The following is a 230,686-nucleotide window of genomic DNA, read 5'->3' as shown; positions in this document are numbered from 1 at the left end:
TAGATATCTGCTTGCTCTCGCTCGCTGATACGCTAGCCACCTATCACACAACGCTACCCCAGGAAATTTGGAAGCAAGAATTAGCCGTTTGCCAGCAACTGATGGAAGCCTGGTGGCACCAGCAGGACAGTACCATCCACCCCCCTGCCCTTTTACGAGGCAATGATCTAATGGCCGTGCTGGGACTTTCACCAAGCCCCCTGATTGGTAGGCTCCTCGAGGCAATCCGAGAAGCCCAGGCCAGCGGCGAAATCAACACGCGCGAGGAAGCGTTGCGGCTTGCCCAGGACCTGTTAGCCGCCTGGAAGGAATCTGCTCTGAACGGAGGTCAATCATGAGCCCCCAACCCGTTCTATTGGCCTACGAGATTCATGGGGAGGGCCTACCTGTAATCTTTCTCCATGGGTTCCCTTTCAACCGCCACCTTTGGGATGCACTAATCCCCCATGTGGCTCCTTACGCACGCATGGTACTGCCGGATTTACGCGGCTTCGGAGAATCGCCCACCAGCGCCGATGTGCTTGCAATGTCTCTACTGGCCGATGATGTGTGCTACCTTATGGATCACTTGAATCTACCTCAAGCCGCCTTGGTTGGTCATTCCATGGGAGGATATGTTGCGCTGGCCTTCGCACATCAGTATCCAGAACGCCTAGCCGGTCTAGCATTGGTGGCCTCGCATGCTGATCCCGACTCATCCACACGTCGTGAATCGCGGTATCACACCGTTGCCCAAATCCGCAACCGAGGAATTCTCCCCTTACTCGAGGACATGCCGCAACGACTCACATCATCGCCTGCCGTTCAAGAGAAAGTGCGCCTCTTCATTCAGTCCTGCTCACCTCAGACGGCTATTCAAGCCCTGCTCGGCATGGCCGAACGGGAGGACGCCAATCCATGGCTACGCGCACTCCATGTGCCCTTCCTAGTGGTTACCGGTTCAGCAGACTCGCTGATTGACCCCACCCGAATCCGAACCATGTTGGAGCCTCTGAGCACAGCCACCTGGGTGGAACTTCCAGGAGTAGGCCACCTCCCCATGCTTGAAGCTCCTGTTGAACTAGCCAAGGCTCTTCTCGATTGGATCCACCAGATTCACGGATAAATCTCCGTCAGTACTGGCTCGTAAAAGCATCGGCATCCCAGAGCGTTAGAACAACCTTCGATGGGCAAAAGCGGCACTCGGTCTTTTGGATAGGCGCCTTGCATTTTGCGGCAGGTCGGACACGCCTCGGCAGCCACTGCTAGACGAATCATGCTAACACGTGGGTTGGCCTGCATCTTCTTGAGAGCCACCATAGCCACTGAAAATTCTCGCAGATCCGCTCCACAAGTCGGACAGAACGCGACGGTGTCGGGGGATTGAGTTTGACAACGTGAGCATGTTTGCATAAGGCCTGCTCCCTCCCTGAAAAGTCAGCGGTCTCAATAGGCACTATTTTACTACAAGAAACCGCCCCGTCTCAGTAAGAGACGGGGCGGTTACAAGCCACCTGTAACTATTACTACTGATACTGCTTGATCAAGCCGACACGTTCATTAAACTCCGTGATAAGCGCGTCGATCTCTTCCACCTGGCTCTGTAATTCGGTCCAGTAGTTTCGATCATACCACTGAGCCAAGATTTCCTCGTAGGTCTTACCTTGCTGCTCCACCCAGGTGTAGTATTTCAGGTTATGGACACGCCGACGATCGGCATAACGCAGTTCAAGCAAGTAATCCACACTTTGCCCCTGCAGGCTTCGTGCATAAGCCTCAGCCGCATGATAGGGTGTAAACTCACCAAACTGATCACGATACTCCTGGATACGACTACCGTAAAGCTCCATAGAGTCAGTCAGCACAATGAGCATGATGTCATTCTCACCCATCTCATAGTATTTCGCCGTCTTAATTGCCGAGAGCAAGTTAGCAATCCCTGAGAAACCAAGGAGATCTAATTTCGAAACCACCTCCTCAGGCACACCTTTGCGCACTAAGTACTCCCGACCCGCGGGTTCGTTGAATAAGCGCATTACTGCCACCACATCATTATCGTCAATGGCGGCCACTAGATCCGTATTCTTAACGTTGTGAATCCACGGCACGTGTTTGTCACCAATCCCCTCAATACGATGGGCGCCGAAACCATTCTCAAAGAGGGTCGGGCACTGCAGGGCTTCACCCGCCACAATCTTACTGTTGGGGAAGATCTGCTTCAGGTAGTCGCCACAGGCAATAGTTCCCGCCGAGCCAGTCGTCAATGCCACACCGCGGAATTCATCCTTGGGGCCCATTACACGCTTGAGAACCTCTTCCATCGCGTGGCCGGTTACGTCATAGTGCCATAGGTAGTTACCAAATTCCTCGAACTGATTGAAGATCATCAGATCCTGCCCGGAGCGACGCAGTTCCCAGCACTTATCGAAGATCTCTTTCACGTTAGATTCGCTACCGGGGGTCGCAATCACTTCACTAGCAATCTTTGAAAGCCATTCAAAACGTTCTTTGCTCATGCCTTCTGGCAAGATGGCGATCGAGTCACAAGCCAGTAATGCTGAGTCATAAGCCCCACCACGGCAATAATTTCCGGTTGAGGGCCATACAGCTTTTTGAGTGGTCGGATCAAATTGTCCGGTTACCAGACGCGGCACCAAACACCCAAATGCCGCACCCACCTTATGTGCACCCGTTGGGAACCACTTGCCCACCAGGCCAATAATCCGTGCCGGTACGCCGGTCAGGCTACTAGGAAATTCCAGAATATTGACTGGCCCAAAACCACCACCGAAGGGAACCGGCTCGTTCTTCCAGGTGATGCGGAAAAGGTTGCGAGGATGAACATCCCATAACCCAATGTTGCGCAGTTCCTCTTTGATCCGTGCGGGGATCAAATCGGGATTTTTCATTTGAGCAAAAGTGGGAATAATGATATTGCGTTCCCGGACACGTTGGATCGTTCGTTCACGCCGTTCCGGAATGACCGTTAAATCAATCTTTGCCATCGTTACACACTCCTCTTCTTGATTTTGGATTATAGTTTTTCCGCTATGGTTTGATCATCAGAAGGCGCTTCGCGTACAACATAAAGTGGGCGCCCTTTGACTTCGTCATAAATGCGGCCCACATACTCACCCAGGATACCCAAGGAGATCAGTTGCACCCCGCCCAGGAACAACACCGCAATCAGGGTAGAGGCTTGACCGAAGAAGGCCTGGGGCTGGAGAGCACGCAGGGCAATTACAAAGGGAATAGCCAGGATCGCCAAACCTGCTGCGATGAAACCCATATAAGTGGCCAATTGCAATGGAAAATAGGAAAAACTGGTAATGGCATTCAGCGCCAGGCGCAGCATCTTGCGTAGCGGATATTTGGTCTCACCTGCAAAGCGAGGGGCACGCTTATATGGCACTCCAATCTGGCGAAAGCCCACCCATGCTGACATACCACGTAGGAAGCGATGATGTTCCCGCATGCGGCTTAACACATCTACCACCTTGCGATCCATAAGGCGAAAGTCGCCCGTATCTACCGGGATCTTGACATCGGTGATGCGGTAAATCAGGCGGTAGAAAGCCGCTGCGGTGGCCTTTTTGAACCAGGTCTCACCCTCGCGTTCGGTGCGGACAGCATAGACCACCTCATATCCCTCACGCCACTTATTGATGAGGTCGAGAATGACCTCAGGCGGGTCTTGCAGATCCGCATCAATGATCACCACAGCCTGACCACGGCTGTAATCCAATCCCGCTGTCACCGCAATCTGATGACCGAAGTTGCGAGCAAAAATGATGGGGCGTACCCGTCGGTCTTGCTCAGCTAAGTGCTTGATGATCTCGGTGGAGCGATCTCGTGAGCCGTCATCTACAAACACAAGCTCCCAGGGTTCGCCCGTGCTATCCATCACCGCCGTAACCCGGTGATAAAGCTCCTCCAGGCACCCTTCTTCATTGTAAACCGGCACCACAATCGAAAAGGTGGGCGTTTCCATAATCCTCACGCTGAACGACTCAAGTGGGCCTTAAGCGCGGAAAGGGTAGGTTCAATTACCGGCGCTTCCTTAACTGCCTGCATCGCTGCCCGGACATCTTTTAGCCCGCTACCCGTATTCAGCACCAGAACCGGATCCTCGGAGCCAATCAGCCCTTGCTGCAAGGCTTTCTTCAATCCAGCATAGGCGGTTGCTCCTGCCGGTTCAGCAAAGATGCCCACCCGTCCCAAATCGGCAATGGCCTTCAAAATTTCGCTATCTGGAACGGTAATGTAAGCCCCATTGGTTTGCCGCGCCGCACGCACTGCGCGTACACCATCACGTGGCAAGTCAACCGAAATACTATCCGCTATGGTCTGGGCTGCCACAGGTTCGATCACCTCAGTGCCTTTGAAGAAGGCATTGGCTACGGCGGCAGACCCTTCAGACTGGACACCAAAGATGCGTGGCATTTGCTCCAACCACCCTAATGCCACCAGGTCCTTGAAGCCTTTATGGAGCCCCGAGATGATATTTCCATCCCCCACCGAAACGAAGACGCATAACGGTCGGTAGCCGGGGCGCATATTCAAAATGACCTGTTCCCAGATTTCCAAGGCCGCTGTCTTCTTGCCCTCAGCCGTAAAGGGATTGTAGCCAGTGTTGCGACAATACCACCCAAACTCCTGGCTGGCCTGGATAGTCAGGTCAAATGCCTGATCATAGTTACCATCCACCAGAATGACCTGGGCTCCGAAGACCAGCAATTGCGCCACCTTGGCGGGGGGTGCGGTTTTTGGCGCAAAAATCACGGCCTTTTGACCAATAGCTGCCGCCATGCCCGCCAGTGCAGCCCCGGCATTACCTGTCGAGGCCGTTACCACCACCTCGGCTTGAATCTGTCGCGCACGTGCTACTACGACTGCGCTAGCACGATCCTTGAAAGAAGCCGTAGGGTTACGCCCTTCGTCCTTAACCCAGAGGGTCTTCAAATTCAACTCCTGAGCCAGACGTTGCGGAGAATACACCGGCGTCCAACCTACTGCCCGCAAAGGCGTCCCTTCACCACCTGGGTCCTGCACTGGTAGCAAGGGTAAGTAACGCCAGATGGAATAATCTTTGCGGGTTGTAATGTCATTGATCTGAAAACGGCTCTTGATCCCGGCGTAATCTAGAATCACATCCAGGTTGCCCCCATCTTTTGGACAGGTATACATCACCTGATCCACCCGATAGTCGGTGCCACACAGCGAACAGCGATAACCAACAAAATCTGCCATGAGCATCACTCCTTAGGATTGAATCATTCTTTCTCAAACGGCATTCCCAAAGCCGCGGGTGGTGAAGTGCGCATTGCGCGCAACACGCGCGCCACGGCATGGCGCGCCTTTTCGGGCAACCCCGCCAAAGTGCGATCTACCCACTCGGCATTGCCAATATTGACCAATAACAGGGTAAGAATCATCAGCGGGAATGGCGCAACCTGAAGCACTTGTGAAGGGATGTTCGGAAGGCTAGGCTGAAGCACCAGCCCCAACCATTGCAGAAGGGCAAAGAAATAGGCTCCCAACGCTGCCCGTAGGGGGTTCCAACCGCCGAAAATAGTTAAGGCCAGGGCAATCCAACCAATACCATCCAGACCAGAAATCGTTCCTTTCCAGCCCGCTTTTACACTGAGCGAATACATAGGGCCTGCCAAGCCGATCAAAGCCCCGCCAACAACGGTGTACACATAGCGTAATAGGTTAACGTTGGCCCCCCGCACATAGGCCGCCGCAGGTCGTTCGCCAATGCCTTGCAACACCAATCCCGGGCGCGTGCGAAAAATGTACACATACGCCAGAACGATCAATGCAAAACTCATATAAGTCATTAAGTCGTGCTGGAAGAGAATCGCTCCCAACACGGGAATGTCAGCCAATCCCGGAACAGGCAGGTGAGGCAAGCGCGGACCCGAACGCCCCATATAAGGATTGCCCAGGAAATAGGCCAAATCACGGCACAACAGAGCCAGTACAAAACCAACGGCGACCTGAGACTGTTTCAGGGTAATACTGGCAAAGGCTACAATTAGGGCAACCAGTGCACCAATGAGAGCCCCGACTAGCAGTCCCCACACAACACTCCCGGTAGTCACAGCCACGGCAAACCCCGCCATTGCCGTCAACAGGATCGCCCCATTGACAGAGAGGTTGATTACCCCGGCGCGTTCGATGATTGTTTCACCAATTGCCGCAAACACAATCGGCGCTGCTGAAGCCAAAATGCCCGCAATCCCAATTACTAACACTGTATCCATGCGCCCTCCTTATCGCCGTCGCAATAAGCGTTGACGGACGCCGTCCATAAGCAAAACGGCTAATACCAATGCACCTTGCAACACTCCCGAAAGCGTTGAGTCTAATTTCATCACAATTGGCAACTGGATACTGCCAATGTTGAGTGCTGCAAAGAACATGGCTACGGGTGCAGCCCAAGCCGGCTGATAATTGATCAACATCGCCACTAACATCCCAAGGAAACCATACCCCGATGAGATGGAGGGGATCAGGCGATGATAAACGCCCAAGACCTGTACCGCTCCGGCTAATCCAGCAAAGAGACCACACAGTAGAAATGCCGCCCACATATATTGGGTGGTAGGAATACCCAGCAAAAACGCAGCCCGTCGGTTCCGTCCCACAGCCTTCAGTTTCAAGCCAAAATAGGTGCCCTGCAACAAGATGTAAATTACCGCAATACCAATAATCCCTATCACCAATGACCAGGGGCTAATGCGCAATCCTGCAAAAGTGGGCAACCAAAGGGTCTCTTTAAAGGGCTCGGTGCCGCTCATTGAACCAATCCCGGGGCGCTTCCAGGGGCCGAAAATCAGCCAGATGGTCAATGCTGTGGCAACAAAATTCATGCCCAGACCACCAAAAATCTCATTAACGCCGCCATAAATTCTAAGAAATGCCACAACGCTTGCCCATAGCATTCCGCCCAGAGCCCCACTCAAAAAGCCGATTACGATGATCAGCCCGGGGGAGAGCGTGCTATCCTGAAGCACCCGCAATGCCCAAGTGGTGAAGATTGCCCCCAACGTGATCTGACCTTCCACACCGATATTCCACAACCCTGCTGTATAAGTAACCAAAAGTCCTGAGGTGGCCAGTAGAAGCGGCACCCAGGCCACCAGAACATCGCTAAACTTGTTAATTGATCCTAACGAGCCGACAACAATGTTACGATAGGCCTCAAGGGGATTGGCTTTCGCCAGCACCATTACTAAGGAGGTGAATGCCAGTGCCAACACAATGGCTAGGAGCTGAAAGACAAAATTGGTCCACCGTGATGAGGTTCTTACCATGGCTGCTCCATTTGCTCTAGAATCCCTTGCCACCGATTAACTGGCCCAATTCTTCGACACTGGTCTTGGTGGCTTCAATTGGTTGTGAGACTTTGCCACCGAAGAAAACCAGAATGCGATCGCTATAGTGCAATATTTCTTCCAAATCGGCTGAGGTGAAGATAATCGCAGTGCCCTGACGGCAGCGTTCTTTTAACTTTCCCCAGATCCAGATAGTTGACTCGATATCTAGGCCACGTGTTGGGTGTTCTAATAAAATCACGCTTAGAGGCTGTCGCAACATGGCCAGAAGTGCCCGTTGTTGATTACCTCCTGAGAGTGATTCCACCGTGCTGCTCGGCACGCCCTTGATCGAGAAGTCTGCAATGCGTTGGGTCGTCAGCACTTCCGCCTTCTGGCGATTAACCACAAACCCGTTCTGCGGTTCAGCCAACACAAAGTGTTCGGTCAGCGTTAGCCCTGGGATCAGTCCTTCTTCCAAACGCGCTGCTGGCACGTAAGTAATACCTGCCTCCAGAAATTCGCGATAAGGTCGCCCAGTCAGACGCTTTTCACCTAAATAAATCTCACCAGCCACAGGGCGGATAATCCCCGCACAAGCCTGAAGGAATTGACGCTGACCTGATCCCTCCATGCCTGCTAGGCCAATCACTTCTCCCCTGTGCACAGTTAGATTGACATTGCGAATCTGTAAGCGATAGTCTTCAATGCTTAAATTTTCCAGACGGAATAGGGATTCCTTCGAATCGAAATGCGTCTTATCCTCTGGCAGCACCACTTTGCCAAACATCAACTTAACCAGGTCTTCAGTTCGGTAGGGTGGTTCAACCTCTCCCACCAATTTACCCTGGCGCAAGACAGCCACTCGATGGCATAACTCTTCTACTTCTTCGAGCTTGTGGGACACAAAAATTACCGTCATTCCCTGCTCAGCTAATGCCCGCAGGGTAGCAAAGAGTTTCTCCTTCTGGTTAGCACTAATCCCTGTCGTGGGCTCATCCAGAATGAGCACACGCGCCCCCAGCCATAACAAGCGCATGATTTCTAACTGCTGGCGTTCACCGACCGTTAGAGAGTCCACGTAGGCATATGGGTCAATATTGAAACCGAACCGCGCCTGTAAATCTTGCATGGCCCGAATCGCCTCAGCGCGGTTAGGGAACAGTCCACCTCGATGACCAATGAGCAAATTATCTACCACGCGCATCGGTGGAAAATCCAACGGGTCCTGATGCAACATTCCCACTCCATGACGAATCGCATCCGCAGGCGATTCGATCTTAACTGGCTTACCATCCAGGCGAATCTCACCCTCATCCGCCTGATAAAACCCCGAGAGAATTTTCATCAACGTACTTTTTCCGGCCCCGTTTTCACCGAGTAACCCTTGGATCACACCACTGGGGATTCTCAGCGTGATCCCATCGTTAGCGTGCACTGGACCGAACCACTTATGGATGTTGATCAGCTCAACGTTCATGTCTCACCCGGTCGTTTGGAAATGGGGGAAGGCTTTCCTGCCTTCCCCCTGATACTCAGAACCTACTGACTGACGCTCTGACCTTCCATGCCTTCCAGCAACTGCGGCAGGTACCAGACCTGGAAATCGGTAGCAACCTCACCCTCTTTCAGGAAGGGAGTACCATCCTGGAAATTAAGCGGGCCTTTCCACAGATTCAAGCCACCGGCCAGTTCAGAGATGAATTTGTCCAACTGAGCCGAGGCATCCGCCGAGAGCGCCGCACCCTTTACAAAGCCCACATGGCTGGTATCTGGATTGTTGATGTCGTTCCAGTCTGGACCGACCCAATCCCACGAGGGCTTCCAGGTGCCTGCAATGGCCTCCTGAACGTATTTGGCGTACATCGGTCCCCAATTGAAGTACGGCACGCCTAAGCAGACCTCTTCGCCCTCCTTGCAGGCACCAATGTAATCATAGGGAATCGCCCGCACCTCTTTACCCTGACCTTGGAATTTCTTTGCCTCGGCTAACGCCTCCGTGGTATCAATGCCAGAGATGACCACATCGTAACCACTGTTGAAGAAATCATCCGCAACTTGCGTCGGGTCAGAGGTCACGCCGGGGATGTTGAACCAAAAGCCAATCCAGGTTACTTTGAATTTGAGCTGAGCCGGATCCTTCCCCAGGTACTCTGACCAGCAGTACCGGGCCCCCAAATAGGTCGCAGCGGCCAGGCGGCGTGTCTCATCATTGATAAGCGGACCTAAATAGCCAATCTGCCCTGTCTTAGTGGTGAGCGCCGCAGCGCAGCCAGCGATCATTTTGCCGTATTCCATGCGCCCCATCACGTTGCCAAGGTTGGGAAGACCGCGGTAGTTCTTGCCCTCTTTCCAAGCCCCATCACCCGAGGCGTGAATCACAATGATCTCCGGATGGGCTTTGGCGAATGCTTCGGCGCCATCCTTCATATCATCGGAGTTGAAGATCACCAGTTTAGCGCCTTTGGAAACCAGATCTTCTGCCAACTGCTCAGGTGTAGTGCCAGGGCGATCGGCTGAGTTGACTTTATCAATGTAAATCATCTTCGCGCCGGGCACCTTCTGCTCAACGTAAAGACCAGCATTGTAGTGGGCCTCACTCCAACCATGGTCGTTATAGGGGCCAACCAGCAACATCCCAAACACAAACTCCTGCGGTTGTGCCGGTTGAGTGGCTTCGGGGGCCTTAGTTGACTCCACTGGCTTGGTGGGCTCTGCGGGGGGTTGAGTCGGTACCGTTGTCGGCGCGGGCGTTGCGGCGGGTTGACATGCAGCCAGCAACACGGCCAGTACCAACAGGACACTTAGGACAAACCACGTGCGTTTCATGATTCTTCCTCCTCCTTAACTTAGACTTTGAGCAATCAGAGTTTGGGAATGGACGCTGTAATGGACGAGAAACACTAAGTCGGGCTGAAAATTTACCGTGTGATTCTTTGCTGGGACTCACCTCCTTTCCGAAAAAGTTAGGATTCTGTTCACATTGCCCCTAGGCCACCTATTGCTCGTATTTTAATTGATAAAACCCAATAAACTCGCCAATCGCAGGGAAGGGTGAGAAACCCACCCTTCCCCCGCCAGAAAGGCTACAAATTAAGGCACAATCCAGGTGCCAGTTTCACCATGCAGCGCCCGCGTTAAGTTCTCCGGGTTGGTGATCAGAGCTGCCTTACCACCGCTCTCAAGGAAGCGGATGCAGGCCTGAATCTTGGGTAGCATGGAGCCTTTGGCAAAGTGCCCCTCTGCCATATAGGCTTTGGCTTCAGCAACGGTCATCTTATCCAGCCAGACCTGATTGGGCTTGTTAAAATTCAGCGCTACTTTTTCGACCGCGGTGCTAATGATGAAAACATCTGCCTTAATCATGGTAGCCAGCAGCGAAGACCCAAAGTCCTTATCAATCACTGCCTCAACCCCAACCAGTTCGCCGGTTTCGGTGCGCACCACCGGAATACCACCGCCACCCACACCGACCACCACGAATCCGGCGTCAATCAGGGTGCGGATAGCTGGGGCTTCCACAATTTCAATCGGGATCGGTGAAGGCACCACACGCCGCCAACCTCGCCCGGCATCTTCCACCACCACCCAACCTTCTTTCTCGGCACGTTCCTTGGCGGTCTTCTCATCCATGAACGACCCAATCGGTTTGGTGGGGTTCTTGAAGGCCGGGTCATTACGATCTACCACGGTTTGAGTCACCACGGCCACGGCCTTTTTGTTCATTCCACGGCGCAGAAACTCATTATAAAGTGCCTGAGTGAACATATAGCCAATTGCCCCCTGGGTGTCGGCACCGCATACGTCCAACGGCACCTCGTGCAGCTCGTGGCGGGCCAATTCGGACCGGCGCAGCACAAAGCCCACCTGCGGGCCATTCCCGTGGGTAATGACCACATCCCAGCCCTCAGCAATCATGCCGGCAATATGGTGCATGGACTCAGCGCCTGCCTCATACTGATCTTTAACCGTTTGATGCTGAGCATCCTTAATAAGTGAGTTTCCACCTACTGCAACTACCGCTACACCTTTCCGTTCCATACCTCATTCACCTCACTCACGCGTAATTAGTTTAGGCCATCGTCAAGGCCATGACGGCCATCTGGGCATGCATGCGATTCTCCGCCTCATCATAGACCACCGACTGCGGACCATCCATTACACCATCCGTTACCTCAATATTACGGTCAGCCGGCAGCGGGTGCATGTAGATAGCATCCGGCTTGGCAAGCGCCATGCGGCGCTCATCGGTGATCCAATTGGAGTACTTCTGAAGCAACCGCGCGCCCTCTTCGGTATCGGTGGTGTGAACCAGAGCCCCCCAGGATTTGGCATAAATGATATCGGCATCTTTGAAGGCCTCATCCATGTCATCCACCACCTCAAATCCGGTGCCGTATTTGCGCGCCTGTTCCCGTGCCATATCCATGATCTCTGGCATGAGGCGGAACTCGGGTGGATGAGCCAACACGACATCCAAACCGAAGCGCGGCATCTGCAGGATAAGGGATTGAGGTACCGAAATGGGCTTCTGGTAAGAAGCAGCATAGGCCCATGAAACCACCATCTTCTTACGGCGCAGATCGCGTCCTTTCTTCTCAAAGATGGTCATCAGATCGGCCAGGCACTGGAAGGGATGATAGATGTCGCACTGCATATTAAGAACTGGCACACGGGAATATTTGGCCACGTCATTAATATACTTGTTCCCAACCCCCCACTCCACATGGCGAATGGCAATACCATCAAAATAACGACCAAAGATCTCACCAATCTCCTTGGGTGTATCGCCATGAGCAATCTGGGTTGTACGGCTTTCGATAAATGCAGCATGACCGCCCAGGTGTGCCATACCTGCCTCAAACGAACCACGGGTGCGGGTGCTGCTGAAGAAGAACAGCATAGCCAAAACTTTATCCCGCAAATACGGGGTGGGCTCACCCAAAGCACGCTTGCGCTTCAGGTCAAAAGCCACATCCAGCACAGTTTCGACTTCTTCTTTCGAGAAGTCCAGATCACCAATTAGGTCACGTCCACGCAAATAGGTCTGCATCGCACCTCTCCTTTCTCACAAAATGGTGGCTCTGAGAGCCTGGGTAGGCTCTCAGAGCCGAGATGTTCAAATCACTCCATCGCACCCAGAACGAGCGCCAGGAGGGCCATGCGCATCACCACACCGTAGAAAGCCTCCTGCCAGTAGCGTGACCAGCGGGTAATGTCTACATCGGTGGGAATCTCATCCATGCGCGGCAGAGAGTGCAGCAGGATGGCACCTTCCTTGGCTTTGCGCTCAAGCAACTCGCGGGTGATCTTGTAATTGGCAGGCGTTTGTCCCACATCACCCTTACGTTCATCGCGGGCCTTGGTGTAATCAGGTTGCACCACTGGCTCAACCAGGATGACATCGGCCTCGTGGATCACCTGCTCCACATGCTCGGCTTCCTTGAAGTTGAGACTGTACTGACGCAGTTCAGCCTTGAACTCCTCGGTCAGCGACATTTCAGGCGGCGCTACAAAAGTAATCGGGCAGTCAAACTGGGTCAGCGCATAGGCCAAGGAGTGCATGGTGCGCATACGCATATCCCCCACAGCCAACCATTTCAAGCCATCAATACGGCCTTTCTCGCGCAGAACGGTATAAAGGTCGGTTAGGATTTGAGTCGGGTGTTCCCCCCAGCCATCACCGGCATTGATAACCGGCACACTGGCCCATTTAGCCGCTTCATGTGGGGCGCCCTGCTGGAAATGGCGCATCACGATCACATCGCCGTAAAACTCCAGCATTTTGACAGTGTCCTTAATGGATTCCTGATACCAGTCGCCCGCGCGGGTCATTTTGGCATCCGCAAAACCGGTCACATGGCCACCTAAACGATGCATGGCCGCTTCGTGCGCCAGGCGGGTGCGGGTGCTGGGCTGATAGAAAGCAGTGACCAGCGTTTTGTGGGCCAGCAAGTTGCTGTTGCGGCGGCTGCGCGCAATGGGCTCCATCTGCTCGGCCACTTCAAAAATGCGGAAGAACTCCTCACGTTCAAAGTCCTTCAAAGAAAGAATGTCACGTCCAAGAAAACTACGCATGGTTTTAAACCTCCGAATGTTTTAATGTTTGGGTTGTAGGATTGTTGAGCATGCCGCAACGTGCGGCAATTTGACATATTTGAGCCTTTATCCGACCGGCTTAGCACCTCCTTCTTGCGCTTCAAATTCAAGCGGTCTAACGGGTACCCCAACCCGACGCACAACATGGAAGCGGAAATAGCCGGGCAAGAAGTAACTCTGGGAGAAATCCACCACCCGACCGCTGGCATCGAAGAGTTGGGCCTGGAACATCAGCAGTACATCCCCACGCTGAATCTCCAAACGCCGCGCAATATCTGAGGGTGCCGCCACCGCCCGAATTTCGGTGAATGAGTCAGCAAGTTGGGGCATGCCGCGATGCAAAAGGAAATCCAGGACTGAACCCGTGAAGCCTTCATTGAGTTCTTCAGGGGTCAGAACATCATCCGGCAAGATATCAATCAGAAAAGCCACCGGGCGATTATCGGCGTGAATGACGCGCTCCACCCGCACGACCGGAGTTCCTGCCTTAACGCGCAAACCTTCCGCTACGAATGCATCCGCGGGTAACTGCGTGATGGTACATTCGCCCATGTGCACTTGTAAACCAATGCGCTGAGCGAGAGTCTCAAGGCTCTCCAGAATTTCCAGGCCCGATTCGATGACCCGAGGATGTTGAACTACAAATGTGCCTTTTCCCTGACGACGGCGAATGAGCCCCTGTCCTTCAAAGGAACGCATCGCCTCGCGCAGAGTTGCCCGTGATACCCCCAATTCCTTCGCCAACTGGGGCTCCGAGGGCAAACGCTGACCTGGCGGCGTATTAGCAATCAATTCGGCCAGCTGAACCTGCAAACGCTGGTAAGGATGTTGATTTTCCATCTCACCTCTCTACAACCGGGATGAATTTGAATTGCGTTACATCCACCAGGCCCAGATCGGAAATGCGTAGTTCAGGAATGACCACCAAGGCTAACAGGCTCAATTGCATATTGGGGTTATTCAACCTACACCCACAGGCCCGGAATCCCTCCAGGACGCTCTCCGCTTGAGCCGCTACCACCTCGGCGCGTTGATTCGACATTAACCCGGCAATGGGCAACTCAACCTTACCGATGATCTCACCATCTTTCACGACAACCTGGCCGCCCCCACACTCTGCCAAGGCGTTGACAGCCTGCGCCATACACACCTCATCAGTACCAACTACGATGAGATGATGACTATCATGCGCTACAGTTGTGGCGATGCCGCATCGTTCGGTAAAACCAAATCCGTGCACCAAGCCAACTTGCACAATTCCACTTGCCCGATGGCGTTCTACCAATGCGATTTTAGCCAAATCCCGCGGTATATCGGGCTTGATTTCACCATCGGTCACCTCCACTGTCAGGCGCAGATGCCGGGTTGGGGCCTGATTCTCGATCACGCCAATGACATTCGCCGTAACTTGCCCCTGTTGAACTTCGGGGACCACCAATTTAAAATCTTCCGCCGTGAGCAGACGCTTGAGATGCACAGAATGTAATGCCCAATCCGGATATGCCACTGTTGGCAATTCAATCAACCATTGCCCCTCACGGGCAATCCACTGTCCCTTTGCCATCACCGCCGTTGGACGGAAATTAACCAGATCGGGAACTAGCAAAATATCGGCAAAACGCCCTGGAGCAATCATGCCCAAATCACGGCTAACGCCGAAATGTTCAGCCGTATTGATGGTTGCCATCTGGATCGCCGTGACAGGCCGTAATCCCTGCGCAATAGCATGACGTACCACCCGATCCATGTGCCCCTCTTGCACCAAGGTTGCTGAATGGCTATCATCGGTGCAGAGTAAAAATCGGCGTGCATCGAGTCCCAATTCGGTCACCGCGCGCACCTGGGTTGCCACATCATGCCAGGCTGAACCATAGCGCATCATCACTCGCATTCCCTGGCGCGCCCGGGCTACTGCATCTTCCAGCCGTGTCCCCTCATGATCATCCTCAGCCCCACCCGCCACATATCCATGGAAAGGCAGCCCCAGATCTGGGGAGGCATAATGCCCTCCGACAGTTTTACCCGCATTACGCGCAATGGCCATCTCTGCATGGGGTTTCTCACGGCTCTGGAAAACCCCCGGAAAATCCATCATTTCACCTAGGCCGATGATCCCCGGCCAGGTCATGGCCTCAGCCACCTCTTCAGGGCCAATACTCGCACCCGGGGTTTCCAAGCCCGGTGCTGAAGGAACACAGGAAGGCACTTGCACAAACACATGAATGGGCTGCATGGCGGCCTCGTCCACCATTAATCGCACGCCTTTCAACCCAAATACATTAGCAATTTCATGGGGATCAATAAACATCCCTGTCGTGCCGTGTGGCGCCACGGCACGAACGAATTCGGTCACGGTTAACATGCCCGATTCAACGTGCATGTGGGCATCCAACAAACCAGGCACAAGGTATGCCCCTTGTGCATCTACAACCTCAGTCTTCTCGCCAATGGTATGACTCGCGTCCGGTCCTACATAAGCAATACGCTCACCCAAGACTGCCACATCCGTAGCGGGAATAACCTCTCCCGTCTGCACAGATACCCAACGACCATTCCGAATAACCTTGTCAGCGGGGAGGCGCCCCATAGCACAATCAACTAAACGACGGGTCATTTCAGGGGTAATTGACTTGGACATAGTCTCCTCCTGGTAAAGGGCCCTAACGAGAGCACAGTGAACAACCTATAAAAGACTCGATCGCAAACTAACCTTGCAATAAGCGTTGGGAAGCACGATTATGCCGCTCAATCAGACGCGGCAAGTCCAGGGTTTGCAACACCCCATCTTTGACGATCACACGACCATGCACAACGGTGTAACTCGCTCGTTGGGGTTGGCAGAATACTAGTGCCGCCACCGGATCATGCAACGCGCCGGTGTAATCCAGCGCGTTAAGATCAAAGGCCACAAAATCAGCACATTTGCCCGGCTCCAGCGAGCCGATATCGCTGCGCCCTAGCACAGCCGCACCACCTCGCGTCGCCAGTTCTAACGCTTGGCGAGCAGTCATCAGAGGCGGAGCGTCTTCACTGGAGAGCGAGGCCCCTTCCAGTGCTGCACCCAAACGCGCCAACAGCATGGCTTGCCGCGCTTCGCCCAACAGGTGCGAACTGTCATTGCTGGCCGAACCATCCACACCCAGTCCAACCTTGACTCCATGAGCCAGGTAACGCATCACCGGCGCAATTCCCGAGGCTAGGCGCATATTGGAACTCGGGCAATGTGCCACTCCACACCCGGTACGAGCAAAAACCTGGATCTCTGCTGCGTTAACGTGCACAGCGTGAGCAAACCAAACATCATCTCCCACCCACTCCAGATGTTCCATGTAGGCCACGGGGCGATAGCCAAACCTTTGCAAACAAAAGACCTCTTCATCCTGAGTTTCGGCCAAATGGGTATGGAGATGAACCCCGTATTGCCGCGCCAGCCGCGCACTTTCTCGCATTAGGTTTCCTGTCACACTGAACGGTGAGCACGGCGCCAACACAATCTGCACCATCGCCCCTGGTTTAGGATCGTGGTAAGCCTCAATTAAGCGCTGACTATCGCGCAGGATGTGATCCTCGGTGTCCACGACACTATCCGGTGGTAAACCACCCTGGCTTTCTCCCAGGCTCATCGAACCCCGTGAGGCATGCAAACGCACCCCCACTTCCTGGGCAGCCGCAATTTCATCATCCAGGCGTGACCCGTTAGGGAATAGGTAAAGATGATCCGAGGCGGTGGTGCATCCCGAAAGCGCCAGTTCGGCCAGCGCGGTCTGCGTAGAGATGTAAATATCTTCCGGGGTCATCCGCGCCCAAATCGGGTACAACGTCTTCAGCCAGTTGAACAAGTTGGCATTCTGTGCGGCTGGGACTGCACGGGTAAGCGTTTGGTAGAAATGATGATGGGTGTTGATCAACCCCGGAAGCACGATGTAACCCCGCAGATCGAGGACCTCATCTGCTGTCGTTGGCAACTCCGCAGTTGGTCCGACCTGCTCGATAAAACCATCACGAATGAAAAGACCTCCCCCGGGAATTTCCCGGCGGAGGCCATCCATAGTGATAAGAAGCGCGGCGTGCTTGACAAGGAGGGTGGACATGGTCACACCAACCACTCAGGAAGGAGGAAGAAAGGAGGTTTGGTCACGGCTTGCCCTGTTGATCACTTGGACGCTTATAGATTAACCGAAAGTTGCCAATTTGTCAATTGTCTGACAACATGATTTTTGTCACATTTCTGCCAGTTCTGCTGCTCGCAAAGTGTTTTTCAACAACATGGCAATGGTCATGGGCCCAACTCCGCCCGGTACTGGGGTGATATAACCTGCAACTTGACGCACCTCTTCAAACGCCACATCACCGACTAGACGTTGCCCTTTAGGGTGAGCCGGATCCTCAATGCGATTGATACCCACATCAATCACTACAGCGCCGGGTTTCACCCAATCGGCGCGCACCATCTCAGGACGGCCAACGGCTGCAACCAGCACATCTGCCTGGCGGGTTACGGCCGGCAAATCGCGCGTGCGAGAATGGCATATCGTAACTGTGGCATCCGCTCGTACCAAGAGCAACGCCATCGGCATTCCAACAATGTTTGAGCGTCCCAGCACGACGGCATTCAACCCGCGCAGGGAAGGCACCACACGTTCGATGAGATAGAGACAGCCAGCCGGGGTACAGGGGACAAAAAGCGGATCCCGTCCCTTTTGTGCTAGCCGGCCGATGTTGAGAGGGTGAAAACCGTCCACGTCTTTCTGAATACTGATAGCCCCCAGCACCCGCTCTTCGTCTAATCCATCAGGTAACGGCAATTGCACTAGGATGCCATGAATGCGAGAATCCTGATTTAATTCCCTAACCAGCCCCTCCACTTGGTCTTGTGTTGCCGTTGCCGGTAGTTCGAACCCAAACGACTGAATACCCACTTCCTCACAGGCCTTGCGTTTGCTCCGCACATATACCTGAGAAGCCGGATTATCCCCTACCAGAACGGTAGCCAGACCTGGCACTGATTTGCCAGCAGCTACACGTTCCGCAACCGCCTGTTTGACTTCGGCTCGAATCTGTTCCGCTACGGCTTTCCCATCAATGATTTCCGCAGGCATTGGTTCGTTCTCCTTTCTTTGGCCAAGGCATGTATTTTAAACTCGGTTTTGAAAATCCCCGCTTAAGTTCTCTGACATTTTACAACAGTTTACAAGTTAAAGCATCCGTCACCTCTCATCAACTTATATGACAAATTTCTGCTGTCCGGGCTCCCTAACAAAAATACGCTCAGTTTCGGCTATAATTTTGTCAGGAGGTCATTCAACCATGAGCAATATCTGCGTCATTGGAACCGGTTATGTGGGGCTCGTCACGGGCACCTGCTTTGCTGATCTAGGGAACAGGGTCGTGTGCCTGGATATTGACGAAAATCGCATTGAAAAACTCAAACAAGGCATCATGCCTATTTATGAACCGGGACTCGAGCAACTGGTCGCGCAGAATGTGCGAGCTGGCCGCCTCTCCTTCACAACCAGTTACCCTGAGGCCCTCAAAGATGCTGAATTCGCCTTCATTGCCGTGGGCACCCCCTCAGGGGTGGATGGCGAAGCAGATTTACAATACGTGCGTGCCGTCGCCGAAGCCATTGCGGATCATGTAGATCATCCCATCATTGTAGTCAATAAGTCCACTGTCCCAGTCGGAACTGGCGACTGGGTGGCCGATATCATCCGCAAGCGTCGGGCAGGGCGCCCGTTGCAATTCTCGGTTGTCTCAAACCCAGAATTTTTGCGCGAGGGGTCGGCCATTCACGACTTTATGAACCCCGACCGGGTTGTTTTGGGCTCCCTAGATCGCGAAGCAGCCTCCAAAGTAGCCCAGTTGTATCTCACCTTACGTTGCCCCATTCTGATCACCGACTTACGCACTGCTGAGATGATCAAATATGCCTCCAACGCATTTTTGGCCACCCGCATCTCATTCATCAACGAAATTGCTACCATTTGCGAGGAATTAGGCGCTGACGTGCGTCAAGTGGCGATTGGTATGGGACTGGATAAACGTATTGGCCCCGCCTTCCTAGACGCCGGATTGGGTTGGGGGGGCAGTTGCTTTCCCAAAGATGTTAAGGCCTTGGCGCACATGGCGGTGCTGCACGGATCCAACCCTCAACTGCTCCAAGCCGTCATGGAGATCAACCGTAACATGCGCCGTCGAGTGGTTATGCGCTTGCGCAAGGCATTAGGTACCCTTAACGAAAAAGTGATTGGGGTGCTAGGTCTTTCCTTCAAGCCAAACACCGATGATATTCGGGAAGCCCCCGCCCTTGAATTAATCCACTTGATGGAAAACGAAGGGGCATTAATCCGCGCCTATGACCCTCAGGCCATGGAGAACGCGCGCCCCTTGTTGCCCAAAGCCGTTTTATGTGCCAATCCCTATGAAGTTGCCGAGGGTGCGGACGCCTTGGTTCTGGCAACCGAGTGGAACGAATTTAAACAATTGGATTTTGAACGCATTTATCGCCTGATGCGCAACCCACTGATTATGGATGGGCGCAACCTGTGGGATCCCGAGCACCTGCGCAGCCTCGGCTTCACCTATTTTGGCATTGGGCGCGCAACCAACGGCATCGTCAACAGCTGATCTTAGTTGCCGACTCACTTAAATAGCAGTGGGCCTAATTTTCTTGAACACAAGCAAGAGATGCGATGAAGGTTCTCATCACCGGCGGAGCGGGTTTTATCGGCAGCCATTTGGTGGATCGTCTGGTTCAGTCCCCCGAATACGAGATCATCATTCTGGACAATCTGTTACGGGGACGGCTGGAACACATTGCCCACCATCGCCACAATCCGCGCGTCTCTTTCGTCCATGGCGACGTACGCCGCTACGGCGACGTGCTAGATGCCATGCGGGGCTGTCAACTGGTCTATCATTTGGCAGCCCAGACACGGATCATGGCAAGTGTGGCACGGGTAGACACCTGCTTTGAAACCAATGTAATCGGGACCTTCAATGTACTTAAGGCCGCCCATCACCTTGAGATTTCCAAGGTTGTTTTTACCTCCTCAGGCGAGGTATACGGTGAACCGCGCCACTTGCCGGTGGACGAAACCCACCCCCTCAAGAGTAAAAACCCCTATGGAGCCAGCAAAGTGGCCGCCGAGGTATACTGCCAGGTTTTTCAAGAAACCCATCACCTGCCCATCGCGGTTCTCCGTCTTTCTCACGTATATGGCCCTCGCGATACGGAAAGAGTAATCCCGGTTTGGATTCGCAATGCCCTCCGCGGCAAGGACCTCATTGTCTTTGGGGGTGAACAGGTGATTGATTTAGTATGGGTGGATCAGGTTGTCGAGGCCTTACTTCGAGTAACCTCCATCCCCAATTTGAGCGACCCCATCAACATTGGTCATGGCAAAGGTGTGCCCATTCTCAGATTGGCAAGACGCATCCTAGAATTAACCAACTCCACTTCACAACTGGTGCTTCAACCTCCCCGTGCCGCCGAAGTAGTGCGTTATGAACCACGAGTGGAGCGCATGCGCACCCTTCTAAACCTCCACCCTCCTGAGGATGCCCTCGAATACTTACCCACCCTTGTCACTGCATGGCGAGAGATACTTTAGCGCACCTCATACCGAATAAGAGGGAGTAAACAGGCGGTGCTCTTCCAAGTAACGCTTTAAGTATTGACCGGTGTAAGAGTCAGGCACGTGGCAGATTTCCTCAGGTGTGCCCGCGGCTACCAGTCGCCCTCCTCGGTCACCCCCTTCGGGGCCCAAGTCGATAATGTAATCGGCAACCTTGATAATATCCAGATTGTGCTCGATGATCAAAACGGTATTGCCCGCATCCACCAGCCGCTGTAATACCTCGATCAACTTATGAACATCAGCTGCATGAAGCCCCACCGAGGGCTCATCTAACACATACAGTGTGCGTCCTGTGGCGCGGCGCGAAAGTTCACGCGCCAATTTAACGCGTTGCGCCTCCCCTCCGGATAACGTGGGAGCCGGTTGCCCAATGCGAATATACCCAAGCCCCACGTCTTCCAAGGTGCGTAGTTTGTTAACAATCACGGGAAAGGCTGCAAATAGTTCGATCGCCTCGCTAACCGTGGTATCCAGGACCTCGGCAATATTCAATCCTTTGTAACGCACCTGCAATGTTTCACGGTTAAAACGTGCTCCATGGCATACATCGCACGGCACATACACATCTGGCAGGAATTGCATCTCAATGCGCAACTGCCCTTGCCCCTGGCACGCTTCACATCGTCCCCCATGCACGTTGAAAGAAAAACGCCCCGCTTTATAACCACGCATACGGCTTTCGGGTAACTCAGCAAAGAGTTTGCGTATCTCATCAAACAGGCCTGTGTAGGTACCTGGATTCGAACGCGGGGTACGACCTATCGGGGATTGATCAATGTTGATCACTTTGTCAATATACTCAATCCCTTCAATTCGGTCGTACTCGCCGGGTTGGGTGCGGGCCCCATGCAGTTCCTTTGCCAGGGCTTTATAGAGCACATCAATCATCAACGTGGATTTGCCCGAACCGGAAACACCTGTGATACACACTAAACGTCCCAGCGGAATACGCACCGTCAGATTCTTGAGGTTATTTGCCCGAGCCCCCACAATGGTGAGCCATCTGCCATTGCCCTTGCGTCGTTGCGTTGGCATAGGCACCTGCATCCGTCCGGAGAGATATGCCCCGGTGAGCGATTGAGGATGATTGAGAATGACCTCCACCGGGCCCTCGGCAATCACATACCCCCCATGTTCTCCTGCTCCAGGCCCTAGGTCAATCACCCAATCAGCAGAGCGGATGGTCTCTTCATCGTGCTCTACCACCAGAACAGTATTTCCCAGATCCCGCAGGCCCTTCAAGGTTGCCAGCAGGCGCGCATTATCACGCGGGTGCAAACCAATGGAAGGCTCATCAAGTACATATAAAACTCCCATCAGCCGCGAACCCACTTGGGTTGCCAGGCGAATGCGCTGGGCCTCGCCTCCCGAGAGGGTATTGGCTGAACGGCGCAAGGTAAGATAATCCAGCCCTACATCCACTAGAAAGCCTAATCGAGCCCTAATCTCTTTGAGCACTCGATCTGCAATTGCCCGCTGACGCTCATTCAACGGGGAATCCTCACCCATCAGCCGTTCGACCCACGCCAGAGTCCGGTTGACCGGCCAATCGGTGACCTCAACAATGTTGTATCCATCCACCGTGACCGCCAACGCCTCAGGGCGCAAGCGCGTGCCCTTGCAGGTAGGGCAAGGCTGATCGGTCATGAATTCAGCAATTCGTGCACGGATATACTCGGAATTGGTTTCCCGGTAACGCCGCTCCAGGTTGGGAATCACCCCTTCAAAAGCCGTCACGTAACTGGCTTGACGATCGTTACGCCCGTGGAGATGCACCCGGATTTCCTCCCGCCCCGTGCCATAGAGAATTTTGTTCAATTTCTCAGGTGGAATGCTAGAAACTGGGGCATCCAGATCTATATCATAAGCCTTTGCCACGGCCTCGATCATTTGCCAGTAGTATCCCCCTTGTTCACGAGGGCCATTCCATTCCAGAGCAACAATGGCCCCGTCATTAAGCGAACGTTCCTTGTCAGGTATGATTAAGTCAGGATCAATTTCCAGACGGCTACCTAGGCCTTGGCAATCTGGGCAGGCCCCATGGGGGGTATTGAAGGAGAAAGTACGTGGCTCGATCTCGGGAAGGCTAACCCCATGCTCAGGACAAGCCAGGTGCTCCGAGAAGAACACATCCTGAGGAGGATCTAAAGAGAGATTCTGCACAATCAGGTACCCTTCGCCAACTTTTAGCGCTGTCTCAACCGAGTCGGTCAGTCGGGAGAGAAACGTACGTTGCTCCTCTTCGTCACTTTCGTGCCGTATGACTAACCGATCCACCACAGCCTCAATATTATGGATCTTATAACGATCCAGGGTGATCTCATCATCCAGGCTATAGATTTTGCCATCCACACGCGCGCGCACAAAACCTGCCTTGCGAATCTCCTCAAAAACCGCCTGATACGTACCCTTACGTCCGCGAACTACTGGCGCTAACAAGATCAGACGCGTGCCCTCGGGCAGTGCCAGCAAAGCATCCACAATCTCCTGAGCAGATTGACGTACAACTTCCCGACCACACACAGGACAGTGTGGAATCCCAACCCGCGCGAAGAGCAGACGCAAATAATCGTAGATTTCGGTGACCGTTCCAACTGTCGAGCGCGGGTTATGAGAAGTGGCTTTCTGGTCAATGGAGACCGCCGGGGAAAGCCCGTCAATGTAATCTACATCCGGTTTCTCCATCTGCCCCAGGAACTGACGAGCGTACGCCGAAAGTGATTCCACATAACGTCGCTGGCCCTCGGCAAAAATCGTATCAAACGCCAACGATGACTTGCCCGAACCTGACAAACCAGTGATTACCACTAGTTTGTCGCGCGGAATCTCGACTGTGATGTTTTTCAAGTTGTGCTCGCGCGCACCAACCACTCGAATTTTGTTCTGCGTCATACCGCTACCTCAACCTAATTTCCAGACCAGGGCCAATCGCCTTATAAATGTTTCAGACCTTTAATTCTAATCCTATTGCCTCTTACTACGGAGACTCTCACCGGACTTGTAAAAACTTTAATATCTCTTAACCCGGGTTAATCCTGCAGATAATCGTTGCAACGTATAATATCCCTATAATTACCCCTCAAGAGGTGTAGCCTATGGAAAAAGAACAACACCATCGTCGCGCCATTTGGGCCTGGACGATGTACGACTGGGCCAATTCAGCCTTTGCCACCACCATCATGGCCGCTGTCCTGCCCGTGTATTACGCCTCCGTCGCTGCGGCAGACCTTCCTCCTAACGAGGCAACCTCAAATTGGGCTTTCACCACGACAGTTGCCTTGGTGCTGGTAGCGGTTTTGGGCCCTGTCTTGGGGGCTATGGCCGACTTTAGTGGCGCTAAAAAGCGCTTTTTGACCCTCTTTGCGTGGATGGGCATTCTTGGTACTGCTTTACTCTATTTCGTTCAGCGCGGTGACTGGTTGATGGCTTCACTTTTTTATATCCTGGGCAGCATTGGGTTTTCAGGGGCTAATGTCTTTTATGACTCCCTACTTCCTCACGTGGCTACACCGGATGAGATTGACCAGGTCTCCTCGCGCGGTTATGCCATGGGTTATGCGGGAGGCGGCATCCTGCTGGCGGCCAATATGGCCATGATCCTTTTCGGGCCCAAAGTTCTTCCCTCCTTACTCCCCGGCTTGTCCCTCGATGAAGCCACTTTGACCGCTTTGATGACTCGTCTCGCTTTTGTCACGGTGGCAGTTTGGTGGTTCACCTTTACAATTCCTTTGTGGCGTTTTGTCCCTGAACCACCCCGGCGCATTCTTAGCAACGAGACAGGCTTCAATCCGATAAAAGCCAGCTTTTCGCGCTTGGCTAACACCTTCCGTAACATCCGTCAATACCGTGAATTGATGAAGTTCATTGTCGCTTTTTGGCTCTATAACAACGGGATTGGCACCATCATTTACATGGCCACCATCTACGGCACTGAACTGGGCTTTGGTATTGAAACCACGGTTGGCACCTTGCTAATGGTGCAGTTCGTTGCCATTCCTTTTGCCATCCTCTTTGGCTGGTTAGCAAAGAAGATCGGCACCAAACCCGCGATCTTATTGAGCCTGGCCATTTATACTACCATTGCGATTGGAGGGTATTTCCTGCGTACTCCTTTGCACTTTTTCTTGCTGGGTTTTGCAGTGGCCACCGTGCAGGGAGGCAGTCAGGCACTGAGCCGCTCGCTTTTTGGGCGCATGGTGCCAAAGAGCCAATCCGCCGAGTTCTATTCCTTCTTCGGGGTGAGCGAGAAAATCGCTGGGACAGTAGGCCCCCTAGTCTTTGGGATTGTTAGTCGGTTGATGGGAGGAAGCCGTTTCAGTATCATTTCGTTAATTATCTTCTTTGCACTCGGTATGCTCCTGCTCACTCGCGTAAACGAGCACGCAGGCATTCAAGTCGCCGAAGCCGAAGAGCAAATCTTCCTGGCACAGGCTCCTGTTACTGGTTCATAATCCCTAGAGGCCCTTATGCTGCGCTACCACCCATTACAACCCGACCCTAATGCACAGCCCCCTGCCCAAGTGCGCTTCAAATCCGTCAGGGTGGAGCCATGGCCAGATGGGCGAAAAGTGCGCGTCCTAATGGAAATCATTCCCTTCCAGCAGCCCCCCAATATCGAGGTTAGCCTCTCCGATTCTGAAGGTCACGAGATCACTTCGGCCCACATCATCGAGAACGTAGATTATCGTCTGGTCATAACACTGCACCTGCGAAGCGCTATTCCGATATCCGAGTACCACTTGACTGCTCGATTAACCTATCCTGACCTAGGAACCATAGATGAACAGAGCCTGACATTTGTTCTGCCCCCTTCTCAAGAAACCTAAGCCAGCCTTTTCCCTCACTAACCTGGCGCAGATCTTGCACTGATGACCTTACATTATTGCAAGTTACGATGGTGCCAGGCAATGCTACAATTGTGGCAAGGATCGGCCTCCGCATGGCTGAGATGAAACCGCCTTTTCCCTCCTTTCGCCACGGCCTTCTCGGCGCAAGCCTTTTGCTGTGCCTAATCTTAGGGCTAGGTATATTACGCGCCACTTTAGGACCTGCACCGGCATCTGCCAGCGGGAACAACCTCTATTCCCCTGTTTCCTCCTCCTCAACCCCTGAAACAACTGTTTCAACCCTCTCCCCAACCTTAACCCCTTCTCCACCCCTCTCGCTATCCAAGCAGGCTTCCGGGGTAATCGTTCTTGCATTAAGCGATGGTCCCTTCATTCACCTCTTTGCCTACCACCCCTATACTTTACCGCTGACCCGTCTGACAGATAATCCTTGGGACGACATTCATCCTGCACTCAGCCCAGATGGGCAGAAACTGGCCTTTGTGTCACGGCGCAACGGCTTCTGGAACCTTTATGTGCTCTCCCTTTCAGATGGCAAACTTACACAGATGACTGATAGCCCCGAATACAAAGGTCATCCGACCTGGTCACCCGATAATCGATGGTTAGCGTATGAGACTCTCGTAGAAGGGAATCTCGAGATCCTGGTCAAATCGGCCCTTGACCCATCTCAACCCCCTATTCGCCTGACCGAGGATCCAGCCCTGGATTTTTCACCCCAATGGTCTCCCCGCGGGCGAGAGATACTCTTTGTTTCCACCCGCTCAGGCAACGAAGATATCTGGCTGGCGCGCCTTGATTTGGTTGATGGCCGCTTCGTCAACCTTTCGCAAACCCCAAGTTGTGCTGAGCGCGACCCCGCCTGGTCTCCTGATGGGCGGTATGTGGTTTGGAGCGGTTGTAATGAAGGTGAACGTTCCATATGGATATGGGATGGGTTAAACCCTAGCCAGAACCCCCAACGTCTGAGCAGCGGCGAAAGCCCGGTTTGGTCACCGCAAGGAGAGCATATTCTGGGCATATTCTCATCCCCCAACCAATCTTTCTGGGTGGGTTACAATTTCATTGAGCACACGCTTTGGATTCCCCCTCAGCCGCTACCTGGGCAGGTGTACGGCCTTACCTGGGGGTCCCCGAATACTCTAGAGGCCCTGAAGTCCTATTTTCTTCCTGGACCCAGCCAATTCGCCGGTCTTCTACCTGCCTCAACTACCTCAAGTTCGCCCCCTGCGCATCTGGTTCAACTGGAAGACGTAGAAACCCCATACCCCTATCTCCTGGAGGAAGTGGTGCCCGCATTTAACCTCTTACGCCAGGAAACTGCTCGTCAGGTAGGCTGGGATCTAATGGGAAATCTGCAAAGTGCTTTTTTGCCCATTAGCGAACCCAGTGGCGCAGGTCACGTAGATGACTGGCTTTACACTGGACGTGCATTTGCTCTCAATCCATTGTTCCTTCAAGCCAGATGGATGGTGCTTACCCGCGAAGATTATCAGGGAGCAACCTATTGGCGTGTCTGGTTACGCGCCCGTTATCAAGATGGTTCGCAAGGAGTACCACTCACGCTACCCATTTGGAATCTAGAAGCGCGTTTCAATGGTAGCCCCCAAGCCTACGAGCAGGGCGGAAGTATTGAACCCCCTCCTGAGGGGTATTGGGTGGATTTCACCGAACTAGCACAGCGTTGGGGATGGGAACGCCTGCCCGCCCTTTCCAACTGGCGCAGTTACTACCCGGCAGCCCGTTTCAACCAATATGTGTGGCGGAATGGCCTGGAATGGGACGAGGCAATGCGCCAGGTTTACCCTGCAGAAGCCCTCGATCCCCCTACCCCTTTGCCCACCTGGACGGTTACCCCTTCACCAACCCTTACCCCTCGCACATACTCGAGTCCCTCCCCAACCTCTACTGCAACGCCATCTACCTTGGTGTTACCCCGTCCCACCTGGACGCCCCCACCCTACACCCGTGGCCCATGAGAGCAAAGCATTTCCTCTTCTCCCTTGGTCTCTTCCTCTCCCCCCTGATGTCCCTCCTGAGCGGCTGTACCGCGCCGGCGCTGGCAGGCTCGGAGGTCGAAGCCGCCGCGCCTCCAAGCATGGCTGCTACAATACCCCCCACGCCAACCCCCTCTGCCCAACCCGTTTCTATCCCTGCCACCCTGTGGCCCCTGCCTTTAGAGCCCCCGCTGCGCTTTGCTTTACCCACACCTGCTCCACCGCCAGTTTCAATCTGGCGGCCCCCCCTTTACACCCCTCCGTTGGCATTGAACCCATATGATCATTTCCTTTTTTTACGCCCCATCGCAGCCGATGAGGTCAACTGGCCACTGCCTGAATACCGCTACGGCGACTATTTTACCGGCACCGACATTGTTCACACCGGAATAGATATTGATGCCCCCCAAGGCACCCCCGTCCTTGCGGCAGGGAGCGGTAAGGTGGTTTGGTCGGGGTATGGTCTTTATGCGGGCCGAAATCACCTTGATGATCCCTATGGCTTGGCCGTAGTAATCCTGCACGATTTTGGCTACCAGGGACGTAAGCTATACACCGTCTATGCTCACATGGACCAGATTACGGTCACGACTGGTCAGAAAGTTGCCCCTGGGGATGTTCTGGGATACGTGGGAAGCACCGGTTTTACCACCGGCCCTCACCTCCATTTTGAAGTGCGCATTGAACAAAACTCGTTCTTTGTCACCCGCAACCCAGAACTCTGGCTGGTACCGCCCCAGGGTTGGGGAGTCCTAGCCGGAAGCGTGTTAAAGAACACAGGCCAGCCAATCGAACGCTTAAACATAAATGTCCAGTCTCTTGAGTCTGGGCAGGTATGGCAGGTACGTACTTATGCGCCGCACAGTGTGAATAGTGACGATTACTACCGCGAGAATATGGTGCTAAGCGATTTGCCCGCGGGGAAATACCGGGTATCCTTCGACTACAAAGGCACACGCTATCGTCTGGAGACCGAGATCATTGCCGGAATGGTACGATATTTTACCTTTCGAGAAGGTCAGGGATTCTCAATCGACCCACCCGCCCCGTCTCTTCCCACGTCATTCCCCACGAATGCACCAATCCTCTCCCGTTAGATATTGCACCATCACACCCAAACCACCAGCCCTTGACAATTCGGGCTTCCGGTTACAAAATAGGGCAGCGTATCCCTGTTCTGGGATCAATTTTCTTGGTTTATGAAAGATTGGAGGAATTAAAAAGACTATGTCCCCTCGAAAAATTCTGGCCTTAAGCCTGTTGAGCCTGATGTTGGTGATTCTCTCAGCGTGTGCTTCTTCGGCATCACGCACCCCCACTCCCGACCCGGCCCAAATCTACACCGAAGTTGCTCAAACTGTGCAAGCAGGGTTGACCCAAACCGCCGCAGCCATGCCAACCGCAACCCCTACCATCACCCCGCCCCCCACCGCAACGGCCACACCTACGCTGGAAGTGACCCCACCTGCCATCTCTGAGACCACCACGCCGGCTGCCAGCCCTACCCGTCCAGGCGCCAATCTCCCCGATCGCGCTGAATGGGTAAGCCAATCGCCAGCAGATGGCACTGTTTTTCTACCCGGCCAGGAATTTACAATGACCTGGACGATTCGCAACATCGGAGATACAACCTGGACTACGGCTTACCAATTGCGCTTTTACCTGGCCAATCAGGCCCTTCGTCTGGGAGCCTCAGATATAAAATTTCCCAAAGAAGTTAAAAAGGGCGAGACGGTGGATTTGAGTCTCAGCATGAAGGCCCCCACCACGCCCGGGGACTACACCAGCGTGTGGGTGCTAACCAATGCGAATGGGCAGAATTTCTACACGGTCTATGTCACCATCAAAGTCACCGGGGCAACCGCAACAGTAACGGCCACACATACCATCGCTCCAACCATTACCAACACACCCGAACCTACAGCCACCCCCTGAAGATGGGCTTAAACCAGGTATGATGGGCCCCTTACCCAACTCAGATCGCCTGATTGAAGCACTGCGTTTCAAGGCCGAGCAACTCGGCCTTGAACTTTTTGGCATCACGACCCTAGATACTCCCCCTCACCTACCCACTTACGAGGCCTGGATTGCTCAGGGGCGTCACGCCGGGATGGCTTACATGGCCTCTGAGCGCAATCGTTTCTTACGCACCCACCCGCAAGCCATCTTACCCGAAGCCCGTGCTCTAGTGGTGGTAGGCATGCGTTACCCTGCGCCACAGGCCTTACCTCCCCCCGCTTCCCGTCTGGTAGGACGCATTGCTTCCTATGCTTGGGGCAAAGATTATCACCTAATCCTTCCCGTCCTGTTACAAGAACTGCTAAAGGTAGTGGAAGAATTCTTTGGACATCCCATTCCATCACGCCTGTACAGCGATACCGGACCAGTGCTCGAACGCGATTTTGCCCAACAAGCGGGCCTGGGATGGATCGGTAAAAACACCTGTCTGATCCACCCGCGCAAAGGGTCTTACTTCCTTTTGGGTGAGGCGTTTATAGGAGTCTCTCTCCCCTCTACCCCTGCCTTTTCCACCGACTATTGTGGCACTTGTCGACGCTGTATTGAAGCCTGCCCAACCCAGTGTATTCTCCCCGACCGTACTATTGATGCAGGGCAATGCATCTCTTACCTTACCATCGAGAACAAGGGGGCAATTCCCCGCGCCCTGCGTCCCCACATGGGCAATTGGGTGTTCGGGTGTGACATCTGTCAGATGGTCTGTCCATGGAACCTGCGCTTTGCCAGGGCCGAGGGTAGCACAGCCTTTACAATGCGCCCTGAAATTGCCTTTCCTGATCTGACGCACGAACTACAACTTACCCCTAAGGCGTTCAAGGAGCGTTATGGTGATACTCCTGTGATGCGCGCACGGCGGCGGGGATTTTTACGCAACCTGGCTGTTGCTTTGGGGAACGCTGCCGATCCATCTACCGTCCCCACACTTGCACAGGTTTTACGGGAAGAACCCGAACCCCTGATACGCAGTCACGCAGCCTGGGCATTAGGACGAATTCAAACCCATGCTGCTCGATTGGCGTTAGAGAAAGCCTACAAGAATGAACCAACACCCGAAGTACAAATGGAAATAAATGCCGCTCTGGAGCAGATTCCCTAAGTTCCTTCAGGTGCGTTGCAACCTTTGTATCAACCGCTTCCACATCTGCTGTAAGGATTCTCGGATACGCGATAAAAAACTTAGCGGCTGCCGGCGAGGGGGTGGCAACACTTCCAGCCCCTCCCAGGGGTCCAGATCGAACAACTTACGCAGGGCGTATGTGAGTAACAACTTAAGTGAGGCCAGCACCGGTGCGGCCAGAACCACTCCGATGATGCCGAACAAATTGGCCGAAATGATGGCTGCTACCATTACAGCCGCCGGATGAACCCGCAACGCCTCCCCCATCAGACGCGGAACCACTAAGTTATCCATAATAACATCCGTCACCCAGGCAACCCCAACCACGAGGAGCGCGTAGGAGACGGGCAGCAATCCAAAGAGGGTTGAACCCTGTAAGAACGCCACTAGCCCATAAGTGACCCACGCGACGGCCGGGCCTACATAGGGGATAAACCGTGCCAATCCTGCCAAGAGTGCCAGACCAAAATAAAACTTCAATCCCAGCAAACCTAAAATGAGCACATAAACGACAACGGTTAACGTGAAAATGACCAGTTGTCCGCGTAGAAAAGCATTCCAGATGCGTCCCAGCTCCGTATTCAACCGCCGCAGGTCTTCGGCATACCCCGGAATTTCAAGATTTATCAGATGCTGCCGTGCTTGCTCAGCATCCGCCAGAATAAAGTAAGCAACCAGTAAGGCAAAAAAGGTCCAACCAATCGCGGTAGCTGCCCCTGCTGCCAGCGCGCCTACCAGGTTACCCAAACGGGTCAAAACCGGTTGGATAATGCCCAACACCTGATTGGCAAAATCCCCCACCGCCATTGTACTTAAATCAAAATTGAAGGGACCGATCTCAAAGGGACGCTCAGTGAGACTCTCTAAAGTCTGGGGAAGTGCCCGTACTTGGACCTGCAAAAAGTTAATCAGGCTCTGAACCTGATCAACAATCGCTAATCCTCCCAAAGTTAATAACCCCAGCAGCAAAACCAGGATGAGCACAAACAGTAGTGTGCTGGCCAACCGCCAGGGCATGTGCAAACGCTGATTTAAGAAGCGCACAACCGGATAAAGCAAATAGGCGATCAGGAAGGCCATCAACAATGGGCCAATGACCTGACGAAAACGCATTAACAGACCCGCCAGGGTCGCTACCAGCGTTAAGGCCACTACGAGTTTAGTGGTGCTACTCCAGCGTGGTGAAGAAGAAGGTGAAAGCATAGATGACACTGATGTTTGCGTCTCTGATCGCCCGTAGAGATAAAATTTTGGGAGGAACTCTTATGGACACGCGCCGGGAAAGAAAAAGTTTGTTATTCCTGGCAGAAGCACACAATATAAATTTAAGGCATCAATGATGAACAGTGCAATTGCCCCACACACCACCATCAGCCCACCCAAAATGATGATTATCCAGACCCAAGTTGGCAAACGCCGCCGCACGGTTTGGGGCTCGGACAGCGAGTCTGAAATCTCTACCAGCGTTGGTGATATTTCCTCACCTAGAGCGGAGAGAGAGGGGGGTATTTCGGTAGAAACTGGCTTTCTCTCAGGAGATTTATCCTCACCCTCAGTGGATCGAAATACCGCCACCGTCTCATCAACCCCTGTCTGGGTCACTTCAAAAACTAGGCTGGTGTGTTCCCCAAGTTCAATGACATCCCCATGGCTCAGCGGTTTGAGGGTAGAGATCATCTCCCCATTCACCAGAGTGCCATTAGTTGATCCCATGTCTTCAATCGCGTATGTCCCTCCGCGCTGAAGAAAGCGCGCATGACGACGAGAAACCTCGGGATCGGCAATAACGATGTCATTTGAAGGGTCACGCCCCAACCAAACCTCCTGCTTTTCCAGGAAAAATCGCTCACCAGGAGTTGGCCCAGAACGCATATAGAGTTGGAAGGAAGTACTCATGCGCTACCTCGCCAGCGTTCGATCGTTAGTGGATAAATTCAGTTTAGCAAGGGCAAGACCCCCTGTCAAATGGATTGGGGCAAACAATGGATTAAAAGACCCCGCCGTGCCGTGTGCTGCGTAGTTTTGAACCTGCTCTCGCAGGATTTGGGTCCCTCCACCTTGGATCCGCCTTGGCCGTAGCCTATCGCGTTTCGCAAGGATGAGTCGGAACCCTCGTGATAGGTGTTGGCTCAAAACCGGTCGTGCGGCATCACGTGCACAGCAGGGTAATTTTTTTATACCACAATTTTTTTCAAACGGGTAGATTCGTGAGGCATTTCTGTCAAGGAAAGAATTCGCCTATACTGCTAATCGTCTATTTCTCAGATTGACGGAATATTTCAGCCCGAGTATACTGGCCTCAAATTCAATCTAAAGTATCTTTGTTCAAAAAATGAAGCGAGTGCGTGCTTTCATTGCCATTGAATTTTCCACAGATCTCCAGCAACGATTAGATGCCTTGGTTCAAAGTCTCCGCGCCGCAGGTTTAGGTGGCATCCGATGGGTTCCACCCGAAAATATCCACCTCACTCTCAGGTTTCTGGGAGAAATCCAACCCGAAACCCTACAGGGCTTTATCACCTATTTGCCCAGCCTGGCTCAGGCCTTTTCGCCTTTCACCTTGCACCTTCAAGGCCTAGGCGTGTTTCCGGGTCTGCGACACCCTCGCGTCCTGTGGGTGGGAGTCAAAGCCCCTGAGTCCCTTTTCAACCTGCAGCACGAGGTGGAAAACCTAGCTCACCAACTGGGAATTCCCCCAGAAGATCGCCCTTTCACCCCTCATATTACCCTGGGCCGCATGCGCCCAGACTTCGGTTCACAAGATCAAATCGTCCTTGAAACTCAATTGCGGAACTTAGCCCAAAGATTCAACGCTTCACTATATGTGGAAGAAGTATGTCTCTTCCGTTCAGATCTACTCCCAGATGGTGCTCGTTATACCCTATTACTGAGAACCCCCCTACTTGGTGCTAGAAAAAGAGAAAATGGGCTTTCCACATGAGCGGCCCACTTAAAGAATATGCTAGAATTTAAGCACCACCCATCGCCATCATCAATCTTTTACTGCGAGGTGAACTCTGAACGCTCTTGAAATCGCTCGCCGCATCGTTGACACATTGGAAGAGAAAAAAGGGGAGAACATCTTGCTCCTTGATATTCACGAACTAGCCAATTTTGCCGATTACTTTGTCCTCTGCTCTGGAACCAGTGAGCGTATGCTGAATGCGCTGGCTGATGCAGTCTGCGAAAGTGCCAAGCAACAGTTCAGCCTGAGCGCACGCCTGGAAGGCTTGGCCAGTGCCGGATGGGTTGTTGTTGACTTGGGTGATGTAGTCGTTCATCTCTTTTCTCCTGAACGGCGCAGTTATTACCGTTTGGAAGATCTGTGGAGCCAGGCTAAGGTGCTGGTACGGCTTCAATAAACGACCCTTAGAGTCACTACAATTCCTAACGCGAAGGCCCACGTAACAAGGAGGGGAAAGATGACATCAGGGAGCGCCAAACCTTGGGTGAGTTTGTTGCTTGGGATCTGGTTATGGTTGCTACTTGCTTGCGTTCCAGACATGCCTAAACCCGCATCCACACCAACTGCCGGCCAACCCGTTGTGGGAACCCTAATCCGTTTCCGCGGAGAGTTCTTTTCCACTGCGGGCGAATGTGGCTATTGCCATACCGCTCTTAAGTCAGCCAGCGGTGGTGTTTATTCAATTCAGGATGACTGGCGCAGTACACTGATGGCCAATGCCGGACGCGACCCGTATTACCTCGCTCATGTGGCCGAGGAAATAGATCTTCATCCCCAGCATCGTGCCACAATTGAGGCTAAATGTGCCACTTGCCATATCGGAATGGCTTCTTTTTCAGCCAACTTCACCCACCAAGAGGTTGCCATCGTGGGGGAGGAAGGATTGCTCAACCCCCAGAATGCGCTCTATCCACTCGCGCTGGATGGGGTTTCTTGCACACTCTGTCACCAGATTCAACCAAATCGACTAGACAAACCCGAGAGCCATAGTGGAGGATTTACCATAGACTCCACCACACCCACTGGGAATCGAGTCGTATTCGGGCGCTTTGAAGTCGAACCAGCCATGACCACCGTCATGCAAAGCGCCTCCGGATTCGTTCCCCAAACCAGCGCTCATGTCACCCAATCAGAACTTTGTGCAGTCTGCCACAACTTGTTTACCCCTTATGTGGAAGATGACGGCTCCCTTAGCACCACCCTCTTTCCAGAACAGACTCCCTATACTGAGTGGCTTGTTTCTGCTTATCAAGGCACTCAATCTTGCCAGGATTGCCATATGCCGACAGCAGGTGAGGCTGTCCCGATTGCCAATACGGGAAGTCCTGCACGCGATCCTTACCACCAGCACTATTTCGTGGGAGGTAACCAGTGGATGCTACAATTACTCAAAACCCACACGGAGTCTCTCAAGGTCTCAGCAGAAGCCTCTCAGTTTGACCAAACTCTTTCCCGAACCCTTGACCAGTTGCAAACGAAAACGGCTCGCATTCAACTCAGCGCCGAGACGAAAGGGGAAGTTTTAGATATTAGCGTACGGATCGAAACCCTGACGGGTCACAAATTCCCCACCAGTTTTCCTTCTCGGCGGGCTTGGGTGCATCTAATAGTACGTGATGCCAGTGAAGAGGTGCTTTTCGAATCCGGGGCCTGGCGCCCGGATGGGAGCATTATCGGCAACGACAACGATGAGGATGAAACACGTTACGAACCCCACTACCAGGTAATCACCCGGCCAGATCAGGTACAGATTTACGAGCCAATCATTGGTGATCCCAATGGTCAGGTCACCACCACCCTTCTGCGCGCCCAACGCTATCTCAAGGACAATCGTCTACTGCCTGTCGGCTTCAATAAAAACACTGCACCCCAGGAAATCGCTGTTCACGGAGAGGCCATGCAGGATCCGGACTTCACCGCAGGCGGTGACACCATCCACTATCGAATACCCCTCGACACCACGCCCGCCTATCCCCTCACAGTTGAGGCTTCCCTGTATTATCAGTCAATTGGCTTCCGCTGGATGCAAAAGTTTACCTCATCTAACACGCCACAAGCCAGAACTTTCACCACCCTTGCTCAAAGCATTCCCAATGAGCCTGTTCGCATTACCAACGAGCAAGTACAGGTGCTGCTGCCATCTCGCTAAGTCTCCATGGAGGCCTAAAACCATGGTATAAAAAAGGCATGCATAAAAACAGCTCGGTGCCAGAAACATCTCGAATTCGCATCTTGGGCATTGAAACTTCCTGTGATGAAACGGCTGCCGCCGTAGTTGAAAACGGGCGATACCCGCTTTCTAATGTAGTGGCTTCACAGGTAGCCGTCCACGCTCAATATGGCGGGGTATTTCCCGAAGTAGCCTCTCGCCAACATATTCGCACTATCTACGCTGTGGTTAACGAAGCCTTGGAACAGGCCCATCTTAGTCTAGAGGAAATTGATGCCATCGCCGTAACGCGCGGGCCGGGACTTCCTGGCTCGCTGGTTGTTGGCCTGAACATGGCAAAGGGCCTAGCATTGGCCTCACGCAAGCCGCTCATCGGCATTAATCATTTAGAAGGTCATATTTACTCTGCCTGGTTAGTGTCCCAGGGACAAAACAACCCTTCCCCTCCTCAGTTTCCCCTGCTGGCCTTACTAGTCTCAGGAGGGCACACTGAGCTTATCCTCATGACCGATCATCGGGCTTACCAGCGGCTCGGCGCTACCTTGGATGACGCGGCGGGTGAGGCCTTTGATAAAGTTGGGCGCTTGCTCGGCCTCGCTTACCCTGGAGGACCAGCCATTCAAGAGGCGGCTCGCAATGGCAACGAAACAGCATTTCATTTTCCCCGCGCCCGTTTGGAGGGTACGTGGGATTTCTCCTTCAGTGGGCTGAAAACCGCGGTATTGCGTACGGTTCAGGATCTCCAGAAAAGTGGGCGAGGGCTACCGCTGGCCGACCTTGCAGCCAGTTTCCAGGCCGCAGTAGTGGAAACACTGGTAAGCAAGACATTGCAGGCAGCACGAACCTTTCATGCGCGTGAAATTTTAGTGGCTGGGGGTGTTTCGGCCAACCTGGCCTTGCGACGCGCCTTTTTGGAACAACGGGAATTCCTGGTTCACTTCCCCCCACCCTCTTTTTGCACTGATAACGCTGCCATGATTGCTGCCGCAGGCTATTTCCATTACCTCTCTGGGCACCGAGACGGGTTGGAGATGGATGTTCTACCCACTTGGCCACTTCTAGCATCTGAAACCTTATCCGCTACTTCTGCATCTAAATGAATGAATCGGTTTCATCCCCCACCTTCTCCTTAGAGGCTCTGCGCAACGGAGACCGCAAGGAATTTGCACGCCTGGTGGATGCTTTCTCAACACCTATTTACCGCTTAGCCCTCAGGATTTTGGGGGACCCACAAGACGCGGAGGATGTATTGCAAGAAACTTTTATCCGGGCCCTCTCGGCCTTACCTACATTTGAAGGGCGTTCCAGTCTTTCAACCTGGCTATATCGCATCGCCGTTAATGAAGCCCTGATGATGCTACGCCGTCGTAAACCCGAAACCCTACTTAACGAAAACGACGGCGGGGATGAAGAAAACAGCGACAACGAAAGCAACTATCTGGTGGACTGGTGCTGCCTCCCCGAGGAGGAATTGCTCTCGGAAGAGGCACGACAATTTCTGGATCAAGCCATCGCACAATTACCGGAGAATTTGCGTCTGGTGTTCTGGCTCAGAGATGTGGAAGGGTTATCCATTAAAGAGACCGCCGAGGCACTAGGACTGAGCGAGACCAATGTGAAGACCCGACTCTTGCGAGCGCGCTTGCGACTGCGCGAACTGCTCTCCGAGTATTATTATGAACGCATGGGAATGAGGCCCGAGGAAGATGCCCCCTAAAAAATGTCAAGCCTTGCTTTCGCAACTCTCTGAATATGTGGATGGAAGCCTGGATCCTCGGCTATGTAAGGTGCTTGAGCGTCATCTGAAGACATGCAAAAATTGTCGGGTGGTGCTTAATACCATGCGCAAGACAATTGATCTTTACCGCACCGTCGGCGAATCTGAAGAGATGCCTAGCGAGGTGCGTGAACGGCTCTTTCATCGTCTCAATCTCAGCGAGTATCTGAGAAAACGCCCTTAGGCCTGTCACTTTTTTCGCCCCCGCGCATCTAAAGCAAAGATGGAGACCGCAAAATCTTTTCCTTCTCAAACAGAGTCCTCGGAGGAGGGGTTGAAGTTTCATCTCGTCCGGGATGAGAAGGGGGCTATACCCCCTAAAGCGGCTCAACCGGGTCAGCCCTGCCCCCGATGCCACCAAGGGATTATGGATTATGACGGTTTGCTCAACTTGGTGTGCCCAATCTGCCATTACGTAGAAGGGGGTGGCTGCACCTGATAGGCTGATTTTTGGGCCCCGGCGGGGTATCTTAATTATAATTTTCTAAACTTTCGGAGGTGCTATCCATGGCTTTACTTGATGAAAACATTCGTGCCCAGTTACATGAGGTGTTCAATGATCTCAAGAACCCGGTCAAGATCGTTTTCTTTGGAGATGATGCTGAGAGCTGCGAATACTGCGAGGATACTCGCCAGTTATTGAGTGAAGTAGCCGAACTCGCTCCCGACAAAATTCATTTAGAAACCTACGATTTCAGGGCCAACCCTGAATTGGCTAGGACGTATCGGATCGAGAGAGTGCCGGGGTTTGTCATTTTGGGCGTCAGTGGAAATGGAATCCTGGACTACGGCGTGCGTTATGCCGGCATACCCGCAGGGCACGAATTTACCTCACTTATCAATGACATTCTCAATGTTTCGCGACAGGATTCAGGTCTCAAACCTGAAACTCGTCAGGAACTCACTAAATTGCATGACCCGGTGTCCATCCAGGTCTTTGTAACACCTTCCTGCCCATACTGCCCACGCGCCGTCATCCTGGCCCATCAAATGGCTATCCAGAGCCCGCTTATTGAGGCTGAGATGGTGGAAGCCCTGGAGTTTCCCCAATTGGCAGATAAATACGGGGTCTCTGGTGTGCCCCACACTGTCATTCACGTGCAAAAACCGAACGGCAAAAACGGATTCGAAGAAGTAGTTGGGGCGGTACCTGAGAAAAATCTTCTCGAGGCCATCCTGGCCGCAGTCAACTCAGCCTAACAAATCCACGTGGGAGGTTTCTTTATGGCACTGGATGCTAAAGTTGTCTGGAAGAACGGATTGGCTTTCACCGGCTCGGCCAATTCGGGTTTTACAGTTGATCTGGACAGCGACATTGCCGTTGGAGGGAGCAATTCGGGGCTGCGGCCGATGGAATTGGTTGCAATTGGCATTGCGGGCTGCACTGCTATGGATGTAATCTCCATCTTAGAGAAAAAGCGCCAGGAGGTAACGGCTTTTGAGGTTAAGGTGACGGCCCAGCGCGCTCCTGAACATCCTAAGCGTTTCACCGATGTTGAAATTGAATATGTTGTGACCGGGCGTAATCTCGACCCGGCAGCAGTTGAACGGGCTGTCGAACTCTCCGAAAATAAATATTGCTCGGCCATTGCTACCATGCGCGGGTGCGTCAATTTCACCCGTAAGATCACACTGCACGAAGCCCAAGCCTGAGGAAGTTCCCTTGAAGAATGGCGGGCTTAGAATATCCACGAGATTGGGTTTCTGAGCCCGCCGTATTATTTATTCAAGGGCTCCAAATTGCCGCAGACGTTCGAACGCCCGTGGACGGGCCGCCTCCCAATCGTACAGAGCGCCAAACTGCTCCAGGGCAATCGAGGCCGAAACGGCTCCCAAGTAACCCGCCCAACGCAAGTCGCATCGTCGCACCCACCCGACCAGGAACCCCCCACAGTAAGCATTACCCGCCCCGGTAACGTCCACAATCCGAGGTGGGGAAATGGCCGGAATTGTAATAGGGGCTTCTCCTTGCTTCCCCACCAGGCTGCCCTGCGCACCCATCCGAAGCGCCACCATTTTTGCCCCCATTTCAAGTAGAGCATTCATCACCTCTTGCGCCGTCTGTTGACCGGTCAGCATTCGTCCCTCGCTTAAATTGGGCGAGACAACATCCACCCACTTCAAGTAGTCAGCAAATTGTTCTCGATTCTGGGCTATACAAAAGGTATCCCACGGCTCCCAGAGAAGGGTGGAAACCCCCCGCGCCCGCAGAAAGGTCGCCCAGCGGGGCACCTCCCAAGGGGCACAATGCAGATGAACACCTTGCACATCCTGAAATGCAGCTGGCCAGTCCTCAGGAGCAGGCACACTGCGTTCTAACCACTGAGTATCAACTCGAAAGACTTCATGACGCGTGCCATCCGCTTCAAACACTTGCCAGGCTCGTAACACAGGATATGGCCGATGCAACAGACCTTGAGGCTCAAAAGCGCGTCTTAAGCGGGCCTCTAGGTCAGGCGGAAAACCGTGGCCTAATGCTACCAGTAAACCAACCCGGTCCTCCCACAGGCGCATCCCCATTGCCGCATGGGTCGCACCACCTCCAAGAACGCCCATCCGAGTTGTGCCATCGGGCAGAACAATATCATCTAGAATAACAACGCCGATGGAGAGAAACACCGCTCTCATGCTCCTCAGGCCCTTAGGGGTCAAACCGATTGTGAAGCACCCCGAACCGCCTCCATAAACACCTGGATACGGTCAGATGCCCATTCATCTAAAAGAGCTTCCCGAGTCCAGCCCTGGCGGGACTTAAAAGCACTGCTTACAATCACGCCGTCCGCCACCTGTAGCGCCTGCGCCACGTTGCTAGCATTAGCACCACCTCCCAGAAACAAGGGCACGCCCAAGCCAGCCGCCCGCACTTGGCCCAGCATCTCCAGAGACTCTGTAAACGACAAACCGGTCAGCACCAGCCCATCCGCACGCCCAAAAACGGACGCCTGACGTGCCTCCTCAACCAACGGCAGACGCGCTAAAGGTTCCCCAGTGCGATCATATACATCCGCCAGAATTGCAATGTGTTCTGCTCCTAACTGAGCACGGTACTGAATGGCTTCATAAGCGCACCCCTGAAGAATCCCCTCGGCTTTAACCATCGCACCCACATAGACCTTCAGGCGCACAAACTGAGCCTCAATGGCTTGTGCAATAGCTAACGGCTCCCGTGCCCCATGACTCATCAGACAAACGCCCAAAATCAGGTCAGGAAAAGCCCGCCGCAGAGCAGTACCCACGACAGACAGAGAGGCAACAGTATGGGGCTGGACATGGGGTGCAACCGGAGTGTCGGCCACATCCTGGATATAGAGTGCTGGGATACCTGCTCTAACGGCGCGCTCAGCGTTGCGCAACGCATAATCGACAATCCGGCTTATGGATTGGGCGGCAGGGTGGCGCGAGGCGGGATGAGGAGGTAAATGCAATGCCGCGATTATACGCGGTGCACCAAATTCCAGAGTCCGAGGGTCACTCATAGCCGCCATGTCTCCCACGTCTCACTGGTACGTATGCGGCTGATCCCTCCTCCGCCTTCGATGCTCCGCCCGCCACCAAAGCCCCGGAAAAAGGGTTCACCGATCACATCCGCCCGGTAAGCAGCGAACAGTTCCCCTGGAATTGCCGCTACCACTGGAGAAAGTACCTCCGGCACTTCGGCAATCGGGAAATGGCGATGAGCTAGTTCTCTCAAGGCACTGGCCTGATCAGGTGCAATTGCCACCACGCGCCGACCAATGGTCTTTGCCGCCGTGGCGGCTTCTACAGTACGTGAGTATTCACGTCCTCCTGCGGTGATGAAAAAAGTGGGCGTCTCTATCGCCCGGGCAAAGTACTGCAAGTGCCCCCATTCTTCGGTATCCTGTCCCACAGCCGAATCGCCGGATGCCTCGAGGATCTTGGCGGCTGAGAAAAGCGCTGTTCCGTAATTGGGCCCGCCTCCAACAAAGACGAACTCACTGGCATCCTTCCAGGCTTCTGCTAGTTCCCGCGCTTGAGGCTCGGCGCGTTCCAAGGTCCAAGCCGCAGCTTCGCTCAAACCACGAATGCGCGCACGCCAGGCATCGGCTTCCGCCAGTGTCAGGCGTCCACGCACTTCTCCCAACCGCACAGCACTCAGCAACAAGGCCAGTTGGTTAACCAAAAACGAGCGCACTCCTGGAGTTGCAGTGCCCGGCGGCTCATCAAAAGGTGGAGCCGCAGCCAGGAACGTACGCTCGGCTTCCTGAGTCACTCGACTGCCCGCCGTAGCAGTGAGAGCGATGGTCACGGCACCCGACTGCCGTCCCATCGCCAGAGCCTCAGCCGTTCGCGCCACTGCACCGGACACAGAGATCCCAATGACAAGATTGGTCAACGGCCCGGTGGGCGGCATAAACCCGGCGGCGTAGCGTGCATATTGCAAGGCCGTCATCGGCTCAGTAGGGACACCAGCCAACGCCTCAAAAGCAAATTCTGAATTGAGTGCCACATGATGCGAATCCCCACATCCAACCAAAAAAAGGCGCTTGACCGCAAGACATAATTCATGATCCCACACTTTGCGCACGGTCTCATCTAGAACTGGAAAGACCTCCCCGACTAAAGCGGGCAAACTCTTAATCTGAGCCAACATTGTGTTCATGAGAACCTCCACGAAAGGGATTAATCTTACCTGAGCGGCAAGGTCATTACTCGAGTTCGTAACTGCTTCAATCGCTCCTCAGCCATCTGACAAGCCGTTGCGATCGGAAGTCGCGGCATGCCCACCTGAGTCATTAAAAACGAGGCAGAGACCGCCCCCCGTAGGCCAGCCTCAACCAGATCCCCGGTCTTCACCCAACCCACTAAAAAACCCCCACAGAATGCATTGCCAGCTCCAACAGGATCTACCACCTCTACTTCGACCGGAGGAATGTGAACCAATTCATTATGTCCCCGCTGGGCAAGCAGAGCTCCGTGCTCACCCAACCGCAATGCTACCACCGTAGTCCCCGCTTCCAATAGTTGACGCACAAGGATCGGCGGGGACGCCGGCCCGAGCAGGGAGATAGCTTCTTCCAGATTCGGCGAAAAAATTGTTGCCTGTGAGACAAGATGCCTGAGCACTTCGGGGGTTGGTAGGTGTTCAGCGGGTTTGAAAGGCTCCAAGCTGACAACACCTCCAAGCACGTGCAGACTCTGCACAAACTCATCCCCTCCTTCCAGCGGGTGAACTCCCAAGTGGAATCCCCGTGCCTGGCGATAAGTAGCGGGCAGCCACTCCATACGGCGTCCCAGATGGGTGGCCAGGGCCTCCGACGAAACGCGCCAGATCTGCGTGCGACGCCCATCGGTCTCTAACACTTGCCAAGCCCGCAAGGAAGGCTGCTCAGCCCGCCTGACACCTTGCAAGTCAATGCCCCAAGACTCTAACCACTGCCACCAAACCGGGGGAAAATCAGGTCCGACGCTGGCTACCAGCCCCACCGAATCAGACCACAACCGCATCCCAAATGCCGTCTGTGCCCCCCCTCCACCCAATTCCCCCATGGCAGTGCGTCCATCCGGGAAGACAATATCATCCAGAATAAGGTTGAAAGCCACAAAATCTACCACAAAGCCGCTCCTTGCTCCGAGAGGAATTCCAATACTCTCTCCCGAGTAGGGAATCCTCCTCGTGCCCCCAGATGCTGAACCGAGAGGGCTGCTGCAGCACTGGCAAATCGCACAGCCTGGAAAGGCGACCAGCCCCACAACCAAGCAGCTATATAGGCAGCATGAAAGCAATCTCCCGCGCCGGTCGTGTCTACAACCGGTACCTTGAACGCAGGCGATGAAAATTTCCCATCCCGCGTCAGCACAGTAGCCCCCTCTGCCCCCTGAGTGATCACCACTTGCTCTACCCCAGCTCGAATGAAATTCCAAGCCGTCTCCTCTCCTATGGAAAGATTTTCCATGGATTCTTGGGGGCAAAAAAGTAGACATACTGCCGAGAGGAGGTCGTTTTCATCCTCCAGGGGGCTACCAAAGTTACTCGCCTCCATGTCAAGCACCAATGGAACCCCAATCCGCTTGCAGATACGGGCCACTTCTCTGATCCAATCAGCGGTCCACGGAACGGTATAAACAAGGCGTGCCTTCGCCATGGTATTTATCACTGCGTCCGTTAAAGGGGGCAGACGCCGCTCTGGGCTTACTACGAGAATGGTTCGACGGCCCGAGGGCTCTAGGAGAATGACCGTAAAATCGCTCAAAGTCATCGAAGAGGGTTCCAGACCCACTAATTCAACGCCAAAATCCTCGAAACCGCGTCGCAAAATCTCACCCCCCTCATCATCACCCACATACCCGCTCCAGGCTACTCGCAAGCCCAATCGCGCAGCTGCGCAAGCGGTGTTGGCCACCAATCCCCCTGCAACCCGACCTGCAAAGGTGGCCACCAACTTCTCATCCGGCTGCGGCAGGCGGGGAACGCGCAATATCCAGTCCACGGCTGCGCCACCTAGGCAGAACACATCATAGTCAAATGTCTGAGTCATTGTTTACGCAGCACAGCCAACAAATCCCGCTTCCAACGCGGCACATCAATTGCCCATACGACCCGCAGGTTGGGAGATTGATTGAGCACTCCTCGCTCATCCACAACAGTCATCCCACGTGTCAGGTCACTGGCAACTTCTACCGTTACATAATGCGAGGAGGCGCGGGTGACAACATCTGGATCTAAGGCTACCGTCATCGCCACAGGATCGGGTAAGGGCAAACCAAGTTCATGCAACCACTCGCGATTGGCCCGCAATGCCTGACGATTGCAGTCCAACACAAAATCTGCCTTTGGATTTTTCAAATCCCGAATCTCTGCCATGTCCTCATCATTCAGATTGGCCTCTCCGCGGCATAGTTCCCACCCCACCATTGTTATAGGCAGCCCAGAATGAAAAACTATCTTAGCGGCTTCTGGGTCTACCCAGATGTTATACTCGGCAGCAGGGGTGATGTTTCCCAGAGTCGCAGCGGCTCCGCCCATGATATAGCAATGGGCAACCAGTGATACTATGTCGGGCGCCAGGCGCAGCGCCAGCGCCAGATTGGTCAGGGGACCAAGTGTCACCAACGTTATCTCCCCTGGAAATTGCCGCAGAGTTTCAATTATGGCTAGGACGCCATGAAGCGAGGCAGGATTGCGCTTGGGTTCTGGATAGTTCATTTCACCCATGCCGTCTGTACCATGAAAGAAGTAGGCCCAGACAGGCTCTCGCATGAGAGGACGCGTAGCCCCCTCGTAGACCGGTGTATCTGCGCCACACAATTCAACGGTGTAACGGGCATTGCGACTTCCTAATGGCACTGGCACGTTACCTGCGACAATGCTGATACCTTCGACACGGATATCGGGCCAGCACAAAGCCATCAGTATAGCCACGGCATCATCTGAAGCGGTATCAGTATCAATCCAGAGGCGTCTCATCTTCAACATCCTCCGCCGGTTTGGTCAGCCGGTCATAAATTAAGTCAAGCACTGCCTCAGCATCAACCCCCAGACAAACTTTGACTCGGGGCATACCCTCCCACTGACCATACCAATCCACCACCGTTTGTCCCATGCACCGCCCTTGCGTCTCGACATAAACCGAAAGCTCAGGCGCCTCAAAGCATTCAGGAGCCAGGAGATAGGCTACTGCCGTGGGATCATGGGTATGAGTAGCCCCCTTCATCCCATAGAATTGATCATGAAAGCGCTGATAAAAAGGCGTAATTGCGCGCAGAAAGTCTGTCACCCGATTGCCTGCTTGATACAAACGCTCCCAGTATTCCGGTGTCATGACGACACGGGTGGTCACGTCTAACCCCACCATGGTTACAGGCCAACCAGCCCCAAAGACAATAGCCGCAGCGTGAGGATCATTGTAAATATTGGCTTCGGCCACAGGCGAGATATTGCCTCGCGTCGCTGCAGCCCCTCCCATGATCACCACACGCCGTGCTAGGGTAGCTGCTTCGCGATCCAAGCTCACCGCCAGGGCCAGGTTGGTCAGCGGCCCGAGTGCCAACAGGGTGACCTCACCGGGGAAACGCCTTAATGCCTCAAGAATAAATTGAGCCGCATGGAGGGAAAGGGGTTTTCCTTTAGGAGGCGGGGGAAATGTGTTTCCTAACCCATCCTCACCATGTACGTAAGTGCCCACCTCTCCAAGGGGGACTACCAGCGGGCGATCACACCCCCGTGCCACCGGAATACCATAATGGCCTTCCAATTCAACCAACCGCAAAGCGTTTTGGGTGGTCACTTCGATGGTAGCGTTGCCAAAAACGCTGGTCAGACCTATCACATCTAATTCCGGTGACCGAAGCGCCAACAAGATAGCCATAGCATCGTCAATCCCCGGATCAGTATCAATAATGATCTTTTCAGCCATGGGGAAGCCTCCCTAATCGGTATCCCGAATCACCCGCACCCACACTTCACGCTGACGCGGCCCATCAAACTCAAAAAAGAGGATGCTCTGCGACCCCCCTAAAGCCACGTCGCCTTGCGTGATCAAGAGTGTCACACTATGTCCCACGAGGGTGGATTTGATATGGCCTGCTGCATCCGCAGGGGTATCGTAAGTATGATGAAAATCTACCCGTGTCGGAACCAGGCGATGAAGTTCCTCAACCAAATCCTGAAGTGTAGCGGGGTCCAGACAGGAATTAAGCGTAATGGCAGCCGTAGTGTGGGGGACATAAAGCACGCAGACGCCTTCCTCTATTCCGCTTTTGCGCACCACTTCCCTTACTGCCTCGGTAATATTGATCAAGCCTTCTCGTACGGTTGTTTCAACCTGCACTCTCTTGAGCATATTTCGTTAAAGCCTCCGTATCAGAAATCAATATCTATTCGAAAAGTGCGCAACACTTGGCGAATTTCATCCGCTGTGGGCACCTGCCGCCCCGAGCCGATCTTTTGCACTTTGGCTGCCCCGGTCGCATTGGCAAAAGTGGCCACATCGGGCAATGACCATCCTTGCAGATAGCCGTATATAAAGGCAGCGGCAAATGCATCACCCGCGCCGGTTGTATCGTGGAGAGATACCGGAAATCCCGGCGCAACAACCATGTCGGTGCGTGTGTACACCGTACACCCTTTTACTCCTTGCTTGACCACTACCACGCCAGGACCACGCTCCAAAAGCACCTCAATACCCTCTATACCCACGCGCCCCTCTGTCACCAGGGGTATCTCGGCCTCGGTCAGGAGAATCACTCGCGTACAACGCAGCAAACGCTCTAAACGCTCCGCAGAGGCCCGTAACTGGGGACCCGGGTCAAAAAAAACCGGGATCTGGCGCTGGTGAGCCACCTCAACCAGTTGGAGCATGCTTTCCACCAGGGGTCTCTCCATAAAGGTGTAACCCCAAACTTGTAATGCCCGGATCTCTTTGAGAAAAGCATTCACCCACGCGCCGAGCAGTACCTCAGGCCCCTCACCGCTACGCCCCAAAAACACATGGTTCCCCAATCGGTCCACCAAAACCACTACGGTGGTCGTCGTCCCTCCAGGCAAACGGTGAACAGCAGACACATCCACCCTTTCTTCCTGCAAAATTTGCAACACCATGCTGCCAAACGCATCCTCTCCCACGGCACCGCCTGCTCGCATATGCATGCCCAAACGCTGGCCGGTGATGAGAAAGTTGCCCGCTCCTCCCGGTTCAATACGAACGTAATCTAACAACTGATCTCGGGCTGCTTCAACAGGTAATGCTGGCACACCCGCGACGATATCCACTACCAAATCACCAAATGACGCCACTTGAAATGTCATGACCATCCCTCTTGTGAGGTTGGAAGGATATCTTCTAGAGAAACGAGGAAACGTTTCAGAGTGGTTATGGCCCCCTCATAGGGGAGCCAATCGGTTAATGGAGCAATCTCCTGTAAGTATGGGAATAGAACCTCAGGACCAGGTAAAGCCAGGCCAGCTCCGTAAACACGGGTAGCCAAGGCCCCGAGGGCATTGGCCAGTACAGCAGTCGGAGCAAGCCCCAGCCCATGCACATATCCGCAAATGACTCCCGCCGTAAAGGAATCGCCCGCTCCTGTGGTATCCCGAACATTGACTGGAAAAGCGGGCAAGTAAATGCGATGCTCATGATCAGCCAGCCAGCACCCCTCAGACCCCATCTTTAACGCTGCCCAAGTCATTCCTAAACCCAAAAGCCAATCCAAAGCCTCTTCGGGATGCCGATATCCGCTAAGATAGGCTACTTCCGCCATGCCCAGGATGCCCACTGAAACGCGAGACAAAACGCTTTCAAAGACGTCCGGGGCGTCCATCACGGGTTGTAACCCGCTATCCAGGCATATGGGGAGAGAAACCGCTTCTGCCTGTGATAACGCGGCAAACGCGGTTTCTCGTTGCGGAGGAGCAAGCAAAGCATAACCTGAGAGGTGCACGAGATCGGCTGAACGTAGCACCTCTGTATTCAAGTGATGTGGTGCAAAAGCGGTATTCGCTCCACGATAGGAGAACATGGTTCGCTCTCCATCAGGCGTCACTGCGATAAACGTCAAGCCAGTCATGCAGCTCGGTTGCTTCACCACTCCCCGGAGATCGATCTCTAAGGGCTGTAAGGCTTGACACAAATAATCTCCCCATAAATCCCGCCCAATACTCCCCAGTAATGCACAATCAACCCCCAACCGCCGAAGCACCACCGCTGTGTTGACCACTGTGCCACCAATCTGCACCGATGCCGTTTCAGCAAGGCCATCCCAACCGGGTTGCGGAAAACGGGAAATCGTCAACAAGGTATCAATGTTGAGATCACCCAGCAAAGCAACCCGCGGATGCTTCACCCTCTCTCCTCCTGGATGGCCCGGCGCACAGCCTGTACAAACGCCGCAATGCGTTGCAGATCCTTTTCAACAGGCGACCCAGGGCGATTCGTGTGAGTGTTTGAGTCCACACCGTAGGGTCGAACTTGCTGAATGGCCTGAGCTACATTTTCCGCACTTAAGCCGCCCGCCAGAATGACGGGTACATTTACTGCTTCAACGACTCGACGACTTAGTTGCCAATCATGGGTGTGTCCCGTCGCTCCTACACCGGGGAATCCTCTTATCTTGGTATCTAAAAGGAGAAAATCACTATAAGGTGCAAAGCGAAGGGCCAATTCCAGGCTCTCCTCCCCTGCCACTGGAATGGCTTTCATCAGGCGAATTGTTTCAGGAAGACGCTGTCTCAATGTCCGCATGGCTGTTTCGTCCACATCCAGTGGATCGGTCGAGATATGGACAATGTGTGGCTTAACCGCATAGGCCATGCGCACAATTTCATCCACCTCGGTCGCCATGGTAAGGGCCACACTTACGGCATGCACAGGCAACCCCTCAACCAGGCTGCGGGCTTCAGAAAAGTCCAATTCCCCATACACCAGGCCATAGCGCCCAGCCACAAACCCAACGTGATTGACCCCTAAATCCACGGCCGCCAATGCGTCCGCCAGGCGGGTGAAGGCATAAATCTGAATAATCATCCCCCCTCCTCATACCGGATAAGTAGCAATTCGCCGTCCGGGCACACGCTGACTCAGACGCTCCAGGCGTCTCTGAACCTCTTCCTTGATCTTAGTTTTATCCAACGTGAGCAGACGGCGATCTCGCATGAGCACTTGCCCGTTGCAAATAACCGTGTCCACATCCTGCGCTGAGGCACTGTAGATGAGATTGGCCGCCGGATTGTAGCGTGGGAACATGGCCGCACGATCCTGGCGGAGGAGCGCAACATCAGCCAAATAACCCGGCTTGAGGGCACCCAGTGCCCCAGCCTGTTGCACCACTCTTGCCCCGCCCTCAAAAGCAATCTCCAGAACCTCGGCAATAGGCATCACGGTTGAATCACGTGCTGCGTCCTTTTGGGTCAAGGCCAACAGACGCATTTGCTCCAAAATATCCAGAGTGTTATTGCTGACTACACCATCTGTGGCCAATCCCACGGGAATACCGGCGCTTCGGAACCGAGATATTGGCGCTGTACCCATCCCCAGTTTCAAATATGTCTTGGGAGCGTGCGCAATGCCAGTGGGGTGATCGGCCAGGATCTTGTAATCCTCCTCCTCAGGATAGAGGCAATGCGCCAAAAGGGTGGGGACTTCCAAAACTTTGCTTTCCAATAACACTCGTATGGGTGACTTGCCGTAAAGCTGGCGGCTATATGCAACCTGGGCTGCCGTCTCTGAAACGTGAATATGAATTCCTACCCCCATATCGCGAGCGTAGTGAGCACAAAGTCGCAGAAAATCTGGCGTCGTGGTATAAGGCGCATGTGGCCCCAGCCAAGTGGTAATTCGTCCTTCAGCCGCTCCTTGCCAGCGCTGTATAAATTGAACCGTCCGCGCCAGTTTTGACTCTCCTTCGTGACCAAAGACAGCCCAGACCAAGTTAGCTCGGAGACCCGCCTCACTCACGGCCTGAGCCACCTCATCCATGAAGAAATAATGATCCGCAACGTAAGTAACGCCGGCCTCGATCATCTCCGCCAGTCCCAGCAGTGTTCCCCAGTAAACATCCTCGGACGTTAAGTTGGACTCAAGGGGAAAAATGTAATCATTGAACCACGCCTCGATAGTAACATCCTCTGCCAGGCCTCGAAAGAGCACCATTGGGACATGGGCGTGCGTGTTGATCAATCCCGGAATGGCCAACAACCCTTGAGCAGGAAGCCGCTCGACTTCATTCGAGATGGGCAAACAACCTGTTGGCTCAATGGCCTTGATATAGGCTCCCTCAATCAAAATATCCTGCCGAGGCGAGAAATGTACAGCGCCGTTCTCGACGGTCAGGATGTCACAACCCTCAATTAGCAACGCTTGCATGATGCATCTCCTAATAATCGCTTTATTGAGTTACTAATTGATATAATTCCTCTGCAACTGCCTCAAAATCCAGTTCTGGGTTAGCCAATCGCAGTTGCTCCAACCATTTTGGGTCAAAGGCTTCAATCCCCCTCCAGGCACCAGCAATCGCACAGGCAATAGCGGTCACTGTATCGGCATCACCGGAAAGAGCCGCACCATACATGGCTGTGCGATGAATGTCGCCCTCAGCCATTACCAACACCCCAAATGCCGCCGGCACCGCTTCGGTAATCGCCAAACCTGCTCCGACGACATCATAAAGTGCTTGTAAACGCTCTCGTTCATCCCCGGGCCCGCGGACGATCTCCAGCGCCAGGTCAATACGCCGGGCAACGGACGCCCCCATCCAGACATGCCCCATTTTCAATCCCACCATGGCTGCGTCTTTGGCCACCTCCACAATGTCCTCTAATCGCGCCTCCGAACGCATCGCCGTAGCAATGGCCGCAGCCACTGCAGCGGCTCCCGAAACCGCCACATTCGTGTGATGGGTGGGAATACAGGATAAGTAAGCATCGGCAATTGCTCCTTTGGAGTCACCCGGGTGCATCAACCCTACCGGAGAAACGCGCATCGCCGCGCCGTTGGTATCCCCAAACCGCCCGACTTGGTAAAGATCCTCCCCCCGCTTTAAGGCTTGAATTGCCCGCCGGGTCGAAGGTCCCACATACGGGGAACGATCCCCCCCAATTCGCTCATACCAGGCCATCAAGGCCCGCGCAGTCCCCTCCGCACTAACCCGTCCCTCCGAGAGAATGGCCTGCGCTAGGGCAAACGCCTGTTCGGTATCATCCGTCACCCGCCCAGCCGGCAAACCCGCATGAACCGGGTGATCCTCTGGTGCAGGCATGAAAGTCTCCACCCACCCCCCAAAATACTCCCAAGTGGCCTCTGGAGTTAGCAGAGCCGGCATCCCCCAAGCATCTCCCAACGCCTGTCCATAAAGCCCACCCAAAATTTTGTTCAGCATGATCAATCTCCTAAAGCGCGGGTCTCGGCCAAGTGCTTCTCTTGAAAACGGCGCGCCCGCTCAACGGCCTGTGCACGCTGGCGAATGGAATATACTACCAACGCAAGCACAGTCGCCGCATAAGGGATCATTTGCACCCATTGCGAAGGGATTGCCAGTGACCCCAACTGGTTGGAAAGAGCGTCAAAGAAGCCAAACAAAATAGCGGCGATCAGTGTCCCCCAGGGGGTCCGCCCGCCAAGAAAAACCGCGGCCAAGGCAATAAACCCTCGCCCTGCCGTCATCTCACGTTGAAACAGGGTCAGGTAAGCCATGGAAAGATTCAGTCCCCCCAAAGAGGCCAAAACCCCACTCATCAACAATGCCCCCAACCGGATCCGTCGAACATTAAGCCCTAACGAAGCCGCTGCTTCAGGATTTTCCCCCACGGCTCGTAAATGCACTCCCTGGGGAGTCCGATACAGATAAATTGAAACGAACCAAGTAAGAATGAACGCCAAGTAGGTGAAAATGTTGTGCCCGCTCAGGATCGTCCCCACTACCGGAATGTCCTTGATGAGTGGGATATTAATCACGGGCACCGCCTTGCTCGCCAGTGTCGAAGAACTCCCCTTATCACCGGTCAGCACATATAACAAGAAAATTGTGCCACCTGTGGCCATAATGTTGATCGCAATACCCGAGAGGATAAGATCGGCTCCAAGGTAAAGATGAAAGTAAGCCAGAAAAGCCGCCACCAGCATCCCCGAGAGAATTCCGGCAATAACCCCTAGCCAGACGTTCTGGGTGAAAGCCGAGATAACCACTCCCGTGAAAGCCGCTACCAGCATGATGCCTTCTAGCGCAATATTGGTGGCTCCACTTAACTCTGAAATCAAACCACCCAGCGCTGGCAGAATTAGAGGGGTGCTGATGCGTAAAACACTGGCAACGAACAAAGCGCTAAAGATTCCCTTGAGAACAAGTTCCCACATGGCTTAGTGGCCTCCCTCTGCCAGAGATGTTGCTGGCTGGGCTTCCCGACGTGCCGCCACGCGTTGCTGGATGACAGGTAACACTTGTTCAGCAGTTACCAACAAGATGATTAATGCCTGAATGACCAGGACCATCTCGCGCGAGACATCAGAACTACGCTCCATAATATCGGCTCCTGCTCGCAAATACCCATATGCCAACGCTGAGAGTGGGACGAAAAGCGGGTTATTACGTGCCATCAGCGCCACCACAATGCCCTCAAACCCAATCCCAAGCGATATGTTTTGAATCAGTTTGGTGTGAATGCCCATGGCGAGATGGGCGCCTGCCAACCCAGCGAAAACACCACTCACCGCAAATGCCAGGATAATAGCCTGTTTGACATTAATACCACCGTAACGCGCAAACTTAATGTTGGCCCCAATCATGCGCAGTTCATAACCAAAGGGGGTACGATACATGAGATAGTAAGCCACCAGAACAGCCAAGATGGTCAGATACAACATGACTGTAATATTCGTCTGGCTCATAAAACGCGCGCGCAAATCAGCCAAAAAAGGTAAAGCCGGGACGAACGAAGGCAAAATCCCATCCTTGGTAAAAGTTGCCGAAGCGTTATAACCTGCATTGGGTGGTTTGATGTGGAAAATCAAAAAATAGTCATAGAGTTTCAACGCAATAGTGTTCAACATCAGGGTGGACACGATTTCGTTCGCGTTCAAATGGGCCTTAAGATAGCCAGGGAGATATCCCCATAGGAAGCCCACCCCCATCGCGGCTACAAGCGCTAATGGAACCCGCAGATAACCCGGTAAGGGAACGAACAGAGCAATCGAACCTGAGACCAAAGCGCCCAATAAGATCTGGCCTTCAGCCCCCAGGCTAAATTGCTTGGATTTGAAGACCAGTGCAACGGCTAACCCCACCAGAGTCAAGGTGATCGACTCCTCAATCCAATCTCCAAAGCGATTAAACCGGGAAAGCGGACCGAGTAAAAAAGCGCGATAGGCTTCAAGCGGCTGTTTAGAAACCAGCAAGGTTATAAAGAAACCGAGCAGCAACGCCGCAGAGACAGCAATCAAAATGCGCAAAAACTCTCGTAAGGCCGGCTTGCGCAATAGTTTCATAGATAGGCCTCCATCTCCTCTGGGGACTGCCGTTTTACCCCCAACATGTAATAACCAATTTCTTCCTCCGTCGCCTTTGCCGCCTCCGGAAAGACGCCCGTAATCTGTCCTTCATACATCACAACCAAGCGATCCGATAGACTCATCACCTCGGCCAGATCAGCTGAAACCAGCAAGACCGCCGTGCCACGGTTGCGTTGTTCAACCAATTGCTCACGGATGAACTCGGTTGCTCCCACATCCACCCCACGCGTCGGTTGTGCTGCGATGAGTAATTGGGGTTGGCTGGAAAACTCGCGTGCCAGGATCACCTTCTGCATGTTTCCCCCTGAAAGCGAAGCCACAGGCACCTCGCCCCCGGGCGTGCGAATATCGAACCTCTCAATCAACTGCTGTCCATGCTGCCTGACTTCTTTATTGTCAATAAACCACCCTCGCCGAAACGGAGGGCGGAAGTAGCGATCCACGATCAAGTTCTCATTAATCGTGGCTGTCAAGGCCAGACCATTGGTCAGCCGGTCTTCAGGAATATGCGCAACTCCAGCCAACCGCACAGCCCGTGGACTACGATTCAGAATAGGGGTTCCCAGCACTCTGGCCTCGCCTCCGGTGGCAGGCCGTAATCCGGTTAGCACCTCAACCAGTTCCGTTTGTCCATTGCCCTCTACGCCCGCCACCCCCAGGATTTCACCCGCATATACGCTGAACGAAACCCCACGGAGCACCTGGCGGCCCGTTTCAGACACATAAGTCAAATCACGGACCTCGAGAACCTTTTCACCTCGTGCCCGCAGAGGCTTGGAAACTTCCAGGAAGACATCTCGTCCCACCATCATCCGAGCCAACCCCTCGCGGGTGGCCTCATGGGTGGGAAGCGTGCCCATTACCTTGCCCCCTCGCATCACTGTCACCCGATCTGAGATTTCCTTGACCTCGCGCAACTTATGGGTGATAAAAATCACTGTCTTACCTTGCTTAACTAGAGTTCGAATGGACTTAAATAATTCCATTGTTTCTTGAGGTGTTAGCACAGCAGTGGGTTCATCCAAAATGAGAATCTCTGCCCCGCGATACAGGATTTTGAGAATCTCTACCCGCTGGCGCATCCCCACATTAACGCTCTCAATAGTGGCTTCGGGATCCACCTTCAAGCCATATTGGCGTGAAAGCTCTTCCGTAATCTGGATTGCCGCCTTGCGATCCAAAAGGCCGCGCCGGGTTGGTTCTTTCCCCAGCACCACGTTCTCGGCCACAGTGAGCGATGGAATCTGCATAAAATTCTGGTGCACCATCCCAATGCCCAATTGAATGGCATCCTGGGGTGAATGAAAGTGCACTGCCCTACCATTGACACGTATAACCCCAGAGGTTGGGCGCTCCTCACCGTAGAGAATTTTCATCAGAGTAGTTTTCCCTGCCCCATTTTCTCCTACCAGTGCATGAATCTCCCCCCGCTCAACCGAAAAAGTTACACCATCGTTGGCAACCACCCCATTCGGGTAAATCTTGATAATTTGATCCATCTCAACCAGAACCGCCATGCCACCTCCACTGCCCCTTCCATAACAGGTGGGGACACGAACATGTGTCCCCACCTGTCAAACCGCTCCTATTTGAAGACAGTATCCACAACAATCTTGCCTTCAAGGATGTCTTTCTCAGCCTGATCGATTTTGGCCTTTACCTCGGCAGGTGTGAACTGGTCATAATACTTATTCTTAGCCAGACCTACGCCGCCTTCTGCGATACCCAGCGCCTCGGCCTGCCCATAGGGCAACTTGCCTTCCAAGTGTAGTTTGATGGCGCGGTAGAGGCTATTATCAACATTCTTCATCATCGAGGTAAGGATGTGCTTGGCTTGCTCGGGGTTGGTGGTTTCCACAATCAATGCCTGATCCGAATCCACCCCGATGGCATATTTGTTCACCTCCTGAGCCGCCTGGAAGATGCCAACCCCCGTGCCGCCAGCAATATTGAAGACAATATCTGCCCCTTGCTGGTACATAGCCAGGGCAATCTCTTTCCCCTTGGCTGGATCATTCCAGCCACCCGCATACTGCACAATCACATTCTGCTCCGAGAGGCCAGCGTCTTTAGCGCCCTGTTTGTAACCCACAATGAAGTCATTGATGACCGGGATATCTTGCCCTCCAATGGCACCCACAATCTTGGATTGTGACATCAATCCGGCATACAGTCCCGCCAGATACGAGCCTTCGTTTTGTTTGTAGGTCACCGAGTAAACATTCTTGCAATCACACTTGCTGTAATCCACCGAAACATCGTAAATGATAAACTTCTTATCCGGATACTTTGGGGCGACTTCCTGGAGAAATTCCGACATCTGGAAAGTGCCCACGATTAAGATGTCATACTCCTCATTGGCGGCTGCGTCTTCGAGGGCCGGCTTCCACTTGGCCGGGTCAATTCCCGCTTCAATAGTTTTGACCTCAATGCCAAAATCCTTCTTTGCCATTTCCATGCCACGATTCGCCGAATCAAAGAAGGATTTATCTCCCAACACTCCGTTGATCAGGTTAACCACCTTGAGTTTCTTCTCGGTTGGTGGTGCCTGAGTGACACCCTGCTGAGAGGGTGCACAGGCCGCTAAAACCAGAGCCAGCACCACCAGCACATATCCTAAGACCAAAGCCTTTGACTTCATGACCTCCACCTCCTGGAAATAGTTGAGTAACGAACCAGATCTAAATTCTTAGAGTAATTTTCGGGTTCTTATTCCTCGAGATCACCTCCTTTCAGTTTCCACCAATAAGCAAATCACGCAGAACCTCAAGACCCATCTGCAAATCCAGCCGGGTCACAAGGTACAGATTCGGATCAGACCCCCCTGGCAACCACGAAATGGCCAGTAGGCCTCGTCCTAAACGCCCCTCCGTCTCAACACTTGCGTGCACGGGGATACTTTCCTGAACACACTCAGGGTAGAGAGCCACTAGCATTGCCAGAAAATCGGGTAAAACAATCCCGGGTAACCCAAGGCGTTGAAGACGCTCGCGCAGGTAACCAGTAATGTTTCGCAGAAATTGCGTCCGCGGGTTCTTACATTGCAGCAAGGCATCAAACTCTGCCCAAGCAATGGGATAACGCAACGAGGTTTCCCACGGTAATAGCCACACCTCTTTGAATCCTGCTCCCAGAACCCGTGCCGCCGCTTCAGGATCAGCAAAGAAGTTAAACTCAGCTACTGCTGAAGCATTCCCCCGCGCTTCAGAGGTGCCTCCCATAATGACCAGACGCGCTACATACCGCGGTAAGTCAGGCTTCAAAGCGAGCGCCAATGCCAGGTTAGTCAGTGGACCCAAAGATACCAAATGGGTCCGTATGGGTTCTGGCTGATGGGTTAACCACTGCACCAGCGCAACTGCCGCTATACTGGAACGTGTTTGACGCATAGAGGGTTGCATCCAGGCGGTGACCCCGCCCAGTCCATCCGGCCCCATGATGTCAGAAGCGTCCAGGGGAGCCCCTAAAAGCGGACGCGAGGCTCCTCCATAAACGGGCACCTCGCGTCCCATCACATCCAGAACGAGGCTGACGTTCTGCGTGGCCTGCCTGACCGGAACATTACCATGTACCGTTGTGATGGCCAGCGGGTGTCCCCGAGGACTGGCCAGGGCAAGCATCAGAGCACCGGCATCATCTACACCGGCATCTGTATCTATAAGGAGAGGGATTGGGGGCGAATAATCCAATGTGAGCCTCAGAATAGGATGATCGGGAAACAAACCAACTAACTACCCGTCCAAGGGACGGATGACTTAGGAGTCAGAGAGTCTCGCGGGGCAGGGGAGAGTGCTTGTTTTCTGTGTATTCGGGGTGAGATGGGAACAGCCTCTAAACCAAAAACTGCATTGATTATATAGATGGGCCAATTCCCTTGTCAAGCCAAACAAGGTTGATTTGTCTGGCAATTTTGTGAATTCTGAAGCTTGCCCCCTTCCCTACGAGGTGCAAGGCCACCCAAATTCTCAGGTTTCATCCCTCAGACGACGCTGATAATCATCGCAGAGATCGTTTAGAGGGCACTCGGAGCAACGCGGACTCCGCGCCAGGCAAATCTCTCGCCCCAAACGAATAAGATTGAGGTGAGCGCTTCCATAAGTTTCCGGGGGGAAGAGAGTAGCCAAGTGAACATGGGCTTGCTCAACGCTCATTTTGGCGGGGCGCAATCCCAACCGTCCGCTAACCCGATAAATGTGGGTGTCGACTGGAAACGAAGGCTTTCCTAAAGCAAACTGCAACACAATGGCAGCCGTTTTTGGCCCCACTCCATTGAAGCGCATCAACCAGGCTCGCGCCTCTTCTGAAGACATCTTCTCTAAGAAGGAAAGATCGAGCGATCCCTGTTCAGCCGTGATCTGACGCAACACGGCCTGAATGCGCGGACCCTTCTGATTGGCTAAGCCAGCTGGCCGAATGGCCTCAATAACTGCTTCTGGATCGGCATCACGTACAGCCTCCCAGCTCGGGAAACGCGCCCTCAAGCGTTCAAAAGCCACATCGCGATTGCGATCATTGGTGTTCTGGGAAAGAATGGTGGACACCAATTCTTCCAGAGCCGAAAGCGGCCTGTGCCAGCGCGGCTCACCGAATCGTTGTAACAGCCGTTCATAGACCTGCCTGGCTTTGGCAACCAGATGTGGATCTGATTGTCCTTCCACAACTCCTTACTACCTCGCCTGTAAACTTATGAGTAGGAAGAAAGCCTTATTTCAAAGACCGGACGTATTTCGCCCACATACAACCCGCGCCAATTCTTTAAGGGCCGTGCGGCCAAATCGGCAAGGTGGGTTGTTATCTGTGCCTCGCTCAGAAGACCCAGTTGGCGCAATATCTCAATGGCCACCACTGGCCGCGCCCGCCCACCTGGATCACCGTCTGCGATCTTGAAAGCAATTCCAAGTCCAGGGCTATCTGGCTCTAGGGCTCCCGGCATAATGCCCATGCCTTGATACCCCTCCGCCCCGGCTTTAGCAATAATTTTGCCTTCGCCCAGGCCCATTACAAGGGTATCAAAACGCCCCGGGCCAGCCACCATAAACGGCACCGTCACCATAGCCGAAGTAATCGTACGGCAGGCCTGGGCTCGCCGGGGGGATAAATCCGTTGGGTCACATAGCCGGGCATAACCCAACGCAGCATTGTAAAGGGGAAGCGCAAAAACGGGCGCAGAACAGCCGTCCACACCAACGCGAATTTCATCAGGGGATATGCGGCACATGTCAGCCAGAGTGTGCAGAATGCGCTGCTGCACTGGATGCTGAGGATCCAGGTAGTGCTGCCGATCAGCCCCCATCAGAATCGCTTGTGCCAGCATATTGGTGTGCTTGCCCGAACAGTTGTGGCGAATAGGGGTAGGGGACTCCCCCCGCCGAATCATCGCCTGCCAGGTGGCCTCATGCAAAGGGGGATGCACCCCACATTGTAGTTCTTCTTCATGAACCCCCATCTTTGCTTGAAGGCGGGTGATCACCGCCACATGCTCATCCGTCCCAGAGTGGGAAGCGCACATCACCGCAATCTCTTCTGGGGTAAGCGCGAATCGCTCAACAGCCCCTTGCTCGATTAACGGCAGTAATTGAAAAGGTTTCGCGGTGGAACGCAGATGCATCACCAGGGCAGGATCCCCAAGACTAGCCAATACACGACCGTGGGAGTTCACGATAACTACAGCCCCTTGATGTACCGACTCAACGATGGGCCCTCGGGTCAATTCGACCAAGGGCACGAAGGGCGATCCAGACATGCCATGACCTCCTTCAGTCTTCCAGCGTTTCTTCAGAAGAACGGTAATGGCGCACGTAGTAACGCCACAAGCCGTACTTCAAGCGATTTTCATACTGAATGGCGCGCTCAGGGGGAACATCAAACTCCCCCAATAACTCCCGTGCAAGATTCGCCACAAGTGTCTCAAGCGGGGCAGTCCCCGTATCTAGACTCTCCAGGCGGCTCAGGACCTTCTGCAAAAACTCTGCTTGCCGCTCCACATCTTTCAGGGTCACCAGCCCGGTACGCCCACCAATGATCAAATAATCTCGATATTCGGATGTTGCTAGCACCTCCAAAGTCTGCAACCATTCGGGAATGTTCGCTTGAGCCAGAAACGGAGGTTGGGGGTAAACCACAGCATCTCCAACAAACACTGTTTTATGTTCCAAAACGTTGACCCAGATGGCCCCATTCGAGGGGCCCGGATGGTATTCCAAAACCAAGGGCGCCTCGTTCCAGAAGATTTTCATATGTTCAGTGAAGGTTATTTCAGGAGGCGACCAGCGCACATTGCCCAGATTTTCATAGAGCTCCCATTCCGCGCCAGTTTCTACACCTTGGGACTTGAGGGCGGATGGACGATTGCGCAGTGCCGAGACCACTCCCTCATGCGCAATGACCGTACAATCCATAGCCCGACTACCCAAGGTGCGATCCATATGGGCATCCAAATTGACCAGCAGACGATCTACACCGCCCCCTAAATTGACCAAGGCTGCCCGCCATGAACGAATATCCTCGGGACGAAAGGGGGCATCAATCAGCACCAGCCCATGGGAGAGGGTGATAGCCCCCAGGACAACCCCCGGATATCCCTGCTCAATGTGTAAATTTGGGAATAATTCCTGCATAGCCTGCCCTTTGTTTGGCCTCAGGTGGATTGGGTTTCACGGTAAACCGGGAGGGTAAAGATAAATCGGCTTCCCTTCCCGGTCGCGCTTTCCACCCAAATTTTACCACCATGTGCTTGCACGGCTAGCCGGCAAAAGGCCAAACCCAAGCCCAGACCACGCGGGTAGCGCTCCCCTTGAACGCGGCTAAACTTCTCGAAAATCACTTCATGATAGGCCGGATCAATTCCGGGACCGTTGTCTTGAACCCACAACTGAACATAGTCCGCCTGGGCAGAGCCTCCTAAACGCAACATGCCACCCACTGGCGTATATTTGATAGCATTTTCGAGCAAGTTAATCAGAACCCGCCGAATCATATCTCCATCCACCCATACAACCGGCAAGGAGGAAGACAGCTCAAATTCCAAGGTCTGCTGTTTGCTCTCCAGGAGGGGTTGTATCGCCTCATGCGCTTCTTGAATCAGGGCATGGGGATGAATAGGCTTCCGATTGGTGATGGGCTGACCCGCTTCTAGACGATTTATGTCCAACAGCGAACCGATCAGCCTTTGCAAGCGATCTGCCGAGCGCATGGCGATTTGAAAGACCGGTTGCAGAGCCGGCATGTTTTCCAAAGGCAACAAGGTGTTTAAGATATCCAGGCTGGAAATGATGTTGGCCAAGGGAGAGCGCAAATCGTGATAGATCATGGCTGCCAAGTCTTCGCGCAAGGCATCCAGCGCCTTACGTTCCGTGATATCCCGTAGCGTCCACTGCAAATAAGGCCTGTCCTGCAAAACTACCCGACGCACATACACCTCAACAGGAAATTCGCTTCCATCTTGACGCTTGGCGGTTCCTTGATAGGTGATAGGATGGGACCAGTCTTCCTTTGCCCACTGCTCTCGAACCATTTCCCAATTGGCCTGATGAAAAATACTCAGGGGCTGACCCACCAACTGGGGTAAAGTGTAACCACTGCTCAACACCGCTTGGCGATTGGCCTCAACAATCACACCTTCCACAGTGGTGATCAAAATAGGATCAATGCTATCGTCAAACAAATCGCGGTAGCGTTGTTGTGCTATCTGCATGGAATGATAGAGTTGCGCATTTCGCACTGCTAAACCGGCTAGGTCTGCAATGGTCTGCAACAGGCGCAAGTGTTCTGGAGTAAAAAAGCCGGGTTTACCATGCACCAAGGTCAATACACCCACCAGTTGATCCTGCGCCAGCAAAGGAACACAAATAGCAGATTTGCGCCGGCTGGCTTCTTCACGGTCGTCAGCCCGCCTTACCCAGCGTTCATCCCTGGAGGTATCCTCGACCAACGTCGCCTGACGATGCTCCGCCACCCACCCAGCCAACCCATGCTCCAGGACCTCGCGCATTTCCGCCACGGTTGGCCGATAAATGGAACTCTCAATGACGATGGCCGCCTCAACCGGTTGGCCTTCCTCACTTAACGCGATCAGGCTACCTCGCTCAGCTCCCACATTACGCGTGGAAAGAAATAGAACGCGTGCCAGCACGGTTCCCAGATCCAGACTAGATGCCAGCTCGCGGCTGATTCTCAACAGTAATTCAAACGAAGCTCGCTCTTGCTCCGACTCCACCGAGCGATATCCTTGGGATAAGTTGAAATTATCTCCCATGAGAGGATAAATACGCTTTATAATGCAAATGGATTTATTTGAGTATAGCACAAAACCAGATTTGCCCCATTTCAAACTCTTTACAATACCAAAAGCTACATTTTACTAACCCACCATGGCAAACATCGCCGGCTGGAGCTCCCTTGAACCCATCGCTTCTCACTCACTTGGCTTGCTCTGAATGTGGTCAATCCTTCTCACCTCATGAGATTCAGCGCTTCTGCCCACAATGCAGCGCGCCTCTGGTGGCTCATTATGATCTTGAGGCAGGACGGCGCCATCTCGATCGCGAACAAATTGCCCACCGCTCGCGAGGTCTATGGCGATGGCGGGAACTCCTCCCGGTTTTTGATCTGCGTTGGGCATTCACTCTAGGCGAAGGAGACACCCCCACCCTAGCGCTACCGCGTTTGGGGGAGTATATGGGCTTTCCCCACCTTTATCTCAAGGACGAGGCCATTAATCCCACCGGAACGTTTAAGGCCCGAGGACAGGCTGTAGCCCTTTCCAAGGTGCGTGAACTGGGCTTACAAAAGGTTCTGGTGCCGACAGCCGGAAACGCCGGGGGGGCTATGGCCGCTTATGCTGCCCGCGCAGGATTGAAAGCATGTGTGTTGATGCCCTCCGATACTCCGCGCGCTAACGTAGAAGAAGCTCGCATTACAGGAGCAGAGGTTATTCTGGTCACGGGGCTGATCAGCGATGCGGCACGGGAAGCCGCCGCTAGGATTGAACAGGGTTGGTATGATATATCAACTTTCAAGGAACCTTACCGGCTTGAAGGTAAGAAAACCATGGGTTATGAAATTGCTCAGTCCTTTGGATGGCGCTTTCCGGACGTCATCATCTATCCGGCCGGAGGGGGGATCGGCTTGGTAGGCATCTGGAAAGCCTATCTTGAGCTAAGGACTCTGGGATGGCTGGAAAAAGCAACCCCTCCCCGACTGGTGGCTGTCCAGGCTCAGGGATGCGCACCTTTTGTACGTGCTTTTCGGGCTCATGCCGATCATTGTGAATTCTGGGAAGGCGCTCAAACCATGGCTTCGGGATTGCGTGTTCCTAAATCCTTCGGAGATCGCCTCGTGCTCAGAGCGCTCTATGACTCACAAGGACTGGCCATTGCCGTCAGTGACACAGAGATACGCGATGCCCAGCGGAAATTGGCCTCCTTGGAGGGCATTTTTGCCTCTCCAGAGGGAGCCGCAACTGTTGCCGCGCTTCCTTATCTACGGCAATCTGGCTTTGTGCACCCTGAAGAACAGGTGCTTCTCTTGAACACCGGCAGCGGGCTTAAGTACTTGCCATAAGCGCCAGCCTTTAGGCGGCCGCCAGTTCAGCCCGGATCGCTGTGCAGCGCTCACAAGAGGGGTCATCACAAAGCAGAGCCATTGGATCTTCACGGAGGTAAGCGGTAATCCGCTCAATCATAGGCGCCAGAGGCAAAGCACGCACCATGGCACTACCAATCTGAACTTCACGCGTGAGAGCACGCAGCAACGGTTCGGCTTTCTCAAATCCTAACGAGCAGCCGGGGAAACTCGGACAGGCGACCACCCCTTGCGGGGTTAACGCCCAGCGCAAAAATTGGCGACGCCCGGCCAAACGTTCGGCCAGGTGCAGGCTGGTGTTAACCGTATGATTGACTCCTAACAATAAAACCCATCCCTCTTCTTCCATCAACACCCGAATCGGAGCCAGAGGCTCTTCTAGAGTCTGTGCATTGAGCGCCGCTTCAACCCCTACCCCCGCAAAAGAGAGGATGGGGTGACCTGAACGCTTGGCTCGGGGGTGCCGCCGTAATGTCTCGGGAATCATTCCCATCAACGGGTCAGCAGGCATGTCCAAGGTAAAGAATTCCGCCATGGCATTCTGGGCTCTCCCGCTACCATAGGTGATCGCGTTGTTCGGCGGCCCCTCCTCCGGGATGAGCATCGTCTTGTAGGTATGCGTAGGCGCCATCACCCCCGGAAAAGTGGCCAGCAAAGCCCCCACAACCGTCTCTGCTCCACCGTGAACGGGTCCAAACGCCGAGAGTGAGGCGTGCACAATCACCGGCTGTTGCCCGATTGAAAGCGCCCGCAACCCACGTAGCACCTCACGGAAGCCAATCATACACCCCTCACCAAATCCTCAAATGCCACGCGCCTTATCCAACTCCCCGCGGTCACCTCTGCCTGACGTGCCATCCAACGCACCATCCAGGTAATGCGCTTTTGCCCCTCACCGTCAAGCCAGAAGGCTTCGTCCAGAATCTCAACCAGAGGAGCAACCTCAAGCGCGCAACTAAAAATATTATAAGATAGAAGTTCATAAGCGGTCGCCTGAGTCAGGCCCGCCAACCCAAATTGACTGGCCGCAAAAGCAGCGTTTATCCTTCCTGTTTCAGAGGGGATGATCTCAGCAACAAGATTGAGGATTACACCGCCCCCAGCGGCCACCATTGGCGAGATGGCACTCTGCATCAACAAGAAGGGGCCGCTCAGGTTAATCTCCAGAGTGCGTTCCCAGTCCCATTCGTCGAGGTTAAGAAGATTGGCTTCAGGATGAACATGCAGGTTATTAATCAGCCCATCCAAACGCCCCCAGTCTTCCAGAACCTCCGTGATCAGCATTCGCGCTGGCAAGCCTTTGCCGCTATCAGCGATATACAGCTTTACCGGCGCCCCAAGGGCTTGAACTTGCTGACAGGTTTCCTCTAAGTGGGTGGGAGCCAAGTCATGCAGAGCCAAAGCAGCCCCTGCTTGAGCCAGCGCCAACGCTAGGACACGTCCCAATCCACGTGCAGCCCCACTTACTAGGATGACCTTGCCTACCAAAGGATGCCGGGCGTCAGTCATGGAGATTCAGGCGCGCTGGGAAATCTCTACCGCAACACGCGAGGCATTAATAGGTTGAACGACTTCCCCAAGCATCGACCATGGTCCTGCCCAAGTAATACGCACAGGCAGAATCAGACCGCGCAGATCCGCCTCGCTCTCCACAAAAACGAGTTTGTTGGTTTCGGTGCGTCCTTTCCAGCGCTGACGAACTTTCTCCTCAAATAGGACAAGTACCTCTCGGCCCACATATTGCTGATTGATCTCGCTGGCAATGCGTTCCTGCAATGCCTCTAGCAGGCGGAAACGACGCCATTTCTCTTCCTCAGGCACATCATCCGGCATCTTCCGCGCTGCCACAGTGCCCTCACGCGGGGAGTAACGCGCCAAATGAGCCACATCGAGACGCAACTCAGCCAGCAAATCGTAAGTACGCTGGAACTGGGCCTCCGTTTCACCCGGGAACCCCACAATGATATCGGTCGCAATGGCCACCCCCGGAATTCGCGCGCGGATTCGCTCGACTAGCCGCCGATATTGCTCGGCGGTATACCCTCGACGCATGCGTGCCAATACCTCATCATCCCCGGCTTGAACCGGTACTTCAATATGGGGCATCACCTTAGGCAATTCGGCCACGGTATCAAGCAGTTCATCGGTCATCCAGTTAGGATGTGAAGTCAGAAAACGTATCCTCTCCAACCCCTCAATTTGATGCAAACGACGCAATAGACCACTCAACGTGGGAAATTCTGGCTCATCCTTACCGTACCGATCCACAATCTGCCCTAGTAAGGTAATCTCACGCACCCCTTGCGCCACTAACGCCCGGGCTTCTGCAAGGATCACTTCAGGTGGCCGACTCCGCTCAGGTCCCCGACGGTAAGGAATGATGCAAAACGTACACGCATGGGAGCACCCATAGACCACAGGAATATAAGCAGAAACGGCCCTCCCGCGTTCCTCCTGGGGTAAAGGCAACTCTCCATCCATCCACGCAAAGCGTTGAATAGTCTCTTCCACCTCAATGTCGTGACCCAAACGCTGGCTCAAGTAAGCCAGAAGGGGGCGTGGATCAGAAGGTGGTGAAAAGATGTCTACAAATGGAAAGCGTTCGGCAACTTTGGGATTTCCCTTAACCCCTACCAAACACCCCATCAAGTTGATTATCACCTCAGGCCGCTGTTTTTTAAGCGGACGCAACGCATTCAAGCGTCCGTAGGCTTTGTCCTCAGCACTTTGACGAACTACACAGGTATTAAGCACGATAACATCCGCTTCCTCAGCGGCAGAGGCAGGCTCATACCCCAGGTGTTCCAGTGCCACCGCCACCCGCTGTGAATCGGCAACATTCATCTGACAGCCTTCGGTCCAGATATAGTACTTCATAACATCCTGATTATATCAAGGATTAGTCCTTTCTCGCGATGTGCTCTAAATTAGACCATTTATGTATTATATCACGATCTGAAGGCCTCCCTGGAATCGTGATAGAATCACCTGCATGCTGAGAACCAGAAAACACAGCGATACCCATCTTTTGCGCTGGGGTGGACGGTTTCTTTTAGGCGTCTTGGTGGCTGTGCCTGCCTTATTGACCCTCACCCTTCTTTCACCTTCCTTGCGCTCAAGGCTGATATGGCGCTATGAGGTCATCACCACTTACCTTCGTGGCATGGTTGATCCAGTCAAGCCCCTGCCTACTCCCAGAGTGCGTGTCCTCAGCACAACCCCCACGCCCTATCCTTCTCCCTCGGCACAGTCTAACCCAACCCCTACGCTTTTGGTTTCTTTGCCATCTCCAACTCCTACCCCAACTCCGTTGCCAGGGCGAGTTGAATTGCCTGTTCCACCCTATGAGAAACAGGACATCAACAACTGTGGCCCAGCCACTCTAGCCATGCTGCTGCGTTTCTACGGCTGGAACGGCAATCAGAATGACATCGCTGTGGTGATCAAACCCATTCCGCAGGACCGCAACGTCAATATCGAGGAACTTCTTTATTTCACGCGTAATTATGTGGGGTGGTTGCGAAGTGAGTTTCGGGTTGGGGGCGATCTTGCGTTGCTCAAGCGTATATTAGCAGCGGGGTTTCCAGTCGTCATTGAAGAGGGATACCTAATGGAAGAATCTTACTGGCCCAATGACGACCGATGGGCCGGACATTACCTGCTGTTGACCGGATATGACGATGGAGAAGGCTACTTTATTGCTCAAGATTCCTTCTATGGCCCGAATCGCCTAATCCCCTACGCGGGGCTGGACCAAAACTGGCAGGCTTTCAATCGTGTTTATTTCCTGGTCTTTCCCCCCGAAAGCGAGGAAACGCTTCGGGTGCTTTTGGGGGAAGATTGGGACATAGCGACAAACCGCCGCCACGCCCTCGAAACTGCCCAGCGCGAAACGCAAGAGCAGCCTGAGAATGCCTTTGCATGGTTCAATCTCGGCACCAACCTAGTTTACTTCGAGCGGTATAACGAAGCCGCAGCAGCCTACGATCAAGCGCGCATGCTTGGGTTGCCTCAGCGCATGCTTCGATATCAGTTTGGTCCCTTTTTCGCCTATTTCCACACCCATCGAATTGATGACCTAATGACGTTGACCGAATATGCCCTTAAGCGTACCCCCAATTCTGAAGAAGCCCTGCTTTGGCGAGGATGGGGGTTTTATCGGCAAGGAAAAAAGAATGAGGCAATTGCCTCTTTTGAAGAAGCCCTTAAGGCCCATCCGGGTTATCCGGATGCCGAATACGCTTTGCGCTTTGTACAGCAGAATTAAAACCCAACCCAACTGGAATAGATAGGCTCAGTCAGCATGTCCTCCAATCGTCATATCTTATCAACCCTCTTGGTGATTGCTCTCATTGCTTGTCTTGGAATTGGCGCCCTGACTCTAACAGGTTGGATGGTCCTTCGCAGTGTGGGTCAGTCGGTTGCTTGGACAACCGACTCACCGTTGCCGACCCCGACTCGTAGCGTTTCCACGCTGCGCCCCCCTTCCCTTTTACCCACTTCAACAAGCGCATCTGCTGCACAGACTTCCTTGCCCCCAGAAATTGCCGCTCAAATGGATCAGATCGAGCAACAAGTGATCCGTATTCGCGGGTTGCAACCCACCTCCCCGGTGCATCGCGAACTTCTTACCACGGCTCAACTTCGCCAGAAAGTCATTGATGACTTTCTAAAAGACTATACCCCCCAGGAAGTCGCCAAAGATGTTACCACCCTTTCCCTCTTTGGGTTACTGCCTCAGAACTACGACCTTTACACCTTGCTTCGTGATCTTTACACCGAACAGATTGCCGGGTTCTACGACGATGAAGCCAAAACCATGTACGTCATTCAAGATGAAGCCTTTTTAGGCCCGCAACGCTCCACCTATGCCCACGAATATACTCACGCCTTACAGGATCAGACCTTTGATTTCCGCAACCGACTGGGTATCAAGGATGAAACCTGCGAGTTGCAAAGTGAATATTGCGCTGCCGTTCAAGCCCTCATTGAGGGAGACGCCTCTCTTACCGAGCAATTCTGGTTGCTCAACGCGGCTACCCCGGAAGACCGCCAGCAAATTCAGCAGTTTTATGAGAATTATCAGAGCCCCATCTTTGATGCGGCGCCTGAATTTCTGCAGCAAGATTTCCTCTTCCCTTACCGCCAAGGGCTTGATTTCGTGCTCAGCCTTTATCAGAAAGGACGCTGGGCGGCAGTCAATGCGGCCTTTGAGCATCCTCCGCTTTCCACAGAACAAATTTTGCACCCCGAAAAATACCCTGGCGATGCTCCACTAGAGGTCAACCTGCCTGAATTGAGCCCCGCCTTACCGGAATACACGCTATTTGATGAAGGAGAAGTGGGCGAATGGTACCTCTACCTCCTTCTGGCTTATGCTGATTTAAGGGAATTTCGTTTACCCGACGAAGTGGCCTCCAAAGCGGCTGCCGGTTGGGGCGGAGATACCTATCAAGTTTGGCGCAATGCTCAAAGCGGTGACCTGTTCCTGCTTCTCAACATTCGATGGGATGCTGAGAAAGAGGCCACAGAGTTCTATAACGCCTTTCAGCAATATGGACGCAAGCGTTGGGGAACGCCGGTCTTGACGACAACTTCTGAGACGCGCTGGGGGATATCCTCCGGAGGCCAAAGCATTCTCATCCAAGACCGAGCCCAAACAATATGGCTTTTTGGAAATGAGACCGAGGCTGTCGGCCGTGTGCAGGCAATTCTCCAGTCAGCCCTCCCTCAGCCCTGAGCACTATGCCCCTCGATCTTTCGCGCATTCGCGCTATCTGCTTTGATATAGATGGCACCCTGAGCGATACCGATGACGAATGGGTCCAGGAGCTGGAAAATCGCCTAAGGCCCTTCCTCTTCTTTCTATCGCCGGGGCAGATCCACGCGTTAGCACGATGGCTGATCATGAGTGGTGAAACCCCAGGAAACTGGCTGTTTGAAGCCCTGGATCGTCTTGGTTTGGACCAATGGGTGCATTGGATGAGCCAACGGATGAGGATCAAACATCCCCTATCGCCTCCCCGTTTTCGGCTGATCCCCGGTGTTCCTATCCTACTCCACAACCTTTACCATCACTACCCATTGGCTATTATCAGCGCACGGGACGAATCCACGACTCTTGCTTTTTTAGATCGCTACACATTACGCCACTTTTTCCGCGTGGTGGTTACCGCGCAAACCACGCCCCACACTAAGCCTTTCCCTGATCCTCTGATCTGGGCCGCCAACGCCATAGGAGTTGAACCCCACCAGTGTCTGATGGTCGGCGATACACCCCCGGACATCCGGGCCGGCAGAGCAGCTGGCGCCCAGACAGTTGGAGTCCTATGCGGCTTTGGCAACGAGCGTGAACTCCGTCGGGCAGGTGCCGACCTGATTCTTCCCTCGCCGGTTCACTTGCTAGCGCTCTTACCACCTCCTCACTTCCTCTCATGAGCCCAATCTTGCCGCGTTCAGGAAATTTTAAGATTACAGAAGTGTAAGTTGCTTGCAAAACTGCTTTAAATCGGCTATACTGTGGGAGAAAGTGGTGGCAAGTGGTAAATTGTGGGACGCCGGATAGCCGGCGTCTCGCCATATTCAGAGGATGTAGAACTTATGTTCTTGGGCCAGCATGAGCACGTCGTAGATGAAAAGGGTCGCCTCATGGTACCCGCGCGTTTTCGGGAACTGCTGGGGTCGAACGGCTACATCACATTGGGTTTTGATCAGAATCTGATGGTGCTACCCTCTGAGGTCTTCATGCGCCTCTCCGAACACGCCCGTGCCATGAATCTTACCGACCCTAATGCTCGCCTGCTCAAGCGTCTCCTCTTCTCCCACGCCGAACGAGTCGAAATCGATCGCGTCGGGCGCATCCTAATCCCTCAGTGGCTACGCAAAAGTGCCGAGATTTCCTCCCGTGCAATGGTAGTGGGAATGGGGGACTATTTCGAAATCTGGCCCTTTGAGCGTTGGGAAGAACAACGCCAACTTCTCCAAGACCCAGAAGCCAACGCTCAACGCTTCGCCTCGCTTGAACTCTCGTTATAGCCGCTCCAGTCCAATGAGCATGCCAGTTTCGCCACCACACCAACCTGTACTTTACCAAGAAGTCATAAACGCCTTAATGCCACGCAGCCCAGGAAAGTATGTGGATGCAACCGTGGGGGCCGGTGGACACGCCTGGGGCATTTTAGAAGCCAGTTCACCTGAAGGACAACTTCTGGGACTGGATCGAGACCCACAGGCGTTGGCACTCGCAAGCCAGCGCCTTTCGATTTTCTCCGGCCGCTACACTTTGATCCAGGCTGCTTACGATACGTTGCTGACACAACTGCACATTGTAGGATGGGAGAGCGTGAACGGAATTCTATTTGATCTGGGTGTCTCTTCTATGCAATTGGAACAGGCTGAGCGAGGTTTCTCATTCCTTCAGGAAGGCCCCCTCGATATGCGATTTGATCCGGCCGATCCCCTTACCGCGGCAGATTTGGTCAACACGCTCTCAGAAACCGCCCTGGCCGATTTGATTTGGCGATACGGAGAAGAACGATACGCCCGTCGAATCGCGCGTGCCATTGTCCAAAATCGTCCCCTTTCCACCACCCGTCAATTAGCCGAAGTCATCCGTCGCGCGGTTGGGCGCTATCCCCACGAGATCCATCCGGCAACTCGTACCTTTCAGGCGCTACGCATCGCCGTTAACCGTGAACTGGAACGCCTGGAAGCAGCACTTCCCCAGGCGGTGACCGCCTTGGCTCCCGGTGGGCGCTTGGCGGTGATCGCTTTCCACTCTTTGGAAGATCGCATTGTCAAGCAATTTTTCCGCCGCGAGAGCACCCAATGTCTCTGCCCGCCGCAACAGCCCCAATGCACCTGTGGGCATCAGGCCACCCTACGCGAGATCACCCGTCACCCTATCACCCCCCAGGAAGACGAGATTCGGAGCAACCCCCGCGCACGCAGCGCCCGCCTGCGGGTAGCCGAAAAAATAGCACTTGGCATGAGTATTGCATAATGAATGATCAAACTTTCGGGATGACTGGGCAGAAACTAACAATGGACCGAACTCTCTTTCAGGCTTACCGTGAATCCCCATGGCGCATCCAGGTAAAAAGAATTGGCCTGGGATTGGCAATTTTTGCTCTGATCGCTCTTGTAGCTGGAATTTACTTGAGCATCTCTGCGCAGGCCACCGAAGTGGGGTATCAAATTACTTACCTGGAAGCCACACGTGAAGCCCAAACCCTGGAAATCGCTAGTCTGCGCTCAGAACTTGCTAGCCTGACCTCGGCCAGTGTGATGGCTCAGCGCGCCCGTGATTTGGGGTTTCAACCGGCAGACATGTCACAAGCCCTCTACGTGCCAGTGGAGTCCTCCATGGTGCGCAGGGAGGCACAACTGGCCCCACCCCCTACTTCAAAGCCTGAACCCTTGATCAAGCCAGCCTACAAGCAATCCCTATGGGACTGGATACTGGAAGAGATCCTGCAACTCCGCATCAATGTCAGGGAGGCTCAACCATGAACACCACCCCGTCAGCTCCTCCTATCTCTTTATCCCGGTTTTATCTCCTAGGAATCATCTTTTCACTCCTAAGTGTGGCCGCATTGATACAAATCATCCGTTTGCAAAGCGATGCCCGCGCCCAAGAACTCCCCAAAATCGGTGAAGCTCTCTACAATTACGAGACCCGCACGCTCTACCCAGAACGAGGGGAAATCTTTGATCGTTGGGGCAACCTTCTGGCCGGAAATGTGGAGGTTTACGAAGTCGGCGTGGCCCTAGATGAGGTCCAGCGTGCGCGTAGCGCTGAGAGCATTGCCCGCACCCTTTCGGAGATTTTGGAAAATCCTGGCTACGCTGAAATCAAGTTGGCCGCTGAAACCCCCTATCAAAAGGGTAAGGCTGAATTTGTAACCATCGCTGACTTTGTCCCTGCTCAGAAAATTCGCGTGCTCGAGGACAAGATCAAAACTGCTAAGGAAAACAGAACCCCATTAAATCTGACCGGGCTATACTGGTCGGCTCATCCCATGCGTTATTACCCTGAAAATGATCTGGCCTCTAATGTTCTGGGGTTTGTTAACTTTCTCAAACGCCCGGAAAACGTCGCTGGGTGTCAAGAAAACGGGGATTGGTGCGGTGGTCACCTAGGAGTTGAAGAATACTACGATAATCTGCTGGCTGGCACCCCCATTCAAGTGCGCTTGCCGAAGGATCCCCGCAAAATTGATAATCTTCCACCTATTCCTCCCGGTAGCAGCCTGATTCTGACCATTGACCGTGAGATCCAACACGCCATAGAGAAAATTGCTGATGAAGCCCGTGAAACCAGCGGCGCAGAGGCCGTAACGATCATCGTAGCCAACCCGCGCAATGGCGAGATTCTGGGAATGACCAGCACTCCCCGATATAACCTCAACCGTTACTGGACCTACCCGGAAATCATCGATATTCCAACTTTCAACCGAGCCATATCTCAGGTCTATGAACCCGGTTCAGTTTTTAAGGTATTGACGATGGCCGGTGGGTTGGATAGCGGGGTTGTCACTCCAGAATCCACCTTCCTGGATGTAGGAAGTTACGTTGTTGGGGGAATTCCCCTCCACAACTGGGAGTACACAGTGTGGGGAATGCAAGACATGACCGGCTGCATGCAGCACTCCATCAACGCGTGTCTGGCCTGGGTAGCCGATCAGATGGGTCCCACACGCTTTTACCAATACCTAGAAGCCTTTGGAATTGGCCGGCGCACTGGCATAGACTTGGCTTACGAAGCCGTCTTTCCCCTCCGCCGCCCTGGGGATACGAACTGGCACGAGGTGGATCTAGGGACCAACTCTTTTGGCCAGGGCGTCTCGGTGACACCCATCCAGATGGTTGCAGCCATCTCAGCAGTGGCCAATGAAGGCAAGATCATGGCCCCTCATATTGTCAAAGCCTACATCCGCAACGGTCAGCAAATCGAAGTCTCGCCCAAATTGATGACCGCTCCAATCAAGGCCGAGACTGCCCGAACACTTAGCGAGATGCTAGCCAATGCGCTGGTCAATGAAGCCTCTCCGGCGGTTGTGCCCGGCTACCGTCTAGCTGGCAAGACCGGCACGGCCAGTATCCCTACAGCTCAGGGCTACACTTCTCCGCTCACCAATGCCTCGTTTGTTGGATGGGGACCGGTGGATGATCCACGGTTTATCGTTTATATCTGGATGGAAAAACCGGCTGCCTCCCCCTGGGCCTCTGTCATCGCCGCGCCGGTATTCCATGATGTTGCGGAACAAGTGATCACTATCCTGCGTATTCCACCCGACGAAGTTCGCCAGCAGATGAAGCAACCTTAAGGAATGCAAATGATCACCCTGAGTGATATTTTGGAAGCCCTCACTGGTAAACGCCTCGCCTCTGCTGAAACACTGACCCTAAGCGAGGCCGCCATTGACTCACGTCAGGTGCTCCCCGGTGGGATGTTCTTCGCGCTACCGGGTGAACGCACCGACGGCCATGACTTTGTAGGGCAAGCATTCGAACGAGGCGCTTTGTTGGCATTTGTGCAACGTGAAGTAGCGGTACCGCGTCCTGCCCTCGACCTGACCTCAGGATCTATAGAGCTTGAGACTCCCCTCCCAACCCCTCCTTTTATGATCCGGGTGTCCGATACCCTACGTGCCCTTCAGGAGATTGCACGCTTCTGGCGGCGCAAGTTCTCGCCACGCGTTATTGGTATCACCGGCTCGGTGGGAAAATCCACCACTAAGGAGGTTGTTGCAGAGGTGCTGAGCCAGCGTTACCGCACGTTAAAGAACCCAGGAAACCTCAATAATGAGATTGGTTTACCCTTAACACTACTGCGACTGGGTGCGGGTTATGAGTGTGTTGTGTTGGAGATGGGCTTCTATGTGCCAGGGGAGATTGCTTTCCTTTGTGAACTTGCCCAACCCCAGATTGGAATTATCACTAATATCGGAACAGTCCACGCAGAACGAGCGGGTTCACAAGAAGCCATTGCACGTGGAAAATCCGAGCTGGTTCAGGCCCTCCCGCCAGCTCCAAATGGAATTGCCATCCTCAACTACGATGACCCTTGGGTGCGCTGGATGGCCAATAAAACCCATGCCCGCATTTTTTACTACGGGTTGAACCCTGAGGCCGACCTGTGGGCTGATGAAATTGAAAGCCAGGGGTTGAAGGGACTGCGATTCCGCCTTCATTTTGGTCACGAAATCCTGCACCTACGCGTGCCAATGCTGGGGCGTCACGCCGTACAAACCGCCTTGCGCGCGGCGGCTGCGGGTCTGGTGTGTGGCCTTTCATGGCAGGAGATCGTCCAAGGATTGCAGCAAGCACGCAACCAACTCCGCCTGGTGGCCGTACGGCTACCCAATGGTGCACTGGTGCTGGATGACTCTTATAACGCGGCTCCTGAGTCAATGCTGGCAGCTCTGAACCTGCTGAATGAGATCGAGGGGCGCAAAATTGCCGTTCTAGGCGATATGCTGGAACTCGGGCCGTACGAGAGCGAGGGCCACCGCTTAGTTGGCCTCCGCGCAGCAGAGGTGGCCGATCATCTGGTCACACTGGGAACACGCGCACGCACGATCGCCGAGGCAGCGGTGAAGGCCGGGCTACCTGCAGCACAGGTGACGCATGTGGAAGATGTCTCCCAAGCCGTAGAAGTTCTGCGCCATTTACTTAAGGAGGGTGATGTAGTCCTGGTGAAGGGATCGCACGGTTTACGTATGGATCGCATCGTAGCCGCATTGGAGGAAACTGCATGAGAGAGACCTCCCTAGCACTTGCCTTAAGCGGATTGAGTTTCATGCTGGCCGTCATCTGGGGGCCGCCTCTCCTGCGGGTATTGCGTCATTTTCGCATCGGCAAACTAATTCGTGTGGAAGGACCGGACCGCCACTTCACCAAAATGGGCACGCCCACTATGGGAGGTGTCCTAATTATTCTGCCGGTAGCCCTAGTTACAATACTTCTAAATGCCGCTTCGCTGATCGGCGTTACCGTCCTTGGGCGCTCGGTTCTGCTCCCCCTCCTGGTCATGCTCTCCTTTGCGCTCTTGGGAGCCGTGGACGACTGGGAAGGAATTCGTGGCCCGCGGCGCGGGTTAGGCATGCGCGCCCGGACCAAGTTCTTGCTCCAAGTCGGCCTGGCTCTGGTCGTGGCATTGGCCCTCAAGTACCTCCTCCAGGTTCCCGAACTTTTTTGGCCTGGCGTTCAGGAACCCCTCACACTGGGGAATTTGTATATTCCTCTGGCTGTTTTCATCATTGTGGGCGCCTCCAATGCTGTAAACTTCACGGATGGTCTGGATGGCTTGGCCGGCCTAATCGCTGCCACTGCCTTTGCAGCCTATGGAGGAATAGCCCTGCTTCAGGGACAGGTCTTTTTAGGACGCTTCTGCTTTACCTTGGTGGGAGCCCTCTTTGGCTTTTTATGGTGGAATGTGCACCCTGCTCAACTTTTCATGGGTGATACTGGCTCCCTCTCCTTGGGCGCCACACTTGGCGTAGTGGCTCTTATGACCGGACAGTGGCTATTGCTCCCGATCATCGCAATCATCCCGGTTAGTGAAGCTCTTAGCGTGGTCATCCAAGTGGCTTACTTCAAAGCCACAGGTGGAAAGCGTATATTTCGCATGGCCCCCCTTCATCACCACTTTGAACTGGGTGGATGGAGCGAAACGCAGGTCGTGCAACGTTTTTGGCTCGTTGGTCTTCTCTTTGCAATGTTTGGTGTAGCATTGGCTCTCGTATGATAGAAAATCGCTGGCAAGGTCAACGCGTTTTGATCATTGGAGCTGCGCGGCAGGGGCTGGCCCTGGCCCGCTTCCTCGCCAGCCGTGGCGCCCTTATCACGCTTAACGACCAGCGCCCGGCGGAGCAAATGGAAACTGCACGCCTGGCACTGGCCGACTTGCCAGATATCCGCTGGGTTTTGGGTGGGCATCCTACCGCCTTGCTTGACCATACCGACCTGGTCTGTGTCTCTGGCGGAGTCCCACTTACCCTTCCCATCATTAAAGAGGCTATTCGACGGCGCATTCCTCTCTCAAATGACTCGCAGATCTTCCTTGAGCACGTGCCATGTCCGGTAATCGGCATCACCGGCTCAGCCGGTAAGACCACGACCACCACATTGGTTGGTCGCATCGCCGAACGTGCCCTCCAGCCTCCGCAACGCGCCTGGGTGGGAGGCAACATTGGCACGCCTCTTATCACTTATCTGGATGAGATGCAACCCCACGACATAGCCATTATGGAACTCTCGTCCTTTCAACTGGAACTGATGACACGTTCTCCCAATATCGGCGCGATCTTAAACATCACTCCTAACCATCTTGACCGCCATGGTACATTTGAGGCCTATCAGGCAGCCAAAGCCAATATTCTCCAGCACCAGCATAAGACAGATACAGCCATCCTCAACCGTGAGGATGGTGGAGCTTGGGCACTACGGGATCAAGTGCGCGGCCGCCTGATCACCTTTGGGTTCAATCACCCGCCGCTGGGTGAGACTGGAACCTACCTCGAAGATGAAAAATTATGCTGGTGGGATGGAACAGCAGCCCATCTGCTGCTCTCCCGGCATGAAATTCGTCTGCGCGGCGAGCATAATGTCGCCAATGTCTTGGCGGCTCTGGCAATTGTGATGGCAATGGGGTGGCCCCTAGAGGTAGCACGTGCGGTTATCCGTGAGTTTACCGGTGTGCCCCATCGTTTAGAACTTGTGCGGGTGTGGCGCGGGGTATCCTGGTACAACGACTCCATTGCAACCGCCCCTGAACGCACCGCGGCCGCCATCCGGGCTTTCAGTGAGCCCCTGGTGCTCCTCCTGGGCGGTCGAGATAAAAATCTGCCCTGGGAGGACCTGGCCCGCTTAATCCACGAACGAGTGGATCACGTGATCGTTTTTGGTGAATCAGCCCCCAAGATTCTTCAAGTATTGGGACCGCAACAATCTGGGCAACGCCCTTACACACTGGAACACTGCCCCACACTGGAGGAGGCCGTTCTTGCCGCCGCCCGTGTGGCCGAGCCCGGGGATGTAGTTTTGCTCTCACCGGGCTGCACCAGTTTTGACGCTTTTCGAGATTTTGAAGCACGAGGGGAGGCTTTCCGCCAATGGGTGATGCAACTACCGTAAACCCCACTACATCACCAATCGCCCGCCCACGCCCACTCCGCTTGAGCCTGGATATTCCACTTTTCCTGGCTGTAGTGTTCTTACTGGGTTTTGGGTTGCTGATGGTCTATTCCGCCTCATGGATGCCCTCGGCTGCTCACACGCAGGGGCGGAGCGTCTCTTACTTCTTCACCAATCAGATAAAGTGGGCCATTGTTGGCTCTGTGATTGCAACAGTCCTGATGTACTTTGATTACCGCCGTTTCTACCCATTTGTCCTCTGGATGATGGGACTGACAATCATTTTACTGTTGGCGGTGTTGCTGTTTGGGCAGACCCTAAACAACTCCAGGCGCACCTTAATGGGAGGCTCTATTCAACCGGCAGAATTGGCGAAACTGGTAACCATCCTTTACCTAGCCGTCTGGTTACAATCAAAGCGCGAGGTACTCAATAAGATTACCTTTGGCCTTCTCCCCTTGATCACTATTCTGGGACTCGTTTCGGGATTAATTCTCCTGGAGCCTGATATCTCCACGGCTCTTACCATCCTTGCCATTGGGGGATTGCTCTTCTTCCTGGCTGGAGTGGATTTGCGCCAAATCCTTCTGATCATCCTCGTTGTCGGTGTAGTAGCCTTTGTTGTGACTTCTTTCTCATCTACGGGTCAAACACGTATTCGCGATTTTATCGCCGGTTTACAGGATCCGTTAGCTGCATCCTACCACATCCAACGGGCTCAGGAAGCCGTTGTGCGGGGCGGTATTTTCGGGGTTGGCATCGGCGAGGGAACAACCAAACTCACCAGCCTACCTTTACCACACCATGATAGTATCTTTGCCGTGATTGTGGAAGAAACCGGCCTGGTAGGTGCATTTCTCCTTATTACTGCCTATCTGGTCGTTTTGTGGCGGGGTTTGCTGATCGCCCGACATGCCCCCGACATGGCCGGCGCCCTCATCGCGGCAGGGATTTCGTTCTGGATCACTCTGGAAGCACTCATGAACATCCTTGCCATGCTTAACCTCTTACCAGCCACCGGGAACGTACTTCCCTTCATTAGCATTGGTGGTTCCAGTCTTGTGACCACCTTGGCTGGTGTTGGGCTGTTGATGAGCGTGGCGCGCGTTTCTGCACGTGAGCAGGAAATCTCAGAAAGGAGGATCTACGGTGCGGTTGTTAGTTTGCGCCGGGGGGACCGGCGGCGGCGTGTATCCCGCCCTCGCCATCCTTCAGGCACTGGGCAATGAACCTGAGGCGATCCTCTGGGTTGGGAGCGAGGGGGGCATGGAGCGCGACTTGGTAATGCGTACGCGTATCCCCTTCCAGGCCATCCCTGCCGCTGGCGTCCACGGGGTTGGCTGGCATCGCTTGCCGGGCAACCTGGTCTCGCTTGCACGTGGAACCCTGGCAGCGCGCCACATCCTCCGCACCTATAAGCCTGATGTCCTTCTCTTCACTGGGGGCTATGTTGGGGTTCCCGTGGCCATTGCCGGCCGCTTCATTCCCAGCCTGGTTTATGTACCCGATATCGAACCTGGACTAGCACTTAAACTTATGAGTCGCTTTGCCCACATCATCGCCGTAACCACCCCGGAGTCACGCCACTACTTCCCGCCCCAGAAACATGTGGTGGTCACCGGTTATCCCACCCGTGCCGAGCTACGGGGTTGGCAGCGTGAGCAAGCGCGGCAAACGCTGGGGTTGAAGATGGAAGATCCCGTTTTGCTTGTCATGGGAGGAAGCAAGGGGGCCCGTTCGATCAACCGTGCTGTGCTTATGAATCTGGAAACCATTCTGACCGTGACCCAGGTGATTCATCTTACGGGGTTAATAGATTGGCCTGAGGTTCAGCAACGCACTTCCTCTTTACCCGCCAACCTCCAACTACGCTACCATGCTCACCCCTACCTACACGAGGACATAGGGGCTGCCTTTGCTGCTGCCGACCTGATTCTTTGCCGCGCTGGTGCCTCAACCCTGGGCGAATTGCCCCTGTTTGGCTTACCCGCCATTTTAGTCCCTTATCCCTACGCCTGGCGCTATCAGAACACCAACGCGGCTTACTTGAGCAAGCACGGTGCCGCCATAACCCTCTCAGACCACACCCTTGCAGAAACCTTACTGCCCACCCTGCATGAACTGTTGAATACCCCCCAACGCTTGCATCAGATGGGAGAAGCAATGCGCACTCTGGCCATCCCCGGCGCCGCGGCTCACCTGGCCGACCTGATTAGGGGTCTAGCCGCCCGATCCGCAAAAATACCCAAGCGGGAGGACACGAAATGATCAGTCTAAATGTTTTCTTCTATATGTTTGTGATCCTCTTTGCCCTCATTGGTGCAATGCGGGGATGGGCCAGGGAGCTTATCGTGTCCTTCAGCGTGATATTGGCAATTTTCATTAGCACGGTCTTGGAAAATTTTGTCCCTTTTGTCCGCGATATCCTGAACAACTCCGGGCCAGCCAATATCTTCTGGGTGCGGGTTAGCCTGTTAATCGCCCTGGTGTTTTTCGGGTATCAGACCCCCAATATCCCTAAAGTCGCTGCTACAGGGCGTTTTGCCCGCGAACATCTTCAAGACATTCTGCTAGGTTTCTTCTTCGGCGCTATCAATGGGTACTTAATCTGGGGCACCGCCTGGTATTACATGCATATGGCAAACTACCCATTAAACATCATTCTACCCCCCGATCCCAACACCGCTACTGGGCAGGCCAGTCTAAGCATGCTCCGCTACCTGCCTCCGGCATTACTGAATCCGCCCATCATCTACATTGCTGTTGCTCTAGCCTTTGTGTTTGTGTTGGTGGTGTTTATCTGATGATGAAGCACGTGCATTTCATCGGCATTGGTGGAAGCGGCCTTTCGGCCATCGCCCGTTTCCTGCTGGAACGTGGTTATACCGTTAGCGGCTCGGATCGCGTGGCCTCTACGGTTACTGAGCAGTTAGCAAATTCCGGAGCCTTCATTCACATTGGTCATCACCCCGATCACATCCAAGGTGCAGATGTTGTGGTGCGCTCATCCGCCGTGCCGCTGGACAACCCAGAAGTGCAGGCGGCTCAAAGCCAAGGTATTCCCATTCTGAAGCGTGAAGAGCTTCTAGCGCGCCTAATGGAAAATCATACCGCCATTGCCGTAGCCGGGACGCATGGTAAAACCACCACCACAGCGATGATTGCCTGGGGACTAACGCAACTGGGACTCGACCCTTCATACATTGTGGGGAGTGTCATTCACGGTCTATTTACCAATGCGCATGCCGGTCAGGGCCCCCATTTTGTCATCGAAGCGGATGAGTATGACCATATGTTCCTCGGGCTGAACCCAGACATGATTGTGATTACCAATATTGAGCACGACCACCCGGATTGCTATCCCTCTCCTGAGACCTACTATACAGCCTTTGAGGCATTTGCCCGGCGCTTGCGCCCAGGGGGAAGCCTGGTGGCTTGCGCCGAAAACACTGGGACGGCTCGCCTGGCAAACGCAATGAAGACCCAAGGCTTACCCGTCTGGACATATGGCTCTCAGCCAGCCGAGTATCAGGCAGTTGCAGAACGCCTCAACACGGAAGGTGGTCTGACGTTTGAAGCCATCTTTGTCCCTTCAAGAGGTGACTCCCAGATGCTGGCCCGTGTCTCGCTCCAGGTGCCAGGGAGACACAACCTACTCAATGCCCTGGCAGCTCTGGCTGTTGCCCATCGTCTGGGCATAGATACCCAAGCATTTGCCGATGCCCTAAGCAAATATAAAGGTACAGCCCGACGATTTGAGGTATTGGGTGAAGCAAGAGGCATCGTTGTGATTGATGACTATGCGCATCACCCCAGCGAAATCCGCGCCACTCTCGTCGCTGCCCGCTCTCGTTACCCGCGGCGGCGCCTCTGGGCGGTATGGCAGCCGCATACGTATTCCCGCACCCAAGCCCTGCTCAATGATTTTGCCCATGCCTTTTCAGAAGCAGATAATGTGATCGTTACTGAAGTTTACGCTGCCCGTGAAACCGATCAGAGTTTTTCTGCCGCTCAAGTTGTCCAAGCCATGAACCATGCGAATGCCCGCTTTATCGCAAGCCTGGACTCGGTCACACATTATCTACAAAACCACCTTCAGAGCGGCGATGTGGTCATCATTCTCTCAGCTGGCGATGCCAACCAGGTTGGTTATCGCCTCTTGCAAGAATGGCGCTCAGAAAGTGAGGATCCCCATGTCCACCCAACCCTCTAACTCATCTCAACCCCCTTCCTCCATCTCTGCCCGCCCCACCGAGGCGCGAGAGTTACTAACGCCACACCAGAATAGCCTTTCTAACACGGCGCCCCCTGTTTCAGAGACCTCCTCACAGCTCCTTCAAGTGGAGATCCTTGAACGGTTGATCGCCTGTATCAAAGCCTTATGAAGTCCTACAAGGTGCTTATGCCGGTCTCACGTCAGTTATCCAAAGAACAAATTCGCGACCTGCGTAGCCTATTCGGTGAACGACTGCGTCAAGATGTTCCCCTAGCCAATTACACATCTGCCCGCGTTGGGGGAAAGGGTGACTTCGTGCTGACCGTGCAGAGCGCCGAAGAACTGGAAACTTCTGCACGCCATCTTTGGGACCTTGAGGTACCCTTTGTGATTCTGGGCAGCGGAGCCAATGTGCTGATAAGCGACCGAGGCGTCCGCGAAGTGGTGATCCTCAACCGGGCTCAGCGCTTTGATATCCACACCGAGCAGGAGCCCCCTACCGTGTGGGCGGAGTCGGGGGCCAGCCTGGGCCTTATCGCCCGCACCCTCGCCCGCCACGGGTTAAGCGGATTGGAATGGGCTGCCACAATTCCCGGCACGGTTGGCGGGGCCATCTATGGGAACGCCGGTGCCCATGGGCAGGACATGGCAGGAACCTTGATTCTGGCAGAAATCTTGCATCGTGAACATGGAAAAGCCATTTGGCCATGCGAGCGCCTGGAATACGGTTATCGCACCAGTTACTTAAAGAAGCATCCTGGTGAGGCAGTAATCTTGAGTGGGCTATTGAGGCTAAGCAGAAACACACGCGAGAACGTTCAGGCCCAAATGGAGGCTTTCATCGCCTATCGGAAGCGCACACAGCCCCCTGGCGCCAGCATGGGTTCAGTTTTCAAGAATCCACCTGGTAATTACGCGGGTCGGCTGATCGAACAGGCTGGGCTGAAAGGTACTCGAGTTGGTGGCGTAGAGGTCAGCCCAATCCATGCAAACTTTTTCATTGCTTACGAAGGCGCCACAGCCAGTGATTACTGGCATCTGATTTGCTTGGTGCGGCAGAAAGTTTTTGAAACCTTTGGCCTCCATCTGGAATTGGAGATCGAACGGATTGGAGATTGGGAAGATGAAAGCACAACCTCCCATGAATAGAGGAAGTGAGATGAAGAAACGGGTTGGCGTTATTTTCGGTGGCAGATCAGGTGAACACGAGGTTTCCCTGCGCTCAGCACGCTCGGTGCTCCAGGCACTCGATCCTCAAAAGTACGATGTAATCCAAATTGGCATCACTCTAGAGGGAGAATGGGTAACCGGCGAGAACGTACTGGAAGCACTGGAACGGCACCAAACCGAACACCTCAAGCGTGCATGCTTGTTGCCCGAACCGGGTCACCCGCATTTGTACGTGCGCGAGATACAGGGCGATCATATTGCGCTCAAACCCTACACAGATCTGGACGTCGTTTTCCCAGTGCTACATGGCACCTTTGGCGAAGATGGGACCCTCCAAGGTTTGCTGGAACTGGCAGGGGTAGCCTATGTTGGGGCGGGGGTAACCGCCTCAGCGCTGGGCATGGACAAAGCTCTCTTCAAACAAATCATGCAGGCTCACCATCTTCCAGTGGTTGAATATTTGGTCTTTACTCGGGCTGAGATTGAAAATGATCGAACCCACGTGATTGAAGCCGCTGAGGCTCTGGCTCCCTATCCACTTTTCACCAAGCCGGTCAATTTGGGCTCCTCAGTAGGGATTACCAAATGTCACAATCGTGCCGAACTCGTGGAAGGGCTAGAAGAAGCAGCGCGCTATGATCGTCGCATCCTTATAGAACGAGGCATTGACCGGGCTCGCGAGATTGAGGTCAGCGTTTTGGGGAATGAACAACCTATCGCCTCTGTCCCAGGGGAAGTAGTGCCAGACGAAGAATTCTATTCTTATGCCTCAAAATATCTAAACAGCGGCACCCAATTGCTCATCCCCGCTCCCTTACCAGAGACCCTCAGCCAAGAAGTCCGCCGTCTGGCTGTGGCAGCCTATCGGGCTGTGGATTGCGCCGGCATGGCCCGTGTGGACTTTCTACTCGATCCCCAAACGCAGAGGGTGTACATCAGTGAGATCAACACATTGCCAGGGTTTACTGAGATCAGCATGTACCCCAAATTGTGGGAAGCCAGTGGATTGCCCTATTCTCAACTACTGGATCGCCTCATCACGTTAGCGCTCGAACGTAAGGCCGAACGGGATCGGACACAATACGTCTACCGGAGGGAGGGATGAAGGGCACGGAGAAGACCACGCCTAGCCGCGCCGATCTGGTACGTCAGCGCCGCGCTCAAACCACCCAAAAACGCGTTCAGCGTGCCAAGCAATCGGTAGCCCGCCGCGAGCGCAGACCTGTGGTCATCGCGCGAGGCATGGCTACGTCTGCGTCTTCACCCACTCGCTCCCTGCCCACTGCCAAGGTGCGCCGACAATACTATATTACTCTAGGAGTTAGTGGTGCTGAGCTGCGCATGCCTGCAATGCCTCTAGTCAACCCGGGTTGGCGTCTCCTCTCTGGAATGATTGCAGTCCTAATGGCCTTAATCCTCTACACGTTATTCAACTCCCCTACATTCCAGGTACAACGCATCGAGGCTGTTGGCCTGCAGCGGCTCACGTCCGCTGACCTTCAGGCTGTGCTGGGAATTACCGGCAAACCGGCAGTCGCACTAGACATCCAGACACTTAAGTTGGAATTGGAAGCCGCGTTCCCTGAACTAAAAGATATCCGCATTCGTTTACTCTTCCCGGCCCGCCTAATTCTTACAGCGGTTGAGCGTCAACCTGCACTGGCTTGGCAAGTGGGCAGCGATACTTACTGGCTCGATCCCGAGGGCGTCATCCTACGCCCGCGCGGAGAAGCGGGAGAACTCCCCCTGGTTACGGCAAACGCCCTGCCGCCGCTGATGAATTCCGATGGTCTGAACAGTACAAACGCATCCCTTAATCCGCCCGAAGCGTGGGGAAAACGCACAAATGCTCAATTTGTACAGGCTATTTTAAATTTGCGGCAGCGTCTTTCACCCGGGACCCCCCTAGTCTACGATAGTGAAATTGGCTTTGGCTGGCAGGACCCCAATGGCTGGCAGGTATTACTCGGAAATACCCTGGATGACTTGGAGGCCAAAATGCAGTTATATCAAATCATCCTCGCGCAAATCCAACAGCGAGGCCTTCATCCCCAGGTAATCAGCCTGGAATATCTGCAGGCCCCCTTCTATAAGTAAGGGTTTTGGAGCACGGCTATGGATGAACCAATTGTTGTAGGAATTGACATCGGCACGACCAAAGTCTGTACCCTCGTGGCAAGAGTTGAGGGAGAGCGAAATTTACGCATCCTCGGCGTAGGCATTGAGCCATCCCAGGGGATCCGCAAGGGGGCAGTGGTAGATTTAGGAGCTGCCTCAACTGCCATTGCCCGCTCAATCGAAAAGGCCCAACGCACCTCAGGGCTAGAAATTACCTCTGCATTGGTCAGCCTGGCCGGCTCTCACGTTGCCTCGGTCAACAGCCGGGGAGTAGTAGGAATATCGGGCGGGGTTATTGACCAAGAAGATATTGCTCGAGCGCTCGACTCAGCTCAGGCTATTGCCATCCCCCACAACCGTCAAATCATTCACGTGATCCAACGGGGTTTTGTCGTGGATGGACAAGACGGTATTCGCAACCCCATTGGCATGCACGGTTACCGTTTGGAGGTTGAGGCCCACATCATCACCGCCGCTGAATCCACGGTAGAGAACATTCGCCAATGTGTTGAAGCGGCAGGGGTCCAAGTGTCTCATTTTGTCCTTAATCCCCTGGCCTCAGGCGAAGTGGTGCTTACGGAAACCGAGCGACAAATGGGGGTTGTGGTGTGCGACATCGGTGGAGGAACAACCGATTTAGCCATTTACATAGATGGCGACGTCTGGCACACCATGGTACTAGCGTTAGGAGGCAATCATATCACCTCAGATATCGCTCATGGTTTACGCCTCCCCCTGCCCCAAGCCGAAGAGGTCAAAAAACAGTACGGTCACGCTGTTGAAAATGAGGTAAGTGAGGAGGAGATTTTGACACTGCGCACTTTTGGGCAGGAGTACCCCGTCCAGGTCAGCCGACGCGAACTGGCTCACATTATCGAGGCGCGGGTGGAAGAGATCTTCCTCTTTGTGTTGGAGGAGATCAAGCGCTCGGGCTACGATGGACTCCTGCCTGCCGGCATGGTGTTGACGGGGGGAACGGCGCTGTTACCGGGCATTCGCAACCTTGCCAGTTCAGTGCTGGGCCTGCCGGTACGGGTTGCTAAGCCCGAAAACTTGGTGGGCCTGACCGATCAATTGCAATCCCCCGCCTATTCCACAAGCGTTGGCCTGCTCCACTGGGCACTGCTGCTCAGTGAAGCAACCCCAACCCCACGCAAACATACCCTATTTCGAGGAGGTGGCATCAACTCTGAGACCTTAAAGAACTTTTTACGACGTCTTTTACCCTGAAACCTGTAGATCCAAGGAGCGACATACCTACGCTTAACAGGCTAAAATCAAGTCACCGGAGGAAAAAACCATGGACACAATCAACAATCCCGTACCCGAATCTTTTGCCCGCATCAAGGTGATAGGGGTTGGCGGCGGTGGTTGCAACGCCGTTGACCGGATGATCGAAGAAGGACTAACTGGAATCGAGTTCGTTGCGGTTAACACGGATGCCCAGGATTTGTTGCTTTCTAAAGCCCCCACTCGGGTGCGCATTGGTGATAAGCTCACCCGGGGGCTCGGCGCGGGCGGAAATCCCGAAGTGGGCCGCAAAGCTGCGGAGGAGTCTGCTGAGGAACTGTACAACGTCCTTAAGGGCAGCGATATGGTCTTTGTCACCGCCGGGTTAGGAGGCGGGACTGGTACCGGCGCTGCGCCAGTCGTAGCCCAAATTGCTAAAGAGGTGGGCGCACTTACCATCGGTGTAGTTACCCGCCCCTTTGCCTTCGAGGGTAGTAAACGCGCTCAGGCTGCCGAAGCTGGTATTGCTAAACTCAAAGAGCACGCCGACACGCTGATTGTCATCCCTAACGATCGCCTGTTGCAGATTGTAGATAAGAAAATCGGCATCATTGAGGCTTTCCGCATTGCGGATGATGTTTTGCGTCAGGGCATCCAAGGAATCTCCGAACTTATCACCGTACCCGGCCTGATCAACCTAGACTTTGCCGATGTCAAAGCCATCATGTCTGAGGGTGGTGCAGCGCTGATGGCCGTAGGGCGTGCCTCTGGCGAAGACCGTGCCCGAGTGGCTGCCGAGCAGGCAATCTCTAGCCAGTTGCTCGACATTACCATTGACGGGGCGCGGGGCATCCTATTCAACATCACCGGTGGTCCAGGCCTCACCCTTTTCGAGGTCAATCAGGCAGCGGCGATCATCAAGGAAACTGCACATCCCGACTGCAATCTCATCTTCGGTGCTGTCATTGACCCGAACATGGGTGATGAGATTCGCATTACGGTGATCGCCACAGGGTTTGACCGCCCTGCAATGCGTGCACCAATGATAGAACCTCGCCCAAACCGGCTTGAGGAAGGTCAGGTGCCCGCCCGCCCTACCCCTACCCGACCTGAACCTCGACCTTCCACACCCCCACCCTCGCCAACGGAGTTTCAACCCCATGTTATTAACACAGAGGATCTGAACGTGCCCGCGTTTCTACGTAAGCGCATTCAGCGGTAATGCCTGGCTGGAGTGGCAACCTAAAGCCGGCTTGAATTATCTTTTGCTGTAAATCATGCTACTACTCTAAGGTAATGGCCTGAGGAAGGGGTCTTACCCAGACCCTCAACTCAGTGCGCCTGTGTGGCAATTAGTCGCTCCTCTGTTTTGGGGGCTGCTTGTTCCTCCGGCGAGCAGCCCTTCTGTTTTACCCCTCTCTATACAGAACCTATCATCCCCCACCTATGGGCAAGATCAAGGCATTCTATCTACCTAATGCCAAATAAACGCCCGAGATCTGGTGCATCATGAAACCCAGAATTTTAAGGTTGGCGTTGACCAAAGTATATTGCATATCCTCAAAAGATGTGCTAAAATTACACCAGCAAATGTACGGCAACGTTAATCGAGAACCCCCACATATAGGGGGTCTCATTTGCTAGAGTGCTGGCCTGGGTTTACTCAGGGCCTAGTCTTCAAGGGTGGTGAGTAAAACCTGGTGGATGCACAATTTATGTCTGCACTCGGCTAATGCCTCACTAGCGCCTTTTCATCAAGATGCTTTCGGAGGTATTCATCCTTGCGTTGTCCCTATTGCCATAACGAATACACCCGGGTTCTCGATACTACCCACGACCAGCGCGGCGGAATTCGCCGCCGCCGCGAGTGCGAAAAGTGCCACCAGCGTTTTAGCACTTATGAGCGTCCCATCCTGGCCACTCCCCTGGTGGTCAAGAAAGATGGCACACGGGAAGAATTTGACCGCGAAAAACTGATGCGGGGAATCCGTATTGCTTGCGCTAAGCGCCCTGTTTCAGCAGCCGAGATTGAGCGTCTGGTTGGTGAAATCGAATCGTCCCTCCAGCAGATGGGACGAGCGGAAGTACCCTCCCGCGTAATTGGCGACATGGTCATCGCCGGGCTAAAAGACTTGGACCAGATCGCTTATATCCGCTATGCTATTGTCTATCTTAACCTTAACGACTTGAGAGCCATTCGTGAAGAGATTGACCGACTTTTAGAAGGATAAAAGGAGTTCTCATGGCAACCAAGAATCACACCCCCACCAAAAACGGTCTCTTACCCACCCCACCCCTGCCCGCTGATTTACCTCCCGTGCACCTCACGGAGAACGCTCGTCAGGTGCTCATTCGGCGCTATGTCCGTCGAGGAGAAGACGGGCAGCCCGTCGAGAGCGTGGAAGAAATGTTTTGGCGTGTGGCTTACCATGTCGCCAAAGTGGAAGAGAATTGGGGTGGCGATGTCATGCAATCGGCGCGCGAGTTCTACCTTCTGCTGACTTCAAAGAAGTTCTTCCCCAACTCCCCCACCTTCACTGGTGCCGGCACCCCCCTGGGACAACTGGCTGCTTGTTTTGTCCTACCCATTAGCGATGATATGGGGCGTGAACCCGATGGAATCTTCCAAACCCTCCGTAATGCTGCGCTCATCCAGCAAACTGGAGGCGGAAACGGCTTCTCATTCTCACGGCTACGCCCCAAAGGTGCGTTGGTGAAATCTTCTGCCGGCCAGGCGACCGGGCCTGTGGGCTTCCTACGCGTCTATGATCATGCCTTTGGCGAGATTGCTCAAGGAGGTACCCGTCGGGGCGCCAACATGGGTGTATTGCGGGTGGATCACCCAGATATTGAGGAATTCATCACCTGCAAGACAGATGAGAACGCCATTACCAATTTCAATATCTCCGTAGGCATCACCGATGCCTTTATGCGCGCGGTTGAAAACGATGAAGAATGGGAATTACGGTTCCCCGATGTGCGTTCTCCACGCTACCGCGAGGTGAAAGGGACATTGGAGCAACTCGAAGCCGCAGGCGTTCCGATTGTAACGTACCGCCGTGTGCGGGCGCGGGACCTTTTCAACAAAATGGTCAAACAGGCCCACCACAACGGTGAACCTGGGGTGTTATTCCTGGATACTGCCAATCGTTCCAATCCGGTGCCTCATCTCTACCCGCTAGAGGCAACCAATCCCTGTGGCGAGCAGTGGCTTGGCCCTTATGAAAACTGCTGTCTGGGCTCTGTCAATCTGAACGAGCATTGTGGTCCCAATGGCTCGGTGGATTGGGAGGCCCTGCGCCAATCTGTTATCACCGCCACGCGTTTTCTGGACGATGTGGTTGAGGCTAATGCTTATGTTCCCGCCGTGCCCCAGCTTAAGGAATCCGCCCACCGCGCACGCCGCATCGGGCTAGGTATTATGGGATTGGCGGACCTAATGTATCACGTTGGCGTGCGGTATGGCTCAGAAGAGGGTCAAGAATTTGCCGCTCAGGTCATGGAGTTCATCCGCTTCCATGCCATGAAGACGAGCATTGAACTGGCACGTCAACGCGGGCCTTTCCCGGCCATTAAGGGCAGCATTTATGATCCAGAAAACCTGACTTGGACCCCACCTCAGCCACTAGTGCCTTACCAACGCGATTGGGGGCGCCCTCCCCTGGATTGGAACGAAGTGGTGGAGGGCATCCGGCAACATGGCATTCGTAATGCGGCCCAAACCACCATCGCCCCTACCGGTACTATTGCCACTGTAGCCGGCTGTGAGGGTTACGGCTGTGAACCGGTCTTTGCGCTGGCGTACATTCGCCACGTCAACGATAATGGTAAAGACTTGCAATTGACTTATGCCAGCCCCCGCTTTGAAGAAGCCCTGCGCAAGGCGGGGATTCCAGAGGAAAAGCGCCGCGAAATCTTTGAACGTGTGCTAAAAGAGGGCACCTGCCAGCATATCCCAGACGTACCCGAACATATCCGCAACGTTTTCGTTGTGGCTTCCGATATTACGGCGGAGGAGCACGTACGGATGCAAGCCACCTTACAGGCCTTCGTGGATAACTCCATCTCAAAAACCATCAACTTTCCTGAGCATGCTACCGAAGAAGACGTTGCCACAGCCTATATGTTGGCCTGGAAGCTAGGTTGCAAAGGCCTGACCGTTTACGTCACAGGCTCACGCGAGAAAGTTGTCCTAGAAACGCTGGCTACTGCTGAGAAGAAGAAGCAAGCCGAAGCCGCCCCACGCGCCGAACCCCCTCAACAATTGCCCATCTGGCACGATCTCAAGAAGCCCCGCCCGCGCTACCTACCTGGCTTCACCTACTCTATTCAAACACCCCTTGGCAAAGCGTTTATCACCATCAACGAGAACGGAGAGGCACAGCCCTTCGAAGTCTTCGTCAACACAGCCAAAGCCGGTTCTGACACCGCTGCCGTCTCCGAGGCGATTGGACGACTTCTCTCTTACATCTTGCGCCTGGCCTCGCCAATTGAGCCGGCACGGCGCTTGCGTGAAGCCGCCGATCAATTATTAGGCATCGGCGGAGGACGCTCACTGGGCTTTGGCCCTAATCGTGTCCGCTCCCTGCCCGATGGCGTGGGGCAAATCCTGGATGAATATCTGCAACAGCGCGAAGAACGCCTTAGGGCGCAAGCCAGCGGTGGCACGCCCGCTGTTTTGTCCACCCCCACGCCAGAGACGGAGCCCCTCGTGTCCAACCATCAGCCTTTGCTGGAATTTGGAGACCTGTGCCCAGAATGCGGACAGGCAGCGGTAGTGAATGAAGAAGGCTGCCGGAAGTGCTACGCCTGCGGCTATAGCGAGTGCTAGCCCAACCCCCAAATGATCTGAGAGTGGTGGGGGGTGAGACTTCCCACCACTCTGATCACGGCTCATCGCCCCACCACAATGACGCCAGCGGGTCCTCACGGGGCTGCAGAAGTTCAGCCCGCCCGTCTTCCAACCAGAGTGCCGCTGGGCGAGGGGCTAGATTGTAATTTGACGCCATGCTCAAGTGATAGGCACCAGCAACGGGTATCACCAAGAGATCTCCACGCTGAAGTGGAGGCAGATCAATTTCTTCGATCAAGACATCCCCCGACTCACAAAAACGCCCAACCACCCGGCTAGGTAAAAGATCGCCCTCATAACTTTCGTATCCCAACGGCAGGGCTACATAGCGCGCTCCATATAGCGCCACCCGTGGATTGTCGGCCATCCCCCCATCCACTGCTATGATATGCCGCCCATCTGCCGCGCGCTTCTGGGCGCCTACCTGGTAAATGGCCACACCTGCCCGAGCAACTAACCAGCGCCCTGGTTCAATCACCAACCGCGGCAACGGCCAGTGGCGGCGCTTGCAGGCTGCAGTGACGCTTTCGCTTATAGCTCGCACCCAGGGCAACGGATTGTCCGGCGGATCTTCGGGCTGATAACGCACTCCCCACCCACCCCCTGGGCTAAACTCTTCGGGCAAATAATCGGTCTGCTCGGCTAAAGCAAACAGGGCCTCAATTGCTCTCTGATAGGGCTCGGTATCATGGATCTGAGAACCCAAATGGGTATGGAGACCCCGCAGATCCAGCCAAGGGCTGTGCCGGGCTTTATGGATTGCTAAAGCCGCATCTCCTGTCTCTACGTAAAGGCCAAATTTACTCTGTGCATGGGCGGTCTGGATGTGAGGATGGGTATGGGTCGCAATGCCGGGCGTAATACGCAACCAGATACGCGCCACCTGGCCCCGCTCCTGCGCAATGGTTTCAATCCATTCCAGTTCATCCAGGCTATCCACTACAATAGCCTGAATTCCCATCTCCAATGCCAAAGCGATCTCCTCCAGCGTCTTATTGTTACCATGCAAGTGAATATGCGTGGGCGGGAAACCGGCTCGTAGGGCCAAACGAAACTCACCTAAACTAACCACGTCCACACCGAGCCCTAAAGCCACCAATCTACGCGCCAGCGCTGGGGAGAAATACGCCTTGGCGGCATATGTGATCAATCCTTCCCCAGGGTAATGCTCACGAAGCAATTCCTCCAGGGTTTGCACCTGGGTGCGAAGGGTAACGGCATCGTAGAGATAAAGAGGGGTGCCGTATGCCCTCACCAAGTCAGGCACCGAACACCCCCCTATCTGCAACCCCTCCCTTCCCCACTCCGCTGTGAGCGGGAGCAGCGACCATTCCCATAACATGTGGGGCCTCTCCCTCAAGCAGATAGATTGATGGCTTTCTCGCGTGACAACCGCACCCATTTTAACGCTTCAATGCTCAAAAAGACGACACTACTAAAGGCTAAACTGACCAGCAAATCCACTAGAGGCAAGGGATGCGTGCGGAAAATCGCTTGCAGGAATGGCACATAAATCACAGCCATTTGTAGCGCAAAGGTCAACACCACCGAAGCAAGCAGCAGTGGGTTAGAAAATAGTCCCAAACGCATAAGTGGATCACGGTCTGAACGGATAGCCAGAACGTTTCCCATCTGAGCCAGAGTTAACGTGGTGAATATCATCGTCTGCCAGGATTCGGTGCGACCTGTGTGGAGCGCCCATAATCCGGCCAGCAAGGAAGTAAGACCCATCTCAATTCCAACCAAGAGCACACTCAAAGCCAGACCACGCCCGAAGATATTCTCTTTGGGAGAGAAGGGTTTGCGGCGCATAATATCGCGCTCGGCCGGTTCGACGGTTAATGCCAGGCCAGGTAGCCCATCGGTCACTAGGTTAATCCACAAAATTTGCAGAGGGGTGAGGGGCAGAGAGAGCCCCGCAAACGGTCCCAGAAGCATGACCAAGATTTCACCTGCGTTAGAGGTAAGTGTGTATTTGATAAATTTGCGAATGTTATCGTAGATCCGGCGCCCTTCCTCAACAGCGGCAACAATGGTAGCAAAATTGTCATCAAGCAATACCATATCCGCAGCTTCTTTAGAGACATCCGTACCCGTAATGCCCATTGCAACACCGATATCCGCCTTCTTGAGCGCTGGTGCATCATTGACACCGTCGCCAGTCATGGCAACAATATGCCCACGATTCTGCAGCGCCTCCACAATTTTGAGCTTGTGTTCAGGTGAAACCCGCGCAAACACCGGTATCTCTTCAACCTGCTGTTCGAGTTCGGCCACAGAAAGCTGCGCTAGTTCCTGACCGGTCATCACGCGCCCATCTTCAGCGATGCGCAAGGCGCGTGCGATATGCAAGGCAGTAAGGGGGTGATCACCTGTAATCATGACAGGGCGAATTCCAGCTGTTTTGGCTACCTGAACAGCCTGAAAGACCTCAGGGCGCGCCGGATCAATCATTCCAAACATGCCCACAAAGATCAACTGTGACTCCTCAAGTTCGCTCACCTGGTCTTTTCCAGATTCCTCCCACACTGGACGAAAGGCCACTCCCAAAACACGCATCCCGCTCTGAGCCATCGTGTCATTGGCGCGGACAATTCGCTCCCGCCAACCGGCATCTAGGGGCTTGACTTGATGATCCACCCAGACCCAATCACATACCTCAAGCAAAGAATCAACTGCCCCCTTGGTAAGCATAAGGTAATCTACGGGTTTTTCCCAAAGTGAGGCCAACGGCTCTTCAAGTGCGCTCAGTTCTGATGGCCATTCCTTTTGCCAATCCACCCGATGCAAAGTGCTCATGCGCTTCCGCTCGGAGTCAAACGGCCATTCTCGCACGCGAGGCATGAAGCTTTCCAGAGTTTGCTTGAGCAAACCCGCCTGTGCCGCCGCAATTACCAGCGCCCCCTCGGTTGGATCGCCAACAGCGGCGAAACCATGCCGCCCGCCTTCTTCAGCCGGTTCAAGGGTGGCATCGTTGCACAACGCCCCCCCTATCAACATCAAAGCTACCGAAGAGCGAGTCGTCACCAGTGGCAGCGAAACTGAGTCCGATTGCGGCTGATAATAGTTAACCTCCTCTTGAAAATCAATCCGATGACCTGCCACATCAATCACTGTAACTGTCATCCGATTCTCAGTCAAGGTGCCGGTTTTGTCTGAACAAATCACCGTAACCGAGCCCAGTGTTTCCACAGCAGGTAATTTGCGGATCAGGGCATTACGCTTGAGCATTCGCTGAGCCCCTAGCGCCAGCGCAATAGTAACTACTGCTGGCAAGCCCTCCGGTACAGCCGCTACTGCCATACTGATGGCCGTCTGAAACATTACCCGAACTGACTCGCCGCGTAGCACCCCAAAGGCAAACACGATAGCCACAATCCCTAAAGCAGCTACGGCCAATCCTCGTCCTAGTTGCTCCAAGCGCTTCTGCAACGGAGTGGGTTCCTGCCCTACCGACTGGATCATGTCCGCAATTTTGCCCAGTTCAGTGCGCATACCCGTACTCACTACAATGGCCATCCCCCGTCCATAGGTCACCACAGTCCCCATAAAGATCATGTTCCGTTGATCGGCCACCGGGAGATGCTCGGCAGAAATGGGTTCGGCATGCTTTTCCACCGGTTCTGACTCCCCAGTCAGGACTGCCTCTTGGACGCGTAGATTTACCGCTTCAATGAGTCGGGCATCGGCAGGCACAGCGTCCCCTGCCTCCAATTGAATGAGATCTCCGGGCACTAACTCACGTGCCGAGATTTCGATGAGATGCCCCGCACGGCGCACTTTAACCTTTGGTACGGCCATCTTTTTGAGGGCTGCCATGGCCTTCTCGGCTTGATACTCTTGTGAGAACCCCAAAAGCGCATTGAGCACAACAATCACCAAAATGACTAGGGCATCGGTGTATTCGTGCAAAAGGGCCGAGACGATAGCCGAGATAATCAGAATGACCACCATGATGCCAGTGAGTTGCTCCCACAGGATGCGCCATGGGCTTTTTAATCCCCGCTCCACCAGTTCATTGGGCCCTACTTCGCCGAGGCGGCGCTGAGCTTCTTCATGGCTCAAACCGTTTCGCAAGTCAGTTTCTAGCTGCTTGGCAACCTCAAGAGACGACAATTGATACCAGGGCTTTTCTTCCATATACATCCTCTCCCATGATAAACGAATTCAAACAAAAAAAGACCATCCCGCCAATTGGTGATGGTCTCGCTGATTGCGCGGGCTACCGGAAGCCGAAGCTTCGTCCTGACGATAACCCGCCCCGTAGTTTGGGCAGCTACTCCCCAATGTCTTTCTAGTTTAATCCGCTTCACAAATTCGTCAAGACTTACGGCACCCACCCGCCAATATCCGTCCAGGCATATGACAAATGGGTGGCTAGCGTGGCCCCAAGGCGCTTATGCACTCGCTTAACTACATACTCCATCAGAGCAATGCCCCCAATGGTGTGCAATTGAGCACCAATTTCACAAGCGCGCCGATGCCTACACTGAGCATTGAATGAGCCGCCTGGGCGTTCGGAGAGGAAGTCCTCGCGCTGTCCAATTTGAATCAGTTCTTCGATCAGACGCTCTACCTCCGACCGCCGCTCTCGCGGGAAAGGCTTTCGGGACAGAAGATTCCAAATACTCATGATCACTCCTTACAATATATTATACCTACTAGCCCCCAAATGGTTATGATAAAATTTTTCGCGGCTTAGAGGCAGCAATGCGCTGGATTTATCTTTCCCCCCATCTTGATGATGCCATCTTCTCATGCGGGGGATGGATTTGGTATCAAACCCGAGAAGGAACAGAGGTGGAGATCTGGACGCTTTGCGCCGGAGACCCTCCTGAAGAACCCCTCTCCGCTTATGCGCAGCAACTTCATCAGCGCTGGCAAACCAGCCTCAATGCCATCGCCGCACGCCGTCAGGAGGACCTAGAAGCCTGTGCACGCGTGGGTGCTATTCCCCGTCACTTTCCCCTCCCTGATTGCATTTACCGGCGTGATCCCCAGCACAATCACCCCATTGTAAATAGCGATGAAGATCTTTTTCAGCCCACCCTCCCTGCATCAGAGCGCCTCTGGGTTGCCACAGTGCGTGAATGGCTCACAACAGCTTTATCGGGCCCCTCTATCCTAGTTTGTCCTCTGGGTCTGGGAGGACATATTGACCATCACCTGACTCGTGCCGCCGCCGAGGGGTTGGGTCACCCCGCACTGTGGTACTATGCTGACTTCCCCTACGCCCTACGTAACTGTAATGAGAGCATGCGCCCTGTTTCCACTCACGGTCCTTATCCCTTAGAACTTCCTGCAGAAGCGCTTGAGGCCTGGGTCGAGGCCATCGCCTGCTATCGCTCCCAGTTGAGCACCTTCTGGCCCGATTTTGCTGCCCTAAACCGCGAATTGCGCCATTACTATCAAAATTGTAAAGGGCAAATCCTCTGGAGGCCTCTTTAGGCTCCGAGATAAAAGCAACGAATAGGCTATGTCATCTAATATTTTGTGCTATACTGAATGACATGGTAAATGAGCCCCATCCTTGGGTTGCCTGGGCAGACAATCTCCAGCGCTGGGGGCTGGCACAGCCATTAGCAGTACTACTGGAGGCATTGGGGCCGTTTCGGTGGCTAGTCGCCCAGTTCCTCTATGGAAGTCTTCCCCTCTTTACCACCCCATCTACCTCCTCACAATGGCAAGCCATCTTGCGCGTGCTGGAAGATGAAACTGCCCACCGTGAGTTCATCAACCTCCTACTCGAGGAATCCCGCCAATGAGTATATTCTTATCCATCTTGGCGCTCGTCATCATCTTGATCAGTGCAGGTCTGCTCTTCTTCTTGGCTTTGCCCCCTAAACGCCGCTCACGCTGGGGCTTACGCCCGATCCCGGCTTTTTCGGAATTAGTTCGGGTGCTTGGTCTTTCCGTCGAAGAGGGCACCCGCTTACACCTCACCTTAGGACATGCAGGTATCACCCAACCCACCAGTGCCTCTGCGCTCGTCGGATTGCAAGCACTTGAACGGATCACTGCGATTAGTTCTGTTAGTGACCGGCCACCATTGGCTACCAGCGGCGAGGGCAGTCTGACCTTACTTAGCCAAAGCACATTGCGGGCAGTTTACCGCCTGAACAACGCTCTGGATCTCTATGACCCTCAACGCGGACGATTGACAGGGGTTACCCCCCTCTCCTATGCAGCGGGGATGCTACCCATCGCTTATGACGAAAATGTGTCAGCCCATCTAATAGTTGGGCATTACGGCCTGGAGATCGGTCTGCTCTGTGAAGCCGCCGTTCGCAACAATGCCTTCACACTGGCGGCTAGTGACTCCCTAAGTGCTCAGGCCGTGCTTTTCGCTACCACAAAACAGCCCCTGATCGGCGAAGAGCTATTTGCTATTCCGGCCTACTTGCAAACCAGTCCGGCTCATGTGGCCAGTCTGCGCGTACAGGACTTGCTACGCTGGGGCACCGTTATTGCGCTAGTCCTTAGTGCTGTGCTAGGAGTATTTGGGTGGTTATGAGATCTCCTGTAGCAACCGCTATCGCCATTGGGGTTGGATTAATTGTCCTGCTGGGTTATCTCCTGCCCTTACCAGTGCTTGATCCTATCCGTAGGCTCTTTTTAGACTGGTCAATCATCCTGGCAGCCGTTGCTGGTCTAGTTGCTATTCTCAATCTATTCAAAGCCCATTGGCGCAAAATCAGTTCCTCCCGGGAACGCGATTACTATAGCCTGTTCTTCATACTCGGCTTTATCCTCACCGCAGCACTGGGTTTGCTCTTTGGCCCAACCGATGAACGCGTACGCCCTCTCATCATGTCGATACAACTCCCGGTCGAAGCCAGTCTGGTAGGCTTACTTACCATCACTTTCGTGGTCAGTGCAGTGCGGTTGTTTGCCCTGCGCCGTTCTTGGATGAGCGGAATCTTCCTAGCCAGCACCATCGTGTTTCTGCTAGCAGGCAGTGGGGTTTTCCTGACCAGTGGTACCTCACAGGTAATTAAAGAAGTCCTGGCTGCCTTGAACATCCTGCCGGCAGCAGGTGCCCGCGGCATTCTTCTTGGAATTGCCCTGGGAAGCGTGCTAACTGGATTACGCGTTCTGCTTGGCATGGATCGTCCATATAGCGAGTAAAATGCCCTATGAGCACCGTTGTTTGTCCCCAATGCGGTTCTTCAAATCCCAGTGAGAATGAATACTGCCAGTGGTGCCATGCGCCTCTTCACCCTGAGGCAACCTCTGGGGTTGAAAGTCCCGCAAACTCGGAAATAGATCTCCCGGATTGGCTAAAAGAAGCCGGCCCCCTGATCCCACCACTAGCCGAATCGCCAGAGGAAGAATTGCCTGACTGGCTGCTTTCCCTTCGTCAGGAAAGTAAAACCGCAGACCTCCGTGAAGAGATTCAAGCTATCAGCAGTGAAGAGCCCTTCTTAGCACCCGATCCAGAAGAAAAGCTACCCACCGCGGGAGATGAAGAAGCAGCCCAGGCTGACCTCTTCACACCGCCTGAGCCGCCTGAACAAGGGGACCTCTCTGGATGGACGAGGGGGTTCGAGGGCGAGGAGATAACCGAAGAAACGTCCCATGCTACTGAAAACACGTCTTCATCCAGCCTGAGCGAGGAGGAGCTGCCGGAGTGGCTAAAAACACTCCGAGAGCAAGAAGGCTCTCTAGCCCAGAAGCCCTTTTCAGCGAGGGATGAGTCCATTCCTACCTCTTTTGCCCCTAAATCCGAGCCCTTTACAGAAGAGATTCTGCCCGAGTGGCCCGACGATTTACGCACACCTTCAGAAGAGGAAAAAGAAGCAGAACCACCAGTATCTGAGGCCATTGCTCAGGAAGTTAAGGCAGATAAAGCAAGCACTCCATCGCCAGAGACCATTTCGCCCTTTACAGAAATCCCCGAGGATATCACTGCCTGGTTCGAAGAAACCCCGTCCTCTCTTCTAGGTGATCAATCATCAAGTGCTCTTAAATCCCCCTCGTCATCAGAAGAAATAGCCCAATTTGCCGATCTTATAACCACCAGCGAAACCCCTGAGGAAGTGCCAGAAGCGATCCCTGCCTTCAGCGAAGATGACTATGCCGCCTGGCTGGATCGCCTCCAGGTTGAAGAGACTCTGGAAGGCGAAGATCTTTCCAACCAAGTTCCTGTTTTTATTGAAGAGGGTGTTACCGAAACCGCTCCCTCACCGGAAACGATTGTCCCCCCATTTATTGAGAGTGAATTGCCCGAATGGCTAGCTGAGGAAGGATCCCCTGCTGAGGAGACCGAGGGGAGCGCCATCCCAACCACCCAGTTGCCAGAGTGGTTGGAGGCTATGCGACCGGTTGAAGCCGTCGCGCCTGCACCACCTCAAACACCAGAAGAGGACACTCGGATTGAAACCAGTGGACCATTAGCCGGTTTCCCAGGGGTACTACCAGGTGAGCCTGAGGCACTGCGCTATTCGCGCCCCCCTATTCATGCTGTTCGCCTTAGTGTGAGTGAGAAGCAACGCGCCTATGTAGCTCTTCTTGAAAGCCTGGTCACTGCCGAGAGCACCCCTGTTCCCATCCGTTCACAAAAACTGGTTACAGCCCCCAGTCCAATTTTACGATTCATCATCACCGTGCTACTCTTCGCCATCCTGATAGCAGGGTTGATGTCGGCTACACCTCTAAGCGATCTCCCAGCATTATTCCCGGCAGAGGTGGTGGCCTTTACGACAACCCTTAACAATCTCTCCACCCAACAGGCCAACCCGCGTGTGCTAGTGGGATTGGATATAGACGCTGGTTTTCTGCCCGAAATTCGCATCTCTGCTGTCAATGCCCTAAGCGACCTGATGCGCCAGAACGCTCGCCTAGTGTTTCTCCCGCTACAATCCAGCGCCCCTATCCTAGGGCTTTCCATAGCACAGGAGGCCGCGCAACAAGTGCCTAATTACGCGCTTGCTGATCAGAGCGTTCACCTAGGATATCTGGCTGGCGAAACCGCCGGATTAGCCGCGTTCGCGTACCAACCCCGGCTGGGAATAGCCACCACCTTGGAAGGACAGTCCGCATGGGACACGCAACCCCTGATTGGAGTTGATTCCCTGCAGGATTTTGATGCTATCCTTCTGATCACCGATAGCGGAGAACGCGCCCGCGGGTGGATCGAGCAAATGCGCCCCTCTTTCCCCGAACGTCCCTTTTTGATAATTTCCAGTGCCCAAGCAGCCCCCTACCTTATCCCCTACGTGCAGTCAGGTCAGGTAAATGGCGTGCTGACCGGCCTGTTAGGAAGCATCTTGTATATTCGCCTGACCCCCAAAGTCGGAAGTGAAAACCTGGCGCTTTGGAGCGCTTATCAGTGGGGCAGTCTCACGATCACCTTGTTGATTCTGTTGGGAGCCCTGCTAGGAGCCACCCAAGCCCTTCTACAGGCCCAAAAAGCCCACCCCAAACGCTGAGGCGCTATGACAGATACTTTGTGGAGCCTGATCGCTTTTGTCCTCACCCTGGCCATACTCTCCTATGCCATTGGGGATAACCCGCTCTTCCGCATTGCTCTCTATACATTCGTTGGCATTTCGGCTGGTTATTTGGCCGTGGTCCTCATTGATCAGGTTATCTTCCCGCGTTTGATCACTCCTCTAGTCAATCCCAGCACCGCTTCAGGTGTAATGGCAATCCCGCTTCTGCTAAGCCTGCTTTTACTAACCCGACTATCACCCAGATTGTCATTCCTGGGCAGTCTGCCTATGGCCTTCCTGGTTGGAGTGGGAGCAGCGGTGATTATCAACGGAGCTCTCTTTGGCACTCTATTTACCCAGGTGCGCGCAGCGGGTCTCTCCTTTACATTCCCTCAAAGTGTCTCCAGCGGTTGGATTACTGGAATGGTGCTACTCTTTGGTGCCATCACGACATTGCTTTACTTTCAATTCACCGGTCGCCGCGAACCCGGCAAAGGTATCGTTCGTCCCGCTTGGGTCGAATGGATAGCCAGAATTGGGCAGGGGTTCATTGCCATCACCCTGGGAGCCTTCTTTGCGGGCGTCATTTTGGCCTCTCTGACTGTGCTTATTGGGCGGTTGGATTTTGTGCTCCAATTTATCAACACTCTAGTACCTTGAGACACTAGCCTATGAGTTCCTCTATCATTGAAGCCGAATCGGTCCTTGCTGTTGATATTGGGAGCGTGTTCACACGCGCATTGCTCTTCGATGTGGTAGAAGAACGATACCGTATGATTGCCGCCACGCAGGTCAGCACCACAGTTGGCGCACCTTTTTTCGACATCAGCGAGAGCATCTTTCAGACTCTCACCCGCCTGGAAGAGATTACCGGGCGGCGCCTCATGGAAGAAGCACATCTGCTCCTCCCCACACAAGAAGATGGATCGGGGGTGGACCGTTTTGTGCTAACCTTCTCGGCTGGTCAGCCCCTGCGCGTGGTGGCTATGGGGCTGCTAGAGGAAGTCTCACTAGCCAGTGCCCGCAAAGTTCTGGAATCAACTTATTGTCAGATTGTAGAGCAAATCAGCCTCAATGACCGCCGTAAACCAGAGGCCCAAATTGATGCCATCCTGCGGGCTCGCCCGGACCTAATCCTGATCGCTGGGGGCACTGATCAGGGAGCCACGCGATCAATAGCCAAGATTGTAGATTTACTGACGTTGGCTCTCCAACTCATGACTGCTGAAAGCCGCCCAGAAGTTCTTTATGCTGGTAACTCGGCCATCACCAAACAAGTGTGTGATCGCCTTGAGCCATATGTGCGTCCACGCACAGTCCCTAATCTTCGTCCCGACATTGACCGGGAGAATCTGATGCCGGCTCAGGAGGTACTCTCCGAGATTGTCTACCTGCGCCGCTCGCATCAGATCGGCGGATTGCAATCTTACAGCACGATTAGTGCCATCACTCCTCAGCCCAGTCTGCGAGCCTTTGGGCGCATGGTCCAGTTTCTTGAGAAAATTACAAACCCTCCCCTAGGAGTCCTTGGCATTGATTTGGGCTCAGCTACAACCGGGATTGCAATGGCACGCAGTGGAACTCTTACAACGCAGGCGATCCCCATAGGCTCTGGCTTCGGGCTAGCGGCCGCACTCGAACAAAGTCCACTGGAAAGCATCACCCGTTGGCTCCCCATGCACGTGCCCAATGAGGCGGTGAGGGACTATTTATGGCATCGAACACTGTACCCAACTGCCGTCCCAACCTCACTGGAGTACCAGGCCATTGAGCAGGCCATGCTACGTCAGATACTCGCCCAGGTGGCAAACCGCGTGGCGCCTGACGAAGGGTTGTACGGGTTCGAACCCATCCTAGTCAGTGGTTATGCCCTCACACAGGCCGCTTCCCCTGCCCAATCCTTGCTCATGCTCCTTGATGGACTCCAACCTATTGGTGTTACGACCTTTATCCTCGACCCTTACGGCTTGCTGACTGCCCTGGGCGCCATTGCTCCGTTGAACCCCACCCTTGTTGTCCAGGTGCTTGAAAGCAATGCTTTGGTCAACCTTGGCACCGTCATCGCCCCACTTAGCTCGGTGCGATACGGTACACCTATTCTCAAAGTACGCTACGAGCTAGAAAGTGGTGAAACATCGAGCGTGGAAGTGCGTCAGGGGACTTTGGTGCCACTGCCGATCCCCAATGGGCAACGAGCGCGCCTGCACCTGCAACCCCTTCGCCCTCTGCGTCTGACCCCCACCGGTAAAGACACAGCCCGTAGTTTCAAAGTAACGGGCGGGCTACTCGGAGCGGTCATTGACGCGCGTGGACGGCCTATAACGCTCCCCACCGACTCAGCCCGCCGCCGCGATTTGCTCAAACGCTGGATAGCCACTCTTGGTGGTTGAGGACTGGCACAAACCTTGCATGGTTTAGAAAATAACCTGAGAAGCCTATGATGTTACCTGCTCACCACATCCTCCCTCTGACTCATCTGCGCCGTCTACGCATGCTCACCGAAAAGGGGCGTGTGCTAGTGCGTTCTGGTCAGACAGTGGAGGCTACCGATGTCATCGCTGAAGCCCCTGTCCCAGGCCAACACCTACTGCTGGACGTGCGCAGAGCCTTAGGGGTGCAGCGCGTCAGCGATGCCGAGCGCCTGATTGAACGGCGGGTAGGAGAACAAGTTGAAAAAGGAGATATCCTGGCTCAAACCCGCGGTCTCTTTTCACGCCTGTTACGGGCCCCTACGTCTGGACGGATAGTGGCTATCTATAAAGGCCAGATTCTTCTCGAGGTTGTTTCGCAGCCCCATCGCCTTTTGGCTGGACTACCCGGCAGGGTTGCCGAGGTTTTCCCTGAGCGGGGCGCTATCATAGAAACCCATGGGGCTCTGATCCAGGGAGCCTGGGGAAACCAACAGAGTAATAACGGGGTACTCACCGTGCTGGCCGAAACACCTGATGCTCCTCTAAAACCCGAGGCTTTAGACCTGACCTTACGAGGCAGCGTGATCGTAGGTGGCGTTTGTCATCAACCCGAGGCCCTTAAGATGGCTGCGGAGATCCCTGTACGGGGGATCATCCTGGGTAGTGTTTCGGCCCCCCTGCTTCCACTGGTAGCTAGTCTCAACCTACCCGTCATCTTGCTTGAAGGTGTGGGACATATTCCGATCAATCATCTGGCTTTTCAATTGTTGACCACCAATCAAAAACGCGAAGCCTATCTTCAGGCGTTTTGGAATCCAAGGTTGAGTGAGAAACCAGAAATTGTGATTCCGTTACCCGCCGCGGGTAAGGCCCCCGAAGAGGCTGTTGAAATCACCGTTGGGCAAACAGTTCGTCTGGTACTCCCACCTTATGCAGGAAGTATTGGTAAAGTGATCCAACCCCACAGCAGTTGGCTCCAGCGTAGCGGGCAACGTCTGCCAGCAGCTGAGATCGAACTGGAGAATGCCCAAAGGGTCACGGTGCCCTTATTTAATTTGGAAATCATCGCCTAATAAGTCTTAAACCAAGGAGAGGTGAACCATGGACTTCCGTAGCAATTTTGATGATGAAGAGCAAGGCTCCCCTCAGGGAAGCACCGGCGCTGAGAACCCCTTTGAAGAACCCATTGAACCGGAACCCGAAGCGGGTAGCCCAGGGCCCAATCGCAACTTTTTGATCGCTGCCGGGATCATCGGAGGCATCTTCGTACTGGCGATCATTGCCCTGATCGTTTTTGCCCTGGTCTCAGCCAACCAGAATCGTGCCCGATTACAGCAAGAAGCGGCTCAAATCAACGCTCAGAACACCGTTATTGCTATGCAAGCCACCCAAACCTCGCAGGCATTTGCCTTGCAACAAACTCTGCTGGCCCAACCCACTCCTACTACCGCCGCAACGCCGGTAATCATCGTTCCCACCGCAACGCCGGTACCCACAAATACTCTCTCACCGGAAAACATGGCACGCACCGCCACGGTGGCTGCTTTTCTGACCCAGGTGGCCAAAGCCGCTACCGGTACCCCCCAGGCTGTGGGCCCCACTCCAACCAGCACGGCCTTGCCGACTACCGGCTTTGCGGATGAAGTTGGATTACCAGGCTTGCTGGGTTTAGCCGCTTTCCTTATCCTGGTGATTATGATCACCCGCCGCCTGCGTTTTTCGGCTACACGCTAACTCTCAGCGTGCATCCTCCATCTCCTTTTTGCACCCCCGCGGTTAACCTAAAAAGGTAGGGGCCATTGCTTGCCCCTGCCTTTGCATAACCCCTGGCTTAGGTTGGTCCTATGCTACCTGATCGGCAATTTGTTCACCGAAGGCGAGCAAGGCACGCACCATTTCTGGTGAGCGGCCCTCAGCATAAACGCGCAATACCGGCTCGGTTCCGGAAGGACGAATCAATAACCACGAATCATCGGCCAGGATATATTTCACACCATCTAGCGTGCTGACCTGGACAACTGATTCCCCACCGATTTGCGCCGGGGCCTCGTCCTTAAGTCGCGCTGTCATCTTCTCCTTAGAGACTGGGTGACGCAGGCGCATATCCCTGCGTTCATAATGGGCCGGGCCTACCTCCTGGAGCAGGCTTTCCACCAACTCCATTAATGTACCCCCTGACTCAGCCACCATTTCTACAATCAACAGTCCCATCAGGATCCCATCACCTTCGGGAATGTGGCCCTTAAAGGAGATACCGCCCGACTCCTCGCCTCCAATGAGCACGTCTTCCCGTAGCATATAGTCGGCAATGTGATTGAAGCCCACTGGCGTCTCATAAAGAGGCAAACCGTAACGTGCCGCCAGACGATCAACCATACGTGTGGTGGAAACGGTGCGCACCACTGCGCCATGCAAACCTCGTTTTTCCACAAGATAGCGCAGCGCCAGCGCCATGATCTTATGCGGATCTACAAAGTTGCCTCGTTCGTCCATCGCTCCGATGCGATCCGCATCCCCATCGGTTGCCAAGCCGAAGTTGCCTGCCCCGGTGCTAATGGCCCCTGCTAGGGCGCCTAAATACCGTGCAATCGGTTCCGGATGCACACCCCCAAACCCGGGGTTCATCTCACCCCGAATCTCGTACACTTCGCAGCCGGTTCCCTGAAGCAGACTGCGAATGACCCCGCGCCCGGAGCCATACATCGAATCCACCACAATCCGCAGAGGATTCTCAGCAATGACGTCAAAATCAATCAAACGGCGCAAATGCTCCCCATAAGCAGGAATGGGGTTAAAACGCTGTATCAGTTTGAGTTGGCGTGCCTGCTCGTAGTCCATTAGGTTAGGCCCCCGCCCCTGCGCCTCGTTATCGTTTAAGTAAATCTCAACCCGGCGGCACTGCTCTGGGGATGCCGATCCGCCAAATGCGGCTTTGAGTTTAACCCCATTGTACCGGGGGGCATTATGAGAAGCCGTGATCATTACTCCCCCAATAGCACCCAGATGACGCACAGCGTAAGAAATGGCCGGGGTCGGGGCATCGGCCTGACTAAGGTAAACAGTGAATCCATTGGCTGCTAGCACACGGGCAACTTCCTGAGCAAAGCGATCCGAGAGAAAGCGCGTATCAAACCCAACCACCATGGTTTTCGGATCCACTTTAATCCCTTCTCCCAGGCCGTTCAACCACTGATCTGAGGCTACGGCATCTGCTATAGCCTGAGTCACCAGGCGCAAGTTATGGAACGTAAATGTGTCTGAGATAACTGCCCGCCAACCATCAGTACCGAAATGTATCGTCATCGTTCTTTGCCTCTCCAGATGTCAAAGTGTGTTTGCTGATTACCATCCAGGCATTGGGGTGGCGGTTACTAACAACGCCTGTACCATCCACCCCTCAACCCCTTGCTGAGTCCGCACCTTAACCCACAAGACCCCTCCCCGTCCTTGAGCAGGGTCAGAGATCACCTGCACCAGAGTATCATTGAGCAGTGAAGTCAGCACCCGGCCATCCGGCTCTTCCCGTACAAAAGCCCCTCCTCCTATATTTGCCGACACTCTCGCCCAAACAGGTGTCGGCTCAGGGGTAACGGTCACCGAAGGAGTTGGGGACGGAGCGAGGGTAGGCAACGGGGTTACGCTCATTGGAACCTGAGCCGAGGTCCCCGTGGGGCGGGGTAAAGCCGTTACTGTAGGTGATGGCAACCACGCCGTGGGAGAAACGGTTGGGCCAATCACCGCTAAGTTTTCGGGTATTGGCGCTCTCGGCTTTCCAAGCAACAGCATCATTATTCCGATCAGTAAAGCCGGTCCAACTGCATAACCCCATATTCGGGGACGCAACTTCATCACCCCCAAAACCCCCCAGGCTACCAGCCAAATGGTTAACAAGTGCAACCCAAAAGTCCTTATTCCCGCGATCCACAAATCCGGTCGTTGGCTCCCCCAGCCATACCCTGCGATCGCCAACGGCAAGACAAGTCCATAAGCCAGGACCAGGTTCACAACCAGGGGACGCTGACGAGGTGAACGCACCAACAAAAAAGCCACTAATCCGGCCCCAATGGCAGTAATAACCCACTCCAATTCTCTCCATTGCCCATAATAGCGGAGCAATGCTGGTGTAATCTCGGGATGAAGGCTGTGTTGTACCCACCCAGATGCCCCTCCTGCGCCAAGTAGGATCAGACTTAAGAATATCACCCCTCCCAAGACATTGACCAGAAAGGTTGCTGTCCCCCCAAAGGCTACTAAAACCACACCTATCACTGGCCCTAGGAAGGGGCTCATCAATACAGCAAGAAAATACAAAATGGGAGCGTCAGAGCTCAAAGCCGCCCCAACCAGAAGAGCACAAATAACGGCTGCCAAGTAGAAATCGAAACCCGCTTCCAACTGGCGAGTTAACCCCTGCAATGCGCTCCCCTTGCCCTCACCGCTGGACGAGGAACGCAAATAACGCAATGGCGGGGGCGAAGCCGCTGGACGTTCAGGTTCGGATGGGAGAGGTTCGCTGGTAGGCAGATTCATCGCCGTAAGGTCGCCACAATACGCAGAGGTCGTTCCAGCAATTCTAGAGCCGTCAGGATATCCGGCACCACCACATCCGCCGCCATCAAAGTAGAAACTGCCACTCCCTCTCGCGACATCACGCAGATTCCCAGGGCTGCCTCACGCAACATCTCCGTGTCGTTAGCGCCTTGACCAATTGCCACCACGTGCTCAGCCCCTAGATCACGGACAAAAGCAGCCTTTTGTGCCGCCTCATCCCCAGGGTTAAGGCGTACTGCCGTTAGGTTCAGATGATGGTCAATGGCCGCCTGTCGGCCATGAGTATCTGCCGTGATTAGGTGAATATGGAGACGATCGCGCAGGACGTTGATACTGCGATAGACCCCATCTATTAATTGTCCATCCAGCGCCAACGTTCCATTAACATCACACACTAGATGTTCTAATCGAAGGACACCACGTCCGGGGATATTGAGTTCAATCATGCCATTATTATAATACAGAGCCTTCTAACCATCTTCTGCGGTAAAATAGCCCCATGCGCCGACTTAGGTTTCTCCTCATCGCAACGCTAATTGGGCTTGTAGCCTGCACGCCTGGCACCATCCAGCCTGTTTCCACCTCAACAGCATCCCCTCCAACCCCTCTGGCCGAGCCCCCTGCGCTCACATCCTCTCCGACCCAGCCTACTCCACCTCGTGTGCTAGTGATTAGTCAAGGCAGCCCCTGGCAGGAAAGAGTCACTAACTGGCTGCAAACCCGGCTGACTGCTCAGGGCTGGCAAATCGAAATTCGGCCCAACCTACAGGCCGCCGATCTGGAGACAGGGGTGGTGGGCGTCATGCTTCTACCCCCATTGGCAGATTACAGTAATCTAATTGCTCAACACCCCGACCTTCGTTTTATTTTCATTGGCAACGCACCTCTTCTCGATGCCCCTAACATGACCCAAGTCATCCTGCCCGCCGAGCGTTTATATTTTCTGGCCGGCTATCTCTCGGTCTTGATCGCACCGGATTTTCGCGCTGGCGGCTTGTTCCCCCCCAACTCTGAAACCACCCAACAAGCTTTCCGTAATGGTGCCTATTACCTATGTGGACGCTGTGTTCCGGCATACGGTCCTATTACAACCTTCCCCGTCATGGCCAACCTTTCGATCAACGCCTCCGTCGAAGAGTGGCAGGGTGCCCTGACCGAGCTAAACAAGAATCGCCTGGAGACCCTGTTCGTCTCCCCAGAAGTGCTCACACCCGAACTACAGGATCACCTGGCTGCCAGTAGTTGGGGCATACTGACTGCGGAGCCCCCGCAGGATTCGCCCCCTGACTGGGCGGTCACGCTAACTTTTGATCTTGAGCAGGGGCTGGAAACCGCCTGGCAAGCCGCGATCGAACAAAAACAATCCACGACTGTGATCGCCCCTCTGAAACTCCAAAACATCAATTCACAGTGGCTGACTCCCGGACGGCAGCGCATGGCCGAACAGGTCTTACAAGATCTTCAAAAGGGGTGGATCTACCCGTTGACACCCCCCTGATCAGCCGGAGGAGTTGATCCCATGAATTCTTCCATGGTTGCTTGCCCAGGTTGGCTAATTCCTTCGCGTCGCAGAACTTTCCAAATCGTCAGAGCAAGTATCTTTATATCCAGCCACAGCGACCAGTGATCCACATACCAGACATCCAGCCGGAATTTATCCTCCCACGAAAGCGCGTTGCGCCCATTAACCTGCGCCCAGCCGGTGATCCCCGGCAGCACATCATGCCGCCGCATTTGCTCAGGGGTATACCGATCCAGGTAAGCCACCAGGAGGGGACGTGGTCCCACCAAGCTCATCTCGCCCTGCAATACATTAAGAAGTTCAGGGAGTTCATCCAGCGAGGTAGCCCGCAGAAATCGTCCCAAGGGTGTTAATCGTTGCGCATCAGGCAATAAGTTACCGTGAGCATCGTAGGCCTCTCGCATGGTGCGGAATTTATACAATTTGAAAATGCGCCCCTTATAACCTGGGCGAGGCTGGCAAAAGATTATCGGTGGCCCTTCAAACACAAGAATAGCAAGCGCAATGATCCCCATTAATGGAAATGCCAGGATCATACCCGGAAGCACCAAGCACAGGTCAAAGAGTCGTTTTGACCGAGGTACACCTCTAGGGAACAACTGCCAGCCCACGCTTTGGATTTTACCAAACTCCAGGCTTGGGTTATAATTTTTATTACATACAATTACCCAAGAGGAGAGCCTATGTTGCTGAAGATCATAATCGAGTATTGCGCGGTTTGACACTATACCGATCGCGCCATCGGTCTGATGGCTGATTTACTGAAAAATTTTGAATCTGAAATCGAATCCATAACGGTTATTCCCTCAGATGGTGGACGCTTTGAAGTAACTGTGAACGGTGAGTTACTCTATTCCAAACTGCAGACCGGACGACATGCAGAACCGGGCGAGATCCTGGGCCTGGTCAGAAAATACCTACAGGAAGGACGTGTATGAATCAGAAGAAAGGTCGCGTTTTCTCCGGCGCCCGCCCTACAGGCCGACAGCATCTCGGCAATTACTTGGGGGCCATGCGTAATTATGTGGCATTACAAGAGGATTACGAGTGTATCTATTGCATTGTAGATGTCCATGCCCTAACTACGCTTGAAACCACACGCGACTTGCGTCAAAATACCTACGAGATGGCGTTAGACTGGCTGGCGGCTGGAATTGACCCTGAGAAAAGCATCATCTTCGTGCAGTCCAATGTGCCCCAGGTCATGGAGTTGCATACCTACCTCTCGATGGTCACCCCGCTGGGGAAATTGACTGATCTCCCAACGTTTAAGGAAAAGGCCCGCCAACAGCCCCACAACGTGAATTACGGATTGGTAGGGTATCCGGTACTCATGACGGCTGACATTGTGCTCTACAAGGCCAACCTAGTGCCGGTTGGCCTGGATCAGGCCCCCCATATTGAATTTGCGCGTGAAGTGGTGAGATCCTTTAACTATCGCTACAACACTCAAGTGCTTATTGAACCAGAAATGAAAATTACTGAGGTGCCCAAGGTGCTAGGCATTGATGGGCAACAGAAGATGAGCAAGAGCCTAAACAATCATATTGAGCTGGCAGCGACCCCCGAGGAAACTCTTCAGCGAGTCATGCAGATGGTCACCGACCCGCAACGGGTGCGACGTACAGATCCAGGTAACCCAGACGTGTGTAATGTTTTTACCATGCACAAAGTTTTCTCCAAGCCCGAGGAAATTGCCATGGTGGACGTCGAATGCCGCCGTGCAGGGATCGGCTGTGTAGATTGCAAGCGACTGTTAGCTCGCAACCTGAATGAACATCTGGCCCCCTTCCGCGAGCGCCGGGCAAAATTGGCTCAGAATCCGGAAACTATTTGGGAGATTCTGCGACAGGGTGCGGCTAGAGCACGGGTAATTGCTGAACAGACCATGCAAGAAGTCCGCGAAGCGATTGGATTGCCCTAATGCGTGCTTTGCTTCAACGTGTACGCGAGGCCAGCGTTGAGGTGGATAAGCAGGTTGTTGCCCAGATTGGGCCGGGGTTGGCTATCCTGCTTGGCGTGGGGCTGGAAGACAACGAAGAAAAGGCTGCTGCGCTGGCCCGTAAAATCGCGTACCTGCGTGTTTTCGAGGATGAAGAGGGTAAAATGAATCTCTCCATCCAGGAAGTGGGTGGAGAAGTCCTGGTGGTCTCCCAATTTACTCTGTACGCCGATACACGTAAGGGAAATCGGCCTTCGTTCACCCAGGCAGCACCGCCCGAGGTCGCCCGGCCTCTGGTTGAGGTCTTTGCGCGTTACCTGGGCTCGTATGGAATCCCCGTACAGCAGGGAGTTTTCGGTGCTCACATGTTAGTCCACATTTTGAATGACGGACCAGTGACTATCTGGCTTGAACAATGAACAAGGCATCAAATGAGAAGAAGTTCCTCATTCCAGTTGACATGCTCAAAACAGGTATGGTAATATCTATTTGCAATCGGTCCGTGGAAACGGACTGATTTGATTACCCAGAATCTCAGCGAGGAGAAAGGAGAGAACCATTAGCACGACAAATTATCGCGTAAATGAGGCTATTCGCGTCCCAGAAGTGCGCCTGATCGGCCCGAATGGCGAAAACCTAGGGGTGGTTCCTATCGAGAAGGCGTTACGCATAGCCCGCGAAGCCGAACTAGATCTGGTTGAAGTCGCCCCAAATGCCGCCCCACCCGTCTGCCGGGTGATGGACTTTGGCAAATTCCTTTACGAGAAGACCAAAAAAGAGCGCGAGGCCCGCAAAGCCCAAACCAAAATTGAGGTCAAAGAAATCCGCCTGCGCCCAAAAACCAACGAGCATCATCGCGGCTTCAAAACACGCGATGCACGGCGCTGGCTACAAGAGGGGATGAAAGTGCGGGTGACTATTCGTTTTCGTGGGCGAGAAATCACCTACCCCGAGATTGCGCTCGAGGACCTCAAGGAAATTGCCGCTGAACTGGCTGACGTGTCGGTTATTGAGCAGATGCCCACCCTTGAAGGCAAAGCCATGACAATGGTTCTGGCGCCAGCCAGAGGGGGCAAGAAAAAGACCACCGCCGCTACAACAGAAGGTGGTGCCGCCCCCGAGGTTGAAACAAAGGACACTGCCAACACCTGAGCCACATTCTTTATCCTCCAAGATCTCATTTTTCTGGTATAATGCGCATTCGCGCGTTATTACCTGCCTTATCTTTTTGTGAGAGGAGTTGTGAGCCGTGCCTCGTAAAGCAAAACCGGGAAAGAAATTCAAACTTAAAACCCATAAGGCAACTGCCAAGCGCTTCCGCTTAACCGGATCAGGCACGTTGGTACGTACGAAGGGCGGCAAGAGCCACCTGCGCCGCCGCACCTCTAAGCGCACCAAAGCCCTGTTCACTGAGATGATCCCGGTTCAGGGTGAAAAGATCATCCAGCGGATTCATCGTTTGGCACCTTACCTAAAGAAAGCCGATTAATTCCACATCACTTGATGCGGCTGCTGGGTGTTTGCAACGGGTGCTAAAACACCGACGCCCAGGGGTTCGCAAAGGAGAGAGTCATGCGTGTAAAAGGTGGTCCACACAGCCATCTACGACATAAAAAGGTGCTAAAACTCACCAAGGGTCAGTTTGGGACACGCCATCGCTTGTTCCGGCGGGCCAACGAGGCAATGCTTAAGAGCCTGTGGTACGCTTATCGCGACCGGCGGCAACGCAAACGCGATCTGCGCAAGTTATGGATTGCCCGGATCAACGCCGCCGCCCGTCTGAACGGTACGACCTACAGTCGGTTGATCTATGCGCTGAGGAAAGCCAACATCCATCTCAATCGCAAGGTCCTGGCCGACTTGGCCGTGCGCGATCCTCAAGCGTTTGCCGCTGTCGTGGCCCAAGCCCAGGCCGCTCTGTGACACTCAATCCAGATAAGAGGCAGGTAAGCCAATGTGGGGCCAATACGCGCCCCACGTTTTTTAATTCACCCTCCCCCCACCTTGTGCTATAATCTCCCTGCAGTCAAGCAGTGAGGCGCAAAATGGCGTCGCAAGTTAAAGCCAGGTACCCGTTTCCTGGTGGGCAGGTCCTGGAAATCGCTCAGGGAGATATCACCGCTGAGGATGTAGAGGCTATCGTCAATGCAGCCAATACAATGCTCCAGCATGGGGGCGGAGTGGCAGGTGCTATCCTGCGCAAGGGGGGAGCGCAGATCCAAGCGGAAAGCGATGCATGGGTGCAACAATTTGGACCTGTCACCCATGCCAAACCCGCCTACACCCGAGCAGGGCGTTTGCCCTTCCGCTACATTATCCACGCTGTCGGTCCGATATGGGGTGAGGGAGACGAGGAGTGCAAACTTAGTGCTGCCATTCTGGGAAGCCTGCGCTTAGCCGAAACGCTGGGTATACGTTCTCTGGCTTTTCCGGCGATCTCAACCGGAATCTTTGGCGTGCCCAAAGACCTGGCTGCGCGGGTTTTCTTGCACACAATCGCCGATTATTTTACCCAATCTCCTAATTCTCCGCTCTCGTTGGTGCGCATCACCCTCTACGATGCTCCAACCCTTGAGGTATTCCTTGAAGCCCTTGAAACCTGGCGAAAGTCCAAACCACCCTCTTCATAAGCCGCTCATTCATTCTCGCCACAACGCGCGCTTTCGGGAAGTGCGAGCCCTGATCGAACGTCGCCGCGAGCGCGAAGAAAAAGGATTATTCGTTGCCGAGGGGATACGGCTATGCGAAGAGATCCTCAAGGCGGGATGGCAACCCCGATATGTCCTCTATCATGAGCAACTTGGTGAACGCGGACAGCAACTAGTGGAGCAGTTTCGCGCCCTAGGCGTCCCCCTCCTTGCGGTTGCGCAGGAATTAATGAAAACCCTGGCCGGCACTGAAACCCCTCAGGGAATTCTATGTGTACTTCCCACGTATCATATCCCTTTCCCCCAACAGTGGGATTTTCTACTAGTTTTGGATGGGATTAAGGATCCCGGTAATGCTGGCACCCTTTTACGCACTGCCTGGGCAGCGGGAGTTCATGCCGTTGTAACCACCCCAGGCACAACGGACCTATTCGCCCCTAAGGTCGTCCGTGCCGCCATGGGCGCCCACTTCCACCTTCCCATTCACCAGTTCGATTGGGAGAAGCTGCTTACCCTGGCCAGGCAACGTTCTCCTGAATCAGCGCGTATCTTCCTCGCCGAATCCCGAGGGGGGACACCCTACTGGCAGTGCAATCTACGCCAGCCCCTCCTGCTGGTGATCGGCAATGAGGCTGAAGGCCCCAGCTCCGAAGCCAAGCGCTATGCTGACGAGTGGATTACTATTCCCATGCCGGGAGAAAGCGAGTCCCTTAACGCAGCCATCGCCGCTGCCATCCTGCTTTTTGAAGTTGTCCGTCAAAGGCAAACCCCATGAAAATCCGCGCCATTACCTGCTTTCTTGATCCCTCCTCTCATGAAATGCCCAAAACCCTACATCATCTGAGCCATCTGAGTCAGGACCTCAAACACGCACTTCAAAATACGGGAATCGAGGTTCAAACCTGCCGGGTGGCTACCACCCCATTTCCATTGTGGCTTAATCTGGCTTCGGAGAGCCAAATGATCCGCACCGTCCAAGAGCTAGAACAGGAGGTATTAACATTAGGCTTTGATTATCTTGGGGTGGGCCCGGCACTCCTGACTCATGCGGCCTCTTATGCAGCGGTGATCCCGATCTTGGCCAGTACATCTAGCACTTTTATTGCCGCCCAGATGGCCGAACCAGATTACGGCATCTCCCTCCAAGCCATTCGTGCAAGTGCAAACATCATTCATCAGGCAGCCTCTCTTACCAGCGATGGATTCGCCAACCTACGGTTTGCCGCTTTGGCCAATGTCCCTCCAGGCGCCCCCTTCTTTCCGGCCGCTTATCATCCAACAGGTCATCCTCCCGCCTTGGCCTTTGCCATTGAGGGCGCCGATGCGGTTTTAGAGGTATTTTCGCAAGAGCGAACCTGGGATGAAACCCGCCAGGCGCTCCTGGGACATTTGGAAACCTTCGCCAATCGAATCACCTCTGTGGTTACACCTCTTCTCGATTCGGGAATCGTCTTCCGAGGATTCGACTTCTCGCCAGCGCCCTTTCCCAGCCCGTCGTGTTCCATCGGCGCAGCCTTAGAACGCTTGGGGGCCTCGCGCCTAGGCACCTTTGGCTCACTGAGCGCCGCCGCGTTCTTAGCCGAGACACTGAGCCGTGGGCGTTGGCCACGCAGTGGGTTCAACGGTCTCATGCTGCCTGTGTTGGAAGATACTGTCCTGGCTCAGCGCGCTGCAGAGGGCACTTTGAGTCTCAAAGATTTGCTCCTGTTTTCGGCCGTTTGCGGCACTGGTTTGGATACCGTGCCCCTGCCGGGAGAGACGTCTCCCGACCAACTCATGGGCCTACTGGCCGATCTGGCTTTCCTTTCAACGCGCCTCCGTAAGCCCCTTACCGCCCGCTTGATGCCGATTCCCGGCAAAAAAGCGGGGGACGCTGTCTCCTTCGACTTCGCCTACTTTGCTGCCGGTGGGGTGATGGCGCTGCCCAGTAGTTCACTTTGTGAGGCTCTTTGGTTTCGCGACGAAAAGATTAACCTGGGAAACTTCAGCGCACTTGCTTGAAATCAATTAAGATCAGGTTTTTGTCGCACTCTGCAAAAGTGTCGAACGCAATCTGAGGCGAAAGCGGCAAATCGGCCTGATCCAATAACTGTATATAGAGCGTGCCTCGGGAGGCTAGCGGCCTATCCGCAAGGGTGAACTCAAAACCCGAAGGACCATACAAACTGGCTGTTCCGGTCAGGCTGAGCAGACTCATACTTTTACCCCCCAGGTAACCTTGCAACGACACCCGTATCCCGATGGCCGGACTTCCTTGGATATCAAATACGCGCCCCGCTACCCCTGTCCAATCACACGTGCGTTCAGGATAGTAAAGTGCCGCAGAAATGGCATTGGGTTTCCCCTGCACGGCAAAAGCATACCGATAGGGAGAGGTGGGCGTACCAATTGGGTTTGACTGCTCTGGTAAAGGGGTTGCCAGGATAAGTGTAGGTTCTGGGGTTAGCGTGGCACTTGGCGCAGGGGTCGGAGGGATTTTTAGAACCGTTTCTGTGGACCAGGGTGTGGGCGAGGGCACTTCACCCAAGGTAGGAAGGCTGAGCAATGTGGGCAAGGGACGCGGTGGAAAGGGATTCACAGGCGAGTTAGGATTGACGTAGATCACCCCGACCAGAAGAAGCACCCCGCCAATACCCAGCCAGACCAACAAAGTCAACACATTCCATAGTAAATCCGGATCTTCAGGCGTACGTATCGGCGCCACAGTTGCTCCCCAACGAGTGAGGTAGTTTCAAGGAATTAGAATTTTTATAGTGGCTGCTTGGCGCTGTTCGCTCAGCCATTTCTGCAAGGCCTGATGCTGAAGAACGCGCCGGGCATCCACCGTCAAGGGGCGCTGAGCCTCACGGGCGATAACCTTAACAATATGAAAGCCCAGGTCAGTCTGAATGACCGAGGTGTGCTGACCTGGCGCCAGGGCAAAGATCGCCGTTTCTAACTCGGGGCGGGTCACATACCCACGCGGAAACCACCCCAAATCCCCCCCGGTAAGGGGATCAACCTGAAAAGCCAACGTATCAAAATCGGTACCGGTCTGTAATTGACGATAATAGGCCTCGGCTGTGGCCTGATCGCGGGTCAAAATTTGGCGCGCATGCACCTGTTCCATTGCCTGAGGCACGGCCTCAATGATTCGGTCACGTTGCCAAGCAGCAGCCAACGAACGGCTCAGCGCCTGGCGAAAGTCAACCTCTGAATAACCGTGCTTGGCTAACCATTGTTGCCAAGCCGCTTCTCCTCCCAGTGCGGTCTCCAACTCCCTTATCTTGCTTTCCAAAATCGTATCATCTTCCTTGTAACCATTGGCAAAGGCTGCGTGGGCCAGCAACAACTCATCCACCAACTCATTGACCAGCCGCTCACGTTCAGCACGGGCATCCAGCGTTTGTCCCAAGGATTTAGCAGCAGCCTGTAAACGGCTGCGTTCAGCTTCAAACTCCCGTTGTGTAATTACAAGGCCGTTAACCTGTATCGCGAGAGGTTCCGGCGTATGAGTTGGCGTTGCAGCCAGCGTGAACGTCATTGTTGGCAGAGGAGTTCCATTTGACGACGGGGATGCGACCGAAGAGTGGTTGGTTTGACAACCGCTCATTCCCCATAGAATTCCCAACATTACCAGCACATATCTCAAACGCCATAACATAGTAATGATTATAACCGCAAATGAAGCGGAACAAAAAAGGCCGTGGCTCTATTCGGGCCACGGCCTGGCTTGCACCATGGAAGTCGGTTTAGTACTCCGGCATCGGCGGCGTAGCAGGCTTCTCCTTCTCAGGCACGTCCGTAACCAACGCTTCAGTGGTCAGGATCATGCCCGCGATCGAAGCCGCGTTCTCCAACGCACCGCGGGTCACTTTAGCCGGGTCAATGACGCCACCCTTGACCATATCAATGTATTCCTCGCGCAACACATCATAACCGATGTTCTTATTGTTCTGCGCTTTCTGGGCCTGGCGGACACCTTCCAGGATCACTGAGCCATCCTTACCCGCGTTCTCAACGATCTTGCGCAGCGGCATCTCCAGCGCCTTGCGGACGATGTTAACGCCCATCTGCTCATCTTCGTATTCCATCTTGACATTGTCGAGCGCGGGGATTGCATTGATCAGCGCCACACCACCACCTGGCACAATGCCTTCCTCAACAGCCGCGCGGGTCGCTGAGAGAGCATCTTCCACGCGGTGCTTCTTTTCTTTCAACTCGGTCTCGGTCGCTGCGCCCACGCGAATGATCGCCACGCCACCGGCAAGCTTTGCCAATCGCTCTTGGAGTTTCTCGCGATCGTAATCACTGGTGGTTTTCTCAATCTCCACTCGGATCTGCTCGATGCGGGCCTTAATCAGTTTCTCGTCGCCCTTACCACCTACAATCGTGGTGTTATCCTTGTCAGCCACCACTTTCTCGGCACGACCCAAGTCGGCAATGGTGGCGGTCTCCAGTTTGCGACCAGTCTCCTCAGAAATCACTGTCGCACCGGTAAGGATTGCAATGTCCTGCAGCATGGCCTTGCGGCGATCACCAAAGCCAGGCGCCTTAACCGCTAGGACATTCAGCATGCCACGCAGTTTGTTGAGCACCAGGGTCGCCAAGGCCTCGCCATCCACATCTTCGGCGATGATGACCAGATCACGTTTGCCAATTTGCACCAGTTTCTCGAGGATCGGAACAATATCCGCCGCGGCAGAAATCTTCTTATCATGGATGAGGATATACGGCTCGTTCACCACCGCTTCCATGTGCTCTGGGTCGGTGATGAAGTATGGCGAAATATAGCCGCGGTCAAACTGCATACCCTCAACGTACTCGGTCTCAAACTCTAGACCCTTTGACTCCTCAACCGTGATGACCCCATCCTTGCCCACTTTATCCATAACTTCAGCAATCAACTCACCAATGGTGCGATCCTGGGCTGAGATGGTTGCCACATTGGCAATATCCTCTTTAGAGTTGATCGGGATTGCCTGTTTCTTAATTTCCTCGGATACGGCTTTGGTCGCAGCCTCAATCCCACGCTTGAGCAGCATCGGGTTGACACCTGCCGCCAAAGCTTTCAGGCCCTCGGTCACGATGGAGTAGGCCAGTAGGGTAGAAGTGGTCGTACCATCACCGGCAATATCGTTGGTCTTGGTCGCTGCCTCTTTCAGCAGCTGTACACCCATATTCTCAAAGGGATCTTCTAGTTCCAGTTCCTTCGCCACTGTTACGCCATCGTGGGTAATGGTCGGCGCACCGAATTTGCGATCCAGCGCCACGTTGCGCCCTTTCGGACCTAACGTAGTAACCACAGCATTTGCCAGAATATCAATACCTGCTTTCAGACGACGGCGTGCATCATCCGAGAAAACCAGTTGCTTCGCTCCCATAGTTCGCTCCTTTCAGAGATGGATTGGGTTATTTGGACTCAATAATGGCTAAAATATCGCTTTCGCGCAGGATAAGCAGTTTCTTGCCCTCAACCTTCACTTCGGTGCCAGCATATTTGGCAAACAGGACCGTGTCACCCACGTTAACATCCAACGGGATGCGCTTGCCCGATTCATCACGATCGCCGGGCCCCACAGAGAGCACTTTCCCCTTTTGCGGTTTCTCTTTGGCTGTTTCGGGCAACACAATACCCCCTGCTGTCACTTCTTCTTCCTCAATCGGTTCGACCACAACACGACTACCAAGTGGCTTGAGATTGACGCTCATAGATACCTCCCGTTCGAGAATTGGGTTGATTGATCCGACATTTTAGCACTCTAATAATTAGAGTGCTAAATCGCCCTGTATCATACCTATCTTTGAGAGAGAAGTCAAGAGGTTTCGAAAAATTCTTATAAAACTCTGATATTCGAGGCAGTCTCAAGGACGAGCATAGCCAAAGGATTCGCAAATACGTTCACTGGGTTCCACAATTCCCATGACCACCGGGTCTTGAGCGTACGCACGGCGCACTTCAGCCAGCACCTGCATGGCTTCAGCACAGTAATTGTTTGCAGGACGGTGCATACCGGCGAGGGCTGCCCCGTAGGTGTAGTAATACACCACCGTGTTATCACTCAAGGGTAGTCCCTGAATGGCGGTAGGGCGATCAGCTTCAGGATTACAACGTCGCACCTCACAAGACTCCTCGGCAGAGCATCCTCGCACAGCACATTTTAAGGCCGGAATGGCACTCTCATAATTGCGCGATTTGAAGTAAACCATCCCCAGCTGACCGTAGACATCTGGATTGTCCGGGATCATTTCCAGAGCCGCGCGCACATTGAGTGCAGCCGCAAAGAACTCGCCTTTTTGGGAATAGGTTTTTGCAATTGAAAGGTAGGGGATGGGGTCTTTGACCCCAAGGCGCCGGTTGATTTCAACTGCCTTGGCAAAATATTCCAGCGCCTCGTCATAGCGCTTTAATTGGCGTAAGTTTGCGCCAATCGAGATATACAACGGCGTGAAATTGGGCGTAATTTTGATGGCCTGGAGATATTCCCGAATCGCCCCCTCATAATTTGCCAGGGACTCTTGCACATAGGCACTCACTCGATGCACATCCATCAGGGAAGAGTCGCGTTGCAATGCAATCTGGATATACTCCTCGGCTTGCCCCCATTTTTGCTGATCCACCAGGATCTCAGCGTAATAAGCCAAAGCCAGCGCGTTCTGACTGTCCAATTGCAGGGCTCGGAGAGCAGCCTGCTCTGCTTCAATCAGAAAACGCGGGGCTTCCTCTCCTGCCAGCACTGAATTGGCATTCCAGTCCAGCACAAATGCGCGAATGGCATGAACCAACGTGTCATCTGGATTCAATTCAGCCGCACGGTTGGCGTTTTGCAGGGCCTCGCTAAGGCGCTGCTTCCGCTCTGCATCTGTCGTCAGCAGACTGGACGAGTAAGTTTGCACCCGCGCCAACTCAGCATATAACCGTGCATTCTGAGGATCAATCTGAACGGCCTTTTGGTATGCCTCAATGGCTGCCCCCAAATTGCCGGCAAAGAATTGGGTTTCGGCCTCTAAAGCATACGAATTAGCCGCTCGGGTTGGTGTGGGGGTGGGCAAAAACAAGGGCTGAATAGCCCGCGCATCGTAAGCACGTAATAAAAACATCCCTCCCAGAATTAAGAAAACCAGCACCACCACCCGATAGGGATTGCTACGTGCACGCTGCCGCCGAAACAGCGGCTTTCTCTCTTCGATCTTAAGCACCATAACGCCATCCCACACAGTTAAGGAGTAGCCGACGGCTGGGCCGCAGGGAGTGTACCACTCGCTTGGCTACCGCAAATGTTCAGAATCTCTTGAGCATTGCTCACCGAGACATCCTCGTTACTCACGCCCTGCAAAAGGGCACGGGCAATCTGTACCGCCTCATCACACTCGCCCGTGCGCGCCAGAGCCAGGCCGTAGGTGTAATAGTACTCGGAAACGGGATAGTAATCCAGCGCCAGGCCCTGAACCGGCTGCCCATCTTCACTGGTCCCACCCCGCACCGCAATACGCAAATATTGGATGGCACGCACGTAATCACGGGTACGGTAGTAAATCACTCCTAGATTCCCGTAGAGAAAAGGGTCTGTGGGAGCGTGGCTCAAGGCCTGTTCGGCATATTGCAATGCTCGAGTCAACTCACCTGTCGCCAGGTAGGTTTTGGAGAGATACATGTAGGGCAAGGGATCTGTAGGGGTCAATGGGATCGCATTCCCAAAGGCTTGAATGGCTTTAGGATAATCCGGAATCGCACGGTAGTTACGCCCCAGCGCCAGATACAGATCAGCAATGTACTTATTTTGGGCGATCGCCGCCTCAAACTCGCGCACAGCATCAGCGTAATTGGCGGTGAGTTCCAATACCAATCCCCGCGCACGATGAGTCTCTAGCAGGTCAGGTCCTAGACTCTGGGCCTTGCGCGATAGTTCGATAGCGCGGTTTAGGGTGATGAGGTCCCCCTCCCCACTTTGTACTTTCAAACCCAACACTTCGGCCAGGTAGGCATAAGGCACTGGGTTGTTGGGATCCAGTTCAATAGCCTGATTGAGAACTGCCTCAGCCTGCAGGTAATCCCCCATCAATCCCAACACATATCCTCGCAACGCCAACGCCTGTGCATTGTTAGGATTCTGGAGCAAGGCATTTCCCGCACTCTCCAGGGCTTGCTGATATTGTTTGGTATAGAGATACAGGCGTGCCAATGCAAGGTGATAAGAAGGGTTCTTAGGATCCACTAGAAGGGCTTCGCGATAGACCTGAATGGCCTGCAGAAACTTCCCTTGATTGGTCAATTGTTCCGCTTCAATCGCATAGGATTCAGGAGCACGCGTAGGCGTGGGTGTGGGCACAAAGAGAGGAGGGGTTTGAGGCACTACAAACTGATTCACGTAGAGAGCTGCTCCAATCAACACCACCAGCACGACGATTCGCACTGGATTGGAGCGCCGCCGCCGACGGTTTAAGTTAAAGCGACTACCACGTAAATACATGCTAGCATCTTACCCTGCCCTAAAATTAACGTCAAGGATAAAGAGTTTTTACGCGCGAGGAATCATCTACAGCAGGCTTGCCCATTCTTTGGAGCAGGATATAAAATCAAAGTATGCGTTTTGATGTGTTCACGCTCTTTCCCACCCTGATTCAACCCTATCTGGAAACAAGCATTCTCAAGCGCGCCATTCAGCGTGGCTTGATTGAGGTTTACATTCACAACATTCGCGATTACACGACCGATAAACACCATACCGCTGACGATGCACCATTTGGGGGTGGGGGTGGGATGGTCATGAAACCCGAGCCAATTTTCCGCGCCGTGGAAGCCGTCCTGGGCATTCCCCCCGCCTGCCCACTGATCCTGCTGTCTCCGCAGGGGCGCACCTATAACCAGGAGATTGCACGCGAATTGGCTGAACAGCCCCGATTGGCGCTCCTCTGTGGACATTATGAAGGCATTGATGAGCGCGTGCGCGAGCATCTGGTCACCGATGAGATCTCCATTGGCGATTACGTCCTCACCGGGGGTGAATTGCCGGCTCTGGTTATCATTGACAGCGTTAGCCGCTTGATCCCGGGGGTACTGGGTGATCCAAACGGCGCTATTGACGATTCATTTGCCAGTGGCTTGCTAGAGTACCCTCAGTACACCCGTCCAGCAGAATTTCGCGGCTGGCGCGTACCCGATATTTTGCTTTCGGGCAATCACGCTGCCATTGCACGCTGGCGACGTGAGCAAGCCCTCCTACGCACCTGGCAACGCCGCCCTGACCTGCTGACCAGGGCCCATCTCAGCGAAGCCGACCGCCAATTTTTAGAACGCCTCAAACAACAAAACGCTTCTTCAACGCCCGATTCATCCAAACATCCCCATAACTCAGATTAAGACGAAAGGATCATCCCCCATGAAACCACGCTTCTCCATTGGAAAAATCTTTCTGTTAGGGTTTGGATTCTTTGGTGTCAGCGTGATTTGGAGCGTTTATAACGCCTATGTCCCCATTTTTCTGCGCAACCGCTTTGATATTCCCCCCGGGATCATCGGCTTCTTTATGACCTTGGATAACCTCGCCGCGCTTTTTATCCAGCCCCCAGTTGGAGCCTGGTCAGATCGCTTACGCACTCCTATTGGACGACGCTTGCCTTTCATTCTCGCGGGCGCGCCCCTTTCAGCCCTAGCCTTTGGGTTGATCCCCCTACAGACCTTCCTCCCGTTCTTCATGGCCTGCACAATTACCCTCATCCTGAGCATGGCTTTCTGGCGCACCCCCGTAGTAGCGTTAATGCCCGACATCACCCCCTCTCGCTACCGTTCTCAGGCCAATGGAATCATTAACTTCATGGGAGGAGTAGGGGCAATCATTGCCTTCTTCATTGGCGCTTCTCTCTATGAGATGAACCCTGCCTATCCATTCTGGTTGGGCTCAGTGCTGGTAATCCTGGCTGCTTTGATGGTTTTTGCTTTCATCCGGGAACCCCAAGAATACGAGATCACCGATGAGACTCCGCCCAGTCTGTGGCAGAGTTTGCGGCAGGTCGTCACAGCCAAAGAAAAGAGTGCCCTGCGTATCCTGCTGGCAATCTTCTTCTGGTTCGTAGCCTACAACGCCATCGAGGCCTTTTTCACTCTTTATGCTGTCAATCACTTACGTATCTCTGAAGCGGATGGCGCCCGTCTGCTAGGACAACTTTCGCTCTTCTTTGTCCTCTTTGCATTGCCCGCCGGATTTTTGGGCAGCCGCTTGGGTCGGCGCCGCACCATCCTCAGCGGCATTCTCTTGTTAACTGCTGTGATGCTGATGCTTTACTTTACACCTGCTCCCCTCCTCACCACTACGCTGTTTCGTTTGCCGGTGTTAGGGGTAGTACCAATAGCAGGTGTTTCTTTGATGGTAGCGGGAATCGCCTGGGCACTAATCAATATCAACTCCCTGCCTATGGTGGTTGATATGACCGACGACCTGCATATTGGGACTTACACAGGCCTCTACTATCTTTTCTCCACCCTAGCAGCAATCGTGGGGCCCAATCTCAACGGTTGGATCATCCAGCTAAGCGGTGAGAACTACGCCCTCATCATGATCGTAGCGCCCTTTTTCATGCTGGCCGCCCTGGTGATGATGCTGGGAGTGCGCCGAGGTGAGGCCAAAGCCCATCGCCCTCAACCGGTTCCCGCCGATTGAGTTCCCAACCCTGAAAGGTAGCCCCATGTCCCTCACACCACGTGAACGCGTACTGGCAGTGCTGGCGCATGAACGGCCTGACCGGGTGCCCATTTTCATTGGGGCCGATCTAACGACAGGTATTCTGAGTCAGGCTTACCTTAACCTCAAAACTTACCTAGGGTTAGAGCCCCACATCGAGGGATACCTGTATGATTGGCCGGAACTAGGGGCGCCCCTCATTGAAGAGACTGTTTTAGAACATCTGCACAGCGACGTGAGAGGCGTTCAAGATCGCTTCCCTGCTGCAACATACCACCGCAATCGAACCCGTCCACCTGCCACTCCCTATTGGGATGATTGGGGAGTGGGACAAACCGAAATCGCTCCCGACTTCTATTATCCAAGTATTCACCCTTTGGCCCAGGCTCACACACTAGACGAGTTATTAAACTACCCCCACTGGCCAGATATGAATGATCCCACACGCTATGCCCATGTGCCCCAACAAGCTGCTCATCTGGCACGTGAAAACCGCTATGCCATCGTGGCTGCACCCTGGCTCATTGCGCCTCTTGAACGGGCCTGTCAATTGCAAGGCATGCAAACCTTTCTGATCCACTTGGTGGAAAATCCGGATTTTGCTCAAGCCCTTTTGGAAAAGATCAAAGCGCTCTGCTTGACCCACTTAGGGCATTTCCTCAAAGCCTTGGGGGATCATGTGGATATCCTTATCCTTGGTGACGATCTAGGTGCTCAGAACGGCCCCCTAATCTCCCCGCGGCTGTATCGGCGTATTCTCAAACCCATTCATGCAGAAATCATTGCGTTCGCCAAGGCTCACAGCCCGGCCAAAATTTTCTTCCATTCGGATGGCGATGTGAGTGCCTTCCTGGATGATTTCGTTGAGATCGGGGTGGATATCCTCAACCCCGTCCAAACCAGCGCTGGGCAGATGGGCAACCTAGCCGAACTTAAGCGCCGCTATGGAAAGAAACTGACCTTTTGTGGAGGCATAGATACCCAAAGGGTGCTTTCTATCGGCACCCCTGAGGATGTGCGCCAGGAGGTCAAACGGGTCATCGAAATCTTGGGTGAAGAGGGTGGCTATTTCCTGGCCGCAGTACATTCAATTACGAACGAGGTACCTCCTCAGAACATTCTAGCCATGGTGGAAGCTGCATTAGAATTCGGGCGCTATGCTCCCTAACCCCCACCAACAGGTAAGGCCAAATCTGTGACATCAATCACTTGCAACCTTTTGTAATCAAGCATATACTAGAAACAGCCCTTGGGGAGAAAAAGATTGTTCACCTGTCTCCCCGTGATACAAAATCCCCAATTTGGTAAGGAGGAGAAATTCAAATGCAAAAGAAGTTGTACCTCATTTTTTCTGCACTGATTGTGCTGGCACTGGTGCTGGCAGCCTGCCAACCTGCAGCCACCCCCACTCCCGCCACCAAGAAAGCAAAAATTTGCCAAGTAACCGATGTCGGCGGAATTGACGATAAATCCTTCAACGCCACTGCCTGGAAAGGTGTGGAAGACGCTATTGCCAAACTGGGTGTTGAGGGAAAATACCTCGAATCTCAGCAGCAGACCGACTACGAGAAAAACATCAACGCATTCATTGAAGAAAAATGCGACCTCATTGTCACTGTAGGCTTCCTGCTCGGTGATGCGACCAAAACCGCCGCAGAGAAGAACCCGGATCAGAAATTCGCCATTGTAGACTTTGCCTATGACCCGCCGCTGAATAACGTCCTGGGCCTGACCTTTGCAACCGATCAGGCTGCTTTCCTCGCGGGTTATGCAGCCGCGGGCGTGACCAAGACCGGCAAGGTGGGCACCTTTGGTGGCATTCAGATCCCACCGGTCACCGTATTCATGGACGGTTTCGCGCTGGGCGTGCGCTACTATAATGAGAAACATGGCACTAACGTTGAAGTGCTGGGCTGGGATCCTGAAAAGCAAACCGGGCTCTTCACCGGCAATTTCGAAAGCACCGATGATGGTCGCCAAATGGGCTTGACGTTGATGGACGAGGGGGCCGACATCATCCTGCCCGTTGCGGGCCCGGTTGGGCTTGGAACGGCGGCTGCGGTGCAGGAACGCGGTAAGGCTTGGATCATCGGTGTGGATACCGATTGGACCGTCAGTGCCTCTCAGTACACTCCCATCATCCTCACCTCCATCATGAAGCGCATGGACAATGCCGTTTTTGCCGCCATCGAGCAGGTCCTCAATGGCACCTTCAAGGGTGGCGTCTACGTAGGCACGTTGGAGAACGAGGGCGTGGGAATTGCGAACTTCCCTGCTGGTGTGATCTCCGATCAACTGAAAGCTGAGTTGGATCAGGTCAAGGCAGACATCATTGCCGGCAAGATCAAGACCACACCGTAAGCCAATAAAGTGCAAGTCTGTGAGGGGCTGAGCTCTCAGCCCCTTTTTTTCTCCCACGAGCATTTGAGCCTGAGGTTGTTTATTATTTTAATACAACCCCATAGCCTATAAACCAGACCATTTCTCAGACATTATGGTAAAATTGTAACAACTTTTCTGGCTTGGAGTTCCAATGACCCCTATTCTCGAGCTACGTGGGATTACCAAGCGTTTCCCCGGTGTCTTAGCTAACGATCATATTAATTTGACCCTTGAAAAAGGTCAAATTCATGCTCTGCTGGGGGAAAACGGCGCAGGCAAGACCACGTTGATGAATATTCTCTACGGGCTGTACCAACCCGATGAGGGCGAGATTTTCATTAACGGGAAGAAGGTAATTATTCATTCTCCCGCAGATGCGATTGCCCAGGGGATCGGCATGGTTCATCAGCACTTCATGCTAATCCCGGTCTTTACGGTTACCGAAAATGTCATGTTGGGGGAGGAATCCACCCGCTTTGATGGATTCCTGGATCGTGAGCAGGCAGCTGCTCGAGTGCGCGCTATTTCGGAACAATACGGGCTGGCGGTGGACCCTGAAGCCTACATCAAGGATTTGCCCGTGGGTGTCCAGCAGCGCGTCGAAATTATTAAGTTACTCTACCGTAAAGCTGATATCTTAATCCTCGACGAGCCCACAGCCGTGCTCACACCCCAAGAGGTGGAAGAGCTGTTTGGCATCATGCGCTCTCTGGTGGAACAGGGAAAATCCATCATTTTCATCTCGCACAAGTTGCGCGAGGTGCTGGAAATTGCTGACCTGATCACCGTCATTCGCCGTGGGCGTGTGGTGGGCAGTGTTCGCCCTGAGGAGGCCGATCAATACCGTCTGGCCTCTATGATGGTGGGACGAGACGTACAGTTGGAACTGGAGCGTCCCCCTAGCGAGCCTGGTGAGCCGGTCTTAGAAGTGGAAAACCTGCTGGTGGCAGATGAACTGGGTCAACTGGCCGTAGATCATGTATCCTTTGATGTCCGTAGCGGGGAGATTCTGGGTATTGCCGGCGTGCAGGGTAATGGCCAAACCGAGTTGATTGAAGCCATTACCGGTCACCGTCATATCCTCGAAGGACGGGTGCGTCTCTTGGGACAGGATGTCACCAATGCCCCACCACGGATCATCACCGAACTTGGCACCGGTTACATTCCTGAAGATCGTCAACGCGATGGACTAGTGCTAGCCTTTCCGGTGATGGATAATCTGATTTTGCGCACTTACTACAAGCCACCTTTCGCCCGGGGCCGGCGCATGGAATGGGAAGTGATCCGCCAGCACGCAGAAGCCCTGGTAAAACAATATGACATTCGAACGCCAAGTGCACTGAGCCTTTGTAGCACGCTTTCAGGGGGTAATCAGCAAAAGGTGATCGTGGCTCGTGAGCTATCGCGCCCTATTCGTTTACTGGTGGCCGCTCAACCCACCCGCGGCTTAGACGTGGGGTCAATTGAATACATTCATCAGCAAATTCTAGAGAAACGCAGTCAGGGAGTGGCTGTGCTTTTGGCCTCTACCGAACTGGATGAGATTCTGCAACTCTCAGATCGGGTCGCCGTCATGTATAGGGGACAGATCGTGGCTATTGTGCCCGCTGCCGAAGCAACCAAGGACTATATTGGCTTGCTGATGGCAGGTGTGCCCGCCGAAGAGGCCCGCCAACGCGTCAGGCGTAAGCCAGTTGAAATTGGATAAGAACACGCAGGGAGGGAGTCCGTTGAGTTCTGAAAAAACACCCCAGTCACCGGATCTTGGCAAACTCGTGCTCGAAGAAATTAACCACGAGGCCGCTCCCCCACCCCAACCTGGTCAACGTAAACGTGGCATCCCCCAGAGCGTCCTAATCCCACTTCTGGCCGTCCTCACAGGGTTGATTTTTGGAGCAATTTTTATCATCGTGACCAGCCAAGAAGTCTATAGCGGCTTTGGGCAATCGTTTAGTGCCGGCTTGACAGCTATGTGGGACGTGGTAGCGCGTTCTTACACTGCGCTTTTCACCGGCGCCTTAGGGGACCCGGTGCGAATAATCAACGCACTCCAATCGGGTAACGCCTTGGAAATCCGCCGCGCCTTTAACCCATTTCTGGAGAGTCTGGTTACCTCTACCCCATATATCTTTGCCGGCCTGGCTGTTGCCTTGGGCTTTCGCGCCGGCGTATTCAATATCGGTGCCGAAGGCCAATTGTTTATGGGGGCTATTACCGCCACTTACGTGGGTTACAAGCTAGTTGGATTGCCGATGATCGTCCATTTGCCGCTGGCTTTATTGGCAGGTGCACTTGGAGGGGCTATTTGGGGCTTCATCCCCGGGTGGCTTAAAGCCAAAACCGGCGGTCATGAGGTCATTAACACGATCATGATGAACTACATCGCTTTTCGCCTGAGTGAATGGTTACTGACCGGCCCCATGAAGCGCCCGGGGTCGTTCAACCCGGTTAGTCCTGAGATTCAACCGTCGGCTTGGCTACCGCGCTTCTTCGAAGATCCCATCCGTTTCCATTTAGGCTTCTTTCTAGCATTGGGCATGGCCTATGTGGTGTACTGGTTTCTTTTCAAAACCACTTGGGGATTTGAACTGCGTACAGTGGGCAGCAACCCCTATGGCGCCAAGTATGCCGGCATGAACGTCACTCGCAACACCATCCTAGCAATGACCCTTTCAGGAGCACTGGCAGGGTTGGCTGGCGCCAATGAAGTGCTGGGCGTTAATCATTTTTTGGCCATGGCTTTCTCATCCGGATACGGCTTTGACAGCATTGCCCTGGCTCTGTTGGGCAACAATCATCCTGTAGGGGTTGTGCTGGCCTCCCTACTATTCGGCACTTTGCGCAACGGTGCCACGCGTATGCAACTTTCCGCTGATATCCCGATTGATATTATTTCCGTCCTGCAAGCCGTTATCCTGGCCTTCATCGCTGCACCTGCTATCATCCGCTCTCTCTACCGACTCCGTAAGCCCGCAGAAGGCGAAGGGCTGATTACCATCAAGGGATGGGGAGGATAAATCATGGCCACTACAACCAGTGCCTTTCACCGCAAAATTGAAGTTGTCTCCCCAACCCGCCAGCGGGTCATGGGGATATTGTTCATCCTCCTTGGGTTAATCCTAGTCTTCTTTTTTACCCCCGGGCTTTCCCAAGGACAAATTACGACCTTTGGCTTGTCATTAGCCACTTCAGACATCCAACTCCCTCCTTGGCAAGTGCATACGCTTCCCACCCTGTATGGACTAGCGGTTGCCAGCGCAATCCTCGGAGGCATCCAACTTGCTCGCGGCTTTGGCCGCTACACGAATTGGGTTCTGGGTCTTGTGGTGGGCTTCTTTATCTTTGGTTTCCTGGTTTGGGCCGCAGCCGGCAAATCGCTTAACCTAGTGGGAATGTTCAATACCACCCTTAGCCGTTCTGTGCCCATCACCTTGGGCGCCCTCTCCGGCATCTTGTGCGAGCGCTCCGGTGTTGTTAACATTGCCATCGAGGGCATGATGCTCACGGGCGCAATGGTCAGTGCCCTGGTAGGAAGTATCACGCAGAACGCCTGGCTGGGGTTGCTGGCTGCGATCCTGGCAGGCGCGCTACTGGCACTCGTCCACGCCGTGCTCTCTATCAAGTATAAAACCAATCAAATCGTATCCGGCACCGTTATCAACATTTTTGCTACCGGACTGACGTCCTATATTTCGGCAAAGTTTCTCCAGGTCAACCAGGCATTGAACAACCCACCCACTTTTGGCGGCACGCCGATTCCCCTACTAAGTGAGATTCCCATCCTGGGACCAGTGCTATTTAACAACAGCATTTTTGTTTATGTCATGTTTATCCTGCTGTTTGTTCTGAATGTTGCCTTGTTCCAAACCCGATGGGGATTGCGCCTGCGTGCAGTGGGCGAACACCCCAAAGCCGCTGATACGTTGGGGATTGATGTCTTCAAGACGCGTTACATGGCAGTAGTGCTAGGGGGAATGGTGGCCGGATTTGCGGGGGGTTACTTCACCTTGGGTTCGGCCGGACGTTTTGACGAAGTAATGACAGCGGGGCGCGGCTTTATTGGCTTGGCCGCTATGATCTTTGGCAACTGGAATCCTTTTGGCGCCTTCGGTGCGGGTTTGCTCTTTGGCTTTGCAGATGCCCTGGCTTCGCGTCTGGCCATCCTGGGAATTGCCATCCCCTCGCAGTTCCTCTTGATGGCTCCCTACATTGCCACCATGATTGTGCTGGCAGGTGTTATTGGACGTGCTCGTCCGCCAGCAGCCGATGGCATCCCCTACGAAAAAGAATAGCCCTCTTACCTTTGACCGTCAACAGTGCTGAGATCGGACACGCCTGTCCCAACCCCAACAGGCCAAGGGCGTCAGCAGACGCCTGTTCAATACCACGCTTGGATGGACAGTCTGCCACGCAAACCCCAGAGACACCAGTAAAGTCGCTACTTAAAGCCGCTGCTAAATCGGAACCATTTAGGGCTTGTATCTAATGGATAAGCATTTGAGGTAACCGCTGAGTAAAATACGCAAATGATATTGAGAAAGCATAAGCCGGTTTCATTTCTCTCTCACAGACGGGCGAGGCCGTTGTGCTTGCATTCAATAGTGCCCCGTGTTATAATTTGGGCACTCCACAGAGTGAGCGTGACGACCAAGGGGGCCGCTTAGAATATCTTCCTAGGCAATGTAAATTTAGACATCAGCGGCTTTACGGTAACGCTCCTCCACAGGCGTGATATCACCTAAACCAATTCCAAAATCCCAATTCATACGGACAAGCCCATATGAAGTTCCTTGAACTTGAAAAAGCCACGCTGGCCGATCTGCGCCAGATCGCCAGAGAAATGAATATCCCCAACGCTTCGCGCATGAAAAAGGAAAACCTGATCCTGGCCATCCGCCAAGTTGAGGCCGAGCGGGAAGGGCTGGAGGTGCGTGGCGGCATCCTCGAAATCCTGCCGGAGGGCATTGGCTTCCTGCGCAAAAACTATCAAATTGGCCCGGACGATGTCTATGTCTCTCAGGCCCAATTACGGCGCTATGATCTGCGCATGGGCGATCTGGTCATCGGAGTTGTGCGTCCTCCCCGCGAGGCTGAACGCCATTATGGCTTGGTAAGAGTCGAATCCATCAACGGCATCTCACCGGAGGAGGCTCGTGACCGCCCGGTCTTCGAACGGCTCACCCCCATCTTCCCTAACAAACGCTTTGATCTCGAAACCGACCCCACTATTCTCTCCACCCGCCTGATCAACTTGATTGCCCCCATCGGGCGGGGACAGCGCGGTCTAATCGTCTCGCCACCCAAAGCAGGTAAAACCACCATTCTGAAACAAATTGCCAATGCCATTTCCACCAAGTACCCCGAAGTCCATCTCATCATCGCGCTGATCGGTGAACGTCCTGAAGAAGTCACCGACATGGATCGCTCCGTGGAGGCTGAAGTGGTAGCTTCCACCTTCGACGAGCCGGTGACTTCGCATGTGCGGACGGCTGAGATTACTCTGGAGCGTGCCAAGCGCCTGGTGGAGATTGGACGGGATGTCGTCATTCTCCTGGACTCCCTCACCCGACTGGCCCGCGCCTACAACCTAGTTGTGACCCCTTCTGGGCGCACGCTCTCAGGTGGGATGGATCCTTCTGCCCTCTACCCACCCAAGCGTTTCTTCGGTGCAGCACGTAATGTTGAGGAGGGGGGCTCCCTGACCATCATCGCCACAGCCTTAGTGGATACGGGCTCACGGTTGGATGACGTGGTATATGAAGAATTCAAAGGTACTGGTAACATGGAATTGCACCTTTCACGTCGCCTGCAGGAACGCCGTATCTTCCCGGCCATTGATATTGAGCGTTCGTCAACCCGACGTGAAGAACTTTTGCTTGGCCCGGACATTTTGCAGCGCGTCTGGCTCATGCGGCGCATGTATCTGCAAATGATCAGCCCGCCCCCACAAGGTGCAGGCATGGACCCAGCAGTTGCTACTGAGGCCATTCTACAACGCATGCTCCGCACAAAGAATAACATGGAGTTTCTCGAAACGCTGACGGAGGAATTGTGACCCAAGTCGCCCCAACCCGCGCGCCCCGGTCTCAGGAGACTTCGGAGGGAACTTCATCGCGTTGGCTGGCATCCTTACTCTGGCTGGTGGCCGCTGCCATGGTAGCGCTAGCAGCATTTCTGATCGTCCAGCACGTGACCGCAGCGACCGCATCCTCTTTTGTCGGGGAACTCACCAACGTCCCCGAATTGCCCTCGAACAGTGGTGAGGCTGTTTTACCCCCACTTGAAGCATCGTTGGCGCAAGATTACATCACCCGTGTGGCCAACCCGCACACAATTGTCGTCTCTCAACCTCGCGAAAGCGCTCTCATCTACGAGGTACAGAAGGGCGATTCCATCTTCGGGATTGCCAAGAAGTTTAACCTCAAACCCGAGAGCGTCTTATGGGCTAATTACGACGTACTGAATGACGACCCTCACATGATTGAGGTGGGACTTAAACTGATCATTCCTCCCACCGATGGCGTTTACTATAAGTGGAAAGAGGGCGATACAATCGAATCGGTGGCCGCTTCCTTCCGGGTTAAACCGGAGGATATTCTACTCTGGCCAGGGAACAAACTAGATATCACCAATCCGGTTATTGAGCCTGGACAGTACGTCATGGTTCCCGGTGGGCGACGTGAGTTCCGCACCTGGGTTGTGCCCAGCATCCCCCGCGGCCCGGCTGGGGTCAATAAGAGCATCCTCGGTCCGGGAGCATGCGATACCGGACAGGGCGGCGCCTATGGCAGCGGTACCTTCATTTGGCCTACCCCGCAGCACGTGCTTTCCGGCAATGACTATTGGGATGGTCACCTAGCCATTGACATTGCTGCCGGCGTCGGCGATCCGATTTACGCGGCAGATAGTGGCGTGGTGGTCTATGCCGGTTGGATCAGCGGTGGGTATGGTAATATGGTCATGATTGATCACGGAAACGGCTATCAGACTCTGTATGCGCATCTGAGCGCTATCCGCGTTGGATGTGGCGCCAGTGTGCGTCAGGGGCAAGTCATCGGTCTAGCGGGTAGTACGGGCCGATCCACCGGACCACACCTCCACTTTGAGGTTCGCTACATGGGCGGGTTTGTCAACCCCTGGTACGTATTGCCGTAAACTCTGGCCCCAGAACAACTAGAGCAAGCTTGGCGGGTCCACTTCGACCCGCCAATCTCTTAACTCGGAGAGATACGCCCGCAAAAAAGCCATTGGTTCATCGCCCCGCAGGATAATATGCCAACGGTAAAGACCTTCTAGACGAGCGTAGAAACACGGCGCTGGCCCAATTAGTTCACAACGAGGTTTTCCGCTTTGTGCTAACCAGCGACGGAGACGCTCGGCCAGCCCTTCGGCTTCTCGAGCCGCTATTTCCGCTTCTCGATGGCGAAACTCCAAACGCACCAGCCGGGCAAAGGGCGGATACCCCGTTTCGCGCCTGAGAGCCAATTCATGTTGGTAAAATCCCTCATAATCGTGTTGAGAAGCAAACCGAATCGCGTAATGATCCGGCTGGAAGGTCTGCAAAATGACCCTTCCTCCCAAAGGCCCACGCCCGGCGCGCCCCGCCACCTGGGTCAGCAATTGAAACGTACGCTCAGCGGCACGAAAATCCGGCATTGAAAGCCCCACGTCGGCAAGAATAACTCCCACGAGGGTGACCAAGGGAAGGTCTAACCCCTTGGCTAACATTTGCGTACCCACCAAGACGTCGGCTTGATGACGGCTAAAATGGGTCAGGATGAGGTCTAATGCCCCCCTAGTACGGCTGGTAGATGAGTCCATGCGCAGCACACGGAGATGTGGAAACATCCTTAAAAGCTCTCGCTCTACCCGCTCTGTTCCCAGACCGTACTGGCGGAATTCGCGGCTTCCACACTGCGGGCAGATGTCCGGCATCTGACGGCGGTAATTGCACCGATGGCAGATTAACCCCTGCGGTTCAAGATGGAGGGTGAGGGGAATATCGCACCGCGGACACTTGAGCACGTAACCACACTCGCGACAGAACACATAGGTTGCCGCACCCAGGCGATTTAGAAAGAGAATGGCCTGTTGACCCGCCCGCGTGATCTGGTCAAGGCTTTCCAGTAGGATGCGGCTAAAGATGGAGCGATTCCCTGCTTTGAGCTCCTGCCGCATATCCACAATTTTGACCTCTGGCATTGGGGCGGTCTCCACCTTGCTCATATGGCCTTTGAGGGAATGCTCCACCCGCACACGCAAGGGCAACCGCAAAAGCGGCCATCCCTCTTTTTGAGCACGATAGAACAAAGCTATTTCTGGTGTTGCTGAACCCAGCACTAGCACACTTTGGGTAAGGCGGGCGTATTCAATAGCCGCTTGAACCGCGTGATAGTAAGGCGGTGTTTCTCCTTGGTAGTAAGAAGGCTCGTGGCATTCATCTACAATGATGAGCCCCAAGCGCTCAAAAGGGGTAAACAAAGCACTGCGCGGGCCAATAATGACCGCAAGACGCCCTTCACGGGCACGACGCCAGGTATCATAACGCTCACCAGGTGACAGACGCGAGTGAATCACACCCACTTTCCCCGGAAAGCGGGCCATAAAACGCCGCACCACCTGAGGGGTCAGGGCAATCTCGGGCACCAGAACAATGACCTGCCGGCCTTGCGCCAGAGCCTCGGCAACAGCTTGCAAGTAAATTTCAGTTTTTCCCGAACCGGTAACCCCAAACAACAGGATGGGCTTAGCATTTGAGCGTTCCGGCTGATGCATAGCCTGGTAAATAATTTCCCATGCCCGTTGCTGATCCTCAGTTAGGCTCATAGATCCAATGGATTCACCTTCCAAGCGAATGTTCTCCAAAGGATCACGCCAGACCTCCGTCTCGCTGAGATGGATCAACCCCATTTCGGCTAGGCGCTCCAAGTCATTCAGGTTTCCCCCACTCACAGCATACAGCCAGGTCACCTCTAGCGGCCAGGGCTCCTTGAGGAGAAAACGCAATATCGCCTGGCGTCGTGCCAGCGCTGCTGAGCCCTGCCGCCCAAGGTGGGGTAATGCAGCTTCAGCTTCTTCTGGCGAGCAGGCCAATTGGGCGGTGCGCACTATTTTGGGGCGAACAGAAGGAGGCGGCAAAACCGGCTCTGCACGCAGAAAACCCTGCCGCACCAGGCGCCGTGCCACCGTCCGCCAATCTCGGTACGGTAAAGCCGCATCAATTTGCCGCCCCCGCAACGGCCCCCGCCGCATCAACAGGTGCACAAGGGCCTTTTCGGTAGCTTTCGCCTCGTTTACTTCCGCGGGACCAACCCAGATGTAGCGAACATCAGCCTGTTGTGATAACCCCGGAGGCAACATGGCAAACAGCACACTATTCAATGGTGAGAGCGTTTCAGCGCTAAGGATGCGGGCCAGTTCAATCTGCGCCGCTGTGACCACAGGGCGCTCATCTAAAACCCCTTCAATCTCCCGTGTAGCCCGTCCCTGAAAAGAAGGGGACTCTGCTATTACAATGCCATAAACTCGACGCTCTCCAAAAGGCACAATCACCAAACTGCCTGCATGCACCCGCCCCAACAGATGAGAGGGAACTCGATAATCAAACACCCCTCCTATGCCAGGCAGATCAACAGCAATTTGAACGCAAGTAAGAGTTTCGGGAAGCGATGAGGAAGCCAAGGCACCCAGCACTGTGATTAGCGGCGCAAAATTGCAGCCGCACCATAGCCCACCACAGAGGTGGTATCCCCTGTGGTGTCCGCTGAAGTGGTGTAATCCAGAATTTCAACGTGACTAGCCCCCAAGGCTTTGGCAGCAATCATCACCGTTACCACGGCTGCCACACCACACGCAAAGCCGGTTCCATTTTCTTCGGCCTGAAGCACCCCCTCCGGAGAAAATCGGGCAATTTGGCGCAGCATCTCACCATCTAGACGACGCGCCACTTTTTCGGGATAGAAATGGGATAGATCCGTGCTCGCTACGAGTAGATAATTGTGATCACGCACAATCTCTGCCAACGCCTGACCCAGAACACGCAGCAACGCTTCATGTTTACTGCGAAGCATGAGCGGAAGCAGTCTGAATGGTCCCCTTAGAGCGCGTTGAAGGAACGGAAGTTCAATCTCCAGCGAATGCTCATCGTCGTTGGCAACTGGTGTTATCCCTACTTGAAGCCTTTCCTGTAGGGTCTTGTTCAGTTCGGTGAGTAGGTTGTGATCAACCTCAATGATCCCTAAGGGGGTCTCATACATGCGATGAGCCGTAGTCAACACTGGTGCCGGATGAAAGCGATGATAAGGAGAAACCACAACGACCAAGTCACGTTTCTGATCGAATACACTTTTGAAAGCGTAACCCGCCGTGCGCCCCGAATAGCGATGACCAGCATGAGGAGCGATCACCCCCACAACCTCCCCCACTAAAGGAGGCAATTTAGCCTCTGCCAGGTAACGATCCACCTGTGCAGCCAGTTCGGCGGGATCACCGCTGTACCATAGACCCGCAATAGGCGAAGGACGTACCTCCGAAATCACGGTCATCGTAATCCTCCATATCTAGTATTTATTATAACCAGTCATCCAGAGGATTCAATGACCTTCGCTCGCTTTGGCATCCTGATTTATCAAACAACAGCTGCCCCTATCGCCCCGGTGGGAAGATGGCCACTTGATCAGCACCTTCCAGACGCCATTGATCTTCGGTCATAAAGGCAATGTCACGTCCGTTACGAAGTACCCGCCAACCCGCGCGCGGCCGGTAGATCCGTTCCACCTCCATCCAAGGATTGCCACGTGCGTCGTCATGATGTTGACTCTCCCACACAATTTCCAGGGTTTCGGAGCGGGCATGTGGATAATAGTTGAAAAACTTGCGCAGTACTTCAAGAACACTCTGACCCGAGTAAAAACCAATTTCTAGCGTGTCGCACCCAATCAATGAACGCAACCGGCCGTAAACAGTAACTTTGACCTTTTCCTCCCCTTCCGTCAAGGCCAGTGCACTCCGATAGCCCTGGAGCATCATCTGGAGGTGTAAGATAAACACCTTGTTCCAGCCCGCCAGAGCCCGCAACTGGACATCTGTCCTCACCTCGGCTTGCTCCAGGATTCGAGCAAAAGCCGCCGTCATCAGGGCAATGCTTCCGACAACATACAGACTGGGAATGTGGAGGCGACGCCGCCCATGGCCAGCATGTACCTGACCTGCACGGAACAGATAACGAGCAAAATCGTGGCTAAAATCCAGTCCCAGAGTGCGCGCTAACCATACGGCAAAGAAACGGCGACGTTCTGCCAAATGTTGAGGATCCGCCCCACCGCTCCACCCAAGCAAAGCTGCCGTCTCAGGGAATGCTTCTAGATAGGCATAATTTTCAACAATCAGGTCATAACCGCGTTGAAACAGCGGCTCGATGGTTCCCAACATGGCTTGCAGGTCGTCTTCATCAAGGTGAAGAAAGGCTCTCAAGTGATCCCAAGTTTCTTCAGGGGACGGATCTAACCCGCGCAATTCCCAAATTTGCGCTTGGCCTTCAGGGGCAACCGAGGTCGCTACCTGCCACGTCAAGTCCTTGGTGACCATAAACAACCACCTTTCTGGGTAATCTGAATATTTTTTATTTATTATATGATATGCCACACGGATAAGTTTGCGATAACGCAAAGAGGGAAATTTGCGCCAGTGCAATACTAAGCGCACAACTCCGGTGTATAGTTTTTCCATCCTGCTTTGAGGTTATCCCCCATGAACAAAACTTATACTCTGTTTGAGGATTTGGTTTCCCTTACTCCTACCCTCCCAGCAGATAGCATCCTCAGCCGCACATTGCTTCAGCACCCACGCCTCAAAGTTACCCTCTTTGCCTTTGCCGCTGGACAAGAGCTTTCTGAACACGCCACTCCTATGCCCGCAGTTATTCACATTCTGGAAGGCGAATGCGATCTAAGGGTGAGCGGAGATGATTACACACTCCACGATGGGGCCTGGGTTTTTATGGAGGCCCATACACCCCATGCCCTCATAGCACGCACAGATCTGCGCATGCTATTACTGATGTTACCTGATTAAGACCTCAAGTAGAGTGAGGGGAAGAATTATCTTCTTCTGAGGGTTGAGCCTCTCTTCCCATCGGCGAGGCTGGCGCGGGCGAGGAAACGCTTGTTGCCCTCAGATACTGGCGGTAGCGCCAGTACCCCCACATCGCCCCCCCAACAACAATCAGCCCGCCTATCCACGCCGCCCACAATGGGCCGTTGTCTGAGGGAACGGGAGGCAAGGGAACTGAGGTAACCTTTGAGGTCTTAAGAGGAGCTGACGTAGGGGAGCCAACAGATACACCGAGAGATGGGGTCAAGGCTTCCTTGCCTGGGTACCCTTCACCCTGAGCAGGGGGACTACTGCTAGCCGTTGCATCCGGTGAAGGCACTGGATAACCTGCCGGTGTCAATGTTTGATCCAACGAAGGCCGTGGATACCCTACTACGGTTGACGTTTGATTGGGTAAGGGCAAGGGGGCTGGGGTGGGGGTAAATGCGAGGCTTGGCGTGAATGTCACTCCTCCGAAAGGCGTCCGTGAAGGGGTACGTGTTGCAAACAATGTGCGTGTTGGGGTCGGGGTACGCGTGCGTGTGGGTAGGAGCGGTCGGGTGGGTGAGCGCGTCCAGGTGAGAATCGGTGTGATGGTACGCGTGACTGTGCGAGTAAATGTCACACTAGGTGTCAGAGTGGGACTTGGGGTAAACGTCCATGTAATTGAAGGGGTCGGTGTTACCGGTCGCGCTGGTAACCCCACCACAAAAGGTAAATATTTAAGATCTCGGCTCAGGCTCGGCCGACCATCATTATCTATGTCAACTCGGATTTCTTTCTCGTTAGTTAGGCAGGTGGTGGTCTGTCCATTGCTCCCACCTGCTGCTAGGCCTGCCGGGCGTTGTCCCGTTGTATCCCAACCTTGGGTGATATTTGCTGCCGGATGATACCACCACAAAGGGTATAGAACCTGGTTCCCGCTTCCACAATAAAATGCTGACTCAATCTCCGTTACACACCCCGGCGTAAGATCATAGCGGAAGAAAAGACTGAGGGTTCCATTGGGAGCAGCATCCTCGGCCAGGAAAACATCCCAGTAACTGCTACAAGGGATGAGATCCTCCCCCGATCCCCCCGTAAACGGAACGTTAAGTGTGCTTCCGGCCCCATGCTCCACGATGTAAAGGTCGAAATCGGCTTCTCCGCTTCCATGCTGAAAAGCGATGCGATTGCCAAAGGCATAGCCCTTGTTCTCTGTTACAGCGACCTGCGTGGCACTCACACCGGGTTGATCAGCACGCCGCAGCACCGGGGCACCCAGAACTTTAATCGGGTCAACCTCACACTGGGAAACCGCTGAAGCAAGCGTGGAGCTCCACCCGAAAAAGTTATGATTCACCACTCCATGGTCATTACACTCCACTTGGGCTCCTGCACGGTTATCATACAGGTTATTCCCTACCGCCACAATACGCCCTGAGGATGCCCCGGCTTCACGGAAAATGGCATAGCCGCTGTTGCCCCGAATGTGGCTAAAGCGGATTGTGACCTGCCCCGCACCATCCAGGATCCGAAGAGCATCCTTCCCGTCCAAAAGGGTCACATACTCTATTCTCACCTCCCCTCCCGTTGGATTCACGATGACCAAATCCCGATTGGGAGAAACGCAAGAACCATCCTTGAGAGTCAGGTTGCGGAGGGTGACTCCACCCCCAATCTGGAGCATTGGCCGAGAACAATTGGGCCCTACGTAAGTCAGCGAGGCATTGTTCAACCCGCGAAGCGTCAGAGGCTTATCAATGATCACCGTCTGGCTTTTGATGCCATAGTCACCCAGGAGAAGGATCTGACCGCCAGCATCCACAGCATCAACGGCGTCCTTCAGGCTGGTGCCAATCCCCCCCACCTGGTCATCGCCGCTGTTAACGTAGCAGGGGCTAAATTGCCCGCAAGCCGTGGCATCGTTCGCCACATACGCTGGGGAGGCTTTGGGTACTATCCGCAGAAAGAGAAACAATTCCTGGGTTCGCACCCAGCCACTGCTTCCCCGCTCTAGCACGCGCAAGCGCAATGTGCCCGAGGAGGTGGCCGCAGAGCCTATACGAAAGGCAAAATCCAGGCCATCACCAAACTGACCTGCCGACAAAGTTACGCTGGCTCCATTTCTTAACTCATACCCTAGGGGAGCTGCTTCACATCCAGAAAGGTCACCCACTGTGTAGGAGAGATCGCTGATCAACCCACTTGGTGAAAAGATCACCTCAGGGACTGACCATGCTTGCGGGGTATAAACACACACCTGAACGTTGGGCGATTGAGCCGGATCATAGATTCCCAACAGGTAATTAGCGCGCACGTTCAGCCGCTGGCCTGCCGCACAACCGGTTTCCGGGCAAGCCACAGGATTGAGCAAGAACATACTGCTGAACTGAGTCGTCTGGGCTTGGACAATAGTATAGCCATCCAGATCCCCCCTTTCCAGAACACCCAGGCTCAAACCTAAAACCAGGATGAGCAAAACTCTAAAACGCTGCACCACCGGTTTCATCCAATCGTGTACTCCATTCCAACGTATCTCGCCAGCCAGCAAAATGCCTTAGTGGAGAACCTTGCTGAGAAAAGCACGGGTGCGTTCATGCCGTGGATTGTTGAACAGAATATCGGGAGGGGCCTCTTCAACAATCTGGCCCTCATCCATCAGGATTGCGCGATGGGCAGCTGCCCGTGCAAAACCGATTTCGTGGGAAACCACCACCATGGTCATTCCCTCACGCGCCAGGTTGAGCATGACGTCCAACACCTCCTGGATCATTTCCGGGTCCAAGGCACTGGTAGGCTCATCAAAGAGCATGATTTTGGGATTCATGGCCAGTGCACGCGCAATGGCTACCCGCTGCTGTTGCCCACCCGACAGTTGGGCCGGGTAATTGTGGGCTTTCTCGGGAATACCCACTTTGCGCAGGAGTTCCATGGCAATCGCCTCGGCTTCTTCTTTTTTGCGCTTACGCACGATGCGCTGCGCTAGGCAGATATTCTCCAACACCGTCAGGTGTGGGAAAAGATTAAACTGCTGGAAAACCATGCCCACTTCGGTGCGCACCGCATTAATGTTTTCAGCACTGTCCAGAGGAATACCATCCACAATAATCCTACCTTCATCAAACTCTTCCAGTCGGTTGATACACCGCAGCAAGGTTGATTTTCCAGACCCCGAAGGCCCAATAATCACTACCACTTCCCCTTTATAAACATCCAGGTTAACCCCCCGCAAGGCATGAACATGCCCAAACCATTTATGTACATTCTCAATATGGATAATGGGTTCTCGCTCCATACACTATTTCTCCAACCGTGTCCGATATTCTATCCAAGCCACCACTCGCGTTGCCAGCAGCGTCATCACCAAGTATAGCAGACTTACCATCAACCAGGTCTGCAGGGGAATGAAACTAGCAGCCATGAACTCGCGTCCTCGCCGAGTCAATTCGGGCACTGCCACAACACTGGTGAGCGAGGAGTCCTTCAGCAATGTGATAAACTCGTTACCCACCGGCGGCAAGATGACCCGCACTGCCTGAGGCAGGATCACGTATCGCATAGCTTGAAAGTAGGTCATCCCTAGGCTACGCGCGGCTTCCATCTGCCCCCGTGGAATACTCTGGATACCCGCACGGTAGACCTCGCTCATGTAGGCAGCATAACAAATGGTTAGTCCCAAAATGGCCATAGCCACCGGATTAGGCCGATAGTTTATTAGGGGTTGCCACCCCACCGAACGGCCAATATCTTGCACCAGCGAGGGAAAGGCAAAATACCAGAAAATCAACTGAACTAACACCGGGATACCCCGAATGACCTCCACGTAAATGGTCGCAATGCCCCGCAATAGCGTAAGTTTTGAAAGCCGAATCAGCCCTACGATCAGCCCTAGAAAAAGGACTAACGCAAAAGAAACCAACGTGACGTAGATAGTTACCTGAATGCCATCACGAACAAATAGAAGAATACGCCGAAAGGGGTCCGGTTGCAGGACAACCAGCGCCACTACGATCAATACAATGGTCAGAACCAACAGCCACCAGGGATCACGAAACCTTTTTGGAGATGGCAATTGAGCAGAGTCACGCGCAGGCAGATTCATGCGTAATCCTCACATGGAAGAAAATGGACAAAGAGGGCCGATGCTTTTGCGCATCGGCCCTGTAAAGCGAGTTGGAAGAATTATTGCGAGGCCAACCACTTCTGCTCAAGTTGCTGGATAAATCCCTCCTCCTTGAGCGCTTTCAATGCTGTGTTAATCTTGTCAACCAAGTCGGACCGATTCTTGCAGATGGCGATGCCGTAGGATTCTTCGGTAAAGACTTCCCCAACCGTGGTCAGTTTCTCCGGATTCTTTCCGATGAAACCTAAAGCGGTGGGATAGTCTGCGATGACTGCATCAATCTGGCCATTTGCCAAATCAAGAAAGGCCAGATCATACGTATCATAGGGCTTGAAGGTCACACCGGGGATTTTCTGAGCCTCAATGGCACCCGTCGTTCCCAGCTGTGCTCCTACGGTCATCCCCCCTAAATCATCTTTACTCTTGATGCGCGTTTCACCTTTACGCACCACCACAATCTGGCCCGCGTTAATATAAGGTTCAGAGAAAAGCATGGATTGCTTGCGCTCATCGGTGATCGTGATCGCGGCAATGGCTGCATCATACTGACACTCAGAAAGTCCGGCTAGCATTGGATCAAACGGAAGATTGGTCCACTCGATCTTAAACCCCGCCTTCTGAGCAATGGCGTTCATCAATTCCACGTCAAAACCGGTGAGTTCCTTGGTGGCTTCATCCACCAGTTCAAACGGCGGGAAAGTGGCATCAGTAGCTACACGGACTGTCATTTGAGTCGCCGCAGGATATGCGGTCGCCTGCGGGGCTGTCCCCTCGCTCGTAGGCGCCGGATAGCCAGCCTTTTCCCCTGCCGATGGAGTGGCAGGCGTGGCGGGCTGACAGGCAGCCAACAATAATCCTAAGATCACCACAAACAACATCCACTTAAGGCCATACTTTTTCACGGCGTCTCCTCCTTTTTCAATTTCGGGATAAATACACGAGTTTCAGCACAAATGGGCTAGAATTATTATACCATCGCCCAAACGCCTGCCCGCCAGATATAATAAGCCTGTGACTACAAATGCTGACTACGCTTCTTCGCCATCGCAAAACTTGCGTCAACACCTAGGCTTAGGGCTGATCCTGGGTTGTGTGGTCTTTTTGGGGCTGGCCCTATTTGGAGATATCCGTCAAGTAGGACAGGTGGTACAAGACTTTGATTGGCGCGTATATCCCCTAGCCCTGTTGCTTACCCTATTCAACTACACCCTGCGCTTTGTGAAATGGCATTATTATCTGCGTCTGGTAGGAGTCTCCACCCTGTCCTGGAAGCAAAGTTTTCGCCTTTTCGTGGCCGGCTTCCCACTGGCGGTCACCCCTGGAAAAGTTGGCGAGGTCCTCAAGGCTATCTGGGTAAATCAGAAAAGCGGGCTTCCAATTGCCAGAGGTGTATCTATCATACTGGCTGAGCGCATCAGCGATGGTTTGGCCGTGCTTATTCTTTCCACCTCAGGTGTTTTGGCGTATCCTCAGTACTGGCCCGCTTTTGCCTCAGTCGGATTACTTTTACTTGGGGGCATCATTATCTCCCAAATGCGTTCTCTGGTACTGGGAATTCTTAGTTGGCTGGACCGCTTGCGCCGACTTGATCGTCTTGTTCCGCCACTGCGCCAGTTCTACGAGGGGGCCTTTATCCTCTTTCGCCCTCGCTCAACTCTCCTGGCCGTCTCCCTAGGTAGCCTCTCCTGGCTAGGCGAGGGCGTGGGATTTTACCTTATCCTGTGGGGGCTGGGTATGCCAGCCAACACGCACACCGCCGGGCTCGCCATCTTCATCCTGGCGTTCTCAACTGTAATTGGAGCTGTATCCACCCTTCCCGGTGGTTTAGGTGCAGCAGAGGCCTCCATTGCCGGCATGTTGGTCCTCTTAGCCCATCTCTCTCAAGCGCAAGCCGCTGCCGCCACTCTGTTGATCCGCCTCGCCACGTTGTGGTTTGGCGTCTCTCTAGGGCTGGGCACGTGGATGCTCTCCCCTGACCTCCTGGGACTGAAAACCCGTCAGGAGCGGCTTGCCTCACCCGAACGGGAATAAACTCCCCCTACTCGCCAAGGTAGGTTTTCAGGGTTTGGGCAATTTCAGGGGTAACACCTTTGACGCTGGTCAACTCCTCCAGACTGGCTTGGCGGATCCTTTCTAGGCTGCCAAAATGCTGCAACAGGGCCTTGCGTCGGGCAGGCCCAATCCCAGGAATGGAATCCAGTTGGGAGACCAATCCCGCTTTCGTGCGCCGATTGCGATGCGCTGTGATGGCAAAACGGTGCGCCTCATCGCGAATGCGCTGTAGTAGATATAACCCCTGCGAGTGTCGCGGGAGCACCAGAGACTCCTTGCGCCCCGGCAAAAACAGCTCCTCTTGTTGCTTAGCCAGACCCACAACAGCAATCTTATCCTGCAAACCAAAACGCTGCAATACGGTAATTGCCCGACTCAACTGACCTTTACCGCCATCTACGATCAGCAGGTCCGGCAGCAACGCAAACGCCGGATCAGGCTTCCCACCGGGTAGCGCCGCATGTTCCTGCGCCGCCACATAACGGCGAAAGCGGCGGATGAGTACTTCCTCCATACTGGCAAAGTCATCCGGACCACTTACCGTCTGGATGTTAAAGCGCCGATAGTAAGCCTTCTTGGGTACCCCCTGCTCAAAAACCACCATGCTCCCAACCGCATAGGTTCCTTGCGTATTAGAAATATCGTAGCATTCAATCCGATTTGGGGGTTGAGATAACCCCAAGGCTTGTTGCAACTCGCTCAGCGCCTGGCTCTGACGATGTTTGTCCGCCTCCCACTGGGCTCGGAGTGCACGCAACGTTTCAACCGCATTTTCAGTTGCCATTTCTACCAACTCTTGCGAGAGGCCCTGACGAGGAACCAGCAACTCCACCTTAGGCCCTCCACGGCGATCCCGCAACCACTGCTGAATAATAGCCGCTTCTTCAATCTCGTGCGGAAGCAACACCTGTGCCGGCACACTTGCCGCTTCCGCATAAAATTGCTTGATAAATTCTGCCAGCACCTCGGCGTCCTCGCTATCCTGTGCTCCCTCCAGAATGAAATATTCTCGTCCGATTAGTTTTCCATTACGAATAAAGAAGACTTGCACACAGGCTTCACCGTCATCTCGGGCCATGGCAATTACATCCGAATCAAGTTGCTCGGTTGTGATGACTTTTTGCTTTTCTACTACCCGCTCAATGGCAAAAATTTGGTCCCGTAGCGCTGCCGCGCGCTCAAAATTAAGCCCCTCAGCGGCATCCTCCATTTCCTGGCGCAAGCGGGTAACTATTGGTTCGGTGCGACCCTCCAGAAACTGACACAGATCATCAATCATCTGGCGATAACGCTGACGATCAATCGCTCCAATGCAGGGGGCTGCGCATAATTTGATGTCATAGTAGAGACAAGCGCGCTCGTCCTTGCCAGTGATAGTGCGGTCGCAAGTGAGGTAGGGGAAGAGACGACGCAGCACATCCAGGGTTTGATGTACCGCCCACACGCTCGTATATGGCCCGAAGTAGCGTGAACCGTCGTTCACCATTTGCCGGGTAACGGTCACTTTAGGAAAATCATCCGCCCAATGAACTTTAATGTAGGGATAACGCTTATCATCCTTGAGACGCACATTGTAGCGCGGGCGGTATTTCTTGATTAGATTCATCTCCAGGATGAGCGCTTCCAGTTCCGACCCCACCACAATCCACTCAATATCTGCGATTTGCTGCACCATGCGCCGTACCTTGGGTGGATGGGCGACAGGGCTGTGGAAATAAGAACGCACCCGGTTGCGCAGATTGATCGCTTTGCCGACGTAAATTACCTCACCGGCAGCGTTCTTCATCAAATAACAGCCTGGTTTGGTCGGTATTGTTTCTAGAACGCTCTGTAAACGCTCATTGATTTCCGCCATCATGAAAATAATTGTACTGCTCCCCCGGGCGTGTGAGAATAGTGAATCTACACTAGAGGAAAGGCACATCCATCGGCACGCAGGTCACTCCCACCCCATAACACACCGGTCTCCCGTTCCCGCAAGATGATCTGCCCGCGTCCAAAGAGGGCGCGCACCATCCCGGTCACGCGCTCCACCGGATGTCCCATGGCTTGCAGGGCCCTCAGGGTCGCCTCAGGAATACCCTCCTCCAACGCCACCAGCCCATTGGCCCGTTGAGCATGCAGACAAAAGCGAGGCCGATCCAAGGCTGTCTGCGGATCCAAAGCATCATCAGCAAGTGCCGTCATTACCTGGACGTGCCCCTGGGGCTGCATAAACCCACCCATCACCCCTAGGGCCGCATACAAAGCGCCATCATCAGCATAGGTTGCCAAGGCAGGAATGATGGTGTGATAGGGTCGCTTTCCCGGCTGCCATGCATTCGGATGAGTCGGGTCGAGGCTAAAATTGTGGCCACGATTCTGCAGGCTAAAACCGCACCCACGCGGGACGATGCCAGTACCAAACCCCATATAATTGCTGTTGACGAACGAACAAGCATTCCCCTGACCATCCACCACGCAAAAGTATACCGTATCGGACCCCTGATGAGGGTTACCATAAGTCACCGCAGGCAAAGCCCGTTGCGGGTGGATCTGGGCTCGCCGTTTGGCTGCATAAGCCTCACTCAGGAGGGCTTCTACGGGAATGCAAGCAAAAGACGGATCTGCGACATAACGAAAGGCATCCGCAAAAGCCAGACGGAGGGCCTCAATTTCCAAATGAAGGCGATCAGGCGAAAGCGCCTCCAGTGAAGCGAGATCAAACCCGCTCAAGATATTCAATGCCAACAGAGCTGTAAGGCCCTGACCGTTCGGCGGACACTCCCAAACCCGCAGGTGACGGTAAGTAACTGCCAAGGGCTCATCCCAGGTGCTTTGGTGCTCAGCCAAGTCATCAAGCGAGAGACAGCCCCCAGCTTCTCTCACCGTGCTGACGATGGCTTCCGCAATGGAGCCTTCATAGAAGGCCCGCTTTCCCCCAACCGCAATTTGCTGTAGAACGCGGGAGAGATTAGGGTTACGAAAACGCTCCCCTGCCCGTGGCGCCCGTCCTTCAATCAATAATTCATGCCCGTTAAGAGCATGACGTAACTGGTCCTCTGCCCCTCGCTGCCAGAAATAAGCCGTTAACGGCGCTACAGGGAATCCCTCTTCCGCCAAGTCAATAGCAGGAATCAGCACTTTGACAAGATCCAACTGCCCAAACCGAGCATGCAGATCACACCAGCCTGCACATGCACCTGGCACCGTGATGGTATAAGGGTGAAAAGGGGGTAACCCGCTCTCAAAACCCTCTCTCTTTATTTGCTCCAGAGTCAAGTTCCGGGGAGCTCGTCCGGAACCATTCAACGCATAAACATTGCGTGTACCCGCCTCGTAATATAATGCAAAGCAGTCGCCTCCCAACCCAGTGGAGGTGGGTTCAGTGACTGCCAACACAGCAGCCATCGCAACAGCAGCATCTGCTGCATTTCCCCCTTGATCCATTATCCGCAATCCCGCTGCAACCGCTAATGGCTGCGAAGCCGCAGCCATCCCCCGTGTCCCCATCACGACCGAGCGCCGCGATGGGTAAGGCATGAATGAGGCTAGCGATTGAAAAACCGTCATAGTTCTTGGGGGCTGCTATACCACCTCAATTCCGCTTCCCTCAATCACCTCACCAATCACCCACAAAGGCTGCTCCCGGTCCTTTGCCAAGGTGAGCAGAGTATCGAGACGGTCTGTCGGTACGGCCATGAGTAAGCCGCCGCTCGTCTGGGGATCAAACAGCAACATCTGATTCGCTTCGTCAATCTCAGGCGCAAAACGGACCCGCCCTCCAAAGAACAGGCGGTTATCGGAGGCCCCCCCCGGGAACGTCCACTGTTCGGCATAAGCGCGGGCCCCTTTCAGGAAAGGAATGCGTTCAAAAACCAAACGTAGCCCCACACCACTACTTGTGGCCATTTCCAGCCCATGCCCCAGTAGGCTGAAGCCCGTTACGTCGGTAGCACAACGCACACCAACCTCACTACCGATCTCTGCAGCCAAGCGATTCAAGCGCATCATCCAGGAGATGGCCTCTTCCACATCTTCAGAACGAGCCAAATCGCGCTTCAGTGCCGTGGTGGTCACACCAAATCCAAGGGGTTTACTCAAAACCAACGCATCACCAGGGCAGGCCCCACCTTTAGTAAACATTCGTCGCAGATCAACCCACCCCAACACCACCAAACCGTATTTGGGTTCTTTGTCCTGGATCGTATGCCCCCCGGCAATGACCACGCCCGCTTCGCGGGATTTTTCCGCCCCGCCGCGCAAAATCTCACTCATCATATCATATGGCAGATTAGGGGGCAAAGCAGCGATGTTCAAGGCCAGAAATGGCACCCCCCCCATAGCATAGACATCGGAAAGGCTATTGGCCGCTGCAATTGCTCCATAGGCGTACGGATCATCCACAATGGGAGTGAAGAAATCCGTGGTTACCACAAGAGCGCGTGTTTCATCTACCCGCCAGACAGCCGCATCGTCAGGCGATTCCAGCCCAACCACCAGATTAGGGTAATCCTGGGGTTGAAAGATATTCTTAAGAGGGCGCAACACGTGCGCCAGCGCCTCTGCGCTTAATTTAGACGCTCAACCCGCACAAGTGGCTAGACTGGTCAAACGTATCTGGCGTCCTGAGGGCGGATTTACCATGGTTCTACCTTACGGTATGGGGGTTGCCTGAGGTTGTGGAGTAGGTAACGGCAGAATGAAAGGAGCATTGCTGGGCAACAGCAGGGCTTGAATGTTGGGCGAAAGCTTGGTGACATAGAGATAATTAAGCAGTTCAGGGTCTTCGCGCAGGGCTTCGGCAATGACTTTCAAGGCCTCAGCTTCTGCCCGAGCCTGAATGATGCGTGCCTCGGCCTGCCCCTTGGCTTCGATCACCGCAGCATCCGCCTTACCTTGGGCCACTTGGCGGGCTTGTTCAGCCTCTTGTTTCTTTTGCTCTACGATGAATCGCGCCTGTTGCGCTTGTTGTTCGGCAATTTGCTTTTGCTCTACCGAGGCTGCGTACTCAGGAGAGAATGTCACATTACGTAATACAAAATCCACCAACACCAAACCATTTTCTTCTAACTTTTGTGCCAGGGTGGCACGAATCCGATCCACGAGTTCAAAACGCTTGCCGCTGACCACCTCTTCCACCCCGTATTGGGAAATCGCATCGCGTACAACTCCCCGGGCCAAGGGTCGCACCAAGTCCCTGGCGTAACGGTCCTGCCATTTGATATGCACTTGAACCACTTTTGAGGGGTCCACGGCAAAAATGACTGAGGCATCCACGAAAATCTCTTGTCCATCGGCCGTACGCGCAGCGATCGAGTCATCTCCGCTTACTTGGCCTTCGCTCGTCACCTTGGACATGGTGTAAGTCTGGTTGGCAATAGGATACCGAACAACATATTCTGCAAAAGGAATCACCCAGCGCAAACCCGGCTCCAAAGCCTGCTCCCGATAGCCCTTAGGCGCAAGAGCCGAAATGACAACCCCCCGTTCCTGGGGTTCAATAAAGACCAATCCCGCCGCAATCAGACTGGAGAGAACTGCCAATGTAGCCGTGATCAGAATGGTTGTGCCTGCTTTGCGCATGGGCCGGTTCTGGGCAGCACGAACAATCGCCAAAACAATAAGCCCAACCAGGATAATCCATACCAATGAAGCAAATCCTTGTAACAGGCCGGCAATATTCATGAAATCCTCCGCTATGCGCCGTTGTTGGATATTATTATAACACCTGCTATTCTGCGCTTGGCGGTAAGCACAATCCTGTTCAGGTGTGACTCCGCCAAGCCACTGGTCACGCCTCATGACGGACTTCTCCAAGGCTCTGAAGAGCACTTTTTTGACATTTACCTAGGTTTGTGCTATTGTTAATCCCGTGATCCCTTCTCTGCGCCCGCAGAAAGATGGATCGCATTTCATCCTTTTCCACGCAGGTGTAAGCATGCAACGCGAACGCATCTCCGAGAATGTTTACTGGTTTCAGAGCGACATTTACGCCCAGGTTACCGCTGGCGCTGTGACGGGGCCCCATTGGGCTGTTTTAATTGATACGCTGGCTCTGCCGGAGGAGACACTGGCCATGCGCGCTTTTATCGAGGAGCAGTTAGGTGTCCCGGTGCGTTATATTATCAATACCCATTATCACGCGGATCATGCCTGGGGCAACGGCTTCTTCCCAGGAGCCACCGTCATCAGTCACACGTTATGCCGTCAATTGCTAGAGCAACGGGGGCCTGCTGCGCTTGAATCGGCCCGTCGTCAGAATGCCGCTTTCAAGCAGGTCAAACTGGTCCTCCCTCACCTGACCTTCGAGCAGGGCTCGGTGGCGCTACGAGTAGGCAAAAAGAATTTGGCACTGTTCCCGACCCCTGGGCACAGCGCAGATGGCATCTCGGTTCTGGTTGAAGAAGATCGTGTGCTCTTTGCCGGCGATGCCTTCCTTCCTCTACCTTACTTTGTGGATGGTGATGTGGACACGCTGGCAGAAACCATTCGCATGATTGGGAAAATGGGACTGGAAAACATCGTCCAAGGACATGGCGACATTATCTTGCGGGGCGAAATTGACGAAGCCGTCCGAGAAAACCTAGCTTACCTGAGCGCTGTGCGTAAAGCCGTGCGCGCCGCCCTTAAGCGCCGCAATCCTCAAGAGGCTCTGGACGCAATTGACATTGAATCCTGTGGCAAAAGCCACGTTTATCTGGGAGGATTGGCGCGGGAACTTCACCGCCGCAATGTGCGCTATTTGTATCGCCTGCTCAGTCGCGAGGAAAGTGCGCCAGTTTCCCAATCCACGCCGGGGAGCGATTAATAGAAAGTGGTCCCTATTGCGGAGTCGCGTTCTGGTTTCCAGAGTTAACAGAGTGCCCGCTTTGCTGCTGACGGCGCTTTTGTAGGTAAGCCCGCAGCCCTACTGCACGCTCGGTTCCTCGCCGCAGACGTTCCAAATTGGGACGCAAAGCATAAAGGACCACCCCCAAAACCGCAATACCGTAAAGAACGTACACCCAAGTGGACTCACCTCGCAGAGCACGAATCGCAAAGACCACCGTAGTAACTACTGCCACACTGATCGTCGTTACAGAGGCATAACCGACCAGGAAATACACTAACACACCCACGGGAAGGACATACATCCAAATCGGTGGCCATATGGCCATAGCCCCTCCAAAAGCAGTCGCTCCGCCCGCGCCACCTTTGAAGCGAATGCCACCCTGCTCGCGTTTTTCCACCAGAAAAGCCGAATAATTGTGTCCCATAACTGCCAAGACAGCCGAAGCCACTAGCACCCAAGGATTCTCAGGCATCAGGGCACGTGCAATCCATCCGGCAGCAACGCCTTTGAGCACATCCAAAACTGCGGTAATTACTCCGGCTAGCCACCCTGCTGCACGCATCACGTTAGTGCCTCCGGTGCGACCGCTGCCAATACGGCGTACGTCTTGGCGGCGTGCCACCCAGACGACAATAAGCCCAAAGGGAATAGACCCCACTAGGTAGGACCCCAGCAAACTCAGGATAATTTTCATTGCTGTTGGCATCATATGTTCTCCTTACTACCAAACCCTGCTTCGTTCAAAAAGTTACTCAGTTCTATTATCAAACGAGCTTCTTCATAGGTGCGCTTTTCAATGTTAATTTCAAAAGCTCGCAATCGCCAAACCTTACCTACCGGAGAGACGATCAGCATAAGGCTTTCGGGATAGGCAAACTCATGCAAGTCTGTCTCCGAGGGTGTTGCTGGTCCACGAGGATGTGAATGGAAGATGCCCACCAGATCTAAATCCTCGGTATCCAGCCATTCTAATGCCTTTAACAATTCAGCGGGATCCATCCTGAAACGCACCGGACTGTGAAGAGAATTAGTGACCGGAATCACCACCGATACAGTCTCTCCCTGCCCACCCAACAAACCGCAGGCTTCCTCAGGTAGGTGCTGGATGACGTGATTCAGGATCATCTTCTCTTGGGCCAACGACAAGCGCAATATCCGGGTCATTAGCGTCCAAACACAAAAGCCAATAAACCAAAAAGGGACATCATCACCAGGGGCTCTACCCAAGCACTACGCCAAGGGCGCCCTTCCTCCAACGCACCAGCCAGGCTGGTCAGACCGTAGGCCATGCCGGTAAGGATAAGCCCATACGAAAGGGGCCTCAAAGGGAGGTAGTGCAGCCCAGTTGAGATTTGAATGATTAGCATGCCAGTCGCTACCGCCCAATCCCATGCCCAGCGCTCGATCAGGCGTAAATAGAGATTGCGAAGAACAATCAGCACAATCGCAGGCACCAGCACCAGCCACTGCAGGTAAAGGCGCACACCCGCAGCACGCAGAGTGATCGCCAGTATCAGAAACAATGCAAACGACACGGCGGTAAGAGTCACATAGGCCCAAAATTGCCCCGCCCCCACACGCCCAGCCACGACATACTCTGCAGCCATGACAACGGTAAGTAGCACACTACCCAGTCCAAAAATCAGCCACCATTGAGGGCTCACCTGCAAGGTGCCCAATGGAACGCTAATCGCCCATGCCACCAATGCTGGGAGCGGCCAATGCACTAGACGATAGCGTATTGGCGGTCGCTCTTCACGCTCCTGAAGAATCCAGTCCATACCACTGACCACCAACAGAGTCACCCCAATAGCCGCCAGACTTGATGAGGTCAAAGGTAAGACAAAAAGAAAACCTGGTAGCGCCAAAGTAAGGGGCTCTAACTGTAAATGCAGAAAAGGGAGGGTAGCATAGCCAAGACAAACCATAGCCACTACTTGGCTGAAACGCGCAAGCGGCAAGCGCTCACCTTCAGACATCATAGGAGTCACCCTCTCAGCCAGATTTGAAACCTCCCCTTGCGCCATTACCCCTTCTGAAACCTAGCCCTTCAGTCACTTGGCACTTCTCCTACCACCCCATAGAAAAGAGGAAGAGGCTCAACTGCCACCTCACTCCACTGGCAGGCAGCCAGTAACCGCTCTTTAGCGAGCGCCAGACGATCACGGTGATTAGCGTGTACAACAAACAACGGCTGCCCCTCGGCTACGTAGTCGCCCACTTTATGTAATACAACTACCCCCACAGCATGATCAATGGGATCGCCTTTTTTGATGCGCCCGGCGCCCAAGAGAAGAGAAGTCTCACCCACTTGCTGGGCATCCACCTGGCTTAGATACCCATGACGTGGTGCAGTTACCGTTTCAACGAACTGCGCCTGGGGAAGACGTTCGGGGTCATCCACCTGGCTCACATCCCCGCCCTGGGCTATGACCAGGGTACGGAATTTCTCCCAAGCCCGCCCATCTTGAAGCGCTGTCTCAGCCATCCAACGCGCCGCCTTCAAATTCCTGGCCTTTCCACCCAGTACAAGCATATAACTGGCCACCACTAGACAATGCTCGATAAAATCTTGAGGTCCTTGACCACGCAAAGTATCAATGGCTTCTTTTACCTCTAGCGCGTTTCCCACCGCCTGCCCTAGCGGCTGATTCATATCGCTGAGCAGAGCAATGGTGCGCCGTCCGCTCAGTCTACCAATTGCAACCATCATTTCCGCCAGGTGGCGCGCTTCTTGAAGGGTGCGCATAAAGGCTCCCCGTCCCACTTTCACATCGAGAACAATGGCCTGGGCGCCCGCCGCAATCTTCTTACTCATGATAGAGGAAGCAATTAATGGGATAGAGGGGACAGTCCCCGTGACATCGCGCAATGCATAAAGAATGCCATCGGCAGGCGCCAGGTTCGCCGATTGTGCGCTCAGCACAATTCCATAAGTTTTCAAATTGTGGAGGAATTCCTCCACACTGAGCGTGGCGCGAAAGCCACGAATAGACTCCATCTTATCAATCGTTCCGCCACTAAAGCCCAGCCCACGACCGGACATTTTTCCGACAGGCAAGCCACAAGCCGCTACCGTAGGCTCGACTACCAGCGTGGTTTTATCTCCTACGCCACCCGTTGAATGCTTATCCACGGCAATGGGCACCACCTGGCTTAAGTCCAGCACTTCTCCCGAGTAAGCCATAGCCAGCGTCAAATCGGTGGTTTCACGCTCTGTCATTCCTCTCAATGTCACTGCCATGGCCCAAGCGGCAATCTGATAATCTGGAATCTCCCCCGAGACCATTCCTCGCACAAAGAATTCAATTTCCTCACGGGTTAATTCCAGCCCATCACGCTTCTTTATGATAATGTCCACCGCATGCACGTGTTTATCCTCCACGGACAAGTCACATAATTACAGCCAGCGAATTCGAGGTCTCACTAGGCGCCGTCCACGCCAGGTAGAAGCGCCTTGCAGAGTCAACCATAAAGAGTATAAACCAATAATTAGGCTGATACCTACCGTGATAGGGTAGAACAGTGTGAGATACAGAGGGATGCGTAAACGGAGATAGGCTACGCCGAACAGGAGAAAAGACAGCAAGATGGCAAAAAGAGCCTTTTGGGGGTCAGTTTCCGAAAATATTCCTAGCAAATGGGTTGTCATGACACACCAAGGCTGCAGAAATACCCACCCTAACCATCCCATAACAAATAGAAAGGGTAGAACCCGATAGCTGAAAACCCCAAATAGATTTTTGGAAAACCCCTGAAAAGCCTCCTGCCAGGAATGATACATACGGCAACGAACCAATTCCCCCCCATCCATGAGACGCCACCGATATCCTGCCGCAATTGTTCGGCGTCCTAACGCCATATCATCCACCACATCATCTCGAATAGCAGCATGACCGCCAATCGTAAAATACACTTGGCGTCGCATGAGCATAAACTGTCCAATCGTAAACGATAAAGCGGGCCAGCGCAGGTGAAAAGCCAGCCCCAGAGGATAAAAAGCCATCATTGCCCAGAGAAAAAAGGGCTGGATGAGGCGCTCTCCCCAGGTTTGCATAACTTCGTAAGGAACTAATGAGAGAAGATCAATGCGCTTTGCCTCAAAAGTTGCCACGGCAGTGCGTAGTGCATTAGGGGCCAGCCAGGTATCCGCATCCAAAAATAGCAGAATCTCTGCCGAGGCAGTCTCTGCCAGTTGTTGACAAGCCCAATGCTTGCCCAACCATCCTTCTGGTAAGGGGGTTCCTCGCAAGTAGTGGAAGCGCTCATCTCTGGCTGCAAACTGTGCTGCTAATGCCCCGGTAGCATCGGTAGAATCATCATCCAAAACCCACACCTCGAAAGCACCAGGGTAATCCTGTGTACGAAGGCTTTCCAAGCAATACGGAAGGTTAGCAGCCTCGTTCCGCGCCGGGATTAACACCGCTACCTCCGGCCAACGAGAAGGCTCGCAGGAAAAACGAGGTTTCCGAAAGGCCCATAGATTTGAAAGAGCAATTACCAGAAGCACCAGCAGAAAAATGATGATGCCATCCTGTGGATTGCTCCAGTGCAAAGCCATCGCGACTCCAAAACAAACCTCCCCCGCATGGGGAGGTTTTTAAAAGAGACTCGATTAGGAACGTCGGGCCGGCCGCTTCGGTACGATAGTAACTTTGCGGTTGGGCTCCTCCCCAATGCTCTCAGTCATCACCTCGGGGTGGTCCCGTAGCTCCAAATGAATGATGCGACGCTCATTGGCCGGCATTGGCTCCAGCACCTGACGTCGCCCCGTGAGCACCGCTTGTTCGGCCATCCGTCGTGCCAGAATACGCAATTGACGTTCGCGCCGGGCGCGATAGCCCTGAACATCAATGACAAGGGGCACCCAAACCCCCATCTCGCGGCTGACAATCAGACTACTGATGTACTGGAGGGCGTTCAGGGTTTCCGAACGGCGCCCAATTAAGATGCTCAAATCATCCCCCTGGACTTCCACCCATACAACCGACTGGGCATTCTCCTCCTGTGGAGGCTGAATGCGCACTCGCAGGCGTGCATGCACTTTCATGTGATCCAACAATTCACCGACCACCCGCTGCGCCACTTCGACGGCCTTGTGCTCATCCCATTGTCCCAGCGGCACCCCCGACTCGGTAAGGTCTTCTCCTATGGCACGCGGTGGGGCCCCCGCTTCTGGCACAGTTGGGGTGACCTCAGCCTGAGCCTCGCTAGCCGTCTTTACCGAAAGTTTAACTCGCGCCTGGCGGCTGCCGATTCCCAAGAACCCCCGACTACCGGGATCTAACACTTCCACACTTACCCGATCCCGAGAAAGTCCTAACTGATTTAGTCCACGTGCAATGGCCTCTTCAACAGTCGGCGCAATGACTTCCAGAGTCGTTCGCTCTTGTTTCATAAATTCCGCCTCGTGTGCAGTTTTTTACTTTTTAGCGCCCGCCTTCGATGGCTTCTCAGCGACCCGTTTTGGCAAAATGTTCTTCCAGTTAAGTTGACCAAGCATGGCGTACTGGAGAATACCGATTAGGTTAGAAACAACAAAGTAAAGGGCCAGCCCCGAGGCCAGGGTTAATGCCAGGTACCCCATTAAGAACGGCATGTATAAATTCATCATGTTCGAGAACATGGCCGACTGATCTTTTGGGTTAGCACTGGGCGGGGTCATTAACTTGCCCTGCAAGTAGGTTGTCACGGTGACTACAATCGCCAGCACCGGAATCCCAACAGGGAGGAAGGGCAATACCAAGCGCTCAGGTAGGCCTAGATCCATCCACAAAAATTGACTGTTTAGAGGGATGAGAGTTTCAACCTTCAGCAACGCTGGGTAGATATGACGGATCAAATTGAGCAGTTCAATCGGCGTGCTGGCTAACGCGATGATCAGGCTTTGATACAAGCCAATGATGATCGGGAACTGAATCAGGGTAGGCAGACATGAAGCAAACGGGTTGATCCCCAATTCTCGATAGAGGGCCATTTGCTCTTGGGCCAATTTCTCGCGATCGTTCTTGTACTTTTCCTGAATCTTGAGCCACTTTTCATTCTTCTGCAGTTCCTGCATGGCCTTGGCGCCCTTAATCTGCTTGACCATTAAGGGGTGCGTGACTAGACGTATCAGCAACGTAAACAGAATGATCGCCAGGCCAAAATTCTGTCCAACCAGGTTGTAAATAAACAGCAACACATTTACAAAAGGCGTAATTATTAGCGCATCCCACATAGTTTATTTACCCATCCTACCTATTTTGGAGGCTCAAACGCCCAGACTTGCTGCCCAGTAGGGGCCAGTGCCTGGACTAAGATTTTGCCCTGCGTGACGCCCACCAACAACCGACCATTGGCAATCACAGGGCCGTTATAAATCTTGCCCTCGAGGGTCACCATCCATTTTTGAATCCCCTCTTCAGTGAAAGCAATCACCTTGCCGCTTTCGGTGGTAAAAATTACCTGCTCTTCCACCCAAGTCGGCGCGCCGGTAAGGGCCTCACCCAAGTTGTTTTCCCAGAGCACGGCTCCATCCAGGGCCGACAAGGCGTACACCTTTCCTCCTAAATCGCCCAGATAAAGGCGATCGCCGTGAAGGAGAGGCTGCGACCAAAAATTGTGTTCAAAGGCCTTCTGCCAGACCACGCTTCCATCCTCGGTTCGAATGGCCAGCACATTGCGCGCCAAAGTTGAGATGTAGATGATCCCCGTATCGCTCAAAACCGGGGAGTAAATAACAGCCCCACCCAAGTCTCGCGCCCAAATCTTCTGACCATTGGCCGGATCCAGGGCGTACAAGTAATGATCCATTGAGGCTTGGTAGATATACCGCCCATCACTCACCGGCTGTGACCATAGAGCTTTGGAGGCCCGAAACTTCCAGACCAAGTTGCCTTGCAAATCTAAAGCATAAAGGTTATGATCCGCATTCGGAGCATAGATGCGTCCGTCCAATACCAACGGGCTGGCAATCCAGCGCCCTTGCGCCCCAGTAAATGCCCATTGTTCCTGCCCAGTTTGCGGCTCCAAACTGTGCAGAACAGCCAAGTAATCGCCTACAATGAGGTGTCCATCCGCCACCACCGGCGCCGCAAAGAAAAGCCTTTGCCCTTCTGCCTTTTCCGGGAAGCGCCAGATCATGCCTCCGTCGTCCGTGCGAAGCGCATATACATGATTACCATAGGCTACATAGGCCACATCATTAACCACTGTCACTCCCGGCCAGCTCGATGAAGCTAGCACCCCCGAGCATCCCCCAAGCAACAGTGCCACCAGCAGTAAACTCGCTAACAAGAAAATCTTAGGCAAACGCGTCATTGACTTCATCCCTGCATCTAGCATAGTGAATGATATTTCACGGTACCGGGTCGTAACCACCCGGGTTGAACGGGTTACACCGCAAGACTCGCCAAATCGCCAGCACGGTTCCCCTAATGACCCCATGTTTATAAATGGCCTGGTAGCCGTAATGAGAACAAGTGGGGTAAAAACGGCATGTATTCGGCGGTAATGCAGGTGAAACAAGTTTTTGATAGAGACGAATCAGGGCTAATAACAGCCACCGCGGAAGCGTGAAAAGATTTAGCGGTAGATCCCGCAAGCGAGGTTCATTCGGGTAATCGTTCATGATTGGATTCAACGTGATCCTGCATAGATAACGGTTGCCATAGGCCACTGCGTCTTAGCAAATGGCTCATAATCTCCAGAAGGACACTAAAAGGGGCCTCGACCACGCCCGGGCGGGCGTACACAACCACATCCCATCCCGACTGAAGATATGGGAAAAGCTGTTCGACGCAAGCGCGCAACCGCCGTTTGGCTCGATTGCGTCGAACAGCCTTGCCCACATTGCGCCCGGCCACCACAGCAACTCGTGAATACGGCAACCCATTGGGAGCGAACACTAGCGCCATTAGTGGATGCCCAAGAGATTTCCCTTCGGCTCGAACGCGTTTGAAGTCGCTTGCCCGCTTCAGCCGGTGCTTGCGCTCCACTCGTGCACCCTATTGTCGAAAATATAGGCCGGGCCTGAACCATTGACCTCCAAACAGAAACTACCAACGAATCTTCTTAACGTGCTCGTTCATGGTCACTGTAACGCGATAGCGACCTTTGAGACGGCGCCGCTTTAGCACTTTGCGCCCATCTGCCGTTGCCATGCGTGCACGGAAACCATGCACTCTGACTCGGCGGCGGATTTTAGGTTGGTAAGTACGCTTCGGCATTGCTAGTTCACCTCATATCTTATATGGTTCAATTCAGCAAAAATGAATTATACCCCAAAATTGGGATGGACAAAGCGTTCAGCCGCTTTTCCGATTGGCGGGTAGATAACACCTTACACCTTTGGCAGGTGATAGTGAGCCTCATCAGAACTGGTGTTGGCCTGGGCCTGTACCCAAGCACGGTGAGAGCGATCAATAACATATTTCTTGAACGGGACGGTGAGAACCATGACAATGGAAGCAAGAATAAGCGCTGGAGGCTCCTTAAGCACGAGGGCAAACGAGATTAATAAGCCTATCCCTACGCCTAAGCTGAGATCAAGATGCTGCGAGAACGCATAAACCGCCAAGAAAGCCACCAACGCCCCAAGAAACTCTGCTGGCATCAGAACGAATAGAATTCCGAGTATCGTTGCCAACCCTTGACCACCGCGAAATTTCACAAACACCGGGAAATCATGCCCAAGAACAGCACAGCCGGCTGCTAGTAACTGCCATTCAAGCGGATATCCCAACTCTCGTGCCAATAATACCACCAGGATACCCTTGTTGAAATCCACCGTGAACACGATAAGGCCATAACGCCACCCCAGAACTCGGGCCACGTTGCGCGCCCCCATGTTCCCGTCTCCCAAATAACGAATATCCTTCCCCAGCACCGCCTTGGAGACCCATACCGCCGTGGGAATGGAGCCCATCAAATACGCCACCACTAACACAATGACCCTGGCCATTGTAATAACCTCCTCACTCCCATGAATAGAATTCTGGCCAGAGGGGATATAAAATCATGGCTTAGATAATAAGGCTAGGTTTCTTCAGGCGGCGAAAGTAACTCGGCCAGTTGTTTGGCGCCCTCGTGATCTATCACTGCCAGAATCTCATCCCCTGGTTCAATAGCTGTCACCCCACGAGGCACAATCACTTCACCATTGCGAATAATGGCTGCAATCACGCAATGCTCTGGGAGTTTCAAATCTTTAATCGGGATGCCAATAACTCTTGCGCCCGGCAGAATCTTTTCTTCCACCAACGAATAATGCCCACGGCGCAATTTCAGCAAGGTGAGCATATCCCCTAATGACATTTCTTCTTCAATAATTGCCGCCATAATTTCTGCCTGGTTGACTGCAACATCTACATGAAACTTTTCATCAAACAACCAAGCATTATGAGGGTTGTTGATGCGCGCGATGGTACGCGGCACCTGGTAGCGGCAACGGGCAAAATAGCACAGTGTTAAGTTGATTTCATCTGATTGCGTACAAGCCGCTAAAACATCGGCTTCGCGAATCCCGGCCTGTTCCAAGACCCACGGCTCGATTGGATTCCCCTCGTAAACCACTTCGGTAGGTAGTTCACGGTGAATGCGTGCTAACACGTCCTTACGATGTTCAATTAAGTGCACTTTGTGATTCTGGCTAACCAAAATGCGTGCCAGTTGCGCTCCAGTACGACCACCACCCGCGATAATCACAAACATAGCCTCACCTCATCCCTCTTGTAACGTCTTACGCAGGGCTGTGATCCCTTCAAACGTCGCGCCTACCACCAACACATCCCCGGTCATTAAGGCAAATTCCGGTGCTGGTAAGAACGCCCGTCCAGCCCGACTGAGCGCCACCAAAATGCATTCCTTTGAGGGCACCAGTTCCTTTATGGGATGACCGTTCCAGGTTTCCGGGATATCCACCTCATAAATTTCCACTTCACCATTACCAGCGGAAAACACTGCCCGAATATCCCCACCGGCGATTAATTCCTCGATGCGCTGCGCCCCCCATGAGGTTGAGCTCACAGTTTGCAACCCAAAGGCCTCAAAAATCGGGCGAAAGTGGGGATCGTAGTTACGCACCACCACATGTGGGAGGTGGTAAACCGAACGCGCGATGTGCCCCACCACAGCATTCAGCGGATCGGAGTTAGTCACAGCGGCCAAAGCATGCGCCTGCTCAATACCTGCTCGCATTAGCACGTCCTGCCCCATAGCGTCTCCCTCATGCAAACGTCCGCTGAAATCCGGAGGCAGGTTATTAAAGGCTTGCGGATTTGCATCAACCACCGCTACTTCGTGCCCGGCCTTGAAAAGGCGATAGGCCAATTGTGAACCTAACCGACCACACCCGACAACGATGATATTCATCCCGTATCAACCTCCCCAGGCATCTCAATCAATCTGATAGGGCACGCTGGTGATTACCAGATCTTTGTGGAAAAGCAACGCTGCCCGTAAAGTTACCGCGGCTCGTGCATGCAGCAGGCCACTCCACCAGTGATGAGACACAAACTCCGGTACCACCACGGTGATGACCTCATTGGGCTGACGCTGGCGATGCACCTCATCAATGTATTCGAGAAGCGGTTCAATATAGAGCCGATAAGGAGAATCCAGTACCACAAGTCGGACTCCATCCCCCCACACTTCCCATTTTCGCCGCACTTTCTCCGCTTCTTCGGGATCAATTGAAACATGCACTGCGGTGATATCATCCGACAGCGTTCGTGCATACCGCAAAGCAGCCAAGGTTCCGCGGTGCACTCCAGAAATGGGCAAAATAACCCGATGGCGCGCAATACGCGGCGGTGCGCCATAATGCTCCAATGAAAGCCGCTGAGCAACATGACGATAATGGGTTTCAATAGCAGTAAACATCGCCACCAGAGCGGGGATGACCAGCACTACAATCCACGCCCCATCGGCAAATTTGGTGACGGCGAAAATAATCATCACCACGCCGGTGCACAAGGCCCCGAAGGCATTAATAAACATCTTGATCCGCCAGGCTGGATCATAGCGCAGCGTGGAACTACGCTCTTGGATTTCCTCACCCGGCTTGAGATGCCCCACTTTCCACCAGCGGTGCGCCATCCCTGCTTGTGAGAGGGTAAACGAGAGAAACACGCCAATCGCATAGAGCGGGATCAAGCGCGTCACGCTGGCGTTAAAGACGATAATCAGCACCGAAGCGAGAACGGCCAAGGTGACAATCCCCCGCGAGTAAACCAGACGACTGCCGCGGAAGGTCATCTGACGCGGCATAAGACTATCTTTAGCCATAAAGGCACTAAGGCGAGGAAAATCTGCAAAAGAAGTATTGGCTGCCAAGATCAAGATCACGGTTGTAGCCGTGATGGTGGCAAAATAAAGAAGCCCGCGCTCTCCGTAAATAGTGCGCGCCAGCTGAGAAATGACCGTTTCAACCTCAGAAGGCACCGCCTGGATATGGGCGCTCAGAAACGAGATTCCCAAGAGAAGCGATCCTAAGATGGTAGACATAATAATAAGGGTAACGCCCGCATTATGCGAACGCGGCTCCTTAAAGGCAGGAATGCCATTGGATATGGCTTCGACCCCAGTGAGTGCTGCCGTTCCACTGGCAAAGGCTCGCAGAAGGAGGAAAATCGAGAAGCCCTCCCCCAAATGCAACACCTCAATTGGGGGTGGATTCTGCACTACACCTAAGGTACCTGTAAGGTAGCGAAATAGCCCCACCCCAACAGTGAGGTACATGATCACGATAAAATAGTATATAGGGATGGCAAAGGTCGCCCCAGATTCCTTCACCCCTCTCAGGTTTATCACCATAATGAAGAGTATAAAGCCAACCGAGATCCAAACCCGCCAGGGGAAAAGCACAGGATAGGCGGAAACAATTTGCGCCACCCCTGAAGAAACTGAGACCGCGGCCGTCAAGATGTAATCGGTCAATAAGGCTGCCCCGGCAACGCGTGCCGGCCACACACCCAGGTTCTCCCGTGAAACAATATACGCTCCGCCGCCGTTGGGATAAGCATGAATGGTTTGCTCATAGGAGAGGGTGACAATAGCCAAAAGAATAACAATCGCCAGCGAGAGCGGGAAGACATAACCATAGGCCATTGTGCCCAAAACGGCCAAAATGACCAGCATTTCTTGCGTGGCATAGGCCGTTGATGACAACGCATCCGAGGCAAATACCGCCAGGCCGATGAATTTACCAATGGTCTGGTGAGGGGCATCTGCGGTAGGAAGCGGACGACCGATTAGCCAAGTACGCCAGGAACGCGGAGGCTTGTACTCTGTCTCGCGGCGTACAATCGTAGTACTACCACGGCCTTCAATATTCATAGAAAACCTTTAGGTCTCCTGCTCTCACCGTCTAACAAAGCCCTGGATTATACAAGCATTTAGTTGCCGTGTCAATTATAATATGAGAGGAAGTGGCCGATTCTCTCCATTGCGCATCGCTCGGGGGCCAACGATGCAAGTCCATAGCCTCACCCCCTTAGATGTTTATACGTACGCTCCTCTTTTGTTAACCAAGATTCTAGCGCTCCCTGGCGATGTTACCATTTACTTCTTCCCCCTCTGCTCAATCACACCCGCCGTTAGTCTCACCATGGCTATTCCGCTGGCTTCAGGTTGCCGGTTGGCTGGCCTTGTGCTTCCCCGTCCTGCTCACCGGGCTTATCCTCTCATCACGCCATCTTCCCCTTAATCCATCTATATTTCTCGAAATACAGACTGAGAGTCCCTTACTATGGTTAGTAGATATCCTTGCCCTTACCATCAGCGCGACCTTGTTCAAAGCCAGCCACGACCTTAGCCGCTTGAATCGCCACACCCATGCACTTTCTATTACCCTTGGCGAACGAATGGGAGAATTACACGCTATTAAGGAGCAAGCACAGCGCGAAATTCTGGAACGCCACCAGGCTGAAACGATCATCAGCCGTGCCAAACGGGAATGGGAAATCACTTTTGATGCAATTCCCGATCCGATTATCCTGACCGACTCCACCGGGAAAATCATCCGCTGCAATCATGCTACCACCGTCCGTCTCAAACAGTCTTACACAACCCTCATCGGGCAGGCAATGGATGTTTACTTCCCGGGGGTGGTAGAAGCCTTCCAAAATCCCGATGTATTGCACTTACCTCTGTCCATGCCTTCACAGTACGGCTGGTTTGAGGTCACAGCACATCCTTTCCAATTGGGAGACAATGCCCAAGGGCAAGTTTTCATTTTTAGGGATATCGAACAACATCGTAAGGCCGAGGCCGAAGTTCAGCGACAGAAGCAGTACTTTGAAGGCATCTTCCAAAACAGCCCGGTGGCCATTGTAACCCTGACCCTGGATGGAGCCGTGATGGCCTGCAATCCGGCTTTTGAACGACTCTTTGGCTATTCTCAGGTAGAAGTGATTGGGGGGAGATTGGACAACCTTATTACCCCCGAGGCTTATCAACACACAATTCAAGAATTCAACTGGCGCGTTCAGCGCGGCGAGATTTATCATAGCGTCTCCCGCCGTATGACCAAAACCGGACAACTCATTGATGTGGAAATTTTTGGTGTGCCAGTTATCGTCCACGGTCAGACACTGGGTTTCCTGGTACTTTACCACGACATCACCGAATTAGTCCGCGCACGTCGCAAAGCTGAGGAAGCCGACCTGGCAAAAAGCGAGTTTCTAGCCAATATGAGCCATGAGATTCGCACTCCCCTTAACGGCGTTATTGGGATGCTTAGCCTGGCTTTGGAAAGTGAGCTCTCTCCTGAGCAAGCCGAGTATCTTCGCGCCGCTCTCGAAAGCGCCGAAAACCTGCTAGGGCTGCTAAACGACATTTTGGATCTTTCTAAGATCGAGGCGGGGCGCATGGAATTGGAAACGACCGATTTCAACCTGCGCACCGTCATGGAAGGGGTAGCCAGTACCCTGGCCCAGCGCGCGGCTAGCAAAGACCTTGAATTGATTTGCCATATTCCCCCTGATGTTCCCACCCTGCTACGCGGCGATGCCAACCGCCTACGCCAGATCTTGACCAATCTGGTGGGAAACGCGGTTAAATTCACCGAAAAGGGCGAAGTTGTCTTACGGGTCAAGCGGGTTTCTGAGTCGCCCACCCATGCAACTCTGACTTTCTCCGTCCAAGACACTGGCATCGGCATACCCCCTGAACGCCAGGCCGCCATTTTCGAACGGTTCACACAGGCCGATATGTCCACCACGCGGCGCTATGGAGGGACAGGGTTAGGGCTAGCCATTTCCGCCCACCTAGTGGAATTAATGGGAGGCAAGATCTCCCTCATCAGCGAACCCAACCGCGGTAGTCTATTCTCTTTCAACCTTACGCTGCCCAAACAGGAAGTGGCTCGCGAAATGCCACCTGCTGCCTTGCTTGCCCTGCCGCCACAGCGGATTCTGGTCATTGAAGAAAACACTCACAACCGATTGCTCCTCTCAGAGATCGTTGGCGCCCTGGGCTGGCAGATCACTACAGCCCGAAGCCCCGAAGAAGGGTTACGCATCTTAACTCAGAAGGGTATCGCCCAATCACCGTTTGACCTGCTTTTTTTAGACGTTCGTTTTCTGGAATCCCATGGCGAACGCCTAATAACGCGCTTGCGCGCCACACTCGCCCCTCACGAACTTCCCATTATCCTGGTGGCTTCCCTTAACCGCGCTTACATACGATCCCAACTCCAAGACTTGCAATGCCAGGGACTCTTATTGAAACCCATTCGCTTGCAAAACCTCTTCCAAGCGCTGCTCTCAATTTATGCCCTTCAACCCACTCTTCCTGAGCCCGAAATTTCTCAGTTGCCCCACAAGTCAGTCCCTCGGGATAGATCCATTCTTTTGGTAGAAGATAACACCATCAACGCCAAGGTAGTGATCAATCTACTGAAAAAGGCCGGTTATCAGGTGGATACTGCTGAAAACGGCGCCCAAGCACTGGAAGCCGTTCAGCGAAAAGCCTACGATTTGATCCTAATGGACGTTCAAATGCCAGTCATGGACGGGCTGGAAGCCACCCTGCGCATCCGCGCTCAAGAAGGCAATGCCCATCATACGCCCATCATCGCGATGACAGCCCATGCTTTTCACGAGGACATTCAGCATTGCCTGGCCTGCGGAATGGACGATTACCTTGCTAAGCCCCTCAAACCCCATCTCCTTTACGAAACCATTTCGCGCTGGCTTCAATCGCCCCCTACCCATCAGGCAACACCCCTAACCCCAGACACAACGATCCTGACCGAGGTAAATGCAACAACCCCACCTGCAAGGCTTGCTCAAACCGCCCCATTAAGTCAACAAATGACCTCTGCAGTCAACCAACCTTTTCCCCTGGGACATCCCCAATATCTGGAAAGCATCTTGCCGCGTTTTGGCAACGAACCCGCCTTCTTTATCGAGATGTTTGAAGCCTTCATTGAGCAAACCGCCCAGAAAGTCAAGGAACTACGCCAGGCAGCTCAAAGAAATGATTCCACTACGCTGAAGCGCCTGGCTCACAATCTGAAGGGCGTAGCGGCCAATTTCGAAGCCACCACGCTTGTGAAACATAGTGCCACCTTGGAACAACTGGCCCACCAACATCAATTTGAAGGTGTCCCCGCGTTGATCGAGGCCGTTGCTGATGCCCTTACAGAACTACGTCAACATTTAATCGACATAAAAGCCACCTTACGAGTTTCACCTCCTAAGCCGGAAGGATAACCCCTCATGCCAACCGTTCTATTAATCGAAGATGAAATTATCTATCACCGCATGCTGGAACACGCGCTACGGCCACTTGGGTTTATCGTTTATGCAGAACTCACCGGAACAGAAGGTCTGGAGGCTGCGCAAGTCGTTCACCCGGATATCATTATCACCGATATTAACCTGCCGGATATCTCGGGTTACGAGGTAACCAAACGCCTGCGTCGTGATCCACGCTTTGCCCATGTGCCGATTATTATCTTGACCGGCCAAACGACCCTACAAGATAAACTGGCCTCCTTTGAGGCAGGTGCAGACGATCACATCAACAAGCCCTTTGAACCCGAGGAACTCATTGCACGTATGCGCGTCCTGCTCAAACGGGCTGAGTTGCTGAGGCAGGCCCTGCCCAGCGGTCCTGCCCCCACTCCGGTGCGTCAAGCCCGCTTGCTGGCCATACATACCCTACGCGGCGGCATAGGGGCCTCTCTCTTGGCTGTCAATCTGAGCATCGGATTGCGGGAACTGTGGAATGCCCCAACCCTTCTCCTCGACCTCGCCATGCTCGCCGGTCAGGACGCGCTTTTGCTCAATCTCCCCCTGCGGCGCACGTGGGGAGACCTTGCCAATATTGCTCCTCAGGAATTGGACTTGGAATTACTACAATCCATCATTGTTACTCACGAAAGCGGGCTTGATCTTATCGCTGCTCCCACCACTCCCACTCAAGCCGAGATGATCTCCAGCGAAACACTCACTGCCGCACTGGGTATCCTACGCCCTCAGTACGAGTATATCGTGGCCGATCTTCCCCATGATTTCAATGATGTGACGTTACAGATTCTAGACACGGCAGACGCTATCATCATGCTGGTTGCCCCAGAATTATCATCAATCCGCGCAGCCGCTGCTGCCTTAGACACCTACACCAAACTTAACTACGAAAAGGATAAAATCAAAATTGTGCTTAACTACACTTTTCCACGTTATGCGTTGCCCCGCGACAAAATCGAAGTCGCATTAGGACACTCCATTACTTTAGTGTTACCTTACGTTCCAGACCTACTGGTTCAATCCATCAACTTGGGCAAACCTATCCTGTATCATCTGCCGGGTGAACGTTTCAGCGAGCTAATTGAAGATTTTGCCTTCTACCTTAGTGCTCCTAGCCATAAGAGGTCCCAGCCCACCACACCCACCCCAGCCTGGAAACGCGTCTATAACCGGTTTCTAAAAGCCCGTAAATCGGCTGAACGTACGCATTAATCCAATCCAAAGGAGGTCACAATGGTTTCTCATTTCAAACGTCCTACCCGAATCGCCATCGTAGGCACCGGGAATGTCGGTGCCACCTTTGCCTATGCCTTGCTACTGAGCGGTCTAGCTTCTGAGATTGTGTTAATTGATGCCAATCGCGCCAAGGCGGAGGGAGAAGCGATGGACTTAAACCACGCAGTCCCTCTCCTGCCCCAACCTGCGCGGGTTTGGGCCGGCACTTATGAGGATTGTGCTACTGCGCTTATCACGGTGGTTACCGCTGGAGCCGCTCAACGCCCCGGTGAAACTCGCCTGGAGCTGGTTAACCGCAATGTGGCCATCTTCAAGCAAATTATCCCCGAAATCGTGCGTTACAACCCGAATACCATCCTTTTGATCGCCACGAACCCAGTGGACATTCTGACCTACGTGGCGCTGAAACTCTCAGGATTTCGCACGAATCATGTCATTGGCTCTGGCACCGTGCTCGATACAGCCCGCTTTCGCTACCTGCTAAGTCAGCACTTTGATGTTGACCCGCGCAGTGTACACGCGTATATTATCGGCGAACACGGAGATAGCGAGGTTCCTGTCTGGTCGCTGGCCAACATCGCGGGGATGCGCCTACCCCAATACTGCGCTACTAACCAGATGGAATGTCAACCCCATATCCTGGAGGAGATTTTCCAACAAACGCGCGATGCCGCCTATCAGATCATCGAGCGCAAGGGAGCCACCTACTACGCTATCGCCTCCGCATTGGTGCGCATTTGCGAATCCATTATCCGTGATCAAGGGAGCGTACTTTCTGTCTCGAGTTACCTTGAGGACTATTACGGCATCAGTGATGTATGTTTGAGTCTTCCCAGTGTAATTGACCTGGATGGCATCGAACGGGTGATTCGCCTGGACCTGAGCCCAGAGGAAGTCGAAGGCTTACGCAAATCTGCGAGCGTGTTGAAGGGGATCTTGAATTCTCTTGAACTGTAAGACAAGCCACTTTTGCTTTCACACAGCCCTAAAACGCCGGTTGGTACTGCAGCACCAATCGGCGTTTATAAACTTTTTCTAGTAAATCTCCCTTTTGCGCAGCGGCACGTTCTTCTTCCGGCGCCGAAGTTGGGCTCGTGTAGGTCAGATAAACGGATTTATCATCGTAACTTGCCCGCAAACCGGTAACCCGTGACTGATGAGAAACATCCAGACCATCCGCCACACGTAATAGGGCAGCCAATCGACGCACACTTCGGCGGTCTGGTTTGCTCAAGGCAGCATAATGAGCATGCCGCAGACTTGGCAGTGCCTTGCGGTGATAGCGGGCAATTAAGCCGATCAGTAGACGTTCTCGCGGATCCAAAAGTAGCAGTGGCGTTTTAAGGATGATTTGCAAAGCGACTTTATGATGCCCTTTTCGACCCTCCACCCAACCAATATCGTGCAGTAAAGCCGCCATCTCCAGCCAAAAGCGTCCCTCGACATCCAACCCATGTAATTTCCACAGGTCATCAAAGAGCCGCAAGGCAAGGCGCAGAACCTGATGCGTATGTTGTACATCATACTGGCAAGCCTGGGCGAGTTCCAACGCCGACCGTAGATGAGCCTGCTGATCGGCTGAATACATAGACCAATCCAACGTGTTTTCCGCGTTCATCAAGACCAACTCCGCAAACCCATATCTTGCAAACTTAACCTTTCTTCCGGTTCACTACCTACCTAATGATCACGAATGACTTGCTTATTCTCAGGTGTAAAGGTCAATTCCAAGCGATGGGCCAGGCGATCCCAGATACCCTCTGCCATCCAATTCTGCCAGGCATCTCGGAAGCGCACATAGATCTTCTGGCGCTCCTCCCGGCAGAACTCCTCAAACGCTTCTAGACCCGAGCGCAAACGCGCAAAGGGGCGAGTGTGCCCATAATAATCACACGTTCGCTCTAACTCTTGCTCAGAAAATTGAGGCAGGTAGAGTAACCATACATCTAGATCATGCACGGCCCCTAACAATTCCTGACAGGTGCGCGCAATTTGAATGTAATGCTTAAGGTCGTCTCCGTATAGGGGGGCAAAGGCTTCCAGTGTGTAACGTAGGTGCTTGGCCCGAATCCGCATCAAGTGCAGTTCGTTAACACACTCAGGACGGCCAACATACTCCCTAAAAGCAAGAAAGGCCTCCAAGCGCTCGTGAATAGTCTGTTTAGCCAAATGGTACAATTCTGGCTCTTTCACGAGGGACCAGGTCATCCCCTTCACCGCTGCTGCCAGGGGTACCAAAAGCGTACGCATCTCATCTGCGACCTGGCTTTGTTCAAAAGCCGAGAGAGCCGCCAGCACCTCTCCCTGCAACGCAGCGCGTTGCTGTCGAAGCCGCAGTAACAGACGCGCTACTCCCAAGCGCTCTTTGCCCTCCAATCCGCTCAAAAAATCCTTCACACGCTCGATATGCACATCAGTGTCGCGCGCCTCTCCCAGTGCGCGTCCTAGCTTGCGAAAGGTTCGCCGCCAACGCTTATATTGCTTGGGGGCTAGATGTGGGCCGAACACCGGCAATAGGCTTCGCAAACGTCGGCAGGCCACCCGCATACGATGAACCGGCTCGATATCCTCATTGGCACGGACCCCCTCCACCTCATTTAAGAGCCCTTTCAGATGTTTGAGGAGAACCTCGCTACCGTAGCCGCGCACTAACCAGGAACTCGGCATATTGCCCTATTATCATCAAAGAACGCCGCTCACAATCCAATTTAATCCCGTCATACTACTTCTGAATCAGGTTTTTCTTGATGTAATCTCGCAGGTCAGTAAAAACATCCTTTATCGGACGTGTGGCATCCACAGTGACAAAGCCAAACTCTTCAGCCATTTCGTCAAACTGTGCAATTAGGCGAGATTGATAAACACAAAAACTATCGTAGATGTTATCTGCAAAGCGCATATCCATACCTGATTCCCAATAATCAAATCCCCGACCGTGAACAATGCGTGAGACCAACGTCTCTACATCTGCTTTGAGGTAGAACACCACGTCGGGCCTAAGCGCAAACCCATAAACCTTGCGCGCCCACTGCGGATCGGCACCTCGCACAACATCCCGAGCAATGATGGAGAAGAAATAGCGATCTGACAGAACAAAAAAACCCGCTTTAAGCGCTGGAATAATGTGGTTCTCCAGCCGATCGGCAAAGTCCGTGGCGTAGAAGAGGCTCATCGTCGTGCGACTGAAAGTGTGCCCTTGTTTCGCTGCATCCAAGCCGGGCTGGGTCAGCGGCGAGCGGCGCAACCCCGTATCCGAAACCGCGATTCCCTGCGCTTCCAGCCACTCGCGGAGCATCTGGATTTGGGTTGAGCGCCCAACACCATCACTGCCCTCAAGAACGATCAATCGCCCCGGCATGTCTTTCAATTTGAGATATGGAAAACCTTCTCCATAAAACTGCACCTTTGTCATGCTGCCTCCTCCCCCTCAGTAGAAGTCATGGACATGGCCTCACCAGCAGCCAAACGCTCCCCCACCCTTTCCCTGTGGGGTTCGGCGCTCACTTGACGCGCCTTATACATAGCGCGAGCACGTTGTGCCAACACCTCCGGGGTGGGCAAGCCCTCCCAGCCACGTAGTAATTTGCGCACCGTCTTACGCACCAGATCCTGCTGGGTCTCCACTGGCAGAGTACCATCAATGACCGTAAAGCCAAACTCATCAATCATGGCATCGTACTCATTGACAATACGCTGTTGAAACAGCCGAAAACTGGTCACCTTGTTATCGGAAAGGCCCAGGTCCATGCCCGCCTCATAGTACTTGAGCTTAGCGCGGCCCGAGAGAATGCGCTCTACAGCTACATTGACCGGCACCTGAAAGTAAAACACCAAGTCCGGTTGAGGCGCAAAAGCATACAGATTCCGAACCCAGCTACGACTAACCCCTCGGGCCACATCCCGAGCAAACGCAGTGAATGCGTAGCGATCTGCCAATACAATGACCCCCGCTTTAAGCAGCGGAAGCAAATAATTCTCCCAGCGGTCGGCAAAATCGGTGGCTTGGATCAGACTAAAGGTAGTGGGGGTAAAAATTTTTTCCTTTTTACCTAAACGGGTTGTGCTTTTGACCAAAGGCGAAGAATTCCACTCGGTAAAATGAACAGATTTTCCCTGCGCTTTGAGCCATTTGTATAATAGGTCAATCTGGGTGGACTTACCGCTCCCGTCAATGCCTTCTACGACAATCAGTTTTCCACGATAAGAATGCGGAACTAACACGGTCTACTCCTGTTGGTTTTTGTTTACAAAATCAACTTGATCAGTCAAATTTATTATATAACATGAGTGATTATTGAACCAAACTCTAATTCAATCTTGTTCGGAAAAATTACCCCATAGGGGGTCCCTATGGGGTAAATGCAAAAGCCATCCTCGCAACTCAGACGTTCAGATCATCTTCATCCATGCCATTTACTTCAAAGAGCTCTCCAGTGGCGCAAAAGACGGTGCGCTCGCATATATTCGTTACTCGATCTGCCATACGCTCAAGATTGTGAGCCACCCACATTAGCAAGTTAGCCAGGTCTATCGTCTCTGGATTGCCGATCATCGTTTGCACCACCAGGCGATACACCATATTGTAAAGTTCATCAACTTTGTCGTCTTCTTTGGGGATCTCGAGCGCAGTCGCCACATCCTCAGCCACAAAGGCCCCTAAGGCTCGATGTAACATGGATACGGCCAACTGGGCCATCTGATCGATCTCTTGAACCGGAACAGGGATATCCGCATCGCCCAGAAGCATGGTGATCTTAGCAATTCCCTTGGCGTAATCGCCAATGCGTTCCAGTTCAGTGTTGACCTCCAGCATGGCTGCTAGTTGGCGCAAGTCATGCGCCATCGGCTGTTGCGTGGCCATCAGAGTTAGGATTGCATTTTCAATAGCGAAGCGTTTTTCGTTGATCTGTTGATCTTCTTCAAATATCTCTTTCGCCGCTTTTACGTCACGGCGCTTAAGTGCCTCAACAGCCTCCAACGCCGCATGTTCCACCATGCTCCCCAAAACAAGGAGCTCGTCCTGAATTTGACCAATCTGGCGGGTAAGCACACTTCGCAAAGGCATGGGGGCATCCTTTTAGCAGATTTAACCGAAACGACCTGTAATGTAGTCCTCGGTCCGGCGGTCGCGGGGACGGGTGAAGATCTGATTGGTGGGGCCATACTCCACCATAACCCCTGCACGATCCTCATCAACCGTAAAGAAAGCAGTATAGTCCGAGACGCGTGCCGCCTGTTGCATATTGTGGGTCACAATGATAATCGTGTAATCACGCGCCAATTCGCGCATTAGATCCTCAATTTTTAAGGTGGCAATAGGATCTAAAGCCGAGCAAGGCTCATCCATCAAAATAATCTCGGGTTTGACGGCAATGGTACGCGCAATGCACAGACGCTGCTGTTGCCCGCCCGAAAGGGCTAAGGCGTTTTTATGCAAATCATCTTTGACTTCATCCCACAAGGCTGCCTGACGCAGGGATTCCTCCACCAGTTCGTCCATATTACCGCGATAGCCGTTAATTCGCGCGCCCCAAGCAATATTCTCATAAATGCTTTTAGGGAAGGGATTGGGTTTTTGAAAGACCATGCCAATCAGACGCCGTACTTGAACAGGATCCACATCCGGATCATAAATATTCTTTCCGTGGAAAAGCACTTCACCCGTCAAGCGTGCCCCTGGGATCAATTCGTTCATGCGGTTGAAACACCGAATCACCGTGCTCTTCCCACACCCCGAAGGCCCGATAATGGCTGTGATCTTACGAGCCTCAATGCGCAAATTCACATCTTTGACAGCCCGGAATGCCCCATAGTACACATTGACATCCCGCATCTCGATGGCATAATCCTCAGTTGAGGAGAGAACAGATGAAGCGCGCGTCTGCGTGGCTATTCGGACAAGGGCACCAGATTTGGATTCCATTGGGCATCAAACTCCGCCGATAATTTTATCATAAAGATGTAACAACACTCTGAGAAGAATACCCAACCTTCCTAATCTTACCCCTAAAAGGTTAAGAAATGATTGTGAATGAGTAAACTCTGGCTTAATACAAGGGGTTCTCGTCACCATCCCCCAATAAGTCTCGCATGAAATGGCCCCTTGGTATAATAATTAATGCTAAATTCACGAGGTGAATGCTCAATGTCGGATATGCTAGATAAATTGGCCCTAATCGAAGCACGATACAACGAAATTAACCAACTCCTTGAGCAGGTTGTGGATGATTACCAGCAGGCCGCTGAACTGGCAAAGGAACGCGCCGAGTTGGAAGAGATTGTCGCCCGCTCTCAAGCCTACCGTCAAACCCTTCAGCGTCTGGAAGAAGCCCGCGCATTGCGCGATTCTGATGACCCAGAAATTCGCGAACTGGCGGTGCAGGAGATTGAAGAACTGGAGCCACGACTGGAGCAGCTCGAACGCGAACTCAAGGCCCTCCTCCTACCTAAAGATCCGCGCGATGATCGCAACGTTATTATGGAGATCCGTGCCGGTACAGGTGGTGAAGAGGCAGCTCTCTTTGCAGCCGACCTTTTCCGTATGTACTCCCGTTATGCCGAGCGTCAAGGCTGGGAGGTCGAGGTCCTTTCTCAAAATGAGACCGGTATTGGTGGTTTTAAGGAAATCATCTTCCTGGTAAAGGGAAAAGGCGCCTATTCGCGCCTCAAATATGAATCGGGGGTTCACCGAGTACAACGCATCCCAGTCACTGAATCCTCGGGGCGTATCCATACCTCAACCGTGACGGTCGCCGTCCTGGCAGAGGTGGAAGACGTGGATATCCACATCCCCGAATCAGATCTGCGCATTGATATTTATCGTTCAGCAGGCGCTGGTGGGCAAAATGTACAGAAAAACGCGACTGCGGTGCGTATCACCCACCTACCCACCGGCATCGTTGTAGCCTGCCAGGATGAGCGCTCACAGTTCCAAAACCGTCTGCGCGCAATGAGCATTCTGCGCGCACGCCTCTACGAGATGGAAATGCAGAAGCGCCAAGAAGAGGTGGATGCCGCTCGGCGGGCTCAGGTAGGCACAGGGGAACGGGCTGAAAAGATTCGCACTTATAACTACCCGCAAAATCGAGTCACCGATCATCGCATTGGTCTTTCCTCCTATAACCTGCCGGCTGTCATGGATGGCGATTTAGACATGTTCATTGAAGAACTCGCTCTGCGCGACCAAGCTCAACAACTGGCTGCCGGCCTCGATGTGGATGAAGAAGACGACAACCATCGCTGAGTGGTTAACCAAGGCCACCGAGGCACTTCGGCCTACTTCAGAAACCCCGTCCCTAGAAGCCCAAGCCCTACTCGCCAAATTTTTGGGCACATCCCGGGCCTACCTCCTAGCTCATCCCGAGCATTTGCTAGATGAAACGTCCCTGGAACAACTAGGGCAAGCGCTCAAGAGACTCTGCCAGGGCGAACCTCTACCCTATGTGCTGGGTGAGCAAGAATTCTACGGATTACCAATCAAAGTTACCCCAGCCGTGCTGATCCCCCGCCCCGAAACTGAATTGCTGGTTGAGCAAGCCATCACCTGGTTGCGCCAACATCCCACACGGCGCCATGCAGCCGATGTGGGCACCGGCTCGGGGTGCATTGCTGCTAGCCTGGCCCACCATATTCCTGACTTAATGGTCCTGGCGGTAGACCGTTCCCGCTTAGCCTTACAAGTAGCACGGGAGAATCTGCAACGCCTGCGGCTCAGCCAACGTGTTCACCTGCTCCAAGCCGACTTGCTCAGCCCAGTGCACGCTTCTTTCGACTTGATCTGCGCCAATTTGCCCTATATTCCCACGCCCCGCTTGGCTGAATTGAGAGTGGCACAGTTTGAGCCGCGTGATGCCCTTGACGGCGGTCCGGAGGGGCTTGACCTTATCCTACGTTTGCTCCAACAAGCCCCTTATAGATTGGCTCCCGGTGGTTTGCTTCTGGCAGAAATAGACGCTTCTCAGGCCCTCATCCTCCGCGAATTAGCCCATAGTTACTTCCCTCGGGCTGAAATCACGATTCACCCCGATCTAGCCGGCATATCACGTCTGCTTGCAGTCCAGGCTTGAGAGACTCTTCAAATGGGCTTCCTACACCTTGCGCAACGGCTCAAGGCTAGCAATCCCCTCGAACAGGTCATGTTCCACGCGTCCATTCGTGTGTGGCGGGTAAGCCCGCATAAACGTTTCGCGCGCCACCCAACGTCGGAAAAGTCGTCCTAACCACCCGCCGGTTAGGCCGCTTCCGCCCTGGCTGGCATGACAGATAGCGGCTTCATCACGAATAGTTGCCACTTCGGCATAATTCACCACTGCATCGGTTGGGAACTCGACTTCCGCAATGGCAGCCAGATCAATATCCTTATTTCGTCCAAACCGATGGGGATCACGGCCGGTCAATTGCAGCCAGCGCACAGTCAAACGCAATAGCGTGCGCGGTATGATATGGAAGTACAGTTTGGCCGGCCGGTAAGGTGGTCCGGCCTGAACCTCAAGCTCGGGATCGGGCTGCGCAGCCACATCAAATGCACGCACCGTGGCCTGATGAATGGCAATGTGATCCGGGTGGCGATATCCCCCAATTGGGTCAAAAGTGACAACCACTTGGGGGCGCAGGCGACGAATAACCGCTGCAATTTTACGCGCTACCTCCTCGAGGGGAGCATTGATCAGAGCCCGGGGATGGCGGTTATCAGCACTGCCCGGCATTCCTGAGTCGCGATAGTCCAGGAAATAGACCCCTGCCAACCCCAATTTGCCCGCCGCACAGCGCAACTCAGCCTCGCGCCGCTCAGCAACGGAGCCATAACCCTGAAGAAATTCGGGAGACACATCCCCAGCCTCACCCCGGGTGGCACAGATTAGAAAGACCTCCACCCCTCGACGGGCATAGTAAGCCAATGTGCCACCAATGCCAAATGTTTCGTCATCCGGGTGCGCGAGCACCGCCAGTAACCTCGGTTTATCCATTGCCTTGTTCATGAACAAACCTTCCTGCTACCTCTAAATTTTTTAATACCGTAACATTTGGGGATCTATCTGCTCTGCCCAAGCGTTCAAACCACCTTTCAAGTGCCTTACCCGTTGAAAACCGGCAGCACGCATTATCTTTAGCCCCCGCGCCGAACGCACACCTGTACGACAGAATAGCACATATTCGGTTTGGGGATCCAGATCATGGAGTTTCTGCGGCAGTTTCTCCAAGGGGATTTGCAAAGCCCCAGGTAGAGCTGCAATCTGGCTCTCAATTGGGTGGCGCACATCAATCAGCACTGGAGGATGATCGCTTTGCAGGCGTTGCGCCAACTCCTCGGGACAAAGGTCCAGCCCTTCCCCCACCTCAGCCTGGGGATGAGGTCGCGCCGGTACCCCACAGAAGGCTTCATAATCTATCAATTGGGTGATTTGGGGATGTTCTCCACACAATTTACATTGAGGATTCTTACGTAGGGTGATTATCTCAAACGACATATCCAACGCATCATAGAGCAATAAGCGCCCGATTAGAGGCTGCCCAATCCCCAGAATGAGTTTAAGCACCTCTGTTGCCTGAATGGTGCCAATAGTGCCAGGCAGCACGCCAAACACACCTGCATCGGCACAAGAGGGCACACTATCAGGAGGTGGGGGCTCCGGGAATAGACAACGATAACAAGGCCCTTTCCGGGGATCAAAGACGCTCACTTGCCCCTCAAAGCGAAACACCGACCCATAAACATAGGGACGCCCAGTCAGGGCCGCTAAATCGTTCAGCAGATAGCGGGTTGGAAAATTATCCGTCCCATCTACCAGAATATCATAACCTGAGGCAATCGTTTCCGCATTAGAAGCCGAAAAAACTTCATTGTAGACATCCACCTGAATGAAGGGATTAAGTTCCAACAAGCGTTTACGTGCGGATTCAACCTTATGCATTCCCAGGCGATCTGTACCATGAGCAATCTGGCGTTGCAGATTCGACTCATCCACCACATCGTAGTCTACCAGCCCAATGTGCCCAACCCCCGCCGCTGCTAAATACAATGAAATGGGCGATCCCAACCCGCCTGTCCCCACGATGAGCACCGAAGCGGCTTTTAGCTTCCGCTGTCCCTCCATACCCACCTCGGGAATAACCAGATGGCGGGCATAGCGAAAAACCTCCGCTTGAGTCAACTCGGGTCCCATGCACCCTCCTTGCATTAACTTATAACTAGGGCCAATTTGTCCGGGTTTCAATTGTACCGCAGATGTTACAATTAAGCCGTGCGTGTCATCTTAACCCACGAACAAGCCGATTTTGATGCCATCGCGGCGCTTCTGGGAGCCTCCCTGCTGGACGAAGGGGCGTTGCCAGTGTTGCCCCGCCGTCTTAATCGCAATGTACGCGCCTACCTGAACCTTTATGGGAGTGAATTGCCCTTCCACGAAGTGCGCGACCTCCCCAATGAGCCCATTGAAAGCGTGACCTTGGTGGACACCCAATCCCTGGTCACCCTAAAAGGCATGGGTAAGCACACGCGCGTGCGCGTTATTGACCACCATCAACCTCGTGCTGACCTGCCTCCGGACTGGCAGATCACGATTGAGCGGGTTGGTGCTTGCACCACCTTGTTGGTCGAAGCCCTGCGCGAACACATGGAACCGCTTAACGCCCATCTGGCGACCCTGCTGCTCCTGGGCATTTATGAAGACACCGGCTCGCTTACTTACAACAACACCACTGCACGGGATGCCCATGCTGTGGCCTATTTGTTAGAACAAGGTGCTAGCCTCCATTTGGCCAACCAGTTTCTTAACCCTCCCCTCTCCGAAGATCAACGTGAGGTTTATCATCGCCTGCTAGCTAGCGCCGAGACGTTGGAGATCAACGGGCAAACCATCGTTATCGCTAAGGGAGAAGCCATTGGTCTCGTTGAGGAAGTTTCCAGCATTGCCCATAAACTGCGTGATTTGCTCGATCCAGATGGCTTGTTTCTGCTGGTAAAAACGGCCGAGGGCATTCGCTTAGTGGCACGCTCCACTACTGACCGCATCAACGTGGCTGAAATTGCGGCTCTTTTTGGTGGGGGTGGTCATGAGCGCGCTGCCGCTGCCCTTATCCGCCTCCCCGACCTAGGAGTTCCAGAGGATGAAGCCTTAGAGGCCGTCTATCAGCGTCTGACGGATGTATTGCCCGAGAAAGTGCAACCGGCTATTACGGTTGAGCAGATCATGTCACCCCGCCCCATGGTGCTCTCTCCGGAGACCTCCGCCCAAGAAGCGGCTCAATTGATGCAACGTTATGGCTATGAGGGCTACCCGGTGGTCAAAGACGGTAAGGTGATCGGTCTGCTCACCCGCCGCGCTGTGGATCGCGCATTGGCACATCGTCTTAACCTCCCGGCATCCAGTCTAATGGAAGCCGGCGAAGTGGTGGTACGTCCTCAAGATCCCCTCGAAGTCGTCCAGCGCCTAATGGCCGAGACGGGTTGGGGGCAAATCCCGGTGATAGATCCGGAAAGCCAAGCCGTCATTGGCATCGTCACACGCACGGATTTGCTTAAAGCATTGGGTCGTAACCACCTCGCAGCTCCCACCCGTCAGAATTTTGCCGACCGCCTTGAGGCAGCCCTTCCCCCTGCCCGCCTAGCGCTACTCAAGCTGATCGCCGAACGCGCTCATCAACGCCGCCTGCCGGTTTATGTGGTAGGGGGCTTTGTGCGCGATTTACTCCTCAATCGCCCCAGCCAGGATTTTGATATCGTCGTCGAGGGTGACGCCATTGCCTTGGCTCGGGCTTTAGAACGCGAGCTAGGTGGGCGCGTCACCAGTCACAGCCGCTTTGGCACGGCTAAATGGCATATTGCTGAGATCCGCGCCTCACTCCTAAAAGACACACTGCATATAAGCAATGCCAGTCTGAGTGATCTGCCCGAATTCCTGGATTTTATTAGTGCGCGCACTGAGTTTTATGATTACCCCACCGCATTACCAACTGTTGAGCGCAGTAGCATCAAACTGGATCTACACCGCCGCGATTTCACCATCAACACTCTCGCCTTACGCCTGGACGGGCGTCATTATGGCGACCTGTACGATTATTGGGGAGGCTATGCCGACCTGCAACGTGGCCTAATTCGGGTGTTGCACTCCCTCTCTTTTGTAGATGACCCCACCCGCATGTTACGTGCCGTACGCTTTGAACAGCGCTTTGGCTTCCAGATAGAAGACCGCACGTTGCAATTGATGAATGAGGCGCGTGATTTGCTCCGCCAGGTTTCCGGTGATCGCTTGCGACACGAGTTGGATCTTATCTTGGCTGAAGATGACCCCCTACCTGCGCTCCAGCGTCTGGAAGAGCTCCGATTATTGGAAGCTATTCACCCCGATTTGCATTGGAATGCACACCTGAATGAACCTATGAAGGCAGCTCTCAAGGCCCCGCTAGAGCCGGCGTGGCAACTCCCCGAAACCTGGGGCGGCGCCCCTATCCGTCGAATGCTGGCCTACTTGATTTGGTTTTTGCCCCTGCCTGCCGAAAAGAGTACCAGCCTCGCCCAGCGTCTGCGCCTGCCACATCACTTGCGCGAGGGCTTGAAAATTGGGGCTGCGCTTATTCCTGACCTCCCCGTGCTGCTTAACTACGCCCCCAGCCAAATTGTTAACCGCCTGGATGATGTGCCCCCACCCGTAATTTATGCCCTCTTCCTGCTATATCGTACTTCCGAGATCGCCACAATGTTGAACACGTATGCCACCCAATGGCGTCACATTCACCCCGTCACAGATGGACACACCCTACATGCGCTAGGGGTGCCCCCTGGCCCAGCCTATCGCCGAATTCTGTGGGCCCTACGCGCTGCCTGGCTGGACGGTAAAGTCCAATCACCCGAGCAAGAGCACCTCTTACTTGAGCAACTGGTTACCTCAAAAACCCCATGATTGAAAAAGCCGCCTCTCTCACCCTGACTCATAATTGGCTCGATCAGGTCTGCTTGCGCCATCTGCGGGAGGAAGATCTGCCAGCGCTGGAATGGGATGGCGCCTATTCCCACTTTCGTCGCATATACCGCGAGGCTTACCAAGCCAGCCTGAGCGGCCAAGTGCTCATTTGGGTTGCTGAACTCCCTGGCGTCGGAATTATCGGACAGGCGTTTGTTCAATTAGCCAGCCCACGCCCCGAGCTGGCAGATGGAGAGCACCGGGCCTACCTCTACGGCTTTCGCGTCAAACCGGCCTATCGCAATGCCGGCTTAGGAACTCATATGCTCAACACCATCATCAATGACCTCCGAGCGCGCGGTTATACATGGCTGAATCTGAACGTGGCGGTTGAAAACACCGCTGCACGCAGACTATACGAACGTCTTGGCTTTGTCGTGATTGGGTACGATCCAGGATGCTGGTCCTATGTAGATCACGAAGGACAACGACGTTTCGTTGAAGAGCCGGCCTGGCGCATGCAAAAGCAGTTGCTCTAAATTCATAGAAGAGTGCCCCCCGGCCAGCGTTCCAAAACCAGACGCAACGATAAATCCCATCACACACCCGGCAATCTGGCCAGGATGCTGCCATAACAAAACTTTTATCAACCTCATCCTTGAGTGCGATCATGGACAGGCAGAGGTGAGAATGAAAGCCTTGCAGGAGGCAAAAAGAGATGGTCAGGGATCAAACACTTGGTTCCCCTCTGCTTACGAGCGAGCCCTGTATCAAACACCACTTATTACAGCCAAGGATAAAAAGCGATTCCTTTTTGACAAGAACGCCGAGAGGCCTTAAAATTACAAGGCTGTGATTCCAGGATAAGAAGGGTTAAGCGCATGAAGGAGTATACCACTGAGTCCATTCGCAATGTCGCTTTAGTTTCTCACAGTAGTGCTGGCAAAACTATGCTGACTGAGGCGCTCCTGCACTTCACCGGCGCCACCACCCGACTCGGACGGGTGGAAGATGGAAGCACCGTCTCAGATTTTGATGAAGAAGAGATACGGCGCGGAATTTCCCTTTACACGTCTGTGATCCCCATCGAATACCGGGATGTCAAAATTAATTTCTTGGATACGCCCGGCTATACTGATTTCATCGGCGAAGTGATCTCAGCCTTACGCGTGGCAGACAGCGCCTTGGTTCTCATCGACTCGGTTTCAGGTGTTGAGGTGGGAACCGAGATTGCCTGGAATTATTGTAATCAATTCCGATTGCCCCGGTTTGTCGTCATCAACAAAATGGACCGGGAAAACGCAAATTTCCAGAAAGCACTGGCTTCCATCCAGGAATTCTCTGAAGTGCGCCTAGTGCCGGTCCAACTACCTTGGGGTGAAAAGCAAAACTTCCAGGGTGTCATTGACCTGATCACCATGAAAGCCTATAAAGGGGAAGGCAAGAGCGCCGTAGAAATTCCGGCAGAGTTACGCACTGCTGCAGAAGAGGCTCGAGTCGCCTTGGTGGAAGCAGCCGCCGAAGGCGATGACGAACTGCTGGAGAAATACCTGGAAAGCGGCTCGCTATCGAATGAAGAAATCGTGCGCGGGTTGCGCGGCGCTATCCGCAATCATACAGCCTACCCAGTCTTTGTGACCGCCGCTACTGCCGAAATTGGCCTCGCCCCTTTGTTGGACGCCATCATTGATTTACTCCCCTCACCCGCTGACATGCCGCCCGCGCGCGCCATTGGCAAGGACGGTGAGGAAGAACTCCCCGCATCTGATAGCGGGCCATTGGCGGTCTATGTGTGGAAGACTACGGCCGATCCTTTCGTCGGACGGCAAACGTTCTTTCGCATCTACTCTGGTTTCCTTACTTCAGATACGCGCGTTTGGAATCAAAGCAAAGGAGTCGAGGAACGCTTGGGAACGCTTAATGTTCCGCGCGGCAAGGAGCTCTTCCCGGTTAAAGTGCTTCATTGTGGCGATATTGGGGTCGTGCCGAAACTCTCTGAAACAGTTACTGGCAACACCCTTTGCGATAAAAACCACCCGCTGACCCTGCCCATCCCTGAGTACCCGAAGGCTCTCTATCAAGTCGCCATCGCCCCGAAGACCCAGGCCGACTCCGCCAAGATCACCCCCACCCTGACTCGCCTGTGCGAGGAAGATATGACCCTTTCCTGGCATATGGAGCCAGCGACAAATCAAACCATTCTGCAGGGGATGGGCGATCAACATATCGAGGTGGCAGTACGCCGCGCCGAGACCAAATTCCAGGTCGGTCTGGTTATCAGCGAGCCCAAAGTGCCTTACCTTGAGGCTATTACCAAAAAAGCCAGCGCCATGTATCGCCATAAGAAACAAACTGGCGGGGCAGGGCAATTTGGTGAAGTTCACCTACGCATTGAACCCCTGACGCCGGATCAGGAGTTGGAGTTTGTCTGGGAGGTCTTCGGTGGGGCGATTTCTTCGTCTTTCGCCCCCTCCATCCAGAAGGGCATTCAAGGCGTCATGAAAGAAGGTGTCCTGGCAGGCTATCCCATCCGCGGCATCAAGGTGGCTGTGTACGATGGAAAAGAACACCCTGTGGACTCAAAACCCATTGCATTTGAAATTGCGGGGCGTGAGGCATTCAAACTTGCGTTCAAGGATGCTGGCCCAGTGTTATATGAGCCCATTATGAAGGTCGAGATCATCGTGCCTGAAGCCAATATGGGGGATGTGCTGGGCGATTTGAACTCACGCCGGGCGCGAGTCTTGGGCATGAATACAGAGCGAGGTCGCTCGGTCATTACTGCCCTAGTGCCACTGGCTGAGATGCTGCGTTACACCACCCAGTTGCGATCCCTCACGGGAGGCCGTGGCTTCTTTACCATGGAGTTCTATAATTACGAAATGGTACCGCCTCATATCCAGCAGGAAATTGTCGCCGCTCGGCAGAAAGAACTTCAAGCACAACGGGCAGATTGACCCTTTCCCTCTCCTGTCGAGTATATTGCCTCTGGTACGGGCAATCCCCGCCCGTACCAGAATTTTATCCCAAGAGCCACAATGAGGAATGGACAGGATGTTCCCAAATGATAGTGCGCCCATAGATCCCGAAGCCTTCTGGGAGGCCATTCTCTCGCGCGATCCACAACAAATCCAGGCGGCGTTTGCACGCCTGGATCGGGAAGCGCAAAAAGCAGTTATGCAGCATCTCTTCCGCATGGTCAATGAACCTGGCTGGCATCCTGAGCAGCGACTCTCGGCGCGCAAAGCGCTAGAAGCACTGGGAATACCCCCCAATTACTTGAGGCAAACGCAAACCGGAAATGTGACTTGAAAACCCGAACCAAAAGATAGGTTAAAATATAGTATCTTCATCAGATGCGGACTCAATATGAAAATTGCCGTTTTTGGAAGCGCTCGACCGCAACCTGGCCAACCCGATTACGAGATAGCCTACCATCTTGGACGCCTGATCGGCCAAGGCGGCCATATCCTGATGACAGGTGGGTACATGGGCACTATGGAAGCCGCTTCGCGTGGCGCCGCTGAGGCAGGCGGGCACGTCATTGGCGTGACCTGCGAAGAAATTGAGCGCTGGCGACCCACCGGGGCCAACCGTTGGGTGGCTGAGGAAGTCCGCATGCGGACGCTTGTTGAACGGATCGCTTTCCTTATTCGTGAAAGCGATGCTGCCATTGCCCTGCCGGGAGGAGCGGGCACTTTAGCCGAAATCAGCCTGTTCTGGAATCACCTGATTATCCAGGCCATTCCCCCCAAACCGCTAGTCCTAATCGGAACAGCGTGGCAGAGCGTATTTCAGTCCCTCTTTGAGCGGATGCAAGGGCTGCTTGCCGAAAACGAGCAGCGCTGGCTGATTTTCGCCCTAGATTATCAAAGCGCGTATTTTGAAGTCTTAAAGATTGCTCAATCTTTTCCCAAGGATGGACGAAGCCCATGAGCACAGAGAAGTTGCCTGCACGTAGCGAGAATTTTTCCGAATGGTACAACCAAGTCGTGCTACGGGCCGAATTAGCCGATTACGCGCCCGTGCGTGGCTGTATGGTGATCCGTCCCTATGGGTGGGCCTTATGGGAAAACATCCAGCAGGCCCTGGACCGACGCTTCAAGGAAACCGGCCATGTCAACGCAGCCTTTCCGCTTTTCATCCCGATGTCCTTTTTGGAAAAAGAGAAGGAACATGTGGAAGGCTTCTCACCTGAACTGGCTGTCGTCACGGTCGGTGGAGGTGAGACTCTGGAGGAACCGCTGGTGGTACGCCCAACCTCTGAGACAATTATTGGGTACATGTACTCCAAGTGGATTCGTTCCTACCGTGACCTTCCGGTTCTGATCAACCAATGGGGAAACGTCGTCCGTTGGGAAATGCGCACTCGCCTCTTTCTGCGCACATTGGAGTTTTACTGGCAGGAAGGGCACACCGCTCATGCGACCGAGGAAGAGGCCTTGGAAGAAACGCTACGCATGCTCAATGTGTACACGGACTTCGCCTACAACGAAGCCGCCATCCCTGTCATCCCCGGCCGCAAAAGCGAAACTGAGAAATTTGCGGGAGCTGTCCAGTCGTACACAATCGAAGCCATGATGGGCGACACACGAGCCCTGCAATCAGGCACCTCACACTTTCTAGGCCAGAATTTTGCGCGTGCGTTTGATATCCAATATCTAGATCGTAATAATCAATTACAGTATTGCTGGACCACGTCATGGGGGCTTTCAACCCGCTTCATTGGCGCCATTATCATGACCCATGGAGATGATCAGGGTTTAATCCTACCGCCGCGCCTGGCTCCGATCCAGATAGTCATCGTGCCCATCTACCGCAGTGATACAGAACAATCTCAGGTTATGGCCGTTGCCACTCAATTGCACAAGCAATTGAGTGCGCGCTTCCGGGTCAAGGTGGACGATCGCAGTGAAGTGACCCCAGGGTTTAAGTTCAATGATTGGGAGCTACGAGGGGTTCCCCTGCGCATTGAAATTGGCCCAAAAGATGTAGAGAAGGGCGTGCTGACCGTTGCGCGACGTGACATCCCAGGCAAAGCCGGGAAGTCCACCATCCATCCCAACAACTTAGAAGCCCAATTTGCTCAATTGCTCGATGATATACACCTCTCCTTACTCAAGCGCGCCACCCAGTTCCGCGACGAACACATCTTTGACCCTCAGAACTACGAGGAACTCAAGGAAGTAGTGCAACATGGGTGGGCCTTTTCGTGGTGGTGTGGTAGCGCTGAGTGTGAGGCAAAGGTCAAGGAAGATACCAAAGCCACCACCCGATGCATCCCGCTGGAACAACCGGCTGGCGAGGGGCGGTGCATCGTCTGTGGGCAGCGGGCGACCCAGAAAGTGTATTTCGCCCGGGCTTATTGAAAGGCTTTTAGCTATGCCGGCTGTTTCCTTACACGTTCTGCGTCGGCGTTTGCAGGAGTTATCACTCCTGCTTGAGGATATTCCTCGCTTCAAACGGGAACTCCAACGCTTGATGGAACAATACGCCGACCTCTCCTACCAGCCGGGTGAAACCATCCCATTCACCCAAGCCTCGGAGCGCCTCCTAGTGCCCCCTGTTGTTCTCTACGAAGTTGAGGCCTTCTTAAGCACCCGGATAGCTCAATCCCCCGAACCAGCCTTGCACTTAGCTGATCTGCTCTGGGAAGACTCCCTACCGCTTTACCGACATCTGGCGGCCGTACTTCTGCGCGACCTTCCTCTCACAAACGAAACCTTGGCAGCCGTTGAAGAGCGGCTTTCAAGGTGGATAAACGACACAGAGGGGGCTTCTCACTTTATTCCTATGATTGTTACCGCCGCCGAAGGGCTGCAAAAACATGCACTGGAAGCTTGGCTGAACTTGGTGCACACCTGGCTTTTTTCCGCCTCACCAAGAAACCGCCGAGTAGCCCTGGTGGCCCTTCGGCACCTTGTTCAAAATACATCCTTTGAGAACCTTCCGCTCATCTTCGATTGGCTAAGCGCCTGGCTGCAAGAGTTCTCGATCTCAACCCCTACGGCAGAGACGCTTGACCTCTTGCAAACGCTGACCAAGCGTTCACCAGCCGAAACGGCCTACTTCCTGCGGCAGTTACTGGGGTTACTCCCCGCCCCCACGGCCCGCCGCCTGGTTCGAACTGTGCTCCCCATGCTTCCAGAAGATTATCGCCAACGCCTGCAAAGCACCTTGCGCCTGATGACAGCGCGCTCCAACCCTCCACCAACCCAACAACCTCTGGTATAATATAAATGCAGTGACTAGACCGGCATGTGGGACACCCTACGTGCCTGGAGACCTGCTCAGAACTCAATCCCTAAGGAGAAGCAGACGTCATGACCTTAACAAAAGAGGAGAAAAACAAACTAATTAGCGAGTTTGGCCGCCATGAGGGTGATACCGGCTCACCTGAGGTTCAAATTGCTTTGCTGACGCATCGCATTAACCAGTTAACTGAGCATCTGCGCACGCACAAGCACGACGAATCCTCGCGCCGCGGTTTGCTCAAATTGGTTGGCCAACGGCGTCGCCTGCTAATGTACTTGCGCCGCAAGGACTACACACGTTACGCGGCGCTCACGGAGCGCCTTAACTTGCGGGCGCGCTAACATTGGCAAACTAAGTGAGTAGATGGCGGCGAGTTAACCATCTACTCACTTTTTGGAGATTACTTAGCCTCCCCCCATGCGGTTGGGAGTTGAAATCTGGTGGGGACGTATGTCCTCAATAGCTTTCAGTTCCTAACCCGCTGGGGGGATAAAAAAGAGGTAAAGGAGAATATGAACAAACCAGAAGCCAAACAATACACGGCCATTGTTGGTGGTCGTCCGATTATCTTTGAGACCGGTAAATTAGCCGGCCAAGCAGGAGGAGCTGTAACCGTTCGCCTAGGTGATTCGGTGATCTTTGCGGCTGCCACCATGAGTGACAAGCCCAAAGAGGATGTGGATTTCTTCCCACTCACGGTGGAGTATGAAGAACGCCTTTACGCAGGTGGACGCATCCCTGGCTCGTTCTTCCGCCGCGAGGGCAAACCCTCCGAGGAAGCCATCCTAATCGCTCGCCTGTCCGACCGCCCCATTCGTCCCCTTTTCCCCAAAGGAATGCGGAATGAGGTCCAGATCATCATGTTTTCCATCTCCGCCGACATGGAGAATCCACTGGATATCTTGGCAGTCAACGCCGCCTCTGCTGCGCTGATGGTGTCGGATATCCCCTGGGGCGGTCCCATTGGCGCGGTCCGTATTGGCCGCGTTGAAGGTCAGTTTGTCATCAACCCCACCTTTGAACAAAAGGAGAAATCTGATCTGGATCTACGCATTGCCGGTACCCGTGAAGCTATCCTGATGGTCGAAGCAGGCGCTAATGAAGTGCCGGAAGATGTCATGGTGGAAGCCCTGGCCTTTGGGCACCAAGCCCTTCAACCCCTCATTGATGCCCAACTCCAAATGGCTGCCGAAGCAGGCAAACCCAAACGTGAGGTACCCATCTTTGAGCTTGACCCTGCCCTAGTAGAAACCATTCGCGAACGTGTAGCCGAACAGATTGAAACACTTCTTGACGCCCCTCACACCAAAAGCGAGCTCAACGATGCCATTGACGCGCTGGAAGAAAGCCTGGTAAGCGAATTGGCAGGCGAGGATACCCCACAGGCCCGCGCCGTAAAGGAAGCCTTTACCGAGGTTTATCGCGCCATTGTGCGTCGTCGCATCCTCGAGAAGGGCATTCGTCCCGATGGACGCAAACCAGATGAAATTCGTCCGATCTGGTGCGAAGTGGGAATCTCACCCCGCGCTCATGGCTCCGGCCTGTTCACGCGGGGTGAAACTCAGGTACTCACGCTGGCTACACTTGGAACTCCACGCGAAGCCCAGGAATTGGATAGTCTCGAACCGGTCGAAACCAAGCGTTACATGCACCACTATAACTTCCCACCTTACTCGACCGGCGAGGTCAAGCCTCTTAGAGGACAGTCACGGCGTGAAATTGGCCATGGAGCATTAGCCGAACGGGCTCTACTCCCAGTCATCCCGCCAGAGGAAGAATTCCCCTATACGCTGCGTCTGGTTTCTGAGGTGCTTTCTTCCAACGGTTCTACCTCAATGGCTTCCGTGTGTGGCTCCACCCTGGCCTTAATGGACAGTGGCGTGCCAATCAAGGCCCCTGTGGCCGGAATTGCGATGGGCCTCATCAAGGAAGGAGATAAGCACCAAATCCTGACCGACATCCAGGGGTTGGAAGATCACCTTGGCGACATGGATTTCAAGGTTGCTGGCACAGTCCAGGGCATTACTGCTCTCCAAATGGACATCAAGATCAAGGGTATCACCCCAGAGTTGATGCGTGAAGCACTAGAACAAGCCCGCCGAGCGCGTTTGTATATCTTGGATGAGATGCTGAAAGTCATCCCCGCACCGCGGCCAGAGCTCAAACCGCACGCGCCTCGCATCACCACCATCAAAATCCCGGTGGATAAGATTGGCGCAATCATTGGACCGGGTGGTAAGATGATCCGTGCGATCCAGGATGAAACCGACACCCGAATTGATATTGGTGAAGATGGCACGGTTTACATTGCTGCCACCAGCGGCAATGGTGCTGCTCTAGCACGCGAAAAGATCGAGCGCTTATGCGAAGTGCCTCAAGTAGGACGCATTTATACTGGGCGTGTTGTGCGGGTAACCGACTTCGGTGCGTTTGTCGAAATCCTGCCCAACGTCGATGGGATGGTTCATATCTCCCAGTTGGACACGGAGCGCGTCAAAAGCGTGGAAGATGTCGTGCGCGTGGGTGATGAAATTACCGTAATGGTTACCGACATTGACGAAAACGGACGTATTCGCCTCTCGCGCCAGGCTGTCCTGGAAGGCTGGACCCCCGAAGAAGCTCAGGCCCATGATCGTAATGGGCGCACGGGCGGAGCGCGTAAGCCCTCTACCGAGGGTCGTGGTAGTGGCGCTGCACGTCGCCCCACCGGTGGTCCCTCCGGCAAGCCATCGCGCAGTCCCAACAAGCCCCCTTCTGGTGGGCGCCGCTGACCTTGGCGCGTCAATGCACACCCCCGCTGAAATTCAGGCGGGGGTGTTAATTTCATGAAGCAAAATTGTCTTGCGTGGGTAGGTAAGGCATGGCATAGCCTGGTATCCCTAGACGCTCAGCCAGTGCCGCCCGCATTGCCAGGCGATCATCCCAAGGATATTCCACCGTGCCAAAGCACATAGATTGTTCGTGCCCTTTACCCAGGGCAATGACAACATCGCCGGGGTGTGCCATTCGCACCCCCAACCGGATAGCTTCGCCCCGATCAGGTACACGAAACACCGTCTCACCTTCCACAGCCCCCCCTTGCACTGCTGCCTGCAACATCACGTTCAGTATTTCCTCAAGCGACTCGGTACGCGGATCTTCAGCGGTTAGGATCGTGATATCAGCCAGACGGGCCGATTCGGCAGCCATTAGCCGACGCTTCTCTCGATCTCGCAATCCGGCTGATCCAAAGATTGCGATAACGCGCCCTGAAGTCAACTGACGCACGGTTTGCAAAGCACGTTTGAGAGCGTTCGGCGTGTGAGCAAAATCTACAATTGCCCAAAAATTCTGCCCCATATCAATGCGCTCCATGCGTCCGGGAATGCTTTTCAGAGTAGCCACCCCCACGCGCACTGCTTCCGGATCCAGGTCCAGTCCCAACAGGGTGGCCGAAACGGCAGCCAGGATGTTGTAGACATTGTACTCACCAATTAATGGGCTGTAGATGGGAAATTTCTGCTTGCCCGCATGAACCACAAAGGTCAATCCTTCAGCATCCTGGCGGATGGCTTCTGCCCACACATCATTGTCCGGTTGAAGACCATAGGTCACCTTCCGTCCTTTCACCAGATCGTTCAGAAAAGCGTAAGAGGCGTCTTCACGATTCAGCACCGCCAAGCGCGGATTCCCTTGCGCTTTGGGTAGTGTTGTCTCCAGGAATTGAAACAAACGCGCTTTAGCCGCTCGGTAGGCTTCATAAGACCCGTGATAGTCAAGATGTTCATGGGTGATATTGGTGACAACAGCAATATCAAATTCACATGCCGTGACCCGATCCTGCGCCAGACCGTGCGAGGTGGCCTCCAGTACCGCATGAGTGAGCCCCGCCGCGCGCATTTGCGCCAGATAGCGCTGCACATCTAGCGCTTCTGGTGTGGTCACATGAAAACCGGTATCCAATACCTGGTCTCCAATGACGGCATTGACCGTCGAGATCATCCCAGCCTTTAGCCCCGCCGCCAACAAAATTTGATAGATCAAATTGGTGGTGGTGGTTTTTCCATCCGTGCCGGTCACCCCAATAATGGTCATAGCACGGGCGGGGAAGCCGTAAAGCGCCGCCGCAAGATAAGCCAGCGCAAAGCGCGCATCTGGCACTTGAAGATAGGGAACCGGCCATGATTGTGTGGCGTGAGGTCGGGTGCCAATAACAACTACCGCTCCATTCTGGATCGCCTGGGGAATAAACTGGTGACCATCGGTGGTAGTGCCTGGAAGTGCCACAAAGAGGCATCCCGGGAAGGCATCGCGCGAGTCCATACAAATGCCACGAATCCACACTTGGGGAATGGGCCCAGGAGTTAGAATCTTAACCGGTGTTTGGAGAAGGAGATCGGCCAGGGCTACAGACTGAGGCACAATGGCTACGGGAGCATATGGCATACGCTGGTCTCTCAAAACCCTTTCATAACAAAACCCCCGTCAGGAAAGACAGGGGTAAAAGAGGAAAACACACGACATCATGAATAGGGGCTTAAGCAGCCCGACTTACTGCAAATGCTGTCGCAGATTCTGCAACTGCCCAGCCACCGAACCATCAATGATCCGATCCCCGACCCGAACGATCAGACCACCCAGAATCGAGGGGTCCACGCGGAAAGTGACCGAAGCGCTTCCTCCCAAACGGGCCAGGATATCTTGCTTGACCACCTCTTGTTCTTCAGGGGTCAAGGGCAGGGCACTGGTCACCTCCGCTGCACCTCCACCACCTGCTAGGGTTTCATTCTCGAGCACCACAACCTTGCCTCCCCGTACACCGGAGAAGAACTCCTCTAGTAAAGCGCGCTGGCGTTGCTCATCGAGGGTTTCTTTAATAAGTTTTTGGGTTGCAGCAATGGCCAGAGCGGCAATCTGTCCCCGCATTTCGCTTAAAACCCGATGACGCTCCTGCTCCAATTCGGCCAGAGCCTGCTCACGCTGTTTACGCAGTTCCTCTTCCTGCGCCACCCGCACTTCCCGTGCTACCGCCTCAGCGCGTTCGGTCGCCTCGCGCACAATCTCGGCCGCTTTTGCTTGGGCTTCCGCAATAATGCGACTGGCCTCTTTCTCCGCATTAGCGCGTGCTTCTGCCGCTACCCGCGCATCCTCCAAACCTTGCGCCACAATTTTGCGGCGTTTTTCCAACTGGGCCATAAGCGGCTTAAATACCCAAGCACGCAAAACCACCACCATCACGATGAAACTAAGGATCTGAACAAATAATAATCCCAGGTTAATCCCTAACTTTTCCAAGGCTCACTCCTTTGCTTGAGGAATTAGAGCACAAAGAGCATCAAGAAAGCAATCACCAAACAGTAAATAGCAATGGCTTCCGAAAACGCAATGCCCAGAATCATGTTCGTGAGCAGGTTACCATAAGCATCGGGGTTGCGTGCCATACCCTGTAACGCCCCCTGAACGCTCAAACCAATACCAACCCCTGCTCCCAAAGCACCGATCATGGAGAGACCCGCACCGATAAACTTTGCCGCCAGGATGATATCACCCGTCATGTTAAAGCGCCTCCTCTGGATGAATTTAGGTTATCAAAGTTTGTACCTGAAATTCCTATCGCTTTAATGGTGCTCACTCTCGCCACCGTGCCCGCGCGTGGCTTGAGCCATGAACACCATGGTTAGCATGCCAAAAACAAAAGCCTGAATCACGGCAATAAACGCCTCAAACAGATATACAAACGAGGGAATAAAGACCGGCAACAGGGTACCTACCAGAGCAATCAGCACAAAACCAGCAAACATATTTCCGAACAATCGGAATGAGAACGAGAGAATCTTCGCTAGTTCGGAAATCGTTTCAAGCAACCCCACCAGGAAATCAATCGCCCCAAAGAAAGGCCGTGAAAACAACGTTGTTACATTGAAAAACTTTAGAAAATAACGCCACCCTTGCGCCCGAACGCCAATCACTTGCGTCATAAACACCGAGACCAACGCTAAGCCCACCGTGAAATTAAGATCGGTGGAAAGACCACGTACAAAGGGCGTTAGAGTATAATCACCCTTCTCCGGCGTTAGGGTATACCATATCCCTCCCAGGGACTGGATCGCGTGCCCGTCCTTTTCGGCATGGTGAATGATACCTATCGTTTCTACGCCGGGGATTAACTTCATCAAATTGGCGATTAAAACCACTAGAAAAATTGAAGCAAACCAAGGGAAAATCGCTTTCGCCCACTTTCCCGCCGAACTTTCGGTCAAGTTATAAAGGATCTCAATCAGGGCTTCTAGCGCTCCAGCCAAGCCTCGTGGTACCAAATCGCCCTTACGCACCGAACGGCGCACCGACCATGCCATCCCCAAGATAATGAGATCTACTAACAGCAGTGCTGGGATGGTATTGACCAGATAGAAATCCCCCAATGGGCCAAGATTGAATAGCGGTTCCTCAATGAGTTTCTCGGCTGCCACCTGAATATGGGGTTGGACTGGCGCTGCAATGTTGACCGCAAATATACCCAGAATAATACAAGCCAGCACAATCCAACGATTAACACCCCAACGCCACTTTTTACGTGTCGTCTCCAAGGCTTGCCTCCTCCAGCGCGGGTTTCTTGGCTTTAGGGGGCACAGGCTTGATTTTCGCCGTCGCCGCCCTTACCACATAAAACATTACAGCCAGCGAGATAGGAACACTTAGCACCAATAAACCCAAAGTGAACCAGGGACGTGTCTCCAAGCGCGCATCCAGCCAGATCCCCCCTATCACTGCGACCAGCACAATGATCAACGTCAAACACCCCACTTGGCCTGCAATACCAGCGATGGTCAGATTGATGATCTGCTGCTTACGGTCCTTCTCAGGATCTGGCCGCGTCATGACGTTGCGATTATATCACGGGCTCAAAAATGACGTCAATAAACCCATAACACCCGAGCAACGCTTCCCGCCCAAGTATACCAGGGGGCTATCCACACCCCAACCAACACAATGCCTGCCACACAGATCCCCAATGCTAGCCGCCAAGCGGGCCTGAGGCCTGAGATGGGTTCCACACCCGGCGTAAAGCGATAAATCGTTTTGAGCATTACCAGGTAGTAGTAAAGCGCAATAATAGAGTTAAACACGCCCACAAAGGCCAGCCAGATTTGACCAGCTTCGATCGCCGAACCAAAGACCAATAATTTAGCAATGAAACCCGCAAATGGGGGTATACCACCCAGCGAAAGCAGCGCTGCCAACATAGCCAGTGCCAAAGGGGCCGAACGCTGCTGCAACCCCTCTAGGGCTTTCAGGTCACTAGAGCCAACCGCCTGCTCCACGACTGTCAGGATAGCAAATGCGGCTAGATTAGTGACCAGATACGCAATCAAGTAATACACTGCCCCGGTAGCCCCTAGGGGCGTCCCGGCGGCCACTCCAATCAGGATGTAGCCGGCATGAGCGATAGACGAGTAGGCCAGCAACCGCTTAGCATTGGATTGAACTAGAGCCAGGTAGTTGCCCACGAGCATACTGGCCGTTGCAAGGATACCAATTAGAAGCGTCCAGAAAGCCGTTTGTTCGGCAAACACACTGATCAGGAATCGCAATAACACGGCGAAACCGGCGGCTTTTGAAGCCGTAGAAAGATACCCCGTTACAGGAGTGGGTGCCCCCTCATAGACATCTGGTGCCCAGAAGTGAAACGGCACCGCGGCCACCTTGAATCCAAACCCAACTAAGACCAAGATCAGTGCCACAATCACCATCTCGAGGGGAGCCTGGGCCTGATACAAGGCAGCATCCAGGTCATACAAGCGTGTTGTCCCACTCATACCATAGAGCAGGCTCAGACCATACAGCAGCGTAGCCGACGCCACAGCCCCAAAAAGCACATACTTAAGCCCAGCCTCAGCAGAGCGAACATCCCGAAGATAGAATCCCGCCAACACATAGAGAGGGATAGAGGCCGTCTCAATGGCGAGGAAGAGCATAACCATGTCCGCCGCTGAGGCCATTAGACTAAACCCTAAACCACTGAAAAGAAGGAGAGCGAAGAATTCCCCCTTACCAGAAAGGGCCTTAACCTGCATGGCAAAGAGAGCGGTCAAGCCCACCCCAGCTAAAAACAACATCCGAAAAACAAAACCCACTTCATCCAGGCGAAGCACGCCCCCCCACAAAAGGCGCGGGGACGGGGCAGGAACGGCAAACAGTAGGCTTAACACCACAATTCCCAAACTACCCGCTGCAACTACCCATCCCAACCAGCGCTGACGCGAGGTCGTCGAAGCGAATAGATCCCATCCCAGCACAACCCCTGCCAGGACCAGCAATCCAATTTCAGGCACTAGGGCGCGGATATACTCTACAGGCAAGGTCGAAGCCACCACTCACGCACCTCCCACCAGGGCTAGAATATGGCGCACCCCCGATTCAACCAGCGGAGTCAGTAATGAAGGGAACCAACCCAAAAGGATCATCATGGCTGAGAGCAGCAAAATCACCCCTTTATCCTTGCCGCTCACATCGCCCACTTTGCCCACTAAAGCCGCAGGCATATCGCCAAAGAAAACGCGCCGTACCACCAGAAGAATGTAGGCCGAGGTAATAATAATACCCGATACGGCTATCACAGCCACCCAAGGAGCACGCTGCCAGGCGCCCAGGAAGACAGGAAATTCAGCCACAAAACCCGAAAAGCCGGGCATTCCCATCGAAACCAGACCCGAAATGATGAAACCAACAGCCGCCCAAGGCATGACGCGTACCAGCCCCCCCAGAGCGGGAATATCCCGGGTGTGTGCCCGATCATAAACCATACCCACAATGGCAAAGAAAAGCGCCGTCATCACGCCATGGGAAAACATCTGCAAGCCCGCCCCCATCAATCCCTCCCGGTTAAGACTGGCAAATCCGATCAGAACCAGCCCCATATGTGAAACCGAGGAAAAACCAATCACATACTTGAAATCTGTTTGTACCATGGCAATGGCTGCCCCATAGACCACATTAACCGTGGCCAGGGCGAGGATCAGCGGCGACCAAAAGACTGCCCCTTCCGGCAATAGCATAATGCCCGCCCGAAGGGCAGCAAAAGCCCCCACCTTCATTTCCACGCCCGCCAGTAACATCGAGATCGCTGTGGGCGCCGCAACATGACCATCAGGTGCCCAACTATGAAAGGGGAAAATGCCGCCCAATATGGCAAAACCCAGAAAAATGAAGGGGAACCAAAAGCGCTGAAAGGCTACCGGAAAGCCAGCTTTCTCCAGCGCCAAGAGATCAAAGGTTCGCAGCCCCGAATTGAAATATAAAGCCAGGGCGCCTACCAGAGCGAGCATTGAGCCGATAAACAAGTACAGGGTCAACTTCATACCCCCGTAATCCCGGGTCTTGGGATAGCCCCACAACACAATCATCAAATACTTTGGAAACACGGCAATTTCAAAAAAGAAGAACAATAGAAAGAGATCGAGGGAAACAAAAACCCCTAAAATGCTGGTCGCCAGAAACATCATAAAAGCAAAGAACTCGCGCGGGCGTTCCTCTATGTTCCACGAAACCAAGACACCGGAGAAAAGCACTAACGCTCCCAGAAGAACCATGGGCAGGCTAAACCCATCAACCCCCACAGCATATGAAATCCCCAAGTCGGGTAACCAGGGATAGCGCTCAATGAATTGATACCCACCCATGCCCGTGTCATAACCGAGGTAGAGTCCGAAGGACAGTCCCAAAACCAGCGTGGCCGCGATCAACGCTATCCGGCGTACCCAGTCATGTTGTTCGGCAGGGAGACAAAGCAAGATCAACCCGGCCAGGAGCGGTGTCAGCACAATGGCGCTAAGAATGGGAAACGGCATTCTTCACCTCATCAAAAAAGTGTAACGACGGCTTGGTTGATCATCCCCAAAAGCCACGCAGGCCATAGGCCGGTTAGCAAACTTAGACCAATTAAAGGCAGGATGACAATGAGTTCTAGGCCACTCATATCCTTAAGAACCCCCTGCCAGCGCGGATTAAGAGGGCCGTGTAGGACTGAGCGTAAGGCCTTAAGGAGATACGCACCCGTGAAGAACAACCCAATCATGCTCAAAGCCGTCGCCAACGTGAGTTGAGGCCAGGCGCCCCGTACCACCAGAAATTCTGAAACAAAGCCCCCTAAACCCGGCAAACCCAGCGAAGCCATGGCTGTAAAAATTAGAATGGTCCCGTAAACCGGGAGAAGGGCATAGAGACCACCAAAATCCCGAAGATCACGTGTATGCGCACGGTCATAAATAACACCAACCAGGAAGAACATTCCCGCTGCACTCAACCCGTGATTGAACATTTGCAACACGGCGCCATTTAGCGCCAGGTTGGCATCTAGCTGGGCCCGAGGATCTGCCGCGCGCCAAGCCAGAGCAGCCGCCGCCACCCCCAACACAACAAACCCCATATGATTGATGGAGGAATAAGCCACCAGACGCTTAAAGTCTTGTTGCGCCAAGGCCCCTAACGCACCCAAAATAATAGCCGCCACAGCCAACACCGCCAGGGCTGGCGCAAAGCGCTGGGCCTCATTCGGAAAGAGGGGTAATATCAGGCGGATAAAGCCATAACCGCCCAACTTCAGCAGTACTCCTGCCAGAATCATCGAGCCTGCTGTCGGAGCTTCTGTATGGGCATCTGGCAGCCAAGTGTGAAATGGCCAAACCGGGACCTTGATTGCAAAAGCGATCACGAAAGCCCAAAAGGCAATGGCCCTGATGGTTTCGATAGAAAGTCCCAAAGGAAGGTTCAGATAGGTTAAGGCTGGCCAGCGTTGGAACAATTCCACCAAGTCAAATGTCCCGCCACTCAGACCTATTACCTGAATGGCCAATAGTAACCCCAACGATCCACCCATGGTATAGAGAATGAATTTAAGTGCCGCATAATGACGATTGGCGCCTCCCCATTGACTAATCAGGAAGTACATGGGCACCAGCCCAACTTCCCAGAAAACAAAGAAGAGTAATAGGTCTAACGCCAGGAAAACCCCCAGCATACCGGTCTCCAGCAACAGAAAGAGCACCATGTAAGCCTTGAGGTTCGTTTTTATGCTTTCCGAGGCCAGTAACGCCAGCGGAGTCAGAAGCGTCGTCAACAAGACTAGTGGGAATGAAAGGCCATCTATCCCGAGATGATAAAAAGCATGAATGGCGCTGAACCACTCGGCACGTTCAACGAAGCGGAACCCCCCCGTGACGGGCACCGACTCAAACCGCGCCCACAGCAAAAGCGTGAGCACCAACGAGATCAGCGAGAAACCCAGCGCCAACACCCGAATCCCCTTTTCGTTACGAACGGGCAAAATCAACAAAATAAGGGCACCCGCTGTCGGCGCGAATAAGATCAGGGTGAGCCAGTGCGATTCCAACCAGGTCATTCTTCACTCCTCAGTGCCCAGTCTAAATCATCCCGATATAAAAGAACGCCAACCCCATTAGGATCACTGCCACCAGCGCAAGGAGCAAATAAATCTGTAAGCGACCCGGCTGCAAAGCACGCAAACGTGTACCTACTTCGTGCGTTCCTTCGGCCAGCGCATCTCCAGCGCCGTTGATCAATGGACGGTCAATAACCTCACGGAACAAATGCCCTATGGCAATGCCCAGGCGTGCCACCCCATGCAGAACGCCATCAATCATCCTCTGGTCTAGCCAGCGGTAGGTGAAGACATCGGCCAACCAAAGCGCCGGCCGAATTAACACAGCCTGATAAATTTCATCCACATAATACTTGCGTTCGAGTAATCGGTAGAGGCCACCCAGAGGCCTAGCCAGCACATCCTGAACACGCTCTCTCTGGATCCGGTACACCCACCAGCCGAGGAACAGCCCCCCTAGCGAAGCCAATACCGAAACCACCAACGGCGTGGGTGTAAAAATTGCATGGCTGGTTTCCCCTGCGTGCCCCAACATGCTTCCCACAAAGGCGCCAAACCAGTTAGGCAGGCGTCCACCAAGCCCCGGGAAATACTGAGGAACACCCACCCAACCAACCGTTACTGCAAAGAAAGCCAACACAAGTAGGGGCACCACCATAACCGGTCGCGACTCGTGAGCCTGAGCGGCCGCCGCACTCCGTGGCTGCCCCAGGAACACCAATGTAATTTGACGCATGGTATAAAATGCCGTTAGCAACGCCGCCACCCCCAGCGTGATAAACACCAGCAGATTGCTCTCAAACGCTGAGGCCAGAATTTCATCTTTAGACCAGAATCCTGCAGTGAAGAGCGGAAAACCCGCTAGCGAAAGCCCGCCCACCAAGAACGCCCAGAACGTCCAAGGCATTCTATGGCGCAACCCCCCCATGTTGAGCATATCCTGCGCGTCCAGGTGGTCACCCGTATGATAAACCCCATGCTCCATTCCATGGATCACCGAACCGGAAGCCAGGAAGAGCAAAGCCTTGAAAAAAGCGTGAGTGACTAAATGGAACGTAGCCGCCACATAGGCCCCGATTCCTAACGCCGCAATCACATACCCTAACTGCGAAATTGTGGAGTATGCTAATACGCGCTTGATGTCCCGTTGGGCCAGCCCAATGGTCGCCGCAAAAAGGGCGGTAAAAGCCCCAATCGCTGCCATGGCTGCCATCGGTAAAGTCAATGGCTGACCCGGTACCCAGCCAGCCGCGAGCAAAGGGAAAAAGCGGATCATCAAATAAACGCCTGCCGAAACCATGGTGGCTGCATGAATCATTGCCGAAACTGGGGTAGGACCTTCCATGGCATCGGGCAACCACACATGTAACGGAAACTGCGCCGATTTGCCAATCGTACCGGCAAAAAGCAACAAACCAATTAGAGCCGCCCAGGATATACCCGCTATGGGCGAGGCGGTGGTTGCCAGGATCTCAAGAACCTGCGGATTGCTCAGGATTGCTCGATAATTGAGACTCCCGGTAAGTGTATAAAGCGCAGCCAAACCTAATAGCATGAACACATCCCCTACTCGCGTAGTGAGGAATGCCTTCACCGCAGCGTTCCGAGCGGACTCTCTAGCATACCAGAATCCAATCAGCAGGTAAGAGCATAATCCCATCACTTCCCAACCAATGTAGAGGGTGAGCAAATTATCACTGATCACCAACAAATACATGGCAAAAGCGAATAGGCTGACCAGCGCAAAAAACCGCGCGTACATCGGTTCAACCGAGGGCACGCGGTGTCGGTGACCGTGAGCGTCCTGTACCTCCGCGCCCTGAGGGGGTAAACCGGGGCGATCCAATGTTCCACGCGGTTGACCATAATTGTGGTAGCCTACGCTGTAGATAAAAATCATCAGAATCGTCCAGGCCACAAAGAACAAGGTCACCACCGTTAACGGATCTACGTGCACGCCAATCTGAAACCAGGTATTGCCCGTGGGGATCCAGTTTAATTGAGCGCCCCAGGGGTGTTCAGCTAGATCCCGAACCTGCAACGCGTGCCAGAAGACCACCAGGCTTCCCAGCCACGAGAGGGTGACGGAACCAATGGCAAGCCCATGGCTTAAGCCATTGCGCCGATAAGTGAAAAGCATAATTACAAAAAATGCCAATAGAGGAGGTAAGGGCAAGAACCCAATCAGGATGTCCACAGGCATTGCAAATATCCTCTCCATCCCAGATTAGCCTTTGAGAAGGGTCATCTCATCCACGACAACGGTGTGATGACGGCGATAAGCCGATATGATTAACGCTAAAGCCACTGCCGTCTCAGCAGCGGCCAGTACAAAAATCATCGCTGCAAAAACCATCCCACTGACTTGTGGCACACCTTTGATCTGTGACCAGTAATGCCAGAAAGCCAGTAGGTTGATGTTGACGGCATTGAGCATGAGTTCAATGCCCATCAGGATGGCAATCGCATGCCTGCGTGCCAACACAGCAAACAATCCAATGCTAAACAATGTCGCCGAAAGGATGAGATACCAGGATAGCGGGATCATGACCCTTCCCCTCTACGTTCGAAGGCAATGTAAACCGCCCCAATAAGGGCGGCCAAGAGCAACACCGAGGCGACCTCAAAAGGAACAGCAAACCCCTCGGCATCTACTAATGCTTTTCCTAATGGCACAACATCGTCAAACGAAGCACCTAGTTCCTGTAATGGCGTACCGCTCATCAGCCAGCGAATGAAAATGTAGGTTAGGGCCGCCCAAACAACCCCCGCCACCCCCGCCGCGCCCCAAGCAAAGGGATTAAGCCGCGGGCCCGCCTCTGTAGAGCGTTGGGTCAGCATGATCGCAAACACGATTATGATCAATATAGATCCAATATAAACCAGAAGTTGGACAACTGCAAAGAAACTGGCTTCCAGAGTGACAAACACCACTGCCACCCCGAGCAACGCCACAGCCAGCCACAAAGCGGCGTGCATCATACGGCGTGAAGCCACCATCATCACCGCTGCACTCACCGTGATCAGAGCCGTCACAAGAAACACCCACTGTAAAGCGCTCACGACCGTCCCCCCACATCAGATGAGGTGATCAGATTCTCCGGCCGGGCTACGGGACGCACCGGTTGAGCTACCAAACGCCGTCGCAGACGTTCACGGGAAGACAACACGCGATCCAACACAAGGTATGCCAGCCCGTTGATGCATAATAAACCCAGGATGCGCACCAAGGGGAGCGTGCCACGTAAAAAGTAATCTGCCAATGCTATAACCATTAGAAGAATCAAGGCCAGCGGTGTCAAGACCTTCCAGTTCAAATCCATCACCTGATCAATGCGAAAGCGTGGCAACGTTCCTCGAAACAGTATCATCAAGAGATACACAATGCCACTTTTGAGCATCAGGTAAACAAATCCAAGAACTGGATATGACTCTGCTCCAGGACCTCGCCACCCTCCCAAGAACAGAACGGCAAAAATAAGTGAAACTGTAAAGGCCTTCAAAAACTCGGCCACATAGAAAAAGCCAAACTTCAACCCAGAATACTCCACGCTGTAACCTGCCACCAATTCCGACTCGGCCTCAGGCAAATCAAAGGGAGCTCGCCCCACCTCCGCTACCGAGGCTGTCAAAAAGATTAGGGCCGGCACTGGTGCAAGCACAATAAACCACACTTCTTGAGCCCGTGTAATCACGCTTAGGTGCAAACTCCCACTAAACATGACGGGCACCAGCGCCGATAGCGTCATAGGGACACTATAAGAGATCAACTGCGCTACCGTACGTAAGGCGCCAAGCAAGGCATATTTGTTGTTGGAACCCCAACCGGCAAGAATAATGGCAAGCTCTCCTAATGCCCCTACAGCCAGCAGGTAAAGAATACCCACATTGAGGTCAGCCCCAAACACCGTGGCAGAGAACGGAATGACCGCCCAGACCATCAAGGCTGCAGCCACCGAAAGCACCGGTGCCAAGTTGAAAGGTATCCGATCTGCGCCGGCCGGGGTGATGTGCTCTTTGGTGAAGATCTTAAGGACATCGGCAATAGGCTGAAGAAGTCCCCACGGTCCCACACGATTTGGACCCAAGCGGTCCTGAATGCGACCGATTAACTTGCGTTCCAGCCAGAGTTGCAGGATGACGAGTAAAAGCGCGGCGGTGACTAGGAGCACGGCTCCTACGGCAAACCGAATCACCAGCGCCCAATCCGCCGGCACCCCCCAAGATAGCAGCAGGTTCTCCAGCCACAGGCGCAAAAACGTGATAGGATCCTGCCAAAAAACAGCCATTGAGCCTCCCTTGAAAACTTAGAGACGTCTCACTGCCAGTTGAGAGCCCCCTTGCGCCAGGCATAAAAAAGGCCACCCACAAGGATAGCCAAAAAAATGACGGCTTCCACAATCGCAAAAAGCGGTAGCTGTTGATACGCTACCGCCCACGGGAAAAGAAGCACCGACTCAACGTCAAAGATTAGAAAGGCCAGAGCAAATAAATAGTACTGCACCCGCAATTGTGTCCATGCTGGCCCAACAGTTTCGACCCCACACTCGTAGGTAGCATTCTTGATAGGGTTGGGTTTCTTTGGAGCCAACAATCCGGCCAGAAAAATCGCAATGGCGGGCAACGCAGCCGCCACCAAAGTAAAAAGCCCAATATACAACCACGCATTCAGCATTTCATGCCCCGTAGATTTTCAGGATTTCTTACCTTGGCAGGAAACTGCACTTCCCGCCAACGTTTTTATTCTATCAACGGGACGCCATCTTGTAAAGCAACTAGAGTGTAGCCATCTAAATTGTATAATTTTTTATAATTGATCTTTCGTTATTAGAGTAATAACTTAACTTTGCCTATTTCGAATCAGGCTCATGCCCATCAGCAGGCCGCCCAAGAGCCCTAAAGCCCAGCGGGGAAGTCCTAAAGGGGCGTCCACCGAGATGGTGAATGACCAAGCCAGAATTGGCAAATCTAATCCCTGATTGGCGTCTTGAGGGTTATGCACATACACCCACAACGTCCCCTGGAGAGATGTTTTCTCAAGCGCCACCACCTCCCAATTCAGGCTCGTTGGTTTCCGCATATCCACCACTTCACGCCACATCCCTATCGGCGTAACTCGCCCCCCACCGCTCACTTCTAAACGTGTGGCTACCATGAACCGGGTTGGGACAGAGATCAAGTCTTCCGAGGAGGATGAGGGGGTCCTCGGCTCCCAACTTAGGCGAATACTTCCACTTTCCCCGACTCGGAGGCGCTGAGGCCATCTGAAGACCAAATCCGTCTTCTCAATGGACTCCAGAATGCCATCCGGAAGCCCACCGGCTGCTTCCCCATTGTTGCGCAACCAGGTCAGATCAGGTTTCAAAACCACCCTGGAATTTGCAGAGGGCCACCCGGCCAGCGCTAGAAGGCCCAATCCAAGCAGGCTGGCGACAATCCGAAGTCCTGTATAAATGCGCTCCTTCATCCCCTCGTCCCCCCATGTGACTTCCAAACCAGACCTTGGGCTAGGATAGCAGGCAAGTAGAAAGGAAGGGCGTGGAGAAAACCAGTGAATGAGCGTTGCGCGGTCAGCGTGTCCACCCACAGGGTCTGTAACCAAGCACTACCCACCAGCAACGTGGCGGCAGGCTTTGGATGGGCATACACCCATCGGGCCAGACGCGCCGCGTAACGCAATTCACGCCCTAGGGTGACCTGAACAGCGCGGGTATAAGTTGCCAGGCTTGCCTGCGGGTTAGCCAGACAGCCAAGCAGAGCCTCAGCCGCTAAATGGGCGCTCCATAATGCATAACTGATGCCCTCGCCCAAAAAAGCATCTGCCAGGTTTGCTGCATCCCCCACTAAAAGGGTGCGCTGGGTGTGAAGTGGTTGGTGCGCACCCCCCAATGGGATGTGGTGCCCTTGAACCCGCTCTAGTTTACCCGCCACAAGATGCGGATAACGGCTCATAAATTGAGCCAAAAGCATTCTAAGATCGGGTACACGGCCCTCTCGCGCATAAAACACCCCCACCGAAAGATGGTGGGCTTTCGGAAAGATCCACCCATATCCATATGGCACAGCCCCAAAATCAAAGGTGAGATACGCTCCCTGATGCTCTAATCCCTCTGCCGAAACTCGCACCTCGGCTTCGAGGGCAACCCCGGTGGGGCGTCGGGGCCACCTTAAGGATCGGGCAACGACGCTGTTCACCCCATCGGCTCCCACCAGATAGGCTGCACGGAGCACCCCAGAAGAGGTTTCCACCTGCACGGAATCCGCAGACTCCTCAACTTGTAACACACGGGTTCCAGACCACAACCGCGCGCCAGCCTTCTGAGCTTGCCCGATCAACCAGGCATCAAATTGATCTCGCATCACCAGAAGAGCGACATAAGGCTCGCGGCGGTGCTGTAATAGCAGACGGCCCTCCCAGGTGAGTTGGCCTCCAACCGCGCGCACCTCTACTACCGGGGTAGGGTCAAATGGCAAAAATTTGAGAGCCCGCGGAGTTAGACCACCCCCACAAGGTTTGTAACGCGGCAAGATCGCTTTTTCCAGAATAATTACCTTTACCCCCGCGCAAGCCAGAAGGTAAGCACACATCGCTCCTGCAGGGCCAGCCCCGACGACAATCACCTCAGCATCCATTTCCAAGCATCCCGCATGTCCTGGTTATCCAAAAGACCTCCTCCATTATAGCCGCCCTCATGGTGAACAAAAACACCCTCTTTGGGGGTGTTCAACCGGCAGCAAAGGTAAGGCAATGAAAAAATTAAGTGTGTATCGCACGCCAGGAGGGCTTGGGCAATAACAAAATACCCATACCCACCAGATAGGCTGAATAGGCCAATACCTCTGTCAATGAGGGATTGGCATTGTAACCGAACAACGCTGTTAGCACCTGACCGAGAAAAGTGGCCTCAGGAAGCCAATGGCTAGTATCCCAGAGAGGCTCCATCAGGGCCGGGATCCAGCCGATTTCGTTAAGTTCATGGACACCATGAGCAACCAATCCAGCGGCAAATAGAAGTAGCAGGAGACTACTAACCCGGAAGAAGCGCCGGATGTCGAGACGATAAGTAGTAGCAAAGAGCACCCAACCCAATAAGGCTGCAACCCCCAACCCCGATAGCCCCCCGCTCCAAGTCGGTAAAGCACCCGCTGCAAAACGGGCAGCCAGGAGATAGATCGCTAATTCAATTCCCTCACGCCCGACAGCCGTAAAAGCCGCCCCAAAAAGCCCCCACGCCCCTCGACGCAGGGTTTCAAATTGCACGCTGCGCTCCAATTCCTGGCGGATTGCCGCGCCTTGCTGGTGGAACCAGAAAATCATCCAAGTGAGCAAGCCGGCGGCCAAGATCATCATAATCCCCTCGAAAGCAGCCTCAGCCGGGCCTTCAAGTTCCATCCCCAGGGCATTCAACCCCCACCCAACCAGCAAGCTGGTGCCGGCAGCTGCACCAACTCCCAGCCAAACAGAGCGCTTAAGAGATTGCAACTGGAATTTCTCCAAAGCCCCTAAAAGGATGCCGATAATGAGAGCCGCTTCCAGCCCTTCTCGCAATGCCAGCAAAAAGGCGGCCAACATATGCAAACACCTCCTGCACGAGTAGAAAGAATTCTTTACAGTTGCTTCGGCTGGCTCTGCCTATCCAAAGGGCAAGGTACGCGCCCCTATTTTAGCATATTATGTGATATTTTTGATAAATATTCGCTTTATTACCCGCTTTATTACCCAAAAGAAAAGCCCGGACAACACCGGGCTTCTTTTTGAGCCTCTTCAATTAAATCACTGGGATCGCCGCCAGGCTTTTACCCGGGAGATCAGAGCGTTGTAAAGGGGGCACCGGTCATAAACGGCGCTAAAGATCAATGCAGCCCCGACCAACATCAATGCGAGCGCAGGACCGTTGCCCCATCCCAGCACCAATATGACCGTTCCGCTTACTAGGCGCATTAGCCGTTCAATCCGACCCAGTGAAGACACTCCCTCAGTTTTCCCCTTTAACAGCGCCTCAAACAATCGCTCCAAAGTGGATTCCGACTGCAGGCCCACGCGCCGAAAAACCTCTCTACCACCCTCAAAACCGATTAAGGTCGGGATTCCAAGAATCCCCAGAGCCTGTACCACTTCGGGGGCATCGTCAGCGTTGATCCGCACCAGATCAACTTGCCCCTCGAATTTATGCGCTACTCGCTCTAAAGATGGCGCCATGACCCGGCACGGCCCACACCACGGCGCCCAAAATTCTACCACGATTGGCCAGGAGGTCCGCTGAAGCATCTCTTGCCATTGTTCAAGATTCATAAATTACTTCCCATCAACCCTTAATGGGTTCTGAGATTTGGGAGAGCCTGCCCAAAACCATTCTTAGCAAGCTCTCCCCATACAACCCTACAAAATTACGCTTTGTTAGTCCGCACCTTTAATAGTGCATAGAGCGGACAATATCCCACCAAACCGGTCAACAGCGGCACAAACCCAAGGATCTTAAGGGCAGTACCCCAACCTCCACTAACGATACCACCCCATCCCAAGATTAAAAGCACCAGGCCTAAAACAACCCGTAAAACACGATCCCAACCGGCTTCATTCACACGCATGGCTCACCTCCCGATGGCATATTTTGGCTTCTATTATTCAGATGTATTAGATCTCTAAAAGTTACAAGTTTCTCATCACGCAGCGCTCTGTGAGGGTCGAATCCTTGCTAAAGCCAGAATTGAGAAGAGAAACAAAATCCCAAAGGTGAGCATCAGAGCAGTGTAACCCACGGCATCAGCAACAGGACCACCAATATACGCGCCGATCGCCCCGGCCCCCGCACCAGCAAGATTGGAGAGTCCCAGGAAACGTCCTGCCTGATCAGAAGGCACAATCTCGGTACCAAGGGCCCAGTTAGCGGCATAGAAAAGCCCCGTGGCCGCTCCGAGAATAGCGCCGCTTACCCGTAAGAGTGTTAGGTTAGGTGCCCAGACGACCAAAAGGGTCCCCAGAGCCGCCAGGCTGCCCGCCAACACCAGAATGGGGCGTTTACCCAATCGGTCGCTCAGCCAACCGCTGGGTAAAGTGGTCAATAAAATAAAAATGCCCACCACCATCACAATGCTGGCCGCCGGAGCCGCTGCGCGTTCCCCTTGAAACTCAGCAAACCGTTCTTGTAAAAAATAAAGAAGAAAGGTGGCCAAATTAGTGGAACCAACCAGATAGGCTAATCGATTCACCACCCACCACGGAAAACTCGGGGCCAGGTTCCAATCCCTTCCCAAACCGATGCGCAGACTCCCCAATACCCCCACGACAACAACCACCGCCATAATCACCAACCCAAGCGCACCGACCAACCAACGCCGTGTATCTGCCCCCAAAAGCGCTGTAAAATGGACTCCCCAGCGAATCACCGCCCCTCCAGCGAGGATGATCACCGTGAACATCCCCGTCATCATCGCCAAACGCAAAATGGGCTGCCAATCCAACGCAAAGGACGGAACTGCCAAGCGTTGCTCCGGGATGGTCATAGTCACCGCTGCACAGACCAAAAACACCCCAATTACCGCCCCGATGCCCGCCCATAGATGACCAGCGCCTATCCAGCGCGCCACGACGAATGACACGAAAATAAGCGGCAAAGGCAATTCCAAAAATGCCTTGACCCCCGAAAAGCGACCCCGTAGCGGCTCGGGGACCAGGTCGGGAATCAGTCCCTGAGTGGCCGCATGAGCCACGTTGGAACTGAACATTGAGAAAATATAAAGCCCGAACAGCACCCAGAAACCTTCTAGCCCCTGCAGCCCCGCTGCCAGGCCAATGAGTGTGAAGGCAAGAATCTCCCCTATGGTGCCCAGCAGGATAAACGGACGCCGGCGTCCCCAAGGATGCGTACTCCGATCAGAGAGCATCCCCATTAATGCTTGTATAAGTAGAGCCACCATTAAAGCCCAAAGGCGAATGGTACCCAAATATGTACCTTTGGCGGTTTCACCCACAAACTGCTGCACCAAGAGAGGGACGATTATCGGGGAAATAGTCTGTCCGCGGGTGGTCAGCGCAAACCAATATAAATTGTAGCGAATGTAATCGTACCAACGAGGTTGTATAGAAGACATGCAATCACCTCGCCCGGAATGTAAAAAGTGTCAGGAATGCTTCCATTTTAGCAAATTACAAAGCACCTCATCCTACTCTGGGCGAGGATTTTTGTGCAACTTTTACCCCCTGCGCGGGTTTGGTAAAATGGTGCCACTCAATAAGACAAGGAGAAGATCAAATGCCTCAAGAACGAGTCCGCAAAGTTGTGATTACTGGCGTTTTGGGGGCAATTGCTGTGTTTCTGGGGGTAACCCGTCTGGGATTTATCCCCTGGTTCACCGGTGCCTCGCTGACCATTATGCACGTCCCCGTAGTCATTGGCGCGGTGCTGGAAGGCCCAGGGGTTGGCTTGGGGATCGGCTTAATTTTCGGCGTCTTCAGCATGCTCCAAGCTGCCATTGCTCCTACCGGTCCGGCAGATGTCTGGTTTACCAATCCATTGATCTCCGTCGTCCCTCGATTATTCATCGGGCCAGCAGCTTGGCTGGTCTGGCGCGCCTTACAGCGCTGGCCTTGGCTGGCCCTGGTTACAGCAGGAGCCGCTGGTAGCCTCACCAACACGTTCTTAGTGTTGGGCGCCATTGGGTTTCTAGGCCTCCTCCCGTGGGCAGCCATGCTACCTATTGTCCTTTTCAACGGAGTGCCCGAAGCCATTGCCTCTGCCTTGCTCACGCTGGCCATCGTAGCTGCTTACCGCCGCCTACCGGTTCGAACGCAGGGGGCGCGTCTATAAAAACAAAATAGCACCTGCCAACCCGAGGGCGATGACCAGCAACCACCTATCTGCAGAAACCCATGGTGGCAACTGGAGGCTATCCTCAGCAATGGGGTTGCTATAACCCCGTGCCTCCATGGCCAAGGCCAGCGTTTCAGCCTTGCGCAGGGCAAGCAGAAAAAGGGGGATCAGAATGGGTAACAATTGGCGTACGCGGGTCACCAAGCCTCCCGCAGGCGTACCCCACACCGCTCCGCGCGAGGCCTGGGCTTTGGCAATGCGTTCCAGCAGCAACGCGAGGTAGGGGACAAACCGCAAGGCCACCTGCACCCCCATTGCCACATCACGAGATGAAATGCCCACATACCTTAATGGCCTCAACAACTGGCGGAGTGCCCGCACCATCTCCGTATTTGAGATACAGTAGGAACCCAACATCAACCAGAGTAACAGAACTGCAAAACGAGCCCCTAACAGTGCTCCTGCGATCACCCCTCCCTGACTTAAGCGCAACCAACCCCATTGCATTTCCCAAGCGCCCGCCTCCCGATAAGAGACCCATACCATCTGGATCCCCATCAGCAAGATAATGAACGGAAGCGGTGGGAGCAATCCGCGTAACGCGTAGCCCCAACCAATGTGAGCCAATCGCAAGACAATAAGCGCTGCACCCAACGCAAGGAGGAGACCAGAGAGGCGAGAACTAAACACCACCGCCAGGATAATGCTTATAAGAGCCGCTACTTTGGCCCGTGCCTCACGGCGGTGGATGCAGGAGCTGAGGGGTAGATACTGTCCCAAGGAAATCAGACGCAGGTACTCAAACGACTCGCTCATGTCCCACTCTTAATGCGGTTTGAACGGCATGGATAAGACCCTCTTCTTCGTTCGTCCACGGGACCGGCCAACCTTGTTGTTGAAGTTTTTGCGCCACCCGGTAAAGCAAGGGGGTAACCAAACCGACAGGCTCCAGAGAAAGCCACCCATTAAAAATACGCGCTGGCACCCCTCCCATCTGATTTCTCCCCCTGAAAAGCACCTCGACCCCGTCAATCATGGAGAGCAAATCATCCAAATGGTGAGTCGCAATCACCAGCGTCGTGCCATGGGCCTTGAGTTGCTGCAAGTTCAACACCAACTCACGCCGCGAACCCGGATCCAACCCAGCCGTGGGTTCATCCAACAAAAGCACTTTCGGTTGCATTGCCAAAATGGAGGCCAGAGCAACCTTACGGCGTTCCCCCCCACTCAAAGTGAACAACAAACGATCTTTATAGACCTCAAAGTCCAAGCCTACCATCTCCAGAGCCCATCGCACCCGTTCGCGTAGATCCTTTACCCCCATCAAACGAGGTGCAAAAGCCACTTCATCTCCTACAAAGGTTTCAAAGAATTGCATCTCAGGGTTTTGCATTAGCAGCCCCGCATACCACCGTACCGGGCGCACATCCTTGAGCGTCTCAAGATGGTACGGTCCCACCCGCACCCGCCCCTGTTGAGGCCGTAACAGACCATTCAAGTGCTGGAGCAACGTGGATTTTCCCGAACCCGTTGCCCCCATAAGCGCCACCGCCTCTCCCTCACCGACCCGTAAATGGACATCCTGCAGAGCCACATGGGCTAGGGGAGTCCCTTGCAGGTAGGTATGAGCCAGATTGTCTACTTCAATGAACGGCGCGTGAGAAGGTTCCCTGTGATCTTCTGGCAAAGTCGGGCAGCTCTCTTGGATTCCCGGATAAGCAGGAATCTTTGCCAGAAGATCCTCTGGGTGGAGGGCCAGCGCCGGAAAACCTGCGTAGATCCGGTGCAATTGCTGGGCCAACTGTAGCGTTGGTGGGGTTTCCAACCCCAAAGCCTTTACTCGCTCTGCATCCGCAAACACCTCTGCAGGTGAGCCATCCAAAACCACTCTGCCTTGGTGTAACACAATCACCCGTTTGGCGCGCGCGGCTTCCTCCATGTGATGCGTGACGTGGATCAGAGTCACACCTTCATGATTGAGAGACTCCACCAGCGCCAGTAGCCGCAGACGCCCCTGCGGGTCAAGCATAGTCGTCGCCTCATCGAGAATCAGGCAGCGCGGACGTAGGACCAGCACTCCCGCCAGTGCCAGGCGCTGGATCTGACCCGCCGAAAGTAAATGAGGCGGGCGAGAACGGTGCTCCCATAAACCTAGCGTTTGAAGTATCTCTGCCACGCGTCGGCGTATTTCCTCGTCTGACAACCCCAAGTTTTCCAGCCCAAAAGCCACATCGTCTTCTACCACGCTGGCCACAATCTGATCTTCCGGAAACTGAAAGACCATACCAACGCGTTGACGAATCAGGGGGTGAACTGTCACATCGCGCGTGTTCAAACCCTCCACCCAGACTTCCCCCTGATCCGGGAGTAAAAGCGCATTGAGATGTCGCACCAGGGTTGATTTACCCGATCCGTTGGCTCCTACTAGCGCCACATACTCGCCCGGTTCGATTTCCAGACTAATTCCACGTAGCGCAGGTAATACCCTCCCCTCTGGAGATCGGTACTGGAAATGAAGATTGGTGATACGAATGAAGGGTTCTGCCATCGTCTCGCAATTCTAACACAGACCTTCAGAACAACCTCCAGCAGGACATTTGGTCACCACCCTTATCCTCATGTACAATAAGTCCAGCCGTGTAACTCTATTTTGTCGGAGGAGTGTGCATGCGTTCTGATCTGCGTCCTTTTTTCGCCCCTGCGGGTGTTGCTCTCATTGGCGCTTCAGATAACCCATCGAAATTAAGCCATGGTATCTTAAGGAACATGCTTGCCTATGGCTACCAAGGGGCAGTCTACCCCGTGAATCCGAAGAACAAGAGCATCTTTGGGTTGACTTGTTACCCTGATATCCGCCAAGTACCAGACCCGGTGGAACTGGCTGTGATCATTATCCCGGCGCCCGCTGTGCCCGAAGCCTTGGAAGCCTGTGGTGAGCGAGGCATTCGGGCTGCCATTATTATTTCCGGCGGCTTCAAAGAAGTGGGCCCCGAAGGGGCCGCCTTAGAAAAGCGTTGCCTGGAGATTGCTCGCAAGCATCAAATGCGCTTGATCGGCCCAAACTGCGTAGGCACACTTGACCTCCATACGGGTTTGAATACGACTTTCATCCAGGGCGTCCCGGCCAAAGGCGGCATCAGTTTTGTCTCCCAATCAGGCGCAGTGGGCGGTGGAGTGATTGACTACCTGCGCAACAAAGGGATTGGCTTCGCCACATTCGCCAGCCTGGGCAACGAAGCCGATGTCACCGAAACGGATATGATTGAATACCTAGCCACAGACCCCAACACACGCGTCATTGCGGCTTACGTCGAATCCATTCGAGATGGTCAACGTTTCTTGCGCGTCGCGCGCACGGTGACTCGCCACAAGCCCATCATCCTGCTTAAGGCAGGACGTACTGAAGCAGGTGCTCGGGCAGTTTCTTCCCATACGGGTTCGTTGGCGGGGGCTAACGAAGCCTACCGCGCAGCATTCATCCAGAGCGGGGTCATCGAAGTGAATACAGTGGCTGAGCTGTTTGAAATTGCCACTGCATTGGATACTCAACCTCTGCCCCAAGGTTCTCGGGTGACCATAATCACCAACGCCGGAGGGCCCGCCGCGCTGGCCTCGGATAGTCTGGCAGCCCATGGATTGCAACTAGCCCCCTTGGCAGAACACACCCGTCAGGCACTGCGTGCCCACCTCAATCCCGCCGCTCAGATTGATAACCCGATCGACATGTTAGGGGGAGCCGAACCACCTGATTACGCTTTCGCCCTCACCCAGGCACTGCAGGATCCAAATGTGGACGCTATCTTTATCATCCTAGTACCTCAAGCCCTAGTGGATCCAGCAGAGGTAGCGCGACATATTGTTCAGGCAGCCCAAGTAGCCACCAAACCCATACTGGCTTGTTTTATGGGCGAATATAGCGTTGGCCAGGCCCGAGAGGTGCTTCATCAGGCAGGCATTCCCATGTACACCTTCCCCGAATCCGCGGGGTACGTGTTGGGAGCTATGCAAAGATACGCGAGATGGCGCCAGTATCCTTTGGCACAGCCCATTCGCCCGGAGGGCTGTCAGACCGAAGAGGCCGCAGCCATCTTATCTCAATTCGCCTCACGTCAGGTGTTGGGCGAGGCCGAAAGTCGTCTTTTGTTGGCCGCCTACGGGTTGTCTTTGATCCCAGGATCCTTTGCCCGTAACGCTGAAGAAGCCATCGAAGCCGCAGAAAAGCTTGGTTTTCCAGTAGTCATGAAGATTGTTTCTCCACAGGTGCTGCACAAATCCGATGTGGGGGGGATCCGGCTAAACTTGCGAAGCGCCACTGAGGTGCACCAGGCTTTTGACGAGATGATGACCCACTTGCAAAACCAGCTCCCTCATGCCCAACTAGAAGGGGTGCTGATTGAGGCCATGGCCCCTGCGGGTCATGAGGTTATCGTTGGGATGCGGCGTGACCCCAATTTTGGACCAGTAATGATGTTTGGTTTGGGGGGCATTTATGTGGAACTTTTCCGCGATGTGGCGTTTCGGGTAGCCCCCCTGACCCGCGATGACGCACTGGGAATGATCTCCGAAACCCGCGCAGGACGGCTGCTGAGTGGTTTCCGCAATCAGCCTGTAGCCGATCTCGAAGCCATCCTTGATGCCATCTTACGCCTGAGCAGTCTGGCATTAGATTTTCCACAAATCCAGGAAGCGGAGATAAACCCCCTGCTAGTGCGCCCGAAAGGCGAAGGAGCGCTGGTTTTGGACTGCCGGATTTTACTGGAACATGGGACAGCAAATAATCTATAAGAGGAATATTGGGATTCCCCCACAACTCTCAGACCCAGTAAAGGAAGTTCTGGACAGTGCATTAGTAGAGCTTGAGTGTTGGTCAATAGGTGATAGAATTCGCGAATGGGCGCATCTGTGAGGGCCACAGGTTTTGTAGTGGAAACCCTTTGTGGGTGCGCTCTCGCCTACCCACTTTTTTGATCAGCCCCTACTTAAAAACTTAGTGGCGAGGGTGGGATTCGAACCCACAACCAACGGCTTATGAGTCCGCTGCTCTTCCATTGAGCTACCTCGCCAGCGCGTCCAAAATAATACTATGAGGACGATATTTTGTCAACTAAAGTTGCGCCTCTCGGCCAACCATTCTGAGGAGATGAACGTATGACGACCGAATTACTTTATCTTGAGGATGCCTATTTACGCGAATTTGAGGCTGTGGTACAAGCCGTGGACCCCGAAAATCACGCTCTTTTACTGAACCGCACGACCTTCTACCCCGGCGGAGGCGGTCAGCCTGCCGATACCGGCTGGTTGTCTTTTGGGGCCGGTCATTACACCGTGCTTCGCGTGCGTAAAACGCCAGAAGGGATATGGCATCACCTGCCGCCCGAGGCGCCGCTCCCCGTTCCCGGGACTCCTGTGCGCGGGGAAATTGATTGGGAACATCGTTATGCTCTCATGCGCACGCACACTGCCCTTCATATCCTATGTGGAGTTGTTTTCCGCGACTATGGGGCTTTAGTCACTGGCGGCGACATGGAACCCTTGCAGGGGCGCATGGACTTTGAGTTCGAATCCCTCACCAAAGAGCTTGTCGCCGTCATTGAGGAAAGTATCAACCGTGAGGTTCGGGCAGCCCGACCAGTGCGCACAGCCGTTCTGCCGCGTGAAGAAGCTTTCCAGATCCCGGATCTCATCCGCACCAAGATCAACCTACTCCCCCCAGAGATTACTCACGTTCGTACCGTTGAGATTGTAGGGCTTGACCTACAAGCCGATGGGGGCACCCATGTACGAAATACCGCAGAGGTTGGGACGATTCGGGTGATAGATTATAAGAGTAAGGGTAAGGTCAACAAGCGACTCTATATTGCGTTAGAGCCCTCCCCATCTTTGGCGTAAGCCCGAAAGCGCGGATCAAGAAAAGGCCAATCCCCGCTCTTTAAGCGAAACAAAGCGCCCCTGGCCGATGACCAGATGATCGAGCACTTCAACGTCTAAAAGACGGCCCGCCTGAATCAGGGCCCGGGTCAACGCAATATCCTCCGGGCTGGGTGTTGGATCACCACTGGGGTGATTGTGAACCACCAGGATGGCCGCCGCATTGCGCTGGATAGCAGCACGAAAAACCTCACCCACCCGCACAGTAGAGGCGTTCAATGAACCCCGGTACATCTTCTCAATGTGCATAACGCGGTTGCGCGTATCAGTCAAAATAACCCATAAATGCTCCTGAGGCAGAGCCGACATTTCATAAAGCACCAACGCAGCGGCATCTGCCGGGCTGTGAATGGCGGGGCGTTCCTCAGGAGAAGCGGCTACCATCCGCCGACCAAGTTCAATCGCCGCTTTGATTTGAGCCGCTTTCGCCACGCCCACCCCATGCTGCGCCTGTAACTCATGCAAGGAAGCACGGTGCAACCCGCCTAAACCCCCGAAGGTTTTTAAGAGCCGTGTTCCCAACTGGACTGCATTCTCGCCAGGAATGCCCACCCGCAACAGAATGGCCAGAAGTTCTGCGGTGCTCAACGCCTCGGCCCCCAAACGGGCCAAGCGTTCGCGTGGGCGTTCTCCACTCTCTAAATCGCGAATTCGATAAACGGGCTTCTGAGGTTCCACTTCGTTATTCCTTCACAGATGGAGATCCCGCTTTCTGCAATCCTATCAGATTGACAACCAATTGCTCTAGTGCCAGGCGGGGTTCTAAAGAGCCACTTTTGATGGCTAGATCGGTTTCAAACAACCGCTGATAAATTGCCTCTAATTGGGATAAGGAATATTTACGAGCCAAGTCCTTTAGCTGCTGCGCCACAAAGCCCTGCACTTTCAAACGATCGCCTATCACTTGGACTTGGGTTTCGCCGGACTCGAGTAGTTCTCGTGCCAAGAGAAGCAGACGAAACTCTCGCACAATCAGGGCCAGTAGACTGACAGGCTCCTGTTCGTCTAGTAAAGCCTCCAGAAGGCTTAAGGCCCGCTTTACATTCCCCTGGGCCATCGCTCTGGTCATATCAAAGATATTCGCATGCCCAACGGGGGCGGTTAGCAAAAGCACATCGTCCCCTGACACTGGCCGACGATGATCCACGTAAGTGAGCAATTTCAGAATCTCCTGGTGAACTTGATAAGTGTCATTCCCAATCAACGAAGCCAGGGTACTTGCAGCCTCCGGTGTAAACGTTCCTCCCAACGCGTGGGCGTGCTGCAGAATCCAAGCGGGCATTTGGTCTTGAGATGGAAACGGAAACGACTTTTCGATCCCCCGACCGCCCGATTGAGTTACCCAATCCACCAACCATTTTCCCGCGCTCTTCATGAGCGACCAGCCTCTATCGCGACCCGTGGGAATCCAATGGTCTTCAATCCACAGCACCAGGCAAGTGGTTGTCGGGAGAGTTTCCAGCAATTGGATGAAACGTTTTTGAGTCTGAGCCGAGCGCAGACGCACCAGCGGATTAACATAAACAACCAAGCGCCGTTCCCCCCAAAACGGCAGAGACATGCATTCGGCATATAGGCGTTCTTCGCCCTCGCTTTGTGCATCCAATTTGATAAAGTTGAAATCATTTATACCTTGCTCTCCCAGCAACCGAAGAGCCAATGCATCGAGAAACGCCTGCATTCCCGGCAAATCCTCGCCATAAAGGAGGTAAACCAAAGGCTCAGTGGCTTCCGACACCAAGGTGTTCCTCCACAGAATGACCTCTGCCTAACGAGTCCTTACATGATAAATCATCCACCCATTGCGCTCAAAACAATCTACTTGCTCGATTTGAAGGTCGCCTAAATCGGCATCCGTGGTGAGAGTGCGCTGCAACCAAGGTCCCAGCGGAGCCGCCAGGATCAATACAAGCGTTACCAGGAAGGTAACCAGCGGTAAGCGTTCTAACCGCTGTCGCCAGTTGCCCCGGGTGCCAAGCATAGCCAACCAGGCCACCAGGCCTGCCAGCAATCCCATTGAGGCGTAATTCGTCCCACAATTGGGATGAATAGCCAAGTCATGCTCGCCGGCTCGCAGACGCTGCAACGCTTCCGAAAGCCCCGCCTGAAACGTCTCGATATCGACATTGCCAATAATCCAGAACCCCCGCGCGTTGGAATTGCCTGCCATACGCAATTCAGGATGACGCGCAGAAAGCACCTGGATAGTCGCATGCTCAAGGGCATGATTGCGCCGAGTACGCAGCCACCCCTGTGGACCGATCAGTTCAGTAATTTGGTTTTGCATAAAACCTCCGCTTTATCCAGCATCAACATCTTGAAGGATGGCTGCCCGGGTTCCCAGAGAAAGGCGCTGGGAAGTCTCTCGAAAGGCCTGCACATCAATGCGCCAAAGAAGCACAAGCGAGACTCCTAAAAGCGCGGTTTGGATTCCAAACACCACCCCATAGCCTAGCAAAGCATTTTGACTCACCACCGTGACTATGTCGCGCACCACGCCTCCCAGTACCGAGCCCAGGATGCGCGCAAGTGCGCTGGCCATACCCCAAGCCCCCATGTAAAGCCCAACTTGCTGGGTAGTCATATCCAGCATCAAGGAGAGATTTGAGACTGTGGCCAGACCGCTCCCCAACCCCAGCAAAATAACGCCAATATAAAAAACCTCAACCGTTGCAATGACACCGGCTCCAACGATCAGGCTAAATCCCATCAACGCAATGACAGCCCCAGCCCAAGCCACTCGTCGCTTCCCCAGACGAGACTCCAATCCAGCCGCGACAATCAGGGCTGTCAAAAAGCAAGTCCCCCAAATGGATGTAATTCGAGTCGTCGCAGCAACTGAGAGGGCAAAAGCCTCCGCCGCGTAGGGCTCCAACAAAACATCTTGCCCTAAGATGGCAATAAGGAGCGCACTGAGATAAACGAAGAAAAGGCGTGCCTGAGGGTTACGCCAGATCATACGTAATTGATCGCCCCAAGAGGCTTGTTCTTCCTCTCTACTCATGCCTGAGGATGCGCTTCGGCGTGGTTCAAGCCCCATTATTCCCAGAAGGCCCAAAACCAAGGCTACCACAGCGACTAGGTTAAAGGCGCGCTGCAACTGCTCAGGAGAGTAGATCACCAACAAGCGACTTAACCCCGCCGCCGTCAAAATAATTCCCACAATCATCACAAACCACATGACAGCAACGGTTCGCGTACGCCCCTTTTCCCCTGAAAGTTCAGTTGCCAGCGAAAGATAAGAAACGGCCGCCAGATTGTAACCCATCCCCCAGGCTCCAAAGGTGAGCAAAGTCAATCCCAGCCCAAGGAAAAAGTTTTGGGGCAAAATAAAAACCACCATCGGTGCAATGGCCAACCCACCCACGCACAGGAGTAGTCCCGCTAAAATATAAGGAGTGCGACGCAACCCCCATATGGGATGACGGTCACTGTAGGCCCCAATGGCCACCTGAACCGGAGAAAACAGGTAAGGAAGCGATGCCATAATGGCCACCAAGGTAGCTGAAATACCCAACTCTTTAATCATGACCCGATTCAGGGTGCTATTGATTGGTACTAGCGTGATGGCTACAGCAGCGTGAATCAAGGCTAATTGCCAGCGTTTCAGTCCCATAAACTCACCTCATTCACGATTAGAAGATTTGGAAACAGATTCCAGGAGCGCCAAGCGCAATGCCTCACGCACCGAACGCGCCTCAAGCACCTCGATGCCCTCAGGCCAGACCTCAATGCGACGCAATCTTCGGGGCACAATAGCCACCTTAAAGCCCAGTTTGGCTGCCTCACGCAGACGGGCATTCATCTGAGCCACCCAACGCACCTCGCCAGAAAGGCCAATCTCACCAATCAGCACAGTATCCGCCCGAATGGGCACATCGCGGTAAGAAGAGGCAATCGCTGCAGCAATTGCTAGATCTGCAGCCGGCTCTGCAATTCGCAGACCTCCCACGACGTTAACAAATACATCTTGATCGCTCAAGCGCAGTCCTAACCGGCGAGTTAAAACTGCCACGATCAGCAGCAGCCGATTGACATCTAACCCATTTGGCGTACGCCGCGGATTGCCAAGATTGGAGGGACTGGTCAGCCCCTGAATTTCCACCAATAAAGGACGTGTGCCTTCCATGGTAACAGCAATTGCCGAACCAGGCGCGTTGACCATCCGTTCAGCTAAGAAAACTTCTGAAGGGTTAGGTACCTCAGCCATGCCAGTTTCGCGCATCTCAAACACCCCAACTTCCGAAGTGGCACCAAAGCGATTCTTCACCGAGCGCAGTAACCGCACAGCCTGGAAACGATCTCCTTCCAGATACAAAACAGTATCCACGATATGCTCCAAGACGCGCGGCCCGGCAATCACGCCTTCCTTGGTAACATGCCCGATCATGAAAATGGTTATCCCCGACGTTTTGGCTAGTTCACGCAAACGCGAGGCGCACTCACGCACCTGAGTCACCGAACCAGCACTGGATTGCAGAGAAGGTAAATACATCGTTTGAATCGAGTCAATTATTACCAAGCCCGGTTTGATCTCAGCAATGTGGTCAAGCACCGCTTCCAAATTGGTTTCGGTAACCAAGAAGAGATAGTCTGGGAAGTGCTCCTCATCATCCCCGCAGTTTTCTTTTCGATCTATCTGACGTAGCAACCGCTGCGCGCGCATTTTAATCTGACGCTCGGATTCCTCACCTGAGACGTAAAGTGCTGGACCGGTCATGGCATTGAGATAACCCCGCTGTACCATTTCCAACACCATTTGTAGCAGCAATGTAGATTTGCCAATCCCCGGGTCACCCCCCAAGAGCACAACCGACCCACGCACAATCCCACCACCTAAAACCCGCGCAAACTCGGGCATAGGAAGCATCAACCGGTCCTCAGCTTCTCCCGAGATCTCCCCCAGACGCACAGGGCGCGAGCGACCAGTTAACCCGCGCAAAGAGGTCACAGGAGATACGGTTGCGCTCGGCGCGGGCACAATTTCCTCTACCATGCTATCCCACGCACCGCATTGAGGGCAACGCCCTAAGGGACGCGGGGAAGTGCGACCACATTGTTGACATACATAACGAGTTTGGGTTTTAGCCATGGGACCTCAAAGAAAAGGGGCTGGCGGCTTAATGCCCGCCAACCCCACCCTTTCTTATAGAAACATGCCCGCTATCACGGAATTACTAGGCATATCCTTAGATGCTCATTTCAGCCGTCTTTTGCGCCTCGTCGGCGGGTGAACCCTCCTCCCTGCGCAACACAATCTCGCCATCCACAGCGTCTACCACAATCACATCGCCCTCGCTAAACTCACCTGCCAAAAGAGCATCCGAGAGCCGGTCCTCAATCCGATTTTGCAAAACTCGCCGCAAGGGTCGAGCACCCATTTCCGGATCATAACCCTCATCGGCCAGTAAGCGGATGGCCGCCTCGGTCGCTTTAAGGGTGATATTATTCTCCCGCAGACGATCAGAGACCTTCTGAATCTCCAAGCCAACAATTTTGAGCAGGTCCTCACGATTGAGCGCACGGAAGACCACCACGCCATCTAGGCGGTTGATAAACTCCGGTCGGAAGACCCGGCGGAGTGACTCAAGCAACTTCTTCCGCATTTCTTCGTAAGCGAGTTGTTCCTCGAGCGTCTCATCGCGCTTGATCTGAAAGCCCATAACATTCTGGCGTTTGATCATATCGGCGCCGATGTTAGAGGTCATGATAATGATAGTGTTGCGGAAATCCACCCGATGACCTCGGGCATCGGTCAAGTGACCTTCTTCCATGATCTGCAAAAGCATGTTGTGGGCTTCCGGATGCGCCTTTTCGATTTCATCGAAGACCACAATGGAGTACGGGCGACGACGAATAGCCTCGGTCAACTGCCCCGCTTCTTCGTAACCGACATAACCCGGCGGAGCCCCTACCAGACGGCTGACTGTGTGGCGCTCCATGAATTCTGACATGTCCAGTTGCAGCAAAGCCTCTTCACTTCCAAAGAGGAAACGCGCCAATGCTTTGGTCAGTTCCGTCTTACCTACCCCGGTCGGCCCCAGGAACATGAAGGACCCAATTGGGCGACGCGGATCTTTTAACCCTGAGCGTGCGCGGCGAATGGCCTTGGCGATGGTCTCAATGGCCTCATCCTGACCAATGATATGCTTGCGCAATTCTTCTTCCATGTGGAGCAACCGCTCTGACTCCGTTTGCGCCATTTGCTTGACCGGGATGCCGGTCCACATTGAGACCACCTCGGCAATATCCTCTGCTGTGACCACTGGGCTGTTCTCCCGATCCCAGCCGCTGCGCAAGCGCTCAATCTCATTCTCCAATTGGGCCGCCTTCTCCAGCAGCTCCTGAGCTTCTTCGTAACGCCCATCCTCCAGCGCCAGATAATGGTTCTGGCGGATCTCGCGCAATCGGGTCATAAGTTCTTTCACCGTCTTGGCTGACTGACTCTTGTACATGCGCACCCGCGAGGCCGCCTCGTCGATCAGATCAATGGCCTTATCGGGCAAATAACGTTCGGTCACGTAGCGCGCCGAGAGCCGAGCCGCAGCCTCAAGGGCTTCATCCGAAATAGTCAGGCGATGGTGCTCTTCATAAGCCCCACGTATGCCCCGCAGAATCTCAATGGTCTCCTCGACTGTGGGCTCATTGACCATAATCGGCTGGAAGCGCCGTTCCAGTGCCGCATCACTTTCAATGTACTTGCGATATTCATCCAGTGTGGTGGCACCAATAACCTGCAACTCTCCTCGCGAGAGGGCCGGTTTAAGAATGTTCGCTGCATCTACGGACGAACCCGCCGAACCCGCTCCAACCAACATGTGAACTTCGTCAATAAAGAGAATGGCCCCAGAGGCTTTCAGCTCTTCAATGACCCGCTTTAGGCGCTCTTCAAATTGACCGCGATACATTGTGCCCGCCACCAAGGAACCCACATCCAGCTGCAGGACACGTTTGCCCAACAGTGGCGCTGGCACGTCTCCCTCAACAATCCGCTGGGCGAGACCTTCCACGATCGCAGTCTTCCCTACACCCGGTTCGCCAATCAGAGCCGGGTTGTTCTTTGTACGCCGGGCCAGGATTTGAATGACTCGCTCAATCTCCATCTGGCGCCCAATCACCGGGTCGAGTTTGTTTTCCTCGGCCAAGGCAGTCAAATCGGTAGCCAGCTGATCAATAAGGGTGGTTTTCTGCTGCCCCTTCTGCTCCTGACGCTGTGAAGGGGCACGCCCAGTTGCACCCTGCAAAGCACTACTGCTCTCTTGCAGCACACGCCGTGTTTGACGCCGGATCTGCTCAGGAGTAACTCCCAGTTTGCGCAACACATCCAGGGCTTTGCCCTCAGTTGAGCGAATCAGCCCCAGCAGAAGGTGCTCGGTGCCAATATAGTGATGGCCCATGTTGCGGGCCTCGTCAAAGGCATACTCGAGCACTTGCTGCACCCCCGGTGAGAGATCAATGCGCCCTCCCCGGTATGAGCCATAACCACTAACGCGATCTACAATTTCCTGTACGCGATCCGGTTCTAGGCCCAGATCACGCAACACTCGACTAGCAATACCACCTTCTTCTTGGATCAATCCCAACAGCAGGTGTTCGGTGTTGATGGTATTCTGACGCATCCTTTCAGCTTCCTGGTGCGCCAAGCTCAACACTCTTCGCGCCCGCTGTGTAAAACGTTCCATCCCAGACAAGGCAATCCTCCTTCAACGTAAAAACCGTCTTTCCAATAAACTTACTTCACATCCAACCAGGGTAGTGTGAATCCACACACCCCAAAACAACATCATCCAATTTGTCAAGGGGACCAAAGATCGTTCCCCATTCTGCGTGTAATTCTACCAGAGTTTAGGGCCTTGTCGAGAGCCTCCTCAAAAACGTAAAAGGTTGCTCTATCAGCCAGGCTCGAGAATTCCCACTCACGCGTTCAACGCATAGGCCAACAACCAGCGGGTAGTGGCTACCAAGGCTTCCACGTGCGTTCGTTCATAATTATGCGAAGCATCTACTCCCGGACCGATCAAAGCCACAGGGGCATTCCCACCTGCCCGCCAGAATGCCCCACCGTCCGATCCGTAATTCGGGTAAATATCCACTTTGTATGGGACCTGGTACTGCTCAGCCAGATGGCGCAACCGCAGGCTCAATCCCCGATCGTAAGGACCGTGCGAGTCCTTCACGCATAACGTAGCATGAAATTCATCCGATGTCTGCCCTTCACCCACTGCCGCCATATCCACCACGATGAGAGCCGACAGATCTGCTGGCAACCCAGCGGATGCTCCGTGCCCAACTTCCTCATAATTGCTGAAGAGAGCATAAAGCGTGCGTCGAGGCTTGAGGTGAGCCCGCACCAGCGTTTGCATCGCCGCTACAACACATGCTACCCCGGCTTTGTTATCCAGATGCCGAGAGCGCACAAACCCCTCATTAACCTCGACCCGCGGATCAAAAGCAATAAAGTCGCCCACCTCAACACCCAAGGCTTGCGTTTCTTCGGCGCTCTGGGTGCGCGCATCTAGGCGCACTTCCATGCTCTCAGCATCTCGCGGTGCTTCAGCAGTCCGCTTACCATGCACGTGAGAGGAAGCCGCCGTAACCAGAATGCTTCCGCGATAACGCTGACCCTTATGGGTGAAAACCGTACACCCCTCGGATTCCACAGTGTTCCAGGCAAAACCCCCAATAGAGGTCATCTTTAAGCGCCCATTAGGCTTAATCTCCTTGACCATGGCCCCCAGCGTATCCACGTGCGTAACAACCGCCCAAGGAGCCACCCCGATTTCACCTTCCAAGCGAGCCAACAGGGCGCCCTTGGGAGTACGTTCCACTCTCACACCCTCCAATTGACATAACGCACGTTCCACGTAGTCCATCCCCAAGTCTGTAAATCCGGTTGGGCTTGGCGTATTGAGCAAGCCGGTCAGGAAATCCAAGAGATTCTCAATGTGGATATCCGGCAGATTCATCATGTATCTCATCCTTCAGCGTATTCTGGGATGCCTTCAAACGCGGCGATGGTCTCACGCCAACGCTGATCCAAGGGAACGCTAACCCGACGATGATAGTCGTATGCCACCATGACCACTTCTGCCTGGGCTTTCACCTGCCCGGTAGAAGGGTTCTCAACCACATAGACCATCTTCAGGCTCTTCTGGCCTAAACGCACGGTCTTTACACCAACCCGCAATTCTTCCAGCAAGGCAATCGGCGCGCGATACGCGATATGAATATCCGCCACAATCAGTCCTAGATCGAGAAAGGAATGACCATCAAACAAGCCCAATTGAATTAGGTACGCCAGACGCGCTTGTTCAAGATAGGTAAGGAAACGCGCATTATTAACATGCCACTGGGGATCCAAATCCCCATAGCGAACTTGAATCGGATAATAAAAGCGGAATGCTTCACTCATGGTTCGGATTATACCGAATGAATTGGAACTACGTCAAAGGTCATCATATAGCCATGATCTTAGTCACTTGCTCCAAATTTAACAAACGCATAAACTAAATAAACAGATAATTTCTACCTATATTTCTGAAAAGAGGGATAGGAACGATGCAAATTACCCGACAAGCCGATTATGCCTTGCGTGCGATCTACTACCTAGCACAATTAGGGCCTAACCAGCGTGCAGCAACCAGCGAAATCGCCGAACAGCAACACATTCCACCTTCTTTTCTGGCCAAGATCATCTCGCAACTTTCCATCGCTGGGTTAATCCACACCTCCCGCGGCGCACGTGGAGGGGTCTCCCTAGCCAAGCCACCCCATGAAATTACTGTCCTGGAGGTAGTGGAGGCCATTGATGGTCCGATTATGCTGAACGAATGCACGCAATCACCTAGTGCGTGCCCCTTCGGAGAAAATTGTGCGCTGCGGCCCATTTGGTGCGAGGCCAAAGAAGAGCTGGTTGACCGCCTCCGCCGTGCCACCTTTGCTAATGTGGCGGCTACCTCCGCAGTGGGATAGGGCAATGGCTCACCCCCGGCCAAGATGCGCTTCCAGAGATTGGAGAGGATAACGCGCCGTCATATCTAGGGTCAGGGGGGTTACCGAAACCACGCGCTCGTAAAGCAAGGCATAAATATCCGAATCCACAGGCACTTCTTCTGGCGAGACCTCCACACGGTAACCTAAGGGAGCCTCCTCGTCTAACCCACCCTTGCGGGTGGAATAGGGAACATAATAGCGGTGCATGGCCAAGCGAGTGACCCGCCATGGAGTTTCAGGAGTAGCCTCCGTTGGTACCTCAACCTTAAGGATTTGCACATCCCCCGGCAAACCCTTATCCAAAATACGTTGCGCAAAGTAACCAGTAAAGTACGCAGCAGCCGAAAAGTCCACCTCCTCTGAGTGAGTCAGGTGGTTGTGAATCCCCGTCTGAAGGGAAACCGCCAATGCTGGAATACCAAACGAGGCGGCTTCCATGGCTGCACCAATGGTGCCTGAAATGGTGATGCCTGTACCAACATTCTCGCCATAATTGATCCCCGAGACCACCAAATTGGGATAGCGGGGCAGCAGTTCCAGGAGAGCATGATCTACTGCCTGTGCCGGCGTACCATTCACACCAAACGCCACCCAGGTATAACCGTCCTCCCTCCGTTCCCGCCGTTCGATCCGCCCATCTGATAGATGGGGCATACTCCGCCCTGCTCCCGTGGATTGCATGCGCGGGGCAACCACAGCAACTTCACCCAACCGGGCAAGAGCCCGCGCGGCCGCCCAGAGTCCCGGTGAATCCACGCCATCATCATTAGTAAGTAGAATTAATGGCCTATGCATCGATCCCCTTTTTGACAGGTTTGTGGAATGAAAAAGAGCGGCTTACTCAACCGCTCGACTCCGTCTGTGTGCCCTCGGCGTGACTCGAACACGCAGCCTTTTGCTCCGCAAGCAAACGCTCTATCCATTTGAGCTACGAGGGCGTTTTGTGCTCATAATATACCGCGGGGGCGCAGAATCGTCAAGTGCTGCATCAAGTAGTAGTGGGGTTCGCATTATACCCTGGATGCCACATCAAAACATCAACTAAATTCATACCCACTATTTCTATTAAGGAAAACAGTCTTAACAGATCTTATCGAATTCAGCCCCAAATAAGATAAAATGTATATACCAGCATGCCTTGGGTGATCTGACCACAGGGGGCAATCGTGGGGGCGCTTGTATAGGTGTGCTTATTCCAAAATCCCAGAAAGGATGCCGGAATGTCCCTAAGAAAGGTCATCATTTTTGTTGTTATTGCCTTGGTGCTGGCCGCTTGTTCGGGGGCTCAATCTCCTTCCCCCACAGTGGTATCAACCACTCAAGCCCTCGCTCCCGAAAACACCCCCACTCCCCAAGGCCCCCAAGCCATTCGGAACATTGAGGACCTTAAAAAAGCAACTGTTCAAATCGAAGCACAGGGCACGTTTGTGGATCCCGAGGTTGGGTTGATGTTGAACGTAGCTGGACGCGGTTCGGGCTTCATCATTGATCCCTCGGGTATTGCCGTGACCAACAACCATGTCGTTACCGGCGCCGCCTTGATCAAGGTATGGGTCGGAGGCGAAAGCCAGCCTCGCAATGCGCGCATCCTGGGGGTCTCAGAATGTTGGGATCTGGCCGTCATTGATATCGAAGGCGAGGACTTTCCGTTTCTTGACTTCCACGAAGGTGAGATTAATCCCGGCCTGGAGGTTTATGCCGCTGGTTTTCCACTTGGCGATCCCGAATATACTCTGACTAAAGGGATTGTCTCCAAAGCCAAAGCCGATGGAAAGACCTCTTGGGCTTCCATTCCCGCTGTCATTGAACACGATGCACGTATTCGGGGTGGAAATTCAGGCGGGCCGTTGGTGGATAATCAAGCACGAGTTGTAGGGATCAACTATGCAGGCAACAATGTCTACGATATGAACTTTGCCATTCGCGCCCAGGACGCCATAAAAGTCATAAACGTACTACGAAGTGGTAAGGACTTCGAATCGATTGGTATCAATGGTCAGGCAGTCATGTCGGAAGATGGCAGTCTGAGCGGGATTTGGGTGGCCTCTGTCAAATCAGGTTCGCCAGCGAGCAAGGCTGGTATCCAGGGGGGAGACATCATCACCCGCATGGAAGGGCTAGTCCTGGCAACCGATGGTACCATGAGCGATTACTGCGATATCTTGCGTACTCGCGAATCCGACAGCGCCATTGCCATCGAGGTTCTGCGTTTTGATACCCAGGAATATCTTTCTGGCGAACTGAATGGTCAGCCTCTAACAACCAAGTTTTCCTTTGCCCAGGAATTAGGGGGTGAAGTTTCGGATTCGGGTACCTCTACTCCTACCAACTACGTACTAGTTCAGGACAACTCAGGAGCCATCCAAGTAGCCATTCCCTCCTCTTGGGGCGAAGTGGATGGTTCCCCCTGGGTTCTCGACAATACCGTCATCGGTGCTAGCATCACCGCGGCTGCCAGCCTGAACAACTTCGCGAACTACTGGGATGAGCCGGGGATCTTCTTCGCTGTCTCCGATCAGGTAGCCCAACTCGCCGGATATATTCAGCTGCTCGATGCCTATCGCGAAAACTACCGCAAAGAGTGCAAGTGGCAAGGGCGCTACGATTACGAAGATAGCGCCTACGAAGGAGCCTATGACCTTTATTCTAATTGCAACGGTGCTGGGAACGCCCTTGTTGTGCTCACAGCACGCCCCCAACAAAACAAGACCGCTTTTCTAGTCACTATTCTCTTCAACGCAATGAGTGATGGCGATTGGGCTGCTCTGGATCAAGCTCTGGCTACTTTTGACGTCGTAGGGGCCTTACCTTAAAAGTAAAAAGGGCCAACCAATCGCAGGTGCCCGACAGTGACAGCGCAGTTACTGTCGGGCATTATTGTTGCAGAAGCGCTTTCAATCTCCCTTAACCCGTCGAGCGCAGGATTCCTCCCGCGCTCGACAGTACCCCGGTTCTGGTGCAACGCTTTACTCCCCCTGACTAGCGTTAAACCCTTCTTCCTTGATAAGCGCAACAAAAGCCTCAACGATTTGTGGGTCGAATTGGGTGCCCGCACAACGCTGAATCTCTTGTAAAGCTGCTTCTGCTGAGCGTGGCGGTCGGTACACCCGTCCCCCAGTAATGGCTTCAAATGCATCTACAACTGCCAAAATGCGAGACCCTAATGGGATTTGATAGCCTTTTAGCCCGTGGGGGTAACCGCTGCCATCAAAGTTTTCATGATGGCACTGGATAATAGTGGCCACGCCACTGAGGCCAGTGATCATTTGGACAATCTGAGCCCCGATCTCGGGATGACGGCGCATTAACACCCACTCCTCCGGGGAAAGGGGTTCCGGTTTTTGCAAAATTGCCATTGGAACACCCACTTTTCCCAAATCGTGGAGCAAGGCCGCCAACCCTATCGTCTTTATCTCTGTCGGTAGACACCCCAAACGTTTGGCGAGACGCTCGGCCACCTGCACCAAGGTCATACTGTGCTGGGAAATGGATAAATCATACAACTCAATGCTCTTCGAGAGCATGACTATATCATCGTATAACGGCGGACGAGCCTCCGGATGGGTTACATAATCCACCAGCGAATGCGCATATCGTGCCAATAACCCAGCCAACCTTAGTTGCCCATCATGAAAGTGCGCCGGTTGCTTGGCACCAATGATCAAGACACCTCTAACCGATGAGGAATCCTCCCCAATAGCCATGAGGAGTAATGCATTGGCATCATGATAGCGAAGGGTACGCCCTTCATCCAAGCCCAGCGAGTCTTGCTCACGCGAGATGAGCATGGGATGACCTGAGATAATGACCTGGCGGTATAAGCGCTGAGCGTAGAATGGTTCTGCAATGCGCCGTATGTGCCCACCTCCATCCGCAAATGCGACCGCGCGACTTTCAAAACCCCATTCCCCTCCCAAGATAACCACCTTGCAAAATGCCGTCCGAGTCACACTCACCACGCATGTCGCCAAACCACTCAACGCGGCACTGAGAGGGTCTTCATAAACGGGCATTGCGGGGGCAAATGACGACGTGGTTGGCTCAAAGCCAGCTTTAGCCACTGACTCGGCCACCAAGCGCCGCAATTCACCCGTATCCGGAAGGCGAGCATTCATGGTAAGGGCCTCAACTTGGGATTATTGTTATTGCGCAACCAGGACTACCTTACCGCCCCGAATCAGCGCACACCCATTGATATCGGAAACTCGACCTGCACGGGGGCTTCACGCGCTAGGAACTGAGCCGCAAAATCGCTGAGCGAGTCCGCCCGAATATGACTCAGGTGTTCCAGAGTATCGGGGAGCAGGTTGAAGGATTCGCCATTATATCCTTGGGCCACCGCCAGTAATGGGTCTTCAAGCAATTGCTCACGGAAGCGCTTGCTGACCACCGCCGCACAAAAGAGACGGCTCACTTCCGCTTCAGTTGCTGTCTTGGTGTAGGTTACGGTTCGGCCTTCAAAATCCACTGCGTAACGCATCTTTACCTCCATTTGGCTTAACAGGTTCTCTCAAAGTGCGTCTTGCCTCTCATCACACAAAGCCAAAACAAAAACTGCGGGTTTGGTCTTTTCGACCAATTGTCAACCCCGCAGTTATTCTCGCCCTGTTGAGGCGCTAAGTAGCAATTACCTGAACACAGAGATC

The 230,686-nt window shown here is 53.8% G+C and carries 211 protein-coding genes, 2 tRNA genes, 1 other RNA gene and 1 pseudogene (1 of these 215 cut by a window edge); 90 read left to right on the top strand and 125 right to left on the bottom strand.

Translation table 11 applies throughout. The annotated features are described in order from the left end of the window. Together Q0721_RS07520 and Q0721_RS07515 are read left to right on the top strand one after the other, a co-directional pair. Positions 1 to 338: the end of a hypothetical protein gene (locus Q0721_RS07520; protein WP_299027716.1), read on the top strand. It extends 1,192 nt beyond the left edge of the window; only the last 338 of its 1,530 coding nucleotides appear in the window; the start codon falls outside the window, past its left edge; its stop codon occupies positions 336 to 338. Further along, the gene (locus Q0721_RS07515; protein ID WP_299027713.1) at positions 335 to 1,105 is read left to right on the top strand and encodes an alpha/beta hydrolase; all 771 of its coding nucleotides are present in this window, start codon (positions 335 to 337) and stop codon (positions 1,103 to 1,105) included. The genes Q0721_RS07520 and Q0721_RS07515 overlap by 4 nt, the downstream gene beginning before the upstream one ends. Here Q0721_RS07515 and Q0721_RS07510 read toward each other — a convergent pair. From Q0721_RS07510 to folD, 15 genes are all read right to left on the bottom strand, one after another. After that, on the bottom strand, positions 1,096 to 1,392 hold the full coding sequence (locus Q0721_RS07510) for a zinc ribbon domain-containing protein (protein ID WP_299027710.1): 297 nt from the start codon (positions 1,390 to 1,392) through the stop codon (positions 1,096 to 1,098). The two genes, Q0721_RS07515 and Q0721_RS07510, sit on opposite strands and share 10 nt — an antisense overlap. A 113-nt stretch (positions 1,393 to 1,505) precedes the next feature. After that, positions 1,506 to 2,984 (bottom strand): pyridoxal-phosphate dependent enzyme, encoded by a 1,479-nt coding sequence (locus Q0721_RS07505; protein WP_299027707.1) that lies wholly within the window; start codon positions 2,982 to 2,984, stop codon positions 1,506 to 1,508. Positions 2,985 to 3,013: 29 nt separating this feature from the next. Further along, positions 3,014 to 3,970, bottom strand: a complete 957-nt coding sequence (locus Q0721_RS07500) for a glycosyltransferase family 2 protein (protein WP_299027704.1) — start codon at positions 3,968 to 3,970, stop codon at positions 3,014 to 3,016. A 5-nt stretch (positions 3,971 to 3,975) separates the two neighbouring features. Then, positions 3,976 to 5,229, bottom strand: a complete 1,254-nt coding sequence (gene thrC / locus Q0721_RS07495) for a threonine synthase (RefSeq protein ID WP_299027701.1) — start codon at positions 5,227 to 5,229, stop codon at positions 3,976 to 3,978. A gap of 23 nt (positions 5,230 to 5,252) precedes the next feature. Continuing rightward, complete coding sequence (locus tag Q0721_RS07490) at positions 5,253 to 6,248, bottom strand: ABC transporter permease (RefSeq protein WP_299027698.1); 996 nt, start codon at positions 6,246 to 6,248, stop codon at positions 5,253 to 5,255. A 9-nt stretch (positions 6,249 to 6,257) separates the two neighbouring features. Beyond that, positions 6,258 to 7,301 (bottom strand): ABC transporter permease, encoded by a 1,044-nt coding sequence (locus Q0721_RS07485; protein ID WP_299027691.1) that lies wholly within the window; start codon positions 7,299 to 7,301, stop codon positions 6,258 to 6,260. Positions 7,302 to 7,317: 16 nt separating this feature from the next. Further along, positions 7,318 to 8,781 carry an ATP-binding cassette domain-containing protein gene (locus Q0721_RS07480; protein WP_299027687.1) on the bottom strand — a complete coding sequence of 488 codons (1,464 nt, stop codon included), beginning with the start codon at positions 8,779 to 8,781 and terminating at the stop codon, positions 7,318 to 7,320. A gap of 62 nt (positions 8,782 to 8,843) precedes the next feature. Continuing rightward, positions 8,844 to 10,130 carry a BMP family ABC transporter substrate-binding protein gene (locus Q0721_RS07475; protein ID WP_299027684.1) on the bottom strand — a complete coding sequence of 429 codons (1,287 nt, stop codon included), beginning with the start codon at positions 10,128 to 10,130 and terminating at the stop codon, positions 8,844 to 8,846. 264 nt (positions 10,131 to 10,394) lie between these two features. Next, the gene (gene arcC, locus Q0721_RS07470) at positions 10,395 to 11,342 is read right to left on the bottom strand and encodes a carbamate kinase (RefSeq protein ID WP_299027681.1); all 948 of its coding nucleotides are present in this window, start codon (positions 11,340 to 11,342) and stop codon (positions 10,395 to 10,397) included. 31 nt (positions 11,343 to 11,373) lie between these two features. Then, complete coding sequence (locus Q0721_RS07465) at positions 11,374 to 12,354, bottom strand: ornithine carbamoyltransferase (RefSeq protein ID WP_299027678.1); 981 nt, start codon at positions 12,352 to 12,354, stop codon at positions 11,374 to 11,376. Positions 12,355 to 12,425: 71 nt separating this feature from the next. Continuing rightward, positions 12,426 to 13,379, bottom strand: a complete 954-nt coding sequence (gene pyrB, locus Q0721_RS07460) for an aspartate carbamoyltransferase (RefSeq protein ID WP_299027675.1) — start codon at positions 13,377 to 13,379, stop codon at positions 12,426 to 12,428. Positions 13,380 to 13,466: 87 nt separating this feature from the next. After that, positions 13,467 to 14,240 carry a GntR family transcriptional regulator gene (locus Q0721_RS07455; protein ID WP_299027673.1) on the bottom strand — a complete coding sequence of 258 codons (774 nt, stop codon included), beginning with the start codon at positions 14,238 to 14,240 and terminating at the stop codon, positions 13,467 to 13,469. 1 nt (position 14,241) lies between these two features. Further along, positions 14,242 to 16,038 (bottom strand): adenine deaminase, encoded by a 1,797-nt coding sequence (gene ade / locus Q0721_RS07450; RefSeq protein WP_299027670.1) that lies wholly within the window; start codon positions 16,036 to 16,038, stop codon positions 14,242 to 14,244. Between the two features lie 67 nt (positions 16,039 to 16,105). After that, positions 16,106 to 17,491, bottom strand: coding sequence for an 8-oxoguanine deaminase (locus Q0721_RS07445; protein WP_299027667.1), 1,386 nt, complete (start codon positions 17,489 to 17,491; stop codon positions 16,106 to 16,108). Between the two features lie 129 nt (positions 17,492 to 17,620). Then, positions 17,621 to 18,499, bottom strand: a complete 879-nt coding sequence (gene folD, locus Q0721_RS07440; RefSeq protein WP_299027664.1) for a bifunctional methylenetetrahydrofolate dehydrogenase/methenyltetrahydrofolate cyclohydrolase FolD — start codon at positions 18,497 to 18,499, stop codon at positions 17,621 to 17,623. Positions 18,500 to 18,707: 208 nt separating this feature from the next. Between folD and Q0721_RS07435 the strand changes: the two genes are divergently transcribed. Further along, complete coding sequence (locus Q0721_RS07435) at positions 18,708 to 20,027, top strand: UDP-glucose/GDP-mannose dehydrogenase family protein (RefSeq protein ID WP_299027661.1); 1,320 nt, start codon at positions 18,708 to 18,710, stop codon at positions 20,025 to 20,027. 65 nt (positions 20,028 to 20,092) lie between these two features. Continuing rightward, positions 20,093 to 21,013, top strand: a complete 921-nt coding sequence (locus Q0721_RS07430) for an SDR family NAD(P)-dependent oxidoreductase (protein WP_299027659.1) — start codon at positions 20,093 to 20,095, stop codon at positions 21,011 to 21,013. A 6-nt stretch (positions 21,014 to 21,019) separates the two neighbouring features. Here the strand turns inward: Q0721_RS07430 and uvrA are convergent, their stop codons facing one another. Next, on the bottom strand, positions 21,020 to 23,932 hold the full coding sequence (gene uvrA / locus Q0721_RS07425) for an excinuclease ABC subunit UvrA (protein WP_299027656.1): 2,913 nt from the start codon (positions 23,930 to 23,932) through the stop codon (positions 21,020 to 21,022). A 203-nt stretch (positions 23,933 to 24,135) separates the two neighbouring features. Between uvrA and Q0721_RS07420 the strand changes: the two genes are divergently transcribed. The 6 genes from Q0721_RS07420 to queG all read left to right on the top strand — a co-directional run bounded on the left by Q0721_RS07420 (position 24,136) and on the right by queG (position 30,999). Beyond that, entirely contained in the window at positions 24,136 to 25,491 is a 1,356-nt protein-coding gene (locus Q0721_RS07420) for an MFS transporter (protein ID WP_299027653.1), read from the top strand. A gap of 15 nt (positions 25,492 to 25,506) precedes the next feature. Continuing rightward, positions 25,507 to 25,866: a hypothetical protein gene (locus tag Q0721_RS07415; RefSeq protein WP_299027650.1), complete on the top strand. Its 360-nt coding sequence runs from the start codon at positions 25,507 to 25,509 to the stop codon at positions 25,864 to 25,866. A 113-nt stretch (positions 25,867 to 25,979) separates the two neighbouring features. Continuing rightward, positions 25,980 to 27,866 (top strand): hypothetical protein, encoded by a 1,887-nt coding sequence (locus Q0721_RS07410; RefSeq protein WP_299027647.1) that lies wholly within the window; start codon positions 25,980 to 25,982, stop codon positions 27,864 to 27,866. Continuing rightward, positions 27,863 to 28,981 carry a peptidoglycan DD-metalloendopeptidase family protein gene (locus tag Q0721_RS07405; RefSeq protein WP_299027644.1) on the top strand — a complete coding sequence of 373 codons (1,119 nt, stop codon included), beginning with the start codon at positions 27,863 to 27,865 and terminating at the stop codon, positions 28,979 to 28,981. Before Q0721_RS07410 ends, Q0721_RS07405 begins: the two co-directional genes overlap by 4 nt. A gap of 130 nt (positions 28,982 to 29,111) precedes the next feature. Then, the gene (locus tag Q0721_RS07400) at positions 29,112 to 29,819 is read left to right on the top strand and encodes an NBR1-Ig-like domain-containing protein (RefSeq protein ID WP_299027641.1); all 708 of its coding nucleotides are present in this window, start codon (positions 29,112 to 29,114) and stop codon (positions 29,817 to 29,819) included. A 19-nt stretch (positions 29,820 to 29,838) separates the two neighbouring features. Then, positions 29,839 to 30,999, top strand: a complete 1,161-nt coding sequence (queG, locus tag Q0721_RS07395; RefSeq protein ID WP_299027638.1) for a tRNA epoxyqueuosine(34) reductase QueG — start codon at positions 29,839 to 29,841, stop codon at positions 30,997 to 30,999. 6 nt (positions 31,000 to 31,005) lie between these two features. Here the strand turns inward: queG and Q0721_RS07390 are convergent, their stop codons facing one another. The 3 genes from Q0721_RS07390 to ssrS form a co-directional block, all read right to left on the bottom strand. Further along, positions 31,006 to 32,223, bottom strand: a complete 1,218-nt coding sequence (locus Q0721_RS07390) for an AI-2E family transporter (RefSeq protein ID WP_299027635.1) — start codon at positions 32,221 to 32,223, stop codon at positions 31,006 to 31,008. A 60-nt stretch (positions 32,224 to 32,283) separates the two neighbouring features. Beyond that, positions 32,284 to 32,916 carry an FHA domain-containing protein gene (locus Q0721_RS07385; protein ID WP_299027632.1) on the bottom strand — a complete coding sequence of 211 codons (633 nt, stop codon included), beginning with the start codon at positions 32,914 to 32,916 and terminating at the stop codon, positions 32,284 to 32,286. A gap of 94 nt (positions 32,917 to 33,010) precedes the next feature. Then, a non-coding RNA gene (gene ssrS, locus Q0721_RS07380) (6S RNA) lies at positions 33,011 to 33,190 on the bottom strand. A 162-nt stretch (positions 33,191 to 33,352) separates the two neighbouring features. Here ssrS and thpR point away from each other — a divergent pair. The 8 genes from thpR to Q0721_RS07340 all read left to right on the top strand — a co-directional run bounded on the left by thpR (position 33,353) and on the right by Q0721_RS07340 (position 39,585). Continuing rightward, a complete protein-coding gene (gene thpR / locus Q0721_RS07375) occupies positions 33,353 to 33,961 on the top strand; it encodes an RNA 2',3'-cyclic phosphodiesterase (protein ID WP_299027630.1) in 609 nt (202 codons plus the stop codon). 76 nt (positions 33,962 to 34,037) lie between these two features. Continuing rightward, positions 34,038 to 34,382 carry a ribosome silencing factor gene (gene rsfS / locus Q0721_RS07370; protein ID WP_366519201.1) on the top strand — a complete coding sequence of 115 codons (345 nt, stop codon included), beginning with the start codon at positions 34,038 to 34,040 and terminating at the stop codon, positions 34,380 to 34,382. Positions 34,383 to 34,442: 60 nt separating this feature from the next. Beyond that, positions 34,443 to 36,134 (top strand): hypothetical protein, encoded by a 1,692-nt coding sequence (locus Q0721_RS07365; protein WP_299027628.1) that lies wholly within the window; start codon positions 34,443 to 34,445, stop codon positions 36,132 to 36,134. 38 nt (positions 36,135 to 36,172) lie between these two features. Continuing rightward, positions 36,173 to 37,255 (top strand): tRNA (adenosine(37)-N6)-threonylcarbamoyltransferase complex transferase subunit TsaD, encoded by a 1,083-nt coding sequence (gene tsaD / locus Q0721_RS07360; protein WP_299027625.1) that lies wholly within the window; start codon positions 36,173 to 36,175, stop codon positions 37,253 to 37,255. Next, positions 37,252 to 37,872: a sigma-70 family RNA polymerase sigma factor gene (locus Q0721_RS07355; protein ID WP_299027622.1), complete on the top strand. Its 621-nt coding sequence runs from the start codon at positions 37,252 to 37,254 to the stop codon at positions 37,870 to 37,872. Before tsaD ends, Q0721_RS07355 begins: the two co-directional genes overlap by 4 nt. Further along, entirely contained in the window at positions 37,862 to 38,116 is a 255-nt protein-coding gene (locus Q0721_RS07350; protein WP_299027620.1) for a zf-HC2 domain-containing protein, read from the top strand. Before Q0721_RS07355 ends, Q0721_RS07350 begins: the two co-directional genes overlap by 11 nt. Positions 38,117 to 38,439: 323 nt before the next feature. Next, positions 38,440 to 39,132: a thioredoxin family protein gene (locus tag Q0721_RS07345; RefSeq protein WP_299027617.1), complete on the top strand. Its 693-nt coding sequence runs from the start codon at positions 38,440 to 38,442 to the stop codon at positions 39,130 to 39,132. A gap of 24 nt (positions 39,133 to 39,156) precedes the next feature. Beyond that, a complete protein-coding gene (locus Q0721_RS07340; protein ID WP_299027615.1) occupies positions 39,157 to 39,585 on the top strand; it encodes an OsmC family protein in 429 nt (142 codons plus the stop codon). Positions 39,586 to 39,654: 69 nt separating this feature from the next. Here the strand turns inward: Q0721_RS07340 and Q0721_RS07335 are convergent, their stop codons facing one another. The 22 genes from Q0721_RS07335 to Q0721_RS07230 all read right to left on the bottom strand — a co-directional run bounded on the left by Q0721_RS07335 (position 39,655) and on the right by Q0721_RS07230 (position 62,103). Beyond that, positions 39,655 to 40,560 carry a PfkB family carbohydrate kinase gene (locus tag Q0721_RS07335; RefSeq protein WP_299027612.1) on the bottom strand — a complete coding sequence of 302 codons (906 nt, stop codon included), beginning with the start codon at positions 40,558 to 40,560 and terminating at the stop codon, positions 39,655 to 39,657. Between the two features lie 20 nt (positions 40,561 to 40,580). Continuing rightward, the gene (locus tag Q0721_RS07330; RefSeq protein ID WP_299027609.1) at positions 40,581 to 41,408 is read right to left on the bottom strand and encodes a BtpA/SgcQ family protein; all 828 of its coding nucleotides are present in this window, start codon (positions 41,406 to 41,408) and stop codon (positions 40,581 to 40,583) included. Continuing rightward, positions 41,405 to 42,553 (bottom strand): SIS domain-containing protein, encoded by a 1,149-nt coding sequence (locus Q0721_RS07325; protein WP_299027606.1) that lies wholly within the window; start codon positions 42,551 to 42,553, stop codon positions 41,405 to 41,407. The genes Q0721_RS07330 and Q0721_RS07325 overlap by 4 nt, the downstream gene beginning before the upstream one ends. Before the next feature lie 26 nt (positions 42,554 to 42,579). Continuing rightward, complete coding sequence (locus Q0721_RS07320) at positions 42,580 to 43,506, bottom strand: PfkB family carbohydrate kinase (protein WP_299027603.1); 927 nt, start codon at positions 43,504 to 43,506, stop codon at positions 42,580 to 42,582. Next, positions 43,500 to 44,429, bottom strand: coding sequence for a carbohydrate kinase family protein (locus Q0721_RS07315; protein WP_299027600.1), 930 nt, complete (start codon positions 44,427 to 44,429; stop codon positions 43,500 to 43,502). The genes Q0721_RS07320 and Q0721_RS07315 overlap by 7 nt, the downstream gene beginning before the upstream one ends. Then, positions 44,426 to 45,358 carry a nucleoside hydrolase gene (locus Q0721_RS07310; RefSeq protein ID WP_299027597.1) on the bottom strand — a complete coding sequence of 311 codons (933 nt, stop codon included), beginning with the start codon at positions 45,356 to 45,358 and terminating at the stop codon, positions 44,426 to 44,428. The genes Q0721_RS07315 and Q0721_RS07310 overlap by 4 nt, the downstream gene beginning before the upstream one ends. Next, a complete protein-coding gene (locus Q0721_RS07305; RefSeq protein WP_299027594.1) occupies positions 45,339 to 46,307 on the bottom strand; it encodes a nucleoside hydrolase in 969 nt (322 codons plus the stop codon). Before Q0721_RS07305 ends, Q0721_RS07310 begins: the two co-directional genes overlap by 20 nt. A 12-nt stretch (positions 46,308 to 46,319) precedes the next feature. Then, entirely contained in the window at positions 46,320 to 46,733 is a 414-nt protein-coding gene (locus Q0721_RS07300) for a secondary thiamine-phosphate synthase enzyme YjbQ (protein ID WP_299027591.1), read from the bottom strand. 20 nt (positions 46,734 to 46,753) lie between these two features. Then, entirely contained in the window at positions 46,754 to 47,698 is a 945-nt protein-coding gene (locus Q0721_RS07295) for a PfkB family carbohydrate kinase (protein WP_299027587.1), read from the bottom strand. Further along, positions 47,695 to 48,732 (bottom strand): carbohydrate kinase family protein, encoded by a 1,038-nt coding sequence (locus Q0721_RS07290; protein ID WP_299027582.1) that lies wholly within the window; start codon positions 48,730 to 48,732, stop codon positions 47,695 to 47,697. The genes Q0721_RS07295 and Q0721_RS07290 overlap by 4 nt, the downstream gene beginning before the upstream one ends. Beyond that, positions 48,729 to 49,412: a phosphoribosylanthranilate isomerase gene (locus Q0721_RS07285; protein ID WP_299027579.1), complete on the bottom strand. Its 684-nt coding sequence runs from the start codon at positions 49,410 to 49,412 to the stop codon at positions 48,729 to 48,731. Before Q0721_RS07285 ends, Q0721_RS07290 begins: the two co-directional genes overlap by 4 nt. Positions 49,413 to 49,421: 9 nt before the next feature. Continuing rightward, positions 49,422 to 50,750 (bottom strand): amidohydrolase, encoded by a 1,329-nt coding sequence (locus tag Q0721_RS07280; protein ID WP_299027576.1) that lies wholly within the window; start codon positions 50,748 to 50,750, stop codon positions 49,422 to 49,424. 22 nt (positions 50,751 to 50,772) lie between these two features. Next, positions 50,773 to 51,762 (bottom strand): ADP-ribosylglycohydrolase family protein, encoded by a 990-nt coding sequence (locus tag Q0721_RS07275; protein WP_299027574.1) that lies wholly within the window; start codon positions 51,760 to 51,762, stop codon positions 50,773 to 50,775. Positions 51,763 to 51,764: 2 nt separating this feature from the next. Next, complete coding sequence (locus Q0721_RS07270) at positions 51,765 to 52,736, bottom strand: ABC transporter permease (protein ID WP_299027571.1); 972 nt, start codon at positions 52,734 to 52,736, stop codon at positions 51,765 to 51,767. A 3-nt stretch (positions 52,737 to 52,739) separates the two neighbouring features. Next, positions 52,740 to 53,864, bottom strand: a complete 1,125-nt coding sequence (locus Q0721_RS07265; RefSeq protein WP_299027568.1) for an ABC transporter permease — start codon at positions 53,862 to 53,864, stop codon at positions 52,740 to 52,742. Further along, positions 53,861 to 55,405, bottom strand: coding sequence for an ABC transporter ATP-binding protein (locus Q0721_RS07260; RefSeq protein ID WP_299027565.1), 1,545 nt, complete (start codon positions 55,403 to 55,405; stop codon positions 53,861 to 53,863). Before Q0721_RS07260 ends, Q0721_RS07265 begins: the two co-directional genes overlap by 4 nt. Positions 55,406 to 55,473: 68 nt before the next feature. Continuing rightward, positions 55,474 to 56,529 (bottom strand): BMP family ABC transporter substrate-binding protein, encoded by a 1,056-nt coding sequence (locus Q0721_RS07255; protein WP_299027562.1) that lies wholly within the window; start codon positions 56,527 to 56,529, stop codon positions 55,474 to 55,476. Between the two features lie 91 nt (positions 56,530 to 56,620). After that, entirely contained in the window at positions 56,621 to 57,577 is a 957-nt protein-coding gene (locus Q0721_RS07250; RefSeq protein WP_299027559.1) for a nucleoside hydrolase, read from the bottom strand. Between the two features lie 276 nt (positions 57,578 to 57,853). Beyond that, the gene (nth, locus tag Q0721_RS07245) at positions 57,854 to 58,546 is read right to left on the bottom strand and encodes an endonuclease III (protein ID WP_299027556.1); all 693 of its coding nucleotides are present in this window, start codon (positions 58,544 to 58,546) and stop codon (positions 57,854 to 57,856) included. Positions 58,547 to 58,572: 26 nt separating this feature from the next. Continuing rightward, positions 58,573 to 59,631, bottom strand: coding sequence for an asparaginase (locus Q0721_RS07240; RefSeq protein ID WP_299027553.1), 1,059 nt, complete (start codon positions 59,629 to 59,631; stop codon positions 58,573 to 58,575). Between the two features lie 13 nt (positions 59,632 to 59,644). After that, positions 59,645 to 60,505 (bottom strand): MBL fold metallo-hydrolase, encoded by an 861-nt coding sequence (locus Q0721_RS07235; RefSeq protein ID WP_299027550.1) that lies wholly within the window; start codon positions 60,503 to 60,505, stop codon positions 59,645 to 59,647. A 20-nt stretch (positions 60,506 to 60,525) separates the two neighbouring features. Beyond that, positions 60,526 to 62,103 carry an ATP-binding protein gene (locus Q0721_RS07230; protein WP_299027548.1) on the bottom strand — a complete coding sequence of 526 codons (1,578 nt, stop codon included), beginning with the start codon at positions 62,101 to 62,103 and terminating at the stop codon, positions 60,526 to 60,528. A gap of 182 nt (positions 62,104 to 62,285) precedes the next feature. Between Q0721_RS07230 and Q0721_RS07225 the strand changes: the two genes are divergently transcribed. After that, the gene (locus tag Q0721_RS07225; protein WP_299027545.1) at positions 62,286 to 63,449 is read left to right on the top strand and encodes a threonine synthase; all 1,164 of its coding nucleotides are present in this window, start codon (positions 62,286 to 62,288) and stop codon (positions 63,447 to 63,449) included. 10 nt (positions 63,450 to 63,459) lie between these two features. Here Q0721_RS07225 and Q0721_RS07220 read toward each other — a convergent pair whose 3' ends face one another. Genes Q0721_RS07220 through miaB form a run of 3 tightly spaced genes read right to left on the bottom strand, consistent with a single transcriptional unit; the run spans position 63,460 to position 66,347 of the window. Continuing rightward, a complete protein-coding gene (locus Q0721_RS07220) occupies positions 63,460 to 64,254 on the bottom strand; it encodes an AAC(3) family N-acetyltransferase (protein WP_299027542.1) in 795 nt (264 codons plus the stop codon). Further along, on the bottom strand, positions 64,251 to 64,979 hold the full coding sequence (locus tag Q0721_RS07215; protein WP_299027539.1) for an SDR family NAD(P)-dependent oxidoreductase: 729 nt from the start codon (positions 64,977 to 64,979) through the stop codon (positions 64,251 to 64,253). The genes Q0721_RS07220 and Q0721_RS07215 overlap by 4 nt, the downstream gene beginning before the upstream one ends. A gap of 6 nt (positions 64,980 to 64,985) precedes the next feature. Beyond that, on the bottom strand, positions 64,986 to 66,347 hold the full coding sequence (gene miaB / locus Q0721_RS07210; RefSeq protein WP_299027536.1) for a tRNA (N6-isopentenyl adenosine(37)-C2)-methylthiotransferase MiaB: 1,362 nt from the start codon (positions 66,345 to 66,347) through the stop codon (positions 64,986 to 64,988). 115 nt (positions 66,348 to 66,462) lie between these two features. Here miaB and Q0721_RS07205 point away from each other — a divergent pair, with 115 nt between their 5' ends. The 21 genes from Q0721_RS07205 to Q0721_RS07105 all read left to right on the top strand — a co-directional run bounded on the left by Q0721_RS07205 (position 66,463) and on the right by Q0721_RS07105 (position 91,174). Continuing rightward, positions 66,463 to 67,737, top strand: coding sequence for a C39 family peptidase (locus Q0721_RS07205; RefSeq protein WP_299027533.1), 1,275 nt, complete (start codon positions 66,463 to 66,465; stop codon positions 67,735 to 67,737). A 36-nt stretch (positions 67,738 to 67,773) separates the two neighbouring features. Further along, positions 67,774 to 69,210 (top strand): hypothetical protein, encoded by a 1,437-nt coding sequence (locus tag Q0721_RS07200; RefSeq protein WP_299027530.1) that lies wholly within the window; start codon positions 67,774 to 67,776, stop codon positions 69,208 to 69,210. A gap of 5 nt (positions 69,211 to 69,215) precedes the next feature. After that, positions 69,216 to 69,908, top strand: a complete 693-nt coding sequence (locus tag Q0721_RS07195) for an HAD family hydrolase (RefSeq protein ID WP_299027528.1) — start codon at positions 69,216 to 69,218, stop codon at positions 69,906 to 69,908. A gap of 162 nt (positions 69,909 to 70,070) precedes the next feature. Continuing rightward, a complete protein-coding gene (gene mraZ / locus Q0721_RS07190; protein ID WP_299027525.1) occupies positions 70,071 to 70,505 on the top strand; it encodes a division/cell wall cluster transcriptional repressor MraZ in 435 nt (144 codons plus the stop codon). A 19-nt stretch (positions 70,506 to 70,524) separates the two neighbouring features. Beyond that, positions 70,525 to 71,472: a 16S rRNA (cytosine(1402)-N(4))-methyltransferase RsmH gene (rsmH, locus tag Q0721_RS07185; protein WP_299027522.1), complete on the top strand. Its 948-nt coding sequence runs from the start codon at positions 70,525 to 70,527 to the stop codon at positions 71,470 to 71,472. Continuing rightward, positions 71,472 to 71,981, top strand: a complete 510-nt coding sequence (locus Q0721_RS07180; protein WP_299027519.1) for a hypothetical protein — start codon at positions 71,472 to 71,474, stop codon at positions 71,979 to 71,981. Before rsmH ends, Q0721_RS07180 begins: the two co-directional genes overlap by 1 nt. Continuing rightward, a complete protein-coding gene (locus Q0721_RS07175) occupies positions 71,978 to 73,798 on the top strand; it encodes a penicillin-binding protein 2 (protein WP_299027516.1) in 1,821 nt (606 codons plus the stop codon). The genes Q0721_RS07180 and Q0721_RS07175 overlap by 4 nt, the downstream gene beginning before the upstream one ends. Positions 73,799 to 73,801: 3 nt before the next feature. Further along, positions 73,802 to 75,232 (top strand): UDP-N-acetylmuramoyl-tripeptide--D-alanyl-D-alanine ligase, encoded by a 1,431-nt coding sequence (murF, locus tag Q0721_RS07170; RefSeq protein ID WP_299027513.1) that lies wholly within the window; start codon positions 73,802 to 73,804, stop codon positions 75,230 to 75,232. Continuing rightward, the gene (gene mraY, locus Q0721_RS07165) at positions 75,229 to 76,221 is read left to right on the top strand and encodes a phospho-N-acetylmuramoyl-pentapeptide-transferase (protein WP_299027510.1); all 993 of its coding nucleotides are present in this window, start codon (positions 75,229 to 75,231) and stop codon (positions 76,219 to 76,221) included. The genes murF and mraY overlap by 4 nt, the downstream gene beginning before the upstream one ends. Then, the gene (murD, locus tag Q0721_RS07160; protein WP_299027507.1) at positions 76,218 to 77,609 is read left to right on the top strand and encodes a UDP-N-acetylmuramoyl-L-alanine--D-glutamate ligase; all 1,392 of its coding nucleotides are present in this window, start codon (positions 76,218 to 76,220) and stop codon (positions 77,607 to 77,609) included. Before mraY ends, murD begins: the two co-directional genes overlap by 4 nt. Next, positions 77,588 to 78,838 (top strand): putative peptidoglycan glycosyltransferase FtsW, encoded by a 1,251-nt coding sequence (locus tag Q0721_RS07155; RefSeq protein ID WP_299027504.1) that lies wholly within the window; start codon positions 77,588 to 77,590, stop codon positions 78,836 to 78,838. Before murD ends, Q0721_RS07155 begins: the two co-directional genes overlap by 22 nt. Continuing rightward, the gene (murG, locus tag Q0721_RS07150; protein WP_299027501.1) at positions 78,759 to 79,877 is read left to right on the top strand and encodes an undecaprenyldiphospho-muramoylpentapeptide beta-N-acetylglucosaminyltransferase; all 1,119 of its coding nucleotides are present in this window, start codon (positions 78,759 to 78,761) and stop codon (positions 79,875 to 79,877) included. Before Q0721_RS07155 ends, murG begins: the two co-directional genes overlap by 80 nt. Beyond that, the gene (locus tag Q0721_RS07145) at positions 79,874 to 80,413 is read left to right on the top strand and encodes a CvpA family protein (protein WP_299027499.1); all 540 of its coding nucleotides are present in this window, start codon (positions 79,874 to 79,876) and stop codon (positions 80,411 to 80,413) included. Before murG ends, Q0721_RS07145 begins: the two co-directional genes overlap by 4 nt. After that, complete coding sequence (gene murC, locus Q0721_RS07140) at positions 80,413 to 81,822, top strand: UDP-N-acetylmuramate--L-alanine ligase (RefSeq protein WP_299027494.1); 1,410 nt, start codon at positions 80,413 to 80,415, stop codon at positions 81,820 to 81,822. The genes Q0721_RS07145 and murC overlap by 1 nt, the downstream gene beginning before the upstream one ends. 168 nt (positions 81,823 to 81,990) lie before the next feature. Then, the gene (gene murB / locus Q0721_RS07135; RefSeq protein ID WP_299027491.1) at positions 81,991 to 82,974 is read left to right on the top strand and encodes a UDP-N-acetylmuramate dehydrogenase; all 984 of its coding nucleotides are present in this window, start codon (positions 81,991 to 81,993) and stop codon (positions 82,972 to 82,974) included. A 10-nt stretch (positions 82,975 to 82,984) separates the two neighbouring features. Beyond that, positions 82,985 to 84,100, top strand: coding sequence for a D-alanine--D-alanine ligase family protein (locus Q0721_RS07130; RefSeq protein WP_299027488.1), 1,116 nt, complete (start codon positions 82,985 to 82,987; stop codon positions 84,098 to 84,100). Further along, positions 84,097 to 85,092, top strand: coding sequence for an FtsQ-type POTRA domain-containing protein (locus Q0721_RS07125; RefSeq protein WP_299027485.1), 996 nt, complete (start codon positions 84,097 to 84,099; stop codon positions 85,090 to 85,092). Before Q0721_RS07130 ends, Q0721_RS07125 begins: the two co-directional genes overlap by 4 nt. 18 nt (positions 85,093 to 85,110) lie before the next feature. Then, positions 85,111 to 86,343 (top strand): cell division protein FtsA, encoded by a 1,233-nt coding sequence (gene ftsA / locus Q0721_RS07120; RefSeq protein WP_299027482.1) that lies wholly within the window; start codon positions 85,111 to 85,113, stop codon positions 86,341 to 86,343. 70 nt (positions 86,344 to 86,413) lie between these two features. Further along, positions 86,414 to 87,565 (top strand): cell division protein FtsZ, encoded by a 1,152-nt coding sequence (ftsZ, locus tag Q0721_RS07115; protein ID WP_299027480.1) that lies wholly within the window; start codon positions 86,414 to 86,416, stop codon positions 87,563 to 87,565. A gap of 559 nt (positions 87,566 to 88,124) precedes the next feature. Then, positions 88,125 to 88,574 (top strand): transcriptional regulator NrdR, encoded by a 450-nt coding sequence (gene nrdR / locus Q0721_RS07110; protein WP_299027477.1) that lies wholly within the window; start codon positions 88,125 to 88,127, stop codon positions 88,572 to 88,574. 11 nt (positions 88,575 to 88,585) lie between these two features. Beyond that, on the top strand, positions 88,586 to 91,174 hold the full coding sequence (locus Q0721_RS07105; protein WP_299027474.1) for an adenosylcobalamin-dependent ribonucleoside-diphosphate reductase: 2,589 nt from the start codon (positions 88,586 to 88,588) through the stop codon (positions 91,172 to 91,174). Between the two features lie 55 nt (positions 91,175 to 91,229). Here Q0721_RS07105 and lysA read toward each other — a convergent pair whose 3' ends face one another. The 3 genes from lysA to Q0721_RS07090 form a co-directional block, all read right to left on the bottom strand. Continuing rightward, positions 91,230 to 92,537: a diaminopimelate decarboxylase gene (lysA, locus tag Q0721_RS07100; protein WP_299027471.1), complete on the bottom strand. Its 1,308-nt coding sequence runs from the start codon at positions 92,535 to 92,537 to the stop codon at positions 91,230 to 91,232. Positions 92,538 to 92,551: 14 nt separating this feature from the next. After that, positions 92,552 to 95,335: a cation-translocating P-type ATPase gene (locus tag Q0721_RS07095; RefSeq protein WP_299027468.1), complete on the bottom strand. Its 2,784-nt coding sequence runs from the start codon at positions 95,333 to 95,335 to the stop codon at positions 92,552 to 92,554. A 187-nt stretch (positions 95,336 to 95,522) separates the two neighbouring features. Continuing rightward, positions 95,523 to 95,828: a hypothetical protein gene (locus Q0721_RS07090; RefSeq protein ID WP_299027463.1), complete on the bottom strand. Its 306-nt coding sequence runs from the start codon at positions 95,826 to 95,828 to the stop codon at positions 95,523 to 95,525. A 77-nt stretch (positions 95,829 to 95,905) separates the two neighbouring features. Between Q0721_RS07090 and Q0721_RS07085 the strand changes: the two genes are divergently transcribed. From Q0721_RS07085 to Q0721_RS07045, 9 genes are all read left to right on the top strand, one after another. Then, positions 95,906 to 96,643, top strand: a complete 738-nt coding sequence (locus Q0721_RS07085) for a PIG-L family deacetylase (protein WP_299027460.1) — start codon at positions 95,906 to 95,908, stop codon at positions 96,641 to 96,643. 62 nt (positions 96,644 to 96,705) lie between these two features. After that, positions 96,706 to 96,960: a hypothetical protein gene (locus tag Q0721_RS07080; RefSeq protein ID WP_299027457.1), complete on the top strand. Its 255-nt coding sequence runs from the start codon at positions 96,706 to 96,708 to the stop codon at positions 96,958 to 96,960. Next, positions 96,957 to 97,709, top strand: coding sequence for a DUF6754 domain-containing protein (locus tag Q0721_RS07075; protein WP_299027454.1), 753 nt, complete (start codon positions 96,957 to 96,959; stop codon positions 97,707 to 97,709). The genes Q0721_RS07080 and Q0721_RS07075 overlap by 4 nt, the downstream gene beginning before the upstream one ends. After that, complete coding sequence (locus tag Q0721_RS07070; RefSeq protein ID WP_299027451.1) at positions 97,706 to 98,323, top strand: hypothetical protein; 618 nt, start codon at positions 97,706 to 97,708, stop codon at positions 98,321 to 98,323. The genes Q0721_RS07075 and Q0721_RS07070 overlap by 4 nt, the downstream gene beginning before the upstream one ends. Before the next feature lie 8 nt (positions 98,324 to 98,331). Further along, positions 98,332 to 100,626, top strand: coding sequence for a hypothetical protein (locus Q0721_RS07065; protein WP_299027448.1), 2,295 nt, complete (start codon positions 98,332 to 98,334; stop codon positions 100,624 to 100,626). A 6-nt stretch (positions 100,627 to 100,632) separates the two neighbouring features. Beyond that, positions 100,633 to 101,289, top strand: a complete 657-nt coding sequence (locus Q0721_RS07060; RefSeq protein ID WP_299027445.1) for a hypothetical protein — start codon at positions 100,633 to 100,635, stop codon at positions 101,287 to 101,289. Between the two features lie 11 nt (positions 101,290 to 101,300). Then, positions 101,301 to 103,019 carry a glutamate mutase L gene (locus Q0721_RS07055; protein ID WP_299027442.1) on the top strand — a complete coding sequence of 573 codons (1,719 nt, stop codon included), beginning with the start codon at positions 101,301 to 101,303 and terminating at the stop codon, positions 103,017 to 103,019. A 47-nt stretch (positions 103,020 to 103,066) separates the two neighbouring features. Further along, positions 103,067 to 104,113: a hypothetical protein gene (locus Q0721_RS07050; RefSeq protein WP_299027439.1), complete on the top strand. Its 1,047-nt coding sequence runs from the start codon at positions 103,067 to 103,069 to the stop codon at positions 104,111 to 104,113. 28 nt (positions 104,114 to 104,141) lie between these two features. Further along, the gene (locus Q0721_RS07045) at positions 104,142 to 104,774 is read left to right on the top strand and encodes a hypothetical protein (RefSeq protein ID WP_299027436.1); all 633 of its coding nucleotides are present in this window, start codon (positions 104,142 to 104,144) and stop codon (positions 104,772 to 104,774) included. 108 nt (positions 104,775 to 104,882) lie between these two features. Here Q0721_RS07045 and Q0721_RS07040 read toward each other — a convergent pair whose 3' ends face one another. The 3 genes from Q0721_RS07040 to Q0721_RS07030 are packed head-to-tail and all read right to left on the bottom strand — an operon-like array spanning position 104,883 to position 108,037. Beyond that, positions 104,883 to 106,343 (bottom strand): phosphoglucomutase/phosphomannomutase family protein, encoded by a 1,461-nt coding sequence (locus tag Q0721_RS07040; protein WP_299027433.1) that lies wholly within the window; start codon positions 106,341 to 106,343, stop codon positions 104,883 to 104,885. 39 nt (positions 106,344 to 106,382) lie between these two features. Beyond that, the gene (locus Q0721_RS07035) at positions 106,383 to 107,570 is read right to left on the bottom strand and encodes an SH3 domain-containing protein (protein ID WP_299027430.1); all 1,188 of its coding nucleotides are present in this window, start codon (positions 107,568 to 107,570) and stop codon (positions 106,383 to 106,385) included. After that, the gene (locus Q0721_RS07030; protein WP_299027427.1) at positions 107,567 to 108,037 is read right to left on the bottom strand and encodes a hypothetical protein; all 471 of its coding nucleotides are present in this window, start codon (positions 108,035 to 108,037) and stop codon (positions 107,567 to 107,569) included. The genes Q0721_RS07035 and Q0721_RS07030 overlap by 4 nt, the downstream gene beginning before the upstream one ends. A gap of 53 nt (positions 108,038 to 108,090) precedes the next feature. Here Q0721_RS07030 and Q0721_RS07025 point away from each other — a divergent pair, with 53 nt between their 5' ends. Further along, positions 108,091 to 109,089 (top strand): hypothetical protein, encoded by a 999-nt coding sequence (locus Q0721_RS07025; protein ID WP_299027424.1) that lies wholly within the window; start codon positions 108,091 to 108,093, stop codon positions 109,087 to 109,089. Here Q0721_RS07025 and Q0721_RS07020 read toward each other — a convergent pair. Further along, positions 109,068 to 109,712, bottom strand: a complete 645-nt coding sequence (locus tag Q0721_RS07020) for a sugar transferase (RefSeq protein ID WP_366519199.1) — start codon at positions 109,710 to 109,712, stop codon at positions 109,068 to 109,070. The genes Q0721_RS07025 and Q0721_RS07020 overlap by 22 nt on opposite strands. Before the next feature lie 138 nt (positions 109,713 to 109,850). On the opposite strand from Q0721_RS07020, the pseudogene Q0721_RS07015 reads away from it, so the two are divergent. The 9 genes and pseudogenes from Q0721_RS07015 to Q0721_RS06975 all read left to right on the top strand — a co-directional run. Next, positions 109,851 to 110,051: pseudogene (locus Q0721_RS07015) on the top strand (Rdx family protein); the annotation flags it as partial. After that, positions 110,048 to 111,037 carry a tryptophan--tRNA ligase gene (trpS, locus tag Q0721_RS07010; protein ID WP_299027419.1) on the top strand — a complete coding sequence of 330 codons (990 nt, stop codon included), beginning with the start codon at positions 110,048 to 110,050 and terminating at the stop codon, positions 111,035 to 111,037. The pseudogene Q0721_RS07015 and the gene trpS, both read left to right, overlap by 4 nt. Next, complete coding sequence (dtd, locus tag Q0721_RS07005; protein ID WP_299027416.1) at positions 111,037 to 111,474, top strand: D-aminoacyl-tRNA deacylase; 438 nt, start codon at positions 111,037 to 111,039, stop codon at positions 111,472 to 111,474. The genes trpS and dtd overlap by 1 nt, the downstream gene beginning before the upstream one ends. 112 nt (positions 111,475 to 111,586) lie before the next feature. Next, positions 111,587 to 112,207: a translation initiation factor IF-3 gene (infC, locus tag Q0721_RS07000; protein WP_299027763.1), complete on the top strand. Its 621-nt coding sequence runs from the start codon at positions 111,587 to 111,589 to the stop codon at positions 112,205 to 112,207. A gap of 97 nt (positions 112,208 to 112,304) precedes the next feature. After that, on the top strand, positions 112,305 to 112,544 hold the full coding sequence (locus Q0721_RS06995) for a 50S ribosomal protein L35 (RefSeq protein WP_054520811.1): 240 nt from the start codon (positions 112,305 to 112,307) through the stop codon (positions 112,542 to 112,544). A gap of 83 nt (positions 112,545 to 112,627) precedes the next feature. After that, positions 112,628 to 112,978, top strand: coding sequence for a 50S ribosomal protein L20 (rplT, locus tag Q0721_RS06990; RefSeq protein ID WP_299027410.1), 351 nt, complete (start codon positions 112,628 to 112,630; stop codon positions 112,976 to 112,978). 122 nt (positions 112,979 to 113,100) lie between these two features. Beyond that, entirely contained in the window at positions 113,101 to 113,685 is a 585-nt protein-coding gene (locus Q0721_RS06985) for a macro domain-containing protein (RefSeq protein WP_299027407.1), read from the top strand. Continuing rightward, positions 113,639 to 114,478, top strand: coding sequence for an RNA methyltransferase (locus tag Q0721_RS06980; RefSeq protein WP_299027404.1), 840 nt, complete (start codon positions 113,639 to 113,641; stop codon positions 114,476 to 114,478). The genes Q0721_RS06985 and Q0721_RS06980 overlap by 47 nt, the downstream gene beginning before the upstream one ends. Next, complete coding sequence (locus Q0721_RS06975; protein WP_299027401.1) at positions 114,475 to 115,704, top strand: DUF711 family protein; 1,230 nt, start codon at positions 114,475 to 114,477, stop codon at positions 115,702 to 115,704. The genes Q0721_RS06980 and Q0721_RS06975 overlap by 4 nt, the downstream gene beginning before the upstream one ends. Here the strand turns inward: Q0721_RS06975 and Q0721_RS06970 are convergent. The 6 genes from Q0721_RS06970 to Q0721_RS06945 form a co-directional block, all read right to left on the bottom strand. Beyond that, entirely contained in the window at positions 115,688 to 116,407 is a 720-nt protein-coding gene (locus Q0721_RS06970) for a hypothetical protein (protein WP_299027399.1), read from the bottom strand. The genes Q0721_RS06975 and Q0721_RS06970 overlap by 17 nt on opposite strands. A gap of 27 nt (positions 116,408 to 116,434) precedes the next feature. Next, positions 116,435 to 117,226: a peptidylprolyl isomerase gene (locus Q0721_RS06965; protein ID WP_366519198.1), complete on the bottom strand. Its 792-nt coding sequence runs from the start codon at positions 117,224 to 117,226 to the stop codon at positions 116,435 to 116,437. A 208-nt stretch (positions 117,227 to 117,434) separates the two neighbouring features. Next, the gene (gene groL, locus Q0721_RS06960; RefSeq protein ID WP_299027397.1) at positions 117,435 to 119,066 is read right to left on the bottom strand and encodes a chaperonin GroEL; all 1,632 of its coding nucleotides are present in this window, start codon (positions 119,064 to 119,066) and stop codon (positions 117,435 to 117,437) included. 28 nt (positions 119,067 to 119,094) lie between these two features. Further along, entirely contained in the window at positions 119,095 to 119,394 is a 300-nt protein-coding gene (gene groES, locus Q0721_RS06955; protein ID WP_299027394.1) for a co-chaperone GroES, read from the bottom strand. Positions 119,395 to 119,547: 153 nt separating this feature from the next. Beyond that, positions 119,548 to 120,885 carry a tetratricopeptide repeat protein gene (locus Q0721_RS06950; RefSeq protein ID WP_299027391.1) on the bottom strand — a complete coding sequence of 446 codons (1,338 nt, stop codon included), beginning with the start codon at positions 120,883 to 120,885 and terminating at the stop codon, positions 119,548 to 119,550. A 17-nt stretch (positions 120,886 to 120,902) separates the two neighbouring features. Further along, positions 120,903 to 122,153 (bottom strand): tetratricopeptide repeat protein, encoded by a 1,251-nt coding sequence (locus tag Q0721_RS06945; protein ID WP_299027388.1) that lies wholly within the window; start codon positions 122,151 to 122,153, stop codon positions 120,903 to 120,905. A 113-nt stretch (positions 122,154 to 122,266) separates the two neighbouring features. Here Q0721_RS06945 and trmD point away from each other — a divergent pair, with 113 nt between their 5' ends. The 9 genes from trmD to Q0721_RS06900 all read left to right on the top strand — a co-directional run bounded on the left by trmD (position 122,267) and on the right by Q0721_RS06900 (position 133,898). Beyond that, the gene (gene trmD, locus Q0721_RS06940) at positions 122,267 to 123,043 is read left to right on the top strand and encodes a tRNA (guanosine(37)-N1)-methyltransferase TrmD (protein WP_299027385.1); all 777 of its coding nucleotides are present in this window, start codon (positions 122,267 to 122,269) and stop codon (positions 123,041 to 123,043) included. A gap of 19 nt (positions 123,044 to 123,062) precedes the next feature. Further along, positions 123,063 to 124,340, top strand: a complete 1,278-nt coding sequence (locus Q0721_RS06935) for an SLC45 family MFS transporter (RefSeq protein WP_299027382.1) — start codon at positions 123,063 to 123,065, stop codon at positions 124,338 to 124,340. Positions 124,341 to 124,365: 25 nt separating this feature from the next. Beyond that, positions 124,366 to 125,529 carry a uroporphyrinogen decarboxylase family protein gene (locus tag Q0721_RS06930; protein WP_299027379.1) on the top strand — a complete coding sequence of 388 codons (1,164 nt, stop codon included), beginning with the start codon at positions 124,366 to 124,368 and terminating at the stop codon, positions 125,527 to 125,529. 155 nt (positions 125,530 to 125,684) lie between these two features. Beyond that, complete coding sequence (locus tag Q0721_RS06925; protein ID WP_299027376.1) at positions 125,685 to 126,722, top strand: BMP family ABC transporter substrate-binding protein; 1,038 nt, start codon at positions 125,685 to 125,687, stop codon at positions 126,720 to 126,722. A 172-nt stretch (positions 126,723 to 126,894) separates the two neighbouring features. Continuing rightward, positions 126,895 to 128,451, top strand: coding sequence for an ABC transporter ATP-binding protein (locus tag Q0721_RS06920; protein WP_299027374.1), 1,557 nt, complete (start codon positions 126,895 to 126,897; stop codon positions 128,449 to 128,451). A gap of 22 nt (positions 128,452 to 128,473) precedes the next feature. Beyond that, entirely contained in the window at positions 128,474 to 129,760 is a 1,287-nt protein-coding gene (locus Q0721_RS06915; protein WP_299027372.1) for an ABC transporter permease, read from the top strand. A 3-nt stretch (positions 129,761 to 129,763) separates the two neighbouring features. Next, positions 129,764 to 131,035 carry an ABC transporter permease gene (locus Q0721_RS06910; RefSeq protein WP_299027369.1) on the top strand — a complete coding sequence of 424 codons (1,272 nt, stop codon included), beginning with the start codon at positions 129,764 to 129,766 and terminating at the stop codon, positions 131,033 to 131,035. A gap of 488 nt (positions 131,036 to 131,523) precedes the next feature. Continuing rightward, positions 131,524 to 132,798, top strand: coding sequence for a transcription termination factor Rho (gene rho, locus Q0721_RS06905; protein WP_299027366.1), 1,275 nt, complete (start codon positions 131,524 to 131,526; stop codon positions 132,796 to 132,798). Further along, positions 132,795 to 133,898: a M23 family metallopeptidase gene (locus tag Q0721_RS06900; RefSeq protein ID WP_299027364.1), complete on the top strand. Its 1,104-nt coding sequence runs from the start codon at positions 132,795 to 132,797 to the stop codon at positions 133,896 to 133,898. Before rho ends, Q0721_RS06900 begins: the two co-directional genes overlap by 4 nt. Before the next feature lie 18 nt (positions 133,899 to 133,916). Here the strand turns inward: Q0721_RS06900 and priA are convergent, their stop codons facing one another. From priA to Q0721_RS06885, 3 genes are all read right to left on the bottom strand, one after another. Further along, the gene (gene priA, locus Q0721_RS06895) at positions 133,917 to 136,436 is read right to left on the bottom strand and encodes a primosomal protein N' (protein ID WP_299027361.1); all 2,520 of its coding nucleotides are present in this window, start codon (positions 136,434 to 136,436) and stop codon (positions 133,917 to 133,919) included. 5 nt (positions 136,437 to 136,441) lie between these two features. After that, the gene (gene amrB / locus Q0721_RS06890) at positions 136,442 to 137,287 is read right to left on the bottom strand and encodes an AmmeMemoRadiSam system protein B (protein WP_299027358.1); all 846 of its coding nucleotides are present in this window, start codon (positions 137,285 to 137,287) and stop codon (positions 136,442 to 136,444) included. 100 nt (positions 137,288 to 137,387) lie between these two features. Then, positions 137,388 to 138,329, bottom strand: a complete 942-nt coding sequence (locus Q0721_RS06885; protein WP_299027355.1) for a protoglobin domain-containing protein — start codon at positions 138,327 to 138,329, stop codon at positions 137,388 to 137,390. Between the two features lie 162 nt (positions 138,330 to 138,491). Between Q0721_RS06885 and Q0721_RS06880 the strand changes: the two genes are divergently transcribed. Beyond that, the gene (locus Q0721_RS06880) at positions 138,492 to 138,815 is read left to right on the top strand and encodes a cupin domain-containing protein (RefSeq protein WP_299027352.1); all 324 of its coding nucleotides are present in this window, start codon (positions 138,492 to 138,494) and stop codon (positions 138,813 to 138,815) included. A gap of 4 nt (positions 138,816 to 138,819) precedes the next feature. Here the strand turns inward: Q0721_RS06880 and Q0721_RS06875 are convergent, their stop codons facing one another. The 4 genes from Q0721_RS06875 to Q0721_RS06860 all read right to left on the bottom strand — a co-directional run bounded on the left by Q0721_RS06875 (position 138,820) and on the right by Q0721_RS06860 (position 143,840). Continuing rightward, complete coding sequence (locus Q0721_RS06875; protein ID WP_299027349.1) at positions 138,820 to 141,324, bottom strand: right-handed parallel beta-helix repeat-containing protein; 2,505 nt, start codon at positions 141,322 to 141,324, stop codon at positions 138,820 to 138,822. 48 nt (positions 141,325 to 141,372) lie between these two features. Further along, positions 141,373 to 142,110 (bottom strand): amino acid ABC transporter ATP-binding protein, encoded by a 738-nt coding sequence (locus tag Q0721_RS06870; RefSeq protein WP_299027346.1) that lies wholly within the window; start codon positions 142,108 to 142,110, stop codon positions 141,373 to 141,375. 3 nt (positions 142,111 to 142,113) lie between these two features. Beyond that, a complete protein-coding gene (locus Q0721_RS06865) occupies positions 142,114 to 142,917 on the bottom strand; it encodes an amino acid ABC transporter permease (protein ID WP_299027343.1) in 804 nt (267 codons plus the stop codon). Between the two features lie 80 nt (positions 142,918 to 142,997). Further along, complete coding sequence (locus Q0721_RS06860) at positions 142,998 to 143,840, bottom strand: basic amino acid ABC transporter substrate-binding protein (protein ID WP_299027341.1); 843 nt, start codon at positions 143,838 to 143,840, stop codon at positions 142,998 to 143,000. 109 nt (positions 143,841 to 143,949) lie between these two features. On the opposite strand from Q0721_RS06860, the gene Q0721_RS06855 reads away from it, so the two are divergent. Beyond that, positions 143,950 to 144,969, top strand: coding sequence for a lysylphosphatidylglycerol synthase transmembrane domain-containing protein (locus Q0721_RS06855; RefSeq protein ID WP_299027338.1), 1,020 nt, complete (start codon positions 143,950 to 143,952; stop codon positions 144,967 to 144,969). A 7-nt stretch (positions 144,970 to 144,976) separates the two neighbouring features. Here the strand turns inward: Q0721_RS06855 and uvrC are convergent, their stop codons facing one another. Genes uvrC through Q0721_RS06835 form a run of 4 tightly spaced genes read right to left on the bottom strand, consistent with a single transcriptional unit; the run spans position 144,977 to position 150,657 of the window. Further along, positions 144,977 to 146,848 (bottom strand): excinuclease ABC subunit UvrC, encoded by a 1,872-nt coding sequence (uvrC, locus tag Q0721_RS06850; protein WP_299027335.1) that lies wholly within the window; start codon positions 146,846 to 146,848, stop codon positions 144,977 to 144,979. 44 nt (positions 146,849 to 146,892) lie between these two features. Then, positions 146,893 to 148,542 (bottom strand): gamma-glutamyltransferase family protein, encoded by a 1,650-nt coding sequence (locus Q0721_RS06845; protein WP_299027332.1) that lies wholly within the window; start codon positions 148,540 to 148,542, stop codon positions 146,893 to 146,895. 15 nt (positions 148,543 to 148,557) lie between these two features. Continuing rightward, a complete protein-coding gene (gene selD, locus Q0721_RS06840) occupies positions 148,558 to 149,616 on the bottom strand; it encodes a selenide, water dikinase SelD (protein ID WP_299027329.1) in 1,059 nt (352 codons plus the stop codon). Positions 149,617 to 149,625: 9 nt separating this feature from the next. Further along, complete coding sequence (locus Q0721_RS06835) at positions 149,626 to 150,657, bottom strand: prohibitin family protein (RefSeq protein WP_299027326.1); 1,032 nt, start codon at positions 150,655 to 150,657, stop codon at positions 149,626 to 149,628. 253 nt (positions 150,658 to 150,910) lie between these two features. Here Q0721_RS06835 and Q0721_RS06830 point away from each other — a divergent pair, with 253 nt between their 5' ends. Next, positions 150,911 to 151,780, top strand: coding sequence for an MBL fold metallo-hydrolase (locus tag Q0721_RS06830; RefSeq protein ID WP_299027323.1), 870 nt, complete (start codon positions 150,911 to 150,913; stop codon positions 151,778 to 151,780). Between the two features lie 13 nt (positions 151,781 to 151,793). On the opposite strand, the gene Q0721_RS06825 is transcribed toward Q0721_RS06830, so the two are convergent. The 15 genes from Q0721_RS06825 to Q0721_RS06755 all read right to left on the bottom strand — a co-directional run bounded on the left by Q0721_RS06825 (position 151,794) and on the right by Q0721_RS06755 (position 164,122). After that, entirely contained in the window at positions 151,794 to 152,513 is a 720-nt protein-coding gene (locus Q0721_RS06825) for a glycerol-3-phosphate acyltransferase (RefSeq protein ID WP_299027320.1), read from the bottom strand. Beyond that, positions 152,510 to 152,968 carry a M67 family metallopeptidase gene (locus tag Q0721_RS06820; RefSeq protein ID WP_299027318.1) on the bottom strand — a complete coding sequence of 153 codons (459 nt, stop codon included), beginning with the start codon at positions 152,966 to 152,968 and terminating at the stop codon, positions 152,510 to 152,512. Before Q0721_RS06820 ends, Q0721_RS06825 begins: the two co-directional genes overlap by 4 nt. Next, on the bottom strand, positions 152,968 to 153,786 hold the full coding sequence (locus Q0721_RS06815) for a hypothetical protein (RefSeq protein WP_299027315.1): 819 nt from the start codon (positions 153,784 to 153,786) through the stop codon (positions 152,968 to 152,970). The genes Q0721_RS06820 and Q0721_RS06815 overlap by 1 nt, the downstream gene beginning before the upstream one ends. Positions 153,787 to 153,854: 68 nt before the next feature. Then, positions 153,855 to 155,174, bottom strand: a complete 1,320-nt coding sequence (locus tag Q0721_RS06810) for a thymidine phosphorylase (protein ID WP_299027312.1) — start codon at positions 155,172 to 155,174, stop codon at positions 153,855 to 153,857. Between the two features lie 30 nt (positions 155,175 to 155,204). Then, positions 155,205 to 156,365, bottom strand: coding sequence for a glycosyltransferase (locus Q0721_RS06805; RefSeq protein ID WP_299027309.1), 1,161 nt, complete (start codon positions 156,363 to 156,365; stop codon positions 155,205 to 155,207). A gap of 54 nt (positions 156,366 to 156,419) precedes the next feature. Then, positions 156,420 to 157,202, bottom strand: a complete 783-nt coding sequence (jag, locus tag Q0721_RS06800) for an RNA-binding cell elongation regulator Jag/EloR (RefSeq protein WP_299027306.1) — start codon at positions 157,200 to 157,202, stop codon at positions 156,420 to 156,422. Between the two features lie 24 nt (positions 157,203 to 157,226). Then, a complete protein-coding gene (locus tag Q0721_RS06795; RefSeq protein WP_299027303.1) occupies positions 157,227 to 158,024 on the bottom strand; it encodes a YidC/Oxa1 family membrane protein insertase in 798 nt (265 codons plus the stop codon). A 20-nt stretch (positions 158,025 to 158,044) separates the two neighbouring features. Then, positions 158,045 to 159,106: a PQQ-binding-like beta-propeller repeat protein gene (locus Q0721_RS06790; protein WP_299027301.1), complete on the bottom strand. Its 1,062-nt coding sequence runs from the start codon at positions 159,104 to 159,106 to the stop codon at positions 158,045 to 158,047. Between the two features lie 37 nt (positions 159,107 to 159,143). Continuing rightward, positions 159,144 to 159,416 (bottom strand): membrane protein insertion efficiency factor YidD, encoded by a 273-nt coding sequence (gene yidD / locus Q0721_RS06785; RefSeq protein ID WP_299027299.1) that lies wholly within the window; start codon positions 159,414 to 159,416, stop codon positions 159,144 to 159,146. Next, positions 159,397 to 159,783, bottom strand: a complete 387-nt coding sequence (gene rnpA / locus Q0721_RS06780) for a ribonuclease P protein component (RefSeq protein ID WP_299027296.1) — start codon at positions 159,781 to 159,783, stop codon at positions 159,397 to 159,399. Before rnpA ends, yidD begins: the two co-directional genes overlap by 20 nt. Before the next feature lie 60 nt (positions 159,784 to 159,843). Continuing rightward, positions 159,844 to 160,014 (bottom strand): 50S ribosomal protein L34, encoded by a 171-nt coding sequence (rpmH, locus tag Q0721_RS06775; RefSeq protein WP_299027293.1) that lies wholly within the window; start codon positions 160,012 to 160,014, stop codon positions 159,844 to 159,846. Positions 160,015 to 160,127: 113 nt separating this feature from the next. Further along, positions 160,128 to 160,748 (bottom strand): glycerol-3-phosphate acyltransferase, encoded by a 621-nt coding sequence (locus Q0721_RS06770; RefSeq protein ID WP_299027290.1) that lies wholly within the window; start codon positions 160,746 to 160,748, stop codon positions 160,128 to 160,130. Positions 160,749 to 160,822: 74 nt separating this feature from the next. Next, complete coding sequence (locus Q0721_RS06765) at positions 160,823 to 161,497, bottom strand: NAD-binding protein (protein ID WP_299027287.1); 675 nt, start codon at positions 161,495 to 161,497, stop codon at positions 160,823 to 160,825. Between the two features lie 9 nt (positions 161,498 to 161,506). Then, positions 161,507 to 162,157, bottom strand: a complete 651-nt coding sequence (locus tag Q0721_RS06760; RefSeq protein WP_299027284.1) for a TrkA family potassium uptake protein — start codon at positions 162,155 to 162,157, stop codon at positions 161,507 to 161,509. Positions 162,158 to 162,181: 24 nt separating this feature from the next. Then, positions 162,182 to 164,122, bottom strand: coding sequence for an APC family permease (locus tag Q0721_RS06755; RefSeq protein WP_299027281.1), 1,941 nt, complete (start codon positions 164,120 to 164,122; stop codon positions 162,182 to 162,184). Between the two features lie 215 nt (positions 164,123 to 164,337). On the opposite strand from Q0721_RS06755, the gene Q0721_RS06750 reads away from it, so the two are divergent. From Q0721_RS06750 to Q0721_RS06740, 3 genes are read left to right on the top strand one after another with little or no spacing between them, the layout of a single operon-like run. Further along, complete coding sequence (locus tag Q0721_RS06750; RefSeq protein WP_299027278.1) at positions 164,338 to 167,502, top strand: response regulator; 3,165 nt, start codon at positions 164,338 to 164,340, stop codon at positions 167,500 to 167,502. A 6-nt stretch (positions 167,503 to 167,508) separates the two neighbouring features. Continuing rightward, positions 167,509 to 168,753, top strand: coding sequence for a response regulator (locus Q0721_RS06745; RefSeq protein WP_299027275.1), 1,245 nt, complete (start codon positions 167,509 to 167,511; stop codon positions 168,751 to 168,753). 21 nt (positions 168,754 to 168,774) lie between these two features. Continuing rightward, positions 168,775 to 169,734 carry an L-lactate dehydrogenase gene (locus Q0721_RS06740; RefSeq protein ID WP_299027273.1) on the top strand — a complete coding sequence of 320 codons (960 nt, stop codon included), beginning with the start codon at positions 168,775 to 168,777 and terminating at the stop codon, positions 169,732 to 169,734. Between the two features lie 28 nt (positions 169,735 to 169,762). Here Q0721_RS06740 and Q0721_RS06735 read toward each other — a convergent pair whose 3' ends face one another. The 6 genes from Q0721_RS06735 to pstB form a co-directional block, all read right to left on the bottom strand. Then, positions 169,763 to 170,395, bottom strand: a complete 633-nt coding sequence (locus Q0721_RS06735) for an HD domain-containing protein (RefSeq protein WP_299027270.1) — start codon at positions 170,393 to 170,395, stop codon at positions 169,763 to 169,765. Between the two features lie 62 nt (positions 170,396 to 170,457). Continuing rightward, positions 170,458 to 171,444 (bottom strand): CHAD domain-containing protein, encoded by a 987-nt coding sequence (locus Q0721_RS06730; protein WP_299027268.1) that lies wholly within the window; start codon positions 171,442 to 171,444, stop codon positions 170,458 to 170,460. Positions 171,445 to 171,499: 55 nt separating this feature from the next. Beyond that, a complete protein-coding gene (locus tag Q0721_RS06725) occupies positions 171,500 to 172,189 on the bottom strand; it encodes a thymidylate kinase (RefSeq protein WP_299027266.1) in 690 nt (229 codons plus the stop codon). Beyond that, positions 172,186 to 172,998 (bottom strand): dTMP kinase, encoded by an 813-nt coding sequence (gene tmk, locus Q0721_RS06720; RefSeq protein ID WP_299027263.1) that lies wholly within the window; start codon positions 172,996 to 172,998, stop codon positions 172,186 to 172,188. Before tmk ends, Q0721_RS06725 begins: the two co-directional genes overlap by 4 nt. A gap of 160 nt (positions 172,999 to 173,158) precedes the next feature. Further along, positions 173,159 to 173,842 carry a phosphate signaling complex protein PhoU gene (gene phoU, locus Q0721_RS06715; protein WP_299027260.1) on the bottom strand — a complete coding sequence of 228 codons (684 nt, stop codon included), beginning with the start codon at positions 173,840 to 173,842 and terminating at the stop codon, positions 173,159 to 173,161. A gap of 21 nt (positions 173,843 to 173,863) precedes the next feature. Continuing rightward, positions 173,864 to 174,610, bottom strand: coding sequence for a phosphate ABC transporter ATP-binding protein PstB (gene pstB, locus Q0721_RS06710; protein ID WP_299027758.1), 747 nt, complete (start codon positions 174,608 to 174,610; stop codon positions 173,864 to 173,866). Positions 174,611 to 174,931: 321 nt separating this feature from the next. On the opposite strand from pstB, the gene prfA reads away from it, so the two are divergent. Beyond that, positions 174,932 to 176,020 (top strand): peptide chain release factor 1, encoded by a 1,089-nt coding sequence (prfA, locus tag Q0721_RS06705; protein WP_366519200.1) that lies wholly within the window; start codon positions 174,932 to 174,934, stop codon positions 176,018 to 176,020. Continuing rightward, positions 175,995 to 176,843, top strand: a complete 849-nt coding sequence (gene prmC, locus Q0721_RS06700; protein ID WP_299027254.1) for a peptide chain release factor N(5)-glutamine methyltransferase — start codon at positions 175,995 to 175,997, stop codon at positions 176,841 to 176,843. The genes prfA and prmC overlap by 26 nt, the downstream gene beginning before the upstream one ends. Before the next feature lie 21 nt (positions 176,844 to 176,864). On the opposite strand, the gene Q0721_RS06695 is transcribed toward prmC, so the two are convergent. Beyond that, positions 176,865 to 177,755, bottom strand: coding sequence for a PIG-L deacetylase family protein (locus Q0721_RS06695; RefSeq protein ID WP_299027251.1), 891 nt, complete (start codon positions 177,753 to 177,755; stop codon positions 176,865 to 176,867). 30 nt (positions 177,756 to 177,785) lie between these two features. Then, positions 177,786 to 178,940, bottom strand: a complete 1,155-nt coding sequence (gene moeB / locus Q0721_RS06690) for a molybdopterin-synthase adenylyltransferase MoeB (RefSeq protein ID WP_299027249.1) — start codon at positions 178,938 to 178,940, stop codon at positions 177,786 to 177,788. A gap of 78 nt (positions 178,941 to 179,018) precedes the next feature. Between moeB and Q0721_RS06685 the strand changes: the two genes are divergently transcribed. The 9 genes from Q0721_RS06685 (at position 179,019) to Q0721_RS06645 (ending at position 190,702) form a co-directional block, all read left to right on the top strand. After that, positions 179,019 to 181,676, top strand: coding sequence for a CBS domain-containing protein (locus Q0721_RS06685; protein ID WP_299027246.1), 2,658 nt, complete (start codon positions 179,019 to 179,021; stop codon positions 181,674 to 181,676). Continuing rightward, a complete protein-coding gene (locus Q0721_RS06680; protein WP_299027244.1) occupies positions 181,673 to 182,215 on the top strand; it encodes a GNAT family N-acetyltransferase in 543 nt (180 codons plus the stop codon). Before Q0721_RS06685 ends, Q0721_RS06680 begins: the two co-directional genes overlap by 4 nt. Before the next feature lie 342 nt (positions 182,216 to 182,557). Next, a complete protein-coding gene (gene fusA, locus Q0721_RS06675) occupies positions 182,558 to 184,633 on the top strand; it encodes an elongation factor G (protein WP_299027242.1) in 2,076 nt (691 codons plus the stop codon). Positions 184,634 to 184,730: 97 nt separating this feature from the next. Then, positions 184,731 to 184,988, top strand: coding sequence for a hypothetical protein (locus Q0721_RS06670; protein ID WP_299027241.1), 258 nt, complete (start codon positions 184,731 to 184,733; stop codon positions 184,986 to 184,988). A 57-nt stretch (positions 184,989 to 185,045) separates the two neighbouring features. Next, on the top strand, positions 185,046 to 185,612 hold the full coding sequence (locus Q0721_RS06665; RefSeq protein WP_299027240.1) for an LOG family protein: 567 nt from the start codon (positions 185,046 to 185,048) through the stop codon (positions 185,610 to 185,612). After that, entirely contained in the window at positions 185,609 to 187,045 is a 1,437-nt protein-coding gene (gene proS / locus Q0721_RS06660) for a proline--tRNA ligase (RefSeq protein ID WP_299027238.1), read from the top strand. The genes Q0721_RS06665 and proS overlap by 4 nt, the downstream gene beginning before the upstream one ends. 13 nt (positions 187,046 to 187,058) lie before the next feature. Further along, the gene (locus tag Q0721_RS06655) at positions 187,059 to 187,910 is read left to right on the top strand and encodes a hypothetical protein (RefSeq protein ID WP_299027236.1); all 852 of its coding nucleotides are present in this window, start codon (positions 187,059 to 187,061) and stop codon (positions 187,908 to 187,910) included. 89 nt (positions 187,911 to 187,999) lie between these two features. Beyond that, positions 188,000 to 188,272 carry a 30S ribosomal protein S15 gene (gene rpsO / locus Q0721_RS06650; protein ID WP_054520749.1) on the top strand — a complete coding sequence of 91 codons (273 nt, stop codon included), beginning with the start codon at positions 188,000 to 188,002 and terminating at the stop codon, positions 188,270 to 188,272. A 171-nt stretch (positions 188,273 to 188,443) separates the two neighbouring features. Then, positions 188,444 to 190,702, top strand: a complete 2,259-nt coding sequence (locus Q0721_RS06645) for a polyribonucleotide nucleotidyltransferase (protein ID WP_299027230.1) — start codon at positions 188,444 to 188,446, stop codon at positions 190,700 to 190,702. A gap of 52 nt (positions 190,703 to 190,754) precedes the next feature. Here the strand turns inward: Q0721_RS06645 and Q0721_RS06640 are convergent, their stop codons facing one another. From Q0721_RS06640 to Q0721_RS06550, 19 genes are all read right to left on the bottom strand, one after another. Then, positions 190,755 to 192,356 (bottom strand): UDP-N-acetylmuramoyl-L-alanyl-D-glutamate--2,6-diaminopimelate ligase, encoded by a 1,602-nt coding sequence (locus Q0721_RS06640; RefSeq protein ID WP_299027228.1) that lies wholly within the window; start codon positions 192,354 to 192,356, stop codon positions 190,755 to 190,757. Positions 192,357 to 192,461: 105 nt separating this feature from the next. Then, positions 192,462 to 193,205: a F0F1 ATP synthase subunit B gene (gene atpF / locus Q0721_RS06635; protein ID WP_299027226.1), complete on the bottom strand. Its 744-nt coding sequence runs from the start codon at positions 193,203 to 193,205 to the stop codon at positions 192,462 to 192,464. A gap of 23 nt (positions 193,206 to 193,228) precedes the next feature. Next, positions 193,229 to 193,465: an ATP synthase F0 subunit C gene (gene atpE / locus Q0721_RS06630; protein ID WP_299027224.1), complete on the bottom strand. Its 237-nt coding sequence runs from the start codon at positions 193,463 to 193,465 to the stop codon at positions 193,229 to 193,231. Between the two features lie 63 nt (positions 193,466 to 193,528). After that, complete coding sequence (gene atpB / locus Q0721_RS06625) at positions 193,529 to 194,497, bottom strand: F0F1 ATP synthase subunit A (RefSeq protein WP_299027222.1); 969 nt, start codon at positions 194,495 to 194,497, stop codon at positions 193,529 to 193,531. Next, positions 194,481 to 194,789: an AtpZ/AtpI family protein gene (locus tag Q0721_RS06620; protein WP_299027220.1), complete on the bottom strand. Its 309-nt coding sequence runs from the start codon at positions 194,787 to 194,789 to the stop codon at positions 194,481 to 194,483. Before Q0721_RS06620 ends, atpB begins: the two co-directional genes overlap by 17 nt. Before the next feature lie 35 nt (positions 194,790 to 194,824). Beyond that, positions 194,825 to 196,285 carry an NADH-quinone oxidoreductase subunit N gene (locus Q0721_RS06615; RefSeq protein WP_299027218.1) on the bottom strand — a complete coding sequence of 487 codons (1,461 nt, stop codon included), beginning with the start codon at positions 196,283 to 196,285 and terminating at the stop codon, positions 194,825 to 194,827. Continuing rightward, the gene (locus Q0721_RS06610) at positions 196,286 to 197,758 is read right to left on the bottom strand and encodes an NADH-quinone oxidoreductase subunit M (RefSeq protein WP_299027215.1); all 1,473 of its coding nucleotides are present in this window, start codon (positions 197,756 to 197,758) and stop codon (positions 196,286 to 196,288) included. 11 nt (positions 197,759 to 197,769) lie between these two features. Further along, positions 197,770 to 199,308 carry an NADH-quinone oxidoreductase subunit M gene (locus Q0721_RS06605; protein ID WP_299027213.1) on the bottom strand — a complete coding sequence of 513 codons (1,539 nt, stop codon included), beginning with the start codon at positions 199,306 to 199,308 and terminating at the stop codon, positions 197,770 to 197,772. 22 nt (positions 199,309 to 199,330) lie between these two features. Next, positions 199,331 to 201,511, bottom strand: a complete 2,181-nt coding sequence (nuoL, locus tag Q0721_RS06600; RefSeq protein ID WP_299027210.1) for an NADH-quinone oxidoreductase subunit L — start codon at positions 201,509 to 201,511, stop codon at positions 199,331 to 199,333. A gap of 24 nt (positions 201,512 to 201,535) precedes the next feature. Then, positions 201,536 to 201,856: an NADH-quinone oxidoreductase subunit NuoK gene (gene nuoK, locus Q0721_RS06595; RefSeq protein ID WP_299027207.1), complete on the bottom strand. Its 321-nt coding sequence runs from the start codon at positions 201,854 to 201,856 to the stop codon at positions 201,536 to 201,538. Then, positions 201,853 to 202,371, bottom strand: coding sequence for an NADH-quinone oxidoreductase subunit J (locus Q0721_RS06590; protein ID WP_299027205.1), 519 nt, complete (start codon positions 202,369 to 202,371; stop codon positions 201,853 to 201,855). Before Q0721_RS06590 ends, nuoK begins: the two co-directional genes overlap by 4 nt. Next, entirely contained in the window at positions 202,368 to 203,597 is a 1,230-nt protein-coding gene (nuoH, locus tag Q0721_RS06585) for an NADH-quinone oxidoreductase subunit NuoH (protein ID WP_299027203.1), read from the bottom strand. Before nuoH ends, Q0721_RS06590 begins: the two co-directional genes overlap by 4 nt. Before the next feature lie 29 nt (positions 203,598 to 203,626). After that, complete coding sequence (ndhC, locus tag Q0721_RS06580; RefSeq protein WP_299027200.1) at positions 203,627 to 203,983, bottom strand: NADH-quinone oxidoreductase subunit A; 357 nt, start codon at positions 203,981 to 203,983, stop codon at positions 203,627 to 203,629. A 165-nt stretch (positions 203,984 to 204,148) separates the two neighbouring features. Continuing rightward, positions 204,149 to 204,775, bottom strand: a complete 627-nt coding sequence (locus tag Q0721_RS06575) for a hypothetical protein (protein ID WP_299027197.1) — start codon at positions 204,773 to 204,775, stop codon at positions 204,149 to 204,151. Then, positions 204,772 to 205,941, bottom strand: a complete 1,170-nt coding sequence (locus Q0721_RS06570) for a geranylgeranyl reductase family protein (protein WP_299027194.1) — start codon at positions 205,939 to 205,941, stop codon at positions 204,772 to 204,774. Before Q0721_RS06570 ends, Q0721_RS06575 begins: the two co-directional genes overlap by 4 nt. 124 nt (positions 205,942 to 206,065) lie before the next feature. Continuing rightward, positions 206,066 to 206,881: an FTR1 family protein gene (locus Q0721_RS06565; RefSeq protein WP_299027191.1), complete on the bottom strand. Its 816-nt coding sequence runs from the start codon at positions 206,879 to 206,881 to the stop codon at positions 206,066 to 206,068. A 201-nt stretch (positions 206,882 to 207,082) separates the two neighbouring features. Then, the gene (locus Q0721_RS06560) at positions 207,083 to 207,601 is read right to left on the bottom strand and encodes a thioredoxin domain-containing protein (protein WP_299027188.1); all 519 of its coding nucleotides are present in this window, start codon (positions 207,599 to 207,601) and stop codon (positions 207,083 to 207,085) included. Between the two features lie 95 nt (positions 207,602 to 207,696). Beyond that, positions 207,697 to 207,897: a DUF2892 domain-containing protein gene (locus Q0721_RS06555; protein ID WP_299027185.1), complete on the bottom strand. Its 201-nt coding sequence runs from the start codon at positions 207,895 to 207,897 to the stop codon at positions 207,697 to 207,699. A gap of 75 nt (positions 207,898 to 207,972) precedes the next feature. Beyond that, complete coding sequence (locus Q0721_RS06550) at positions 207,973 to 209,400, bottom strand: MFS transporter (protein ID WP_299027182.1); 1,428 nt, start codon at positions 209,398 to 209,400, stop codon at positions 207,973 to 207,975. Positions 209,401 to 209,561: 161 nt separating this feature from the next. On the opposite strand from Q0721_RS06550, the gene Q0721_RS06545 reads away from it, so the two are divergent. Further along, the gene (locus tag Q0721_RS06545) at positions 209,562 to 210,116 is read left to right on the top strand and encodes an ECF transporter S component (protein WP_299027179.1); all 555 of its coding nucleotides are present in this window, start codon (positions 209,562 to 209,564) and stop codon (positions 210,114 to 210,116) included. On the opposite strand, the gene Q0721_RS06540 is transcribed toward Q0721_RS06545, so the two are convergent. Beyond that, positions 210,111 to 210,935, bottom strand: coding sequence for an energy-coupling factor transporter transmembrane component T (locus tag Q0721_RS06540; protein ID WP_299027176.1), 825 nt, complete (start codon positions 210,933 to 210,935; stop codon positions 210,111 to 210,113). The two genes, Q0721_RS06545 and Q0721_RS06540, sit on opposite strands and share 6 nt — an antisense overlap. Further along, complete coding sequence (locus tag Q0721_RS06535; RefSeq protein ID WP_299027174.1) at positions 210,919 to 212,667, bottom strand: energy-coupling factor transporter ATPase; 1,749 nt, start codon at positions 212,665 to 212,667, stop codon at positions 210,919 to 210,921. Before Q0721_RS06535 ends, Q0721_RS06540 begins: the two co-directional genes overlap by 17 nt. Positions 212,668 to 212,786: 119 nt before the next feature. Here Q0721_RS06535 and Q0721_RS06530 point away from each other — a divergent pair, with 119 nt between their 5' ends. After that, entirely contained in the window at positions 212,787 to 214,904 is a 2,118-nt protein-coding gene (locus tag Q0721_RS06530; RefSeq protein WP_299027171.1) for an acetate--CoA ligase family protein, read from the top strand. Between the two features lie 206 nt (positions 214,905 to 215,110). Here Q0721_RS06530 and Q0721_RS06525 read toward each other — a convergent pair. Further along, positions 215,111 to 215,182 (bottom strand) — tRNA-Met (locus Q0721_RS06525). 85 nt (positions 215,183 to 215,267) lie between these two features. On the opposite strand from Q0721_RS06525, the gene Q0721_RS06520 reads away from it, so the two are divergent. Next, positions 215,268 to 216,008, top strand: a complete 741-nt coding sequence (locus tag Q0721_RS06520) for an alanyl-tRNA editing protein (protein ID WP_299027168.1) — start codon at positions 215,268 to 215,270, stop codon at positions 216,006 to 216,008. Between the two features lie 15 nt (positions 216,009 to 216,023). Here Q0721_RS06520 and radC read toward each other — a convergent pair whose 3' ends face one another. From radC to Q0721_RS06480, 8 genes are all read right to left on the bottom strand, one after another. Beyond that, positions 216,024 to 216,725, bottom strand: coding sequence for a DNA repair protein RadC (gene radC, locus Q0721_RS06515; RefSeq protein WP_299027165.1), 702 nt, complete (start codon positions 216,723 to 216,725; stop codon positions 216,024 to 216,026). A gap of 4 nt (positions 216,726 to 216,729) precedes the next feature. Further along, positions 216,730 to 217,785, bottom strand: a complete 1,056-nt coding sequence (gene holA, locus Q0721_RS06510; protein ID WP_299027163.1) for a DNA polymerase III subunit delta — start codon at positions 217,783 to 217,785, stop codon at positions 216,730 to 216,732. 30 nt (positions 217,786 to 217,815) lie between these two features. Then, entirely contained in the window at positions 217,816 to 218,334 is a 519-nt protein-coding gene (locus Q0721_RS06505; protein WP_299027161.1) for a DUF6391 domain-containing protein, read from the bottom strand. 12 nt (positions 218,335 to 218,346) lie between these two features. Beyond that, entirely contained in the window at positions 218,347 to 219,663 is a 1,317-nt protein-coding gene (locus Q0721_RS06500; RefSeq protein ID WP_299027158.1) for a BCD family MFS transporter, read from the bottom strand. A gap of 9 nt (positions 219,664 to 219,672) precedes the next feature. Further along, positions 219,673 to 221,139 (bottom strand): DNA repair protein RadA, encoded by a 1,467-nt coding sequence (radA, locus tag Q0721_RS06495; RefSeq protein WP_299027155.1) that lies wholly within the window; start codon positions 221,137 to 221,139, stop codon positions 219,673 to 219,675. A 97-nt stretch (positions 221,140 to 221,236) separates the two neighbouring features. Further along, positions 221,237 to 223,729, bottom strand: a complete 2,493-nt coding sequence (locus Q0721_RS06490; RefSeq protein ID WP_299027152.1) for an ATP-dependent Clp protease ATP-binding subunit — start codon at positions 223,727 to 223,729, stop codon at positions 221,237 to 221,239. Positions 223,730 to 223,963: 234 nt separating this feature from the next. Continuing rightward, positions 223,964 to 225,016: a M42 family metallopeptidase gene (locus tag Q0721_RS06485; protein ID WP_299027149.1), complete on the bottom strand. Its 1,053-nt coding sequence runs from the start codon at positions 225,014 to 225,016 to the stop codon at positions 223,964 to 223,966. 5 nt (positions 225,017 to 225,021) lie between these two features. Continuing rightward, complete coding sequence (locus Q0721_RS06480) at positions 225,022 to 225,459, bottom strand: acyl-CoA thioesterase (protein ID WP_299027146.1); 438 nt, start codon at positions 225,457 to 225,459, stop codon at positions 225,022 to 225,024. 146 nt (positions 225,460 to 225,605) lie between these two features. Here Q0721_RS06480 and Q0721_RS06475 point away from each other — a divergent pair, with 146 nt between their 5' ends. Continuing rightward, positions 225,606 to 226,019, top strand: a complete 414-nt coding sequence (locus Q0721_RS06475) for an Rrf2 family transcriptional regulator (RefSeq protein WP_299027143.1) — start codon at positions 225,606 to 225,608, stop codon at positions 226,017 to 226,019. A 9-nt stretch (positions 226,020 to 226,028) separates the two neighbouring features. Here the strand turns inward: Q0721_RS06475 and surE are convergent, their stop codons facing one another. Together surE and Q0721_RS06465 are read right to left on the bottom strand one after the other, a co-directional pair. Further along, entirely contained in the window at positions 226,029 to 226,835 is an 807-nt protein-coding gene (surE, locus tag Q0721_RS06470) for a 5'/3'-nucleotidase SurE (protein ID WP_299027141.1), read from the bottom strand. 69 nt (positions 226,836 to 226,904) lie between these two features. Further along, positions 226,905 to 226,978: transfer RNA gene (locus tag Q0721_RS06465), tRNA-Arg, on the bottom strand. 282 nt (positions 226,979 to 227,260) lie between these two features. On the opposite strand from Q0721_RS06465, the gene Q0721_RS06460 reads away from it, so the two are divergent. Then, complete coding sequence (locus Q0721_RS06460) at positions 227,261 to 228,853, top strand: trypsin-like peptidase domain-containing protein (RefSeq protein WP_299027138.1); 1,593 nt, start codon at positions 227,261 to 227,263, stop codon at positions 228,851 to 228,853. A gap of 153 nt (positions 228,854 to 229,006) precedes the next feature. On the opposite strand, the gene Q0721_RS06455 is transcribed toward Q0721_RS06460, so the two are convergent. Both Q0721_RS06455 and Q0721_RS06450 read right to left on the bottom strand, forming a co-directional pair. Further along, entirely contained in the window at positions 229,007 to 230,155 is a 1,149-nt protein-coding gene (locus Q0721_RS06455; RefSeq protein WP_299027135.1) for an HD domain-containing phosphohydrolase, read from the bottom strand. A 62-nt stretch (positions 230,156 to 230,217) separates the two neighbouring features. After that, positions 230,218 to 230,520, bottom strand: a complete 303-nt coding sequence (locus Q0721_RS06450; RefSeq protein WP_299027132.1) for a hypothetical protein — start codon at positions 230,518 to 230,520, stop codon at positions 230,218 to 230,220. Between the last annotated feature and the right edge of the window lie 166 nt (positions 230,521 to 230,686).

It is taken from the genome of uncultured Thermanaerothrix sp. (genome assembly GCF_938028735.1).
Classification (GTDB): Bacteria; Chloroflexota; Anaerolineae; order Anaerolineales; family Anaerolineaceae; genus Thermanaerothrix.
The sequence above is the reverse complement of the archived record's forward strand: the minus strand, read 5'-3'. Positions and strand labels throughout refer to the sequence as shown.

What these genes read in the sequence shown, in the direction of transcription:
- Q0721_RS06765 (WP_299027287.1), bottom strand. Translation starts at nt 161,497, where the DNA reads ATGTTTGTGATTATCGCGGGTGGTGGTCGTACTGGAGCGCAACTGGCA.
- phoU (WP_299027260.1), bottom strand. Translation starts at nt 173,842, where the DNA reads ATGCCTTTGCGAAGTGTGCTTACCCGCCAGATTGGTCAAATTCAGGAC.
- Q0721_RS06820 (WP_299027318.1), bottom strand. Translation starts at nt 152,968, where the DNA reads ATGACCCGGATATTGCGCTTGTCGTTGGCCCAAGAGAAGATGATCCTG.
- Q0721_RS07420 (WP_299027653.1), top strand. Translation starts at nt 24,136, where the DNA reads ATGGAAAAAGAACAACACCATCGTCGCGCCATTTGGGCCTGGACGATG.
- fusA (WP_299027242.1), top strand. Translation starts at nt 182,558, where the DNA reads ATGAAGGAGTATACCACTGAGTCCATTCGCAATGTCGCTTTAGTTTCT.
- Q0721_RS06555 (WP_299027185.1), bottom strand. Translation starts at nt 207,897, where the DNA reads ATGCGTGTGAATGAAGCCGGTTGGGATCGTGTTTTACGGGTTGTTTTA.
- ndhC (WP_299027200.1), bottom strand. Translation starts at nt 203,983, where the DNA reads ATGCTGAATGCGTGGTTGTATATTGGGCTTTTTACTTTGGTGGCGGCT.
- Q0721_RS06520 (WP_299027168.1), top strand. Translation starts at nt 215,268, where the DNA reads ATGACGACCGAATTACTTTATCTTGAGGATGCCTATTTACGCGAATTT.
- nuoK (WP_299027207.1), bottom strand. Translation starts at nt 201,856, where the DNA reads ATGATCCCGCTATCCTGGTATCTCATCCTTTCGGCGACATTGTTTAGC.
- Q0721_RS06985 (WP_299027407.1), top strand. Translation starts at nt 113,101, where the DNA reads ATGGCGTCGCAAGTTAAAGCCAGGTACCCGTTTCCTGGTGGGCAGGTC.
- Q0721_RS06770 (WP_299027290.1), bottom strand. Translation starts at nt 160,748, where the DNA reads ATGGCCAGGGTCATTGTGTTAGTGGTGGCGTATTTGATGGGCTCCATT.
- Q0721_RS07315 (WP_299027600.1), bottom strand. Translation starts at nt 44,429, where the DNA reads ATGACTCAGACATTTGACTATGATGTGTTCTGCCTAGGTGGCGCAGCC.
- Q0721_RS07415 (WP_299027650.1), top strand. Translation starts at nt 25,507, where the DNA reads ATGCTGCGCTACCACCCATTACAACCCGACCCTAATGCACAGCCCCCT.
- Q0721_RS07295 (WP_299027587.1), bottom strand. Translation starts at nt 47,698, where the DNA reads ATGACATTTCAAGTGGCGTCATTTGGTGATTTGGTAGTGGATATCGTC.
- Q0721_RS06805 (WP_299027309.1), bottom strand. Translation starts at nt 156,365, where the DNA reads ATGGCTTTGCACTGGAGCAATCCACAGGATGGCATCATCATTTTTCTG.
- Q0721_RS07130 (WP_299027488.1), top strand. Translation starts at nt 82,985, where the DNA reads ATGAAGAAACGGGTTGGCGTTATTTTCGGTGGCAGATCAGGTGAACAC.
- folD (WP_299027664.1), bottom strand. Translation starts at nt 18,499, where the DNA reads ATGCCTGCGGAAATCATTGATGGGAAAGCCGTAGCGGAACAGATTCGA.
- Q0721_RS06610 (WP_299027215.1), bottom strand. Translation starts at nt 197,758, where the DNA reads ATGCCGTTTCCCATTCTTAGCGCCATTGTGCTGACACCGCTCCTGGCC.
- Q0721_RS07330 (WP_299027609.1), bottom strand. Translation starts at nt 41,408, where the DNA reads ATGAGTGACCCTCGGACTCTGGAATTTGGTGCACCGCGTATAATCGCG.
- rsmH (WP_299027522.1), top strand. Translation starts at nt 70,525, where the DNA reads ATGCCAGTTTCGCCACCACACCAACCTGTACTTTACCAAGAAGTCATA.
- Q0721_RS07095 (WP_299027468.1), bottom strand. Translation starts at nt 95,335, where the DNA reads ATGGAAGAAAAGCCCTGGTATCAATTGTCGTCTCTTGAGGTTGCCAAG.
- Q0721_RS07500 (WP_299027704.1), bottom strand. Translation starts at nt 3,970, where the DNA reads ATGGAAACGCCCACCTTTTCGATTGTGGTGCCGGTTTACAATGAAGAA.
- Q0721_RS07455 (WP_299027673.1), bottom strand. Translation starts at nt 14,240, where the DNA reads ATGGAAAATCAACATCCTTACCAGCGTTTGCAGGTTCAGCTGGCCGAA.
- Q0721_RS07125 (WP_299027485.1), top strand. Translation starts at nt 84,097, where the DNA reads ATGAAGGGCACGGAGAAGACCACGCCTAGCCGCGCCGATCTGGTACGT.
- Q0721_RS06640 (WP_299027228.1), bottom strand. Translation starts at nt 192,356, where the DNA reads ATGCCATATGCTCCCGTAGCCATTGTGCCTCAGTCTGTAGCCCTGGCC.
- Q0721_RS07045 (WP_299027436.1), top strand. Translation starts at nt 104,142, where the DNA reads ATGGACTTCCGTAGCAATTTTGATGATGAAGAGCAAGGCTCCCCTCAG.
- jag (WP_299027306.1), bottom strand. Translation starts at nt 157,202, where the DNA reads ATGAAACAAGAGCGAACGACTCTGGAAGTCATTGCGCCGACTGTTGAA.
- Q0721_RS07255 (WP_299027562.1), bottom strand. Translation starts at nt 56,529, where the DNA reads ATGAAGTCAAAGGCTTTGGTCTTAGGATATGTGCTGGTGGTGCTGGCT.
- Q0721_RS07310 (WP_299027597.1), bottom strand. Translation starts at nt 45,358, where the DNA reads ATGAGACGCCTCTGGATTGATACTGATACCGCTTCAGATGATGCCGTG.
- Q0721_RS06885 (WP_299027355.1), bottom strand. Translation starts at nt 138,329, where the DNA reads ATGGTCACCAAGGACTTGACGTGGCAGGTAGCGACCTCGGTTGCCCCT.
- Q0721_RS06830 (WP_299027323.1), top strand. Translation starts at nt 150,911, where the DNA reads ATGCAACGCGAACGCATCTCCGAGAATGTTTACTGGTTTCAGAGCGAC.
- Q0721_RS06870 (WP_299027346.1), bottom strand. Translation starts at nt 142,110, where the DNA reads ATGGAGCGAGAACCCATTATCCATATTGAGAATGTACATAAATGGTTT.
- Q0721_RS06460 (WP_299027138.1), top strand. Translation starts at nt 227,261, where the DNA reads ATGTCCCTAAGAAAGGTCATCATTTTTGTTGTTATTGCCTTGGTGCTG.
- Q0721_RS06670 (WP_299027241.1), top strand. Translation starts at nt 184,731, where the DNA reads ATGTTCCCAAATGATAGTGCGCCCATAGATCCCGAAGCCTTCTGGGAG.
- Q0721_RS07070 (WP_299027451.1), top strand. Translation starts at nt 97,706, where the DNA reads ATGAGATCTCCTGTAGCAACCGCTATCGCCATTGGGGTTGGATTAATT.
- Q0721_RS07505 (WP_299027707.1), bottom strand. Translation starts at nt 2,984, where the DNA reads ATGGCAAAGATTGATTTAACGGTCATTCCGGAACGGCGTGAACGAACG.
- Q0721_RS07030 (WP_299027427.1), bottom strand. Translation starts at nt 108,037, where the DNA reads ATGATTGAACTCAATATCCCCGGACGTGGTGTCCTTCGATTAGAACAT.
- mraY (WP_299027510.1), top strand. Translation starts at nt 75,229, where the DNA reads ATGAGAGAGACCTCCCTAGCACTTGCCTTAAGCGGATTGAGTTTCATG.
- nuoH (WP_299027203.1), bottom strand. Translation starts at nt 203,597, where the DNA reads ATGGCTGTTTTTTGGCAGGATCCTATCACGTTTTTGCGCCTGTGGCTG.
- murD (WP_299027507.1), top strand. Translation starts at nt 76,218, where the DNA reads ATGATAGAAAATCGCTGGCAAGGTCAACGCGTTTTGATCATTGGAGCT.
- Q0721_RS07075 (WP_299027454.1), top strand. Translation starts at nt 96,957, where the DNA reads ATGAGTATATTCTTATCCATCTTGGCGCTCGTCATCATCTTGATCAGT.
- Q0721_RS06680 (WP_299027244.1), top strand. Translation starts at nt 181,673, where the DNA reads ATGATTGAAAAAGCCGCCTCTCTCACCCTGACTCATAATTGGCTCGAT.
- Q0721_RS07235 (WP_299027550.1), bottom strand. Translation starts at nt 60,505, where the DNA reads ATGCAGGAATTATTCCCAAATTTACACATTGAGCAGGGATATCCGGGG.
- Q0721_RS07385 (WP_299027632.1), bottom strand. Translation starts at nt 32,916, where the DNA reads ATGAGTACTTCCTTCCAACTCTATATGCGTTCTGGGCCAACTCCTGGT.
- trmD (WP_299027385.1), top strand. Translation starts at nt 122,267, where the DNA reads ATGCGTTTTGATGTGTTCACGCTCTTTCCCACCCTGATTCAACCCTAT.
- Q0721_RS06965 (WP_366519198.1), bottom strand. Translation starts at nt 117,226, where the DNA reads ATGACGTTCACGCTGGCTGCAACGCCAACTCATACGCCGGAACCTCTC.
- groES (WP_299027394.1), bottom strand. Translation starts at nt 119,394, where the DNA reads ATGAGCGTCAATCTCAAGCCACTTGGTAGTCGTGTTGTGGTCGAACCG.
- Q0721_RS07090 (WP_299027463.1), bottom strand. Translation starts at nt 95,828, where the DNA reads ATGAGTATTTGGAATCTTCTGTCCCGAAAGCCTTTCCCGCGAGAGCGG.
- Q0721_RS07265 (WP_299027568.1), bottom strand. Translation starts at nt 53,864, where the DNA reads ATGAAACTATTGCGCAAGCCGGCCTTACGAGAGTTTTTGCGCATTTTG.
- Q0721_RS06740 (WP_299027273.1), top strand. Translation starts at nt 168,775, where the DNA reads ATGGTTTCTCATTTCAAACGTCCTACCCGAATCGCCATCGTAGGCACC.
- Q0721_RS06455 (WP_299027135.1), bottom strand. Translation starts at nt 230,155, where the DNA reads ATGAATGCTCGCCTTCCGGATACGGGTGAATTGCGGCGCTTGGTGGCC.
- uvrC (WP_299027335.1), bottom strand. Translation starts at nt 146,848, where the DNA reads ATGATGGCGGAAATCAATGAGCGTTTACAGAGCGTTCTAGAAACAATA.
- murB (WP_299027491.1), top strand. Translation starts at nt 81,991, where the DNA reads ATGAAGTCCTACAAGGTGCTTATGCCGGTCTCACGTCAGTTATCCAAA.
- Q0721_RS06535 (WP_299027174.1), bottom strand. Translation starts at nt 212,667, where the DNA reads ATGGCAGAACCCTTCATTCGTATCACCAATCTTCATTTCCAGTACCGA.
- Q0721_RS06950 (WP_299027391.1), bottom strand. Translation starts at nt 120,885, where the DNA reads ATGGTGCTTAAGATCGAAGAGAGAAAGCCGCTGTTTCGGCGGCAGCGT.
- Q0721_RS06605 (WP_299027213.1), bottom strand. Translation starts at nt 199,308, where the DNA reads ATGACCTGGTTGGAATCGCACTGGCTCACCCTGATCTTATTCGCGCCG.
- Q0721_RS07515 (WP_299027713.1), top strand. Translation starts at nt 335, where the DNA reads ATGAGCCCCCAACCCGTTCTATTGGCCTACGAGATTCATGGGGAGGGC.
- thrC (WP_299027701.1), bottom strand. Translation starts at nt 5,229, where the DNA reads ATGGCAGATTTTGTTGGTTATCGCTGTTCGCTGTGTGGCACCGACTAT.
- nuoL (WP_299027210.1), bottom strand. Translation starts at nt 201,511, where the DNA reads ATGCCTGTGGACATCCTGATTGGGTTCTTGCCCTTACCTCCTCTATTG.
- Q0721_RS06480 (WP_299027146.1), bottom strand. Translation starts at nt 225,459, where the DNA reads ATGAGTGAAGCATTCCGCTTTTATTATCCGATTCAAGTTCGCTATGGG.
- lysA (WP_299027471.1), bottom strand. Translation starts at nt 92,537, where the DNA reads ATGTTATGGGAATGGTCGCTGCTCCCGCTCACAGCGGAGTGGGGAAGG.
- tsaD (WP_299027625.1), top strand. Translation starts at nt 36,173, where the DNA reads ATGCATAAAAACAGCTCGGTGCCAGAAACATCTCGAATTCGCATCTTG.
- Q0721_RS06750 (WP_299027278.1), top strand. Translation starts at nt 164,338, where the DNA reads ATGTTACCATTTACTTCTTCCCCCTCTGCTCAATCACACCCGCCGTTA.
- murF (WP_299027513.1), top strand. Translation starts at nt 73,802, where the DNA reads ATGCAAATGATCACCCTGAGTGATATTTTGGAAGCCCTCACTGGTAAA.
- rpsO (WP_054520749.1), top strand. Translation starts at nt 188,000, where the DNA reads ATGACCTTAACAAAAGAGGAGAAAAACAAACTAATTAGCGAGTTTGGC.
- radA (WP_299027155.1), bottom strand. Translation starts at nt 221,139, where the DNA reads ATGGCTAAAACCCAAACTCGTTATGTATGTCAACAATGTGGTCGCACT.
- Q0721_RS07390 (WP_299027635.1), bottom strand. Translation starts at nt 32,223, where the DNA reads ATGCTTTCACCTTCTTCTTCACCACGCTGGAGTAGCACCACTAAACTC.
- Q0721_RS07105 (WP_299027474.1), top strand. Translation starts at nt 88,586, where the DNA reads ATGGCAACCAAGAATCACACCCCCACCAAAAACGGTCTCTTACCCACC.
- Q0721_RS07430 (WP_299027659.1), top strand. Translation starts at nt 20,093, where the DNA reads ATGAAGGTTCTCATCACCGGCGGAGCGGGTTTTATCGGCAGCCATTTG.
- Q0721_RS06730 (WP_299027268.1), bottom strand. Translation starts at nt 171,444, where the DNA reads ATGCCGAGTTCCTGGTTAGTGCGCGGCTACGGTAGCGAGGTTCTCCTC.
- Q0721_RS07175 (WP_299027516.1), top strand. Translation starts at nt 71,978, where the DNA reads ATGAACACCACCCCGTCAGCTCCTCCTATCTCTTTATCCCGGTTTTAT.
- Q0721_RS07240 (WP_299027553.1), bottom strand. Translation starts at nt 59,631, where the DNA reads ATGTCTGGATCGCCCTTCGTGCCCTTGGTCGAATTGACCCGAGGGCCC.
- Q0721_RS07400 (WP_299027641.1), top strand. Translation starts at nt 29,112, where the DNA reads ATGTCCCCTCGAAAAATTCTGGCCTTAAGCCTGTTGAGCCTGATGTTG.
- Q0721_RS07085 (WP_299027460.1), top strand. Translation starts at nt 95,906, where the DNA reads ATGCGCTGGATTTATCTTTCCCCCCATCTTGATGATGCCATCTTCTCA.
- Q0721_RS06920 (WP_299027374.1), top strand. Translation starts at nt 126,895, where the DNA reads ATGACCCCTATTCTCGAGCTACGTGGGATTACCAAGCGTTTCCCCGGT.
- Q0721_RS06760 (WP_299027284.1), bottom strand. Translation starts at nt 162,157, where the DNA reads ATGAATATCATCGTTGTCGGGTGTGGTCGGTTAGGTTCACAATTGGCC.
- Q0721_RS07215 (WP_299027539.1), bottom strand. Translation starts at nt 64,979, where the DNA reads ATGACTGACGCCCGGCATCCTTTGGTAGGCAAGGTCATCCTAGTAAGT.
- pyrB (WP_299027675.1), bottom strand. Translation starts at nt 13,379, where the DNA reads ATGCGTAGTTTTCTTGGACGTGACATTCTTTCTTTGAAGGACTTTGAA.
- Q0721_RS06560 (WP_299027188.1), bottom strand. Translation starts at nt 207,601, where the DNA reads ATGAATCTTGAACAATGGCAAGAGATGCTTCAGCGGACCTCCTGGCCA.
- Q0721_RS06865 (WP_299027343.1), bottom strand. Translation starts at nt 142,917, where the DNA reads ATGAATCTGCCTGCGCGTGACTCTGCTCAATTGCCATCTCCAAAAAGG.
- Q0721_RS07260 (WP_299027565.1), bottom strand. Translation starts at nt 55,405, where the DNA reads ATGGCGGTTCTGGTTGAGATGGATCAAATTATCAAGATTTACCCGAAT.
- Q0721_RS06450 (WP_299027132.1), bottom strand. Translation starts at nt 230,520, where the DNA reads ATGCGTTACGCAGTGGATTTTGAAGGCCGAACCGTAACCTACACCAAG.
- ade (WP_299027670.1), bottom strand. Translation starts at nt 16,038, where the DNA reads ATGTCCAAGTCAATTACCCCTGAAATGACCCGTCGTTTAGTTGATTGT.
- trpS (WP_299027419.1), top strand. Translation starts at nt 110,048, where the DNA reads ATGAATCAGAAGAAAGGTCGCGTTTTCTCCGGCGCCCGCCCTACAGGC.
- Q0721_RS07490 (WP_299027698.1), bottom strand. Translation starts at nt 6,248, where the DNA reads ATGGATACAGTGTTAGTAATTGGGATTGCGGGCATTTTGGCTTCAGCA.
- Q0721_RS07270 (WP_299027571.1), bottom strand. Translation starts at nt 52,736, where the DNA reads ATGTGGGAACTTGTTCTCAAGGGAATCTTTAGCGCTTTGTTCGTTGCC.
- Q0721_RS06655 (WP_299027236.1), top strand. Translation starts at nt 187,059, where the DNA reads ATGCCGGCTGTTTCCTTACACGTTCTGCGTCGGCGTTTGCAGGAGTTA.
- Q0721_RS06930 (WP_299027379.1), top strand. Translation starts at nt 124,366, where the DNA reads ATGTCCCTCACACCACGTGAACGCGTACTGGCAGTGCTGGCGCATGAA.
- Q0721_RS06620 (WP_299027220.1), bottom strand. Translation starts at nt 194,789, where the DNA reads ATGACGCGGCCAGATCCTGAGAAGGACCGTAAGCAGCAGATCATCAAT.
- ftsA (WP_299027482.1), top strand. Translation starts at nt 85,111, where the DNA reads ATGGATGAACCAATTGTTGTAGGAATTGACATCGGCACGACCAAAGTC.
- Q0721_RS07220 (WP_299027542.1), bottom strand. Translation starts at nt 64,254, where the DNA reads ATGATTGGCTTCCGTGAGGTGCTACGTGGGTTGCGGGCGCTTTCAATC.
- Q0721_RS06790 (WP_299027301.1), bottom strand. Translation starts at nt 159,106, where the DNA reads ATGACGCGTTTGCCTAAGATTTTCTTGTTAGCGAGTTTACTGCTGGTG.
- Q0721_RS07275 (WP_299027574.1), bottom strand. Translation starts at nt 51,762, where the DNA reads ATGCTGAACAAAATTTTGGGTGGGCTTTATGGACAGGCGTTGGGAGAT.
- Q0721_RS06490 (WP_299027152.1), bottom strand. Translation starts at nt 223,729, where the DNA reads ATGGAACGTTTTACACAGCGGGCGCGAAGAGTGTTGAGCTTGGCGCAC.
- Q0721_RS07145 (WP_299027499.1), top strand. Translation starts at nt 79,874, where the DNA reads ATGATCAGTCTAAATGTTTTCTTCTATATGTTTGTGATCCTCTTTGCC.
- Q0721_RS07365 (WP_299027628.1), top strand. Translation starts at nt 34,443, where the DNA reads ATGACATCAGGGAGCGCCAAACCTTGGGTGAGTTTGTTGCTTGGGATC.
- Q0721_RS07475 (WP_299027684.1), bottom strand. Translation starts at nt 10,130, where the DNA reads ATGAAACGCACGTGGTTTGTCCTAAGTGTCCTGTTGGTACTGGCCGTG.
- groL (WP_299027397.1), bottom strand. Translation starts at nt 119,066, where the DNA reads ATGGGAGCGAAGCAACTGGTTTTCTCGGATGATGCACGCCGTCGTCTG.
- Q0721_RS06565 (WP_299027191.1), bottom strand. Translation starts at nt 206,881, where the DNA reads ATGTTGGCCGCCTTTTTGCTGGCATTGCGAGAAGGGCTGGAAGCGGCT.
- Q0721_RS07205 (WP_299027533.1), top strand. Translation starts at nt 66,463, where the DNA reads ATGCTGAGAACCAGAAAACACAGCGATACCCATCTTTTGCGCTGGGGT.
- Q0721_RS07485 (WP_299027691.1), bottom strand. Translation starts at nt 7,301, where the DNA reads ATGGTAAGAACCTCATCACGGTGGACCAATTTTGTCTTTCAGCTCCTA.
- Q0721_RS06695 (WP_299027251.1), bottom strand. Translation starts at nt 177,755, where the DNA reads ATGAACAAGGCAATGGATAAACCGAGGTTACTGGCGGTGCTCGCGCAC.
- Q0721_RS07280 (WP_299027576.1), bottom strand. Translation starts at nt 50,750, where the DNA reads ATGCAAGCGTTGCTAATTGAGGGTTGTGACATCCTGACCGTCGAGAAC.
- Q0721_RS06575 (WP_299027197.1), bottom strand. Translation starts at nt 204,775, where the DNA reads ATGAAGGAGCGCATTTATACAGGACTTCGGATTGTCGCCAGCCTGCTT.
- Q0721_RS07060 (WP_299027445.1), top strand. Translation starts at nt 100,633, where the DNA reads ATGACAGATACTTTGTGGAGCCTGATCGCTTTTGTCCTCACCCTGGCC.
- Q0721_RS07350 (WP_299027620.1), top strand. Translation starts at nt 37,862, where the DNA reads ATGCCCCCTAAAAAATGTCAAGCCTTGCTTTCGCAACTCTCTGAATAT.
- Q0721_RS07180 (WP_299027519.1), top strand. Translation starts at nt 71,472, where the DNA reads ATGAATGATCAAACTTTCGGGATGACTGGGCAGAAACTAACAATGGAC.
- Q0721_RS06945 (WP_299027388.1), bottom strand. Translation starts at nt 122,153, where the DNA reads ATGTATTTACGTGGTAGTCGCTTTAACTTAAACCGTCGGCGGCGGCGC.
- Q0721_RS06550 (WP_299027182.1), bottom strand. Translation starts at nt 209,400, where the DNA reads ATGTCTTCTATACAACCTCGTTGGTACGATTACATTCGCTACAATTTA.
- Q0721_RS07200 (WP_299027530.1), top strand. Translation starts at nt 67,774, where the DNA reads ATGTCCTCCAATCGTCATATCTTATCAACCCTCTTGGTGATTGCTCTC.
- Q0721_RS06645 (WP_299027230.1), top strand. Translation starts at nt 188,444, where the DNA reads ATGAACAAACCAGAAGCCAAACAATACACGGCCATTGTTGGTGGTCGT.
- Q0721_RS07305 (WP_299027594.1), bottom strand. Translation starts at nt 46,307, where the DNA reads ATGGCTGAAAAGATCATTATTGATACTGATCCGGGGATTGACGATGCT.
- Q0721_RS07410 (WP_299027647.1), top strand. Translation starts at nt 25,980, where the DNA reads ATGGCTGAGATGAAACCGCCTTTTCCCTCCTTTCGCCACGGCCTTCTC.
- Q0721_RS06910 (WP_299027369.1), top strand. Translation starts at nt 129,764, where the DNA reads ATGGCCACTACAACCAGTGCCTTTCACCGCAAAATTGAAGTTGTCTCC.
- Q0721_RS07080 (WP_299027457.1), top strand. Translation starts at nt 96,706, where the DNA reads ATGGTAAATGAGCCCCATCCTTGGGTTGCCTGGGCAGACAATCTCCAG.
- Q0721_RS06755 (WP_299027281.1), bottom strand. Translation starts at nt 164,122, where the DNA reads ATGAATATTGAAGGCCGTGGTAGTACTACGATTGTACGCCGCGAGACA.
- surE (WP_299027141.1), bottom strand. Translation starts at nt 226,835, where the DNA reads ATGCATAGGCCATTAATTCTACTTACTAATGATGATGGCGTGGATTCA.
- Q0721_RS07325 (WP_299027606.1), bottom strand. Translation starts at nt 42,553, where the DNA reads ATGAACACAATGTTGGCTCAGATTAAGAGTTTGCCCGCTTTAGTCGGG.
- Q0721_RS07355 (WP_299027622.1), top strand. Translation starts at nt 37,252, where the DNA reads ATGAATGAATCGGTTTCATCCCCCACCTTCTCCTTAGAGGCTCTGCGC.
- prfA (WP_366519200.1), top strand. Translation starts at nt 174,932, where the DNA reads ATGCTAGATAAATTGGCCCTAATCGAAGCACGATACAACGAAATTAAC.
- Q0721_RS06485 (WP_299027149.1), bottom strand. Translation starts at nt 225,016, where the DNA reads ATGATGAATCTGCCGGATATCCACATTGAGAATCTCTTGGATTTCCTG.
- Q0721_RS06925 (WP_299027376.1), top strand. Translation starts at nt 125,685, where the DNA reads ATGCAAAAGAAGTTGTACCTCATTTTTTCTGCACTGATTGTGCTGGCA.
- Q0721_RS07025 (WP_299027424.1), top strand. Translation starts at nt 108,091, where the DNA reads ATGCGCCGACTTAGGTTTCTCCTCATCGCAACGCTAATTGGGCTTGTA.
- Q0721_RS07300 (WP_299027591.1), bottom strand. Translation starts at nt 46,733, where the DNA reads ATGCTCAAGAGAGTGCAGGTTGAAACAACCGTACGAGAAGGCTTGATC.
- Q0721_RS07345 (WP_299027617.1), top strand. Translation starts at nt 38,440, where the DNA reads ATGGCTTTACTTGATGAAAACATTCGTGCCCAGTTACATGAGGTGTTC.
- Q0721_RS07155 (WP_299027504.1), top strand. Translation starts at nt 77,588, where the DNA reads ATGGGTGATGCAACTACCGTAAACCCCACTACATCACCAATCGCCCGC.
- dtd (WP_299027416.1), top strand. Translation starts at nt 111,037, where the DNA reads ATGCGTGCTTTGCTTCAACGTGTACGCGAGGCCAGCGTTGAGGTGGAT.
- Q0721_RS07340 (WP_299027615.1), top strand. Translation starts at nt 39,157, where the DNA reads ATGGCACTGGATGCTAAAGTTGTCTGGAAGAACGGATTGGCTTTCACC.
- atpE (WP_299027224.1), bottom strand. Translation starts at nt 193,465, where the DNA reads ATGACGGGTGATATCATCCTGGCGGCAAAGTTTATCGGTGCGGGTCTC.
- Q0721_RS06795 (WP_299027303.1), bottom strand. Translation starts at nt 158,024, where the DNA reads ATGTGGGATGCGCTAATAATTACGCCTTTTGTAAATGTGTTGCTGTTT.
- Q0721_RS06735 (WP_299027270.1), bottom strand. Translation starts at nt 170,395, where the DNA reads ATGAACGCGGAAAACACGTTGGATTGGTCTATGTATTCAGCCGATCAG.
- Q0721_RS06475 (WP_299027143.1), top strand. Translation starts at nt 225,606, where the DNA reads ATGCAAATTACCCGACAAGCCGATTATGCCTTGCGTGCGATCTACTAC.
- Q0721_RS06975 (WP_299027401.1), top strand. Translation starts at nt 114,475, where the DNA reads ATGAAAATCCGCGCCATTACCTGCTTTCTTGATCCCTCCTCTCATGAA.
- murC (WP_299027494.1), top strand. Translation starts at nt 80,413, where the DNA reads ATGATGAAGCACGTGCATTTCATCGGCATTGGTGGAAGCGGCCTTTCG.
- rplT (WP_299027410.1), top strand. Translation starts at nt 112,628, where the DNA reads ATGCGTGTAAAAGGTGGTCCACACAGCCATCTACGACATAAAAAGGTG.
- Q0721_RS07195 (WP_299027528.1), top strand. Translation starts at nt 69,216, where the DNA reads ATGCCCCTCGATCTTTCGCGCATTCGCGCTATCTGCTTTGATATAGAT.
- Q0721_RS07465 (WP_299027678.1), bottom strand. Translation starts at nt 12,354, where the DNA reads ATGCAGACCTATTTGCGTGGACGTGACCTAATTGGTGATCTGGACTTC.
- Q0721_RS07335 (WP_299027612.1), bottom strand. Translation starts at nt 40,560, where the DNA reads ATGAGAGCGGTGTTTCTCTCCATCGGCGTTGTTATTCTAGATGATATT.
- Q0721_RS06815 (WP_299027315.1), bottom strand. Translation starts at nt 153,786, where the DNA reads ATGATGTCTGAAGGTGAGCGCTTGCCGCTTGCGCGTTTCAGCCAAGTA.
- Q0721_RS06725 (WP_299027266.1), bottom strand. Translation starts at nt 172,189, where the DNA reads ATGACAAAGGTGCAGTTTTATGGAGAAGGTTTTCCATATCTCAAATTG.
- Q0721_RS06825 (WP_299027320.1), bottom strand. Translation starts at nt 152,513, where the DNA reads ATGATGCCAACAGCAATGAAAATTATCCTGAGTTTGCTGGGGTCCTAC.
- thpR (WP_299027630.1), top strand. Translation starts at nt 33,353, where the DNA reads ATGAAGCGAGTGCGTGCTTTCATTGCCATTGAATTTTCCACAGATCTC.
- proS (WP_299027238.1), top strand. Translation starts at nt 185,609, where the DNA reads ATGAGCACAGAGAAGTTGCCTGCACGTAGCGAGAATTTTTCCGAATGG.
- Q0721_RS07435 (WP_299027661.1), top strand. Translation starts at nt 18,708, where the DNA reads ATGAGCAATATCTGCGTCATTGGAACCGGTTATGTGGGGCTCGTCACG.
- Q0721_RS07510 (WP_299027710.1), bottom strand. Translation starts at nt 1,392, where the DNA reads ATGCAAACATGCTCACGTTGTCAAACTCAATCCCCCGACACCGTCGCG.
- ftsZ (WP_299027480.1), top strand. Translation starts at nt 86,414, where the DNA reads ATGGACACAATCAACAATCCCGTACCCGAATCTTTTGCCCGCATCAAG.
- Q0721_RS07055 (WP_299027442.1), top strand. Translation starts at nt 101,301, where the DNA reads ATGAGTTCCTCTATCATTGAAGCCGAATCGGTCCTTGCTGTTGATATT.
- Q0721_RS06845 (WP_299027332.1), bottom strand. Translation starts at nt 148,542, where the DNA reads ATGACGGTTTTTCAATCGCTAGCCTCATTCATGCCTTACCCATCGCGG.
- Q0721_RS06505 (WP_299027161.1), bottom strand. Translation starts at nt 218,334, where the DNA reads ATGCAAAACCAAATTACTGAACTGATCGGTCCACAGGGGTGGCTGCGT.
- rho (WP_299027366.1), top strand. Translation starts at nt 131,524, where the DNA reads ATGAAGTTCCTTGAACTTGAAAAAGCCACGCTGGCCGATCTGCGCCAG.
- Q0721_RS06875 (WP_299027349.1), bottom strand. Translation starts at nt 141,324, where the DNA reads ATGAAACCGGTGGTGCAGCGTTTTAGAGTTTTGCTCATCCTGGTTTTA.
- Q0721_RS07445 (WP_299027667.1), bottom strand. Translation starts at nt 17,491, where the DNA reads ATGTCCACCCTCCTTGTCAAGCACGCCGCGCTTCTTATCACTATGGAT.
- Q0721_RS06835 (WP_299027326.1), bottom strand. Translation starts at nt 150,657, where the DNA reads ATGAATATTGCCGGCCTGTTACAAGGATTTGCTTCATTGGTATGGATT.
- Q0721_RS07405 (WP_299027644.1), top strand. Translation starts at nt 27,863, where the DNA reads ATGAGAGCAAAGCATTTCCTCTTCTCCCTTGGTCTCTTCCTCTCCCCC.
- amrB (WP_299027358.1), bottom strand. Translation starts at nt 137,287, where the DNA reads ATGACCGTGATTTCGGAGGTACGTCCTTCGCCTATTGCGGGTCTATGG.
- Q0721_RS06745 (WP_299027275.1), top strand. Translation starts at nt 167,509, where the DNA reads ATGCCAACCGTTCTATTAATCGAAGATGAAATTATCTATCACCGCATG.
- moeB (WP_299027249.1), bottom strand. Translation starts at nt 178,940, where the DNA reads ATGGGACCCGAGTTGACTCAAGCGGAGGTTTTTCGCTATGCCCGCCAT.
- Q0721_RS06570 (WP_299027194.1), bottom strand. Translation starts at nt 205,941, where the DNA reads ATGGATGCTGAGGTGATTGTCGTCGGGGCTGGCCCTGCAGGAGCGATG.
- Q0721_RS07040 (WP_299027433.1), bottom strand. Translation starts at nt 106,343, where the DNA reads ATGACGATACATTTCGGTACTGATGGTTGGCGGGCAGTTATCTCAGAC.
- Q0721_RS06540 (WP_299027176.1), bottom strand. Translation starts at nt 210,935, where the DNA reads ATGAGCGAGTCGTTTGAGTACCTGCGTCTGATTTCCTTGGGACAGTAT.
- Q0721_RS07050 (WP_299027439.1), top strand. Translation starts at nt 103,067, where the DNA reads ATGATGTTACCTGCTCACCACATCCTCCCTCTGACTCATCTGCGCCGT.
- Q0721_RS06880 (WP_299027352.1), top strand. Translation starts at nt 138,492, where the DNA reads ATGAACAAAACTTATACTCTGTTTGAGGATTTGGTTTCCCTTACTCCT.
- Q0721_RS06545 (WP_299027179.1), top strand. Translation starts at nt 209,562, where the DNA reads ATGCCTCAAGAACGAGTCCGCAAAGTTGTGATTACTGGCGTTTTGGGG.
- Q0721_RS06530 (WP_299027171.1), top strand. Translation starts at nt 212,787, where the DNA reads ATGCGTTCTGATCTGCGTCCTTTTTTCGCCCCTGCGGGTGTTGCTCTC.
- Q0721_RS06935 (WP_299027382.1), top strand. Translation starts at nt 123,063, where the DNA reads ATGAAACCACGCTTCTCCATTGGAAAAATCTTTCTGTTAGGGTTTGGA.
- Q0721_RS06665 (WP_299027240.1), top strand. Translation starts at nt 185,046, where the DNA reads ATGAAAATTGCCGTTTTTGGAAGCGCTCGACCGCAACCTGGCCAACCC.
- queG (WP_299027638.1), top strand. Translation starts at nt 29,839, where the DNA reads ATGATGGGCCCCTTACCCAACTCAGATCGCCTGATTGAAGCACTGCGT.
- arcC (WP_299027681.1), bottom strand. Translation starts at nt 11,342, where the DNA reads ATGGAACGGAAAGGTGTAGCGGTAGTTGCAGTAGGTGGAAACTCACTT.
- mraZ (WP_299027525.1), top strand. Translation starts at nt 70,071, where the DNA reads ATGTTCTTGGGCCAGCATGAGCACGTCGTAGATGAAAAGGGTCGCCTC.
- yidD (WP_299027299.1), bottom strand. Translation starts at nt 159,416, where the DNA reads ATGAACGATTACCCGAATGAACCTCGCTTGCGGGATCTACCGCTAAAT.
- Q0721_RS06500 (WP_299027158.1), bottom strand. Translation starts at nt 219,663, where the DNA reads ATGGGACTGAAACGCTGGCAATTAGCCTTGATTCACGCTGCTGTAGCC.
- pstB (WP_299027758.1), bottom strand. Translation starts at nt 174,610, where the DNA reads ATGCGGGATGTCAATGTGTACTATGGGGCATTCCGGGCTGTCAAAGAT.
- Q0721_RS07035 (WP_299027430.1), bottom strand. Translation starts at nt 107,570, where the DNA reads ATGAATCTGCCTACCAGCGAACCTCTCCCATCCGAACCTGAACGTCCA.
- uvrA (WP_299027656.1), bottom strand. Translation starts at nt 23,932, where the DNA reads ATGACGCAGAACAAAATTCGAGTGGTTGGTGCGCGCGAGCACAACTTG.
- prmC (WP_299027254.1), top strand. Translation starts at nt 175,995, where the DNA reads ATGAAGAAGACGACAACCATCGCTGAGTGGTTAACCAAGGCCACCGAG.
- miaB (WP_299027536.1), bottom strand. Translation starts at nt 66,347, where the DNA reads ATGAAGTACTATATCTGGACCGAAGGCTGTCAGATGAATGTTGCCGAT.
- Q0721_RS07480 (WP_299027687.1), bottom strand. Translation starts at nt 8,781, where the DNA reads ATGAACGTTGAGCTGATCAACATCCATAAGTGGTTCGGTCCAGTGCAC.
- Q0721_RS07065 (WP_299027448.1), top strand. Translation starts at nt 98,332, where the DNA reads ATGAGCACCGTTGTTTGTCCCCAATGCGGTTCTTCAAATCCCAGTGAG.
- rpmH (WP_299027293.1), bottom strand. Translation starts at nt 160,014, where the DNA reads ATGCCGAAGCGTACTTACCAACCTAAAATCCGCCGCCGAGTCAGAGTG.
- Q0721_RS07285 (WP_299027579.1), bottom strand. Translation starts at nt 49,412, where the DNA reads ATGATTATTCAGATTTATGCCTTCACCCGCCTGGCGGACGCATTGGCG.